Source organism: Streptomyces sp. NPDC102451 (assembly GCF_044765485.1).
Taxonomy (GTDB): Bacteria; Actinomycetota; Actinomycetes; order Streptomycetales; family Streptomycetaceae; genus Streptomyces.
In genome coordinates this window covers 162,050-392,735 of the sequence record NZ_JBIWKD010000004.1, presented here as the reverse complement: position 1 = coordinate 392,735, position 230,686 = coordinate 162,050, and the positions used below count along the sequence as shown (strand labels likewise).

Sequence of the window (230,686 nt, the reverse complement as noted above, 5' to 3'; positions counted from 1 at the left end):
GCGGCACACCTCTGCCGCGCGGCCGCGCCGACGAGCGAATGCGCCCGGCGCTCCTGTTGTCGCCCCTGTCCGGGTAACCGATAACCCCAGCTGAATTACCGGGCGGTCCGCACACGTGCGTGATTCTCCTTCCGCCCGTATTCCCGTGCACCCTCGCGCGCCCCGTAGGCCGTCGCGCGATTCCGCACGCCCGCATTCCACCCTCCGACCGGGGAGAGACATTGACCGTCACGGTTTCCTCGTACGCCGCCGTCCGACCGCCCGAACCCGCCCCGACCACAGCCACCCCCGGTATCGCGCCGGAGCGGTTCAAGCAGGCCTTCCGCAGGTATCCGGCGGGCGTCGTCGTCGTCACCGCCGACGCCGGCCGCGGCCCGGTTGGCTTCACCGCCACCTCGCTCAGCTCGCTCTCCCTCGACCCGCCGCTGGTCTCCTTCGGCATCGGGACGTCCACCTCGTCCTGGCCGCACATCGAGCGGGCCACCACGGCCGTCGTGAACTTCCTCGGCATCGAACAGCAGCAGCTGGCCACCACGTTCGCCACCAGCGGGATCGACCGGTTCGCTGCTCCGACCGGCTGGCGCCGGCTGCCCGGCGGGGAGCCCGTCCTCGACGGGGTGACCGGCTGGCTGCGGCTCACCGTCCAGAGCATCGTCCCGGCCGGCGACCACCGCATCGTCGTCGCCAGGGTCGAGGAGTCCTGGCTGGACGAGGGCCGCAGCCCGCTGCTCTTCCACGACGGCTCCTACCACTCCATCCGCCCCGCGCCCGACCAGTGATCAGGAATTCACGATGACACGCCACGACAACCGGCGGCCCCTGGCCCGGAGATCCTTCCTCGCTCTCGCGGGAGGCACCGTACTGAGCCTTGCCGCCTGCTCGCCGCAGGTGAAATCCGTCGCCGGTGCGGAACCCGCCGGCGCCCTTCCGTCCGGAAACCCGGCGGCCGGGACGAAACTGAAGATCGCCGCCCGTACGGCACAGCTCCAGCTGAAGCCCGCGGGGCTGGCGAAAGAGCTCCCGTTCACCGTCACCGAGTGGCCGAACCTCTCCGCGGGCCCCGATATCATTCAGGGATTCCGGGCGAAATCGATCGACCTCGCCACCAATGCGGGAATTCCGCCGATCCAGGCGCACGCCATCGGTGTCCAGGCGAAAATCGTCGGCGTCCAGGTCCGCAGGCACCCGATCTACACCTTCGCGACGGCCCCCGGCTCGTCCATCACGAAGGCCGAGGACTTCCGGGGGAAGAAGATCGGCTTCTCCCAGGGCCAGGCGCAGGGCGTCGTCGTCCTGCGCGCGCTCAAGGAAGCGGGACTGAAGAACTCCGACGTCGAACTGGTCGCCCTGCCCAGCACCCAGTTCCTCACCGCCCTGCAGTCCGCGCAGGTCGATGTGGCGCCCCTGGGGGAGCCGACCCTCACGAAGTACCTCGACCAGTACGCCAAGGACGGCGCCCGCGGGGTGAAGACGGAGGTCGTCGACCTGCTGACGGTGCTCTGGGCGCCCAACGAGGTCCTCAACGACCCGGAGAAGGCCAAGGCCGTCCGCAGCTTCATACCCCTGTGGGCGCGCGGCCAGGTATGGGCCTGGGAGAACCAGGACGAGTGGATCGACACGTACTACGTCAAGGACCAGGGCGTGTCGAAGGAGGACGGCCGGCGCATCGTCGACTCCCAGCGCAAGCCGCAGTTCCCGGTCAGCTGGGACGAGGCACTCAAGTGGGAGCAGGAGACCGCCGACCTGCTGGCCGAGGGCGGCTTCGTACCGGAGCAGAAGGCGTCCGAACTGTTCGACCGCCGATTCGAAGGGCTGGCGGCCAAGGCCGTGGCCGCCGAGTACCGGGAGAAGTCATGACCGACCTGTTGGCGAAAGCGCGGACCACCGCCACGGAGACGGCGGAGCCGCCGCCGGCCGGACCACCGGCCACCGGCGGGTCCGGACATGTCTCCAAGGGGACCCGCCGGCGTCTCGGCCCCGGCCGGGCGCTGCCCTTCGGACGGCTGATCGGCCCGGCGCTGCTCGTGTTCGTGTGGTGGGCGGCCTCCGCGTCCGGCTACCTCGACCCCCGGATCCTGTCCTCGCCCGGCACGGTGATCGCCACCGCGGGCGACCTGATCAGTACCGGCCGGCTCCAGGACAACGTGCTGATCTCGTTGCAGCGTGCGGGTCTGGGGCTGTTCTTCGGGGTGTCGGCCGGTGTGATTCTGGCCGTGGCGGCGGGGTTGAGCCGCAGCGGTGAATATCTGCTGGACGGTCCGCTGCAGATCAAGCGGGCCATCCCGTCGCTCGCCATGCTTCCGCTGCTGATCCTGTGGCTCGGCATCGGTGAGCAGATGAAGGTCACCGTGATCGCGCTCGGTGTCGCGGTGAACATGTACATCAACACGTACGCCTCGCTGACCGGTATCGACAGCAGGTACGTCGAGCTTGCCGAGGGGCTCGACCTGAGCCGTGCGACGTTCATCCGCAAGGTCGTCGTGCCCGGTTCGCTGCCCGGCTTCTTCGTAGGCCTGCGGCTCGGTGTGACCTCGTCGTGGCTCGGGCTGATCGTGGTCGAGCAGATCAACGCGACCAGTGGTATCGGCTACATGATGTTCCAGGCCCAGCAGTACGCCCAGTCCGACGTGATCATCGTGGGGCTGGTGGCCTACGGGATCTTCGGCTTCGCCTCGGACGCGGCGGTACGCGCAGTCGAAAGGAAGGTCCTGTCATGGCGACGCACACTGGCGGGCTGACGGAAGCACGGCCCGCGATCCGCACCTCCGGGCTGGTGCGCCGGTTCGGAGACCGTAAGGTCCTCAAGGAGCTCGATCTGACCGTGGCGCAGGGGGAGTTCACGGCGCTCCTCGGCCGCAGCGGCTCGGGCAAGTCCACCCTGCTGCGGGCCGTCGCCCGCCTCGACCACACCGTCGAGGGTTCCGGTGAGCTCTCCGTACCGGACAGGGTCTCCCTCTCCTTCCAGGACTCCCGGCTGCTGCCCTGGCTGAGGGTCCTCGACAACGTGACCCTCGGGCTGCGCGGTCCCGGAACTCGTGAGCGGGGTCTGACGGCACTCGCCGAGGTCGGCCTGGAGGGACGTGACCGGTCCTGGCCGCACGAGCTGTCCGGCGGTGAACAGCAGCGCGCCGCCCTGGCCCGCGCCCTGGTACGCGAACCCGAACTCCTCCTCGCGGACGAGCCGTTCGGTGCCCTGGACGCGCTGACCCGGATCAAGATGCACGACCTGCTGCGCGAGCTGTACGAGCGCCACCGCCCCGCGGTGCTGCTGGTCACCCATGACGTCGACGAGGCCGTGGAACTCGCCGACCGGGTCCTGGTCCTGGAGGACGGCCTCATCTCCGTCGACCTCAGGATCGACCTGCCGTCCCCGCGCTCCCGCCGCGAACCACGCTTCCAGGAGTACCGCGACACCCTGCTCGCCGCCCTCGGCGTGGCACAGCCCCAGCTCACGCACTGATCTTCCGAGCTCTTCCGAGGAGAAGACACCCATGTCGCGCAAGCAGCTCCACCTGAACGCCTTCCTGATGTCCACCGGCCATCACGAGGCGTCCTGGCGGCTCCCCGAGAGCCACGCCGAAGCCAACTCCGACCTGGAGCACTACCGGAACCTGGCCCGCATCGCCGAACGCGGGCTCCTGGACTCGCTGTTCCTCGCCGACGGACCCGTGCTGATGGGTGACCCCGGCCGGCGGCCCGCCGCCAAGCTGGAACCCACCGTGCTGCTCACCGCCCTCGCCGGGGTCACCGAGCACATCGGCCTGATCGCCACCGCCTCCACCAGCTACAACGAGCCGTACAACCTGGCCCGCAGATTCGCCTCGCTGGACCACGTCTCCGGCGGCCGGGCCGGCTGGAACATCGTCACCACCGCCGGCGCCGACGCGGCCCGCAACTTCGGCCTCGACGACACGCCCCTGCACCACGACCGCTACCGGCGCGCCGCCGAGTTCGTCGAGGTGTCCACGAAGCTCTGGGACAGCTGGGCGGACGACGCGGTCGTCGCCGACAAGGAGGCCGGGGTCCACGCGCTGGCCGACCGGGTCCGCGCCATCGGGCACACCGGCGAGTTCTTCCGGGTCGACGGTCCCCTCAACGTCCAACGGCCTCCGCAGGGCTACCCGTTGCTCGTACAGGCGGGCTCCAGCGAGGACGGCAAGGACTTCGCGGCCCGGTACGCCGAGGCCGTGTTCACCGCGCAGCAGACCCTGGAGGAGGGCATCGCCTTCTACAAGGACGTCAAGCAGCGCGCCGAGGCGCTCGGCCGTAACCCGGGCGGCATCAAGATCCTGCCCGGCATCGTCCCCGTCATCGGCGACACCGAGGCCGAGGCGCTGGAACTGGACGCCGAACTCGACCGGCTCATCGTCCCGGAGTACGCCAAGCGCCAGCTGGCCAGGACACTGAAGCTCGACCCCTCCGAACTGCACCTCGACCGGGAGCTCCCCGCGGACCTTCCCGACGAGGACGAGATCGAGGGGGCCAAGAGCCGCTACACCCTGGTCGTGGAGCTCGCCAGGCGTGAGAAGTTGACGGTACGTCAGCTCATCGGCCGGCTCGGTGGCGGGCGCGGACACCGCACCTTCGCCGGGACGGCCGAGCAGGTCGCCGACACCATCGAGCACTGGTACGACAGCGGGGCGGCCGACGGCTTCAACATCATGCCCGCGGTGCTCCCCTCCGGCCTGGAGGTCTTCGTGGACCGGGTCGTCCCGATCCTCCAGGAGCGCGGCCTGTTCCGCACCGAGTACACCGGTTCCACCCTGCGTGAGCACTACGGCCTGCCGAGGCCGTCCAACCGGCTGTTCGACACCGTCGACACCCGTGAGGGCCACACCGGCATCGGCCTCGCCACGGCGGCGGCCCGGTGACCGACTGTCCTGACCCGGGGCGGCACGAGGGGACGGGACGGCCCGGCGGGCAGCCGCCCGGCTGGGCGCGCCGGATGCTCGGGTACTGCCTGCGCCACCGCACCGACCTGCTCCTCGCCTTCGGAGCGGCCCTGGTGGCCGCCGTCGCCACCGCCACCCTGCCCCTCGTCCTCCGTCACGTCGTCGACGGAGTGGCGGGGGGCGAGGCCGGACCGCTCCTCCCGTGGATCGCCCTCCTCGCCGGACTCGGCGCCGTCCGTTTCGGTGCGAGCTTCACCCGCCGCTACCGCTCCGGCCGGCTCTCCCTCGGCGTGCAGTACGACCTCCGCAACGACGCCTTCGCCGCGCTGCTGCGGCTCGGCGGCGCCCAGCAGGACGATCTGCGTACGGGGCAGGTCGTCAGCCGGTCCATCTCCGACATCACCCTGATCCAGACCCTGCTGCAGTTCCTGCCCAACCTCACGGGCAACGCCCTGATGTTCCTCGTCTCTCTGGTCTTCATGGCGGTGCTCTCACCGCTGCTGACCGTGGTCGCCCTGGTCGTCGGGCCGCTGCTCTACCTCATCGCCCTGCGCAGCCGCCGCGACCTGTTCCCCGCCAACTGGCACGCCCAGCAGGAGGCCGCCGAGGTGGCCTCCGCGGTGGAGGCGACCGTCACCGGGGTCCGCGTGGTGAAGGGCTTCGGCCAGGAGACCCGGGAGCTCACCGGCCTGGAGGACCGCGCCCGCGCCCTCTTCGCCTCCCGGCTGCGGGTCGTCCGCTTCACCGGCCGCTACAACCCGGCGCTCCAGGCCGTGCCCGCCCTCGGCCAGGTCGCCGTCCTCGCCCTCGGCGGCTGGATGGCCCTGCACGGCCGGATCTCGCTGGGCACCTTCCTCGCGTTCACCACGTACCTGGGCTCCTTCGTCACCCCCGTACGCCAGGTGGCGACGCTGCTCACCGTCTGGCAGCAGGCACGGGCGGGCGCCGAGCGGGTCCTGGAGGTCGTCGACGAGGCGCCGGTGATCACCGACGCCCCGGACGCCCGTGAGCTCCCCGACGACCCGCCGGCCCTCTCCTGGCAGGACGTCACCTTTGCCTACGGCGACGCCGCACCGCTCCTGGACGGCTTCAGCCTCGACGTGGCGCCCGGTGAGACCGTGGCCCTCATCGGCCCCGCGGGATCCGGCAAGTCCACGGCCGCCGCCCTGCTGCCCCGCTTCTACGACGTGCCGTCAGGCTCCGTACGGGTGGGCGGCACCGACGTACGCGCCCTCACCTCCGCCTCGCTGCGCTCCCGCATCGGTTTCGTCTTCGAGGAGAGCCTGCTGCTCTCCGACACCGTGCGCGCCAACATCGCCTACGGGGTCCCGGACGCCACCGACGAGCAGGTCCGCGCGGCCGCCCGCATCGCCCGCGCCGACGAGTTCATCGAGCGGCTGCCCCTCGGCTACGACACCGTCGTCGGCGAGCAGGGCCTCACCCTCTCCGGCGGGCAGCGCCAGCGCCTGGCCCTGGCCCGCGCCCTCGTCGGCGACCCGGCCGTCCTCGTCCTGGACGACGCCACCTCGGCCATCGACGCCCGGGTCGAGGCCGAGATCCACGCCGGGCTGCACGAGGCGACCCGCCGCCGTACGACCCTGGTCATCGCGCACCGCAGATCGACGCTGGAGCTCGCCGACCGGATCGCCGTACTGGACGGCGGACGGATCACGGACACCGGCACCCTGGACGAACTCCGCTCCCGTTCCGCCCTGTTCCGCACCCTGCTCTCCACCGCCGAAACCCCGGGGGACGCGGAGGAACAGCCCGTCGCCCCGCCGGTCGACGGGGTCACCGCACACCTGTGGCAGCGCGCCGAGAGTGCCGACACCGAGGCCGAGGAGGGCACCGCCGTACGGGCCGCCCAGGCACTCGCCGAGGCCGCGGCCACCTCCGGGCCCGGCCGCGGCGGACCCGGCGGCGGGGTGCTCGGCTCCGCACCGCCGTCCGCCGAACTGATGGCGGGCCTCGCCCGGCTGCCCCTGCCCGCCGCGGACCCGAAGATCTCCACCCGGCAGGCGGTGGAGGCCGACCCCGACTTCCACCTCGGCACCCTGCTGCGGCCGTTGCGGCTGCCACTCCTGCTGGGCCTGCTCCTGGTCGCCCTGGACGCCGGCGCGCAGATCGCCGTGCCCGTCCTCGTACGGCACGGGGTCGACCACGGCGTCGCCCGCCACGCCGGCGCGGTGCTGTTCGCCGCGGCCGCGTCGGCCGCCGTCGTGGTCGCCGTGAACTGGCTGATCGGCGTGGCCCAGGTCCGTACGACCGGGCGCACCGGCGAACGGCTCCTCTACACCCTGCGGGTGAAGACCTTCGCGCAGCTCCAGCGTCTCGGACTCGACTACTACGAGCGGGAGCCCGCCGGCCGGATCATGACGAGGATGACCACCGACGTCGACGCCCTGTCGAACTTCCTCCAGACCGGGCTGATCACCGCGGTGGTGAGCCTGCTGACCATCCTCGGCGTGCTGATCACGCTCCTCTTCATCGACACCCAACTGGCCGTCGTGCTGCTCGTCGCGCTGCCCGTGCTGCTCGCCGCGACCGCGGTGTTCCGCCACTACTCCGTCCCCGCCTACCGGGAGGCCCGCGAACGCATCAGCGCCGTCAACGCCTGCCTCCAGGAGAACGTCACCGCCATCCGCGTCACCCAGGCGTTCCGCCGGGAGGACCACAACGCCCGCGACTTCGCCCGGCTGGCCTGGTCCTTCCGCACCTCACGGCTGCGCGCCCAGCGCTACATGGGCACCTTCTTCCCGTTCGTGGAGTTCCTCGGCACCCTGTCCACCGCCGCCGTGCTCGTCATCGGCGCCGGCCAGGTCGGGGCGGGGGAGCTGAGCGCGGGGACGCTGATCGCGTTCCTCCTCTACGTCGAGCTGTTCTTCTCGCCGATCCAGCAGCTCTCCCAGGTCTTCGACGGCTACCAGCAGGCCGTCATCGGCCTCAGCCGGCTCCGGACGCTGATGCGGACCCCGGCGGGGACCCCGCCCGCCGAACATCCCCTCGACGTCGGCGAACTGCGCGGCGAGGTCGAATTCGACGGGGTGTCCTTCGGATACGCGGGTGGCGGCGGCCAGGAAGTGCTGCACGGCGTCTCCCTGCGCATCGCACCCGGCGAGACCGTCGCCCTGGTCGGTGCCACGGGGGCCGGGAAGTCCACCGTCGTCAAGCTCCTGGCCCGGTTCTACGATCCGACCGCGGGTACGGTCCGGGTCGACGGGCAGGATCTGCGTGACCTGGACCTTCCCGGGTTCCGCCGCAGGCTCGGTCTCGTCCCGCAGGAGGCCCACCTCTTCAGCGGCACCGTCCGGGACGCCATCGCCTACGGCCGCCCCGACGCGCCGGACGCGGAGGTCGAGGCGGCGGCCCGCGCCGTCGGCGCGCACGAGATGATCGCCGGGCTGCGGCTCGGCTACCTCCAGCCGGTGGGCGAGCGGGGCAGAGGACTGTCCGCGGGGCAGCGGCAGTTGCTGGCCCTGGCCCGCGCCGAGCTCGTCAACCCGGACATCCTGCTGCTCGACGAGGCGACGTCCTCACTGGACCTGGCGACCGAACGCCGGGTCGCCGCGGCCACCGACCTCGTCTCCCGGCGCCGTACGACGGTGGTCGTCGCGCACCGGCTGACGACCGCGGCCCGCGCGGACCGGGTCGTCGTCCTGGACGCCGGGACCGTCGTCGAGAGCGGCACGCACACCGCACTGCTGGCCGCTCGCGGGCCGTACCACCGCCTGTGGGAAGCCTTCCGGCAGACGGGCAACCCCGCACCCGCCGACGCCCTCACCGACCACCCCACCACCGACGCACTCGTCAAGGAGAACGCACGATGACGGAGTACCGCACCCTCGGGCGCACCGGCGTGAAGGTCAGCCCGCTGGCCCTCGGCACCATGATGTTCGGCCCCCGCGGCAACCCCGACCACGCCGACGGCATCCGGATCATCCACCACGCGCTGGACTCGGGCATCAACTTCGTCGACACCGCCGACGTCTATTCGGCGGGCGAGGCGGAGACCATCGTCGGCAAGGCGCTCGCCGGCGGACGCCGCGACGACGTGGTGCTGGCCACCAAGTTCCACGGCAGCCTGGGCGACGACCCCAACCACCAGGGCAACAGCCGCCGCTGGATCATCCGCGAGGTCGAGAACAGCCTCCGCCGGCTCGGCACCGACTGGATCGACCTCTACCAGGTGCACCGGCCCGAACCCGGCACCGACTTCGACGAGACCCTCGGCGCGCTCTCCGACCTGGTCCACCAGGGCAAGATCCGCTACATCGGCACCTCGACCTTCGAGCCGTCCGCGATCGTCGAGGGCCAGTGGCTCGCCGAGCGCAGGGGCAGCGAACGCGTGGTCGCCGAGCAGCCGCCGTACTCCCTGCTGGCCAGGGGCATCGAGCGCGAGGTGCTGCCGGTCGTCCAGCGGTACGGCCTCGGGGTGCTGTCCTGGAGCCCGCTGGCCGGCGGCTGGCTCTCCGGCCGCTACCGCACCGGCGCCGAGCAGCCCACCTCCAGCCGTACCGCCCGCCAGGCGGCACGCTTCGACATCTCCGCCCCGGAGAACGCCGCCAAGCTGGCCGCCACGGAGGCCCTGGCCCGGCTCGCCGAGGAGGCCGGACTCACCCTCGTGCAGCTCGCCCTGGCGTTCGTGCTCGAACACCCGGCCGTCACCTCCGCGATCATCGGTCCGCGCACCTTCGAACAGCTGGACAGCCAGCTGGGTGCGGACAAGGTGAAGCTGAGCCAGGACGTCCTCGACCGGATCGACGAGATCGTCCCGCCCGGCACCAACCTGTCGGCACGCGACGCCGGTTACACCCCGCCGTCGCTCACCGACCCCGCACAGCGCCGACGCACCGCCCAGGGGCTCTCCGCCTGACGGGACACACGGCCTGGGGAGAGCGAGGTCAGCGCCAGGGCAGGTTCCGCCAGGGGCTGCCCTCGCTCTCCGTCAGCAGACGGTGCGCCGTGACGTTGTCCTGGTAGTAGTCGCCGTAGTCCTCACCGTCGAACCGCAGCACACGGCCCAGCGCGTACCCCGCGGAGAAGTCCTCCCAGGAGCGGTAGGCCGACTTGCTCAGCGCACCGGCGTACACGATGGCCTGTTCCGCCTCGTGCGGGACGCAGAAGCGGGCGGATAGTCCCCACCGGGCCAGGTTCACCGCGCGCCCGTAGTCGTAGGCGACCGTCGTGGTGACCCGGCCGTCCGGCGCCAGCAGCCCGTCGGCGCGGAACCGGGCCTCGTACCGGAGGATGCGCCGCACCAGCTCCTCGATGTCCTTGACGGTGTCGTGGCCCACCCCGATGTCCTGGGCGTGCCCGGCGGCCGTCTCGCGCCACAGCTCGGCGGAGGGCTGCTCACCGAGCCCGGCCACGAGCTGTTCCCGCACCCGGAGTACGAAATCGGGCTCGGCCGGACTGTTCCGCGCGTCCAGCAGGTAGTCCAACTGCTGTCGCCAGCCGGTCGGTTCGGTGATGCCCCAGGAGTCGCGCAGCTGCTCACGCTCGCATGCGTACTCGTGGTAGGCGGTGCCGACCTCGTTCCACGGCACACCGTTGCCGACCGCCAGATGCGCCCCGCAGGCCAGCCCGTAGGCCAGCGGACCGTGGAGCGCCCCGTGCCGCAGCGCGATCAGCCGGTCGCCCCCGGGGCGGTCGTTCTCCGCGTGGTAGCGCAGCCACAGCGCGCGGTGCGGAGGCGTGGCCGGGAAGAGCATCTGGGCCGGAGTACCGGTGTTGACGGACAGCAGCTGGGCGGGGTCCCGCCAGTCGAACTCCGCCACCCACTTGAGGGAGACGGCGTGGAACACCCAGTCCGGATGCCACGGCGGCAGCATTCCGCGGGTGAGCACCGGCCGGCAGCTCCGGCCGGCCTCGTCCCGGTGCGAGCGCCAGGTGATCATGTCGGGAGCCGCGTCCACCTCGGCCTTCGGAGCGAGGATGTACAGCTCCTCGCCGGCCAGTACCCGCAGCTGGGCCTCCGCGTCGCCGCGTGCACCCGCCTCGTACAGCAGGTGTTCCGTCACGGACGGCGACACCCAGGGGGCGGCGTGGACGGGATGGGAGTGCAGTGGATTCATGACCAGGCGAGGTTCCGGTAGGGGCTGACGGGGTCCTGTGTCAGGGTGCGGTGCTGGGCGAGCGACTGCTCGTACTTCACCCCTGACGGGTCGTCCGCGTCGAAGTGCATGACGCGGGTCAGTGAGTAACCGAGGGAGAACTCCGCCCAGGAGCCGTACGCCTGCACGGCGAGGGCGCCGATCCGCAGCACGGCCTGCTCGGCCTCCCCCGGATCGCAGAGCCGGGCGCCCAGCGCGAGCCGTACGACGTTGACCGCGCGCCCGTAGTCGAAGGCGGCCAGAGTGTCGACCCGTTGGCCGGCACCGAGGACACCGTCCGCGCGGAACCGGTCCTCGTACGTGACGGCCAGCCGCAGCGCCTCATGGGCCTCGGCCGCCTCCGCAGGTGTGGACCGGCGACGCGTCTGCGCGTCGGTGACCGCGGCGGACCACTCGGGGACCGTGGGGGTGCGGCCCAGCCGCCGGGCGAGGGTGTGACGGATCCGGAGCACCGACTCGTACGTACGGCCGACGAGCCGGGTGGCCAGCAGCGATTCGAGCTTCTCCCGGTAGTCGGCCCGGTTCTGCACGCCCCAGGGGTTACGGAGCCGGTGGCGATCCGTCGCGTACCCCTCGTAGGCGGCGCCCAGGTCGTTCCAGACGAGGCCGTTGTGCACGGCGAGGTGGGCGCCGAGGGCCAGGCCGTGTGCGACCGGTCCGTGCAACGGGCCGGTCCGCAGGGTCAGCAGCCGGCCGGTCCGCGGCCCGCCGGACCGTGCGTGGGCCTTCAGCCACGCCCGGCGGCGCCCCGGCCCGGCCTCCAGCGTCACTGCGTAGGGCGTGCCCGGATCGACCGCGAGCCACCGCACTCCGGCAGGCCAGCGGCGCGCGAGCTCGTCGAGACCGATCGCCTCGAACACCCAGTCGGGGTGCCACGGAGGCAGCGTCCCGGACGTCAGCACCGTGACGCACACCCGGCCCGGCGTCACGGGATCGGGCCCCGTGGGGAGCGGGGGAGTGAAGCCGGGAGCGTCCGCGTGCAGCCGGGCGACGAGCACGAAGAGCCTGCTCCCGGCCAGCGCATCCAGCAACGCGTCCCGGCTGCCGGCCGCCGCCCCGTGCAGCAGCCCTTCCGTCCCGGTCGGCGGGGTCCACCCCGCGTCCGGCGCCTCAGCCGCGCCCGTTCCCGGCGTCCCTGGTCCCCGCGTCCCTGTCCCCGTCGTCACGGTCGAATCCTACGGAACCCGTCCGACGGCAGGGGCGGTGACCCGGGGTCCCGGTGCTACGCGGCCGGTCCCGCCGACGGCGCCGGGGCGGGCCGCACGGCCAGGGAGAAGGAGTGCCCGGCCGGGTCCGCGTAGACACGGACGTCGCGAGGGCCGCTGTTGTCCTTGGCCTCCACCGGCCGGGCGCCGAGGCCTATCGCCTCGCGCTCGGCCTCGTCCATGGCACCCCGGTCCACCAGGATGCGCAGATGGGCCTGTTGGGAGTCCTCGGGACGGGGCCAGCTGGGCGGCGCGTAGCCGTGATCGCGGCGGATCGCCATCTGCACACCGCTGTGGCCGACGATCTCCACGAAGTCGGGATCGCTCCCGACGCGCGCCTCGGCGTCCAGCAGCGCCGCGTAGAACTCGGCGAGCTCCAGGTGCTCGGCACAGTCCAGGACCAGAACACTCGTCTTCGCTGCAGTCATGCTCCTCCGGTACCCGCGCGGCGGCCGGACACGCCCGATGACGTGCAACAGGGGCCTGCCGCCCCGCCGCACGGCGCGCCCGGGGCGTCGATCGGGGAACCTCGTCCTAGGGTGCGGTTCATGGCAGCGAGCGAGGGTGACCGGGACACGGCTTCTTCCGGTACCGGCCCCTCGGACCCCCACCGCTGGCGTGCCCTCGCCGTCTGCCTGGTGGCGGGCTTCATGACGCTGCTGGACGTCTCCATCGTCAACGTGGCGCTGCCGTCCATCAAGGAGGGGCTCGACACCCCGGAGTCCGACCTCCAGTGGGTGCTGTCCGGCTACGCGCTCGCCTTCGGCCTCGTCCTCATCCCCGGCGGCCGCCTCGGCGACGCACGGGGACGGCGCGCGGTGTTCATGGCGGGGCTGGCCCTCTTCACCCTGGCCTCCGCAGCCTGCGGCGCCGCCCAGTCCAGCCTCTGGCTCGTCATCGCCCGGCTCCTCCAGGGCGCGGCGGGCGGACTGCTCTCGCCCCAGATCTCCGCCCTGATCCAGCAGATGTTCTCCGGGCGCGAGCGGGGCCGGGCCTTCGGGATGTTCGGCACCGTGGTCGGCATCTCCACCGCCGTCGGCCCGCTCCTGGGCGGCCTCCTGATCCAGGTGGCCGGTGCGGAGGAGGGCTGGCGCTGGGTGTTCTACGTCAACCTGCCGATCGGGGCCGTCTGCCTCCTGCTGGCCAGGCGGCTGCTCCCCGACACCCCCTCGGCGGGCCGGGTGCGCCCGCGCGACCTCGACCCCGTCGGTGTCCTGCTGCTCGGGGCGGGCGTCCTCGTGCTGCTGCTGCCGTTCGTCCAGGCCCAGCAGTGGCCGGGCGACGGCAAGTGGCTGCTCGTGCCGGCGGCCGTGGTCCTGCTGGCGGCGTTCGTCGCCTGGGAGTCGCGCTGCGCGCGCCGCGGCGTCCAGCCGGTGCTCAACCTGGCCCTCTTCCGGCTCCGGAGCTTCTGGCTGGGCTGTCTGATGATCCTGCTGTACTTCGCCGGCTTCACCTCGATCTTCTTCATCAGCACGCTCTACCTCCAGTCCGGGCTGCACTACAGCGCCCTGGAGGCCGGCCTCGCGATCACCCCGTTCGCCCTGGGCGCGGGCGGGTCGGCGAGCATCGGCGGCCGGCTGGTCGGCCGCTTCGGGCGGCCCCTCATCGTCGTGGGACTCACCATGGTGGCGGTCGGGCTCGGGTTCACCGCGCTGGCCGCGCACCTGGTGCCGGGCAGGGGTGCCGGGCTCGCGATGGCGGCGCCGCTGCTGCTGGCCGGCCTGGGCAGCGGACTGGTCATCGCCCCCAACCAGACCCTCACCCTCTCCGAGGTCCCCGTCGGCAACGCGGGCAGCGCGGGCGGCACACTCCAGACCAGCCAGCGCGTCGGCTCGTCCATCGGGATCGCCGCGGTGGGCTCGGTGTTCTTCGCCCGGCTGGGCCCCGGCGACTGGGCGGGCGCCTACGACCACGGGCTCCTCGTCTCGGTCGCGTTCGTCCTTGCGGCCCTGATCGTGGCGCTGGCCGATGTCGTGGCGGGCAGGCGGGGAAGGAGACGTACCCAGACGTCCGAATCCACCGACGCCCCGAAGGGAACACCATGAGCGACACCGAGGACCGGGAGCAGGGCGGGAACACCTCGTACGGCCACAAGCCCTTCAAGCGCTCCCGCAGTCACTTCGCCGACCGCATCACCGCCGACGGGCGGGACGGCTGGCCCGTCGACGCGGGGCGCTACCGGCTGGTCGTCAGCCGGGCCTGCCCCTGGGCGAGCCGGGCCCTGGTCTCGCGCAGGCTGCTCGGCCTGGAGGGCGCCCTCTCCCTGGCCGTCGCCGACCCCATCCAGGACGACCGCAGCTGGCGCTTCACCCTCGACGAGGGCGGCAAGGACCCGGTGCTCGGCATCGGATACCTGAGCGAGGCCTACGACGCACGGGAGCGCGGCTACCCGGGCGGGGTCAGCGTGCCCGCGATCGTCGACGTACCGACCCGGGAGCTGGTCACCAACGACTACCAGCAGATCACCCTGGACCTGGCCACCGAATGGACCGCCCTGCACCGGCCCGGCGCCCCCGACCTCTACCCGGAGCGGCTGCGCGCCGAGATCGACGAGGTGATGGACGGCATCTACCGGGACGTCAACAACGGCGTCTACCGCGCCGGATTCGCCTCCGAGCAGGGTGAGTACGAGGCGGCGTACGTCGATGTGTTCCGCCGCCTGGACCTGGTCTCCGAACGCCTCGCCGGACAGCGCTACCTCGTCGGGGACACGATCACCGAGGCGGACATCCGGCTGTTCACCACCCTGGTCCGCTTCGACGCCGTCTACCACGGGCACTTCAAGTGCAACCGCTCGAAGCTCGCCGAGGACCCCGTCCTGTGGGCGTACGTCCGCGACCTCTACCGGACCCCGGGCTTCGGCGACACCGTCGACTTCGACCACATCAAGCGGCACTACTACCAGGTGCACACCGGCATCAACCCGACGGGCATCGTGCCGCTCGGCCCCGACCTGTCCGGCTGGAACACCCCGCACCACCGGGAGCAGCTGGGCGGCCGCCCGTTCGGAGACGGCACCCCGCCCGGACCTGTGCCGCCCGGCGAGGAGGTCCCGGCGAGCGGGCGGCCCTGACCCCTCACGTCACCCGGGGCGACGGCTCCGGGCTCGCGGTCGCCAGCGGCGAGCGGGCGAGGACGACACACCCGGCGGCGATCAGCGCCACCCCGATCAGCTGGGGCAGCAGCCACCACCCCGTGCGCAGCTCCTCGCCGAACAGCGTCACCCCGTAGGTGATGCTGATCAGCGCGTCCCCGAGCGTCAGCATCGGCTGCACCGCCACCAGCGAACCCGCCTGGAGCGCGTTCTGGAGGAGGAACAGCGCACCCACACCGGCCGCCGCGGTGGCATACAGCTGCCACGCCGTCAGCAGCCCCACCGCACCGTCGCTGTCCAGCCGCGACATGGCGTCCTTCATCAGCGCGGCCGTGAGCGCGTACCCGCACGCCGCGGCCAGCCCCAGCAGCGCCGCCCGGGCGTTGCCGGAGGTGCCGAGCGCCGCTCCGATCAGCGCGGCCTCGAAGACCCCGGTCACCACCAGCGCCGGGATCCAGGCCGCCCCCTGGACGTCGTCGCTGCCGCCGACCGGCGCGGCGGCGGCCATGCCGAGGGCCAGGCCCACCGTCACGGCGGCCACCCCGGACCAGACCGGGCGCGGTACCCCGACCCGCATGACGAACCCGGCCACGAGCAGGGTCGCGGGCAGCTCGATCACGAAGATCGGCTGGACCACGGCGATGGGACCCGTGGCCAGCGCCACCGCCTGGCACACCGCGGCGACGATGACGAGACCGATCCCCGCGAGCCACACCTTCTGCCGCAGCAGATGCCCGATCAGCGACACGTGCATCGCCTCGCTGTCGGGCACCTTCAGGGCGGCGCGGCGCTGCAGCACCGAGGCGGTTCCGTTGCTGAGAGCCGTCAGGACGGCGAACAGGACACTGATCACCCGCCCCATCATGAGGGCCGACCGCTCCCTGCCCGCGATGCCGCCGACCGTGCGAGTGTCGCCCGATTCCGGACCCCGGCCCGGCACTCCCGCGTAACCTGCGGACCATGGCCGCCAAGAACGCTCCCGTGCTCTCCACCCGCGCCCTCAACAGGGCAACGATGGAACGCCAGTTGCTGCTCCGCCGCACCGCCGTACCGGTGAAGGACGCCGTCAGCCACCTGGTCGGCCTGCAGGCCCAGAACACCAGGCCGCCCTACTTCCAGCTCTTCTCCCGGCTGGAGGGCTTCGACCCGGCCGCGCTCTCGGCGCTGATGGAGTCCCGCGAGGTGGTCAGGATCGTCAGCCTGCGCTCCACCATCCACACCCACACCGCCGAGGACGCCCTCACCCTGCGCCCCCTGGTCCAGCCGGCGCGCGACCGGGAGCTGAACATGTTCCGGAGCGGGCTCACGGGCGTGGACCTCGACCGGCTCGCCTCACTCGCCAGGAAGCTCGTGGAGGAACGGCCGCGCACCATGAAGGAGTTGCGGGAGGAACTCCTCCTCCACTGGCCGGACGCCGACCCCCGGGCACTCGCCGTCGCCGCCCGCTGCCGGCTGCCGCTCGTCCAGGTCACCCCGCGGGGCCTGTGGGGGCGCAGCGGGCAGGTCGCCCTGACGACCGCCGAGCACTGGCTGGACACCCCGTCGCAGCCCGCCGCCTCACCCGACGCCACCGTGCTGCGCTACCTCGGCGCCTTCGGACCGGCCTCCGTGAAGGACATGCAGATGTGGGCCGGACTCACCCGGATGCGCGAGGTCTTCGAACGCCTGCGGCCCCGGCTCGTCACCTTCCGCGACGAGAACGGCGTCGAACTCTTCGACCTGCCCGACGCCCCGCGCCCCGACCCCGACACCCCGGCCCCGCCCCGCTTCCTCCCCGAGTTCGACAACGTCCTGCTCGGTCACGCCGACCGGACCCGGGTGATCCCTCCCGCCTACAAGGGCCGCAACGGCATGGGCAACCAGTCCTACGGGACCGTCCTGGCCGACGGCTTCCTCGCCGCGCTCTGGCGCCTCGACGAGACCTCGGACGCGGACACCGCCGTCATCACCGTGCAGGCGCTGGGCCCTCTCGACCCGGCCACCCGCGAGGAGATCACCCAGGAGGCGGTCGACCTCCAGACGGCGATGTCCCGGGCACCTGCCTACGACGTCCGGTTCGGCACGTTCGTCGACTTCGGGGACTGAGCAGCCGTCCGTCCGGGGACCGGGCGGACGGCCGCCCTACGGCAGCAGCCCGGCGCGCCGCGCCGCCACGACGGCCTCCAGCCGGGTGCGTGCCCCCAGCTTCCGCATCGCGGACCGCAGATAGCTCTTCACGGTCTCCGGCCGCAGCCCCAGCCGCTCGGCCGCCGAGGCGTTCGTCGCGCCCGACGCGACGCAGGCGATCACATCCACCTCGCGCGGCGCCAGCCGAACCCGCCCGGCCGCCGGGCTCCGGTCCGTCCCCGCGGCCGACGCGAGCCGCCCGCACACCGAGAGCAGCTCGTCACGCAGAGCCGGGTCCACGATCCTCGGGGCCAGGGCACGCAGCTCGCGATGGGCCTCGCGGACGTCCTCCCAGGCGCCGGGGCCCATGCCCGGATCGGTGATCTGCTCCCGGGTCGCCGCCAGCAGCTGCTGCACCTCGTCCCGGACGGCCAGCGCCTGCTCCACGTCGCGGGCCGCCGACGCCGCCGCGTCGAACGTACGGTCCCCGAGCGTGAGCGGCTCGCGCAGCGCCCCGTACAGCACGCCGCGCACCACCCGGCGCACGACGACGGGCACCGCGACGACCGAGCGCAGGCCCTCCGCCGCGACGGCCGTGTCGTACTCGTGGCTGATGTGGCGCGACGAGGGGTAGTCCGTGACCGCGCACGGCCGTGACAGCGCCATCGCCTTTCCGCCGAGCCCGCTGCCCGCCGAGATGACCAGCCCGCGCAGCGCGGGCGTCTGCGCCCCGCTCAGCTCGGCGATCCGCGCGTGGCGGGCGTCGGACAGCAGCCCGCCGAAGACCACGGGCAGCCCGCTGGTCCTGCGCAGCCCGATCAGGGCCGCCCGCACCTCGGTCGCCTCGCCCGGTTCCGCCACGCCGCTGATTCTCCGCCCTGTCGTCCTCACCCTCGTTCGGGGGTGGTGAGATCTGGGTCACTGTTCACATGATGTTAAAGGACGGGTTACGCGACGAGGAGGGCACATGCCGGCAACGAGTGCGACGGAGACGTTCCGGGCTGCCCGGGACTTCCTGATCGAGCACCGTGAGGACTACACCACGGCGTACGAGGGCTTCCGCTGGCCCCGCCCCGACCACTTCAACTGGGCGCTCGACTGGTTCGACGTCATCGCCGAGGACAACGACCGCACCGCCCTGCACATCGTGGAGGAGGACGGCGGCCGCACCGAGGTGTCCTTCGCCCGGATGGCGGCCCGCTCCAACCGGGCGGCGAACTGGCTGAGGGAACAGGGCGTGGCCGCGGGCGACCGGATCCTCGTCATGCTCGGCAACCAGACCGAGCTGTGGGAGACGGCTCTGGCCGCGATGAAGCTCCGCGCCGTCGTCATCCCCGCCACCCCCCTGCTGGGCCCGGTCGATCTCCGCGACCGGGTCGAGCGCGGCAGGGTCCGCCACGTCCTCGTACGGTCGGCGGACACCGCCAAGTTCGACGAGGTGCCCGGCGACTACACCCGGATCGCCGTCGGTGACGAGACCGCCGGCTGGCTCTCCTACGGCGGGGCCGACGAGGCACCGGAGACCTTCACCCCGGACCGGGAGACCGACGCCGGGGAACCCCTGATGCTCTACTTCACCTCGGGCACCACGGCCAGCCCGAAGCTCGTCGAGCACACCCATGTCTCCTACCCCGTGGGCCACTTGTCGACGATGTACTGGATCGGGCTCAAGCCCGGCGACGTCCATCTGAACATCTCCTCACCCGGCTGGGCGAAGCACGCCTGGTCGAACCTCTTCGCGCCGTGGAGCGCCGAAGCCACCGTCTTCATCTTCAACTACACCCGGTTCGACGCGGCCCGGCTGATGGCCGAGATGGACCGCTCCGCGATCACCAGCTTCTGCGCCCCGCCGACCGTCTGGCGCATGCTCATCCAGGCCGACCTCGCGCAGCTGAAGACGCCGCCGCGTGAGGTCGTCGCGGCCGGCGAGCCCCTCAACCCCGAGGTCATCGAGAGCGTCCGGCGCGCCTGGGGCGTCACCATCCGCGACGGCTTCGGGCAGACGGAGACCGCCGTGCAGGTCGCCAACACACCGGGGCAGCTGCTGAAGGCCGGCTCCATGGGGCGGCCCAGCCCCGGCTTCGAGGTCGAGCTGCTGAACCCGGTCACCGGTGAGCCGGGCGCGACGGAGGGCGAGATCTCCCTCGACCTGGCCACCGTCCCCGTCGGCCTGATGACGGGGTACCACGGTGACCCCGAGCGCACCGCCGAGGCCATGGCGGGGGGTTACTACCGCACCGGTGACATCGGCGCGCGGGACGAGGACGGCTACATCACCTATGTGGGCCGGGCCGACGACGTGTTCAAGGCCTCCGACTACAAGATCTCGCCGTTCGAGCTGGAGAGCGCCCTGCTGGAGCACGAGGCGGTCGCCGAGGCCGCGGTCGTGCCCGCCCCGGACCCGGTGAGGCTCTCCGTCCCGAAGGCGTACGTCGTGCTCGCCGAGGGCTGGGAGCCCGGCCCCGGCACGGCCAGGGTGCTGTTCGAGCACTCCCGGGCGGTCCTCGCCCCGTACAAGCGCATCCGCCGGCTGGAGTTCGCCGAGCTGCCCAAGACCGTCTCCGGGAAGATCCGCAGGATCGAGCTGCGCGAGCGCACGGCGCAGGGCACCGGCACCGAGTTCGACGAGGGGGACCTGCGATGACCGGCCTGTCCTACGCGCACGGCACCAGCACCACGGAACTGCTGGGCGACACCATCGGACGCAACCTGGACCGGGCCGTCGAGGCGTACGGGGAGCGGGAGGCCCTGGTTGACGTCGTGTCAGGACGCCGCTGGACGTACGCGGAGTTCGGCGCCGCCGTCGAGGAGCTGGCCCGCGGGCTGATGGCGTCCGGGGTGGCCAAGGGCGACCGGGTCGGCATCTGGGCGGTCAACTGCCCCGAGTGGGTCCTCGTCCAGTACGCCACGGCCCGGATCGGCGCCGTCATGGTCAACATCAACCCGTCCTACCGCGCGCACGAGCTGGAGTACGTCCTGAAGCAGTCCGGGATCTCCGTCCTGGTCGCCTCGCTCGCGCACCGCACCAGCGACTACCGCGCGCTGGTCCGGCAGGTCCGCCCCGACTGCCCCGCGCTGCGCTCCGTCCACTTCATCGGCGACCCCTCCTGGGACGAGCTGACCGCCGCTTCGGCGTCGGTGACGACGCAGCAGCTGGCGGCACGCGAGGCGGAGCTGTCCTGCGACGACCCGATCAACATCCAGTACACCTCGGGGACCACCGGATTCCCGAAGGGGGCCACGCTCTCCCACCACAGCATCCTCAACAACGGTTACTTCGTGGGGGAGATGGTCGCCTACACCGAGCAGGACCGGGTCTGCCTGCCCGTCCCCTTCTACCACTGCTTCGGCATGGTCATGGGGAACCTCGGCATCACCTCGCACGGCGCCTGCATCGTGATCCCCGCGCCCGCCTTCGAGCCAGCGGCCGTGCTGGCCGCCGTCCAGCAGGAGCGCTGCACCTCGCTCTACGGCGTGCCCACGATGTTCATCGCGGAGCTCGGCCTGCCCGACTTCGCCTCGTACGACCTCTCCTCGCTCCGCACCGGGATCATGGCCGGATCGCCGTGCCCGGTCGAGGTGATGAAACGGGTCGTCGCGGAGATGCACATGGACGAGGTGTCCATCTGCTACGGCATGACGGAGACCTCGCCGGTCTCCACCCAGACCCGGCGGGAGGACGATCTGGAGCGCCGCACGGGCACGGTCGGACGGGTGATGCCGCACATCGAGGTGAAGGTCGTCGACCCGGTGACGGGCGTGACCCTGCCACGCGGTGAGTCCGGTGAACTGTGCACCCGGGGCTACAGTGTGATGCTCGGCTACTGGGACCAGCCGGAGCGGACCGCCGAAGCGATCGACGCCGGACGCTGGATGCACACGGGGGACCTCGCGACGATGCGGGAGGACGGGTACGTCCAGATCGTCGGCCGGATCAAGGACATGATCATCCGTGGTGGCGAGAACGTGTACCCGCGCGAGATCGAGGAGTTCCTCCACAGCCACCCGAAGGTCGCGGACGTCCAGGTGGTCGGGGTGCCGGACGACAGGTACGGCGAGGAGATCCTGGCCTGTGTGATCCCCCGCGACCCGGCCGATCCGCCGACGCTCGACGAGGTGGCGGCGTACTGCGGTGAGCAGCTGGCGCATTACAAGGTCCCGCGCAAGCTGCGGATCCTTGAGGCGTTCCCGATGACCGTCAGCGGTAAGGTCCGGAAGGTCGAACTGCGGGAGGGGTACGGCGCGTAGCTCCCGCCGGCTGGATCAGGCGGCCTCGATGACGCCGGAGCCTATCCCCTGGGTCGCCGCCGCCCACTCGATGAGCAGCACCTCGTACTCCGCGGCCTCCACGTGTGTCCAGTCCTGGCCGGCCCGGGAGTCGACGAGGGCGCGGATCGCGTCGTTGGCCTCGACGACCGACGGGTGGACGGGCTGGGTGAGGAATACGGGGGCGGAGTGAGTGGGAAGCCGAGGAGTTAAGACCATGCCTTCACTCTACGTCCTCATACTGACAACAGCTCGAACATATGCGGCTGGCAGGGCACAGGTGACCGAAATCATTCGGCGGGGGCGGGTCCGACGCTGATTAATTCGTCCGCGGGGCCGTTCACCGGCTGCGGGGTGCCGGTGAGGTCGAGGACGAACAGCGGGATGGCGAGGCCGTCGGCGCGTGAACGGGCCTCGTCCGTGTAGCCGGCCAGGGAGAACAGGGCTCCGGACACCGAGGTGTTGAGGGCGTTCAGCCAGAGGCACTCGACATCGCGCAGCGAGGTCGGCCGTGTCGTCGCGTCGACCTGTGCGATGAGACCGGCGGCCCTGAGGTCGATCCGGGACGTGGGCCGCACCTCGGGCTGGACGATGTCGCGGAAACCCAGCCATCTCAGGTAGAGCGCCGCGGTGTTCACCGCGTCGCGGGCCGTCCGTATCACCAGAGGCCTGAACGAGGGCCGTGGATGCGCGGCGGTGCGCGGCAGGGGTATGTGGGACGGGCCGGGTGAACCGCCCTCGGCGGACGGCGGGGTGGCGCCGCGCGTGGCCACCGGGCGCACGGGGATCCGCAGCACCGCGCCGCAGGGGCAGCAGAGTTCGGGGTGGGGCCACTGGTCGCGGCGCCCGCAGGAGTGGCACCGCACGCTCACCCAGTCGTCGTCCCAGGTGCGGTGCGTGATGAGCACGGCCGGTGCGCCGCGCATCAGCGGCGGGGCCGTCGGCGATCCGCAAGGGCAGGGGTATACCGGCGTGATGTACGCGTGCTCCCGGCGGCAGGCCGGGCAGCGCACCGGTACGGACTCCACGTGCTGCCCCTTTCCTCCGCCTTCGCGGCGGCGACTGCGTTCCGTACCCCATCGTCCACCAGGAGCGACGTTCAGGGGAGCGATTTGCGCACTTCGGGCCGATGGTCTCCGCCGCTTCGTCCGCTCTCCCTTGACGACGGTGCCGGGCCGCCCTACATTACTTTCACATAGCAGAATTAAGTTTCCGTAACGTGGAATTAGTGCTCTCAGGTGGCGCGACAGAGCCCGACTCCACCAGGTCCGAGCAGGAGCACTCATGCCTCGTATGACCGCTGCCCGAGCGGCAGTTGAGATCCTCAAGCGCGAAGGTGTCAGCAACGCGTTCGGCGTGCCGGGTGCGGCGATCAACCCGTTCTACGCGGCCCTCAAGGCCTCCGGCGGGGTGCAGCACACCCTGGCCCGGCACGTCGAGGGCGCCTCCCACATGGCCGAGGGGTACACCCGGGCCCGGGCGGGCAACATCGGCGTCTGCATCGGTACGTCGGGGCCCGCCGGCACCGACATGATCACCGGCCTCTACTCGGCGATCGCCGACTCGATCCCGATCCTCTGCATCACCGGCCAGGCGCCCACCGCCGTCCTCCACAAGGAGGACTTCCAGGCCGTCGACATCGCCTCGATCGCCGCGCCGGTGACCAAGGCCGCGACCACCGTCCTGGAGGCCGCGCAGGTCCCGGGCGTCTTCCAGCAGGCCTTCCACCTGATGCGCACCGGCCGGCCGGGACCGGTCCTCGTCGACCTGCCCATCGATGTGCAGCTCACCGAGATCGAGTTCGACCCCGAGCTGTACGAACCGCTGCCCGTGCACAAGCCCGCCGCGAGCCGTAAGCAGATCGAGCGTGCCGTCCAGATGCTCAACGCCTCCGAGCGGCCGCTGCTCGTCGCGGGCGGCGGCATCATCAACGCCGACGCGTCCGGACTCCTGGTGGAGTTCGCCGAGCTGACCGGAGTCCCGGTCGTCCCCACCCTGATGGGCTGGGGCATCCTGCCCGACGACCACGAACTGAACGCGGGCATGGTCGGCCTGCAGACCTCGCACCGCTACGGCAACGCGAACTTCCTGGAGTCCGACTTCGTCCTCGGCATCGGCAACCGCTGGGCCAACCGCCACACCGGCAAGCTGGACGTCTACACCGAGGGCCGCACCTTCGTCCACGTCGACATCGAACCCACCCAGCTGGGCAAGATCTTCGCCCCCGACCTCGGTATCGCCTCCGACGCCAAGGCGGCGCTGGAACTCTTCGTCGAGGTGGCGCGGGAGCTGAAGGCGGCGGGCGAGCTGAAGGACCGCTCGGCCTGGGCGGCGTCCACCCAGGAGCGCAGGGCGACCCTCCAGCGGCGTACGCACTTCGACAACGTGCCGCTGAAGCCGCAGCGGGTGTACGAGGAGATGAACCGGGCGTTCGGCCCCGAGACCCGGTACGTCACCACCATCGGCCTCTCCCAGATCGCGGGCGCGCAGATGCTGCACGTCTACCGCCCCCGCCACTGGATCAACTGCGGCCAGGCCGGCCCGCTCGGCTGGACAATCCCTGCCGCGCTGGGCGTCGCCACGGCCGACCCGGACGGCTCCGTGGTCGCCCTCTCCGGCGACTACGACTTCCAGTTCATGCTGGAGGAGCTCGCCGTCGGCGCACAGCACCGCATCCCGTACGTCCACGTCCTGGTGAACAACTCCTACCTGGGGCTGATCCGCCAGGCGCAGCGCAACTTCGACATCGACTTCCAGGTCAACCTGGAGTTCGAGAACCTCAACTCCCCGGAGCTGGGCGTCTACGGCGTGGACCACGTCAAGGTCGTCGAGGGCCTGGGCTGCAAGGCGATCCGCGTCACCGAGCCGGACCAGCTGCTGCCGGCCTTCGAGGAGGCCAAGAAGCTCGCGGCGGAACACCGGGTCCCGGTCGTGGTCGAGGCGATCCTGGAGCGCGTCACGAACATCTCGATGAGCGGGAGCGACATCGCCTCCGTCAACGAGTTCGAGGACGTCGCCTCCGAACCGGGCCACGCCCCGACGGCGATCCGCCCGTACGTGGGGGCCTGAGCCCGGAGGGGCTTACAGCTGCGCCCTCGAAGAGCACCTGCGGGTAACCGTGGGTGCTCTTTCGGCTTGCGCCGGCAAACCGCGCCGGGGACTCGTGGAACCCCGGCGCCAGCCGCAGCATGACTCGGCGGGCGACGCTGGGGCGAACTGATCACCTCACCCAGCGGCAATCACCGCAGAGCAAGTGAGGCTACGGTTAGCTGGGTTACAGCCAACCCTCGCGGAATGCGGCTTGTTCGCATCGTTACTCGCCGGTTCCTGTTGATGGCACCGCTTCTTTCCCGCATCCTGGAAGGCTTTCCGTCGAGCCATGACCTGGGGGTTAGGTGTCTCTTCACGCTGCACTTCGTGCGAACAGTCCAGAGGCGGTCCACCGCACGCGCCAACTTATCGAATATATGCGCGAAATTGTTCGCGGCTCGCACAAGCCGGTGCGGGATTGGCAGAAGTATCCGGAGGTCCTCTGGCTCTCCAGCCTGCCGGACGACAGGCTGCAGCGGCACCCGGACGGTGACGGGCTGCTGCTCAAGGTGCCACACCGCCCGCCAAGGCCGGCTCCTGCACTGCCCGAGGTGCTGGTGGGATGGGTCGACCCCGAGGCCGCCGCTACCGCGACGCCCGAAGCGCCACCGCTAGCCGAGTCGGGGCCGGGGCAGGGGTGGCAGGAGGACGAGAACGGAGACCTGTTCGAGGTTTCCGAAATCCTCCGGGAGGAAGCACACGAAGTGTTGCGGGTCTACTCGCGATGGCTCGACGTGTGGCGTAAGTGGTCGGAAAAGGAGCGTGTCGACCGGCCGTATCGGGAACTTCATCAGCAGCTATACCGAATGGTGACCAGGATTCAGCAGGACGGCGAGGAGTACGAGGCTGTGCTGGGGGCCGGATTGCTGAATATCGGATCTGCGCGTCCGTCGGCGCGGATAGCCCGGCATATCCTGACGGCGCCGCTGATGCTCACCATGAATTCCGTCAATATGACCATCACCGTCGCTCTCACGTCCGGCGACCCTGCGCGGCTGGAGGACAGCGAGTTCCTCGACGCGGACGAGGGATACAGCACACGGCTACTGGGCGCGCTGCGGGACCGTGTCGACGCCGAAGGATTCCATCCGCTGTCCCGTGACTCCCAGGATGCGCTGGCTGCTTGGGCGGAGAGGGCATTTGGTACCGATCGCGCGGTGGCGTTCCACCACGGCTGGGGCCGCCCGCCTGCCGACCCGGCGCTGCCGGTGCCCACACTCGGGTTCGCGCCGGCGATCATTCTCCGTCAGCGGGGCCAGGGCGCCCTCGTGAACTTCTACGATGGCATCGCGAACCGCCTTTCCAAGCCTGGTGCCATCGCTCCCCTGGGGCTGGCTCAGTTGTTGTACAAGCTTGAAGCGGAGGACCGCAGAGTGTGGGGCACGGCGGGTGGCCGGGACGTGCCTCCCGCCCTCGGCCCCGACCCGCTGTTTCCGCTGCTGTCGAACGAAGCCCAGCGGGAGGTGCTTAGACGCCTACAGACCGATACCGGCGTCGTCGTTCAGGGGCCGCCCGGCACGGGAAAGACGCACACCATCGCCAATCTCGTGTGTGCCTTGTTGGCGGATGGCAAGAGGGTGCTCGTGACGAGCGAGAAGAGCCAGGCACTAAAGGTCTTGAGGAAACAGCTGCCCGCCGAGCTGCGCAGCCTATGTGTCCTTCAGGGCGGCCGGCGCGAGGACGGCAGCGGTGACCTTGAGCAGTCCGTGCGCGCACTCTCCCAGCTCAGTGCCACCCAGTCGACGGAGCGTCTGGACATTCGGATCAAGGGCCATGAGGCGCTGCGCTCGAAGCTGTCTGGCACCCGCGCGCGGCTTCGGGACGAACTCCGTACTGTTCGTGAGGCGGAGTGGTACGAACACCTCGATGTGGCACCGGGTTACGAGGGGCGGCTCGCGGAGATCGTGGAGACCGTCGCTGCCAGTGCGCCGAAGTATGACTGGATGCCCGCCTTGCCCACATCGGCACCGCGTGAACCCTCGTTCAGCGAGAACGAGGCCCAGCGCTTACTAGGTCTAGTGGCCCGGCATGGGGCTGGGGTGCTGGAAGAGCATGCTGCTCGCTGCCCGGACCCCGCAGACTTTGTGTCACCCGTGTTGTTCGAAGAGGCGGTCAGCACCTTGGACGCAGCGGTGCGCTCCTGCGCCGAAGCATCATCCGACACGCTGTCCGTCGAGCTCGCGAATCAGGGGCCCGATCTGATCACGACGTTGATAGAGCTTCTGGATGCAGCTGAGCACGCACTCCAGAGTGAAGGGCTACCAGGTGAGCCAGCGGCGTGGTTGCCGGGCGAATGGACCACGCGTGCCCTGCGAGACGGTATGGCCGGCCAGCGTAGCCAGTTGTGGGACGCAGTGCGCCGGTCGGCCGCACGCGCTGAGGAGGTGCAAAGCGCGCTTCACCGAAATCCCTTTGCCGTGCTCGACGTACCTGACGTGGCGCTCGCCGAGGAGTCGCGCCTCATCGCCGCTGGGAGGGACCTCGAGCAGTTCCTGCGAGGTGGCGGCAAGCTGCGGAAATTGATGCCGAAGCCGGTCCAGAAGGAAGCCCAAGTTTTGCTTCAAGGTTGCCGAGTGGACGGGCGATTGCCCAGTACGCCGGATGAGATCTCCGCACTCGTGGCTCACCTGGCCGCACGCCAGTGCGTTCGGCAGCTGAACGAGCGCTGGCAGAGTGTCGGCGCACCTGCCGCCGAGGGTTTCACTGAGGTCGCTCTGTCGGAGCTGCTGGACCGGGTGCCGACGCTCCGAGCGGTGGACGGGTTCACTCAGTCCGTGCGTACGCTGCACGACGTTCTACTCAAGGCCCGAATCAAGGCCACAGTGCGGACGGCGCAGCAGTGGGACGACGTCCGTACATCGGCGAACTGTGCGGGACTGCTGCTGCAGGCCCGAGCGGCGGAAGAGAGGCTCCGGTCGATCGGCGAGCAGCTGCCGCGACCCGATGCCCACGGAGTGGCTGAGCTGGCGGAGGTGCACCGAGCCGTCACCACCCGTGATCCGCAAGCGTACGTGGCCGCGATCGAATCACTGACCGAGGCGTTCCATCGCGAGGCCGATCGCCGGGAGGCACGCAAACTCCTGGACCGACTGTCCGGAGATCACCCCGAACTGTCCCGTCACTTTGCCGAGTCCCCGACCGATGAGGCTTGGGAGAGCCGACTCGTGCACTTGGACGGTGCCTGGGCATGGCGGCGTGCGCGTACCTTCCAGGACACGATGCTGACACCTGGCAGGGAACCCAAGCTGGAGGGGGAGCTGGAAGCGGTCGAGGCGCAGTTGAAGAGCACGGTGACCCAACTGGCGGCCGACAGAGCGCTGTACCACTGCTTGGACCGGATGACGGCCGGCCAGAAGCAGGCACTGAGTGCCTACGCGTCGGCCACGGCGAACGCCGGCAGGGGAATGACGGCACTCGGCAAACGGCATCTTAAAGCGGCTCGTTCCGCGATGCGTGACGCACGTGACGCGGTGCCGGCGTGGGTTATGCCGATAAAGCAAGTAGCCGAAATGATCGATCCCGAACCGGATGCCTTCGATGTCGTCATCGTGGACGAGGCCAGCCAGGTCGGTTTGGACGGCCTGATGCTGCTGTGGCTCGCTCCGAGGGTCATCGTCGTGGGTGACGACAAGCAGTGTGTTCCGTTCTACACGGGCGGTAAGCACGAGCGCCTCAACGAACTCCTCGACTCACTCCTGCCCCATCTCACCGACTGGCAGCGGGACGGGCTCAGCCCCAAGTCGAACCTCTACGACCTGCTGTCGGCGCGATTCAGCGAGACGATCCGACTCACCGAGCACTTCCGATGCATGCCAGAGATCATCAAGTGGTCCTCCGCTCAGTTCTATCCCGACAACGAACTCGTACCCCTGCGGCAGTACGGAGCGGACCGCCTACGGCCCCTCGAAGTCGTCCACGTCCATGAAGGCCACTGCGAAGGACGGCGAGAGACGCTGATCAACCGGCCAGAAGCTGAGCGCATCGTCGCCAAGTTGCAGGAACTCGCAGAGGATAAGGCGTACGCGAAAAAGACTCTTGGAGTGATCGTGCTCCGTTCCGGACACCAGACGCGGCTGCTGGAAAATCTCATCGACACACGGATCGACTCCGCGGTCCAGGAGCGGCACAACATGCGAGTGGGCACGGCCGAACAGTTTCAGGGGGATGAACGGGACGTCATCCTGCTCTCTCTGGTAGTCGATGCTGACAACACTCGGGCCCTGACTGGCCAGGGCGACGGAAGGCGATTTAACGTGGCCGCCAGCCGGGCCCGTGACCAGATGTGGCTGTTCACCTCCGTCACGCCGGACCAGCTGCGCAGCAAGGACCTGCGCCACTCTCTGCTCACCTATATGCAGGCGCCGCCGGAACTCCAGGGAACCTCTCCCGGCCTATCCACGGTGTCACCCGACGATCGATGCGAACCGTTCGACTCTCTGTTTGAGCAGCGGGTATTTCGCAGGATCAAAGAGAACGGCTATCACGTCGTCCCGCAGTGGAAGGCCAGCGGCAAACGTATCGACCTCGTCGTCGTCGGAGAGTCGGGGCGCCTCGCCGTGGAGTGCGACGGCAGCCCGTATCACTCCTCCCCTGACCAGATCCGTGACGACTACGAGCGAGAGCGGGAACTGCGCCGGGCAGGCTGGCAGTTTTGGCGTGTTCGGAGTAGCGAGTTCGCTCTGTCCCCGGAGGATTCGCTAGCGCCGCTGTGGAAGCGCCTTGACGCTCTGGGCATCCGGCCCGGGGTCATCGAGCAGACCCAGGGCGAATCGGCGAGCACATGGGTCCCGGTCGAGGTGGATGATGCCGACCTCACCGCCGATGAACTCGACGCCATGCTCGATGAGGATGCGTCCGTCCATCTCGAAGGAGTCTGATGTGAACGAGATTTTTGACGACAGCACGCTGACAGAGATCGCCCATCTGATCTGCGGGGACGAGACGTCGCTTCTCTACCGGAAGGGGTACGAGATTGCTGCGTTCTTTCAGCGGGCGGGCTGGGACGACGTTCCGGACTACGACGGCACACCTAGACACAAGTGGGCCCGGGAACTCCTCAAGGAGCGGCAGGAGGACGGCACGGACGACGCCAAGCGCGCAATCCTGCGCCTCGCGAACCGCCTTGAGTACTACAACCAACAGCACGAGTACCGCGCCACGCTAAAGCGGCTTAATGAGGTACTCGTGCTCGACGGGCGCCGGATCGGCGAGGACGGAGGTCAGCCGGCCCTCGTCCGCTGCGAAGCCGGTTTCGAAGACGAGGTACTGCAGCTGCCGCGTGTCGAGCTGAAAGTCTCTGTGAAGGATGTGGTGAGCGACCCGGATCTCGCTACAGCTGTGCAGCTTCGGCTGGACGAGGCACGCACCTGCTACGAGCACGGCGCCTACACGTCGGCGATCATCATGCTGGGCAGCCTTCTCGAGGGAGTGCTCGCCCATGCAGCACAGGTCCGCACGACGGGCGAGCGCATGCCAAAGCCGTTGCGAAGCATGGGGCTAAATGACTTCGTGGAGTTCGCATTCAAGAACAGATGGATCGAGCACGATGCCAAGCTGGCCTCTGAGCTTGTCCGGCACTACAGGAATCTCGTCCATCCCTTGGCGGAAAAGAAGACCGGACACAGTCCGAACCGCGACACGCTCGACATGTGCTGGCCGGTGGTGAACGCCACGCTGAACGATCTTGCGGCGACAGCGACAGTGCCCCCTGCCTCGGTTTCAGTGCCTGCGGCCTCAGAGCCAGGTCGTGGCCGTGCCCCCCGCGGCCCCGCACAACGCCCAACGCCAGCCTCCGTCGCTCGTCGTCGGCCGGGCGGCGGAGCGGTGGCGGCCACTTGAGCCGGGGGTGTCCCCATTCCAGCGCAGGTGGAGAAGTGCGTATCCCGCCATGCAGCCGTTGTGCGGACAGGCGGCCACTAGCTGACGATGCCCAGCGGTGACCGGCCGCGCTGCTCTCAGGCCCTCGCCAAATCAGGCAGTGACGCGAGCTGCTCGTTCGCGGAGTTCCTGCGCCTCAGGAACTCCGCTGTACCGCCGCAGGCGTACGTGCATGTCCCGCAGCGCGGCCTGGACCTTGGCCGAGCGGATGCCGTCGGCGCAGTTGAGGAACTCGCGCCAGGTGGCCATGGCGCCGTCGACGTCGCCTTGGCGTAGGCGTACGCCGCCGAGGTCGGCGAGGACGATGGCGCGGGTGCGGCGGCGGTCGAGGCCGTGGATGTCGAGGGCGAGGTGGAGGTGTTCTTCGGCGGCGTCGAGGTCGCCGAGGCGGGAGAGGATCATGCCGGACTCGTGGGCCCACCGGCCGGGGGAGTAGTGGGCGGCCCAGGAGTCGCTGCCTGCGGCAGCGGGTTTGCCGATGGCGGTCTCGGACATGGCGAGGTGCTTGGTCGCCATGTGGCGGTCGTCGTCCTGGGCGGCGGCGTTGGCGAGGGTGGCTTCGTAGTAGGCGACGGCTCGCGGGTTGTCCAGGTGGCGGCCGTACTCCACGCAGGCAGGGCGGTGGCGGACAGTTCGGCGTCGCCGGCCTCGGCGGCCAGGCGGAAGGAGTGGGCGTAGTAGCCCTGGGCGAGCCCTCGTAGTTCGGGGGTGTCGCCTTCGTCCTGGGCCATCCACCCCGCGAGGTGGACGAGCTGGGAGGTCGCGGCGAACAGCTGGCGCCCAGTGGCTTCGGTGAAGCGGCCTTCCAGCCAGGGAGCGACGTCCTGGGTCAGGTAGCGGACTGCGAGATGGCGCGCGTGGCCGCCGCCGAGTTCGGACGCCGAGTCGCCGAGGGCCTTCACCATGTGGCGCACAGCTGCCACTTCGCCCCTGCCGACGCGGACGGCCCCTGGCGAGACGGTTGTGGTCCGGCGGGTGATGCTGTCTATGTCGGGCAGGCCGAGGGCAGACAGGGCGTATCCGCTGGAGGCGAGGATGAAGTTCCGGCGGTCCACGTCGTTCCTTCCCAGCTGGAGGACTGATGCCACGGTATCGGCGTGGAGTGCCGTCGGCGCGATCTACGGAGGGTTGATCGCTTCCGGGCCCAGTCCCAACACCTGGCGATGTAGGGCCACCAGTGGTCGGGGTCCGCTTGCGCGGATCATTACGGTGAGGACCGGTGAGGCCGGTGACGGCTGGCTCTGCCCGATGTCCTCGTACCCCCACGACTTGTAGAGCGCGTGGACCCTTCCGTCGCCGGCGGCCCGGTTGACCATGAGCGTGACCTGCGGCTCGTCGCGGGTGGCGAGGAGGGCGTCGTGGATGCGGCGGGCCGTGCCGGTCTTGCGCCAGGCCGGGCGGACGCCGATCTCTTTGAGAGCGATGGCGGGGTGCTTGGTGTACTGCTCCGCCGGAGCGGGGTCGGTGCGCTGCCAGTAGCGGTCGCCGTGCTCGATGGTGTTGCTGTACGCGTAGCCGACCGGTTGATTGCCCGTGTATGCGAGGACGGCTGTGAAGCCCGGTTCGGCGGAGTGCCGGTCGATGCGTTCGCCGAACGCGGTGACCGCGTAGTTCGGCAGGTGGAGCAGCGGGGCGCGTACCTCGGCGTACACATCGAGGAGGTCGCCGCGGATAGTCTCCAAGCTGGTGAAGGTGCGAAGCTCGGTGGTGGGTGCGGTGGTCATGCGGCCGTCCTCCAGGTGATGGTGTGCTCGGTCCAGGTCTGGACGCTGGTACTGCGCGGTGCGGTGGCGCGGAGGGCGGCTCCGAACTCTTGAAGCATGCGCGACACACGGGCGTGGCGGGTGGCGGCGTCTGCCGACACGCTCATGGCGGTTGCTGTCGCGGCGTCGGCGGCCCCCTGCGAGAGCAGGGCGTGGGCGAGCCGAGTTGTGGTGATGGCGCGGGACCTCACCATGTGGGGCCGGCGCCCGGCCAGGCAGCGGTGGGCGTGGTACTCGGCGGTCGGATAGTCGCCGAGCGCCAGGTGCGCGGAAAGGGCCAGGGAGTCCAGTTCGGCCTGGTCGTAGAAGGCGAGCAGCCAGACCGGCCGGTGGTCGGCGGTATCGGCGCGCAGCATGGCGTCCTGCGCCTGCTCGAACGCGCGACGTGTCTCGGCCCGGTTCTGAGCCGTGCCGTGGATGGCTCCTTGGCGGGCCAGGCCGAGGGATGCGAACAGTGGGTCCCGGCGGGTGAGATGTAGGTTGCGTGCGACATCGTTGGCGGCGATCGCGTCGGCGGGGCGGCCCATGTGGCGGTACATCGTGCCCGCGTGACTCCAGATGCGGAACTTGATGGCCTGGTCGCCCGACATCTCGGCGAGAGCCTGGGCCTCGCGCATGTGCGCCTTGGCGCCGTCGTAGCGCCGGCCGTCGATGGCCGCCCACATTGCAGACGAGCGGAACGCGGCTGCGGAGGCGTAGAGACTGCTGCGCACTCGTTGCGTGGCACTGCCCACGTTCTGGAGGCTGAGCGCCTCATCGGCCAGCGCGGCGGCCTGCTCCTCGATGCGAGGTTGCCCACCGTGGCGGTGATCGCTGGCGATGATCTCGGCGAAGCGCTTGTTCAGCCGATTGACGTCGCTCATGCCGATCCGGCGAGGTGACGCGGTCCCCGGGGCTGCTGCTGCGGCAGCTGCCGCAGCGATGCCGCCGACGAGGGTGCGGCGCTTCATTTCGGGTTCCTCCTGCTGCGATGACGCTGGGGTGGATGAAGGCCGGCCTCGCGGAACGAACCCTAAGGCGACGGCGGGTAAGCCGGTGAGGTTCTTAAGCGCGGTACGGGTTGCCGACTTCGGCCAAGTGACTCGTCCTGCCTTCCACGCCCGCACCGATGAACCGTCGAGCCCGCCCGGACGCCCCGTCAGTTCTTCAACAGCACTGTTCACGGCATCGGCCAGGCTGTTGGAGCTGTAGCCGTGCTCGGTCATCCACATCTCAAGGACGGTGTTACGGATCGCGGCCATGCGGGCACGGTAGCTGCCGTGCTCTTGGCCCACCACGTAAAAGGCAGGTCAAAACGCCCTAGGTGAGCCCGTTGGGCGAGTGCTTGAAAGCCCTAACCAGCCTTCGGGGGAGCGGAGTTATCTAGATGTCAGTCACTCTTCGGGAGCGACTGGTGACTATTTGTTCCCTCTCTGAAGCAGGAGGCTCGCCATGCCCCACGAACAGCCCCGGAGGAGCCGGCTTGCGTTGGCGGATACGCCCAATGCCGTCGCTCTGGCGCGGCTCCACACCGCTGATGTTCTCTCGGGCTGGGGCATCTCCTCCGACCTCGTCGAGACGGCGAAGCTCCTGATGTCCGAGCTGGCGACCAATGCCGTGCGGCACTCGGAGCCGGGCCAGGCGCCTGCCCTTCCGCTCTCGTCACAGAGCACCGTGCAGACCTTCGAGCTGTTACTGGAGGCATTGCCCGGCGCCGTCAGGCTTTCGGTGTGGGACCGCGATGTGAGGCCGCCCGTTCTGAAGCAGGTCGGCGTCGACGCGACGGGTGGGCGCGGAATCTTCATCGTGGCGGCGCTGAGCAGGGACTGGGGTTACTACCCGGCCCGTGGCCTGCCGGGCAAGGTGGTGTGGGCCGAGATCGCCCTCGCATCCGCGAGCCCGGGTGGCGACCGTGACGCTCCGGTGTCGTCCCAGGGCCGGCGTGCAGCGGATGGTCTCCGTGCGTCTGGGGACACACGGGCCGACGCGAACTTGATCGGTCGCGTCCTCGTCGGCATCAGAGAACTCTGAGCGCGCCGACCGAATGTCTTCCGCCCGCTCAGATCGCTGACCCGTGGCTCCGTATGGAAGTCGCTCGATTCAGGGCTTTGCGGGATGCGACCGGAGCGAGTGAACCACTAACAGGTGTTGGACCTACCCTCACGAGGACAATCCGATGACGAACTTGCTGACGACTGCGGCGGACGACGCCGATACGACGAGCGCGGCGGCCACGACTCGCGCACTGAAGCTTGTCCTGGAGTACGCCGGTCTCGGCTTCGAGCTGGAGGAAGGTGGCGCGCCGGGTGGCTGCCGCCTGCGATTGACTCCCTCGGCCGCCCACCCCTGGACGCGCGGAAACGTGCGGGCCCGCCTACTCGCCGAAGGTATCGCCGCAGAGGTGGCACGTTTTGAACAGCCCCTGCCCTGTCCCGGCCACGAACTGCTCCTTCTCCTGCCTTCGGAACAGGAAGTCCGGGCTCTTGGTCGGCTGTTCGAGGCCCGTCTCACCGAGGCGCAGAACGCGGCATTGCAGCTGCATCGCGCGCTGGTGCACATCGGCACCGAGCGGCATGTGGACATCCAGACCATGGGAGACCGGGCCCTCATCGACATCGGCATGTTCGATACGGACGCGGCCACAGTGCTGTTCCGCAGTCTCGGCGGTGACGAGGCGGTTCTCTGCGGCCTCGATCTGGCGGACTGGCACGACCATGAGCGGTTCGCCCGAGAGCTGGAGCGGGTAATCTCTGCGACCGGCCAGGCGCCGCTCGTCGAGTCGGTGCCCACCTGCGGGCACTGTCGGGGCCGGCGCGGCGGCAACAGTATCCGCTTCGACTTCCTGGATGCCGATGACGCTCTGCTCCTCGCGGACACCCTGCTCCGGGCCGCTGCGTCAGCAGGCTCGGCCCAGGTCCCACGGCACCTGCCGGCGCGGAGGCCGCTGTAGCAGCGGTGGTGCGTGTGCGGCCGTTGATGTCAGGCCGGCCCGCTCGGGTGGACGATCCCTGCCGCGCTGGGCGTCGCCACGGCCGACCCGGACGGCTCCGTGGTCGCCCTCTCCGGCGACTACGACTTCCAGTTCATGCTGGAGGAGCTCGCCGTCGGCGCACAGCACCGCATCCCGTACGTCCACGTCCTGGTGAACAACTCCTACCTGGGGCTGATCCGGCAGGCGCAGCGCAACTTCGACATCGACTTCCAGGTCAACCTGGAGTTCGAGAACCTCAACTCCCCGGAGCTGGGCGTCTACGGCGTGGACCACGTCAAGGTCGTCGAGGGCCTGGGCTGCAAGGCGATCCGCGTCACCGAGCCGGACCAGCTGCTGCCGGCCTTCGAGGAGGCCAAGAAGCTCGCGGCGGAGCACCGGGTGCCGGTCGTGGTCGAGGCGATCCTGGAGCGGGTCACGAACATCTCGATGAGCGGGACCGACATCGCGTCGGTCAACGAATTCGAGGACGTCGCCTCCGAACCGGGCCACGCCCCGACGGCGATCCGTCCGCTGACGGTGTCCTGACCCGCACCGGCGCCGGCCTCCACGACCGAAGTGGTCGTGGAGGCCGCTGTCGTGTGCCCGGGGGCCGTCGTCGCCCGGCCACGCGGTGTGGGCCGGCCGCGTCCTGGTGCGCCTCATGTGGTGTCCCACGGCACGTGCGCAGGTCCCGCACCGTCCCGCGCGGCCGGATCGCGCCCTACCCGCGCCGCCGGTACGCCCGGATCATGGGTCCATGGGGGACACCGACGACTTCCAGGCGCTGCTCGAAGGCGCCACGGCTCCACGACCGCCCGCACCGCCCGACTGTCCGTTCTGCGACCTCCCGCAGGACAGGTACGCCACCGAGTACGCGGGCCACTGGATCCTCCTCGAACCCCGCATCCTCGTCCCGGCCCACACGGTCCCTCCGCGTCGGCGCTGGGTCATCACCTCGACCGGCACCGCGCTGAACCTCTGGGACGCCGAGCCCCTCCCCGGCGCCAGGTGCCGCATCCCGCACCGCATCGCCTGCCCCTACCTCGCGCGCGAGGACCACTGGCCGTGGATGACGGCCCTGCGTGAGCACAACAGGCGGCGGATGCAGCGCCTGTTCGAACTGCCCGACGAGGGGCTCCCGGACGCGGGATGACCGTACCGGCCGCCGTGACCGGACAACGCAACGACACAGGGGTGCGGTGCACGCCCCACGCGTGCACCGCACCCCTTGTGTCTCGTCACAGCGACCGCGGCGGCGGCGAGCAGGCCGCCGGGGCCCGGTTCCCTCAGGTCGGGAACCGGGCCGGCCGGCCCTTCGCCACCGCACTGGCGTCGTCCGCCGCCGCGGTCCCGTCCTGGCCGTGCCGCGTGCCTCCCCTCATCCGGGTGCGCGCGGCACGGGCAGGGCCCTCGGTGGAGGCTCAGTCCTCGCGCAGGGCGCGGACCGCCTCCTCCACGCGCTTGCCGTAGTCGGCGTCGGCGGCGTGGAAGTGGGCGAGGTTCTTCTCGATCACGTCGTCGCGGGTGACCTGCGAGAGGCCGCCGGCGATGTTGGCGATCAGGCGGACCTTCTCGTCCGCCGACATCAGCCGGTAGAGCTCGCCCGCCTGGAAGAAGTCGTCGTCCTTCGCGTGCAGGGGCGCCTCGTGCGTACCCGTCCAGCCGTGCACCGCGAGCGGCGAGGCGAGGGCGGCGCCGGTCTGCGCGGGGCCCGCGTACGAGTTGGGCTCGTAGTTCTTGTCCTGGCGCGAGCCGTAGCGCGTGGTGTGCAGCCCGTCGCGGCCGTAGTTGTCGACCGTCGCCGCCTTCGGCGCGTTGACCGGGAGCTGGGTGTGGTTGATGCCCAGCCGGTAGCGCTGCGCGTCGGCGTACGCGAACAGCCGGCCCTGGAGCATCTTGTCCGGGGACGGGCCGATGCCGGGCACGAAGTTGTTCGGCGCGAACGCCGCCTGCTCGACCTCGGCGAAGACGTTGTCCGGGTTGCGGTCCAGCACCAGTCGGCCGACGCGCCGGAGCGGGTAATCGGCGTGCGGCCAGACCTTCGTCACGTCGAACGGGTTGAAGCGGTAGTCCGCCGCATCGGCCGCCGGCATCACCTGTACGTGCAGCGTCCAGGACGGGTTGACGCCCCGCTCGATGGCCTGGAGCAGGTCCGTCTGGTGCGAGTTGGCGTCCTTGCCGACCTGGTCGGCGGCCTGCTCGGCGGAGAGGGAGCGCACGCCCTGGTTGGTCTTGAAGTGGTACTTGACGAAGAAGGCTTCGCCCTCCGCGTTGGTCCACTGGTAGGTGTGCGACCCGAAGCCGTTCATGTGGCGGTACGAGGCGGGGATCCCGCGGTCGCCCATCAGCCAGGTGACCTGGTGCGTCGCCTCGGGGGAGTTCGCCCAGAAGTCCCAGACGTTGTCCGGCTCCTGGCGGCCCGTGAAGGGGTCGCGCTTCTGGGAGTGGATGAAGTCGGGGAACTTCACCGGGTCCTTGATGAAGAACACCGGGGTGTTGTTGCCGACCAGGTCGTAGTTGCCCTCGTTCGTATAGAACTTGAGGGCGAAGCCGCGCGGGTCGCGGACGGCGTCCGCGCCGCCCAGCGAGTCGGCGACCGTCGAGAAGCGGATGAACGTCTCGGTGCGGCGGCCCACCTCGGAGAGGAAGTCGGCGCGGGTGAAGCCGGTGACGTCGTCGGTCACCTCGAAGTAGCCGTACGCACCGGAGCCGCGGGCGTGGACGACGCGCTCCGGGATGCGCTCACGGTTGAAGCGGGCGAGCTTCTCCAGCAGGTGCTGGTCCTGGAGGAGGATCGGCCCGCCGGCGCCGGCCGTGGCGGAGTTCTGATTGTCGGCGACCGGGGCGCCTGACTCGGTCGTGAGCACACGCTGGGACATGGAGGCCTTCCGTACGGGGCTGCTGACGGCTTCAGGAGCGTAGATTCGCCGCGATCGGTGCGTCAACAGTTTGTTGAAATTGGAGGATGAGGTTCCGGACCGCGGCGGCGCCTGGGCGCGACAGGACAGGTGTCAGCGCCACCGCGGCCCGGAGTTCGGGGGCCCGGCCGTGGGAGGCCGGGCCGGGGGTGTCAGACCTGGGAGCCGGAGAGTCGCTCGACCGAGCGCAGCAGCGCGGAGTGGTCCAGGCCGCCGTCGCCCTGCGCGCGCAGGGAGGCCACCAGCTGGGCCACGACCCCGCCGACGGGCAGCGCCGCGCCGACGTTGCGGGCGGCGTCCGTGACGATGCCCATGTCCTTGTGGTGCAGGTCGATCCGGAAGCCGGGGGCGAAGTCCCGCTTGAGGAAGTTGTCCTTCTTGCGGGTCAGGACCGTCGAGCCGGCGAGCCCGCCGTTCAGTACGTCGAGCGCGGCGGCGAGGTCGACCCCGGACTTCTCCAGGAAGACGACGGCCTCGGCGCAGGCCTGGATGTTGACCGCGACGATCAGCTGGTTGGCCGCCTTCACCGTCTGGCCGGAGCCATGCGGCCCGCACAGCACGATCGTCTTCCCGAGGACGTCGAGCAGGGGCTTCGCGGCGTCGAAGTCGCTCTGCTCGCCGCCGACCATGATGGACAGGACGGCCTCGATCGCGCCGGCCTCACCGCCGGAGACCGGGGCGTCCAGCACACGGATGCCCTTCTCCTTCGCGCTCGCTGCGAGGTCCACGGAGGTCTGCGGGGTGATGGAGGACATGTCGATCAGCAGGGCGCCCCGCGGGGCGTTCTCCAGGATGCCGTCGGGTCCGTACGCGATGGCCTCGACCTGCGGGGACGCGGGCACCATGGTGATGATGACATCGGCGTCGCGCACGGCCTCCGCGATCGAGGCGGCGCCCTTGCCGCCCGCCGCGACCAGCCGGTCGATCTTGTCCTGCTCCAGGGTGTGACCGGTCACCTGGTAACCGGCCTTGACCAGGTTCTCGGACATGGGGGAGCCCATGATGCCGAGGCCGATCCAGGCGACCTTGGGGAGGTTGCTGCTCATGAGGGTGCCTTCCGGTGAGCGTGTGTACGGGGGAGGGGCCGGCCTCAGCGGGAGGGGCGGGCCTCGGCGGGGAGCCAGTCGAAGGCCTCGGCGCTCGGGCGGTCGCCGGGCTTGTACTCCAGGCCGACGCGGCCGGCGTAACCGGCCTCGGTCAGCTCGTCGAGGAGGCGCTCCAGCGGGAGCGAGCCGGTGCCGGGCGCGCCGCGCCCCGGGTTGTCGGCGATCTGGACGTGGCCGGTCTTCGCGGCGTACGTCTTGATCACCTGGCTGAGGTCCTCGCCGTTCATCGACAGGTGGTAGAGGTCCAGCAGGAACGTGGCGTTGCCCAGGCCCGTCGCCTCGTTGACCCGGTCGACGATCTCGATGCCCGCCGGTGCGCTGACCAGGGGGTAGAGCGGCGACTCCGGGGCGTTGAGGGTCTCGATCAGGAGGGTCGCCCCGATCCGGTGGGCCGCGCGGGCGGCCAGGACCAGGTTCTCCAGGGCGAGTTCGTCCTGGACGGCGGGGTCCACGCCCTCGACACGGTTGCCGTACAGCGCGTTGAGCGCCGTGCAGCCGACCGAGGCCGCGAAGTCGGCCGCCACATCGAGGTTGGCGCGGAAGCGGTCGGACTCCTCGCCCGGCAGCGAGAGGGCCCCGCGGTCCGGGCCCGGGAGCCGGCCCGCGTAGAAGTTCAGCCCCACCAGCTGGGTGCCCGCGTCGTCGAGCGCCTTCTTCAGGGCGTCGAGCTCGGCCTGCGCCGGGGTGGGGGTCTCGATCCAGGGCCACCAGAGCTCGACCGCCGTGAAGCCCGCGGCGGCGGCCGCCGCGGGGCGCTCCAGGAGCGGGAGTTCGGTGAAGAGGATCGAGAGGTTCACATCGAAGCGCTGGTCCGAGAAACCCATCATGCGCTCCTTCCGTATCGCGGAAGTTAGTTTCTGCTTAACGGAAGATTGCCTGGAGCCTGGTCAGGCTGTCAAGAGGCGACCCGAATTCCGGACACACGGGAGCGGGGTGGAGGCCCGTGCGCCCTCCACCCCGCTCCTGCTCACAACTGCCTGGTCAGGCCCCCGGCACCGTGTCCTCGAACGTCGTGCCCGCCGCCCGGTACTCGCCCACCAGCGCCGAGACCTGCGCGGGGGAGAGGACCTGGTCCTTCACGTGCAGGACGTAGTCCACCTGCTGGTCGTACGAGCGGGGCGTGGTGCTGCTCTGGCCCGCCAGGTCGATCAGCCACTGGTTGAAGTTGATCGACATCGGCCGCTCGGGGAGGTACTGCGCCCCGTGCGTGCCGAAGAGCTGTCCGTCGATGTAGTACGTGATGGCGGAGTCGTCGATGGTCACCACCAGGTCGTGCCACCCGGCATAGCTCTGCCGGGCCTCGCTGTGCTGGTTGACGGCCTCCCACGGGTCGGGCCGGTAGGTCTCCCACGAGGTGGTGTAGAGGATGTTCGACGGCTCGCCCCAGCCGCCGTTGGGCAGGTACTCGAAGTCGTACTCGGCGTAGTCGTCCGCCATCGGCGCCTTCAGGTCGTTGATGGTGAAGAAGGTCTGCACGAGGTGGTCCCCGTCGGGCCCCGACCTCGGGGCGTCGCTGAACTTCACCCGGGCCGCATAGGTGCCGTTACGGAACTTCGTGGACTGCGTGAGGATCTCGGTCTGCACCGTGGAGGCGCCCGTGCCCGCCGTCGACGTCTCCAGGTTCATCACCGAATTGCCGCTCTGGCTGCTGAAGGTGACGTTCTCCGGAGCCCAGACGGCACCCGGCACCCCGGGCCCACCGGAGTTGGAGCGCACGCTCCAGCCGTTCGCCGCGATCTTCGGGTCCGTGTGACCGCTGTAGTTGAAGTCGTCGAACAGCGTGGGCCCGTCGGCCGGCGGGTCGGTCGGGGGATCGGTCGGGTCGGTCGGGCCCTCGCCCCCTGGAGCCTCGCCCCAGGCCGTGACGGAGCCCAGCTGCGCGGTGACCTTCGGCCAGTCGCCGTACGTGTTCCGTTCGGCGCCGAAGGAGTAGTCGTCGCTCTGCCCCAGCGGCTGCCAGTCCGTGCGGTGGAAGCGCAGCTGCATGTCCCCGGTGTCCGCACCGGGGGCCAGGGAGCCCGCACCGGAGGTGAAGGCGATCTCCAGATAGCGGTCGGCGGTGGCGGTCGGGTTCGCCAGGGACTTGAAGGTGCCGGTGATGTTCGCGCAGCCCTTCACCGCCCAGGAGCAGGCGAAGCTGTACGCCGCCGACGCGGACTCGCCCTTGAAGTAGTACCGCACCTTGACGTCGGAGAGAGGCACGCTCGCACTCCCCGTGTTGCGCACCTTCAGCCACGGTTCGCTCTGGTCGGCCGTCGCACCGGACGCGCTCGTGCGGTACTGGACGACGAGCCCGCCGGCCGCCGCCGCACCGGCGGTCGACGGCAGTGCGGCGAGGGCCGTGCAGCCCAGGGCCAGGGTGACGGCGGCGGCCGACGCCGCGCGGATACGGCTCCTGCGGAATGTCCTCATGGCGGTGCTTCTCATGGCGGTGTTCCTCTCCGGAACGGTGGGGGATGAGTTACCGAGGGGGTCGCGCTGTACCTGCGGACGCGGTCGCCAGGGACCGCGCGGTGAGGGGCCGGTAGCGGACGCCGAGGGCGTCCAGCCGGGCGGTGTGGTCGCGCAGCCGCTCGACGAATCCGGCCCAGTCGCCGCGCCCTCCGGACCAGGCACGGTCCGCCAGGGCGCACAGCCGGGGGTAGGTGAGGTACTCGATCCGGTCGGGCGTCGTCACGTACTCGGTCCACAGCTGCGCCTGCGTCCCCAGGACCCGGGCGGCCTCGTCCGGCTCCCAGCCCTGTGGCACCGGCTCGTTCGTGTGGACCGCGTACAACGGCACGGGGTCGCCCTGCTGGGCGGGGAACTCGTCCGGATCGGTGGACTGGGCGTAGTCCAGGTACGTGGCGCGGTGGTGCGCGGTCACCACCTGATGCCCGCGCCGCGCGGCGGTGAGGGCGTGCGCCGGGTCACGCCAGGTCATCACCGTGAATTCGGGGGGCAGTTCACTTCCGGTCTCGGCCCAGCCGGTGGGCCGGCGGCCGTGCTCCACGAGGAACGAGCCGATCCTGCCCATGAACCAGCCGTGCAGTTCCCCGGGCGTCTTCAGCCCCTCGGCCGCCGCACGGGCCCGGGCCGCCGGGCTCTCCTCCCACTCCGTGGTCGGGCACTCGTCGCCGCCGACGTGGACGTACGGGGACGGGAAGACGTCCATGACCTCCTCCAGCACGGTCCGGCAGAAGTCGAAGACCTCCTCGTGGACGCCGAACACGGTGTCGCAGACACCCCACCGGGTCCACACGTCCAGGTGCCGCTCCGGGTGGTTGCCCAGGTGGGGGTAGGCCGCGAGGGCCGCGCGCACATGCCCCGGCATCTCGATCTCCGGCACCACGGTCACCCCCCGCTCCCGCGCGTGCCGGACCAGGCCCGCCAGCTCCGCCTTGGTGTACGCGCCCGAGTGCGGCACCCCGTCGGACAGGGACTGGGCCCGGTGCCCGCCCACCGACGTCAGCCGGGGGAAGGCGTCGACCGGCATCCGCCAGCCCTGGTCGTCCGTGAGGTGCAGATGCAGGACGTTGAGCTTGTGCAGCGCCATCAGGTCCACGTACCGACGCAGGTAGGAGACCGGCTGGAAGTGCCGTGCGACGTCGAGCATCGCGCCGCGCCAGGGGTACTCCGGTACGTCGCTGATCTCGACGCACGGCAGCTCCCACGACACTCCACGCGCTCCGCCCGACAGCGCTTCGGGCGGCAGCAGCTGACGGATCGTCTGAACGCCCCGGAGCAGCCCGTCCGGCCGGGCGGCGCGCAGCAGGAGCGCCTGCGGCCCGACGGTGAGGCCGTACCCCTCGTCGCCGAGACCGCCGAGGTCCGGATCGAGCGCCAGGACGACACGGCCGTCGGCCGAGGGCAGCAGGGGCAGACCCGTCGTCGGGCCGAGGAGCGTCCGCAACAGGTCCGCCGCATCCTCCGCACCCGGCAGGGCGCGTACGGAGGTGTCCTGGCCGAGGACGAAGCGGCCCGGGCGCGGCGAGACCTTGCGGGGCCGGGGGACGAGGGAGAGCTCGGGGCGTGATGCGGGCACGGAGGGCCTCCGGGGCAGGGGGTTACGGACGGTTCGCGAGCGCGTCGGCGGGCTCAGCCCTTGACGGCGCCGGCCGCGAAGCCGGAGGTCACATGGCGCTGGAGCAGCAGGAAGATCACGAGCGCGGGCAGGGCGAAGAGCGTCGAGGCGGCCATGGTGGCGCCCCAGTCGGTGCCGAAGGTGTTCTGGAAGGAGGAGAGCCAGACGGGGAGGGTGCGGTTGTCCTGCTGCTTGATGATCAGGAAGTTGGCGTAGGCGAACTCGTTCCAGGCGGTGATGAATCCGAAGAGCGAGGTCGCCATCAGGCCCGGGGCGAGCAGCGGCAGCGCCACTCTCACGAAGGCGCCGGTCCGGGTGCAGCCGTCGACCTGGGCGGCCTCCTCCAGCTCCGGCGGGATGGTCGCGAGGAACCCCCTCAGCACCACGATCGTGAACGGCAGCGTGATCATGAAGTAGACGAGGGTCAGGGTCGGCAGCCGGTCGAGCATGTCCGTGTCGCGGGAGATGATGTAGATCGGGATGATCAGCGACTCCCAGGGCGCCATCTGGGCGATGAAGACCAGCAGCATGAACTGCCGCCGGCCCTTCCACCGCAGGCGCGCCACGGCGAACGACGCGCCGAGCGCCACGACGAGGGAGAGCAGCACGGCCCCCAGCGTGACCAGGACGCTGTTGCGCCAGAACAGTTCGAAGCCGTCGGCCTGCACGGCCCGCCGGAAGTGGTCCAGCGTCCAGGTGTAGGGGATCAGCCGGGGCTCGGCGGACTGGATGTCCCGGGACGGCTTGAAAGCGGTGGAGACCATCCAGTACACGGGGAACAGACAGACCACGACGGTTACGACGGCGGCGGCGTTCAGCGGGATCCGCCGGACCCGGGGGCGCAGCAGGGTCATCGTAGGTCGTCCTCCTGACGGAACATCTGGCGGAAGTAGAGGACCAGCACCCCGGACATCAGGACCACGGTGATCATCGAGGCGGCGGAGCCCAGGTCGTAGCGCTGGCTGGAGAGCGCCGTCTGGACCGCGTACACGGGCAGGATGGTGGTGGCGTCGCCGGGGCCGCCGCGGGTCATCACCCAGATCTGGACGAACGCCTTGAAGGTCCAGATCACCTCCAGGGAGAGGACCAGCATGAAGATCGGCCGCAGGATCGGGAAGGTCAGCGAGCGGAAGATGCGGGAGCCGGACGCGCCGTCCAGGCGGGCCGACTCGTACAGCTCGGCGGGGACGGTCGTCAGCGCGGAGTAGAGGGTGACCGCCGCGAACGGCACGGACTGCCAGACGATCAGCAGGACCAGGATCGTGAAGGACGCTGTACCGTTCGCGAACCACGGATAGCGGTCGAAGGAGCCGAAGCCGAGTGCGGTCAGCAGCTGGTTGACGATGCCGAACTCCGAGTGGAACAGCCACTGGAAGACCGTCGTGGCCGCGACCACCGGCATGGCCCAGGCGAGCACCAGCGAGCAGAGCACGACCGTACGGCCGACGCGGCCCAGCCGCTCCGTCATCAGTGCCACCAGCGTCGAGATCACCATGATCAGTACGACGTTGACGGCCATGAAGACGAAGGTCCGGCCGGTGACCTCCCAGAAGCGCGGGTCGGACAGCAGCGTCCGGTAGTTGCGCAGCCCCACGAACTCGGCGTCCCCGCTGATCAGCTGGCGGAGCCGGAAGTCCTGGAGGGAGATCACCACCGCCCGCACCAGCGGGTACACCAGCAGGTAGAGCATGCCGCCGATGGCGGGCGCGATCAGGGCGTACGGCCAGAGGCCTCGCGGGGGCCGGCCGGGCCGCCGTCCCGGTGGCACCTTCGGGGGGCGGTGGACGGGTGGAGCGGGCCGTTCACGGACAGCCGGCACGGCGGGCCTCCTCTCGGTGGTGGGAAACGGACGGGCCGGGTCAGGAGCCGGCGTTCATGGCCCGGGTGATGTCGGCGGAGGCTTTGGCCGCCTCCTCGGCGGCGTCACCGCCGGTGAGGACGGCGGTCATGTAGTCCTTTACCGGGTTCTCGGCCTCGACCGCCGCCCAGCCGGGGGTGTTCGGCGTCGCGTGCCCGTTCGCCGCGCCGACGGCCATCGCCGAGGCGCCCGGGTCGCCCGCCACGGCGGAGGCGAGGGTGGTCCGGTTGGGCACATAGCTCATGGCCACCGCGAGCTTCTTCTGCCAGGCGTCACCCGTCAGTTCCTTGATGAAGGTCACCGCCGCCTCGGGGTGTCCGGACGCCGCGGGCACGACCAGATCGGAGCCGCCGGTGAACACCGCACCCGGGGTGCCGGCCGTCTTCCCGGGGATCGGGAAGAAGCCCAGCTTCCCCTTGAGGTCGGGGTTGTTCTCGACGACCACATTGGCCCCGCCAGGAGTGGAGATCACCTGCGCCACCTGCCCCTGCGCCATCACCTCCGCCTGCGGCGGGTCGTCCTCGTCGGAGTCCTTGGGGCCCTTCCCGAGCGCCTGGAGCTGCGCGTAGAAGGCCATGCCCCGCTGCGCCTCGGGGGTGTCGAGCGCGCCCTTCCACGTGCCGCCGGACTCGGTGGCGAAGTCGCCGCCCTCGTCCCAGATGAAGCCGCCCAGCGCGTACCAGAGCTGGCCCGGCAGGTAGATGCCCTGCGTGCCGCCCTGGTTGAGCTTCGTGGTGGCGTCGATCCATGCGTCACGGGTGGTGATCTTCGTGGCGTCGACGCCGGCCTTCTCGAACAGGTCCTTGCGGTAGATCACGACGCGGTTGGCCGCGTAGTACGGGATGCCGTACTGCTTCCCCTCGTACGCACCGGGCTCGGCCAGCCCCTTCAGCCAGTCGTCGCCGTTCAGCTCGTCCTTCTTGTCGCTGAGGTCCAGCAGCCCGCCGCTCTCGGCGAACTGGGCCACCTGCGTGTTGCCCGCCTCGATGACGTCCGGGGCGTCGTTGCTCGCCAGGGCGGCGGTGATCTTCTGGCCGATGCCGTCCCACTCCTGGATCTGGATCCTGACGTCGATGTCGGGGTGGGCGGCCTCGAACCCCTCGGTGAACTCCTTCTGGAACGCGGCCGAGACGCTGTCACGCATCAGCCACACATCGACCGTCGTCACACCCCCGGCCCCATCGGCGCCGTCACCACCGGAACCACAGGCACTGAGGGCGGCGGCCGTCACGAGCACGGACACACCGGCAAGCAAGCGGTACTTCACGGTTCACCTCAACGGGAGCAGAGACCTGACCACCTGACCAGTGAAGCCCACTGGACAGCTCACCTCTTGGTGGTGGATGAAGGTGGCATAGACCAATGAGGTCGTCAACCCCTTGTGTACAAAGGGATTTTGAGGCATCTGATCCCTGTCGGCCCTCTGTTCATGGTGACGGGAGTGGCTAGACTCGTCCTGACCAGTGGTCATCGGTGGCTCAACTGGTAAAGAGGACGGAACGCGCGAAGGGGAACGCATGGAAGCCGACGTACCGGGGACGGTGCTCAAGCGGGAACGGGCACGCGACGCGGTCCTGGAGCTGATCGAGAGCCGCAGCCCCGGCGACGCCATCCCGTCCGAGCGGTCCCTCTGCGCCCTGCTCGGCGTGTCCCGCCCCACCCTGCGGGCCGCCGTCGACGAGCTGGTGGCCGCCGGGCTGCTCGTCCGCGAGCACGGGCGCGGGATGTTCGTGGCGCCGGAGAAGATCACTCAGGAGCTGGTCTCCGCCGACCTCGCCCTGAGCGTGCCGCAGGCGGCCGGGGCCTGGTCGAGCAGACTGCTGGAGTTCACCACCCTCCAGGCCGGCGCCCGCGTCGGCCGCAAGCTGCGGATGTCACCCGCCGACGAGGTCGTGTACGTCGCACGGCTGCGCCTGGTCGACGGCGCCGCGATGGCCATCGAACACCTGCACATCAGGGCGGCGCTCGTCCCCGGCCTGTCGGCGCAGGAGCTGGAGGACGGCGACCTCTACGAACACCTGCGGCACACCCACGGGGTGCACGTCCGCGAGGCGGTCCAGGCCATCGAGCCCACCGTCGTCACCCGGGCGGAGGCTCAGCTCCTGGAGGTCCCCGAGCTCTCGCCGGCCCTGCTCTTCGAGCGCCTGACCTCGGACACCGACGGGCTGCCCGTGGAGTACGTCCACTCGCTCTACCGGGGCGACCGCTACCGGATCGTCTCCCGGCTGGCTCTCGGCCCGGCCGCCGCCACCGCCCCGCTGGTCAGGGACGGGCACCACCCCGGGATCCCGCCCGGGGACTTCGCGCACGGCGACCCCATCGCCTCGTCCACCCGGGGGGACATCCAGGCCGGGCCGTGAGGGCGCGGGGCTTCCCGGAGGGCCCGTCCGGGCCCTCCGGGGCCGGGCCCGTGTGCCTTAGGGTCGGGGCGAGCCGTGCGAGCCGAGGGACGCGGCGGGACATCAGGGAGGCACCGTGCGCTTGAGGGTGGAATTCACCACCGAGCCCTTCGATCTCGACGAGGCACCCGCCCACGCGGTGGTGGCCCGCGAGGTCATCCAGACCGCCGACCTGGACGCGGTGGACGTGGGCCCGTTCGGGAACACCGCCGAAGGGGGTGCGGACGAGGTCCTCGCCGCGGTGGACTCGCTGCTGCGCAAGGCCCTGGACTCCGGCGCCACCCGAGTCTCCCTCCAGGTCAACGTGATCGGGGAGGACACCCCGTGACCGAACCGGCCGACCACCCGCTGGTCACCGCGGTGAAGCCGCTCGTCGACGCGATGGGGGCCGAACTGCTCGCCCCCGAGCAGGCCACCACCGAGGACGTGGTGCTCGCCTGGGAGGGGGCCGACGTCATAGCCGTACGGCTGCCGCAGCTCTCCGAATCGCTCGACCACATCCTGGCCGCGATGGAACGGCGGCACGGGAGGCCGCTGGCCGAGCTGGACCGTAAAGCCAAGCAGGGCGTCGTGCGCACGCTGGAGGCACGCGGTGCCTTCTCCGTGCGCCACGGTGTGGAGACCGTGGCGGGCGCGCTCGGCGTCAGCCGCTTCACCGTCTACAACTATCTCAATAGGGACAATGCCGCCAAGGGCGAGTAGCGCGACGTAATGCGGTGCAATGCCGTCGTCCGGGAACCCGGGCGGCGGCATCATCTGTTCGTGGAATTTCAACAAACTGTTGACGTGGTGTTGCGGAGGGCGTTAGCTATCCGCAGCCCGACAACGCACAGCGAAAAAGCCACGGAGGCTCCCGTGACTACGAGCTCCACACCGGGCCTCGCCCGGTTCAACACCCTGGCGGCCGGAGAGGCCACCGCCGCGCTGCACGAGGTGTGCGCCAGTGCGGCATGGGGAAGCTTCATCCTCACCCACCGGCCGTACGCCGGCCCGGAAGCCCTGTTCTCCGCGAGCGACGCCGCCATGGCCGAGCTCTCCCCGGAGGACCTGGCCGAGGCCATGGCCGGTCACCCGCCGATCGGCCGCCCCAAGCCGGGGGACCCGGCCTCCGCCCGTGAGCAGCGGGGGATGGCGGGTGCGTCCGAGGAGCTCAAGGCGGAGATGCTCGAACTCAACCTGGCCTACCAGGAACGGTTCGGACATGTCTTCCTGATCTGCGCCACCGGAGCCACCGGTGAACAGATGCGCGACGCGGTGAAGGCGCGGATCGGCAACTCGCCCGAGCAGGAACGCGAGATCGTCCGCACCGAGCTGGGCAAGATCAACCGCATTCGGCTGACCCGCCTCGTAGAGGACTCCTGAGACCTCGTACCACCCGAAGAGAACAAGGAGCGTGACGGTCTTGAGCACCGACACCACCGCATCGGTGTCCACCCACATCCTGGACACCAGCATCGGCCGTCCCGCCGAAGCCGTCACCGTCTCCCTGGCCGCCCGCAGCGGCGGCGACGCGCAGTACGTGGCGCTCGGCGGATCCGCGACCGACGCGGACGGGCGCTGCAAAGACCTGCCGGCCCTGCCGGAAGGAACCACCCATGTACGGCTCGTCTTCGACACCGAGTCGTACTTCACCGCGAAGAAGCAAGCCGAGGCGCAGCAGGACGCCCCCCGCGTAAGGGACAGCGGCGCGTTCTTCCCGGAAGTGGCGATCGCATTCGCCGTCACCCCGGGCGAGCACTATCACGTACCGCTGCTGCTCAACCCGTTCGGCTACTCCGTTTACCGAGGGAGCTAGCAGACAATGCCCACGATTCTCGGCCAGAACCAGTACGGCAAAGCAGAGAACCGCGTCGTCAAGATCACGCGGGACGGCGACACCCACCACATCAAGGACCTCAACGTCTCGGTCGCCCTCTCCGGCGACATGGACGACGTCCACTACTCCGGCTCCAACGCCAACGTCCTGCCGACCGACACCACCAAGAACACGGTGTTCGCCTTCGCCAAGGAACACGGCATCGAGTCCGCCGAGCAGTTCGGCATCCACCTCGCCCGGCACTTCGTGACCTCGCAGGAGCCGATCAAGGTGGCCCGGATCCGGATCGAGGAGTACGCCTGGGAGCGCATCGCGACCTCCGACGGCAACTCGAAGTTCATCGGCGCCGACGAGGTCAAGCACTCCTTCGTCCGCAAGGGCCAGGAGACCCGGGTCAGTCAGATCACCTTCGACGGGGAGAAGTGGGAGGTCATCTCGGGCCTCAAGGACCTCTCCGTGATGAACTCGACCAACTCGGAGTTCTGGGGCTACGTCAAGGACAAGTACACGACGCTGAAGGAGGCGTACGACCGCATCCTCGCGACCGACGTCTCCGCCCGGTGGCGCTACAACTGGACCAGCGACGAGGAGCGCATGCCCAACTGGGAGAAGTCCTACGAGCAGACGCGCAAGCACATGCTCCAGGCCTTCGCGGAGACGTACTCCCTCTCCCTCCAGCAGACCCTGTACCAGATGGGTTCGCGCATCATCAACAACCGCAGCGAGATCGACGAGATCCGGTTCTCGCTGCCGAACAACCACCACTTCCTGGTCGATCTGGAGCCGTTCGGGCTCAAGAACGACAACGAGGTGTACTTCGCGGCCGACCGTCCGTACGGCCTCATCGAGGCGACGGTGCTCCGGGACGGCGTCGAGCCGAAGATCCCGGTCGACATGACCAACCTCTGACGCGGTGCTGAACCGGTCCCCGCCCCCAGAAGCGGCGGGGACCGGTCATCCCGGAGGGACATTCCATGGCACAGCCTGCAACGGGGCCGGCGAAAGGCCCATGTACACCGCCACCGGCCGCTGCCGGCACGGCAGTTCACCCGGTGGACGAAAAGCTTCCGCCCTCGCGGCTCCTCCCCGCCGCGCTCCAGCACATCGCCGCCATGTACGCGGGCGTCGTCACCCCTCCGCTCATCATCGGCCAGGCCGTCGGGCTCGACGCGGCCGGCATGACCCGGCTGATCGCGGCGAGCCTCCTGATCGCCGGACTCGCCACCCTCCTCCAGACCCTGGGCGCCGGACGCTTCGCCGGGAACCGGCTGCCGTTCGTCAACGCGGCGTCCTCCGCCGGGATCGCGCCGATGCTCGCCATCGCCGAGACCAGCGCCCCCGGCCACCAACTCCCCGCGATCTACGGGGCGGTGCTCGTCGCCGGTGTCTTCTGCCTGGCCGTCGGACCCTTCTTCGGGCGGCTGCTGCGCTTCTTCCCGCCGCTCGTCACCGGGGTCGTCATCACCCTCATCGGCGTCACCCTGATGCCCGTGCCGGTCGGCTGGGCCCAGGGCGGCGACGCCACCGCCGACGACTTCGGCGCCATGAAGTACCTGGCCCTGGCCGCCTTCACCCTCGTCGTCATCCTGATGATCCAGCGCTTCGGACGCGGCTTTGTCAAGCAGACCGCCCTGCTCGCGGGCATGTTCGCCGGCACCCTGGCGGCGATCCCCTTCGGACTCGCCGACTTCTCCGCCCTTGGCTCCGCACCCGTCGCCGCGCTGCCCACGCCCTTCGCCTTCGGGCCGCCCGAGTTCCAGCCCGCCGCGATCCTCTCCCTCTGCATCGTGATGCTCGTCCTGATGACGGAGTCGTCCGCCGGCATGCTGGCACTCGGCGAGATCTGCGACCGGCGCACCGACGGCCCCACCCTCACCCGCGGTCTGCGCACCGACGGCGTCGCCACCCTCCTCGGCCCGGTCTTCGGGGGCTTCCCGACCAGCGCCTTCGCGCAGAACGTCGGTGTCGTCTCCCTGACACGGGTACGCAGCCGGTACGTGGTCGCGGCGGCCGGTGGCGCGCTGATCGTCCTGGGTGTCTTCCCCGTGCTCGGGGCGGTCGTCTCACTCGTCCCGATGCCTGTCCTCGGCGGCGCCGGCATCGTCCTGTTCGGCTCGATCGCGGTGAGCGGCATCCGCACCCTGTCCGAGGCGGGCCTCGACGACAGCTCCAACATCATCCTGGTGGCGGTGGCACTCGGCGCGGGCATCATCCCGCTCGCCGCACCCGCCTTCTACGCCGGATTCCCGTCCTGGGCACAGACCGTGCTCGGCTCCGGGATCAGTGCGGGAGCGCTCGTGGCGGTCCTGCTCAATCTGTTCTTCCACCATCTCGGCACCCACAGCCGTAACGCTGTGGCACTCAAATCCTCCTAGGGTCCTGCCGTGCCCACACCTCCCCGGAAAGAAGAAGGAAGCGCCATGGCAGCATCGGCAGACCCGCAGCGCATCGTCATCGAGAACTGTTCGATCGCCACCGTCGACGCCCACGACACCGAATACGCGTCCGGGCACATCGTCGTGGCGGGCAACCGCATCGAGTCCGTCGGCGCCGGCAAGGCCCCGGAAGGCCTCACGAACGTCGTACGCCGCGTGGACGGCACCGGTCACCTCGTCACACCCGGCCTCGTCAACACCCACCACCACTTCTACCAGTGGATCACCCGGGGCCTGGCGACGGACCACAACCTCTTCGACTGGCTGGTCGCGCTGTACCCGACGTGGGCGCGCATCGACGAACCGATGGCCCGCGCGGCCGCGCAGGGCTCGCTCGCGATGATGGCCCGCGGCGGCGTCACCACCGCCATGGACCACCACTACGTCTACCCGGTGGGCTCCGGCGACCTGACCGGCGCGATCATCGGCGCGGCCCGTGACACGGGCGTACGCTTCACGCTCGCCCGTGGGTCCATGGACCGCAGCGAGAAGGACGGCGGGCTGCCGCCGGACTTCGCCGTGGAGACCCTCGACGGGGCGCTCGCCGCCACCGAGGCCGCCATCGACGAGCACCACGACACCTCGTTCGACGCGATGACCCAGATCGCCGTGGCCCCCTGCTCACCGTTCTCCGTCTCCACCGAACTGATGCGCCAGGGAGCCGAGTTGGCCCGCCGGCGCGGCGTAAGGCTGCACACCCACGGTTCGGAGACCGTCGAGGAGGAGCAGTTCTGCAAGGAGCTGTTCGGGATGGGACCGACGGACTACTTCGAGTCGACCGGCTGGCTCGGCGACGACGTGTGGATGGCGCACTGCGTCCACATGAACGACTCCGACATCGCCGCCTTCGCCCGCACCGGCACCGGGGTCGCCCACTGCCCGTCCTCCAACGCCCGCCTCGCCGCGGGCATCGCCCGGGTCCCCGACATGCTCGCCGCGGGCGTCCCGGTCGGGCTCGGCGTCGACGGCACCGCGTCCAACGAGTCCGGCGAACTCCACACCGAGCTGCGCAACGCCCTCCTCGTCAACCGCCTCGGCGCGCACCGCGAGAAGGCCCTGAACGCACGTCAGGCGCTGCGCCTCGGGACGTACGGCGGCGCCCAGGTGCTGGGCCGCGCGGACCAGATCGGCTCCCTGGAACCGGGCAAGCTCGCCGACCTCGTGCTGTGGAAGCTCGACACCCTGGCCCACGCCTCCATCGCCGACCCGGTGACCGCCCTGGTCTTCGGCGCGGCTGCCCCCGTCACCCTCTCGCTCGTCAACGGCAGGACCGTCGTCGAGGACAACCACCTGACCACGGTGGACGAGGACGCCATCGCCCGCGCGACCCGCGACGAGGCAAGGCGGCTGGCGCAGATCGCCGCAGGAGCCTGATGCTCCGTACCCCCTGACAGGCCGGCCGAGGGGGACGGCCCTCGGCCGGCCGCCGTGGACCCATCGGGTTCACGGCAGCCTGTGCGGGTGCGTGTACGGTCCCGTACGCGCACCCGCACAGGTGAGCTCCAAGCTGCCCGCACCAGCTGCACGACCTGCACCAACGCACCACTCAGCACCACCTCCCTGACACCCACGTCGCCCGACGTGTACCCGACCGGAGGAAGCCGTGGCAGCTCAGCCCAGGTTTCGTAAGAACGCAGTCGAAGCAAACGCAGCAGCGGGGGAAGGAGAGCCGGACCGTAAACACCCGGTCGACGAGACGCTTCCCCCCTTCAAGATGTTCACCAGCGGCCTGCAGCACGTCGCCGCGATGTACGCGGGTGTGGTGGCCCCGCCCATGATCGTGGGGCCCGCCGTGGGCCTCAGCGCCAAGGAGACCGCCTTCCTCATGGGGGCGAGCCTCTTTACCGCGGGGATAGCCACCCTGCTCCAGACCCTCGGCTTCTGGCGCATAGGCGCCCGGCTGCCGTTCGTCAACGGCGTCTCGTTCGCCGGCGTCACCCCGATGATCGCGATAGGCAAGGACCGGGGGCACGACGGTATCGCCGTCATCTTCGGCGCGATCATCGTCGCCGGACTCCTCGGCTTCGTCCTCGCCCCGTACTTCTGCAAACTGGTGCGGTTCTTCCCACCCGTCGTCACCGGCACCGTCATCACCCTGATCGGTGTCTCCCTGCTCCCGGTCGCCTTCAACTGGTCGCAGGGCGGCAACGCGGCCGCCGACGACTACGGTTCGACGACGAACATCACGATGGCTGCCGTCACCCTCGTGATCGTGCTGGCCCTGCGCAAACTGCTGCGGGGCTTCCTCCAGCAGATCGCCATCCTGCTCGGCCTGGTCGTCGGCACCCTCATCGCGATCCCCGCCGGTATCACCGACTTCGGGGCGCTCGGCGAGGCCGACGTGATCGGCTTCCCGACGCCGTTCCACTTCGGCGCACCGCAGTTCGAGATCGCCGCCATCGTCTCGATGTGCATCGTGATGCTGGTCTGTATGACCGAGTCCACCGCCGACATGCTCGCCCTCGGCAAGATCGTCGGCCGGCCGGCGGACGAGCGGACCATCGAGGGCGGACTGCGCGCGGACACCCTGGGCAGCGCCGTCAGCCCGCTCTTCAACGGCTTCATGTGCAGCGCGTTCGCCCAGAACATCGGGCTTGTCGCCATGACCAAGGTCCGCAGCCGGTTCGTCGTCGCCGCGGGCGGAGCCATCCTGGTCCTGCTCGGGCTGGTCCCCGTGGCCGCGTCCGTCATCGCCCTCGTGCCGCTTCCCGTCCTCGGCGGCGCCGGCATCGTGCTCTTCGGATCGGTCGCGGCGAGCGGCATCCAGACGCTGGCCACCGCCGCCCTGGAGAAGGGCGAGAACGCCCTGATCGTCGCGGCGGCCGTCGGCATCGGCCTCATCCCGATCGCCGCACCGGACTTCTACCACGCCTTCCCCCAGGACCTGCTCGTCGTCCTGGACTCGGGCATCTCCACCGGCTGCGTGGTGGCGATCGTGCTGAACCTGGCCTTCAACCACTGGGGCCGGACGCCGGACGCGGACGGGGGTCAGGAGCCGGAGGCCGCCGACAGCGAACAGCCGAAGGACCCGATGGCCCTGCCGGTCGCCCACTGACCCGGCGGCGCCACCGGTGCGCGTACGGGAACCCGCGAGGGAACGCGTACGCGCACCGGGCCTACGGCACCGGCCGGGCGTCAGCCGATGTGGAAGCTCTGGCCGTAGACCTGCCAGTCCAGCGGCGGATCGAGATTCAGATTGCCGTTCCGCAGGAACACCCGCTGGGCCGTGTCCACCCGGCTGGTGTCCGAGTGGGCCTCCTCCTGCTCCATCGCCCAGACCCGGGCATCCAGGAACGCGTCGAGGTAGGCCACCTCGTCACCACCCTGTGACGGCGGGCTCGCCTGGGCGAGGGCCCGCTCCCTGATCGACCCGAAGCTCGTGCTGTCACTGCCGCCGCCGTGCATCACGATGGCGTCGTAGTACGCGAACTGGCCGAGTGTGCCGAGGCCGTCGGCCTTGCCCTGGCGCACCGCCGGATCGAAGTACACCCGGTCGCGCTCGTCGTTCTGGGCCTGCTGGAACGCGGGGTCCGACGCGGCCCCGGCCCAGTCGCCGGTGAAGCCGGGGTCCAGCCCCTCGTGCGAGTCGGTCCCGTCCACCGCCCGCAGGGCGGGCAGGTACGGGGCGAGGACGTTGCCCGGCTCCCGCTCGGCGTACAGCTCCACCAGGCCGAGCATGTCCCCGGTGCCGGAGCAGAATCCGATGATGCCCGCGGTGTAGCCGCGGCCGTCGCCGATGTCCTCGATGTAGCCGTACTGGCCCTTCCAGTCCAGCGTGGAGTTCTCCGCGCTGGACACGAGCTGCATCGCGATGTCCTTCTTCGCGGGGTCGTCGAGACCGGTCGCGGCTGCCTCCAGGTGTGCGGCCGGACGCGTGGGGGCGCCGGCGTGAGCGGTGGTGGCCGGGATCGCCGTGAACGCCAGCCCGAGGGCCAGTGCGGCAAGTCCGACGGTACGGGTGAGTCGGGTGGTGCGACGTGAGGTGCTGTCGTGGGGGTAAGGCACCGGTCCTCCCAGGGGAGTTCGCCGTTCCGATGTTCTGTTAGGAAGCTTTCCTATCAGGCTTCGGGGCGCGCGGTAACCCCTGGCACCCGGTTGGCCGGAGGTCCGGCTTCCGGTCCGGCTCCCGTTCAGCTTCCGTCGATGCGGAAGCTCTCGCCGTAGACCTTCCACGCCAGCGGGGTCTCCAGCTGGAGCTTCCCCTCGCGCACGAAGACGCGTTGGGCGGTCTCCACCCGGCTGGTGTCGCTGTGCGAGGGCTCCTTGCGGATCGCGGCCACCCGGGCGTCCAGGAAGGCGTTCAGATACGTCTCCTCGTCGCCGCCCTCGGACGGCGGATCGGCCTCGGCGAGGGCCTGGGCGCGTATCGTCCGGAAGCCGACCGTGCCGGTGGCGTCGGCGTACCCGTGCATCACGTACGCGTCGTAGTAGATGAACTGCCCCAGGGCGCTGAGCCCGTCGGCCTCGGCGCGCTCGACCGCCGGGTCGAAGTACGCGCTGTCGCGCTCCGTGTCCTGCGCCGACCGGAAGGCCGCGTCCTTCGCCGCCTCCGCCCAGGCGTCGGTGAAGGCTTCGCCGAGCCCCTCGTGCGAGTCGCTGCCGTTCACCGCGCGCAGCGCGGGCAGGAACTCCTGGAGCGCGTTGCCCGGACGCTTCGCCGTGTACCGCTCGACGACGCTCAGCAGGTCCCCGGTGCCGGAACAGAATCCGATGATGCCGGCGGTGTAGCCGCGGCCGTCGCCGATGTCCTCGACGTACGCGTACTGCGCCTTCCAGTCCAGCGTGGAGTTCTCCGCGCTGGACACGAGCCGCATGGCGATGTCCTTCTTCGCGGGGTCGTCCAGCCCCTTCTCGGGGCCGGAGCCGGACCCGGAACAGCTGGTCAGGGCGAGGGCGACGAGGGCGGCGAGGGCCAGATGTCTGTGCTTCACGCACCAAGCCTGCCAGGCCGGGGGGCGGTGCCGACGCGGCCCCGGCGCCTGTAGCGTTCGGAACATGGAAGATCAGTCTGTTGTGGACGTCGGCGAAGTGCGGCTGGCGTATCGGACCTGGGGCGATCCCTTCGGGTCACCCGTCGTCCTCTTGCACGGCCTCGGCGGCTCGTCCCTGAGCTGGGAGGCGGTGGGCACCCTGCTCGGCGAGGAGTGGCGGGTGTACGCCATCGATCTGCGCGGCCACGGCGAGAGCGACTGGCCCGACGAGTACACCTTCGAGCAGATGCGGGACGACGTCCTGGAGTTCCTCGACGCCTGCGAGCTCGACCGTGTCGGCCTCGTCGGCCACTCGATGGGCGGGGTCGTCGCCTATCTGCTCGCCGAGGAGCACGCCGACCGGGTGGAGCGGCTGGTGCTGGTCGAGACCCCGCCGCCGTTCCCCGGGCAGCTGGTGGCCGACACCCGCCCCGCCGGCCCGGTGGACTACGACGAGAACGTCCTGGCGGCCGTCCGGGCCCAGATCGCCGAGCCGGACCCCGTGTGGGAGCAGGAGCTGGGCCAGATCGTCGCCCCGACGCTGATGATCGCCGGTGGCCCGGAGAGCAGCATGCCGCAGGGGCGGCTGGCCGACATGGCGTCGCTCATCCCCGACTGCCGGCTGCTCACCCTGGGCGGCGGCCACCACCTGCACAAGAAGCACGCGGACCAGGTGGCCCAGCAGATCACCGAGTTCTTCACCAGCTGAGCGGACCCGGAGCCAGGCCCCGGCCCGCCCTGCCGGGTCCCGGCCGGCAGCAGGTCCGTACACGCCGCGCCGTCAGCCGCCCGGCCGCCAGTCGGGCCGGCGCCCACTCAGCGCGATCACCCGGTCGACCAGCGGTGCGCCGGCCGGCACCGGGACCGGCGGGCCGAAGATCGCGTCCGGACCCGACCGGTCGTCGTCCCCGGGCGTCAGCATCGCCTCCGACGAACGCAGGCTCGCCTCGTCCGCCCGGAACTCCTGCCCCGTCGACCGGGCCAGGTCCCAGCCGTGCACGACCAGTTCGTTCCGCGCGACCATCCCGGCGACCTGGCCGGGCAGATCCACCCCGCCCGCCCTGGTCATGCCCTCCAGGGCCGCCGGTGAGCGCCAGGCCTCGACCAGCTCGTCCAGCAGGGGCGGCAGCGCGGTGCGCCAGTCGGCGGGCAGCACCGGGAGTGCCGACGTCGGAGGGGTGTCGGTCGTCGGGCCGGACTTCTTGTGTGCCGCGTCGCGGAAGGCGACGGTCAGACCCAGCACATGCCCGAGCAGCTCCCGTACGGCGTAGTCGGGACAGGGTGTCGGGCCGTCCAGCTGCCCGTCGCCGACGGAGCCGATCAGCTCCTGGAGCTGCCGCGCCGCCGGTGCGAGATCGAGCCCGGGCGTGATTCCGTTGTTCGTTTCCATACCCTTCCGACCGTTCGCGCGCCCCGAACTCATCGCGGACATTGCGGAACGTTCCCATCCGCCCCCTTGTCGGCGACCCCACCCGCATGGCATATAGGTCTGGACCATTGCTGTCGGATGGAAGGCATCACCGTGCAACGCCCCCACGCACGCACCGCGTTGGCCTGTTCCGCCGCGCTGCTCCTCGCCGCGCTCACCGCCTGCGGCGGGTCCGCGGAAGCGGACACCAAGAACCCGACCGTCCCGCACGGGGTGACGGCGCAGGCCGGCAGCGCCACCTCCGCACACGTCATGTGGGAGCGGGCCTCCGACAACGAGGCGATCACCGGCTACGACGTCTACCGCGAGGGGAAGAAGATCCTCTCGGTGCCCGCGACGAAGCTGATGACCGACATCGACGGCCTGACCGCGTCCACGGCCTACACCTTCACCGTCCGGGCCCGGGACGCCGCCGGGAACCTCTCCGCTCCGAGCGCCGCGGTCGCCGTCACCACGCCCGCCGCCGCACCCGCCGACGAGAAGCCGCCGACCGGACCGACGAAGTTGCGCGGCACGGCGGACGACGGCCGGACGGTCACCCTGTCCTGGGGCGGTTCCACGGACGACGTCGGCGTCACCTCGTACGACGTCTACCAGGAGGACTCCAGGATCCACAGCGTGCCCGGCACCCGGACCACGGCCAGGGTCACCGGCCTGCGGCCCGGGACCGTCTACACCTTCACCGTCCGCGCCCGCGACGCGGCCGACCGCTCCTCGCCGGACAGCAACGCACTCGACCTCACGACCCCGTCCGCACCGGGCTCTCCCGGGAGCACGGCGCCCTCCGGACTGCGCACGGAGACGACGGCGGACGGCGAGGAGTCCGTGGTCGACCTCTCCTGGGACCAGCCGGACACGGGCGGCACGATCCCCGCCTACCAGCTGTTCCTGAACGGGAAGCTGACCACCACGATCGTCTGGGGCGGCACCCCGCCCACCGGCCGGGCGACGTACCGGCTCACCCTCACCGACCCGCCCGGCACCCGCTACTCGCTCAAGATCCGGCCCAAGCTTCCCGACGGCAAGTGGGGCGACTTCTCGGCGCAGCGCACGGTGGTCCTCCCGGGCTGACGGCCACCGGCCTCGTTCCCTCAAGCGGCGAGCGCGGCGGGTTCTCCGAGCCTGGCGGCGGCCGTGCGCCAGGCGGCAGTCACAGCGGTGCGGGCCCGTTCGGTCCGCAGGGCGCCGTCCGGCGTGAGCGCGACGGGCGCACCCACGTGCACGTGCAGTTCCGGTCGGCGCAGCGGCGCCGTGAACAGGCCCGCGAGCTGCTTGGCCGTGCTCCCGGAGGTGACCCGGCGGGCGCCGGCCTGGCCGACGGGCACCACCGGGGCCCCGGTGCGCCGCACGAGCCGGGACAGACCGCTGCGGAAGGCCCCGGGTGCCGTCTCGGCGGCGTCCGTCCGGTGCGGGAGGCCGCCCTCGGCGTAGATCAGGACCAGTCGTCCGCGCCCGAGCGCCTCGGCGGCCCCGTCCAGGGCGTCCGCCGCGCGCGGCCCGCCGCGGTGGACGGGGATGTGCCCCTCGCGGGCGAGCGCGCCGCCGAGGACCGGGACGCGCCAGAGCCCGGCGGTCGCCATGACGACCGGGCGGGCTCCGAGGCGGTGCAGTGCGGCGAGCACGACGGCGGGGTCGGCGAGCGAGGTGTGGTTCGCGACGACGATGCTGCCGGGGGCGAGTTCGGCGCCCGCGTCGGCGGTGACCGTGAGCCGGCCGAAGGCGGGCACCAGGGCGTCGGCGAGGTGGCTGAGCATGTCCGGTCTCCTGAGCTCGACGATGTCGGTCCCCATCGTCGGGCGGGGGAGCGGCCGGGGCCTGAGTAGCCGCACTCATCTTCCGTACGGGGTCTTCGTGAGGGGAACAGCCCGCCCCGCTGCTCAGCCCGTGACGCGCACCGTCTCGGCCCACGGGGGAGCGGCGGGGGCGGACGGGCCGACGAGGACGGCGATGAGCCGGCACGAGGGGGTCTCGTCCGGCCAAGGTGTGAGACCGTCCGTCAGGACGATGACGACACCCGGGCGTTCGGGCGCCGACAGCGCCGCCGCGATCCCGACGCGCATGTCGGTGCCACCGCCGCCGTCCAGCGTGATCTCTTCGGCGGACGTCACCCGGGAGACCGCCTGGACGTCGGCGTCACAGGCGAGGACCGTCACACGGTTGCCCCGGATCCCCACCTCGCGCAGCACGCCGGTGACCTCGGCGAGTGCGGCGGCGATCTCCGGCGCGCCCATCGACCCCGAGGTGTCGATGACGACCGCCACCCGGGGCAGCGGCCGCCGCAGGCTGGGCAGGACCACGCCGCGCAGGGCCGCGCTCCGGCGGGACGGCCTGCGGTAGGTGTAGTCGACCGCCCCGGAGGCCCAGGCGGCGGCCTCCCGTACGGCGCCCGCCAGCGCCTGCCGCCAGTCGACCGTCGGCTCCAGCACCCCGTCGGCCCAGCGCTTCCAGCCGCCCGGCAGGGTGCCCCTGGCCCGTACGTGGGCGCGCATGGCCTCCGCGGTGTGGCGCCGCAGCGCCTCGGCCTCGACCGTGCCGACCCCCGCGGGGCCCGTACGCCCGTCCATCTCCCAGGGGACCGGGTGCCCATGGGCACCCGACCCGCAGTCATGGGCGAGGAGGGAAGGCGGCAACGCGGCCAGGTACGCCTCGAAGAACTGCCCCTCCGGGAGGCCGAAGAGGCGCGGCTCCAGCCGCCCGGCGGGCAGGGGCAGGCCGTCGGCGACCAGGTCGTCGTTGATCTCGCAGTCCTGCGCGACGTTCACCCGGAGCCGGTCGCGCCGGTCCGCCGGGGGCAGCAGCTCCGCCCGTCCGTGGTGGTCGCGCAGCAGGTGGGCCACCTCGTGCACCCACACCGCCGCGAGCTCCGCCACCGGGGTCCGCTCGACGAAGCCGGGCGAGACGTAGCAGCGCCAGTGCCGGTCCACACCCATGGTGGGCACCTCGTCGCTCACCACCACCGTCAGGGCGTACAGCGCCGACGCGAGATACGGGCGGTCCGCGGCCGCCCGGTAGCGCGCCGCGAGCAGCTTCGTGGTGTCCAGCTCAGCCACCCTGCGGCAGGGCGCCGGACTGCCGCAGCAGGTCCAGGAAGCCGTCGATCCCCGGCGGCACCGGCCAGTCGAGGCTGCGCATCCCCGCCAGGTCGACCGCGGCCCGGGCGGCCACGTCGGGCACCCCCGCGTCCACGGCCTTCGCCAGCACGGCCCACCCGGCCTCCCAGCGCTCCCGCGTCAGGTCCCCCTGCACCGCGGCGACGACCGCGATCAGGAAGGCGAGCTGCCGGTCCCCGCGCCCCGGCAGCGCGAAGGCGTCCGGGTCGGCGAGCACCCGGTCGGGATCGGGCAGATCCAGGTGCTCCAGGTAGGACAGCAGCTCGATGCCCGCCCCGTCCCCGACCGCGCCGGTGAGCACCGCGGCGACCGCCTCCCGCCCGGCGCCCGTCGCATAGCCGGTGGCCAGCAGCCGCAGGGCCATGTCCCAGGTCCTCGGGGACGGCCACGCCCTGCCCCGGCTCTCCGCGTCGGCAGGGATGTGGTGGACCAGGCCGGGGCGTGCCGTGAGGAACCCGGAGACCGCGCCCCGGGCCCGCGCCGCCGCGCCCGGCACCCGGGCCGGATCCACGACCGGTACACCCAGCGCGGGCCATGTCCCCGCCATGCCGCGGGCGACGGTGCGCGGGTCGTGCGTCCACGCGAGGTGCACGAAACGGTTGGCGAGCGGCGGAGCGAGGTGCCAGCCGTCCGCCGCGCTCGACGGAGGGTTGGCCGCCGCCACGATCCGTACGGCCTCAGGCAGCCGGAGGCTGCCCACCCGCCGTTCGAGTACGACCCGCAGGAGCGCCGCCTGCACCGCGGGGGGCGCCGACGACAGCTCGTCGAAGAAGAGCAGGCCCTGACCGGCGCGGGCGAGCCTCACCGCCCAGTCCGGCGGCGCCATCGGCACGCCCGTCACCGCGGGGTCGTCCCCCACGACCGGCAGCCCGGCGAAGTCCGACGGCTCGTGCACGCTCGCGATGACCGTCTCCAGCTCCAGGCCGAGACCGGCGGCGAGCTGTTCCATCCCGGCGGACTTGCCGATCCCGGGCTCGCCCCACAGCAGCACGGGCTGATTGGCCGTCACTGCCAGTGCCAGCGCCTCCAGTTGAGGACTCGCGGCGGCCTCGGTGCGGGTGGTGCGCAGGCGCCGGTTGAGCTCGTCGGCCGCCTCCAGCGGACCGGGGGCGACGGAGCCGGTCCGGATGGTGGTGCTCACTGTTCCTCCTCCGCGTTCTCTGAGTTCTCTGCGTCCTCGTCGTCCGGGAACCACTTGTCGTACCAGTCGGATCCGATGCCCGGGTGCTCGGCGGCCACCCGCTCCCGGAGGAAGCCGAGGTCCTTGCGCTTGTACCGGCGGATCAGCTGGGACAGCGAGAGCTCCGTCGAGTCGGTCACGTCGATCCGGGCCCCCGCTGCGAGCAGCGCCCGCACCAGCGTGACGGAGCCCAGTTCGCTCACCGCGACGGCCAGCGGGGTCCGCTCCAGATGGTCCCTGGCCTCCAGGTCGAGCCCCGCCTCCAGCAGCCGGGGCAGCAGCGCCTGGTGGTCGAGCAGGGGCAGGGCATGCAGCAGCCCCCGCCGCCGGCCGTCCCGCATCCGGAGGTCCATGCCGGCGGCCAGCAGCTCCAGGACCCCTGGCGTGTCCCCGTGCTGGGCTCGCATGAACAGCTCCTGGCGCTGGGCCCGCAGGCCCTTCGGGAGCCGGCCCGTCCCCGACGTGCAGGAGTGCTCCACCGCGAAGCAGCCGGCGACGGCCCCGCCGAACGCCCGCAGGGCACTCTCCCGTTGCCGCTCCTCATCCGTGTGCGGGGAGCGCAACGCGCCTTCGCGGAAGGCGACTTCGTGCCACTCGCCACGGCACCTCACCCGCACGGGGCGTGGCACCGTCGGCTCCGGCGGGCCGAACGGCCCTTCGAGTGCGGGGAAGAGGGCACGGGCGACCAACGGGTGCAGCCGGCGCGGCTGCATCGCGCCGGCCCGCAGCAGATCGAGGTCGGGCAGGCGGCACCAGGCCGCTTCCGGCAGGCGGGGGTCGGCCTCGGCCGGTGTCCTCCGCGACTCGACGACACGGGCCCGGAGCCGGCCGCCCGTGCTGTGATCCGTGAGGTCCAGCAGGACGCACCCCCGCCAGAAGTCGGCGATCAGGAAGCGCTCCCTGCCGCTCGCGGCCGTCGCGCGCCGCACCGCCGCGTCCAGCCGGGGTATGTCGACCGCCGTCCGGCGGAGGATCTCCTCGGACTCCATGCCGCGCCACGGCCGCGCGGACTCCGGCATGGCCGGATCCCAGTCGACGCCCGCGGCGGCGAAGGCCTCGGAGACCTTGCCCTCCTGGTGGAGCAGGGTCACCCGCTCCGCCCGGGCCGCCGCGTCGTCACCGGACGCGGCGAGTTCCCCGGGCGAGAGCGGTGTGCCGTCGTCGTGGAAGAACGGAACCCGGCCGCCGGCGACCGCCGCCGCGCGTAGACCGTCCGTGCACCGCGCGTCCCACAGATACCTGACCGCCCGCCAGTCCTCCGTACGGGCGGCGAACACACCCGGGGAGGTCTCGCCCGGCAACGCACCGAAGCCCAGCGTGATCCGCTGGGGGCCGTCGACCATCGGAGGCGTACGCAGATGCAGATACGGCGCCAGGGGCAGACCGGTCCCGTCCCCGTAACCCGCCAGTACGACCGTGCGGTCGGTGTCGAGTGTCGAGCGGCCGCCGAGGACCCGGGGCAGGTGCCAGCGCACCAGGTCGGGCACCAGGTGGCGCAGGTCCGACACGAGGGCCGCGGCCACGGCCGTACCGTACGAGGCGGCCACCCCGTCGGGGTCGAAGGTCACATCGACCCCCGCCACCGCGAGAGCACCACGCCAGTCACCGGCCAGCCGCCGTTCCGCGGACCGTTCGATCATCCAGCGCGGCACGGCGTACCGTCGGACCCGCCGCAGGCTGGACACGTCCTCCGGGGAGATGAACCGCCCCCCGGCGCCGGGTCTCGTACCGGGCCTCACCGGTAGACGCTCCGTATCGCACGCAGATCGCCGTGGGCGCCGGAGTCCGGGCGCAGCCGCGCGGTGAAGGACCGCTTCACCTTGCGGGGGAGTCCGGGGCCGAGGCCGACGTACTCCAGCCGGGAGTCCGCGCCGACCGCGCCCAGCAGGTGCTTCGCGCCCCGGCCGGTCAGGCCCGTGTGGGCCAGTTCGAGGCGGCGCAGCGGGCTGCCGGGCAGGGCGGCGGCCAGGGCGTGGGCCCCGGCGTCGCCGGTCGCGTTGCCCGTCGCGCCGAGGCTGCGCTCGGACATCGGGCGGCCGAGGTCGAGCGCCTCGATCCCGCCGAGGGCGTCGGCCAGCGCGTACGCGCCCGCGGGGCCGATCCCGTTGCCGCCGAGACCGAGCCGCACCGGGCGTGCCGGGTCGGCGGCGGAGGCGAGCACGGCGGCCCCCGCGTCGCCGAGGTGGTTGGCCGGCAGATACAGCTCCCGCACCCCCGCGTCACGGATCAGCGCGGCGAGCAGCGGCGCGGACTCCGCGCGGAGCCCGTTCCCCCCGAGGAACAGCCTCTCCAACGGATGTTCCCGCGCCCGGAGTACGCCGAGCAGGGCCTCCAGACCGGTGGCGGTGACCCCGCTGTTGACCAGGTCCAGCGTCCGCAGGGCGGTGTTGCGGGCCAGCATCGGCACAAGCGCCCGGACGCCCGCGTCGCCCAGCGGATTGCGCTTCAGCCACAGGGCCCGGACCGTGCCGTCCTCACCGATCGCACCGGCGAGCGCGGCGGCGCCCTCGGCCCCGATGCGGTTGCAGCCGAGATAGACCGTCCGCAGCCCGTGCCCGCCCCGGCGCAGGGCCCCGGCGACCGAGCGCGCGCCCTCGTCCCCCAGGGAGTTGGTGCCGAGCAGGACATGCGTGGCGTGCGGCGACGCGGCGAGCGCGGGCATCACCCTGGCCGCACCGGCGGCCCCGAGCCCCTGCTTGCAGAGATCGACGCGCCCGTCACCGCGCAGGGTCCCCAGCGGGAACACCTCGTCCGCCCCCACCGGCCGCTCCACGGCGAGCCGGCTCACCAGCGGATCCAGCAGCGCCGCGTCGGCGAGCGGGATGTCCGGGTGCTCGATCGCCGGGCAGCGCACGGGCATCGGCTGCGACATCACAACTCTCCAGTCCCTTGCCGGCTCCCCCGGCCGGAGCGGACGAACGCGTCCCCCGCCCGCCCGGCACACCGACGCCATCCCTCCGAGAACAGGTGGCAAGACCGGCCGGATTCGAACCGGCGTCCTCCAGCTTGATGCGTGGGCGCGACGACCTCTGCGCTACAGCCTTGCCGTGCATGATCATAGCGGCGGCCGGACCAAAATCGCACGCCAGTACGCTGGTTGGAAGCGGCCGGAGACCGGTGACATCCGGCCGTGGAACCGGCCCTGCATGCGCCGCGGAGCGCGGGGCGGTCCTGTCATCGCTGACGCACGGTGAGGAACGACGAATGAGCGCGCCGAACGACCCGAGGGGCGACGCCCGGGGCCCCGGCGGCGGCACGCCGGCCGACGACACGATGACGCTGCGCGTCGTCCCGGCCGACGACACGATGCGGCTGCGCCTCCCGGCGGCGCGGCCCGGCCCTCTGGACGGCGGGCCAAACGGCGGACCCGTACCGGCCGACGAGGCCCCGCCCGCGCCGCCCGCCGACTCGAAGCCCTCCGGGGCTTCGGGCCTGCTCAAGTCCAGTGCCGTGATGGCCGCGGGCACCATCGTCTCCCGGATCACCGGCTTCCTCCGGACCCTGGTCATGGCCGCGGCGATCGGCGTCGGCACGCTCAACGACTCCTACCAGGTGGCCAATGTCCTGCCCACGATGATCTACGTCCTGGTGGGCGGCGGGGCGCTCAACGCCGTCTTCGTCCCCCAGCTCGTGCGGGCCATGAAGAAGGACGACGACGGCGGCGAGGCCTACGCCAACCGGCTGCTCACCCTGGTGATGGTCGCGCTGGCGGGCGTCACGGTCGTGTGCGTGCTCGCCGCCCCGCTCCTGGTCCACATGATGTCGCCGGACATCGCCGCCGACCCGGAGCGCAGGGCCGTGACGGTGGCCTTCGCCCGGTACTGCCTGCCCACGCTCTTCTTCATGGGCGCCCATGTGGTGCTCGGCCAGATCCTCAACGCCCGGGGCCGCTTCGGCGCGATGATGTGGACCCCGGTGCTCAACAACCTCGTGATCATCGCCTCGTTCGGCAGCTTCGTCTGGGCCTTCGGCGGCTTCACCGAGTCCGCCGTCACGCCCGCCACCATCACCCCCGAAGGGGTACGGCTCCTGGGCCTCGGCACCCTGCTGGGGCTCACCGTGCAGGCACTCGCGATGCTCCCGTACCTCCGCGACACCGGCTTCCGGCTGCGCCTGCGCTTCGACTTCAGGGGCCACGGCCTCGGCAAGGCCATGGGCCTCGCCAAGTGGACGCTCCTGTTCGTGCTCGTCAACCAGCTCGGCATGATCGTCGTGACCCAGCTCGCCACGAAGGCCGGCTCCCTCGCCGAACACGCCGGGCACACCGGTTCCGGGATCACCGCCTACAACTACGCCCTGCTGCTGTGGCAGATGCCGCAGGCCATCATCACCGTCTCGGTGATGACCGCCGTCCTGCCCCGCATCTCCCGCTCGGCGCAGGACGACGACAAGGAGGCGATCAGGGACGACATCTCCTACGGCCTGAGGACCTCGGCCGTCGCCATCGTGCCGTGCGCGTTCGCGTTCCTCGCCCTGGGCGTACCGATGTCCACCCTGCTCTACGCCGGCTCCGGCGCCGAGGGCGCCCGTGGCATCGGGTTCGTCCTGATGGCCTTCGGCCTCGGACTCGTCCCGTACTCCGTCCAGTACGTCGTCCTGCGCGGCTTCTACGCCTACGAGGACACCCGCACGCCCTTCTACAACACCGTGGTCGTCGCCCTGGTCAATGCCGCAGGTTCCGCCCTGTGCTTCGCCGTGCTCGACCCGCGCTGGGCCGTCGCCGGGATGGCCGCCTCGTACGGCCTGGCCTACGCGGTCGGGGTCGGCATCGCCTGGCGCCGGCTCCGCAAGCGGCTGGGCGGCGACCTGGACGGCCGCCGTGTGCTGGGCACCTACGCACGCCTGGTCGTGGCCGGCGCCCCCGCCGCCCTGGCCGGCGGCGCCGTGGCGTACGCCGTGACCAAGGCCCTCGGCAGCACCGCCTCCGGCTCGCTCGCGGCCCTGCTCGCGGGCGGCCTCGTCCTGCTCGGCGTCTTCCTGGCCGTCGCCCACCTCCTGCGCCTCCCCGAACTCAGCGCCCTGACCGGGATGGTGCGCGCCCGCCTCGGCCGCTGACCCGGCGCGTCCGGGCACGGGTTGAACATGTTCAATAATGGGGCTGGCGGGTGGCGATCAGGTGCCTCCCCATGAGCCCACCGAGAGGGCCGCGCCGATGAGCCGTACCCGCTGTTGCCGTGCCGTCCGGATCCTGGCCCTCGTGTACGTCGCCGCGATGGCGGCCGGCGGGTTCGCCGCCGGCGCCCACGGCCCCTCGCCCGTGGACTCGTTGCTGTCCGGGCTCGCCCAGCCGGGGCTGAACATCCTGTACGTCTTCGTCCTCATGCCGCTCGCCGCGGTGTCCGGCGATGCGGGGGAGGGGGCGGGCGAGGCGGTCGGCACGGCGCTCGCCTGCGGGCTGGGAGCCGCCGTGAACGTCCTGCTGGTGCGGACCGTGGTGCGCTTCGCCCGCGCGGTCGGTGCCGAGCTCCCGGCATGCCGGAAGCGCCGCACCCCGCGGCGGTGAGTCGCGGGGTACGGCGCTTCCGGGGGCGGCGTCAGCGCAGCTGCTCGTACGCCGGCAGCGTCAGGAAGTCCGCGTAGTCCTGGTCGAGCGAGACCGTGAGCAGCAGGTCGTGGGCCTGCTGCCACTTGCCGGACTCGAAGGCCTCGTCGCCGATCTCGGCGCGGACCGTGGCCAGTTCCTCGGCCGCGACCTTGCGGGCCAGGTCCGCGGTGGCGTGCTCGCCGTTCTCGAAGACCACGTCCGCGTTGATCCACTGCCAGATCTGCGAGCGCGAGATCTCGGCGGTGGCCGCGTCCTCCATCAGGTTGAAGATGGCGACCGCGCCCATGCCGCGCAGCCATGCCTCGATGTAGCGGATGCCGACCGCGACCGCGTTGCGCAGCCCGTCGTACGAGGGCTTCGCGTCCAGCGTGTCGATGGCGATCAGGTCGCCCGCCGCCACCGAGACGTCCTCGCGCAGCCGGTCCTTCTGGTTCGGCTTCTCGCCGAGGACCGCGTCGAAGGACTCCAGCGCGATCGGGACCAGGTCCGGGTGGGCCACCCAGGAGCCGTCGAAGCCGTCGTTCGCCTCGCGGTCCTTGTCCGCCTTGACCTTCTCGAAGGCCACCTTGTTGACCTCGGCGTCGCGGCGCGAGGGGATGAAGGCCGCCATGCCGCCGATGGCGTGCGCGCCGCGCTTGTGGCAGGTGCGGACCAGGAGTTCGGTGTACGCCCGCATGAACGGGGCGGTCATCGTGACCAGGTTGCGGTCCGGCAGGACGAACTTCGAGCCGCCGTCACGGAAGTTCTTGACGATGGAGAAGAGGTAGTCCCAGCGGCCCGCGTTCAGCCCGGAGGCGTGGTCGCGGAGCTCGTAGAGGATCTCCTCCATCTCGTACGCGGCGGTGATCGTCTCGATCAGGACGGTCGCGCGGACCGTGCCCTGCGGGATGCCGACGTAGTCCTGGGCGAAGACGAAGATGTCGTTCCAGAGGCGGGCCTCCAGGTGCGACTCCGTCTTCGGCAGGTAGAAGTACGGGCCCTTGCCGAGGTCGATCAGGCGCTGCGCGTTGTGGAAGAAGTAGAGGCCGAAGTCGACCAGCGCGCCGGGCACCGGGGTGCCGTCGAGCTGGAGGTGACGCTCGTCCAGGTGCCAGCCGCGCGGGCGCGTGACGACGGTGGCGAGCTCCTCGGCGGGCTTCAGGGCGTACGACTTGCCCGACTTCGGGTCGGTGAAGTCGATGTTCCGGGTGTACGCGTCGATCAGGTTGAGCTGGCCGGTGACGACGTTCTCCCACGTGGGGGCGGACGCGTCCTCGAAGTCGGCGAGCCAGACCTTGGCGCCCGAGTTCAGGGCGTTGATGGTCATCTTGCGGTCGGTCGGACCGGTGATCTCCACCCGGCGGTCGTCCAGCGCGGCCGGGGCCGGGGCGACCTTCCAGGTGTCGTCCACGCGGACGGCTTCCGTCTCCGGCAGGAAGTCCAGCGTGGAGGTGCGGGCGATCTCGGCGCGGCGCTCGCCGCGGCGGGCGAGCAGCTCGTCACGGCGCGGCGTGAACCGCCGGTGCAGCTCGGCCACGAACGCGAGGGCCGCATCGGTCAGGACCTCGTCCTGCCTCGGCAGGGGCTCGGCGTCGACGATGGCCAGCGGGGACGGCGCTGGTGCGGACATGAGCTGTCACTCCTTCAGCGGGTGGTGCGGCGGCGTCCATGGCCGCCGGGTCGCCCGGGACGGCACGGGGTGCCAGGGCTCCGAGATACGGCCATGGGCACCACCGGGGAACCGGAAGCGGAACCATGGGCTTCTGATCAGTGGATATTAGTTTCCTCATGGTGGAAGTTCAATGGTTTGTTGATATCGAGATTCTCCGGGTCGACAGACGTGCGGCCGCGGTGGCGCGGCGTGCCAGGTCCGACACGGTCCGTTCGCCCGAGGTCAGTCGAGGCGCGTCAGATCCTCCGCCGTGTCGATGTCGTACGCCTGGGCCACATCGGAACACTCCACGAGCGTGATCGCATCGCGGTGCGCCCGCAGGTAGGCCCGCGCCCCCTGGTCGCCGGTCGCGCCCGCCGAGACGTCCGCCCAGTGGTCGGCCCCGAACAGCACGGGATGGCCGCGCTCCCCGTCGTACGCGGCGGCCGCCAGGGTCGTCCGGGAGCGGTACGCCGAGCGGACCCGCGCCACCGCCTCCGCCCCGATGCCGGGCTGGTCGACCAGGAGTACGAGTGCCGCGTCCACGTCCGAACCGCTGAGGGCGCCCAGCCCCGCCCGGAGCGAGGAGCCCATGCCGTCCTCCCATGAAGGGTTCACCGTCACCGAGCAGGCCGAGAGGTCCGCGAGGGCCTCCACCTCCTCGGCCGCGGCGCCCAGCACGACCCGGACGGGACCGCACCCGCCGTTGTGCAGCGCCCGCACTGCGTGCTCGACGAGGGGGCGGCCACGGTGTTCCAGCAGCGCCTTCGGCCGCCCCCCGAGACGGCGGCCGCCACCGGCGGCGAGCAGCACTCCGGCGATCACGGGGGTCCGATGTGTGTGAGTCATGTGCCCTGGATACCACTGCGCGGTGCGTACCGGCGGAGTGGCTGTCACCCCTCGGGGGTACGCTGAATTCTTGTCCGCACAGTGGCGTCCACCACCTTTGATGGCGTTGACTTGCGGGCGGTCCCGGGTACTTGACCGCCGCCCGGGGCCAGGTCGACACACCGGCACAATGACGTGCGAGGGGGAGTGCTTTGTTGCGAAGCGTGGGGCAGGAGCGGTTGACCGGGAGCGACGAGGACCCGAGGGTGACGGAGCTGCGTACGGCTGTCTCCCGGCTCCGCCGCGAACTCGCGGGGCATCCGGCCGAGTTCCCCGACCGGGGGATCGCCGAGGAGGAGCTGGCCGCACTGGACGCCATGGCGGCCGGCGGGAGGCCCGAGATACCCCGGCTGCGCCGCTCACTGCTGCTGGTCGCGGGGGCGATCGGCTCGGTCAGCGCCCTGGGCCCGGGCCTCCGGGACGTGCGGGTCGCCGTCGACCTCTTCGGGGAGCCGCCGCGCCATTCGTGATGTCAGCGGCGGATCAGACGGCGCGCGGTCGCCGCGGCCACCGCCGATGTGCGTGAGTCGACGCCCAGCTTCGCGTAGATGTGCACCAGATGGGACTTCACTGTCGCCTGGCTCAGGAAGAGCCTCTTGCTGATCTGTTGGTTCGACAGGCCCTCGCCGACCAGCTGGAGCACCTCCAGCTCACGCTTGGTCAATGCCTGGGCCGGTGTCCGCATCCGGTCCATCAGCCGGTGCGCGACCTCGGGGGCGAGCGCCGAGCGGCCGGCCGCGGCCGTACGCACGGCGGCGGCCAGCTCCTCGGGCGGGGCGTCCTTCAGCAGATAGCCGGCCGCGCCGGCCTCCACGGCGGCCAGGATGTCGGCGTCCGAGTCGTACGTGGTGAGGATCAGCACCCGCGGTGCGTCAGGGGCCGCCGTGATCGCCGCGGTGGCCTCCGCCCCGTGCATGCCCGAGCCGAACTGCAGGTCCATCAGGACCACGTCGCACACGCCGGTCGCGGCCAGGGCGACGGCCCGCTCGGCGGTGGCGGCCTCGGCGACGACCTGGAAGTCCGGCTCGGTGTCCAGGACGGCGCGCAGCCCGGCGCGGACCACCGGGTGGTCGTCGGCGAGCAGCAGTGCGATCGGATCGGTCATGCCGCTCTGCCCCCTTGGTTCCCGGTCGCGGCCGGGAGCGGCAGGGTGACGGCGACGGCCGTCCCCTGGCCGGGGCCCGACTCCACACTCAGCGTCCCGCCCAGCGAAGCGGCCCGCGCGCGCATCGCGGGCAGTCCGAAGCCGCCGCCGGCGGTGCTCGCCGGCTCGGCGGCCGTGGCCGTCTCCACGGCCGTGCGGAAGCCCCGGCCGTCGTCCACCACGTCCAGGGACACCGACGTCTCCATGAAGCTGAGCGTGATCTCCGCCCGGCGCGCGCCCGAGTGCTGCACCGCGTTGGCCAGCGCCGACTGGGCCGTGCGCAACAGCGCCACCTCGTACGGGGTGGGCAGCTCGACCGGCCTGCCGCTGACCGCGAACTGCACCGTGAGCTCCGGCGACGAGGTGCGGGAGGAGAGACGGGACAGGGCGGCCGCCAGGGAACCCTGCTGCAGGTCCGGCGGGGTCAGCGCACGTACGAAGCGGCGGGCCTCGGCCAGGTTGTCCTGGGCGGCCTCGCGGGCGCGCCGGACGTGCGCGGCCGCGGGTGCGTCCTCGGGGAGCGTGCGCTCGGCGGCCCGCAGCAGGAGCTGGATGCTGGACAGGCCCTGGGCGAGCGTGTCGTGGATCTCCCGGGCCAGCCGCTCCCGCTCGGCCAGGGTGCCCGCGGTGCGCTCCGCGTCGGCGAGCTCCGCCCGGGTGGAGACGAGTTCGTCGATGAGCTCGCGCCGCCGCTCGCTCTCACGGAACAGCGCGTCGTAACCCAGTACGGTCGCGACGGCCACCGCCGCACCGAGCAGCGGGCCGATGAACGTGCCCGGCGTGACCTCCTGACCGTGCAGCAGGAAACTGGCGATCGCCGCCGCGGCCGTGACCGCCACGGCGGGCAGCCCCCATCGCACCGGCAGCAGATGCAGCTGGAGGAAGTAGAGGGGGAAGGCCACCCACAGGGCGTCGGGCGACAGGGCGAGCAGCGCCAGCCACACGGCGCCCAGCGCGGTGAGCCAGAGGGCGGCGGCCCGGGTGTGCGGCTGGACGGCGGGGGCGAGCGCGCCCGCCGCGTACAGCGCGGCCATCACCCCCGCCAGTACGACGACGGCGGTCGCGTGCGGTGTCCCGTCGCCGATCGCGCGCAGCGCGGCGAGCACCAGCAGCCCCACCAGCAGCGCGTGCAGGCAGAGCCGCAGTGCGGTGGTGACGGGGGTGTGCGCACGCGTATCCATGGTCGTTCCAGCGTAGACGCGCCCCGCGCCGGGGCAGTCAATCGAAAGGTTGATGTCGTCCCCCTCCGGCGCGCGATGTTTCCGCAGGTCGTGGGCCCGAGCCTGGAGGCATGTTCGTTGCATGGAGAGATCTACGGTTCGCCAGGGGCAGGTTCGCCCTCATGGGCACGGTCGTCGTGCTGATCACGCTGCTCGTGGGGCTGCTGTCCGGCCTCACGGCCGGACTGGGAAGGGAGAACACCTCGGCCGTCACCGGACTGAGTGCCGACCGCATCGCGTTCGCCGCGCCACCGGACGGGCGGTCGGTGTCCTTCTCCGACTCGTCCGTCGAGGAGAGCGCCTGGCACACCTGGGCGGAGCAGCCGGGGGTCACGTCGGCCCAGCCGCTGGGGATCCGGACGCTGAACGCGGCCGTCGACGGCGGGAAGCGCACGGCCGCGGTGTCGGCGTTCGGCGTCGAACCGGGCAGCGGGCTCGCCCCCGCCGATGTGGGTACGGGCCGGCTCGTGCTCTCCGGGCCGGCGGCCGACGAACTCGGCGTCACGGCCGGTGACACCCTCGCCCTCGGCGGCTCCCGGCTGACGGTGTCGGCGGTCAGCGGCGACGCCTCGTACAGCCACACCCCGGTGGTGTGGACCTCGCTCGCCGACTGGCAGCGCATCGGCGGCGCCGGACGGCAGGCCACCGTCGTCGCCCTGAGCGCGACAGGCGGCGCCGACCTCGCCGCGGGCGACAAGGCGGCGGGCACCAGCACGCTGGCCCTGGGGGACTCCCTCACGGCGATCGGCTCCTACCAGGCCGAGAACGGCTCGCTCCAGCTGATGCGCGGCTTCCTCTTCGCCATCTCCGCGCTCGTCATCGGCGCCTTCTTCACCGTCTGGACGATCCAGCGCAGCGGCGACGTGGCCGTGCTCAAGGCGCTGGGCGCCTCCACCCCGTACCTGCTGAAGGACGCGCTCGGGCAGGCCGTGGTGATGCTGGCCGTCGGTACGGGCCTGGGCACCGCGCTCGCCTCGGCGACCGGTGCGCTGGTCGGCGGGGACGGCGGCGCCGTGCCGTTCGTCCTGGACGCGTCGACCGTGCTCGTCCCGGCCGGCGTGATGATCGTCCTCGGTGCGCTCGGTGCCGCCCTGTCCATCCGGCGGATCACCGCCGTCGACCCCCTCACCGCACTCGGGAGCGCCCGATGACCCTCACCCTCACCGACGTCACCCTCACCTACCCCGACGGCGACGCCCGGCTCACCGCACTCGACCAGGTGTCCCTGGACGTACCGCCGGGCACGCTCACCGCGGTCGTCGGACCGTCCGGCTCGGGCAAGTCCAGCCTCCTCGCGGTGGCGGCCACGCTCGTCGCCCCGGACCGCGGACGCGTCGTCGTCGCCGGTACGGAGACGGCGGGGCTCAGCCGCGCCGACAAGGCGGCGCTGCGCCGGGACCGTATCGGCATCGTCTTCCAGCAGCCCCATCTGCTGCCCTCGCTCACGGCCGTGGAGCAGCTCCAGGTGATGGCGCATCTGTCCGGCGGCCCGGTCCGTGCGGCCCGGGGCCGGGCGCTGGACCTCCTGGACGCGGTCGGTCTGGCCGACCGGGCGGACCGCAGGCCGCACCAGCTCTCCGGCGGTCAGCGTCAGCGGATCAACATCGCCCGCGCCCTGGTGAACGAGCCGGCGGTGCTGCTCGTCGACGAGCCGACCAGCGCGCTCGACCACGAACGCGGCGCCGCGGTCCTGGACCTGCTGCTCGGCCTGACCCGGGAGCGTTCGACGGCCACGGTCATGGTCACCCACGACCGCGCGCATCTGGACCGGGTGGACGGGACGGTGAGCATGGAGGACGGATTCCTGTCGGCGCCCGCTCCGGTCTGACGGGCCGCCGGGGCGGCCCCGGCCCGGTGTCAGCCGGCCGAGCCGCCGCTGCTGGCCAGGGCCTCGGAGAGCTCCTTCGCGATCTGCTGGAGGATCGGCACGATCCGCTCGGTCGCCGTCTCCGTCACCCGGCCCGCGGGCCCGGAGATGGAGATGGCCGCCGAGGTGGGGGAGTCCGGGACCTGGACCGCGAGGCAGCGGACCCCGATCTCCTGCTCGTTGTCGTCCACCGCGTAGCCCGCGCGCCGCACCTGTTCCAGCGCGTCGAGGAAGCCGTCCGGAGTGGTGATCGTCTTCTCGGTGGCCGCCGGCATGCCCGTACGGGCCAGCAGGGCCCGCACCTCGTCCGCCGGGGTGTGCGCCAGGAGCGCCTTGCCCACACCGGTGGAGTGGGGGAGCACGCGCCGGCCGACCTCGGTGAACATCCGCATCGAGTGCTTCGACGGCACCTGGGCGACGTACACGATCTCGTCCCCGTCCAGGAGCGCCATGTTCGCCGTCTCGCCGGTCTCCTCGACCAGACGCTGGAGGTAGGGCCGCGCCCAGGTGCCCAGCAGCCGGGCCGAGGACTCGCCGAGGCGGATCAGGCGGGGGCCCAGCGCGTAACGCCGGTTGGGCTGCTGGCGCACGTAGCCGCAGACGACGAGCGTGCGCATCAGCCGGTGGATGGTCGGGAGCGGGAGCCCGCTGCTCGCGGAGAGTTCGCTGAGCCCCACCTCGCCCCCGGCATCCGCCATGCGCTCCAGCAGATCGAAGGCGCGTTCGAGGGACTGCACGCCGCCGCTGGGGCCGGCGGGCTTGGAGTCGGATGTGCTGGCGTGGGACGGCGGCACGTCAACGGTCCTTTCGAAGCGGAGGCAAGGCAGCAGCCTACCGGGCTGTTCCCGATCGGCCCACTGCTCCCGGTGCGGCGTCCTTGCCGGTCAGGACCTGTTTTGTCCTGGTGTCGGTGGTCCGGGACGCGTTCGGACCGAAGCGCGGTGGTGCCGCTCCTGGCCCATTCTACGTTCCGCCTGTCGAAAATGAACTTTTACTTCGTGGAAATCTCCAATCCGGTCTCTTCGTGGCCCACCGCTCGGCCCGCGGGGAAGGCGGGGTCTTGACGGGCGGCTTTCCCGAGTGAAGACTCCTTCAACAAATCGTTGAAGTCTGCGTGAGGAGCACAGGTGTCCGGTGAGGACGTGAAGCAGGTACTCCGCTCGACGCGCGTCGTCACTCCCGAAGGGACCCGCGCGGCGGCGGTCCTCGTCGCCGGCGGGGAGATCGAGGCGGTCCTGCCGTACGGCACCGAGGTGCCCGCCGGGGCCCGCGTCGAGGACTTCGGCGACGACGTCCTGCTGCCCGGCCTGGTCGACACCCATGTCCATGTGAACGACCCCGGCCGCACCGAGTGGGAGGGCTTCTGGACCGCCACCCGTGCCGCCGCGGCCGGCGGCATCACCACCCTCCTCGACATGCCGCTCAACTCCCTCCCGCCGACCACCACCGTCGAGCACCTGCGCGTCAAGCAGCGGGTGGCCGCCCCCAAGGCGCACATCGACACCGGCTTCTGGGGCGGCGCGATCCCCTCCAACACGAAGGACCTGCGCCCGCTGTACGAGGCCGGGGTCTTCGGCTTCAAGTGCTTCCTCTCGCCCTCCGGCGTCGAGGAGTTCCCCGAGCTGGACCAGGAGCAGCTGGCCCGCTCGATGGCCGAGATCGCGGGCTTCGGCGGGCTGCTGATCGTGCACGCCGAGGACCCCCACCACCTGGCTGCGGCCCCGCAGCGGAGCGGCGAGAAGTACGCCGACTTCCTGGCCTCCCGGCCCCGCGACGCGGAGAACACCGCGATCGAGGGCCTGATCGCCCACGCCAGGCGGCTGAACGCCCGCGTCCACGTCCTGCACCTCTCCTCCAGCGACGCCCTGCCGCTGATCGCCGCCGCCAAGCGCGAGGGCGTACGCGTCACCGTCGAGTCCTGTCCGCACTTCCTCACCCTGACCGCCGAGGAAGTCCCCGACGGAGCAACCGAGTTCAAGTGCTGCCCGCCCATCCGGGAGGCCGCCAACCAGGACGCGCTCTGGGCCGGGCTCGCCGACGGCACGATCGACTGCATCGTCTCCGACCACTCGCCCTGCACCACGGACCTCAAGACCCCCGACTTCGCCTCCGCATGGGGCGGGATCTCCTCGCTCCAGCTCGGTCTGCCCGCCATCTGGACCGAGGCGCGCCGACGCGGGCACACCCTCGACGACGTGGCCCGCTGGATGTCCGCCGCCCCCGCCGCCCTCGCCGGTCTCACCCGTAAGGGCGCCATCGAGGCCGGACGCGACGCGGACTTCGCGGTCCTCGCCCCCGACGCGACCTTCACCGTCGACCCGGCCGGGCTCTTCCACCGCAACCAGGTCACCGCCTATGCGGGCAGGACCCTGCACGGCGTCGTCAGGTCCACCTGGCTGCGCGGCACGCGGATCGCGGCCGACGGCGTACTCGCCGAACCCACCGGCCGCCTCCTCGAAAGGAACCACTGACCATGACGGCGACACCGCACTTCACCGGCGACGCGAACCCGTACGGAGGCGGCGACCCGTACGCCGACCACCGCACCGCCGACTTCCCCTTCACCCACCTCGTGGACCTCGCCGACCGGCGCCTCGGCGCCGGTGTGATCGCCGCCAACGACGAGTTCTTCGCCGAACGCGAGAACCTGCTGAAGCCGGAGCGCGCCGAGTTCGACCCCGAGCGCTTCGGGCACAAGGGCAAGATCATGGACGGCTGGGAGACCCGCCGCCGTCGCGGTACGAGCGCCGCCGAACCGCACCCCGTCGACGAGGACCACGACTGGGCCCTCGTGCGCCTCGGCGCCCCCGGTGTGGTGCGCGGGCTGATCGTCGACACCGCCCACTTCCGGGGCAACTACCCGCAGTCGGTCTCCGTCGAGGCGACCTCGCTGCCCGGCTCCCCTTCCCCCGAGGACCTCCTCGCGCCCGACGTGAAGTGGACGACCCTCGTCCCCCGTACGGCCGTCGGCGGCCACGCGGCCAACGGCTTCGCCGTCGACGCCGAGCAGCGCTTCACCCACCTCCGGGTCAACCAGCACCCCGACGGGGGCATAGCCCGCCTGCGCGTCCACGGCGAGGTCGCGCCCGACCCGGCGTGGCTGACCGCCCTCGGTACGTTCGACCTGGTGGCCCTGGAGAACGGCGGCCAGGTCGAGGACGCCTCCGACCGCTTCTACTCCCCGGCGACCAACACCATCGCGCCCGGCCGCTCCCGGAAGATGGACGACGGCTGGGAGACCCGCCGCCGGCGTGACAAGGGCAACGACTGGATCCGCTACCGGCTGGTGGAGCAGGCGGAGATCCGCGCGGTCGAGATCGACACCGCCTACCTCAAGGGCAACGCGGCGGGCTGGGCGGAGATTTCGGTCCGTGACGGCGAGGACGGAGAGCGGTCGCAGATCCTGCCCCGCACCCGGCTCCAGCCCGACACGAACCACCGCTTCGTCCTGCCCGAGCCCGTGCGTGGCACGCATGTGCGGATCGACATCTTCCCGGACGGCGGGATCTCCCGTCTCCGCCTCTTCGGCTCACTGACCGAGGAGGGGGCGGCACGGCTGGCGGTCCGTCACGAGGAGCTCGGCGGGTAGCTGCGCGGGTGTGCCGGTTCCTGTCCGGCCTGCGAGGATATGGGACCCTGGTCGGGACGCCGCCGCCCCCGACCAGGAGTCGCCATGATCTTCATCGCCGTCAAGTTCACCGTGCGCACCGCCGAGCGGGACAACTGGCTCCCGGCCGTCGAGGACTTCACCCTCGCCACCCGTCAGGAGCCGGGCAACCTCTTCTTCGACTGGTCCTACAGCGTCGAGAACCCGGACGAGTTCGTCCTGCTGGAGGCCTTCGCCTCGCAGGAGGCGGGTGTGGCCCATGTGAACTCCGAGCACTTCAAGGCGGCGATCGACACCATGTCCGACCTCGTCACCGAGGTCCCGGAGATCATCAACGTCGAGGTGCCCGGGGACGACTGGTCCCGGATGTCGGAGGTCACCCCGCGCAACCGGTGACCCCCGAGGGCGCCCGACCCGGTGCCGCCGTCAGAACTCCTCGTGCGTAACGGGGTCCCCGCCGAAACGGTGCGGCGGCCGGGCCCCGATCCGGTCCAGCTCCTGCTGGGTCAGCGTGAATCCGAACAGATCCAGATTCTCGCGCTGCCGCCCGGGATCGGCGGACTTCGGGATCGGCACCGCCCCCAGCTGGGTGTGCCACCGCAGCACGACCTGCCCCGGCGTCACCCCGTGGGCCTCGGCGGCGGCGACCACCTCGGGCGCTTCGAGCACCTGGCGCCCCCGGGCCAGCGGGCTCCAGCTCTCCGTGACGATGCCCTTCGCGGTGTGCACCGCCCGCAGCTCCTCCTGCGGGAGCAGGGGATGCATCTCGATCTGGTTCACCACGGGGAGCACGCCCGTCTCCCGCTCCAGCCGGTCCAGGTGCTCCGCCGTGAAGTTGGAGACGCCGATGGAGCGTACGAGGCCGTCCTCGCGGAGCTTGATCATCGCCTTCCAGGTGTCGACGTACTTGTCCACCCGGGGCAGCGGCCAGTGGATGAGGTACAGGTCGACGTACTCCAGCCCCAGATTGCCGCGTGACTCCTCGAAGGAGGCCAGCGTCTCCTCGTAGCCGTGGTGGCGGCCGGGCACCTTGGTCGTGACGAAGACGTCCCGCCGCGGCACCCCGGAGCGGGCGATCCCGCGGCCGGTGCCGGTCTCGTTCCCGTAGTTCAGGGCGGTGTCCACCAGCCGGTAGCCGAGCTGCAGCGCACCGGCGACGGCCTGCTCGGCCGCCTCGTCGTCGAGCGGCCAGGTGCCGAGGCCCACCGCGGGGACGGTGCTGCCGTCATGGAGGTTGCGGACCGGGGGCGGTGTCTGGCTCATGGTCTCCCATTTCGTTCGCGTAAGGGCTGTCCCGTAATCCCTGGCGGGCGCACGACGACAGCTACGGCACCTCGCCGCGTTGTCGGAACGCCCGAATACATCCAGTATGCGGACGTCCCTCCGCCTTGCGATGCACCGCATCTGACGCCGTGCGCTGATCCACCAGGGAATACGGGACAGCCCTTACCGTCCCCGCCAGCGTAGGACGGGCCGCCGTCCGCGGCGCTCTCAGCAGAGGTCGTTGTGCCACTCGCCGTCCTCCCGGACCCAGGAGGTCCGCTCGTCGTACATCGGCTCGCCGACGCCGTAGGTCACCTGCGCGCCGTCGCCCTGGACGCGGTCCAGGGACAGCCGCTGCAGGGTGTACGTCTTCCCGAGCTGCTGGGCCGTCTGCGCCGACCGGTCCGTGAGCGCCTCGAGGTCCTCCTCGGACCACTCCTCCCGGCAACGCGTGGAGAGGAGCGCGTAGGCGGCGGCCGCGTCGGGGGCGTAGTAGGCCTTCACGTAGGCACGCACGGACGTCTCCAGTGCCTCCCTGGCCGCCGGCTCGGTGGCCGGACCGGTGGAACGGGGTGTGGACGGCGCGGCTCCGGGCGTCCCTCCCGATTCCTGGGTGCAGGCGGTCAGTGCGGCCAGAGCGATGAGTACGGAGAGACCGGTACGGGTGGTGTGTGTGGTGCGCATGCACCCTATGTATCGAAGATCCGTACGAGTTGTCGGCGGTGTGCTCGATCTGTGACGTCGGGGGCCCCGGCTTACGGAGGGCCTCGCCGGGCGCACCGATGAATTCCGCCCGAAAGTGAGGTCAGAACAGGTGGAAGCAGGCGGGCTGCCGGGGCGCGAGGCCCGGGGTGGCGATCGAAGGAGCGGGAACATGGCGAAGCTGACTCTCAACACGTTCGTGACCCTCGACGGTGTGGTGCAGGCACCCGGAGGCACGACCGAGGACACCAGCGGCGGGTTCGAGTACGGCGGATGGACGGTGCCCTTCGCGGACGAGGGCATGGGGAACTTCATCACCGAGGTCTTCGACCGGTCGGGCGCCTATCTCCTCGGGCGGCGCACGTACGAGATCTTCGCGGGCTACTGGCCCAAGGTCACCGACCCGCAGGACCCGGTCGCCGCCCGTCTCAACACGCTGCCCAAGCACGTCGTCTCCACCACCCTGACCGACCCCGAGTGGGAGAACACGACCGTGATCCCCGGCGATGTGCCGGCCGAGGTCGCCCGACTGAAGGAGCGGACGGCGGAGGGCGAGCTGCAGGTCCACGGCAGCGGCACACTGGCCCGGTCCCTCATGGCGCACGACCTGATCGACGAGATCAACCTGATCGTCTTTCCGGTCTACCTGGGAAGCGGCAGACGGCTCTTCGCGGACGGCGGGCAGCCGACGGAGTTCGAGCTGATCGGTGCCCGGACCACCGGGAGCGGCATCTCGATCCAGACCTACCGGCTCGCGGGACGCGCGCGGTTCGGGGACTTCGATCCGCCGGGAGTCTGACGCCTCGGCTGAACGGCCCCGGTTTCGCGCGCGGGTGGCCGGCAGCAGGGCCGAGGGCCGACGCTCCCGCGGCGTTGCGTCGCCCCGCTCGACCGCACCGCCGTCCTTCAGTTCCAGGGCTCGGTGCCGGTGAGGATCCGTTCCGCGTACGCCCAGACGGCCGTCTGCCAGGGCCCGGCGTCAGGGCCGAGGGGCGCGTCAGGTGTGGTCTCCCTGAGATTCGACCGCATCACTCCACGCCCCCGGAACGCCCGGACGATCCGCATGTGGTCCGGGCGGGCGACGAACCCCATCAGCGACGCCTCGTCGGTCCAGACCGTGACCGATCCCGAGCGGTCGAGCCGGAGACCGGTGTCCGCCCAGAGCCGCACCGCGACGGCCCCGGGCGTCCGCGGCCAGCTCCGCCGCAGCCGCAGACCCTCGACCGCGACGGCGGGAGTGCCCCACGGGCGGTGCGTGACGAATTCGGTGACGCTGACGACGAGCCCCGAGCCGGGACCGATGCCGTGCGCGGCGGGACCGTAGGTCCAGGACGTCTTCCAGATGCCGGACGGCATGGCCGGGCCTCCGTCGAGGTGGACGGGCCGGACCCGTGTCCGGCCTCCCGCCGACCATATAACTAAACGAACGGTCGTGCAGTTACTTTCCTCCGGGGGCCGGCGGCAGCGCCGAAGGGTCGGTGGCGGCGACGCGCAGCCGCCCCAGGATGGCCCGCGCCGCCTTGGTGTAGCCGGGGTTGTTGTTGTGCAGTACGGATTCGGCGTTGGCCAGTTCCATGAACGCGATGAGCTCGAAGGCCAGCTGCGAGACGTCTGTGTCCGCGGCGAGTTCACCCCGCACCCTGGCCTCCTCGATGGTCTCCTCCACGAAGGTGACCCAGCCCGTCTGCGTGGAGGCCAGCGCGTCGTGGACCTTGCCCTCGCGCGAGTCGAACTCGGCGATGGTCGCGTAGAAGAAGCAACCGCCGCTGAACACCCGGCGCTGCGAGTAGGAGAGCCAGCTCTCGCACATCCGCCACACGCGTCCCAGGCCGGGCGCCGCCGCCCTGGTCGGAGTGAGCACATGCTCCACGAAGACGGTCACGGCCGCGCGCACGGTGGCGAGCTGCAGCTCCTCCTTGGAACCGAAGAGGGCGAACACACCGCTCTTGCTCAGCTTCAGCTCCATGGCCAGCCGGCCGAGCGACAGGCCCTCCAGTCCCTCGGTCGAGGCGACGTGGACCGCGCGCCCCAGCACCAGCTGCCTGGTCTGGTTCCCCCGCTCGACCCGTCCGTCCAGCCGCGCTCCACCCATGTGCCAACTCCGTGTGTCCGAGCGTCCCAAGACCGACATTCTAGGAGGAGACGGCGCGGCCGCAGGACCGCTTCGCCCCTGGACGACCCCTGCGAACAGGTGGCCGAACCACCCCGCGGACAGAGCTTCCCGAGAAGCCGGCCGTTTCGGTACGGTGATCGCTCCCCGTGCGAGCCGGTGAGGTCTCCACACGTTCCCGCTGTGGAGAACCAGGAGGACCCGGTGTCCGCTGCCGTCCTGCCCGCTGTCGCCCCGCCCCGCCGCGCGTGGGTCACCGACCTGCCGCTCCTGCTCGTCGCCGCCGTCTGGGGTGCCAGCTACCTCGCGGCCAAGGGCATCACCACCACGCACACCGTGATCGCGGTCCTGGTGCTCCGCTTCGCGATCGTGCTGCCCGCCCTGGCCGTCGCCGGGTGGCGCGGACTGCGGGCCCTGACCGGCGCGCAGTGGCGGGGCGCGGGCCTGCTGGGACTCGTGCTCAGCGGGATCTTCCTGCTGGAGACGTACGGCGTCGTGCACACCTCGGCGACCAACGCGGGCCTCATCATCAGCCTCACCATGGTCTTCACCCCGCTGGCCGAGGCCGCCGTGACCCGGGTCAGGCCACCGGCCGCCTTCCTGGCGGCGGCGGGCCTCTCGGTCACCGGCGTGGTGCTGCTGACCCAGGGCGGCGGCTTCACCAGCCCCTCGGCGGGCGATCTCCTGATGCTGCTCGCGGCCCTCGCCCGTACGGTCCACGTCCTGGCGATGGCCCGCATCAAGGCGGTCCAGGACGCCGACTCGCTCTCCCTGACCACCGTGCAGCTCGGCAGCGCGGTCGCGGTCTTCGCCGTGCTGGCCGCCGTTTCCGGGACGGGCACCGCGCCCTGGACGGTGGCGGCGGACTTCGGCGCCACCGAGTGGGCGGGGCTGCTCTTCCTGTCCGTCTTCTGCACGCTGTTCGCGTTCTTCGTACAGATGTGGTCCGTACGCCGCACCTCGCCGTCCCGGGTCAGCCTGCTGCTCGGCACGGAGCCGCTCTGGGCCGCCGCCGTCGGCATCGCGATCGGCGGCGAACGGCTCGGCGTGGCCGGGGCGGTGGGCGCCGTGCTCGTGCTGACCGGCACCGCGTGGGGGCGACGGCGCGCCGACGTCACGTCCTGACCGAGTCCGCCGCGACCATCACGGCCACGCCCGCGACGACCAGCACGAGGTTGACGTAGAGCCCGTGATCGTCGACGAAGTCGATCCGCGCGATGACCGCACACAGCCGGAACCAGCCCGTCCACTCGTACAGCAGCCCCACCACGCCCTGTACGAACACGAGGAAGCCGACCGTCTCCAGGAATTTCTTCATGGCCCCAGCCTGGGACGGGCCGCCGGCCGCCCGCGTCGGCCACCGGTCGGCGGGACACCGACGGAAGTATCGAGTCGTGCGACTTCGGTATCGCTCCTCGCCCGCAGGGCCCGGGGGCGCCCCAAGGCTGCGTAGGTTTGTCGACATGACCCGTTCGGAATATCCCTGGCTGCTGCCCTCGGCGCTGGCCTCGCACGAGCAGCCCGGCCGACCGGGCCGGCCGCGCCGGACCGTGCGGGACTGGATCGTCGACCTCACGCTCTTCCTCTGCGCCGCCGGGATCGGGATGGCGGTCCTGGCCGCGATCGAGGCCGACGGCACCACTCCCGACGGTGTCGTGATCGCCGACTCGCTGCTCGGGGCGGGCGCCTGCTGCGCCCTCTGGGTCCGGCGCCGCTGGCCCGTGACGGTCGCCGCGGTCCTCACCGTGCTGAGCGTGGTGGAGCCGGTCGCGTCCGGAGCGATGCTGATCGCTCTGTTCAGCCTGGCGGTGCACCGCCCCTTCAAGCCGGTGGCCGTCGTCGGCGCGGTCGCCCTGGCCGCCGCTCCCGCCCAGCCGCTGCTGCGCCCGGACCCCGCCACCTCCTTCATCGCGTCCACGGTCATCGGGGTGCTGCTGGTCCTGCTGGTGCTCAGCTGGGGCATGGTCGTACGGTCCCGGCGGCAGCTGGTCGTCACCCTGCGCGAACGCGCGCGCCGGGCGGAGGCCGAGGCCGCGCTCCGCGCCGAACAGGCCCAACGGCTGGCACGGGAGGCCATCGCCCGCGAGATGCACGACGTCCTCGCCCACCGGCTGACCCTGCTCAGCGTCCACGCGGGCGCCCTCGAATTCCGGCCCGACGCACCCCCGGCCGAGGTCGCGAGAGCTGCCGGAGTCATCCGGGACAGCGCCCACGAGGCCCTCCAGGACCTCCGCGAGATCATCGGCGTACTGCGCGGCCCCGGTGACAGCGACGAGGGCAACAGGCCCCAGCCCACCCTCGTCACCCTGGACGCCCTGATCGACGAGTCCCGCTCGGCCGGTATGGAGGTCACCCTGGCCAACGGCGTCGCCGACCCGGCCGGGGCGCCCGCGGCCACCGGACGCACGGTCTACCGCATCGCCCAGGAGGCGCTGACCAACGCCCGTAAGCACGCGCCCGGAGCGCCCGTCGACGTCACCGTGGCCGGCGGACCGGGCGAGGGCCTGACCATCGAGGTCGGCAACCCCGCCCCCGCCGGACCCTTCGAGCCGGTACCCGGATCCGGCCAGGGACTCATCGGGCTCACCGAACGCGCCGCCCTGGCCGGCGGCAGCCTGGACCACGGGCCTCGGCCCGACGGCGGTTTCACGGTCAAGGCCCGGCTACCGTGGGCCGCATGAGCACTCCCACGTCCCCGGAGGCACCACCACCGGTCCGGCTGGCCGTCGTCGACGACGACCCGCTCGTGCGGGCCGGACTCGCCCTCATGCTCGGCGGCGCCGACCGCATCGAGCTCGTGGGGGAGGGCGCCGACGGCACCGAGGCCGTCGCTCTCGTCGACCGTACGCACCCCGACGTCGTGCTCATGGACATCCGCATGCCGGGCATGGACGGACTGGCCGCGACCGAGGAGCTCCGGCGCCGGCCCGGCGCGCCCGAGGTCATCGTCCTCACCACCTTCCACGCCGATGAGCAGGTGCTGCGCGCCATCCGCGCGGGAGCGGCGGGCTTCGTCCTCAAGGACACCCCGCCCGCGCAGATCGTCGAGGCGGTCCTGCGCGTCGCGGCCGGCGAACCCGTCCTCTCGCCCGCCGTCACCCGCAGGCTCATGGCCCGCGCGGCGGGAGACCCGGTGGACGACCGCCAGGCCCGCAGGACACGGGCCAGACAGCGGTTCGCCGAACTGGGCGAGCGCGAGCAGGACGTGGCCTCGGCCGTCGGGCGGGGCAGTTCCAACGCCGAGATCGCCGCGACGCTGCACCTGAGCGTGGCCACCGTGAAGACGCACGTGTCCCGCATCCTCGCCAGGCTCGACCTCAACAACCGTGTCCAGATCGCCCTGTTGGTGCACGACGCGGGTCTCCTCCATGAGGACGAGGACGGGGCACGGGACGGCCGCCTACGCTGAACCGGTCAGACCGGAAGAGGGGGCGGCACGATGTCAGTGGTCGATCTGCGCGGGGCGGCGGACTTCAGCGCCGATCCGTATCCGTACTACGCGAAGATGCGCGCCGAGGGGCCGGTGCACCAGGTCCGCACCGACGACTTCGAGCGGATCTGGATGATCGTCGGTTACGAGGAGGCCCGCGCGGCCCTCGCCGACCAGCGGTTCAGCAAGGACTGGCGGACGACGGAGCGCTTCTCCGCGTCCAGCAACCCGATCAACGCCAACATGCTGGAGATGGACGCCCCGCACCACACCCGGCTGCGCAAGCTCGTCGCACGTGAGTTCACCGCCCGGCGGATCGAGGCGCTGCGCCCGCGCGTCGAGCGGATCACCGGGGACCTCCTGGACGCGATGGTGCCCGCCGGGAGCGCCGACCTGATCGACGCGTTCGCCTTCCCGCTGCCGATGACGGTGATCTGCGAACTCCTCGGCGTGCCCGACATCGACCGGGACGCCTTCCGGCTGCTGTCCAACGCCATCGTCACGCCCGTCTCGCCGGAGAAGGAGAACGAGGCGGTCCACACGATGGGCGCCTATCTCGACGAGCTGATCGAGGACAAGAGGTGCGCCCCGGGCGAGGACCTGATGAGTGCCCTGATCGAGGCGCGGGACGACGAGGGTGACCGGCTGTCGCCGGACGAACTGATCGGCATGGCCTTCCTGCTGCTGGTGGCCGGGCACGAGACGACCGTGAACCTGATCGCCAACGGCGTACGCGCACTGCTCGACCATCCGGAGCAGCTGGCCCTGCTCCGCGCCCGGCCGGAGCTGATCGACGGCGCGGTCGAGGAGATGCTCCGTTACGACGGCCCCGTCGAGACCGCGACCTTCCGTTTCACCCGCGAACCCGTCGAGGTGGGCCCGGCGGTCATACCGCAGGGCGAGGCGGTACTGGTCGCCCTGGGGTCGGGGGACCGGGACCCGGGCCGCTACCCGGATCCCGACACCTTCGACATCCGGCGCGAGGCGCAGGGGCACCTGGCATTCGGCCACGGCATCCACTTCTGCCTGGGCGCCCCGCTGGCCCGGATGGAGGGCCGCATCGCGATCCGCGCCCTGCTGGAGCGCTGCCCCGGACTCGTGCGCGACCCGGACGGCGGGGAGCCCGACTGGCTGCCGGGGCTCCTCCTGAGAGGGGTCCGCCGCCTCCCGGTGCGCTGGTGAGGTAGAAAGTCCGCCATGACTGAACTCTCCCCGGACGCGGCACAGCAGGTCCTCGACAGCCAGCCCTTCAGCGGCCTCATCGGCGCACGGATCACGGAGTTCGGGGACGGCAAGGCCGTCCTCGAGGTCGCCGTACGCGAGGAACTCACCCAGCAGAACGGCTTCCTGCACGGCGGAGTGCTGTCCTACGCCGCCGACAACGCCCTGACGTTCGCCGCCGGGACGACGCTCGGAGCCGCCGTCCTGACCGGCGGTTTCTCCATCCAGTACGTCCGCCCCGCGAGCGGCCGCACCCTGAGCGCCCGCGCCGAGGTGGTGCACACCGGCCGCAGGCAGGCCGTCGTGCGATGCGATCTGTACACCGTGGACGACGAGGGGGCCCAGACGCTGTGCGCGGTGGCGCAGGGAACGGTCCTCTCCGCCCGCCCCGCCTGAAGGGACCCACATTGACCACGGAAGCCCTGTTCGACCTCGGCGCACTCGGCGACGACTTCATCCGCGACCCGTATCCCGTCTACGCGCGCTTACGCGCCCGCGGCCCGGTGCACCGGGTCCGCATCCCGGAGGGTGCGGAGGCGTGGCTCGTCGTCGGGTACGAGGCGGGGAGAGCCCTCCTCGCCGATCAGCGGCTCTCCAAGGACTGGGGTAACGCGTCGCCCTCGCTGGGGGTGCGCAAGGTGTCGGTGGGCACGTCCATGCTGGGCAGCGACGCCCCGGTCCACACCCGGCTGCGCAGGCTCGTGGCCCGGGAGTTCACCCCCGGCCGGATGGCGCGGCTCGCGCCACGCGTGCAGGAGATGACGGACGCGCTCCTCGACGCCATGACCGAGGGGCCCGCACGGAGCGCCGACCTGGTCACGGCGCTGTCGGTCCCGCTGCCGATGGCCGTCATCTGCGAACTGCTGGGGGTGCCGTCCCCGGACCGGCCGGCCTTCCGTGAATGGTCCGACGCCGCTGTCTCGTCCCTCGACGCAGAGGCGCGTGGCCGGGCCAAGGCCGCCATGACCGCGTACCTCACCGGGCTGATCGCCGAGAAGCGCACGGTGCCCGGGGACGACCTGCTGAGCGCGCTGGTCCGGACGTCGGACGACGGTGACCAGCTCTCCGCCGACGAACTCATGGGCATGGCCTGGCTGCTGCTCGTCGCCGGGCACGAGACCACGGTCAACCTGATCTCCAACGGCGTCCTGAGCCTGCTGACCCACCCCGGGCAACTCTCCTTGCTACGAGCGGACTTCGGCCTCATCGACAACGCGGTCGAGGAGACCCTCCGCTACGAGGGGCCCGTCGAGACCCCCACGTACCGCTTCACCACCGAGCCGCTCGACGTCGCGGGCACGGTGATCCCCGGCGGCGGGGAGCTCGTGCTGGTCGCGATGGCCGACTGCGACCGCGATCCCGCCCGCTACCCGGACGCCGGCCGTTTCGACATCACACGGGACGCCCGCGGGCATGTGGCATTCGGCCACGGCATCCACTACTGCCTGGGGGCGCCGCTGGCCCGCATCGAGGCCCGTACCGCCATCCGGTCGCTCCTCGAACGCTGCCCGGAGCTGCGGCTCGACACGGACCCGGCCGACCTGTCCTGGCGTACGGGCATGCTGATCCGGGGCCCGCTGAGCCTGCCGGTGGCCTGGTAGCGGGGCTCAGGCCTCGGCGATCTCCGTCATCCGTACGGGACGGCGCCGCTCGCGCGACAGCTCGCACGCCTCGGCGATGCGCAGCGCGTGCAGTGCCTCCCGGCCGTCGCACGGGTTGGCCGCCTCCCCGCGTACGACGGCGAGGAACGCGTCCAGCTCCGCCTCGTACGCCGGGGCGAACCGCTCCAGGAAGCCCGGCCAGGGCTTGGCCGGCGCGGGCGGACCCTGCGGTTCGGCGGAGGTGAGCGGCGTACGGTCGTCGAGGCCGACGGCGATCTGGTCCAGCTCGCCCGCCAGTTCCATGCGTACGTCGTAACCGGCGCCGTTGCACCGGGTGGCCGTCGCCGTGGCGAGCGTGCCGTCGTCCAGGGTCAGCAGCGCCGCCGCCGTGTCCACGTCGCCCGCCGCCCGGAACATCGCCGGGCCCGCGTCCGAGCCCGTGGCATACACCTCGGTCACCTCACGGCCCGTCACCCAGCGCAGGATGTCGAAGTCGTGCACCAGGCAGTCCCTGAACAGGCCCCCGGAGAGCGGCAGATACGCGGCCGGCGGGGGAGCGGGGTCGGACGTCGTCGCCCGTACGGTGTGCAGCCGGCCCAGGGCCCCGCCGCGCACGGCGGTGCGCGCCGCGGCGTAACCGGCGTCGAACCGGCGCATGAAACCGAGCTGGAGCACGCTGCCCGCCCGCTCGACCTCGTGCAGCGCCTCCAGGGTCCTCGCCAGGTCCAGCGCGATCGGCTTCTCGCAGAAGGCGGGCAGACCGGCCCGTGCCGCGCGGCCGATGAGATCCGCGTGGGCCGAGGTGGCCGAGGTGATCACCACCGCGTCCACCCCCGCGCCCAGGACCTCGTCGGCGGACGCGACGGCGGTGGCCCCCGTCCGCGCGGCGACCTGCGCGGCGCGGGCGGCGTCCGCGTCCGCCACCACCAGGGAGGCGACGGCGGGATGGCGTGCCAGGACGCCCGCGTGGAAGGAGCCGATCCGGCCCGTGCCGATGAGTCCGATGCGCATGAACCCAACGTGCCGCTCACCCGGCGCACTGTCAACTATATGTCCTGACAAAGAGAGGGGTACGGCGCGACGGTACGAGGTACGCTCCGTGCCGTGCCCAAACCCGCCGCCGACTCCGCCGCCCTGGGGCTGGGCGTGGACCGCACCAGTCCCGTCCCGCTCTACCACCAGCTGGCCCAGCAGCTGGAGGCGGCCGTCGAGCAGGGGCGCCTCGCGCCCGGCAGCCTCCTCGGCAACGAACTGGAGCTCGCCGCGCGGCTCGGGCTCTCCCGGCCCACCGTGCGTCAGGCCATCCAGTCGCTCGTCGACAAGGGGCTGATGGTGCGCCGGCGCGGTGTCGGCACCCAGGTCGTGCACAGCCGGATCAAGCGCCCGCTGGAGCTGAGCAGTCTCTACGACGACCTGGAGACGGCCGGCCGGAAGCCGGCGACCCGGGTGCTGCGCAACACGGTCGAACCGGCGACGCCCGCGGTCGCCGCCGCGCTCGGTGTCGAGGAGGGCAGTGACGTCCATCTCGTCGAGCGGGTGCGGTACGCCCACGACGAACCCATGGCGGTCCTGCGCAACCACCTGCCGACGGACCTGCTCGACCTCTCCACCGAGCGGCTGGAGTCGACCGGCCTGTACCGGATGATGCGCGGCTCGGGGATCACCCTGCACAGCGCCCGGCAGACCGTGGGCGCCCGCGCCGCCACCGCCGAGGAGGGCGGGCTGCTCGCGGAGCCCGCGGGGGCGCCGCTGCTGACGATGGAGCGCACCACCTTCGACGACGGCGGCCGGGCGGTCGAATTCGGCTCGCACGTCTACCGCGCCTCGCGGTACGCCTTCGAGTTCCAGCTGCTGGTGCGGTCCTGAGGCCCCGGCCCGGGAGCCGCTCGTAAGAATGTACGGACAAAAACGTTGACGCGGTCATGCTAGGTCGCTAGAACGGCGGGAGGGCGCGGCCCGCGCCCCTGCCGGACCGCTCCGGTCCGGGCTCGGGGATACTTGGCCCGCCGGGCGGCGAGTCCGCTCTCCCCGGCTTCACCAGGCAGCACAGCGAGCAGCACTAGAAGGGCACGGCGTCGTGGCAAGGGTTCGGACAGGGGTACGCGCGATGGGCGCCGTGCTGGCAGCGGTACTGGCGGCCTCCCTCGCGGGATGCAGCAGCACCGGCGGCAAGCGGGCGGAGGAGCGCGCGGCCCAGCAGGCCGCCGAGGGCCGGTCCGCGGTGAACACGCCCCGCTGGACGTTCGCCATGGTCACCCACTCGGGTGATGGCGACACCTTCTGGGACATCGTCCAGAAGGGCGCCGAGCAGGCGGCGAAGAAGGACAACATCAACTTCCTGTACTCGCACAACGACGAGGGCCAACAGCAGGCCGAGCTCGTCCAGACCGCGATCGACAAGAAGGTCGACGGACTGATCGTCTCGCTGGCCAAGCCCGACTCGATGAAGACCGTCGTGGCCAAGGCGGTCAAGGCCGGCATCCCCGTGATCACGGTGAACTCCGGCTCCGCCGAGTCCAAGGCCTTCGGCGCGCTCACCCACATCGGCCAGGACGAGTCCATCGCGGGCGAGGCCGTCGGCGACGAGCTGAACGAGCGCAAGCGCAAGAAGGTGCTCTGCGTCCTGCACGAGCAGGGCAACGTCGGCCACGAGCAGCGCTGCGCCGGGGCGAAGAAGTCCTTCGACGGGACGATGCAGAACCTCTACGTCGACGGCACCAACATGCCCGACGTCCAGGCGTCCATCGAGGCCAAGCTGGACTCGGACAAGAGCATCGACGCGGTCGTCACCCTCGGCGCCCCGTTCGCCGCCGCGGCCGTCAAGGCGAAGCAGACCGCGGGCAGCAAGGCCGAGATCGACACCTTCGACCTCAACGCGAGCGTCGCCACCGGCCTCCAGAACAAGACCCTCGGCTTCGCCGTCGACCAGCAGCCCTACCTCCAGGGCTACGAGGCCGTCGACCTGCTCTGGCTCTACCGCTACAACCGGAACGTGCTCGGCGGCGGCCTGCCCGTCCTGACCGGTCCCCAGGTCATCACCCGCGACGACGCCGACGCGCTGGCGGAGTACACGAACCGGGGGACCCGATGACAGCGACCGGGCAACCGGCGGCGCCCCCCACCGACGAACGCCTGCTGCGCACCTCCCCGCTGCGCAAGCTGCTGGGCAGGCCCGAGCTCGGCTCGGTCGTCGGCGCCGTGGCGGTCTTCCTCTTCTTCGCGCTCGTCGCGGACAGCTTCCTCCATGCCTCCAGCCTCGGCACCGTGCTGTACGCGGCCTCCACCATCGGGATCATGGCGGCGCCCGTGGCGCTCCTGATGATCGGCGGCGAGTTCGACCTCTCCGCCGGGGTGATGGTGACCAGCTCCGCGCTGATCTCCTCGATGTTCAGCTACCAGATGACCGCCAACGTCTGGGTCGGCGTCTTCGTGTCGCTGCTGGTCACCCTGGGCTTCGGCGCGTTCAACGGGTTCATGCTGACCCGCACCAAGCTCCCCAGCTTCATCATCACGCTCGGCACGTTCCTGATGCTGACCGGTCTGAACCTCGGCTTCACCAAGCTGATCAGCGGCACCGTGTCGACCAAGGCCATCGGGAACATGGAGGGCTTCGACTCCGCCCGTAAGGTCTTCGCGTCCTACCTCACCATCGGCGGCGTCGAGTTCAAGGTCACCATCCTGTGGTGGGCCGCGCTCGTCGCGATCGCCACCTGGATCCTGATCCGCACCCGCTTCGGCAACTGGATCTTCGCCGTCGGCGGGGAGTCCGACGCCGCCCGCGCGGTCGGCGTCCCGGTGATCCGTACGCGGATCGGGCTCTACCTCGGTGTCGCCTTCGCCGCCTGGGTCTCCGGGCAGCACCTGCTCTTCTCGTACGACGTGGTGCAGTCCGGCGAGGGCGTCGGGAACGAGCTGACCTACATCATCGCGGCCGTCATCGGCGGCTGTCTGATCACCGGCGGCTACGGCTCCGCGATCGGGTCCGCCATCGGCGCGATCATCTTCGGCATGACCAGCAAGGGGATCGTCTACGCGGAGTGGGACCCTGACTGGTTCAAGTTCTTCCTGGGAGCGATGCTGCTCCTGGCCACCCTGCTCAACCACTGGGTACGCAAGCGCGCGGAGGCGACCACATGACGGCCACCCAGGCTCCGGCCCCCCGGGACCAGGCCGCTCAGGCGCTCGTCGAGCTCGACGGCGTCAGCAAGTACTACGGCAACATCAAGGCCCTGGAGAACGTCTCGCTGGAGGTCCGCGCGGGGGAGATCTCCTGCGTCCTCGGCGACAACGGCGCGGGCAAGTCCACCCTCATCAAGATCATCGCGGGGCTGCACCGGCACGACGCCGGGACGTTCCTGATCGAGGGCGAGGAGACCACGCTCGCCAACCCGCGCGACGCCCTGGACCGGGGCATCGCCACCGTCTACCAGGACCTGGCCGTCGTCCCGCTGATGCCGGTCTGGCGCAACTTCTTCCTCGGCTCCGAGCCGACGAAGGGCGCCGGCCCCTTCAAGCGCCTCGACGTGCGGCGCATGCGCGAGACGACCCGCGCCGAGCTGCTGCGCATGGGCATCGACCTGCGCGACGTCGACCAGCCGATCGGCACGCTCTCCGGCGGTGAGCGCCAGTGCGTGGCCATCGCCCGCGCCGTGTACTTCGGCGCCAAGGTGCTCGTCCTCGACGAGCCGACCGCCGCGCTCGGCGTCAAGCAGTCGGGGGTCGTGCTCAAGTACGTCGCGGCCGCCAGGGACGCCGGTCTCGGCGTGGTCCTCATCACGCACAACCCGCACCACGCCTATCTCGTGGGTGACCGTTTCGTGCTGCTGAAGCGCGGCGCGATGTCCGGCAGCCACACCAAGGACAGCGTCACGCTGGACGAACTGACGCGTCAGATGGCAGGTGGGAGCGAGCTCGACGAGCTCAGCCACGAGCTGGAGCGGGCCCCGTCACCCGGCGACCCCGGCGGCCGGCCGGACGCTGACGACACCCCGTAAACACTGTTCCGCACCACCCGCCCCCGGACCGGAGACCCGTTCCGGGGGCGCGGGAATGGCAGAATCGTGTCCGGCGGGCGCCGTCCGCCGCCGGACTGATCACCGCCCGGCCCCCCGACCTGCGCAGGGACGATGAGCACGTACCGCGACTTCACACACCGCGGCTCCGCCCGCGCCACCGTCCTGCGGACCGTCGGCACCAAGGAGCGGCGCTCGCACCTCACGGCGCCCAGAGTCCCCACGGTCGGCATCGACATCGGCGGGACGAAGGTGATGGCCGGGGTCGTCGACGCCGACGGCAACATCCTGGAGACCCTGCGCACCGAGACCCCGGACAAGTCCAAGAGCCCCAAGGTCGTCGAGGACACCATCGTCGAGCTGGTCCTGGACCTCTCCGACCGGCACGACGTGCACGCCGTCGGGATCGGCGCGGCGGGCTGGGTCGACGCGGACCGCTCCAAGGTGCTGTTCGCCCCGCACCTGGCCTGGCGCGACGAACCCCTCCGCGACGCCATCGCCTCCCGGCTGGTGGTTCCCGTGATGGTGGACAACGACGCCAACACGGCGGCCTGGGCCGAGTGGCGCTTCGGCGCCGGCCGCGGCGAGGACCATCTGGTCATGATCACGCTGGGCACCGGCATCGGCGGCGCGATCCTGGAGGACGGGCACGTCAAGCGCGGCAAGTACGGCGTCGCGGGTGAGTTCGGCCATATGCAGGTCGTGCCCGGCGGGCACCGCTGCCCGTGCGGCAACCGGGGCTGCTGGGAGCAGTACAGCTCGGGCAACGCCCTCGTGCGCGAGGCCAGGGAGCTGGCCGCGGCGGACTCCCCGGTAGCCCACGGCATCATCGAGCGGGTCAAGGGCAACATCCCCGACATCACCGGGCCGCTCATCACCGAGCTGGCCCGCGAGGGCGACGCGATGTGCGTCGAGCTCCTCCAGGACATCGGCCAGTGGCTCGGCGTCGGCATCGCCAATCTCGCCGCCGCCCTGGACCCCTCCTGCTTCGTCATCGGCGGGGGCGTCAGCGCCGCCGACGACCTGCTGATCGGCCCGGCCAGGGACGCCTTCAAACGCCACCTCACCGGCCGTGGCTACCGCCCGGAGGCCCGGATCGCGAAGGCCCAGCTCGGCCCCGAGGCGGGCATGGTCGGCGCCGCGGACCTGGCCCGCCTGGTCGCCCGGCGGTTCCGGCGGACCAACCGCCGCCGGGTCGAGCGCTACGAGCGGTACGCGCAGTTCTACGACCAGGCCGCGAGCACCATCCGGAACACGCGCAGCACCCGCCCCGCGGAGTGATGCGCGCGCCGCTCGCCGCGGCCCCGGCCACCCGCACTCCGCTCCGTACCGCAGCTTCGAGGGATCACCGAACATGACCGCAGCCGAGCACCACATCGTGGCGCGCCAGCCCCCCACGCCCGGTTCCTCCGGCTCCTCAGGGGCGTCCGGGTCGTCCGGTTCCTCGGGCTCCTCGGGCTCCTCCGGTCCTTCCGGCTCCTCCGGGGACGGCGACGGCACGCCTCCGCAGGACCGGCGCAAGGTGATCAGACGCCGCCTGATCACCCTGACCATCATCGTGCTGCTCATCGGCATCCCGGCCGGCTACCTGGTGATCTCCGCCGGGCAGAGCCGCCGCTCCGGCAAGGACAAGGAGGCCGAGGCCGCCGCCCAGGGGCTGCGTGAGGACTGGCCGTCCGGCATGCAGCGCCGGATCTTCGAACTGCCCATCCCGGGCAACGCGATCGGCGTCCAGTACTACGAGACGAACAACTGGAAGGCCAGCCGGATGTACGTGAAGTTCCGTACGACCTCCGCCGGTCTCGACCGCTTCCTGAGCGGGGTCGGCACCGGCCGGGCCGCACTGGAGACCGGCAAGGTCACCATCGCCGAACGGGACGTCAAGATCACCGGCTGGTACTTCGGACCCGGTGTCGACTGGGCGGGCACGGTCCACAAGAACAAGTCCCCGCGCCCCACCCAGAACATCACCGTCAACATGACCGACCCGGCGGCTCCGGTCGTCTACGTGGTCTCCGCGGCGACCCCCTGACGGGGAGCGGACGGGCCGCTCATTACCCTGGAGCGAGTGAGTGAAGTGAGCGAGACGACCCCCCAGCCCGCCCGGCCCCTGCGGACGGCCCATCCCGAGCCCCTGCAGGGCGAGGTGGTCCGGCAGGTGCCCCAGGCCCCCCAGCCCGTGCCCGGGCAGGCGTACGCGCAGGCCCCGGGGGAGGCGGCCGTCCAGCCGCAGCAGGTGTCGGCCCCGCCCACGCAGCCGGCTCCCGTGCCGCCGCAGCAGCAGGCGCCCGGCCCGCAGTGCGCCCAGCCGCACCCCGGGCAGCCGGTACCGGCCCAGCCGCACACTGGTCAGCCGGTGCCGGCCCAGCCCCAGGCGCAGCAGATCCCGGGCCCGCAGTACGTACAGCCGCAGGCCCCGCAGCACACTCAGCCGCAGGTCCCGCAGCAGCCCCAGGGCCCCGGCGGTTTCCGGCCCGGCGGTCCGGCGGCGCAAGGACCGCAGACCGGCCCCGGGCCGCAGGCGGCGCAGGAGCCGGGGCCCGGCCGGCTGCTCCAGTACCGCTTCGACGGCCCGGAGGACGCCCCCGTCCTGGTCATCGGGCCCTCGCTCGGGACCACCTGGCACATGTGGGACCGCCAGATACCCGAGCTCTCCCAGCACTGGCGGATCTTCCGCTACGACCTGCCGGGACACGGCGGAGCCCCCGCGTATCCCGCCGCCGCGGTCACCGACCTCGCCGACCGGCTCCTCGCCACCCTGGACAGCGTCGGCGTCCAGCGCTTCGGCTACGCGGGCTGCTCCATCGGCGGCGCCGTCGGCGCGGACCTCGCGCTGCGCCACCCGCACCGGGTCGCCGCCCTGGTGCTCGTCGCCGCTTCGCCCCGCTTCGGCACTGCCGACGAGTTCCGGCAGCGCGGGGTGATCGTCCGCAGCAACGGCCTGGAGCCGATCGCCCGGACCTCCCCGGAGCGCTGGTTCACCCCCGGGTTCGCCGCCGCACAGCCCGCGATCGTCGAGTGGGCCGTCCAGATGGTCCGCACCACCGACCCCGGCTGCTACATCGCCTCCTGCGAGGCCCTGGCCGCCTTCGACATCCGTACGGAACTCCCCCGCATCGGTGTCCCGACCCTCGTCCTGGTCGGTGCCGAGGACAAGGTCACCGGCCCCGCCGAGGCCCGGACCCTCGTCGCGGGCATCCCGGACGCCCGGCTCGCCCTCGTCCCCGGCGCCTCGCACCTGGCCCCGGTCGAGCAGCCGGCCGCCGTCACCGACCTGCTGCTGATGCACTTCTCGACCGCCTGGCAGGACACCCTGGCGTCGATCCCCGTGCCGCCGAACCCGGGCTTCGCCGCCCCGTTCGCCCCCGTCGTCCCCGTCGCGGAGATCACCGCCTCGGTCGACCTGCCGGACGCTTCCCCCACCGGACGCACCGACCGGTACGAGCGGGGGATGAAGGTCCGGCGCGAGGTGCTGGGCGATGCCCACGTGGACGCGGCGACGGCCGCGTCCGACGGCTTCACCGATGACTTCCAGGACCTCCTCACCCGCTACGCCTGGGGCGAGATCTGGAGCCGGGAGGGCCTCGACCGGAGGTCCCGCAGCTGTGTCTCCCTCACCGCGGTCGTCGCGTCCGGGCATCTGGGCGGGCTCGCGCAGCACGTCAGGGCGGCCCTGCGCAACGGGCTCACCCCCGTCGAGATCAAGGAGGTGCTGCTCCAGACCGCCGTCTACTGCGGCATGCCGGCGGCCGGCGCGGCGTTCGAGATCGCGCAGTCCGTGATCCAGGAGGAAACGACCCCGCCCGCGTAGCAGGATGGGGGCATGAACGCTTCGTCTCTCACCCTTACCAAGAAGACCCACTCCTGCGTCCGCCTGGAGCGGAACGGGCAGACGCTCGTCATCGACCCCGGCGGATTCTCCGAGGACGACGCCGCGGTCGGTGCCGACGCGATCCTGGTGACGCACGAACACCCGGACCACTTCAACGAGGCACGGCTGCGGGCGGCATTGGAGTCCAACCCCGCCGCGCGGGTGTGGACGCTGCGCAGCGTGGCCGAGCAGCTCTCCGCCGCGTTCCCGGGGCGCGTGCACACGGTCGGCCACGGCGACACGTTCACCGCCGCGGGGCTCGACGTACAGGTGCACGGGGAACTGCACGCGGTGATCCACCCGGACATCCCGAGGATCACCAACATCGGTTTCCTCGTGGACGGTTCGGTCTTCCACCCGGGCGACGCCCTCACGGTGCCCGACCACCCGGTGGACACGCTGCTGCTGCCCGTCATGGCCCCCTGGAGCAAGATCTCCGAGGTCATCGACTACGTCCGCGAGGTGAAGCCGCGCCGTGCGATCGACGTCCACGACGCCCTGCTCACGGACCTCGCCCGCCCGATCTACGACACGCAGATCGGCTCCCTGGGCGGAACGGACCACGGCCGGCTGACCCCGGGTGACGCGACCCGTCTCTGACCCGGCTGTCAGTGGGAGCGGTTAGGTTTACTGCATGCGCATCGCCACGTGGAACGTCAATTCGATCACCGCCCGGCTCCCGAGGCTGCTGGGCTGGCTGGAGAGCAGCGGCACCGATGTGCTGTGCCTCCAGGAGACCAAGTGCACGCTGGAGCAGTTCCCCGCCGAAGCCTTGCGCGAGGCGGGTTACGAATCCGCGGTCAACGCCACGGGCCGGTGGAACGGCGTCGCGCTGCTCTCCCGCGTCGGCCTCACGGACGTCGTGACGGGCCTGCCCGACGGCCCGGAGTACGAGGGGGTGCAGGAGCCGAGGGCCGTCTCGGCGACCTGCGGCCCCGCCCGCGTCTGGTCCGTGTACGTCCCCAACGGCCGCGAGGTCGCCCACGACCACTACGCCTACAAGCTGCGCTGGCTCGAGGCCCTGCGGAAGGCCGCCGCCGCGGACGCGGCGGGGGCGCTGCCGTTCGCGGTCCTCGGTGACTTCAACATCGCACCGACCGACGAGGACGTCTGGGACCCGGCGCTCTTCGAGGGCGCCACCCACGTCACCCCCGCCGAGCGGGCCGCGCTCGCCGCACTGCGCGAGGAAGGGCTCTCCGACGTGGTGCCGCGCCCCCTCAAGTACGACCACCCGTACACCTACTGGGACTACCGCCAGCTCAGCTTCCCGAAGAACAAGGGCATGCGCATCGACCTCGTCTACGGCAACGCCCCCTTCGCGGCGGCGGTCAAGGACAGTTACGTCGACCGGGAGGAGCGCAAGGGCAAGGGGGCCTCCGACCACGCCCCGGTGGTCGTGGACCTCGACGTCTGACGGCGCCGCCGGCTTCCTTCGGCCACGACTGTCAACTTCGGGTTGACGCCCCTGGGGTGTCAACCTAGGGTTGCCTCATGACGAAGCCGCTGCACGCCGATCCGCCCATCCGTCTCGACGACCTGATCGACGCGATCAAGCACACCCACACCGACGCGCTGGAGCAGCTCTCCGGAGCCGTGGTCGCGGCGGACCACCTGGGTGAGATCGCCGACCACCTCATCGGCCACTTCGTGGACCAGGCGCGCCGGTCGGGCGCGTCATGGACGGACATCGGCCGGAGCATGGGAGTCACCCGGCAGGCCGCCCAGAAGAGGTTCGTGCCCAAGAAGCCCGGAGAGTCCTCCGACCTGGACCCGAGCCAGGGCTTCGGCCGGTTCGACGAACAGGCCAGGAACGTCGTCGTGGGCGCGCACAACGAGGCCCACGCCGCCCGCAACGACGAGATCGGGGCGGGACACCTGATCCTGGGCCTCCTGGCCGAGCCGGACTCCCTCGGCGCCCAGGTGATCGCCGGGCAGGGGGTCCCGCCGGAGGCGGTCCGGGAAGCGGTGGCACTCGCCCTGCCCGCCGCGGCCGACGAGGTCCCCGAGCTCATCCCGTACGACGCGGCGGCCCGCAAGGTCCTGGAGCTCACCTTCCGGGAGGCGCTGCGCCTCGGCCACGACTTCATCGGCACCGGGCACATCGTGCTGGCCCTGCTGGAGTTCGAGGGCGGCGCGGGCGTGCTCACCGGGCTGGGCGTCGACAAGGACGTGGCGTCGTCCGACGTCGCCGCTGCGGTCGCCGCCGCGGTCGTCGCCGCGTCGGAGGAGACGGCCCCGGACACCGAAGGCTGAGGCCGCCCCCGGCAACCGCCCCCGGACGTGCGGGCCTCAGTGCACCGAGAACCCGCCGTCGACGAACAGCGACTGCCCGGTCACGTAGGAGGAGGCGGCGCTCGCCAGGAACACCGCGGCGCCCGCGAAGTCCTCGGCCAGCCCGTTGCGCCCGACCATCGTGCGCGCGGCCAGCGCCGCCACCCGCTCCGGGTCGGACGAGAGGCGCTGGTTGAGCGGCGTCATCACGAAGCCGGGCACCAGCGTGTTGCAGGTGACTCCGTACGGCGACCAGGCCTCCGCCTGCGAGCGGGCCAGTGACTCCAGCGCGCCCTTGGAGACGCCGTACGCACCGCTCTGCACGAACGCCCGGTGCGCCTGCTGCGACGTGATGTGGATGATCCGGCCGAAGCCGCGTTCGGCCATGCCGGGTCCGAACCGGCGGCCCAGCAGATAGGGGGCCTTGAGGTTCACCGTCATCGTGGTGTCCCAGACGTCCTCGTCGAGTTCGTTCATCGGCGGCCGCAGGTTGACGCCCGCGCAGTTGACGAGGATGTCGGGCTCACCGAACGCGGCCGCCGCCTCGTCGCCCGCCGTACGCACGCCGTCGGCGGTCGCGAGGTCGGCGCTCACCCAGGCGGCCCGGCAGCCCTCGGCGTCGAGTTCGCCCACCGTCCGCACCAGTTCCGCCTCCCTGCGCGCCACGACCACCACACTCGCACCGGCGTGTGCGAGCGCACCGGCGATGCCCCGGCCGATCCCGGAGCTGCCGCCGGTCACCACGGCGACCCGGCCTTCCAGGGAGAAGAGTTCGGAGAGATAGTTCTGCGACGTCATCCCCGTACCCTAGAGAAGTGGCCGGATCATGTACGGGGCGGGTCCCGGAACCGGCACAGTCGCGCGCCCTGCGGTGCGGAACGCGTCAGGGGTGGGATCCTGGTGGCATGAACATCCCCTTTCTGGACAACTGGCGTAAGCGTCAGGGCGGTACGCGGGCGGCGGGACTCGCGGCCGCGGTCGAGACCGATCCGGACGGCGTGGCCGAGCTGTTCGCGGAATGCGAGTTGCTGCGCTCCCGGGCGGCGCAGTGCGGTCTCGAACTCGACGACAGTCCCGCCTCGTTGTCCGCGCTCGACCAACTGCCGCCCATCTGGCGGGACGACCCGGAGGAACTGCCCTGGGTGGGCAACGACGCCGGCCTCTACCTCGGCACCGTGCTGGTGCGCACCGTCCCCGGCGCCGTCTGGGACATCCTGGCGGGCGGAGGGCCGGTGGTGCGACTGAGTTCCGGGCGCGAGATCGATGTGGTCGCCGCCGGTCTGGACTGGGCGATGTCGGGCAGCCCCGAGCTCTCCGAGATGTACGCGGAGTCGGCGGAGAGCGGGCCCGAGGCCAAAACGCGATAAACAGCCTTATGCGCCGCCGGTGCGTGTCGGCCCCGAAGCGCGTGCGCACCCCGGATAGTTTGCGCTGACCTCGACACAAGCGATAAGTGGGTAGGGCAGCGTATGGCCGTCGATCCGTTGATCGAGCTGCGGGACGTCAACAAGTACTTCGGGAAGTTGCACGTACTGCAGAACATCAATCTCACCGTCGGCCGCGGGGAGGTGGTGGTGGTCATCGGCCCCTCCGGATCGGGCAAATCAACGCTCTGCCGGACCATCAACCGGCTCGAGACGATCGAGTCGGGCCACATCCTGATCGACGGTAAGCCGCTCCCCGAAGAGGGGAAGGGACTCGCGGGGCTCCGGGCCGAAGTGGGCATGGTCTTCCAGTCGTTCAACCTGTTCGCCCACAAGACCGTGCTCGCGAACGTCTCGCTCGCCCAGCTCAAGGTCCGTAGGCGCAGGAAGGACGAGGCCGACCAGCGTTCCCGGGAACTTCTGGAGCGGGTCGGGCTCGCCTCGCAGGCGGACAAGTTCCCCGCCCAGCTCTCCGGCGGCCAGCAGCAGCGCGTCGCCATCGCACGCGCCCTCGCCATGGACCCCAAGGCGCTCCTCTTCGACGAGCCCACCTCCGCGCTGGACCCGGAGATGATCAACGAGGTCCTCGAGGTCATGCAGCAACTGGCCCGCGAGGGGATGACCATGGTCGTCGTCACCCACGAGATGGGCTTCGCCCGCTCGGCCGCCAACCGCGTGGTCTTCATGTCCGAGGGCTGCATCATCGAGGACCGCACCCCGGAGGACTTCTTCACCTCGCCGGAGAGCGACCGCGCCAAGGACTTCCTGTCCAAGATCCTCAAGCACTGACAGGGGGCACCGTGTTGCGTACGAGGAACATCACGGCCGTGCTGATCTGCCTCCTGGTCGCCGCGCTCTGTGCCGGCTGCGGCAGGGAGGGCAGTCCGCCGGTCAAGGGGCCGAAGGCCGAGGCGCTGCCGAAGTACAAGGTCGACACCGGATTCCGGCTGCCGGAGTCGAAGACCTGGAAGAAGGCCAAGAAGCGTGGCTATCTCGTCGTCGGCGCCAAGGAGGACCAGCCCTACCTCGGCGAGAAGGACCCGGCCACCGGGATCTACTCCGGCTTCGACATCGAGATCGCCCGCATGATGGCGGCCTCGCTCGGCTTCCAGCCGGACACGATCCGCTTCCGGACCATCGCCTCCGCCAACCGCGAGACGGCACTCCAGAACGGGCAGATCGACTACTACGTCGGCACCTACACGATCAACGACATGCGCAAGAAGCTCGTCGGCTTCGCCGGGCCCTACTACATGGCAGGCCAGGGGCTGCTGGTGCGCACCGACGAGAACGACATCCACGGCCCGCAGGACCTGGCGGGCAAGACCGTCTGCTCCGCCGCCGGGTCCACGCCGTACCAGCGCATCGCCGCCGACTTCCCCGAGGCGGATCTCGTCGCGTACGACACGTACTCGATCTGCGTCGACAACCTGCTCACCTTCCAGGTCGACGCCGTCACCACGGACGACGCCATCCTGCTGGGCTTCGCGGCCAAGGCGCCGGACGAGATGAAGGTGGTCGGCAAGCCCTTCTCCGAGGAGCCGTACGGCATCGGCGTCCCGCGCGGCGACAACGCGCTGCGGGCCGCGCTCAACGACGCACTGGAGGCCAACGAGAAGAACGGCAACTGGAAGAAGGCGTTCGAGGCGACCCTGGGCCTGTCCGGGGTGCCCGCGCCGAAACCGCCGCCCATCGACCGCTACCCGACGAACTGAGGGGCGGGCCACCGTCATGGACGTACTGACAGAAAACTGGTCGCTCTACGGCAAGGGCTTCCTCGGCACCGTCGAACTCACCGTGTACGCCTCGATCCTGGCGCTCGTGCTCGGCTTCGTCATGGCGTCGTTCCGGGTCGCGCCCGTCGCCGCGCTCCGGGCGATCGGCACCGTCTGGGTCGCGGTGCTCCGCAACACCCCGCTGACGCTGCTGTTCTTCGCCGTACTGCTCGGTCTGCCGCGCTTCGGCCTGGTGCTGCCCTTCCAGGTCTTCGCGGTCCTCGCCCTCGGCTGCTACACCTCGGCCTTCATCTGCGAGGCCCTGCGCTCCGGCATCAACACCGTGCCCACGGGGCAGGGCGAAGCGGCCCGGAGCCTCGGGATGTCCTTCGGGCAGACGCTGGGCAACGTGGTGCTGCCCCAGGCCTTCAGGTCGGTGATCCCACCCGTCGGATCGACGCTCATCGCCCTCGCCAAGAACTCCGCGATCGCCGGGGCCTTCAGCGTCACCGAGCTGCTGGGCACCTACAAGACCCTCAACGAACTCGGCTACAGCATCATCTGGTCCTTCATCTGGATCGCCGTCGGATACCTGATCATCACCCTCGCCATCAGCGCGGTCTTCAACGTGTTGGAGAAGCGCTGGGGAGTCGCCCGATGACCCACTCCTCCACCCCCACCGCCACCGCGCTCTACGACCTCCCGGGGCCCGCCACCCGCAAGCGGCACTTCCTCTACGGGGTCCTGGCCACGGCCCTGATCCTCGGGCTGTTCGGCTGGATCCTCTATCTGCTCTTCGACACGGACCAGTTCACCAGCGAGAAGTGGACGCCCTTCACGTACAAGGGCATCCAGGAGCTGCTGCTGCGCGGGCTCGGCAACACCCTCAAGGCCTTCGCCTACGCGGCTGTACTCTCCCTGGCACTCGGGGCGGTCCTCGCCGTCGGGCGGCTCTCCGACCACAGACCGGTGCGCTGGATCGCGACACTGCTGGTCGAGTTCTTCCGGGCCATGCCCGTGCTGGTGATGATCTTCTTCATCTTCGTCGCGCTCAAGGTCCAGCCCCTGCCGGCACTGGTGGCAGGACTGACCCTCTACAACGGGTCCGTGCTCGCGGAGGTGTTCCGTACCGGGATCAACTCCGTGGAGCGGGGGCAGCGGGAGGCGGCGTACGCGCTGGGCATGCGCAAGACCCAGGTCACCACCCACGTCCTGGCCCCGCAGGCCGTCCGGGCGATGCTGCCCACCATCATCAGCCAGCTGGTGGTGGCGCTCAAGGACACCTCGCTCGGCTATCTGATCACCTACGAGGAGTTCCTCCACGCGGGCAAGCTGATCGCGTCCAACCTCGACTACGACCTGCCCTTCATCCCCGTGGTCATGGTCATCTCGCCCATCTACATCGGCATGTGCATGTTGCTCTCCTGGTTCGCCACCTGGGTGGCCAGACGGCAGCGGCGCAACCCGAAGACGGAGGGGACCGGCGTCGCCGCCGCCGAACCGGGAACGGTGCTGCCGGGCCGCCTGCAGTAGTCATCGGCGAGCCCGCCCGGCAGCAGCCGGTGATCACTCCTCGCACCGCGGGACCGGGACGAGATCCGTACCCGTGCCCGGTGGGGGAGAAGGTCAGCTGCGTGCCGGCCGGGTCGCCGCCGATGCGACGAGGCCCGGCGACGGTCACCGGGTGAGAGGTGACCGGCCTGGACACCGTGGGCGTGGGGCCCGGCTCCACGCCCACGGGGGAACGGCCATCCCGGTGGCGGTTGACCGGAGTTCACTCGTGTCCGGGCGGTCACCGTGCGGGCCGGCGTGTGCGTGAGCTCGGTGTCGGCGACTTTCCTGTGAAGATTGCGTAGATCACGAGACGGTTACTAGAGTCATGCCTCGAACCTTCGCGCGAATGATCATCCATCCGGGGTGGCAGCGAAGGAACCGCCGATTCCGTCATGTGCACGGAGCCGGGGATCCGTTCGCGTCCCCCCGCAGCCCGGTAGGCGGCTCGAGGAAGAGGAGCTCGCCTTCATGGCGTCCCACCGTCGTCCCAAACAGCCGAGCCGCACCCGCGTGACCGTGCTCACCGCGACCGCCGCAGCGGCCGTCGCCCTGACCTCCCAGGCGGCCCACGCCGACCCCAAGCCGACCAAGAGCGAGGTCAAGGCCAAGGTCGACAAGCTCTACCACGAGGCCGAGGTCGCCACGGAGAAGTACAACGGCGCCAAGGAGCAGCAGGACAAGCTCAAGAAGCAGGCCGACGCGCTCCAGGACAAGGTCGCCCGTGGCCAGGACGAGCTCAACACCCTTCGTGGCGAGCTCGGTTCGCTCGCCACCGCGCAGTACCGCTCCGGCGGACTGGACCCCTCGATCCAGCTGCTGCTCTCCTCGGACCCGGACAGCTTCCTCGACCAGGCCTCCGCGCTCGACCAGCTGACGGCCAAGCAGGCCGAGTCGCTGCAGAAGATCCAGGCGAAGCAGCGCACCCTCGCGCAGCAGCGCCAGGAGGCCCAGGGCAAGCTCACCGACCTCGCCGAGGTCCGCGAGACGCTCGGCAAGAGCAAGACGAAGTTCCAGGACAAGCTGGCCGAGGCCCAGAAGCTGCTCAACACGCTCACCGCGGCCGAGCGCGCCAAGATGGCCGCGGACGACGAGCGCGCCAGCCGGGCGGCCGGGGAGCGGGTCACCCTCGGTAACGGCGGGACGGGCGCGGGCGCACAGGCCGACCTCGGCAACGAGGCCCCCGCGTCCGCACTCGGCGCCGCCGCCCTCCAGGCCGCGAGCACGCGGGTGGGCAAGCCGTACGTCCGTGCCGCCACCGGCCCCGACTCCTTCGACTGCTCGGGCCTGACCCAGTGGGCCTACGCCCAGGCCGGTGCCCAGATCACCCGCACCACGTACACCCAGATCAACCAGGGCACTCGCATCGCGCGCAGCCAGTTGAAGCCGGGCGACCTGGTCTTCTTCAGCAACACCTCGCACGTGGGCCTCTACGCGGGCAACAACACCGTGCTGCACGCCCCTTACCCGGGCACGAACGTCCGTTACGAATCGATGAACACCATCGGCAGCTTCGAGGCCGCGGTGCGCATCTGACCGAGGCCGGGCACTCGGACGCCCCCGCCCGGCCGATGCGGCGGTCCTGACGGTACGGGTGATGCGGCGTTACCCTGCGCGGACGATCCTTCACAGGAGGTACGGATGCGTCATTCCGTCGGCCGGAATGTGTCGTTGCCCATCGTGATCGCCGTCATCGGCTCGCTCGGCGCCGCGGCGCCCGCGGCCTCGGCGCCACCTGTACCGCCGCCCAAGTCGCCGGTGGCGGTGGGGTACGGGGGAGCGGTGTCGAGCGTCGACGCGGATGCCTCGGCGGCCGGCATCGAGGTACTCCGCAAGGGAGGCAACGCCGTTGACGCGGCCGTCGCCACCGCCGCCGCGCTGGGTGTCACCGAGCCCTACTCGGCGGGCATCGGAGGCGGCGGCTACTTCGTCCACTACGACGCCAGGACGGGCCGGGTCCAGACGGTCGACGGCCGCGAGACCGCCCCCCGCAGCGCGGACTCCTCCCTCTTCCTGGAGAACGGGAAGCCGGTCCCCTTCGAGGAAGCCGTCACCAGCGGACTCGGGGTGGGTACCCCCGGCACGCCCGCCACCTGGGAGAAGGTGCTGGACGCCTGGGGGACCAAGCCGCTCGGGCGGCTGCTCGAACCGGCCGAGCGGCTGGCCCGCGAAGGCTTCGTCGTGGACGACACCTTCCGCTCCCAGACCGCCGCCAACCAGGCGCGGTTCGCCGACTTCCCCGCGACCGCCGAACTCTTCCTGCCCGGCGGGAAGCCTCCGGCGACCGGCTCGGTGTTCAAGAACCCCGACCTCGCCCGTACGTACAGGACGCTGGGGCGCGAGGGCGTCGACGAGCTGTACCGGGGCGACCTGGCCCGGGACATCGTGTCGACCGTACGGAAGCCGCCCGTGGACCCGGAGGCAACGCGCACGGTGCGCCCGGGAGATCTGACGACCGCCGACCTGAAGGCGTACCGCGCGCTGCGCCAGGACCCGACGAGGACCGGCTACCGGGGCCTCGACGTGTACGGCATCGCGCCGTCCTCGTCGGGGGGTACGAGCGTGGGTGAGGCCCTCAACATCCTGGAGTCGACGGACCTTTCGAAGGCGAGCGAGACGCAGTATCTGCACCGTCTCATCGAGGCGAGCAGGATCGCGTTCGCCGACCGGGGCCGCTGGGTCGGCGATCCCGCGTTCGAGGACGTTCCCACGCGTGGGCTGCTCAGCCAGCGCTTCGCCGACTCGCGCGAGTGCCTGATCAAGGACGACGCGGTCCTCACCAGCCCGCTCGCACCGGGCGACCCGCGCCACCCCACCCGCTGCGCCACCGGGGGCAAGGCGGCCCCGACGACGTACGAGGGTGAGAACACGACGCACCTGACGACCGCCGACAAGTGGGGCAACGTCGTCGCGTACACCCTGACGATCGAGTCGACGGGCGGCAGCGGGATCACCGTGCCCGGGCGGGGCTTCCTGCTCAACAACGAGCTCACCGACTTCTCGTTCGCCCCGGCGAACCCGGCGGTGCACGACCCGAACCTGCCCGGTCCGGCCAAGCGTCCGCGCTCGTCGATCTCGCCGACCATCGTGCTGGAGCACGGAAAGCCCGTACTTGCCCTGGGGTCGCCGGGCGGTGCCACGATCATCACCACCGTCCTGCAGTCGCTGACCGGCCACCTGGACCGGGGGCTTCCGCTGGTCGACGCGATCGCCGAGCCGCGCGCCAGCCAGCGGAACGCGGCCACGACCGAGATCGAGCCAGGACTGTGGGACAGCCCGGTGCGCGGGGAGCTGGAGGCGCTCGGACACGTGTTCAAGGCGAATCCGGAGATCGGGGCGGCCACCGGCGTCCAGCGGCTCCCGGACGGGCGCTGGCTCGCGGCCGCGGAAAAGGTGCGGCGGGGCGGCGGTTCGGCCATGGTGGTGCAGCCGAGCGGTCGTTCATGACCGGCCGGCAGTAGCTGTGGGCCTCGGGGCCGGCGGGCGCGCTCAGCCGCGCCGTGCCGGCCCCGAGGCCGTGAACGGGCGGCGAGATGTCCCCGGCCGCCCGGGCCAGGGAGGATCCGGCCGGGTCCTTCGCGTCCAGTGAAAGGCGTCCCCCACGGTGCGTACGCGATTGCACGCCCTCTCCGCCGTCTCCGGTGCCGCCCTGCTCGCCGCCACGGCCTTTCCCGCGGCGGCCTCTCCCGCCACGGCCGACGGCGGCGGCGAGGGATCCGGACAGGACTCGGTGAGCGCCGCCGAGCTGCTGGCCCGGGTGAAGACCTGCACCCGGATCTCCGCCGGGAAGTACCGGACGGACCAAGGCGGTCCGGCGAAGGTGCCCGTGTGCGGGACGGAGGAAGCCGTGTTCTGGGAGGCGGACATGGACATCGACTGCGACGGCAGGGTCACCAAGGCCTGCAACAGCACGACCGACCCCTCCTTCCAGCCGCAGACGGCGTTCCAGACGTCGACGGGCAAGCCGCTGGACGCCGCCCGGCTGCCGTACGTGGTGGTGCCGGGCCCCGGGCCGCTCTGGAACTACAGGACGTCCGGGATCAGCGGCGGCGGTGTGGCCGCCCTCGTCCACGACGGCAAGGTCCGGTACGCCGTCGTCGGGGACACCGGCCCCGCCGGGATCATCGGTGAGGCCTCGTACGCAGCCGCGGCGGCGCTCGGCATCGATCCCGACCCGAGGACCGGCGGGACCGCGTCCGGCGTCACGTACATCCTGTTCCGGAACTCCTCGGTGTCGCCGATCGAGAGCGCCGGGGCCGCCGCCACCGAAGGCGAGGCACTGGCGCGGAAGTTCGTCGGCCGAGGCTGAGCCGCTCCTCCGGGAGCCCGGCGCGGCACGCGGTCAGAGCGCGGTCAGGATCCGGGGGCCGCTGTCCGTGATGGCCACGGTGTGTTCGGCGTGGGCCGCCCGGCTGCCGTCGTTCGTACGGAGGGTCCAGCCGTCCCGGTCCGGGTGGAAGAAATCGCCGCCGCCCGCGATCAGCATCGGCTCGATGGCCAGCACCAGTCCGTGCCGCAGCGGCATGCCACGGCCCGGCCGCCCCTCGTTGGGGACCCCCGGGTCCTCGTGCATCTGCCTGCCGATGCCGTGGCCGCCGAACCCCTCCGGGATGCCGTATCCGGCGCCCCGGCACACCGTGCCGATGGCGTGGGCGATGTCACCGATCCGGTTGCCCACGACGGCGGCCGCGATGCCCGCGTCCAGGGCGGCGTACGCCGTGTCGATCAGCCGGGTGTCGGCGGGGCGGGCCCGGCCGACGGTGAAGCTGATCGCCGAGTCACCGGCCCAGCCGTCCAGGATCGCGCCCGCGTCGATGCTCACCAGGTCGCCGTCGCGGAGCCGGTAGCCGGTCGGGATGCCGTGCACGATCGCGTCGTTGACGGACGCGCAGATCACCGCGGGGAACGGGGTGGGAGCGAAGTGCGGCCGGTAGTTGAGGAAGGGCGATCCGGCCCCCGCGTCGCGCAGGACCCCACGCGCCACCTCGTCGAGCTCCAGGAGTGACACGCCGACCGCGGCGGCCTCCCTCACGGCGGTGAGCAGCTGGGCCACGACCCGCCCCGTCTCGCGCATCGCCTCGATGGATGAATCTGTCTTGAGTTGCACCATGCCAATTACTATACCGGTTGAACCGGTATTAGAATGACGGCATGGTACGGAATCCACTGACCCCCGAAGAGCGCCGCCGAGGCGAGCGGCTCGGCGAACTGCTGCGTGAGGCGCGCGGCGGACGCAGCATGGTCGCGGTCGCCGCGAGCGCCGGAATCTCGGCCGAGACGCTCCGTAAGATCGAGACGGGCCGGGCCCCCACCCCCGCCTTCTTCACGGTCGCGGCGCTGGCGGGAGCCCTCGGGCTGTCGATGGACGAGCTGCTCACGCACTGCGCACCGGCGCCCGTCCCGGTCCCCGGGTCACTGCCGGAACGGGGGGCACTGCCCCTCACGGCGTAGGCCGAGTAGGGTCACGGCCGTGACTCTCCAGGACTTCGCCCGCAGTGAATACGTCAGCCTGACCACGTACCGGAAGGACGGCACACCCGTCGCCACGCCCGTCTGGGCCGCGGCGGACGACGGTGTGCTGTACGTCTGGACCCGGTCCGACTCCTGGAAGGTCAAGAGGCTGCGCAACGACAGCCGAGTGCGCGTCACCGTCTGCGACGTCCGGGGCCGGATCACCGAGGGCGCGCCGAGCGCGGAGGGCAGCGCGCGGCTGCTCGACGCGGACGGGACCGCGGCGGTGCGCAAGGTGCTGGCCCGCAAATACACCTGGAAGTTCTGGCTGCTGGACTGGCCCGCCATGGTCGTACGGCTAGGCAAGCGCCCCCACACGGGGATCGCCGTCACCCTCTGACGGGGCGCTCGGGCCGGCACCGCGCTCCGGACGCACCGTGCCGGAAAAACGCGCGTAGTCCACCCGTAACACGCCTGCGGTCGAATGCCCGGCGGACTGGAATGTTCCAGCCCGGGCGACCGGTGAGGGCGACGATGACAGTGCATCAGCATGCGGTGGAAGTAAGGACGTTCGCACAGTATCTGCGAGAACTGGCCGACCTGCTCGATCCCGGGCAGGGCTGGTACGGGGTCTTCCGCGCCCGCGATCCCGAGGGCATGCGCGCCTGCTTCGACGGTGCCGAGGTCCCGCCCTGGGACGTGGTCGAGTCGATGCTCCAGGACCTCGCCGCGGTGCGCGGCACCGCGGTCGCCGCGCGGGAATCCGTACGGGCCGCCGCACTGTGCGCCGCGTCGGCCGCCGCGTACGACAGGCGCCCGGGTGGCCGGCAGGCCCTCGTCGACCGGCTCGGCGTGATGCTCCGGGAACAGGCTTACGCGGCCCGGAGGATGCGGGCGGCCGGTGCGGAGGGGGCGCGTGCGCAGGACGGGGAGGCCGAGGCGCAGGCCTGGGCGCGGGACGACCACGCCCGCGCCACGGCGCGCTGCGCCGAACTCCGCAACCGGCTGGCGGCCGTGGAGAGGACGGTGCCGGACAGCTGGTTCCGGGGGCCGGACGACGCGACCGCACCGGACCCGGGCGGCGCGCCCACGGTGCCGGGGCCCGGGGCCCACGGCACGCACCCCGGCCCGCCCAGAGAGGAGGCGGCGCCCGCCCCCGCGAAGAGGCGCGGCAAGCCGCGCGGGGCGCGCTTCGCCGGCCTGGAGATCGAGGACGGCGCGGAGGCCGGGCCGGTACCGGTTCCGGTCCCGTCGGAGGTTCCCTCGCTGCCCGTCGCCCCGCAGGCCGCATCCGCCCCGTGCGGGGCCCGTTTCAGCGGCGCTCCCGCCGAGGCGGGAACAGGCCCGGCGCGGGGCGCGGAACCCGATCCCGCCGCGCGCCGGGCCGCCGAGGACGCCGTCGCCCTGCTCGTACGGCTGCGCGCGGAGGGCCGCAGCGGTGAGGCGCACGCCGTGCTCTGCGAGGCTGCGGCATGGCCCGCCGGACACCTGCCGGTCCTTGCCGTCACCCTGCACGGGGCGGGCCTGGACGCCGACTGGGCGACCCTGCTGTGGGAGGTGGCCTCCCTGCCGCCCGCCGGACTCGCCGCCGCCGCGGGCGCGCTGGCCGCCGCCGGGCACGCCGACGACTGCGGGCTGCTGCTCCGGCAGGGAGTGGCCCGGCCCGCCGGCGAGATCGCCGACGCCGTGGTCGCCCTGGACCGGGCCGGCCTGGAGCCGGAGGCCCGTGCCCTGCTGGGCGCGTTCGTCCGCGTACGCACCCCGCAGGACACGGCACGCGTCGCCGAGGGCGGGGCGCGCCATCTCGTCCCCCGGCTGCTCGCCGCGGCACGTGAGGTCTCGGCGGCGCGGGAGTGGGACGTGGTCCACGCGCTGCGGGTGGCGGGCATCGCGACGCCGTGACGCCGGCCGGGGTGAGTGGTCCCCAACGTGTCCAGCCGCTCCACGGCCCTGTGGTCCATGCACGTCACCGGCCTGCGCGGGCTCGGAGAGATAAATCCCCTTCGACCCTTTATCGTCGGTCGAGGCATCATCACATAAGTGGTGCATGTCACCCCAGTGATGTGGAGGCACCATGCTTACCCAGGAGATCACTCTCACCGCGACCCCGGCCCAGACCACCACGCTGAGCGCCCTCATGGCGGAGCCCGAGGCGGTCATCAGTGACGCCCCGCTCTACACCCCCGAGGCCGCGGGCTTCCTGCTCGCACTCCTCCTCCTGTCCCCGAAGGAGCCGAAGGAGCCCCGGGGCAAGTGAGTTCCCACTCCGCATTCGCCGAGGCGGCCGACGCCCTGGCAGGCAGTGTCCTCGGTGCCCTCGACGGCACCGGGGACGCTGTGCAGCTGGCGCGGTACGCCGACGACGCCCCCGACACCCTCGCGGCCCTGGCGGCCGTCCGGGTCCTGGGGGCCGACGTCTTCAGCCCTCATCTCCTCGCGGGCCACCCCTTCCCGGCGCAGGACGCCGTCGTCGTGGCCAAGGCCTTCGACGCCTTCCCCACGTCCGACGCCCCGGAGGAGGCGGCGGTCGCCCTGCGCGACCACGCCACCGCGGTCCTGCTCGCCCGGATCTCCGGGGACGACACGCTGCGAGCGGTCGCACCCGCCCCGGCGGACGAGGCCGCGCCCGCTCCCACCGCGGACTGGAGCGCCTGGTCCGTCCGGATGGCCCAACTCGCCCCGCTGGCCACGCTCGGCCTCGACGGCCCGGTCCATGAGGCCGCCCGCCGGGGGGCCCTGTCGCTGAGCCGCGGAGTCAGCCGCTCCATCCTGCGCCGCGACTTCCCCACCGCCGTACGCCTCGTCCGCTGGCTGGCCTGGCTGCGGTACGACGGCACGGAACTGCTCCTGGACCCGGACGTCGCCGCCGAGCACGTATGGCTGGTGGGCGGGGCCGGCCCGCGCGCCGCGCTGGACCTGGCGATCGCCCGCCACTTCCTCGAACTGCCGCCCGGTACGGCCCCCAAGGAGGCGGCACAGCCATGACGACCATCCCCGAGCCGGTCACCCGCGCGGCCCGCAGCATGGCGGACCGGGCGCTGTCATGGCTGCACGCCAACCGGAACCTCGGCGGCCTGCCGGAGGGCACGACCGAGACCATGGCCGACCCCGACAGTGTCTACAAGCCCCTGGGGGAGACCACCCTGGCGGCCTCCCTGATCCTGCGTGACGGTGTCGCGGGCCCCGGCCGACTGGCCGCCGCCCAGAGCCTGATGGACTTCACCTGGGAGCAGTTCAGGCGCGGCGACATGATCTACGAACGCCAGCTCCGCCACACCCTGATGACCGATCCGCTGGAGATGTACGCCCCCTTCGTCCGCTGCGGCTACCGCCACGAGGCGCTGGACCGTCTCCTCGCCCACCGGTCCCGCATGCGGTCGGTGAGCAGCGTCGAGGTCCTGCCGAACCGGCGGCTCGCCGTCGCCAACGCGGCCCGGGTCGTGGGCCTGGACCAGGCGGAGGACCTGAACGCGCTGGCCCGAGCCACCTGGCTCGGCGCGCGGCCGGAGCCGTGGGCCATCAACTGGATCACGGCCTACGCGGTGACCCACACCGTCTTCCACCTCACCGACTGGGGCGGCAACCCGGGCGGACTGCCGCCCGAACTCGCCGACTACGTACGCACCTGGCTCCCCGTCTGGATCGACATCTGGCGCGAGGTCGGACAGTGGGACCTGGTCACCGAGCTGCTCGTCGTGGGCGCCTCGATCGAGGACCCCTACTGCCGGGCGGAGGACTGGGAGGCCGTCGCCGCCCTCCAGCACGAGGACGGGCTCGTGCCCCGGGACAGCGACCCGGTGGACGACGACCCGCAGCGGCGCTTCACCGACCACCAGCACACGGTCGTCGTCGCGGCCGTCGCCGGATCCGTCGCGCTCGCCCGGGCGGCGGGGCAGCGGTGAGGATGTGACCCGCCCACCTCGCCGCCCCGGTGGGGACGTGACCCGCCCACCCCGCCGCCCCGGTGAGGATGTGGACCGACCGCCGCTGACCGCTTCGCTCCAGCCCCTTCTGGCGTCGGCCCCGGGGCGGGCGGCGGCGGTCGCGGCGGTGCGGGGCGGCGAGCGTACGGTGCTCTGCCGCGGCCCTGCGGGGGAGGGCACCCGGTTCGAGACGGGCTCGCTGACGAAGACCTTCACCGCCCTGCTGCTCGCCGAGCTGGCCGCCCGGGGCGAGGTCCGCTACGGCGACCGCGCGGACCGCTATCTGCCCTTCCGGCTGCCCGGGCCCCCGCTCACCCTCCTCCACCTCGCCACCCACACCTCCGGCCTGCCCCGGCTGCCCCCGGGACTGCTCGGCCGGGCCGTGCGCGGCGGATGGTTCAGCAACCCGTACGCCGGCTTCTCGGAGGACGACCTGCTGGCCTCGCTGCGCCGCACCCGGCTGCGCAACCGGCCCGGCACCCGGGTCCTGTACTCCAACTTCGGCGGGGGCCTGCTGGGTCACGTGCTCGCCAGGGCCGCCGGCGGCACCGGCAGCGACTACCCCGCGCTGCTGGCCGAGCGCGTCACCGGCCCGCTCGGCCTCACCGACACGGACTGCGACCCCAACCGCCCCCAGGCCACCGGGCATTGGCACGGGCTTCCGCGCCCCGCCCTGCTGATGCCCGGACTGACAGCCGCCGGCGCCGTACGGTCCAGCGCCCGGGACCTGCTGCGCGTCCTGACCGCGCTCCTGGACCCGGACGCCACCCCGGACCCCGCGCTGCGCACCGCGCTGACCGAGGTGCAGCGGCCCCGGCTGAGCGTGCCGCGCACCGGCTCCCGGCTCTGCCTCATCTGGAACCTCCGCCCCCGCCCGGGCGGCGCGCTGCTCCATCACTCCGGCGGGACCCGCGGCTTCACCGCCTTCGCGGGCTTCCTCCCCGGCTCGGGAACCGGTCTCGTGGCCCTGACGAACTCGGCCCCCACGCCGCTCGCGCCCTTCGTCCAGGCCGCGTACGGGGCGCTGCGCGGACTGGACGCCACGCCCTCCGGGACGGTGTGGACCGCTCGGGTATGAAACATGATCGACTCCGCCGGTTCACGGCGATGGTCTTGCCCCGTTGTGTGACGGGGCTTACGTTCTCCTCCTATGCACCGTGTCTACGGGCGTAGAGAACGTAGAGGCTCTCTGACGCCGCGTCGAAGGAGCAGCTCATGTCCCACGTCGTACGCGCCGCACTCGTCCAGGCGACCTGGACCGGCGACACCGAATCCATGATCGCCAAGCACGAGGAACACGCGCGCGAGGCCGCCCGGCAGGGCGCGCAGATCATCGGCTTCCAGGAGGTGTTCAACGCCCCCTACTTCTGCCAGGTCCAGGAGCCCGAGCACTACCGCTGGGCCGAACCCGTCCCGGACGGGCCGACGGTCCGGCGCATGCGTGACCTGGCCCGGGAGACGGGCATGGTGATCGTCGTGCCGGTCTTCGAGGTCGAGCAGTCCGGCTTCTACTACAACACCGCGGCGGTGATCGACGCCGACGGCTCCTACCTCGGCAAGTACCGCAAGCACCACATCCCGCAGGTCAAGGGCTTCTGGGAGAAGTACTACTTCAAGCCCGGCAACGTCGGCTGGCCGGTCTTCGACACCGCCGTCGGCAAGGTCGGCGTCTACATCTGCTACGACCGGCACTTCCCCGAGGGCTGGCGCCAACTCGGGCTCAACGGCGCTCAGTTGGTGTACAACCCGTCTGCCACCTCCCGGGGCCTCTCCGGCTACCTGTGGCAGCTGGAGCAGCCCGCGTCCGCCGTCGCCAACGAGTACTTCATCGCCGCGATCAACCGCGTCGGCCAGGAGGAGTACGGCGACAACGACTTCTACGGCACGAGCTACTTCGTCGACCCGCGCGGCCAGTTCGTCGGTGATGTGGCGAGCGACAAGGAGGAGGAACTCGTCGTACGCGACCTGGACTTCGGGCTGATCGAACAGGTCCGCCAGCAGTGGGCCTTCTACCGGGACCGCAGGCCCGACGCGTACGACGGGCTGGTGGAGCCGTGACCGGACTGCACGAGCGGCACCTCGCCGTCAGCCCCGACTGGCTGGCGCTCTACTACCGGAACCCCCTGGAGCTCACCCACGGCGAGGGCCGTCATGTCTGGGACGCGGACGGCAACCGCTACCTCGACTTCTTCGGCGGCATCCTCACGACCATGACGGCGCACGCGCTGCCCGAGGTGACCAAGGCCGTCTCCGAACAGGCCAGCCGGATCATCCACTCCTCGACCCTCTACCTCAACCGCCCGATGGTCGAGCTCGCCGAACGGATCGCCACGCTCTCCGGCATCCCCGACGCCCGGGTCTTCTTCACCACCTCGGGCACCGAGGCCAACGACACCGCCCTGCTGCTCGCCACCGCCTACCGCGGGTCCAACCAGATCCTGGCGATGCGCAACAGCTACCACGGCAGGTCGTTCTCGGCCGTGTCCATCACGGGCAACAGGTCCTGGTCGACGACGAGTCTGTCGCCGCTCCAGACGCTGTACGTCCATGGCGGGGTCCGCGGCCGGGGACCGTACGCGGAGCTGAGCGACGAACGGTTCATCAAGGCCTGCGTGGCCGACCTGGAGGACCTGCTCGGACACACCCGGAACCCCGCGGCACTGATCGCCGAACCCGTGCAGGGGGTCGGCGGGTTCACCGCACCCCCCGACGGGTTGTACGCCGCCTTCCGGGAAGTCCTCGACCGGCACGGCATCCTGTGGATCTCCGACGAGGTGCAGACCGGCTGGGGACGCACCGGCGACCACTTCTGGGGCTGGCAGGCGCACGCTTCGAGCGGGCCGCCGGACATCCTCACCTTCGCCAAGGGCATCGGCAACGGCATGTCCATCGGCGGTGTCGTCGCCCGGGCCGACGTCATGAACTGCCTGGACGCCAACTCCATCTCGACGTTCGGCGGATCCCCGGTCACCATGGCGGCCGGACTCGCCAACCTCTCGTACCTGCTGGAGCACGACCTCCAGGGCAATGCCCGGCGGGTCGGCGGCCTGCTCATCGAACGGCTCCGCGCGGTCGGGGCGAGCTCCCCGGCCGTACGGGAGGTGCGCGGCAGAGGGCTCATGATCGGCATCGAACTGGTGAAGCCCGGCACCGACGAGGCCGCCCCGGAGGCAGCCGCAGCCGTGCTCGAAGCGGCGCGGGAGGGCGGGCTGCTCATCGGGAAGGGCGGCGGCCACGACACCAGCGTCCTGCGGATCGCGCCGCCCCTCTCGCTCACCGTCGCCGAGGCCGAGCAGGGCGCGGAGATCCTGGGCGAGGCGCTGCACGCGGCCACCTGAGAGCCGGGGCCCGCGGCGGCGTCCCCGCCGCGGGGCCGGCCCCCGTCCCGTACGCCATCACGCACCAGGAGGGGTACATGAGCCGCACCCTCACTCCTTCTGGGCGAGGCCGTCCTGACACGCAGTGGTGTCGCGGCCCCGTGCACGCGATTCCTCGATCCGAAGTGAATGGAGCTGAGCTGTGGCACGCACCCTGATCACCGGTGGTCTGGTCATCACCGCGTCCGACGAACTCCACGTGGACGTGCTCGTCGAAGAGAGCCGGGTCGTCGCTCTGGCCACTCCCGACAGTCACGGATGGACGGCTGACCGAGTCATCGACGCACGGGGGAAGTACGTCATCCCGGGCGGGGTGGACGGCCACACTCATATGGAGATGCCGTTCGGCGGCACCACGGCCTCCGACACCTTCGAAACCGGAACCCGGGCGGCCGCCTGGGGAGGCACCACCACGATCGTCGACTTCGCCATCCAGTCGAAGGGGGGTTCGCTGCGGGAAGGGCTCGACACGTGGCACGAGAAGGCCGACGGGAACTGCGCGGTCGACTACGGATTTCACATGATCATGTCCGATGTGAATGACTCGTCCCTCAAACAGATGGACAAGCTGATCGAGGCAGGCGTGACCTCGTTCAAGCTCTTCACCGCGTATCCCGGAGTGTTCTACTCGGATGACGGGCAGATCCTCAGGGCCATGCAGCAAGCGGGCACGAACGGCGGTCTGGTCATGATGCACGCCGAGAACGGCATCGCCATCGATGTCCTGGTGGAGCAGGCCCTCGCGCGAGGGGAACGCGACCCGCGATACCACGGAGAGGTGCGCAGGGCTCTTCTGGAAGCCGAAGCGACACACCGTGTCATCCGCCTGAGCCAGGTCGCCGGTTCCCCGGTCTACGTCGTTCACGTCTCGGCCCAGGAGGCCCTGGCGGAATTGACTCGCGCCCGCGACGAGGGACTGCCCGTGTTCGGCGAGACGTGCCCGCAGTACCTGTTCCTGTCCACCGACAACCTTGCCGAGCCGGACTTCGAGGGCGCCAAATACGTCTGTTCGACGCCGCTCCGGCCGAAGGAGCACCAAGCGGCACTGTGGCGCGGGCTGCGGACCAACGATCTGCAGGTCGTCTCCACCGACCACTGCCCATTCTGCTTCAAGGGCCAGAAGGACATGGGTCTCGGCGACTTCTCGAAGATCCCCAACGGCATGCCGGGCGTGGAACACCGGATGGACCTGCTGCACCAGGCGGTGGTGGACGGGCACATCTCCCGCCGCCGCTGGATCGAGATCGCCTGCGCCGCACCGGCTCAGATGTTCGGCCTCTACCCGAGGAAGGGGACGATCGCGCCGGGCGCGGACGCGGACATCGTGCTGTACGACCCGGAGGCCGAGCAGGTGCTGTCGGCCGAGACACACCACATGAACGTGGACTATTCGGCGTACGAGGGCAAGCGGATCACCGGGCGGGTCGAGACGGTCCTGTCGCGCGGTGTCCCGGTCATCGAGGGGGGCAGGTACGTCGGGCATCCTGGGCACGGGGTGTACGTGCCTCGGGGCCTGTGCCAGTACCTGTGAGCGGGCGGAGTGCTTGGTCCGCCTCCGGCGGTTGCCGGTGAGGGCGACGGGAGAATCGCCCGTCGAACATTGCGTGTTGCGGTCACGCCGGCCGGCCGGATTCCCGGCGCCCGGCGAACCAGGGGTGGCAGGACCAGGGCATGAGCGCCGATCAGTTGCTGGTCCGTGCGCGTGGCCTGTGGGAGACGTTGGCCGCTGGACCCGTCTCGCTCGCGCCGTCCGGCGGTGTGACGGTGGTCGTGTCGCCCGAGTCAGGGCTTGCCGAACTGCTCGGCCCCGCCACCCTGGGATATGTGTCCTCGGACGGCTTCCGCCCCGCAGGGGCCGACGCAGCCATCGAGGACTTGGCTCCCGGACACCAAGAGTAGTCGTGCGCGGCCACCGATGGGTGACGGCGCGAGGGGCAGCGCACGGGACAGCCGTGTCGTGCAGTCGTCGGCCTGCCGGGCCCGCCCGCCGAGCCGGATGGGACCGCCTATCGGCCGGCAAGGCGGGTGGTGAGGTCCTCATCCGTGATGTCGCGGACCACGCGGCAGGGAGTTCCGATCGCGACGGTCATCGGGGGAATGTCGCGGCTGACGACGCTGCCGGCGCCGATGACTGATCCGTATCCGATACGGACGCCCGGCAGGACCACCACGTTGCTGCCGATCCACACCTTGTCCTCGATCACGATCGGTTCGGAGAACCGCCCGAAGTCGGCTCTGCGCGAGGGATGCACCGGGTGCCCCGTCGTGGTCAGTGTCACGCTGGGAGCGATCATGACGCCGTCGCCCATCCGGATGTCCACGTCATCGACACACGTCAGGTTCACGTTCCCGAAGAAGTCGTCGCCGACGTGGGTGTTGCTGCCGAACGCCGCGTGGAACGGTGGCAGCAGCACCGTGCGCTCACCGACGGAGCCGAAGATCTCGACGAGCAGGGACCGACGCCTCTCCTCCTCACCCGGAGGTGTGTGGTTGTACTCGAAGATCTGCTCCGTGCGGCGTCCGGAGGCGTGCGTGGCCGCTTCCGACTCGGTGTAGACGAGCCCTTGGGCGATCCGGGCGAGCACTTCTTCGTCATGCGCATCCGCCACCGGGGACCGCTCCCTTCATTCACGTCTTCGGGCACAGGATCGGTGCTCCTGGTCGCCAGGTAACCCAGAGCCTAGGCGCAGTGCACAGCCGCCGGTGCGGGTCTGCGGGAGAAAGGCCGACAGCACGCACCGGGTCGACCGCCCAGGTCCGATCCGGCGCCCCGCTGTGTGTACTCCCGGGCGATCGCTTCAGCCGCCCTCGGGCGGCGTCCCCTGGGGTGCACGGTGAAGGGATGGCAACTATAAAAGGCAAATCGCATCATTCATCCCCTAGGAGGCGAAATGCCGTACGGTTCGATCGTGGGGCCCGGGAGCACGCTGGCAGCCACGGGCCTGGCCACCGGTCAGGTTTGGCTGGTGGTCGCGAGCGTGAGCGCCGTGCTGCTGGGCGCGGTGACGGTCAGGATGTCGTTCAGGCGAGGCAAGGGACCGGTCGAGGAGTGACGCCGTCCGTCGGGACGCTCGACCGCGCGCAGCCCTCCGGGCCATGGACCCGGCGCGCTTCCTCGGCCGGTGTGATGGTGCTGGGGGCGATCCCCTTGGCGGGGTTCCTGGTCTGGGGCGTCACCCGCCTCTGCGGCACCGTCGTCGAGGCGCGCCGCGAGCGACAGCCTGCCGCGCCCGAGGTGCCGTCAGCCAGGGCCGTACCGAAGCGGTGGCCAGGAGTCGCCTCCCTCCCGCGGGCCTGGCATGTCTCCTCGGCCGGTGTGATGGTGCTGGGGGCGATCCCCTTGGCGGCGTTCCTGGCTTGGGGAGTCGCCCACATCTACAGCACGGTCGTCGCACTCGTGGGCGGGAGCGAGGGCATCGTGATGCCGTGGCTGGTGTCGTTCCTGCTGCTCTGGTGGGTTCCGCTGTCCTGGCTGGAGCGCCCCCGGACCGCGCCCCCCGAGTCGCGGGCGCGACTCGACGCGCTGAAGGTCACCGTGCAGATCCCCGTCTACAACGAGGACCCCGACGCGCTGCGCGCCTGTCTGCACTCAACTCTGGTCCAGTCGCGGCCCGTCGACCGGATCCGGGTCGTCGACGACGGCTCGGCGTACCCGGACGGCAGTCCCATGACGTACGACGACATCCGCGCCGAACTCTTCGAACGGGCCGCCGCGCGGAGAGTCGAGGTGACCTGGGACCGCACCCCCAACCGGGGCAAGCGCTACGCCCAGATGCACGTCCTCGCGGACGACGACGCCGATGTCTTCGTCACTCTCGACAGCGACTCCGTCCTCGACTCCGAGGCCGTGGCCGAAGGCCTCAAGCCGTTCGCCGACCCGAAGATCACCTCTGTCGCGGGACAGGTTCTGGTCCTCAACCACGCCGCGAACCTCCTGGCCCGGATGACCAACCTGCTCTATCTGCCCTTCACCCGTGGCCTGCGCTCCGCCCAGTCCGTCCTGGGCCGGGTCACCATCAACTCCGGCACCCTCGCCTTCTACCGGGCGCGCATCGTCCGCGAGGCGGCCGGCGTCTACGAGCGCGAGATGTTCCGGGGCCGGCCGATGCAGATGAACGACGACTCCATGCTCACCTTCTACGGGCTGCTCGCCGGTGACACCGTCCACCAGCCCTCGTCGCTCGTCTTCACCCTCGTCCCCGAGCGTCCCTCGCACTACTTGCGCCAGCAGATGCGCTGGATGCGCGGCACGACGGTCCGTCACCTGTGGTGGCTGCGCTACATGCCGCTGCACGGCGTCGTGTTCTGGAGCACCGTCGCCGAGTACGTCCACATCGCCCTCGGCATCGCCATCCCGGCCGTGATCCTCGCCGACCCCGGCCTGCGCGGCCACGTCGGTACTCTCGCGCTGGCAGGCGTCGTCATCGGCACCGCGATGAGCTATCTGATGGCTCTGCGCTTGTTCACCGTCCACCGTACCGACATGCGGTTCCACCAGACCCTCCTGCTCTTCGCCCTCGCCCCCGTGGCCTCGGTGTGGCGGGCCCTGGTCCTGCGGCCGATGTACTTCTACGCGATGGCCACCTGTCATCACGTCAACCGCTGGGGCACCCGTGCCGGCATCGAAGTCACCCGTGGCGGTCATGAGAATGTGGCGGGGAAGGGAATTCCCGTCCCGTCCTGAACCTGAAGGAATCGGGCCGAAGAGCGGCCAGGGCCGCTGACAGGGAAGCCTGAACCGCTGACTCATGGCGGGGTCTTCCGAGTGGCACCGGGCGGCTCACGCGGGTGTCCCGTGCCTCTCGTCGTTCTCCTCGGACGTGATCTGGTAGGACAGCAACTGCTCGAAAAGACCCGGCTGCTGAGCGAGCTGTGCGTAGGTTCCCTCCTGGACGATCCTGCCTTCGTCGAGGACCACGATCCGGTCGGCGACGGCGACATTGGTGATGCGGTGGGTCACCAGGAGCACCACGCGATCCCGGGCGAGCCCCCGTAGCCGCTGGAAGATGGAGTGCTCGGCGCGTGGGTCGAGGTTCGCGGTCGGCTCGTCGAGGACCAGCAGCCCGGCCTGGCGGTAGAACGACCGCGCGAGGGCGATGCGCTGCCACTGACCGCCGCTGAGTTCCTCCCCGTTGAGCCACTCCCGGGCCAGGAGGGTGTCCAGGCCGGCGCCGAGCCTGTCCACGACCTCGTCGGCACCGGACGCCTCGCACGCCTCCCGTACCGCGGCGTCGCCGCCGGCCACGGGTTGTCCCTGGGTCACGTTCTCGCGGACCGTCAGGGGCCAGTGCGCGTAGTCCTGGGGCACCAGGGCCACCTGCTGCCACAGCGCCTGCGGGTCGGCGTCGCAGGTCGGGACGCCGTCCCACAGCACCTGCCCGTCCGTCGGCAGATAGAGGCCGCTGACCAGCTTCGACAGCGTCGACTTGCCCGAACCGTTGAAGCCCACCAGGGCGGTGACCTCCCCGCGGCGCAAGGTGAGCGAGACATCGGACAGCGCGTCGCGGTCCTTGCCGGCGTACCGGTGGGAGACCGACGTGATCTCGATCGTCTTCGGCGGACCGGGACGGCGGGGGCCCCGACGCATCCGGAAGCCGCCGGCCTTGTCGAGGAAGCCGGTCCAGTCGTCCATGTACAGCCCCGTGCGCACGGCGCGCGCGCCGACGGACACCAGACCGCGGACCGACATACCGACCGTCTGCAGAGCGAACACGGCCGTCCCGGCACGACCCACGGTGATGCTGCCGGTCGCGAGCAGCCACACGACCGCCGCCCACACCACCGCCGATCCCAGCCCTCCGCACACCGCTCCGAACAGGGACATCCGGGCGCCCTTGTCGGCCGCGGCCCTGTCCTCACGGTTGATCCGGGAGACCGTCTGCCGGTACCGGCCGGACAGGAAGCCCGCCATGGTGCCCGCGCGGATCTGGTCGGCGGCGTCCTTCGTGTAGATGTGCCAGCGCAGCACCGACAGCATCCGCTGATCGCCGTTGCTCCGCAGATTCGCCAGGTAGCGCACACGGGCGGCACTGACCTGGGCCAGGGCCTGCGGGAGGCTGGCTGCCACCAGGAGCGGGAGGAGGACCCAGTGCACGCCGGCCAGCACGATCGCCCCGGCGAGGAAACTGGCGCCCGACGCGATGAGGTCCTGGCCCTCGTCGATCAGGTCACCGGTGACCTGCGCCCCGCGGTCGGCGGCCTCGCGGTCGCGGTTGAAGCCGGGGTCGTCGTACGCACACAACTCCACCTCGGCGCAGCCGGTGAGCAGCATCTGCTCGGCCTCGCGGGACATCAGCGGGCCGAGGCGGGAGGACAGCCAGTTGACGATGATCCCCAGGAGCGCGCGTGCCCCGGAGGCTCCGGCCAGAAGCGCTACGGACGGCCAGGCGTCGAGGAGCCGGTGGTAGATGTCTCCGCCGGTGAGGAGCGCGGTGAGGGTGCCGCTGATGGCGACCAGGCCCAGGGCCTGCATCACGCCTGCGGTGGCTTGGCACAGCAGGAGACCGGTGGTCGCTCTCCGGTCGACCCGCCAGGCGAGACCCAGGGAGCGGCGCACCAGCTGCGGAAGGCGCCGGGCCATGTCACGCATGCGGATCGAGCGGCCGGCCGCTTCGCGACTGCCGGTCAGGTCGACGTACCGCATCTGCGGCCCCGGATCGCTCGTCGCGTCGGACGCGGGCTGCTGGGCGCCGGAAGGAGCACCGGGTGTGTCGTGCGAGTCGCCGGGAAGTGTCGCGGCGGGCGGCGGGGTGACGCGCGGCCCCGGGACACCGTCGGGTGAGACATCGGTGGGCTCGCTCATGCCGCCCGCCCCGCAGCCGGTCGTGCCGGGCCGATGACGTCGTCAACGCCGCGCGGCGTGGAGAAGGGCCGCCGTTCGAATCCAGGGGGCTGATCGGTGCGCGTGGGAGCAAGGTGCATGGCGTCCTCCATCTGGGCCGCGAGGTGGCACTGGTGCTCCAAAAACGCGCCGGATCCGGTCCCGTAACGGCCCGATGGCGGGCATTTCGTGAACGCGTGTTCTCATGACGGGGATTGGCGGGGCAGGCTCCGGTGGCCGGGATCCAAACTCGTTCGATCAGGTGGCGTCACTCCTTCGGGGCATTGCCTCGGTGATGCGGGTGGGGGCGGCGTCCGGCCGAGGCCGGTACGCCGCCCAGCACAGTCGCCCGATGACCGCAGAGGTCACATCGCGGGGGCGCCGAACCAACGGCCGGCGGCCCGCTCGAAGGCCGCACGGTCGGGTTCGCGGTCGCCCGCCCAGGCGACGACGCCGTCGGGGCGGACGAGAACGGCACCGCAGCCGAGGTCGTTCCTTGCCGACCCGGCCACGTACCGTATCCGCCTCTCGTGGCCCGTCGCCGAACCGAGCAGGCGTCGGTCCGCGCTGAAATCGAGCGCGACGCCCCGCCCGTCCTGCGTCAGGTCGCCGAGACGGGTGCCGTCCTGGAGGCGGAAGTCCGGGGCGTCGCGGCCGACCAGCGGGTGTTCGCTGCCGAGGTCGTAGCGGTTCGACGAGCCCGATGTCCGCCTGTACACGTACGTCGTTCCGTCACGCGTCCCGAGCACCTCGCGCACCAGTGCCTGGATCGCCTGGGCCTGTGGGTCCGGCTTCATCACGGCCGCCTGGGCGCGTGTCCAGTCGAGTACCTGCGCGCCGATCGGATGGCGCTCGCGGGTGTAGGTGTCGAGAAGCCCGTCCGGTGCGTGACCGTGCACGGTCGCCGCGAGCTTCCACCCCAGGTTGACTGCGTCGCCGATGCCGGTGTTCAGTCCCTGCGCTCCGAGGGGGGAGTGGATGTGTGCGGCGTCGCCCGCGAGCAGGACGCGGCCCCGACGGTAGGTCGTCGTCTGCATCGCCCGGTCGGTGAAGGACGAGGCGAGACGGACGTCGTCGAGCGTCACGTCCGTGCCGGACACGCGGCGCAGGACGGCCTGGAGGTGGTCGCGTGTCGGCGGCTGCGACCGGTCGAACGCACCGCCGTCGAAGTCCAGCATGCCGACGTGCCCTTGTGTGGGCATCCGGAGGTACATGCCCGTCGGCGTCAGGGTGAAGCCAGGGCTCAGTTTCTCGGGGTCGGCGATGGTGGCGAGCATGGTGTAGCCGGTGAACTGCGGCTCCGTACCGACGAAGTCGAAGCCCGCGAGCTTGCGCACCGCGCTGCGTCCGCCGTCGCAGCCGACCAACAGGCGTGCGGTGTAGGTCTGTTCGCCGGCCCGCGCGTTGACCGTCTCCCCGTCCTGGGTGACCTCGGAGACCTCGGCACCCCGCACGATCCGTACACCGAGTTCCGCCGCGCGTTCGGACAGCACCGTCCCCACCGCTTCGAGCGTCGTCATCACGCCCTCCGTCGCCGGGCCGGGAAGCCGGAACGGCAGGGCGGTGACGTCGATGTCGGCCGGGTCGAGCATCATGCCGGCGAAGTGGCTCACGCCCCGGGGCGGAGGCGCCTTCTCCGGGTCGGGGTCCGTGCCGGGATCGTCGCGTACGCCCGACGCCGCCAGCAGCGGGTGCAGCATCCCGCGGCGGTGGAACGCCTCGACCGAGGCGGCGGACAGGCCCCGCATCCCGAGCGGGTGCGCCGTCCACGGGGAGCGGAGCTCCGGCTCCCGTTCGAGCACCAGGACGGAACAGCCCGCGAGGCCGAGTTCGCAGGCGAGGAACAGGCCGACCGGGCCGGCTCCCACGATCGTCACGTCGTACATCAGAGATCTCCTTCTGTGTGGGTCGTCGAGCGGACCGGGGGCCCCGAGGAATGCGGGCGCCTCACCGGAACAGCGAGAGGTCGACGGAGTCCGCCAGGGCCAGGTAGCCCGCGTCGGTGCCGTGCAGGTGGTCGTCCGCGTGGAACCCGTCCCTGATCCGGGCGGGGCGGGCCGGGTCGCGCCAGACGGCGTCGAAGTCCAGCACCCCGTCGAAGGCGCCACCGGTGCGGATCCAGCCGTTGACCTCCTGGCGGGCCTTCTCGCCGTCCGCCGAGAACATGTCGGCGCCCTCCCAGGGCGTGAGCGTGGCGGCGTAGATCGTGACCCCGTGTCCGTGGGCCCGGGCGATCAGCCGGCGGTAGCCCGCGATGACGTCGTCCGTCGTCACCGGTGCGCCAGGGAAGAGCGCGACGAACCCGGCGAGGGCCCCGTCGTCGCGCGGGGCGAAGGAGACGGCGATGTCGTTCATGCCCTCGGACACCACCACATGACTGAGGCCCGGAGTCGCCAGTACGTCGCGGTCGAAGCGGGCCAGCGCCGAGTCGCCGAAGCCGTCGTTCAGCAGCCGGTTGCCGCCGATGCCCTGGTTGGAGAGCGAGATGGCGGGCGCGCCGCGTTCGGCGAGGCGCTCGGCCAGACGGTCCGTCCAGCGGCGGTCGGTGCCCGGGGTCGAGCCCACGCCGTCGGTGAGGGAGTCGCCGATCACGACGACGGTCCTGGCCGGGCCGTCGGGAAGCACCTCCACCGCCGAGACGAAGGCCAGCAGAGGCAGGGACGTGGCCATGTCGGGGTCGGTCGGGTCGGCCACGGCGTTGCCCGGGATCACCCAGCAGGTCTGCACCCCCATGGCGTGGCAGGTGCAGGTCTCCACCCGCTCCGGCAGGTAGAGGCCGATGGACAGCTCCGAGAGGGCGGGCAGGGGCAGGTCCACCGGATCGCTGAGGATCGGGGCGCCCGCCGGGACGGTCGCGGTCGGACTGCCGGCGAAGGTCAGCACACGGTCGCCGCCCGGCCGGACCCCGTCGGGCGCCACCACGCCCACCCGCGCCGCGCCGATGGTGAGGGGCGCGGTCCCGTACTCGTTGGTGAAGCGGACGCGCACCTGGCGCCCGCCTCCGCTGATGCGCACCACATGACGCACGGTGGTGTCGGAGAAGGACGGAACGGGCCCGAGTGCCTCCAGTGGTGCGTGCGGGGCTGCACCCCATGTCCGTACCCAGCCGTCGTCCGTGGCGTGGGAGCCGGTGGGGACCGTCTCAGTCATCAGTCTCTTCCTCCGTCGTCGGTGGTGGTTCCTTCTGCTGCAGCGAAGACTGGCGCGGGCCGCTCACACGGGGCGCACACGGCGCTGACACGGCGGCACACAGGGAGCCGCCGCCCCGCGTCCGCGATTTGGCCACGCGAGCGCGCCCGGGCGAAGATCGGGTCATGGACGGGGACGCGCGGCTTCGCCTCACACTGCTCGGCGCCTTTCAGGCGTCTCGTGGTGACACCGTCCTGCCCGTCCCCGGAGCCCGGTTGCGGAGCCTCGTCGTACGGCTGGCGCTCGCCGGCGGGCGCGCGGTCGAGCAGAGCGCCCTGGTCGACGCGATCTGGACCGAGGATCCGCCGGCCGGTCCCGCCCATGCCTTGCAGGCACTCGTCTCGCGGCTGCGCCGGGCCCTCGGTTCGGCCGGTGACGTGACCCGGCTCGGGGGCGGTTACCGGCTGGACGTGGACACGGCCGATGTGGACGCGCTGCTGTTCGAGCAGCGTGCCGCCGCAGGCCGCGACCGGTTGCGCTCCGGCGACCCGGACGCCGCGGCAGCCCTGCTAGGCGAGGCCGTGGACCTGTGGGGCGACCGTCCCGGCGCCGAGCCCGCCGTCATCGCCCCGGTGGCGCCCGCCGCCGCGACCCGGCTGGCCCATGTCTCGGTCGAGGCCGTCGCCGACCTCGCCGACGCCGAGCTGTCTCTGGGCCGTGCCGACGCCGCCGCCTCCCGTCTGACCGCCCTGCTGGCCGAGCACCGCGTCCACGAACGGGCCGCCGCCCTGCTCATGGACGCGCTCGCCGCCCTGGGACGCCAGGCCGAGGCCCTCGCACGGTACGAGCGGTTCCGCGAGACCCTGGCCGACACCCTCGGCGCCGACCCGGGCGCCGCCCTGCGCGAGCGCCACCTGCGCCTGCTGCGGGCCGAGCGGCCCGCGCCCGCCGCCGACGCCGTCGAGCGGGAGGAGCGGGGCAACCTGCCCGCGCCGCTGACCAGCTTCGTCGGCCGGGAGGACGACCTCGCCCGCATCGACACGCTGCTCGCCACCGGGCGCCTGGTCACCGTCCTCGGTCCCGGCGGTGCGGGCAAGACGCGCCTCGCCGTCGAGGCCGCGCGCCGCCACCGCCAGGCGTACCGCGACGGCGCCTGGCTGATCGACCTCGCCCAGGTCACCGACCCGGCCAAGGTCGGCGGGGCGCTGCTGGTCGCCATCGGGCTGCGCGGCTCGGCCCTGTTCGAGGCCTCGGCGAAGCTGCGCAGCGACCCGGTCGGCGAGCTGGACGTGCTGGCCGACCAGTTGAACGGCCGGGAGAGTCTGCTCGTGGTGGACAACTGCGAGCACCTCATCGACGCCGTCGCGCATCTGGTCCCGGCGCTGCTGTCACGCTGCGCCGGGCTGCGGGTGCTGGCCACCAGCCGGGAACCACTGGCGGTCGACGGCGAGGCCCTGGTCCCGCTCGGCCCGCTCCCGCTGCCCGAGCCGGACGCGGAGCTCCAACAGGCGTGCCGTACGCCGTCAGTGCGTCTGTTCACCGAGCGGGCGGCCGCCGTACGGCCCGGGTTCGGCGTCGACGAGCACAACCTCGGCGAGGTGCTGCGCATCGTCCGCAGCCTGGACGGCCTGCCGCTCGCCCTGGAGCTGGCCGCGGCGCGCCTGCGTACGCTCTCGCTCGCCGACCTGGCCGTCGGGCTGTCCGACCGGTTCCGGCTGCTCACCACCGGCAGCCGGACGGCCTTTCCCCGGCACCGCACCCTGCGGGCCGTCATCGCCTGGAGCTGGGACCTGCTCCACGAGGACGCCCGTACGGTCGCGGAGCGCATCGCGGTCCTGCCCGGCGGTGTCACGCCTGCCTCGGCCACCGCGGTCCGTACGGACACCGGGGTGCCGGCCGACAAGGTCCCGGAGCTGCTCGCGGACCTGGTCGACCGGTCACTGCTCCAGCTCGCACCGGACACCGGCCGGTACCGGATGCTGGAGACGATCCGCGAATACGGGCTGGAGAGCCTGGCCCGGCAGGACGCCCTCACCGGCGTACGGGACCTGGCCGCCCGGCACTTCGCCGGGCTGGTCGCCCACCACGATCCCCAGCTCCGCGGCCCGGGGCAGCTCCACGCACTACGTGCCCTGCGCGCGGAGCACGACAACGTCCTTGCCGCACTGCGCCACCTCTGCGACACCGGCGACGCCGACGGCGCGACCGGACTCGCGGTGAACCTGACCTGGTACTGGCAGATGCTCGGCCGGAACGACGACGCGACGTACTGGCTGGGGGAGGCCGTCGCGGTGCCGACCGGGCGGCCCGGCGTGGAGCACACGATCGCGGAGGGGATGCTGCTGCTGAACACCCTCGCCCCGCAGAGCGCGCTGTTCAGCGACTCGGTCAAGGACGGGGGCGAGCAACTGCGGGCCTTCACCGGCCGGCTGCCGGGCCGCCCCGGGCTTCCCGGTTTCGGCGGCGCGCTGACCACCGTCAGGCTGGCCGCCCTGGAGGAGACCGGGACGTCCGCCGAGACCATCCGGCGCCTGGCCGACGGACCGGACGTATGGCTGGCCGGATTCGCCCGCATCTCCCGGGCCCATCTCGCCGAGAACGAGGGCCGGCTCGACCAGGCCCGCAGCGACGTGACCACAGCCCTGGAATGCTTCTCCCGGGCGGGCGACCACTGGGCCCTGGCCACGGCGCTGCCACTGCGCGCGCTGCTCCGGCAGTACGACGGCGACCTCGACGGCGCACTGGCCGACCTGGCCGAGGCCAAGCGGCTGGCCGGCGAGTTCGGGGCCCTCGGCGTCAGCGACGAGATCTTCATCGACCTGCGCGCGATCGGTCTGCGCATGCGGCTCGGCGAGACCGCGCGGGCGGTCGGGATGATCGCCGCGACCCGGGAACGCGTGCTGCGCTCGGCGTCGCCGGAGATGGCGATCCTGCTCGACGCGTGCGAGGCCGAGCTGTGGGTGCAGGCCGGTGACCTGGAACGCGCCCGCGGACTGGTCGGGTCGGCCGAGGCCGGGCTGTCCGCGCAGCGCCCGCTCGGCGGTGACCACGGGCAGGCGCTGATCGCCGCGGTGCGGGGCTCGCTCTGTCTCGAACTCGGCGACGGGCCGGGGGCCGAGGAGGCGATGCTCCGGGCGTACGCGGCGGCGGTCGGAAGCAAGGACCTCCCGGTCGTCGCGACGGTCGCGGTGGCCGCGGCCGGGCTCGCCGCACTGTACGGGCGCCACCGCGACGCGGCAGCCGTACTCGGCGCGGCCGCCCGGCTGCGGGGCGCGCACGACCGTACCGATCCGCAGATCCGCGCCCTGAGCCGCCGTGCCAGGTCCGCGCTCGGCGACGAGGAATTCGCCGAGGCGTACAGGACCGGCCGGCGGCTGGACGTACCGGAGGCCCTGAGGCGGACCGATCCGGCGCTGCTGCGCCGGGGGGCGTCACCCGCGGCGGACGGCGCCCCCTGAGTCCCTACTCGTTCACGAACGCCAGGAGGTCGGGATTGAGGACCTCCGGGTGCGTCGAGAGCATGCCGTGCGGGTAGCCCTCGTAGCTCTTCAGCCTGCCGTTCGGCAGAAGCTCCGCCGACAGGGGGCCCGCGTCCTCGTAGGGCACGACCTGGTCGTCGGTGCCGTGGGCGACCAGGACCGGTACCTCGATCTTCTTGAGGTCCTCGGTGAAGTCGGTCTCCGAGAAGGCCTTGATGCACTCGTAGTGGGCGTTGGCCGCACCCCGCATGCCCTGCCTCCACCAGTTGTCGATCAGCCCCTGCGACACCTCGGCGCCGGGGCGGTTGAAGCCGTAGAACGGCCCCGCCGCCACGTCGATGTAGAACTGCGCGCGATTGGCCGCGAGGGAGGCGCGGAACCCGTCGAAGACCTCGATCGGCAGGCCGCCCGGATTCGACGCGGACTTCAGCATGACCGGCGGCACCGCACTGACGAGCACGGCCTTCGCCACCCGCCCGGGCTCCGATCTGGCGACGTACCGGGCGACCTCGCCGCCACCGGTGGAATGGCCGATGTGCACCGCTCCCCGCAGGTCGAGCGCCTCGGCCAGCGCCCACACGTCGGCGGCGTAGGTGTCCATGTCGTGCCCGTCGGCGCTCTGGCTGGAGCGCCCGTGACCCCGCCGGTCGTGGGCGATCACGCGGAAGCCGTGGCCGAGGAAGAAGAGCATCTGGCTGTCCCAGTCGTCCGCGCTGAGCGGCCAGCCGTGATGGAACACGATCGGCCGGGCGTCGCGCGGACCCCAGTCCTTGTAGTAGATGTCCGTGCCGTCGATCGTGGTGATCGTGCCCATGGCCGTTCCTTCCGCTGGAATCGCTCGTGCGGTGAGACGTGCGGGAACCCGTGTGCCTCCCAGGGGCGGGAAACGCCATCACCGAGGAGGCCGAGACCGTAACCAAACGCTACAAACGATACCTTCAAGCGCAAAAAGCATCATTTCGTGAAATAACGCGTGAATCGTTCACCCGCCCGGACCGTCTGACGGTGCCAGGCGTTCCTCACGGCGGCAGTGTCATCAGCATTCGGCCCCCTCCTCCTCGAAAGAGTGGTCATGACGCAGCCAAGGCCCGCACGTATGCGACGCGTTCTCCCCCTCGCCCTGCTCCTCCCCGCGGCGGCGCTGATATCCGCCGGCCCCTCGGCGGCATCCGAAGGCTCCGGCCGCGGGGAGTCGCACGAAAGCGCCAAGCCGACCGTCGTGCTGGTGCACGGCGCCTGGGCGGACGCCTCGGGGTGGAGTGAGGTGACCGAGAGCCTCCAGGCCAAGGGGTATCCGGTGGTCGCCACCGCCAATCCGCTGCGCAGCCTGTCGGGCGACTCCGCCTACCTCGCGGCCCGGCTGAAGTCGATCAAGGGTCCGATCGTCCTGGTCGGCCACTCCTACGGCGGCGCCGTCATCAGCAACGCGGCCACCGGCAACCCGAACGTCAAGTCCCTCGTCTACATCGCCGCGTTCGCCCCGGACCGGGGCGAAGCCACCCTCCAGCTGGCGGCCAAGTACCCCGGCAGCCGGCTCACGGACGACCCCGCGGCGCCGATTCCCACCGCGCTCGACGCCGTATCGCTCGGCGGCGGGCCCACCGACGTCGACCTGTACATCAAGCCCGACAAGTTCAGCGACGTGTTCCTGAGCAACCGGCTGGACGCGAGCAGGGCGGACGTCCTGGCGTCGGCCCAGCGCCCCGCGACCGCGGTGACCGGCGCGGAGAAGTCCGGGACGCCTGCCTGGAAGACGATCCCGTCCTGGTACCTGGTCGCCACCGACGACCGCACCATCGGCACCGAGAACCTGCGGTTCATGGCCGAGCGGGCCGGCTCCACCACCGTCGAGGTGGACGCCCCGCACGCGGTCATGGAGACCGACCCCGGCGATGTCACCGACCTGATCCTCCAGGCCGCCCACGCCGCCCGTCCGGGTCTCGCCCGTACCGGTGCCTCCACGGAGACGCCGGCCCTCGCCGGTGCCGCACTGCTCGCTCTCACCGGCGGTACCGCCCTTCTCCTGGGCGGCCGTCGCTCCCGCGCCTGAGCGCACGGCGGGCCCGCCCCCGACGGCGGTGCGGGCCCGCCGGTACCGGTGGTGAACTGCCGCGCGCGGGACGGGAGATGTCAGCCTCGGGAATCGGTTCCGGCCTCGTCCCAGGGGATCTCCGCCGACGCGAGGTAGCCGATCCCGCGCTGCCGCCAGAGGCGCGCGTGGCGGGCGACCCGGGCGCGGTGGTCGTCCCAGCGGGGTGCGCGGCCGGTCCACGCGGCCGCCGCGACGGACGGCAGGCGGGGCAGCAGCAGGAAGGTCACATCGTCGAGGCCCTCGACCGACTCGCCGAAGACCGTGGCCTCGACGCCCGCGACGCGGTCGTCGGGGACGGCGTGGGAGGCGGGGTCCCAGACGGCGGTGTGCCGGACGCCGAGCGGCCGGTACGCGGGAAAACCGAGGCGTGCGGCGGCCGGCGCCTGGGCGGGCGGGACGACCTCGGGGGCGTAAGCGCGGTCCAGGTAGAGGTGGGACTGCGGTGACAGGAGTACGCGCCCGCCGCCTTCGAGGACGCGGCCGAGGTCGTCGTCGCTGGGGGCGAAGAACCTCTTGAGCGCCGCGATCAGTTCGGGGGTGTGGCCCGCCGCGAGCAGTTCGGGGCGGTCGGCGAGCTCCTCGGGGGTGTCCGGCAGGTCCATCATCGGCACGTCCACCCAGTACTGGGCGATGTCGTCCGGGCCGACACCGGCACGTGAGGACTCCTGCCAGCCCAGCGGGCGCTTCCCCGACTCCCGCACCAGCGAACGGAGTTCCCGGATCGCGTGCGCGAAGCTGTCCGCGGTCGCCCCGACGGCCTCGTCCCCGCCGATGTGCACGAACGGGCCCTCGGTCATGCCGCACACGCCGGCGAGGACCGAGGCCACGGTCTTCCGGGTGCCCGGGTCCGTGAGGTCGAGGGGCGGGACGTACGGGAAGCGGCCCTTCAGGCCCTCGGGCGCCGGTGCGTCCGGGAGCCCCGGCAGCGCCTCACGCAGGGTGGCGCAGTGGCCGGGCAGGTCGATCTCGGGGACGACCGTCACGAAGCGCTCGGCGGCGTACCGCTGGAGGGCGCGGTACTCCTCGGCGGTGTAGAAGTCGCGCGGGACGCCGTCCGGACCGCTCTCCGTGAGCTCGGGGATGCCGGGGATCTCGAGGCGCCAGCCCTCGTTGTCCGTCAGGTGCAGGTGCAGGACGTTGAGCTTGTAGAGCGCCGCCAGGTCGATGATCCGGCGCACCTCGCCGGGCGTGAGGTGGTGGCGCGCCGGGTCGATCAGGAGGCCGCGCCAGGCGTAGCGGGGGGCGTCGCGCAGTTCCTGGCGGGGGAGAGGCCCGGAGGACGTGGCGATCAGCTGGAGCGCCGTGGCCGCCGCCCGGAACACCCCGGTGGGGGTGGCCGCCCGGCAGGTGATGCCGGAGCCGGTGACCGTGAGGCGGTACGACTCGTCGACGGGCGCGGCGGCCCCGCACGGGGCGACGCCCACCGTCCCGTCGTGCGGCGGGAGCGTCCCGTCGAGGCCGAGCGTGAGGGTGGCGGGCGCGGCCGGGTCGTGCGCACCGGAGCCGAGATGGGGTTCGAGCAGGGCCCGGACGGTCCCGGCCATCGCGGTGAGGCGGTCGTCCTCCACATGGATCCGCCAGGGCCCGTCGGGGTGCGGACCCGGGCCGGGGGCGGTCGTGTCCTGCCGCTCGGGCTGGGGAATGACGGCGTTCATGCTCTCCTCCACCGGCTGCTCTCTGCGGATGGGTGAACCGGGCGCCTGCGGTGGGGTGCCGAGGTCGTTGCCTCTTCCTGCAGGCCAGGTGCGCCTGTACGCTAACACGAAAACCGATCAATGAACGCTTTTCACGGAGTGGGGGCGCAGGCCTCTGCGGGCCCTGCTCCGATGCGGAAGGAGCTCCCCTATGACGCCCCCGACCGGGCCAGGACTCGCACTCCCGGAAGGCTTCCTGATGGGCGCCTCCACCTCCGCCCACCAGGTCGAGGGGAACAACGTCTCCAGCGACTGGTGGGCCATCGAGAACCGGCCCGGCACCTTCGTGGCGGAGCGCAGCGGAGACGCGGCCGACAGCTTCCACCGCTGGCCCGAGGACATGGACCTGCTCGCCCGACTCGGCTTCAACGCCTACCGGTTCAGCATCGAGTGGGCCCGTGTCGAACCCGAGCGCGGCCAGGTGTCGCGGGCCGCCGTCGCGCACTACCGCGCCATGGTGCGCGGGGCCCTGGAGCGCGGGCTGACCCCGGTGGTGACGCTGCACCACTTCACCTCCCCGCGGTGGTTCAGCGCCCTCGGCGGCTGGGCCTCGCCCGACTCGGCGGAGCTGTTCGCCTCGTACGCGCGCGTCGCCACGGAGATCCTGCTGCCGGGCGTCCGTCATGTGGCCACCATCAACGAGCCGAACATGATCGCGCTGATGCACACCCTGATCCGGCGGACCGGCCTCGCGGCGGACGACGCCTCCGGGCGGCCGGAGGGCGGCGAGCGGACCGGCGTCACCCTCGACCCCGGTTCCGCCGAGCCGGACGCCGCCGTCGCACAGGCACTGATCCGCGCCCACCGGGCCGCCACCGCCGTCCTCAAGGTGGCCGACCCCGCACTCCAGGTGGGGTGGACGGTCGCCAACCAGGCCTACCAGGCCGAACCCGGCGCGGCGGAGGCCATGGCGGCGTACGCCCGGTCACGTGAGGACATCTATCTGGAGGCCGCGCGGGAGGACGACTGGATCGGCGTCCAGGCGTACACGCGCCACCGGATCGGGACGGACGGCCCGCTGCCCGTCCCGCAGGGCGTGCCCACCACGCTGACCGGCTGGGAGGTCTACCCCGAGGCACTGGGGGAGGCCGTACGGCACACCGCCGAGGTCGTCGGCCCGGGCGTTCCGGTCCTCGTCACGGAGAACGGCATCGCCACCGCCGACGACGAGCAGCGCATCGCGTACACCACGGCGGCGCTGGCGAGCCTCGCCTCGGCCATGGGGGACGGGATCGACGTACGCGGCTATCTGCACTGGAGCGCCCTGGACAACTACGAATGGGGCTCCTACCGGCCGACGTTCGGACTGATCGCGGTCGACCCGGAGACGTTCGCCCGGACGCCCAAGCCGTCCGCCGCATGGCTCGGCTCGCTCGCCCGGTCCGGTCGCATCCCCGACGTACGCGGTCCAGGTGACCCGGACGGACGCCCGGCGGCCGGATCCGCCCGTGTCCGCGCCGCCCGTTAGGCTGCTGGGCATGGCGAAACGGGGCCCGTACGAAAAGGGCGAGGCGAAGCGCACCGAGATCCTCCAGGCGGCCCTGGAGATCTTCGCCACCGAGGGGTACCGCGGCACGTCCCTGCGGAAGGTGGCCGCCAAGTGCAGCCTCAGCCTGCCCGGCCTGATGCACTACTTCAGCTCCAAGGAGGACCTGCTCACCCAGGTCCTCCGGATGCGCGACGAGACCGCCCGGGCGCGGCAGGACGAGCGCACCAGTCCCGAGAGCTACCGCGAGATCATCCGGGAGGGCGCGAAGACCCCGGGTCTGGTCGAGCTGTTCGTCTCCATGGCGGCGGCGGCCGGCGACCCCGAGCACCCGGCGCACGCGCACTTCGCGGAGCGCTATCCGGTGCTGCGTGAGCGCGTCGCCGGCTTCGTGCAGGCGCGGATGGACGAGGGGCGGATGACCACGGAGATCCCCGCCGAGCGGCTCGCGGTGCTGCTGCTCGCGGTGGCCGACGGCATCCAGCTCCAGTGGCTCATCGACCGTACGACGGACATGGAGCAGCCGATCGACGACATCATGCGGCTGCTCACCCTCGACGCGGAGGGCTGAGGCGGAGCGCGGGCACGGGCGGGACGTTCCGCCGGTATCCGCGCCCCACCGCCGGGAACGCCTCTGCCCGTGTCAGGCGACGGCCGGGATCCCCGCCGCTTCCCGGACGGCCGCCGTCCACGGCACCCAGCGCGGATCAGGGCCGGCCGACGGGTCCCAGGACATCGCCGTGCAGACGTAACCGACCGCGAGTCCGCTCTCCGGGTGGGCCGTGCCGAGGCGCCCGCCCGCGCCGGCGTGCCCGAAGGAGCCGTCGCCCAGCAGGGGCTCCCCGGGGCGGGGCAGCTCGAAGCCGAGCCCGAAGCGCGCGCGGTCGGGGCCGTCCAACCGGTGCAGCGGGGCGGGCTGCGGCAGATGGTCGGTGTGCGGAGTGCGCGCCAGGTCCACGGTCCGGGACGACAGCAGCCGTACGCCGTCCACGGGGCCGATGAGCGCGGCGTACAGCCGTGCGAGCGAGCGGGCGTTCCCGATGGCACCCGCGCCGGGTATCTCGGCGGCCCGCCCCTCCCTCCGGTCCAACGCGCGGGTGACCCTGGCCAGTTCGGCGGACGAGGCCCGCAGCGAGGTGGCGAGCGGATGGTCCGGCCCCAGGCCGAGGCCACTGACGGCCGCCGCGATCCGCTCGGCCGTGGGCGGCGGGCCGGCGGACTGCGGTACGAACCGGTGCTCCTCCCGCCGCGGCAGGCCGATCCACAGGTCCAGCCCCAGCGGCCCGGCCACCTGGTCAGCGAAGAACCGGCCGACGCTCCGCCCCGACACCCGGCGGACGACCTCACCGACCAGATGCCCGTAGGTCAACGCGTGGTAGAGGAACGCCGAACCCGGCTGCCAGACCGGCTGCATCTCCGCGAGCGCCCGCACCCGCGCGCCGCCGTCGAGCAGGGCCGGCAGGGGAGCGCCCCCGGGATCCGCGGTGAACGCGGGGAGGCCCGCCCGGTGGGCGAGCAGGTCCGCGACCGTGGTGTCCGCCTTTCCCGCAGCGGCGAACTCCGGCCAGTAGCGGGCGACCGGCGCGTCCAGGTCCAGGGCGCCGCGCTCGGCCAGGAGGTGCGCGCAGACGGCGACCAGGGCCTTCGAGACCGACATCAGGACGCCGACGGAGTCCGGGCCGAACGGCCGGGGGCCCGGGACCCCTGTACCCGGGCCCCCGGAGCCGGTGGCCCCCATTCCTCCGCTGCCCGTGGCCGCCGGGCCCGCGGTCCACAGGTCCACGACCCGACGGCCGTGGTGGTGCACGGCCAGCTGGGCATGACCGTGGTCCCGCGCCTGCCCCTGTCCGAAGGCGTCCCGCACGGCCTCCCAGCCGGGCCGCACGGTTCCCTCCACCCTCGGGCGCCCTGTCATCTCACGCGTTCCGAGGGGACGTTCCGGCGGCGGCCAGCGCCGTCAGTTCCACCACGCCCTCCGGCCCCACGGGACTCTGCGGGAACTCGGCGATCACATCCAGGGGCATCCCGGCCAGGAACCGTGCCATCGCCGGGTCCTCCATGGCACCGGCGGCCGCCCCCGCCTCGGCGCGGGCGGCCATGAACCGCTCCATCAGCAGCGGGCCCCCCACCGGATGGTTCAGCCACTCCGCGATGGTGCTGCGGCCGTTCAGCGCGAGGCCCGAGGGGTCGCCCGACACGCTGACGGCGGCCGACTGCCGGATGTCCCGGGAGGACGAGCCGGCCTCGAAGCCGTACTCCCCGCCCTCGACCCGCCAGGTTCCCTCGCGTGCGCTGTAGTAGGCGAGTTCACCGCGTGCCACCTCCACGGCCACCTCGGTGCTCCCACCGGGGGCCAGGGTCACGGACGCGAAGCCGCGCAGCTCCCTCGGAGGGCGGGCGACCGCGGAGCCGGCCGGGCCGCTGCTGTAGATCTGGACGACCTCGCGTCCTGCGCGGCGGCCGGTGTTGGTGACGGTGACGGTCACGGTGAACGCGTCACCGGCCGGTGCGACGCGCAGGCCGGAGTACGCGAAGGACGTGTACGACAGGCCGTGGCCGAAGGGGAAGGCGACCTCACGGGCCGCGGCGTCGTAACCCCGGTACCCGACGAAGACGCCCTCGCCGTAGCGGACATGCCCCTCCTCCCCGGGGAAGGAGAGATGGCTCGGTGAGTCCTCCAGGCGCAGCGGCACGGTCTCCGCCAGCTTGCCCGACGGGTTGACGGCGCCGAAGAGCACCCGGGCCAGCGCGCCGCCGCCCGCCTGGCCGAGCAGCCAGCCCTCGACAAGTGCGGGCACGGTGTCGTGCCAGGGCGCGGTGCGCACCACGCCGCCGTTGGACAGCACGACCGCGACCCGCGGGTTCACCGCCACCAGGCGTGCCAGAAGCCGCAGTTGGTCGTCGGGCAGGTCGATGTGGTCGCGGTCGAAGCCCTCCGACTCGTCGGCTGCCGACAGGCCCAGGAAGACGACCACGGTGTCGCTGTCCGCCGCCAGACGCACGGCTTCGTCGCCGAGGGCCTCGGCCGTCCCGCCTGCCGTGGCGCCGGGGTGCGGGTAGCCGGGGGCGAACTCCACGCGGGCGCCGTCGGCCAGTTCGCGCAGCTGGTCCAGAGGTGTGTCGAGCCGGGTCGGGGTGACCTGGGAGCTGCCCGCCCCCTGGTAGCGCGGGGTGCGGGCCAGCTCGCCGATGACGGCCACGCTGCCGCTCGACGGGTCGAGCGGCAGGAGGTCACCTTCGTTCTTCAGGAGTACGACGCACCGGTCGGCGGCCTCCCCGGCGAGGTGGTGGTGCTCGTCGGCCGGCATCCACGGGCCGGTCCGTACGCCCTCGTCCGCCCGCCGGGCGAAGCGGGCCAGCCGCTCGACGGAGGTGTCCAGCACCGACTCGTCGAGCTCTCCCGACGTCACCGCGGCGACGACCTCCGCGTCGGTACGCCCGTGGGTGCCCGGCATCTGGAGGTCGAGCCCGGCGCGCAGGGCGGCGACCCGGTCGCGTACGGCGCCCCAGTCGGACATCACGACGCCGTCGAAGCCCCACTCGGTACGCAGGATGCCTGTGAGCAGCCGCGGGTTCTGGGACAGCAGGGTGCCGTTGACCGCGTTGTAGGAGCACATGACGGACCAGGGGCGGTCGCGGCGGACGATGCGTTCGAAGGCCCGCAGATAGATCTCGCGCAGCGGGCGTTCGTCTATGTCGGCGCTGACGCGCATGCGGTCGGTCTCCTGGTTGTTCGCCGCGAAGTGCTTGAGTGCCGCGCCGACGCCCCCCTCCTGGAGCCCCCGCACCATGGCGCCGCCCAGCTCGGCGGTGAGCAGCGGGTCCTCGGAGAAGTACTCGAAGTTCCGTCCGCACAGCGGGGACCGCTTGATGTTGATGCCGGGGCCGAGCAGGACACGGATCCCGTGCGAGGCCGCCTCGTCGGCGAGCGCACCCGCCACCCGACGGGCGAGCTCCGGGTCCCAGCTGCTGCCGAGCGCCACGGCGGGCGGGTAGCAGGTGGCGGGGGCGGCGCTGTGCAGATCCACCTGACCGCCGTCGCCGCTCTCCTTCGGGAGCCGCAGTCCGTGCGGGCCGTCGGACATGGTGACGGCCGGGATGCCCGCCTCGGGTGCGGACACCGTGACGAAGTCACCTGCGCCGCTGGTCAGGGAGGCCTTCTCGGCGAGGGAGAGCCGCTGAACGGCCGGTTCCACGGCCGGGGGAGGCGGGGTCTGCTGGGTCATGCGGCACCTAACGGGTCGGGGCGGGTGAAGGGGCGGGTGAGGCGGCGGGGCGGCGGGCGGGGCTGCCGGGCGGGGCGGTCCCGGTGACCGCGCCGATCCGAAAACCGTAAATTGATCGGTTTTAGACGTCAAGAGGTGCCGAGGAAGGGCGTTCGCGCGTCATCCGTACGGCGCAGAGGCGGTGTGCCGACCTCTGTGCGACCCCTTGACGATCAGAAACCGTTCAACGTACGGTTTTCGCGCTCGAGCCGCGCCGCTCCGGGACCGTGCAGTGCACCGCGTCCTGAGGCCGCGCCTCCTTTCCCTGAACGAAACGAGGAACGGTCATGCCCCCTGCCAGTCAGCCGACTTCACCTGCCGCCCGCCCCGGCCGCACCCGCCGGGCCGCGCGCGTCGCGCTCGCCGCTGCCACCGTCATGGCGGCGCTGGCCGCCTCCGCGGGAGCCGCCGCCGCCGGCCCCGCGGAACGACCGGGCGGGCGGGGCCAGGAAGCCGTGCGGTACGTCGCGCTCGGCGACTCCTTCAGCTCCGGACCGGGCATACCCGAGCAGACCGACGCGACCTGTGGCCGCTCGGCCAGGAACTACCCGTCCCTGATCGCGGCCGAGCTCGGCGCGGCCTCGTTCACCGACGCCACCTGCGCCGGGGCCGACACCACCCACATGACGAACCCGCAGGCGACGGCGCCCCCGCAGCTCGACGCGCTGCGCCCCGACACGACCCTGGTCACCCTCGGCATCGGCGGCAACGACCTCGACCTGGTCGGCATCCTCACCCGCTGCGTCATCCTCGCCCAGCTCGCCCCGAACGGCGCCCCCTGCAAGAGCAGTTACACCCTGCTCGGCACCGACGCCATCGGCGCCCGCATCGCCTCCACGGCCCCGAAGATCGCGGCGGTGCTCGCGGAGATCCACGGCAGATCGCCCGAGGCCCGGGTGCTGGTCGTGGGATACCCCGCGATCTTCCCCGACGACGGCACGGCCTGCCGTCCCACCGTGCCCCTCGCGACCGGCGACTTCCCCTGGATCCGGGACAAGGAGAAGCAGCTCAACTCGATGCTCGCGCAGCAGGCGGGGGCGCAGCGGGACGTCTACGTCGACGCGTACGCACCCTCCGTCGGGCACGACGCGTGCAAGCCGGCGGGTGTCCGCTGGATCGAGCCCGAGGACACGGCGGAGGCGGCGGGGTTCCACCCCAACGCCGCCGGGCACAGAAGCACGGCCGATGCCGCACTCGCGACGCTCACGCGCTGACGGAGCCCCTCGCCGCGCCGTCGTCGGTGGCGAGCCCGAGCCGGGCCAGGAAGGTGCGCACCAGTGCCTCCATCGGCACGGCCTCGGGCTCCAGCAGCCACTGGGTCTGGAGGCCGTCCATCAGTGCGAGCAACTGGACGGCCACCACGGCGGGTTCCACGTCGGCGGGGGTGTCCGCCTCGGCCTGCAGGTCCCCGACGAGTCCGGTCAGCTCCGCCCTGACGACGCGGTAGCGCTCCCGGAAGTAGTGGTGCGCGGGATGGCCGGGGTCGGTCGCCTCGGCGGACAGCTTCGTGTAGAGCGCGACCATTCCGTGCGTACGGCTGTTGCGCACCACCAGGTCGATCAGGCCGCGCAGGCGGTCGGACGCCTGGGCCGGGGTGCCCGGCCGGACGATGTCGGGGAAGACGGTCTGGGCGTCCGTACGGTCCCGCTGCGCCAGCACTTCGAGGAGCATCGCCTCCTTGCCCGGGAAGTGGTGGAGCAGCCCGGCGTGGGTCATCCCGGCGTGCGCGGCGATGTCGCGCAGCGAGACGGCGTTGAAGCCGGTACGGGAGAAGAGCTCCGTCGCCGAGTCGAGGATGCGGGCGCGCGTGCGCTCGCCCTTCGACAGGCGCTGCGGGGCGTCCTCGGATCGGTCGCTCAACTCGGCGGCCTCCTGTCGTCGTGGGGCAGCCGTCCGCCCAGCCGCTCGCGGGGCCGGCCTCGCGAGCGGTCCGCTGTGTCCGTCCTGACCTGCGGGTTCGCCATGTTGCCCCGGAATTTACCAGGCGGCCGAACTCGCACCGTAAAAACCTACCAACTGGTTAATTCCGTGTGTAGGCTCACCGCCACTCTCACCCGGGACGTCCTTCCCCGGCCCTCCAGACGGAGCGAATCTCATGAGCAGAACCACTCGGAGCGCGGCTCTCGCCGCCGCCCTGGCGATCTCCCTCGCCCTCGCGGGATGCGCGGGCTCGGGCACCAAGAGCTCCGGCAGCTCTCAGCTGGACATCGCGACCCTGACCTTCCCGCAGAGCCTGGACCCCGCGCACGCCGTCGGCAGCGCGCTGCCGTTCTTCCAGGCCACGTACGACACCCTGCTCAAGCGGGAGCCGAACGGTGAGTTCAGCCCGATGCTCGCCACCAGGTGGACGTACGACGACGACGCCACCGAGCTCGCCCTCACCCTGCGCGACGACGTGAAGTTCGCCGACGGCACCGCCTTCGACGCGGCGGCGGTCAAGGCCAACATGGAGCACTTCAAGAAGGGCGGCGGCGCCGACGCGAAGTGGCTGAACGACCTGGAAGCGGTCGAGGTCGTGGACCCCACCCATGTGACCCTCGAACTCAAGCAGGCCAACCCGGCCATGCTGTTCTACCTGAGTGACGCGGCCGGCCTGATGGCGAACCCGGCGAAGTTCGCGAAGGCCGACAGCCTCAAGACCACCCCCGACGGCACGGGCCCCTACCGCCTCGTCAAGGCGAGGACGACCATCGGGACCAAGTGGGTCTACGAGCGCAACAAGGACTACTGGGGCGAGGAGCTGCCCTACGAGGACCTCACGATCAGCTTCTTCGACAACGAGACGGCGATCGTCAACGGCCTCAGGACCGGCCAGGTGAACGCGGCCCTCCTGCAGAGCGCCGACCAGCAGATCAGCATCGAGTCCGACTCCCGGATGAAGACGACGAAGCAGGAGTTCGACTTCCAGGGGCTGCTGCTGTTCGACCGGGCGGGCGCGCTGACCCCCGCGCTCAAGGACCCCCGGGTCCGTCAGGCACTCAACCTCGCCATCGACCGCGACACGATGCTCTCCACCATCCGGCAGAAGCGGGGCAAGGTCACCGACCAGGTCTTCGGCCCCGACACCCAGGGCTACGACCCGGCGCTGGACACCCACTACGCCCACGACCCGGCCGAGGCCAAGGGCCTGCTGAAGGAAGCCGGGTACGCCAAGGGCTTCACGCTGAAGCTCCCCCGGATCTCCGCGATCGTCAACGACGCCCTGGCCGCGTCCCTCGTCACCGACTTCAAGGCCATCGGCATCAAGCTGGTCTGGGACGACCTGGACGGCAGCTCGGCCATCCAGAAGGTCTTCACCGACCGCGCCTACTCCGGCATGGTCATGAACATCGGGCAGTCCTCGTCCGACTGGGTCGTCGTCAACGAGCTGGTGACCCCCGGCGCGTTCAACATGTTCGGCACGACCGACGCCACCGTGCAGAAGCTCGTCCCGCGGATCCAGACCGGCACGGGAGCGGAGGCTGAGCAGGCGGCGAAGCAGCTCAACGAACACCTCGTCGAGGACGGCTGGTTCGTGCCCTTCTACCGGATGACCTACCTGCACGTCTCGGACGGCACGGTGAAGATCACACCGCAGTCCGGCATGGCCGTTCCGTCGATCTACAACTACGCCCCCGCCTCATGAGGCCCCGCCGGGGGCGGCCCGTGAGGCCGGGCCGCCCCCGGCGTCCGGCCCCGAACCGCAGAGTGCCGAACAGATACCGAGTGCCATGCTGAACTTCATCGCCCGAAGGATCGCGGCGGGGGCCGTGCTCCTGGTCGTCATCTCCCTCCTCTCCTACCTGCTGCTGTCGGTCTCCGACGCCGACGTCGGCAGGCAACTCCTCGGCCAGGGCGCCGACCAGGCGGCCGTCGACGCCAAGAACGCCTCGCTCGGCCTGGACCGGCCCGTCCTCGCGCAGTACGCCGACTGGCTGGCGCACGCCGTCCGCGGCGACCTCGGCACCTCCTGGTTCACCAGTGAGGACGTCGGGACCGCGGTCGCGAGCCGGCTGCCGGTCACCGCGAGCCTCACGCTGGGCGTCACGCTCGTCACCACCGTCGTGTCGTTCCTGCTCGGCGTCTGGGCCGGCGTCCGGCGCGGGGCGGCCGACCGCTTCGTACAGATCCTCGGGGTGATCGGATACGCCCTGCCGGGGTTCCTCGTCACCCTGGTGATCGTGCTGGTCTTCGCCGTCAACCTGAACTGGTTCCCGGCGATCGGCTACACCCCCTTCACCGAGTCGGCCGGCGGCTGGCTCTCCACCATCACGCTGCCGGTCCTCTCCCTCGCGGTCGCCTCCGTCGCCGGCGTCTCGCAGCAGGTCCGGGGCGCGGTCGTCGACGTACTGCGCCAGGACTACGTCCGCACCCTGCGCGCCCGCGGACTGCCCACCTCCCGGATCGTGTTCCGGCACGTCCTGCGCAACGCGTCCGCGCCCGCGCTCTCGGTCCTCGGCATGCAGTTCGTCGGCCTGCTCGGCGGCGCGGTCCTCGTGGAGCAGATCTTCGGTCTCCCCGGGATCGGCAGCATGACCGTCACCTACACCACCCGCGGCGACATCCCCGTGATCATGGCGCTGGTCATGTTCACGGTGATCGGTGTCGTCCTGATCAACCTCCTGGTCGACACCATGATCGGCTGGCTCAACCCGAAGGCGAGGGCCGCATGAGCGGGAACCTCCCGGCCGGCGGCGGCCTGCGCAGGCTCCTGCGCAACCCGCTCGGCGCACTCTCCGCGGGGGTGCTGCTCCTGCTCGTCGCCGGCGTCGTCCTCGCGCCGCTGCTCGCCCCGCAGGCCCCGGACGTCTCCTCGCTCGGCGACGCGTTCGCCACGCCCGACGCCGCGCACCCCATGGGCATGGACTCCGCGGGACGGGACATCCTCTCGCGCATCCTGTACGGCGGACGCAACACCCTGGGCGGGGCGGTGATCGCCCTGGCGATCGCACTCGCGCTCGGCGTGCCGTCCGGACTGTACGCGGGCTACTACGGCGGCCGGTTCGACTCCGTGGCGAACTGGGCCGTCAACCTCGTCATGGCACTGCCCGCAATGGTGGTGCTCCTCGCCTCCCGCGCCATCCTCGGCCCGAACGTCTGGGTACTGATGATCGTGCTCGGGGTGCTCGTGGCCCCCAGCTTCTTCCGGCTGGTCCGCGGCATCGTCGCCAACGTCCGCAAGGAGCTGTACGTCGACGCCGCGAAGGTGTCCGGACTGTCCGACACCCGGATCGTCGCCCGGCACATCCTGATCGTCGTCCGCGGCCCCCTCATCATCCAGGTGGCCCTCGTCGCCGGAATCGCCATCGGCCTCCAGGCCGGTCTGGAGTTCCTCGGCGTCGGCAGCGGCTCGGCCGCGACCTGGGGCGCGATGCTCAACGAGGCGTTCCAGAACATCCAGCGCGCGCCCCTCCTCATCCTGTGGCCCGGACTCGCCCTCGGCCTCACCAACGGGTGTCTCGTCCTGCTCGCCGGGGCCCTCCGCGACGTACTGGAGGACCGCGGCGGCGAGCCGGCCGGGCGGCGGCGCGGAGGGAAGCCGGGCACCCAGGCGTCCCCCGCCGTCGTGGACAGGCCGTCGGAACCGTCCGCGCTCCTGTCGGTCCGCGGCCTCACCGTCGCCTACGCCCGCCCCGACGGCACGGCCGACGAGGTCGTGCACGGCATCGGCCTCGATGTGCGCCCCGGCGAGATCGTGGGCCTGGTGGGGGAGTCGGGGTCCGGAAAGACCCAGACGGCCTTCTCGGTGCTCGGGATTCTCCCCGAGGGCGGCCGGGTCTCCTCCGGCAGCATCATGATCAAGGGACAGGAGGTCGTCGGTCTGCCCGAACGCGCCCACCGCGCGCTGAGGGGAGGGACCGTGGCGTACGTCCCGCAGGAACCCATGAGCAATCTCGACCCGGCCTTCACCATCGGCAGCCAGCTCATGGAACCCATGCGCCACGTCCTCGGCCTCTCGCGCAAGGAGGCCGCCGGCCGGGCTCTCGACCTGCTGCGCCTGGTGGAGATCCCCGACCCCGGGCGGACGATGCGGCTGTACCCGCACGAGATCTCCGGAGGCATGGCCCAGCGCGTCCTCATCGCGGGCGCCATGTCCTGCGACCCGGAGCTCCTCATAGCCGACGAGCCCACCACCGCACTGGACGTCCGCGTCCAGGCCGAGATACTCGGTCTGCTGCGCAGGCTCCAGCAGGACCGCGGCCTCGGCGTCCTCCTGGTGACCCACAACCTCGGCGTCGTCGCGGACCTCTGCGACCGCGTCGCCGTGATGAGCGGCGGCCGGATCGTCGAGACCGGGACCACCGAGCAGGTCCTCGGCTCCCCTCGGGACCCCTACACCCGGACCCTGCTCGGCGCGGTACTCGACGAGGCCCCGGCCCGGGCGCCCTGGCAGCCCCGAGAGGCGAGGAAGACCACCGCATGACCAGCACCGGCACCACCGAATCCGCGTTCCCCGACGCCCTGCTGCGGGTCAGGGACCTCCGGGTCTCCTACCCCGGCAAGGGCTGGCGCGCCCCGCACACCGAGATCCTCAAGGGGGTCTCCCTCGAAATCCGGCCGGGCGAGACCCTCGGACTGGTCGGGGAGTCGGGCTCGGGCAAGACGACGATCGGGCGCGCGGTCCTCGGACTCGTCCCGGCCCGCTCCGGCAGCATCACGTTCGCCGGCGAGCGCATCGATACGGCGGGCGCCTCACGCCGCCGTGCGCTGAGCCGCGACCTCCAGGTCGTCTTCCAGGACCCGTACACCTCGCTGAACCCCTCACGCACCGTCGGGGACACGCTCAGCGAGCCCCTCCTGGGGCACGGGACGACCGCCAGGGAGGCACGCGGCCGGGTGGGCGACCTCCTCGCGCGGGTCCACCTCCCGGCGGACGCGGCGAGCCGTCTGCCGCGGGAGTTCTCCGGCGGTCAGCGCCAACGGGTCGCCATCGCCCGCGCGTTGGCGCTGCGTCCACGGCTGGTGATCTGCGACGAGCCGGTGTCCGCGCTCGACCTGACCACCCAGCGGACGGTCCTCGAACTGCTGCTGGAGATCCAGGAGGAGACGGGCGTCGCCTATCTCTTCGTCACCCATGACCTCTCGGTCGTACGGTTCATGAGCCACCGGGTGGCGGTGATCGAGGGAGGGGTGCTCGTGGAGACGGGCGACGCCGACACCGTCACCACCGACCCCCGGCACCCCTACACCCGCGCCCTCATGCTCTCCGCCCCCGTGGCCGACGTCGCGGAGCAGCGCCGCCGCAGGGAGTCCGCCGCCGCGCTCGGGGGGAAGGCCTCCGCGGCGGCCGACGGCGGCTGACGCCGACGGGGCGGTGCGGGACCGGTCCGTCGGGGGAGTGCCCGACGGGCCGGCCCGGCACCGCCCCGTCGGGGCGCTGAACGGGCTCCGGGGGGAGCCCGTTCAGCGTGTCCTGTCCCCTCCGCCGAGCTGGGCGACCCCGGGGACCAGGAGGCACAGCAGGCTGGAGGCCGCCACGAGGACACCGCCGCCGAGCAGGGTGGCGGTGCTGCCGAACGTGCCGACGACCGGGCCGACGAGCGCGTAGCCGAACGGGAGCAGCGCGTACGCACTGAGCTGGTCCAGGGCGAACACCTTGCCCAGGACGTCGCTGGGGAACGCCCTTTGCAGCGCGCTCGCCCAGTACACGAAGTACAGCTCCACGACGAAGCCGCCGAGAGCGAAGCAGACCACGACCCCCGCGAGCGGGAACGGGGCCGCCAGCGAGACGGGGACCAGCGCGTACACGGTGAGGATCAGCATGGCCACCGTGCCCGGCGACTTGGGCCGCCAGCGGCCCGCCACCACGATCGCAGGGAGCGCCCCGACCGCCATCGAGGCCAGGACCACGCCGTAGGCGACATCACCGCCGAAGTGGTCCCGGGAGATCACCGGCAGCAGCGTCAGCGCGGTCGCCGTCCCGGCGAACAGGTGCAGGCACACGGTGAACATGACGGCCATCGCCCACGGCCGGCGGCGTACCGCCCGTAGCCCGTGGGCGGCGTCCGCCAGCACCGGCCGGCGCTGTCCCGGCATACCGGGGGCGTTCTCCGGCACGTTGAGGACCGTCAGCGCGCCCAGCGCGAAGACCACACCGGCCAGGGCCAGCGCCCACCGCGTCCCGATCAGGGCCACCAGCGAGACGCCGAGCAGGGCGCCCAGCACGGCGGAACTGCGGTGTGCGGCGGCGACCAGGGCGTTGCCGCGCTCCAGCAGCCGGTCGGGCAGCAGCGTGGGGATGAGGGAGCGTGCGGCCGGGCGGGACATCGCCTCGCCCGCGCCCATCAGCATGGTCAGCAGGGGCACCGCTGCGAGCGGCAGCCAGGGCAGCACGACGGCCGCCGACAGGATCAGTACGGCGCGGAACAGATCGGCGCCGAAGAGGATGCGCGTACGTTTCAGCCGGTCGGCCAGCACACCGCCCACCAGCAGACACAGCACCAGGGACACGGCGCGGCCGCCGAGCACCAGGCCGACCTGGGCGACACCGCCGCCCGCGTGCAGCACGTACAGGCTCAGGGCCACCGGCAGCAGCTGGTCGCCGACCGCGCCACTGGCCTGGCCCAGCCACACCCGTACGAAGCGGGGGTGCGCCCGCAGGGTGCCGGCGACGTCCGGGCCGGTCCTCTTCTCGGTGAGGTCGGTGCTCATGCGGCGGTCTCCTCGTCACGGTCGGCCGGGCCCGCGGGGCTGACGAGCCCGATGCCGACCAGGGCCTCGGAGACCTCGGTGGCGTCGTTGACGCCGAGCGCGTCGACCAGGGCGCCGAAGTCCAGCGCGGGGCCGCGCCGCAGGGATTCGAGCGCGGGGGCGACCGCCGCCGGAAGGCGCGCGGAGTGCGAGTGCGTCGACAGCAGCGCGCTGCCGTCGTCCTCCTCCGTCACCCGGAACACGGCGCCGTCGCGCAGCCGGTAGGGCCCGCCCGCACCGGATCCGGGGAGCACGGAGACGGGTTCCGGGACCACGGACCTGAAGGCGGCCTTGCGTACGGCCCACAGGACGTCGGCCGGATCGGCGGTCTTCGCTGACGCGGCCAGGCGTTCCGCCGCTTCCAGGAGGACGGAACGGGCCAGCTCCCCGTCGTTCTCCAGGTCGTCGAGCGAGACGGTGGCCCGGAGCCAGTCGTCCTCGCCCACGGCCTGGGTGACCAGCTCGGTGAGCAGGTCGTGGCGGGTGACCGGAGGTATGGCGATGGTCAGGTGCATGGACAGGTCCTCCCGGGTGCGCGGCGAGTGGAAGGTCCCTCGCGGGAAATAGAGCGAATCGCCTTCGTTCAGAACCAGTTCGGCCAGCGGCTCGCTCCCGGAGCGCAGCTCGTCCCGGCGGCGGTCCGTCGAGTGGAACCAGGCGTGGCGCGGCAGCGGGTCGGTGAACGGCTGGGTGCGGAGCTCCCAGCTCTTGCTGCCCGCTATCTGCAGAACCAGGACGTCCTCGACGTCGTAGTGGAGGTCGACGCCCTGCGAGTGCGGCGGGGTGATGAAGGCGTTGATGCGTACGGGGTGGCCGAGTTCGGCCGACAGCCGGTGCGCGAAGCGGCGCAGCGGAGGGTGGACGCGCTGGAGCGAACGGATGATGAGCGTGTGCCCCGAGGCGAGCGCCGCGCGTACGGTGTCCGTCGCCACGAACGGCGGGCTCCCCGGGCCGTCGCCCTCCTCGGCGACGGTGCCCCTGGTGACGGGGGCCTCGACGTTGTCGCGGAGCAGCCGGATCGAGGAGGTGCGCAGGCCTGCGGCGAGCACGTCGTCGAGCGCTTCGGGGGAGAAGAGATCGGTGAAGCCCCCGGGCAGTTCGGCCGCCGTGCTGTGCAGGTGCCGGCGGCCGAAGATCCGGTCGCGGAAGACGTCGGGGGATGTGGAGACGCAGCGTTCCAGGGCCATGGTCCGCTCCCTTCGGGGGCTCGGTCAGGTGGTCTGCCGCGCGCCGGCGTGGTCCTCGCCGGGCGGTGCGGCGGTACGGGACGGGTGTGGGGGTGCGCGCGGGTCAGCCGCTGAGGCGCAGGGCGCCGCGCACCAGGAGCTGGCTCAGTGCGCCGCCGGCCACGGCGTGCGGGTCGTCCGGGTCGAAGTCGCCCGCGTGGACCGCCTCCCCGTCGGCGAGCCGTTGCAGGACCGGGCGTGCCGCCGCCGGGAACTGGGCGCGGAAACGCCCGAAGTCGGCCGCGACCGTGCCGTTCTCCCCGTCGTGCAGCGAGATCGCGCCGGTCGCCGCGTAGCGGGCGCCGGGGGCGGCCAGGGCGTCGAGGCCGAGCAGCACGCCGGCCAGGCCGGTGCCCTCCTCTTCGGCGCCGCCGGAGGTGGTGGGCGCGGACGCCAGCAGGCCGAGCGCGCGGGTGGCGCGTTCGCGCACGAGGGCGCCGGTCTCCTCGGCGGGGGCGAGGCTGTCCAGATCGCTGTCCGGCGCGGCTTCGCGCAGCGCGGCCAGGACGGTGTCCGCGGTGAGCGTGCCCAGGGTGGGGCGCCGGGCGGCGAGGGAGAGGTGCAGCGAGTGGCCGCCCGTGGACACGGCGTGGTGCGGGGTCCCCCGCGGTACGTACATCACGTCGCCGGGGCTCAGCAGCGGTGTGAGGGCAACCGGGCCGAGCGCGGACGGGGACAGTACGCCCGGGGTGAGCGGGACCGGGCGCAGCTGCTCGTGCACGGTCCACTGCTTGGTGCCGGAGAGCTGGAGGACGAAGACGTCCTCGTCGTCGATGTGCGGGGACAGCCCCTTGCGGTCGGGCGGGGTGAGGAAGGCCACCGCGTCCACCGGGCAGGCCAGGGCCTCGGCGAGCCGCTCGCAGAGCGCCCGTACGGACGGCACGAGCAGCTCCACGGCGTCCAGGACGAGCGTGGCACCGAGGCTGAAGTGGCTGAGCACCTTCTCCGGGACGATCGCGTCGGTCACGGTGCCGTGCCCGATGGGGCGCACCCCCGTGTACTGGCCCTCGGCCACCTGCTGCCCGTCCCGCACGAGACGTACGTGCGGCAGGCGCAGCGCCCGGGTGGTGAGGAGGTCGGAGACACCGGCCAGCGTCAGCAGCCCGGCGAAGGCGTCGGCCGAGGCGGCGCGCCGCAGCAGCGGGGTGCTCGTCCAGTGCTCCCGCAGGAACGTTTCGGGGTCGCCCACCAGCCGCGCGAGCTCACCGTCGGCAGCGGGGACGGAAGCCGGGGCGGCCGCTGTGGCCTCGCTCAGGGTCGTACTCATCAGCGCACCTCCGACGGCGGCGGGAAGGCGAAATCGGTGGGGACCAGCGGTCCGGGACGCTCCGGTACGCCCGCCGAGAGCAGGTACACGGCGAACTCCTCGTCGGGGTCGACACCGAGGAACCGTTCCACCTCGCTGTCGGCGAAGGCGACCGTCTGGAAGGGGCCCAGTCCCAGCGCGGTTGCGGCCAGGGCGAAGGTCTGGCCGTAGTGGCCGGCGTCGTACATCCACAGCCGGTAGGCGCGCGGATGGCGGTACTTCCACGCCAGCCGGTTGGCGACAGCGGTCGTGAAGACCGTGAACGCGCCCTCGTACGACGGTTCCTGGTGGTACGTCAGCTCAGCTACCCGCTCGCGCGGCGCGTCCGCGTCGAGCAGCTCCAGGGCGTGGCGGGCGGCCGAGTAGTGGTAGAGGCCCGGCTGGACCCCCTCGACGTCGTAGGCGACGACGTACGCCTCGACCTCGTGGCGGCCGCCGGCCGAGGAGCTGACCCTGCACTGCTGGGCGCCGAACGGGCCGCCGTGGATGAAGCGGTGCGGGGCGAAGCTGTGGAAGAGCAGGGTGCCGAGCTGGTCCAGCGAGACCGGGGCGCCGCTGAACCTGCGGTGGGTGCGCCGGGTGGCGAAGACCTCCTCGACCCGTTCGTCCAGGCGCAGCGGCCGGCGCGGCAGCATCACCACGGGCTTGTCGGGGTACTCCTTGAAGATGTCCGGGGAGCCGCCCTCGCCGACGATGTCCTCCACGAGCTCGACACGGGCGGGGGAGTGCACCAGGTAGTTGGCGTTGCGGGCCTCGTCGTGGAAGCGCTCGGCGACGGCGCCCCAGCGCTCCCACAGCGGGGGCAGCGGCGGGGCGCCCTCGTGGGGCACCAGCACGCCCAGTTCGGTGAGGGTCCCCACGGCGGTGCGCACGCGGTCGCGCTCCTCGACGGGGAACTGCTCGGCGAGCTCGTCGGTGTCGGCCCCCTCGCCGGCCTTCGACAGGAGGTCGAGCAGATCGGGGGTCACCTCGATCCAGCGGCGGTGTCCGGGAATCCCCATGCGCAACCCGTCCTGATGCCAGCTGCAGACCAGGTGATCCCTGCGGCGGACCTTCATGGTCGAATCTCCTCGTCTGTTTCCTGGACGTGCTGCGGGGCATTACGGTGGAAGGTGCGCAGTCATGTGGCGGGGCACGCCCGGCTGCGAGACACAGCCCGTCTCGCAGCCGGAACGTTCATTGCCCTGGCCCCTCGTCACACGTGCGGGGGCCTTTTCCCTCAGAGGCCCTGGTGATGTGCGAGGGCCTCGCTGTCCTCGATGATGACGATGTCCATTTCCTTACCTCCCCTCGGAATTCTCGGAACGGAATTCTGGAAGGCGGATGCCGGACGAGTCGGCCGCGACCCCCGCGGTGCGGGGGCCAGGGCGGCCGGTGCTCCCGTCTCAGAGGCTCGGGTGGTGGGCGACAACCTCGCGGTCCTCGATGATGACGATGTCCATCTTCTTTTCCTCCCCTCGAATTCTCGAATCAACGCGGAGGGTTCTCCGCGTTGATTTAATGACACCATCGCGCGGGTGCCGAGTACATAGTTTTCGGGGGAGCTTCTGCGTGCCATCGGAATTCCTGAAGCCTTATCAGGAATTCCGAATCCTAAGCTGCCTTGGTCTTGCGCGAAACGAAGGCGAAAGCGAGCACGGCGGCCAGTGCGGACACGCCGGCCACGACCCACAGACCGGTGTGGATACCGACGTTGAACGACGCGGCGACCGCTTCGGTGACCTCGGGCGTGGAACGGCCGGCACTGTTGCCGCCCTCCCGCGCCACGGCCACCACCTGGGTGGCGACCTCCGGAGGCACGTGTGCCGTGTCCAGCCGGTCCGGCAGCGCGCCGACGAACCGAACGGCGAGTACCGCGCCGAGGATGGCGGTGGCGAGCACCGAGCCGACCTGGCGGAAGGCCGTCACCGCGTTGGAGGCCGCACCCATCTGGGCCGGCTCCGCCACGGCGAACGCCGCCGCGGTCGACGGGGCGACGACGAGACCACTGCCCAGGCCCAGCAGAGCCAGGCCGACGGCCGTGATCCCGTACGCGCTGTCGGGCTGCTGCCCGACCAGGACGACGGCGGCCGCGGCCGTGACCAGGGAGCCCACGGCGAGCAGTCGGCCGGGGCCGACCTTGGTCGCGATCCGCTGCGCCACCAGGGTGGACAGGACGAACGCGACCATCGCGGGCAGCAGCTTCAGGCCGGTGTCCATGGGAGCGGCGCCCTGGACCCGCTGGAGGAACAGCACTTCGAGGAAGACGACGCCGACGAAGGTGAAGAGCGCGCTCGCCGCCACCACCAGCGTGGCGGACAGCGGGACCGAGGCCATCATCCGTACGTCGAGCATCGGCACCGGAGCCCGCCGCTCGACCAGGACCAGCGCGGTCAGGGCCACCACCGCGACCACCAGCGTGGTCACCACCACCGGGTCGCCGTACCCCTCGCGGCCGCCGACGGCGATGCCGTACACCAGCGTGCCGAGACCGACGATGGACAGGAACTGGCCCGGCAGGTCGAGAGCCCGGTCGGGGACCTTCGTCTCCTTGACCGCGTACAGGGTGACGGCCACCGTCACCACCGCGAGCGGGGCGTTCACCAGATACACCGCGGGCCAGTCGAACCGGTCCAGCAGCGCGCCGCCGAGCAGCGGACCCACGGCGAGGCCGACACCCGACATGGAGACCCAGATGGTGATGTAGCGCAGCATGCGCGGCAGATCGACGAAGAAGGTCGTGGTGATGATGGCGAGCGACGTGGGCAGCACCAGCGCGCCGCCGACCCCGCTGACCGCCCGGCCGACGAGCACCTGCGGGAAGCCGCTCGCGGTCGCCACGACGAGCGAGCCCACGGCGAGCGCCACCACGCCGATGACGAACACACGCCGCCGGCCGAAGCGTTCGCCCAGCGCGCCACCGGAGAGCACACAGGCCGCCACGACCAGGGTGTACGTACTCGACACCCAGCTCAGGTCGGCGGGGGCGACGTGCATGTCGACCTGCAGGGCACGCAGGGTCGAGATCGCCGCCGTGACCTCGATGAAGGACATGAACAGCCCGAGGCAGGCGGCGGTCAGCACCAGCGCGCCGCGCGGGATCACCGGCTTCGGGGGAGTGTCCGTGGTGGCCTGCCCCGTGACGGCGCTCATCGGCCCGCCTCCTTCTCGGTCAGCCGCCGCACCGCGTCGTCCCAGCCCGCGGGCAGCTGTTCGCGGCCGGTGGGGTAGAAGACGAACACCGAACGGGCCATCACCTTGCGGAGGCGGCCGGCGATCCCGGCGTGCGGCTCCGAGCGCGAGAACGTGTCCAGGGCTTCCTGGGAGCTCCACGCCGACAGGGTCCAGAAGGTCTTCTTCAGCGGCTCGGCGCGCAGCGAGGCGCCGATGACGCCGGGTGCGGACCTGACCTGCTTCCAGACCACCAGCGACAGGAGGAAGAAGCGGGGGACCTGGAGCAACGAGGTGACATGGAACTTGGAAGCCATGACCACGGCTTGGCCGGAGTCGGCGGTCGCTTCGTCGGCGGCTGCCCCTGGCATCCAGGGAATGGTGGGCATGGAAGCCCCTCCTCTACTACTACTGCTACGGCATGACACTGGGCATCGGGGCAGGGGTACCTGCCTCCTACAAGAGCCCACCCTGACCGTGATCCGGACAGTCGCGGAGGATGAACTTCGGATCGTGTGCGGAGTTGGCCGAATAACAGTCACGAGCGCAGAGACGTTCGAATCCGGACACCGGTTTTTCAGTCGATCGGGTATTCCGATGGGCGGCCGGGCATCCCCGATGCGGTGATTGACCCCCGCGCGGCGGCCGACCTACGTTTCTGGCCATGCCGGCCCCGCCGCCGGCACACCGTTCACCCCACCGTCGTCACACCCCACCGTCGTCACACCCCGCCGTCGCAGCGACGCCGTCGTCACACCGGCCGTCGCCACCCGTCGGGGGGCACACGCGAACTCCCCGCCCCAGAGGTCTCACCCCTCTGCGCCCCAGCCGTCGTCGCGCCGCGCGACCGGTTCCACGAGTACCGCTCACGCCGAAGGGCTGCCTGCCATGACCACCCGTGTCGCTGTCGTCGGTGCCGGCATATCCGGACTGTCCGCCGCACACCACCTGCCGGACGACGTCGAAGTCACCGTGTACGAGAAGGACGACCGGCCCGGAGGCCACGCGCTGACCGTCGAGGTCGAGGAGGAGGACGGCCGGACGATCGGGATCGACACCGCCTTCGTCGTCTTCAACTCCCGTACCTACCCGCAGATCACCGCGTTCTTCGAGGAGATCGGCGCCCCCGCCCTGGACCACACCGGCGGGTTCGACTTCTTCGACCTCGACCGTGGCCTCGACTACGGCACGACCGAGTTCGAACTCACCGAGGAGGAGATAGCCAAGCGCTATCCGGCCGACTTCCTCACCCTGTGGCGGGACGCCGAGCGCTTCCACCGCGAGGCGCCGCGCGACTTCCTGCGCAAGCGCACCGACATGGCGCTCGGCGAGTACCTCCGGCGCGGCGGCTACTCCGACGCCTTCAAGTACGGCTACGTCGTGCTGCTCGCCACCGCCGTCTGGTCGGTCCCCGCCGAGCTCATCTGGGAGATGCCCGCCACGACCGTCATCGCCTTCTTCATGTCCCACGACCCCGGCGGCCTCGGCGGCCGCACGGTCAACTGGAAGACCGTGGCCGGCGGCAGCATCGAGTACGTACGCAGGGTCGTCGCCGGCATCCACGGCAAGGTCCGTACCTCCAGCCCCGTCACCCGGGTCCGCGAGGAGGCCGACGGGGTGGTCATCGGCACGGCCGACGGCGAGGAGCGCTACGACTACGCGGTGCTGGCCTCGCACGCGGACCAGACGCTCGCGATGCTCGAACAGCCCACCGCGCTCCAGGCCGACATCCTCGGCAAGGTCCGCTACAGCTCCACCAGCGCCGTCCTGCACACCGACCCGGCCGCCATGCCGCCCAACCGCGAGCGCTGGCAGAGCTGGAACTACGGCCTCAAGACCGTGGACGGGCGGACCCGCACCTGGGTCGCGTACTACATGAACTCGCTCCAGGGCTTCACCGCGAGCAAGGACTACTTCGTCACGCTCGACTCGCCGATCGTCCCCAAGGACGAACTCGTCATCCGTGAGCTCCCGTTCACCCACCCGATCATCGACCTGGACGTGCGCACCATGCAGCGCACCATCTACTCCGTCAACGAGACCGGACGCGTCAAGCTCGCCGGTTCGTACTTCCACTCCCCGAAGATCGGCCACGACCTGATCGGGTCCCACGAGGCCGGCTTCGTCTCGGGGCTCAAGGCCGCCGAGTCCATCGCCCGTGATCTCCGCCCCAACGCCGTCAAGAAGTGAATCGAGGAATCCCATGCAGACCGTCACCGCACCGGAAGCACAGGCCTGGCTGGTGGAGAAGCTGGCCGTCCGCCTGGAGGTGGAGGCCTCGGAGATCGACGTCGACCGCTACTTCGACGAGTTCGACCTCGACTCGACCGAGGCCCTCATCCTCGCCGGCGAACTGGAGAAGTGGCTCGGCTTCGAGCTGGAGGCGACCGCCCTCTGGTACCACCCGACCGTCGCCGCGCTCTCCGAGCACATCGCCGAGGAGAGCGCCAACCATGTCGCCGCGGCCTGACCCGTCCACACCCCGCCCCGTCCTGCGCACCTTGCGGGACGCGGACGGGGCGGCCGCCCACCGGATCTGCGCCGTCCACCCGGGCGCGCTCGCGGCCGGTGAGTGGGAGGCGCTCGCCGGGCAGCTGCCCGAGGACACCGCCCTGCACCTGCTCGACCTGGGCAACGTCACCGAGTTCCTCGCCGCGGCCCTCGACCCGCGCGCACCCGTCGTGCCCGTCGAGGCGCTGGCGGACCGCTGCCTGACCGAACTCCGGGCGGCGGGGCTCGACTCCGCGCCGTTCTCGCTCGTCGGCTGGTCCTTCGGCGGTGTCGTCGCGTACGAGATCGCCACCCGGCTCGAAGCGGCCGGACGCGGCGCCGTCCTGCGGGACCTCGTCCTGCTCGACAGCATCGCCCCCGTACCCGCCTTCAAGCGCACCGACGAACTGCTCGACGCCTCGATGCTCCTCGACTGGTTCGCGATGTACCTCGGAGCCAAACGCCGCAGGCCCTTCACCGTGAGCGTCCCGTCCCTCGCCGCACCCGAGGACGGGCTGCCCCAGGTGCTCGACGCCGCCGTCGCCCAGGGCCTCCTGCCGCGAGGCACCGAGCTCGCCGGCCTGCGCAAGCTGTACGCCGCCTACCAGGGCGGCCTGTCCCGTAACAACCGCTGCACCGCCCCGTACGAGCCGGGCCCGATCGACCGCCCCCTCACCCTCGTCAAGCCGGAGCGCTCCCTGCTGCCCACCAGCGGGGACCTCGGCTGGAGCGGTCTCAGCGCACATCCCGTACGACAGGTGGGCGTCCCGGGCGACCACTACACGATGCTCCGGGACCCCGAGGCCGTGAGCGCGATCGCCGGACTGCTGGCCGGCTCCGCCGTCGCCTGAACCACACCCATGGACCCGCGCCCCGCCCACCCGCCGCACTTGAACGAGAGGACCGTCGTGCACCACTCACGTCTGGCCGAGACACCCATCGCCATCGTCGGGTTGGCCGGCCTGTTCCCCCAGTCGCGCAACGTGCGCGAGTTCTGGCACAACATCGTCGACGGCAACGACTGCATCGAGGACGTTCCGGACACCCACTGGAACCTCGACGACTACTACGATCCCGACCCCGCCGCCGAGGACAAGACCTACGCCCGGCGCGGCGGGTTCCTGCCCGAGATCGCCTTCAACCCCATGGAGTTCGGCCTGCCGCCGAACACCCTGGAGGTCACCGACATCCTCCAGCTCCTCTCGCTGACCGTCGCCCGCGACGTCCTGCGCGACGCGGGCACCGAGGGCTCGGGCTGGTACGACCCGACACGCACCGGCGTCATCCTCGGCGTCACCGGCGCCAACTCGCTGACCCAGCCGCTCTCCGCGCGGCTCCAGACGCCGGTCCTGAAGGAAGTCGTCCGCAGCGTCGGACTGAGCGAGGCCCAGGCCGAAGAGGTCGCCGAACGCTTCAAGAAGGCGTACATCCCGTGGGAGGAGAACTCCTTCCCCGGCATGCTCGGCAACGTCGTCGCCGGACGCATCGCCAACCGCTTCGACCTCGGCGGCACCAACTGCACCGTGGACGCGGCCTGCGCCAGCGCACTCGCCGCCGTCAAGCTCGCCGTCAGCGAGCTCGTCGAGGGCCGCTCCGACCTGATGATCACCGGCGGCTGCGACGCCGAGAACACGATCCTCATGTACATGTGCTTCAGCAAGACCCCGGCGTTCTCCAAGAGCCAGATCATCCGGCCCTTCGACGAGTCCGCCGACGGCACCCTGATCGGCGAGGGCATCGGCATGCTCGCCCTCAAGCGGCTCGCCGACGCCGAGCGGGACGGCGACCGGATCTACTCCGTCCTGCGCGGCATCGGCACGTCCAGCGACGGCCGCTTCAAGAGCATCTACGCCCCGCGCGCCCAGGGCCAGCAGCTCGCCCTGCGCCGCGCCTACGAGGACGCGGACGTCCCCGCCGGCTCCATCGAGCTCTTCGAGGCGCACGGCACCGGCACCGCCGTCGGCGACCATACCGAGCTTTCCGCGCTCGGCTCCTTCGTGGCCGAGGGACAGGACGCCCGCGGTTACGCCGCCATCGGCAGCGTCAAGTCCCAGATCGGGCACACCAAGGCGGCGGCCGGCGCGGCCGGGCTCATCAAGCTCTCGCTCGCCCTGCACCAGAAGGTCCTGCCGCCGACCATCAACGTCGAGCAGCCCAGCGCCGCCGTCGACCCCGCCGAGACCCCCTTCTACGTCAACTCCCAGGCCAGGCCCTGGATCGCCGACCCGGACCGCGACAAGCGCCGGGCCGCCGTCTCCTCCTTCGGCTTCGGCGGGACCAACTTCCACATGGTCCTGGAGGAGCACGACACCACCGGCGGCAAGGTGCTCGGGCCCGTCGCCCGCACCGGCCTCTGGCACGCCGCCGACCCCGAGGCGCTCACCCGCCGCCTGGAGCAGGGCGCGGCGCCCGACCCGCTGGGCTGGGTGCCCGCCGGCGACGCGCGCATCGGCATCGTGGCCCGCTCCGACGAGGAGTTCGAGGCCCTGCGCACCACCGCCGTCGAGCTGCTGCGCGCCAAGGCCGGCGCGGACGCCTGGCAGCACCCCAAGGGGATCACCTACCGCCGCTCCGGCATCCCGGCCGGCACGAAGGCCGCCGCGCTCTTCGCGGGCCAGGGCAGCCAGTACGTCGGCATGGGCCGCGAGGCCGCCCTCGCCGTCCCGCCCGTCCTCGCCGCGTACGACAGGGCCAACCGGCTGACCTCGGGGGCCGAGACCCTCGGCCGCGTCGTGTTCCCGCCGCCCGCCTTCGACGACGCCACGCGCACGGCGCAGGAGGAGTCGCTGCGGCGCACCGAGTTCGCCCAGCCCGCGATCGGCGCGCTGTCCGCCGGACAGTTCGCCTGGTTCAAGGAGCTCGGGTTCGCCCCCGACGGCGTCATCGGACACTCCTTCGGCGAACTGACCGCCCTGTGGGCGGCCGGCGCCCTCGACGACGACGGATTCGCCGAGCTGGCCCGGGCCCGCGGACTCGCGATGGCCCCGCCCGCCGATGCCTCGGACCACGACTCCGGCGCCATGGCCGCCGTACGCGGTGAGCTGAGCGCGGTCGAGGCACTCGTCGCCGGCTACCGGGACGTGTCGGTCTGCAACATCAACGCCCCCGGCCAGATCGTGGTCGGCGGCCCCACCGCCGAGATCGACCGCCTGGTGGCCGACTCGGCGAGCGGCAAGGTCCCCGCGAAGCGGCTCCCCGTCTCCGCGGCCTTCCACACCCGCTTCGTCGCCCACGCGGCCGACGCGTTCCGCGAGGCGGTCGAGGGCGTCGCCCTGAACGCCCCGCGCATACCCGTCTACGCGAACACCCCCGGCGCCTCCTACGGCGCCGACCAGGCCGAGAGCCGCCGCACGCTGGTCGACCAGCTGCTGCGTCCGGTGGCCTTCGCCGACCGCATCGAGGAGATGTACGCCGACGGCTTCCGGGTCTTCGTGGAGTTCGGCCCCAAGCGGGTCCTCTCGGACCTGGTGGACCGCGTGCTCGAAGGGCGCGAGGGCGTGCGGACCGTCGCGGTCGACGGTGGCCCCGCCAAGGACGGCGAGATCGCCCTCAAGCGCGCCGTCATCGAACTGGCGGTCCTCGGCCTCCCGGTCACGGGCATCGACGACCACAGCGCCGAGGTGCCCGAGGTGCGTCAGGGCAAGGGCATGGCGATCCCGCTGCGAGGCATCAACTACGTGACGGACGCCCGCCGTTCGGCGTACCGCGAGGCGCTCGGCGAGCCCTCGCGCGAGGCGCTGCCTTCGCCGCAGGTCTCCCCGCCGGTGTCCCCGCCGGTGTCCCCGCCGGTGTCCGAGCCGGCTTCCGAGCCGGTGGCACCGTCGCCGGAGGGCACGGTGGAGAGCCTGAGCGCGGTGGCCAAGGAAGGGCTGGACCTCCAGGCCGAGATCCTCGACGCGCACGTCGAGACGATCCGGGAGGCGGTCAAGACCCTCGAACAGTCGGTCCGCTCCGGCGCCCACCCCGACGCCGACGCGGCACTCCGGCTCATCGAGCAGCACGGCGCGTCGATCACGACGGCACACGAGCGTGCGACGCGACTCCTGATCGACGCCCTGAAGGGCGAGGAGACACCCACGGCCACGGCCGCCCCGGCTGCTGCGCCAGTTGAGCCTGTTGCCGTCGCCCCGGTGGAGGCCCCTGCCCCCGCTCCGGTGGTGGCGGAGCCCGCTGTCCCTGCGCCTTCTGACGAGGTGAACGCCGCTGTGCTGGGGGCGTTGTTGGAGGTGGTGGCGGAGAAGACGGGTTACCCGGTGGAGATGTTGGAGCCGGGCATGGACGTCGAGGCTGACCTGGGGATCGACTCGATCAAGCGGGTCCAGATCATGGGTGCCCTCCAGGAGCGGTTCCCGGTCTCGGGTGAGGTGGATCCGGAGCGTATGGGTGAGCTGCGGACGCTGGATGACATCGCCGGCTTCTTGGCCTCGGCTTCGGGTGCGAACGCAGCCCCGGCCGCTTCGGCCGAGCCCGTTGCCGCTCCTGCCGCTCCTGCTCCCGCCGCTCCGGTGGCCACGGAGCCTGCCGCGTCCGCTCCCTCCGACGAGGTGAACGCCGCTGTGCTGGGGGCGTTGTTGGAGGTGGTGGCGGAGAAGACGGGTTACCCGGTGGAGATGTTGGAGCCGGGCATGGACGTCGAGGCTGACCTGGGGATCGACTCGATCAAGCGGGTCCAGATCATGGGTGCGCTTCAGGAGCGCTTCCCGGTGTCGGGTGAGGTGGATCCGGAGCGTATGGGCGAGTTGCGGACGCTGGATGACATCGCCGGCTTCCTGGCCTCGGCGTCGGGCGCGAACGCGGCCCCGGCCGAGCCCGCTCCAGCTGTTTCCGCTGTTCCTGCTCCTGCCGCTCCGGCGCTCTCCGAGCCTTCTGACGAGGTGAACGCCGCTGTGCTGGGGGCGTTGCTCGAAGTGGTGGCGGAGAAGACCGGTTACCCGGTGGAGATGCTCGAACCGGGCATGGACGTCGAGGCCGACCTCGGAATCGACTCCATCAAGCGGGTCCAGATCATGGGTGCCCTCCAGGAGCGGTTCCCGGTCTCGGGTGAGGTCGACCCGGAGCGTATGGGCGAGTTGCGGACGCTGGACGACATCGCCGGCTTCCTCGCCTCCGCCTCCGGTGCGACGACCGCCCCGGCCGAGCCCGCCCCAGCTGCTCCCGCCGCTCCGGTGGCCACGGAGCCTGCCGCGTCCGCTCCCTCCGACGAGGTGAACGCCGCTGTGCTCGGGGCGTTGCTCGAAGTGGTGGCGGAGAAGACGGGTTACCCGGTGGAGATGCTGGAACCGGGCATGGACGTGGAGGCCGACCTGGGGATCGACTCGATCAAGCGGGTCCAGATCATGGGTGCGCTTCAGGAGCGCTTCCCGGTGTCGGGTGAGGTGGATCCGGAGCGTATGGGTGAGCTGCGGACCCTGGACGACATCGCCGGCTTCCTCGCCTCCGCCTCCGGTGCGGCCCCCAGCGTGTCCGGGCCCGCCGCCGAGTCCCCCCTCGCCGTCACCTACCCCCAGGCGGCCGGCGTGGGACGGACCTTCGCCGCCGTACGCGAACTCCCGGCCGTCTGCCGGGTCGTACGGGCCTACGCCGAGCAGCCCGTCGCCCTCGTCCTCGACGACGGGTCGACGCTGACCCGGCCGCTCGTGGCCGGTCTGCGCGCCGACGGCTGGCGGGTGGAGGTCGTCGTCCTGCCGGGCGCCACCACCTCCGCGGAGGCCGACGCCGTCCGCCCGCTCCGTACGTGGGACGAGCAGGAGCTCGCCGCGGCTGTCACGGCCGGGCGGCTCGACCTGGTCGTGCAGATGGCCGCCGAGGCCGGACAGGGGTGGACCGAGGCGGCACGCCGCCTGGCGCACACCGTCCTCGTGGCCAAGGTGACCCAGGCCCCGCTGAAGGCCGCCGCCGGCGACCGCGCCGCGTTCGTCGCGGTGACCCGGCTGGACGGAGCGAACGGCTACCGCGGCGGCGGCACCGGATCCGCCCTGCTCGGCGGTGTGAGCGGGCTCGTCAAGACACTGGCGATCGAGGTCCCCGCGCTCTTCACGCGCACCGTCGACTTCGCACCCGGCCTCGACGACCGCACCGTCGCCGCGCGCTTCCTGGACGAGATCCACGACGTGTCGTCCGACCTGTCGGACGTGGGCGTCGACCCGGAGGGGCGCCGCACGATCGTGCCGTCCGCCGAGCCGTCGGCCGCGTACGTCACGGCCGTACCGGAGATCGGGGTACGGGATCTGCTCGTCGTCACCGGCGGCGCCCGCGGCATCACCGCGGACTGCCTCCAGGCGCTGACGCAGGCCCGCCCCGTGGGGCTGCTGCTGCTCGGCCGCAGCCAGGTGACCCCCGAGCCCACCTGGTCGGCGGGTGCCGAAGGCGCTGCGCTCAAGGGCCTCATCGCCAAGCGCATCACCGCTTCGGGGGAGAAGGCCACCCCGCGCGGCGTCGAGGCGGTCTACCGCGAGGTGACCGGCAGCCGCGAGATCCAGGCCAACCTCGACCGGCTGCGGGCGACCGGAGCCACCGTCGAGTACCTCGTCGTGGACATCACCGATGCCGCCGCGGTCCGTACGGCTCTCGCTCCGTATGCCGCACGCGTCACCGGCGTGGTGCACGGCGCGGGTGTCCTGGCCGACCGGCTGATCACCGACAAGACCGCCGAGGAGATCGACCGGGTCCTCGGGACGAAGATCCTCGGCCTCGGCAACGTGCTGGACGCCCTCCGCGGTACGGCCGACCTGCGCCACCTGGTGTTCTTCTCCTCCGTCGCCGGATTCTTCGGCAACCGGGGCCAGTCGGACTACGCCGTCGCCAACGAGGCGCTCAACCGCCTCGCGGTGCGGCTCAGGCAGGAGCTTCCCTCGGCCCGCGTGACCTCCGTCAACTGGGGCGCGTGGGACGGCGGGATGGTCACCGACGACCTGCGCAGGATGTTCGCCTCCCGGGGCGTGGCGCTGGTACCGGTGGCGACGGGGGCGGGCATGTTCGCCGAGCAGTTCACCGCCGCCCGCGGCCAGGACACGGTGGTCGTCGCCGGCCCGCTCACTCCGCTGTCCGCCCCGCCCGCCGACGGCTCGCCGGCCGCGCCGACGCTGCTCGTCGACCGTACGCTCGCCGACATCTCCGCCGACCCGCTGCTCGCGGACCACGCGATCGGAGGCAAGCGGGTACTGCCCGCCACCGCCGCTCTCGGCGCGCTCGTCAACACCACCGAGCGGGTGACCGGCAGGCCGGTGACCGAGGTCTCCGCGTTCAAGGTCTTCAAGGGCCTCGTGATGGACGCGGCGGACGGCGAGGGGGCCGACGCCTCACGGCTGCGGCTGTTCATCGAGCCCGGACCGGCCACCCGCCCGAACGCGATCGAGGTGCTGGCCTCCGCGGTGGACGACGCCGGGCGGAGCAGGCCGTCGTACGGGGCGAGCCTCTCCACCGAAGCGCCGCCGGCACCCGCGGACCGTACGGACCTCGCCCGTGCCGCCCGTGCCGCGAACCGCACGGACGCTGCACCGCTCTACCGGGACGGCACCCTCTTCCACGGCCCGGCGCTGCGCGGCATCCGCTCGGTGCTGGTCGCGGAGGAAGGACTGCTGCTGCTCGGCGCACGGCTCGCTGACGGGCTGCCGGCCCGCGGCGCCTACCACGGCCGGTTCCACAGCCCGGTCATCGCCGATCTGCTGCTCCAGTCGGCGCTGGTGTGGGTGCGCCGGTTCCGTAACCGCGCCTCCCTGCCGCTGGAGATCGCCACCGCCCGCTTCCACGCGGAGCTGCCGGCCGACCGGGAGTTCCTGATCGCGGTGGAGAACGTCGTCTCCGGGCCGAGCGGCATCACCTGCACGATCACCGCGCTCGACCAGGAGGGCCGTGTGCTCCAGGTCCTCGACGGTGTGGTGGTCGTGGAGGACGCGCAGCTGGAGGGCAAGTTCGGAGCGGTCGAAAGGACCGGGACCGCGACCGTCTCGGTCTGACGTCCACCCCCCTGCCGGGTCCGGCCCCGCCCCCCGGGGCCGGACCCGGCCGTACCACCCTCCCGACCCCTGACTCCCGAACCGAACCATGCGGACACCCGGAGGCTGACCCAACCATGGGCAAGTACGCGATCGTCGGCCTGGCCTGCCTCTTCCCGGGGGCCGGGACACCCGACGACTACTGGCGCAACCTGATCGCAGGTGTGGACTCACGCACCGACGGCGACGACCGTGTCTTCGGCCACGCGCCGGAGGCCCGGGAGACCGACCCCGAGGACAGGCACCGCATCTACTGCACCAGGGGCGGATTCCTGGACGAGTACGACGAGGGCGCCGCGGGACTCGACCCGAAGAACTATCTCCTCCCCGCCGACTACCTGGCCGGCCTGGACCGCTCGTTCCACTGGGCGCTCAAGGTCGCCGGGGACGCGCTGGCCGACGCGGGCCACCCCCTGACCGCGGACGGCCGGCACGGACGGAGGACCGGGGTGGTGTTCGGGAACTATCCGTTCCCCACCCCGGCCTCCGGACGTTTCGCCGGTGAGCTCTGGGACTCCGCCGTGGCCCAGGGCCTCGCCGAGGCCGGTCTCCCCGTGCCCGACGACCTGATCACGCCCGGCGCCCCCGACCCGTCCGGTCCGGTCACCGCGCACAACCTCTGGGCGGGCGGCATGCCGGCCCGTGTCGTCGCGGCCGCCCTGGGCCTGGAGGGGCCGAGGTTCACCCTCGACGCCGCATGCTCCTCCGCGCTGTACGCCCTGAAGCTCGCCTGCGCCCACCTGGAGACGGGCCGGGCCGACCTGATGCTCGCGGGGGGTGTCTGCGCACCTGACCCCACCGTGATCCACCTGTCTTTCTCCGACCTGCGCGCCTACCCGCAGGACGGCTTCAGCCAGCCCTTCGACGCCCGTTCCCGGGGCATCGTCACCGGGCAGGGCGCCGCGATGATCGCGGTGAAGAGGCTCGCCGACGCCCGGCGCGACGGCGACCGCATCCACGCGGTGATCGACGCCCTCGCCCTCACCAACGACGGCCCCGGCAAGCACCTGCTCGCGCCCAACGAGGCCGGCCAGCTCGCCGCGTACGAACTCGCCTACCGGGAAGCAGGTGTCGACCCGTCCGCGATCCAGTACCTGGAGTGCCACGCCACCGGTACGCCGCTGGGCGACAGCACCGAACTCGGCGGCGCCGAGGCCTTCTTCGGCCGTGGCCCGCTGCTGGGGTCGGTCAAGGCGAACATCGGGCACCTGCTGACCGTGGCCGGCATGTCCAGCCTCCTCAAGGTCGTCCTCTCGCTGTCGCACGGGGTCATACCCCCGACGATCGGCGTGGAGCAGCCGCTGCCCGGCACCATCGCGGACCGGGTCGTACGCGACGCCGTGCCCTGGCCGGACCCCGCCCCGGGCGCTCCCCGCCGGGCGGGCGTCTCTGCCTTCGGCTTCGGCGGTACGAACGCCCACGTCGTCCTTTCCGCACCGGAGACACCGGAGACACCGGAGACACAGGCCGCGCCGGCTGCTCGGCCCGCTCCGGAGGCTGCCTCCACCGAGCCGCCCCCGCTCGCCGTGATCGGGATGGGCGCGCACTTCGGGTCCTTCGCCACCCTGGACGAGTTCGAACGGGCGGGCTACGACGGGCTCGTCGGCGTACGCACCCTGCCCGAGCAGCGCTGGCGCGGCTTCGAGACCGTGGAGGGCGGCCCCCTGGACCGGGCCGGACTCGGCGGGGACGCGGTCCCCGAGGCGGCCTACATCGAGGACTTCGAGGTCGACACCACCTCGTACCGCATCCCGCCCAAGGACCTCGCCCACTTCAACCAGCAGCAGCTGCTGCTGATGCGCGTGGCCGAGGAGGCGCTGCGCGACGCGGGGTTCGAGCGCAAGCGCCCCGGCGGCACGGCAGGCCCGGACGCACGGCGGGTCGGTGTCGTCATCGGCATGGAGATGGAGCCCAGCGCGCACGGTCACGGCTCCCGCTACGAGCTGGGCCGCAAGCTCACCGAGTGGTGCGAGGCGGCGGGCGTCGACCCGTCGCCGGAGCAGCTCGCCGAACTGACCCGGGCCGCGCGCGACGGTGTCCACGACTCCATCGAGCCCAACGAGGTCCTCAGCTACATCGGCAACATCATGGCGAGCCGGGTCTCCTCGCTGTGGAACCTCACCGGCCCCTCCTTCACCCTCTCCTCGGACAGTGCCGTCGGCGTCGAGGCCCTGGACGTCGCCCGGCTGCTGCTGCTCGACCCCACCGTGGAAGCCGTCCTCGTGGGCGCGGTCGACCTCGCGGCCGGCCCGGAGAGCACCCTCGCCCGCGAACTGCTCGAACCGGGCACCGTACGGGACGGCCTGCGCATCCTGGGCGAGGGCGCCGGCGCCGTCGTCGTCACCCGGCCCGACACCGTGCCCCAGGGCGGCAGGGTGTACGCCACGGTGGAGTCGATCGCCGTGCACCACGCGCCGGACGTCAGCCCCGCCACACGCGCCGAACTCGTCGAGCGCGCAGCGGAAGACGCGCTTGCCGCGGCCGGTATCGGGCCGTCGGACGTCGAACTGGTCGAGGCCGGGGGAGCGCACCCCGCCGAGCTCGACGGCCTGGCCCGCGTCTGGAGCACCGAACGGGCGGGCGGCGAACTGCGCACCGCCCTGTCCTCGGCCCGCCGGGCCGTGGGCGACACGGGATGCGCCTCCGGACTGGCCGCGCTCATCCGGGCGGCGCTCTGCCTGCACCACGCCTACTTCCCCGTCGCCCCCGACGGGATCGCGGCGGACGGCACCGACGGCTCGGCGTTCTTCCTGGCCGCGGACTCCCGGCCCTGGCTGCGCTCCCACCGCGAGGGACGGCGCGCCGCCTCCGTCAGCGTCGTGGGCGCGGCGGGCAGCCACGCCCACCTGGTGCTCACCGGCGGGCAGGTACGCGGCGAGATCACCGAGGCCGACTGGACCCGCTCCGGCGGGGGAGTGGTCGTACCCGTCGGCGCGGACGACTTCGACGGGCTGCTGCGGCGGCTCGGCGAACTCCGCACCGCGATCGGGGCGGACGAGGCCGGGGCCGGCGACTGGCAGGCGGACTTCGGTGACCGGCCGGCGAAGGTCAAGGCCGTGCTCGTCGCGGACGACCCGGCCGGCCTCCTGCGCCAGATCGACCAGGCCCTCAAGGACCTGCCCGGTGTGTGGCGGTCCGGCGGCGAGTGGACCTCGCCGTCCGGGAGCTGCTTCACCGCACGGCCGATCGGCCCCGACGCCAAGGTCACGCTGGTGTTCCCCGGGGCCTTCAACTCCTACCTGGGGCTGGGGCGTTCGATGTTCCGGGCGTTCCCCGGGCTGCTTCCCCGCTTCGAGGCCCAGGCCGAACTCCCCGCAGAGCTCCTGCGCAGTGCGGCGCTCTACCCCCGCTCCCGGGAGCCCCTGGGGCGGCGTGACCTGATGCGCATGGAGGGTGAACTCGTCGAGGACATCCCGCTGATGCTGGCGGCCGGCACGAGTTACGCCCTGCTCTCCACGGACCTGGTACGCGAGGTGCTCGGCGTCCCCGTGCACGGATCCCTCGGCTACAGCCTGGGCGAGAGCAGCATGCTCTTCGCCACCGGCGGATGGGTCAAGAGCGCCCGCGGTGACGAGAAGATCAGCGCCTCGCCGCTCTTCGACGACATGCTGCGCGGGCCCAAGCGGACGGTCCGTGACCTGTGGGGCCTGGGCGACGAGGTGCCGGACGCGGAGGTGTGGGCCACCCATGTGCTGCTCGCGCCCGCCGACGACGTACGGGCCGCACTGCGCCGCTACGACCGGGTGTTCCTCACCCACGTCAACACGCCGCAGGAGGCCGTCGTCGCGGGCGACCCGCAGCAGTGCCGCGACCTGATCGCCGAACTGGACTGCCGCAGCGCCCGTTCGCCCGCCAACCACGTGATGCACTGCCCGGTGGTGGACGGGGTCCTGCCCGAGCTCGCCGACCTCAACCGCTACCCGACCGGTGACGTGGGGGACCTGGTCCTCTACAGCAGCCGGCACTACGCACCGGTGACGGACTTCGACGCGGACGCGGTGGCCGGGAACATCGCGGTCACCCTGCGCGAGACCGTCGACTTCCCCCGGCTGGTCCGACGGGCGTACGACGACGGCTACCGCTGCTTCATCGAGGTCGGCCCGAGCAGTACCTGCTCGCGGTGGATCCACGAGACCCTGGCCGACGAGCCGCACCTGTCGGTCTCGGTGGACCGGCGGGGCGCACGCGGGGCGACCGACATCGCCCGGCTGGCGGCCCGCCTCGCCGCCCACGGCATCCCGGTCGACCTCAGCGCCTTCGCCCCTCTCCCGCACAGCGGTCCGCGCCGGTCGCCCGGCCTGCGGCCCTTCCTGGCGGGCGGCGCCCCGGTCCCGCCGCTGGTGGCATCGGCCGCGGCCCCGACCGTCGCCGCGCTGCCGCGCACGCCGGTTCCGGCCGTGGTCCGTGCCGCGCCGACCGCCTCGGTTCCGGCCGTGGTCCGTGCCGCGCCGACCGCCCCGGTTCCGGCCGCGGTCCGTGCCGCGCCGACCGCCCCGGTTCCGGCCGCGGTTCACGCCGCCCCCGCCCCCAGCGCCCCACCCGTCGGTGCTCCCGCCGGACCCGCTGCCGCCCCCACGCCCACCGCCCCGCCCGCCCGTCCTGCCGCTCCGGTCGCGGCATACCCCCACAGTCCGGCGGAGGCCGCGCCGGCCGTCGGGGCCAAGGGCTCTCTCCTCGCCGAACCGGCGCCCGGCACGGGCGTCGAACACTCCACGGAATGGGACACCGCGATGCCGACCCACCCCTCCGCGCAGCCGCCGACGCCAGCCCTGGCGTTGGAAAGGGAGCCCATCACGATGATTCCGGCCGGTGCCCAGGTGCCGCCCGCCGGCCCGCCCGCGGACACCCCCGGGTCCCCGCCGGTGAGCGCCGTGTTCGGCGCTCCGCTGCCGGTGCCGCCCGCTCCCACCAGGAGCACCGCGCTCACCGGCGACGAGACCGCGGCCGTCCTGGTGCGCGGGCTGCGCAGCGAGATGCTGGAGGCGCACCGCGAGGTGCTCCAGGCCCAGCGGGAGCTGCGCGACCAGCTCGTCGCGCTGCTGACCGAGGGGGGCACCCCGCCGCCCCGCCCGCCCAAGCCCGAGGGCGTGATCTGGGACGAGCACGACCTCCTGGAGTTCGCCACCGGCAAGGTCGGCAACGTCTTCGGCCCTCGTTTCGCCGAGATCGACGAGCACCGCCGCCGGGTCCGGCTGCCCGCCCCGCCGTACCACTTCGCGACCCGGGTCACCGCCCTGGAGGCCGAGCCGGGGGAGTTCAAGCCCTCGTTCATCCGTACCGAGTACGACGTACCGGTGGACGCCTGGTACGCCGTCGACGGCCAGGTCCCCCCGGCCGTCACCATCGAGGCCGGCCAGTGCGACCTGCTGCTCATCAGCTACCTGGGCGCCGACTTCACCAACCGCGGTGACCGGGTCTACCGCCTGCTCGACAGCAGCCTCAGCTTCGTCGGCGACCTGCCCCGCGTCGGCCAGACCCTGCGCTACGACATCTGGATCGACCAGTTCGTGCGCCAGGGGGACACCCTCCTCTTCTTCTTCCACTACGACTGCTACGCCGACGGGGAGCTGATCCTCAAGCTCAACAACGCCTGCGCCGGCTTCTTCACCGACGAGGAGCTGGAGAGCTCCCTCGGCATCCTGGAGGCCAAGGTCCGCCCGCCCGTCGGCGACGGCACCTTCTCCGGTTCCAGCGCCTTCAAGCCGCTGGCCCGCACCGAGCGCACCGCGCTGGGCCCCGCCGACCTGGCGCGGCTCGCCGAAGGCCGGATCGCCGAGGTGTTCGGGCCGGGACACGGGCAGCCCGCCGGCTGCAACACCTCGCTTAGGCTCCCCACCGAGCGGCTCCGGATGGCCGACGAGATCACCGTCCTGGACCGCAAGGGCGGCGCTGCGGGCCTCGGACGCATCGAGGCCGTGAAGCACCTGGTGCCGGACGGCTGGTACTTCACCAGCCACTTCCCGGACGACCCGGTACTCGCCGGCTCGCTGGTCGCGGAGGGCGCCGTCCAGCTCCTGGAGGTGTACGCGCTCTCCCTCGGCCTGCACCTGTCGTTCCCCGACGCCCGCTTCCAGCCCGTTCCCGACCTGCGGACCGAGGTCAAGGTCCGGGGCCAGATCACCCCGGAGCACGACAGGATCGAGTACCGCGTCGACATCACCTCCCTCACCCTGGTGCCGCGCCCCGCCATCACCGCCGACGTCGTCGTCCTGCGCGACGGCAAGCCGTCCATCGGCGTCACGGGGCTCGGCATCCGGCTGGTGGAGAAGCCAGGAGCGCCCTACCGCCCCGAGACCGGCGGGACGGTCCCGCACTTCCTCGGCCGGCTGAGCCCGGCGACCGGAAAGCCCGCGCTGCTCAGCGAGTTCCACATGGCGCACGCCGCCAAGGGCGACCTGGCCACGGCGATGGGGCCCGAGTTCGAGGTCTACGCCGACAGCCGCGCCCCGTACATCCCCAACGGTGACTTCCTCTTCGTCGACCGGGTCATGGAGCTGGAGGGCACCCGGGGCGTCCTCAAGCGCGGGGCCGTCATGGTCACCGAGTACGACTCGCCGGACGACGCCTGGTACTACGACCACAACGGCCACCCGCACATGCCCAACTGCGTCCACATGGAGTCCAGCCTCCAGGCGGCCATCCTGCTCGGCTACTACCTCGGCGCCACCCTGCCCTTCCCCGAGGAGCAGTTCAGCATCCGCAACCTCGACGGCCGCGCCACCCTGGTCAAGGACGTCGACCTGCGCGGCAAGACCATCCAGCACCGGTCGACGCTGCTCTCCAGCGACCAGATGCCCGGCTCCATCCTGCAGAACTACAGCTACGAACTGTCCGCCGACGGCGAGGTCTTCTACCGGGGCGAGTCCCTCTTCGGCTACTTCAGCGCCAAGGCCCTGGAGAACCAGGTCGGCCTCGACAAGGGCAAGCACGTGGCGCCCTGGATCGACCGTCAGCCCTCCCGCCCCGCGGAGACCCGCCGCGTCGACCTCGCGGCCTACCGGGCCGCCGAGGCGACCCGCCCCGGCCCCCGGATAGGCCGGGACCACCTCGACCTCGTCGAGTGGGTCGACGTCCTGCCCGGCGGCGGCGACCACGGCCAGGGCTATCTGCGCGGCCACCGCACGATCCGCCCCGACGACTGGTACTTCTCCTGCCACTTCCACCGCGACCCGGTGATGCCCGGCTCGCTCGGCGTCGAGTCCCTGCTCCAGGGCCTCCAGGTCTACGCCGTGGAGACCGGCCTCACCGACGGCCTGGTCAACCCCCGCTTCGCCCTGCTCTCCGAAGCGGAGACGACCTGGTCGTACCGCGGCCAGATCCTGCGCGACGACCCCGAGATGGAGTTCGACGTGCACATCAAGGAGGTGCGCCGCACACCGGGCCGGATCCAGCTGCTCGGCGACGCGAGCGTCTGGAAGTCCACCCTGCGGATCTACCAGCTCGGTGGCATCGGCATCGAGATCCACCACGACCAGGCCTGATCCGCGTACGACCGACAGGAGACGCAGCATGACCACCGATCAGCACCGGCCGCGGTGGGCCGGGCCGGCAGACCCGGCCGTCGGCGACACCGGGGTCTACGACACCCTGATGCGCCTGGACGAACCCGTCTACATCGTGCGCGGGCCGTACGGACTGGGCGCGGCCGCCGGCGGAACGCTCACCGGCGACGGCCCCCACGAAGTGGTCGCCGCCGCGCCCCGGCTCGGCCCCGAACGCCTCGGCAGCGCCCGGTTCCTCGCCGCCCACGGCCTCCAGCAGGCGTACATGAGCGGTGCCATGGCCAACGGCATCGCCTCCGCCGACCTCGTCATCGCGATGGCCCGCGCGGGCTTCCTCGGCTCGTACGGGGCGGCCGGTCTGCTCCCCGAAGCGGTGGAGAAGGCGCTGATCCGGTTCCGCGACGAGATCCCCGGCCTGGGCTACGCCTGCAACCTCATCCACAGCCCGAGCGAGGACCGTCTCGAACGGACCTCCGTCGACCTCTTCCTCACGTACGGCGTGCCCTGCGTGGAGGCGTCCGCCTTCCTCAAGCTGACGCCGCACCTGGTGCGTTACCGGCTCGCGGGCCTGCGGGCCGGCGGGCCGGACGGGGTCATCGCCTCGAACCGGGTCATCGCCAAGATCTCCCGCACCGAGACCGCCGAACTCTTCATGCGGCCCGCCCCCGAGGCCATGGTGCGGTCCCTGCTCGCGGACGGCCTCATCACCGAGGAGCAGGCACGCCTCGCCTCCCGGGTGCCGCTCGCCGACGACATCACCGTCGAGGCGGACTCCGGGGGCCACACCGACCGCCGGCCGCTCCCCGCCCTGCTGCCCGTCATCATGCGGCAGCGCGACGCGATCATGCAGGAGGCGGGTTACGCCGAGCGCATCCGGATCGGGGCGGCCGGCGGCATCGGGACCCCGGACGCGGCGGCCGCCGCGTTCGCGATGGGCGCCGACTACGTCGTGACCGGGTCGGTCAACCAGTCCTGTGTGGAGGCCGGCACCTCCCCGCGCGTCAAGGAGATGCTCGCCCAGGCCGGCATCGCCGACTTCGACATGGCCCCCGCCGCCGACATGTTCGAGATGGGCGTCGAGCTCCAGGTCCTCAAGCGCGGCACGTTCTTCCCGATGCGCGCCAAGCAGCTGTACGACCTCTACCGCACGTACGACGGCATCGAGGGGCTGCCCCAGGACGTACGGGCCCGGGTCGAGCAGCAGATCTTCCGGCGGCCCCTGGACAGCGTCTGGGAGGAGACCGCCGAGTACTTCGCGCGCCGCGACCCCGGCCAGCTGGCCCGGGCCGAAGGCCACCCCAAGCGGCGGGCGGCGCTCGTCTTCCGCTGGTACCTGGGGATGGCGTCGCGCTGGGCGAAGACCGGCGAGGCCGACCGGGCGGTGGACTACCAGATCTGGTGCGGGCCCGCGATGGGCAGCTTCAACTCCTGGGTGCGCGGGACGTATCTGGCGGCACCCGAGCACCGCAGGGTCGCCGACGTGGGGCGGCAGATCATGAAGGGCGCGGCTTTCCACCAGCGCCTCGCCATGCTGCGGGCGGCCGGCGTCGCCTTCCCCGCGGGCATCGCCACCCGCCCGTCGCCGGAGGACTCCGCGCCCCGTGACTCCTCCGTCGGGGTGGGGCAGTGACCGTCGTCGACGCGCCCGCCCCGGCCGCCGTGCCCGCCCACGCGGCGCCGGGGGCCCCGGCGGCCCCGGCCGGGGTCTTCGCCGGGGCGGAGCGCCTGGACCGGCTGCTCGGCGACCCCTGGTCGCCGCAGAACCCGTACGGCTTCGCGGCGGGCGTGGCCCGGGACGCCGCCGAGGAGTACCCGCACGAGGCCGAGGCGCGGCTCCGCGCGGAGGACTTCCATCTGTGCCACCTCCCCGGCGCCCTCGGCGGGACCCTCCGCTCCTTCGAGGACACCCAGATCCTGGTCCGGGTCGCCGCCCGGCGCGACGTCAACACCATGCCCGCCACCATGTTCAGCATCTCGGCGGTCATGACCGTGCTCGCCGCCGGCACGGAGGCCCAGCACGAGGTCGTCGCCCGCTGGCTGCGCGAGGGCCGCACCATCGCCTTCGGGTTCTCCGAGGAACAGGCCGGCAGCGATGTGCTCGCCAACAGCTGCGCGCTGACCCCCGAAGGACTGCTGCACGGTACGAAGTGGCTGGTGGGCCGGGGGAGTTCGGCCGACGCCGCGGTCATCGTGGCGCGCACCGCTCAGCGCGGTGCGGGCGCCTTCACCGCCGTACTGCTGGGACCGGAGGAGCTCTCCGCCCCCCAGGTGCGGCGGCACGCGCCGCAGCGCACCACAGGGATGCGCGGCATCGACTTCGCCGACCTGGAGTTCGACGGTCTGCCCGTACCGCCGCAGGCCGTCGTCGGTGACACCGGCAGTGGTCTGGCGGGCGCGCTGCGCGCCCAGCAGATCGTCCGGCTGATGAGTACGGCCGGCTGCCTCGCCACCGCCGACACCGCGCTGCGCACGGCACTCCGGTTCGCCGGTGAGCACCGCACCGGCGGCGAACGCGTCGCCGACACCCCGTACGGCGCACGTGAACTCGCCCTGGCCGCAGCCGAACTGATCGCCACCGACCTCGCCGTGCTGACCGCCGCACGCCAGGTGCACATCGCGCCCGGCGCGTTCGGCCTGGCCTCCGCCGTCGTCAAGCACACCGCCGTCCGTCTCACCGCCTCCTGCGTCAGCCGCTCGCACGCCCTGATCGGCGCCCGCGCGGTCCTGCGGGACGGTCCCGGCGCCGTACTCGACAAGGCGGTCCGCGACAACGCGATGGTCGCGGTCATCGACACCAGCGTGCTGGGCAACCTGCGCGCCCTCGCGATGCACCTCCCCGCGTACGCGCCCGCCTTCCCGGACGACCCAGCCGCCGCCCCGGAGCTCGACGGACCGGCGGAGGAGCGGCTGCGCGCGGTGTTCGCCCTGGGCGACCCCGCCACGCTGCCCGCACTGGGCCCCGCCGCACTGGACCTGGGCGTACGGCCCAAGGACGACGTGCTGCTCGGCTTCGCCGCGTACGCCGGGGCGATCGGCCGGGAGCTGAGCGGGCGCGGCGAGCACCGGGCGGCCGGGCTGGTCGCCGGGGTGCGCTCGGCGCTGGCCGCCGTCGTCACCGACACGGCCGCCGCCCAGCGTGACCGCGCCCGCTCGACGAAGGTCTCCCCGGAGACGCTGGACCTCGCCGGCCGGTTCTGCATGCTCCACACGGCGGCCACCGCGGCCCTGGCCTGGTGGCACCACCGCGAGGGGGACGGCCTCTACGGCACCGCCCCCGGCGACACCTCCTGGCTCGTCGCCGTACTCGCGCTGCTGACCACCCTCGCCGACGGCCGCGACCCGCGCACCGCGCCGTACGGGGACCTCGCCCCGGCCGGGCTTCTGGTCACCGGACTCGACGCGGCGCGGCGGCTGTTCACCGCGCTGCCGGTCCGGCTGAGCGACACATCCACGAACAGCGATACATCCACGAACAGCGACACGCCCATGAAGAGCGACACGAGCGACACGAGCGACGAGAACGAGGAGGCCGACGAGCGATGACCGATCTGCAGGCCCTCATGGCCGACCTGGAACGCCACATGGGCGACCCCTTCGACGACGACGGCCCCCTGCCCTTCAGCCGCGTCCTCGAACTGGACGAGCGGGAGACGTACCCCGACGAGTTCGTCGACGTGCTGGCCTCCTGGGGGCTGTACGACTGGAGCATCCCCGTCGAGAGCGGCGGCCGGGCCGTCGACATCCAGGACGGCTTCAACCTCTACCGGCTGGTCGCCCGCCGCGACCCGACCACCGCGACCGCCATGGTCATCAGCACCATCAGCTTCATGCCGCTCTGGGTCGCCGGCACACCGGAGCAGCGCAAGCACTTCGCCGACCTCATCAAGAGCGGCTCGAAGCTCGCGTGGGGCCTCTCCGAACGCGAACACGGCAGCGACATCCTCGCCAACGCCACCACGGCCCGGAGGACCGAGGGCGGCTGGCTCCTCGACGGGGAGAAGTGGACGATCGGCAACGCCACCGTCGCCGACGTCGTGATGGTCTTCGCCCGTACGTCGGAGAAGGGCGGCCCGGCCGGATACTCCATCTTCGCCGTCGAGAAGGGGCTGCTCGCGGAGGGACAGTGCGAACCCCTGCCGCACGAACCGCTGCACGGCCTGCGCGGCCTGGACATGAGCGGGGTCCGGCTGCGCGACTGCTTCGTGCCCGACACCGCCGTCGTGGGGAAGGTCGGCCAGGGCCTCGAAGTGGCCCTGAAGAGCAGCCACCTGGTCCGCATCGCCATCACCAGCATCGCCATGAGCTGCGCGGACACCGCACTGCGCGCCACCCTCGACTTCGCGACCCGCCGCATGATCTTCGGCGCGCCGGTCTCCGAGGTGCCCTACTCCCAGCGCCAGCTCGTGGAGAGCTACGCCGACCTCCTCGTCGCCGACGCGCTGACCACCGGCGCCATCCGCAGCCTCCAGCTCACCCCGGAGCAGTCCAGCATCTGGTCCTCGGTGGTGAAGTACTTCGTCCCCACCCTGCTCCAGGAGACGCTGGCCAGGCTCGCCATCGTGCTCGGCGCCCGCCACTACCTGCGCACCCACCCCCGCTACGGGGTCTTCCAGAAGGCCGTACGGGACTGCGCGGTCGCCGACTTCGCCGACGGCAACACCGTCGTGAACCTGAAGAACATCGCCCTCCAGCTCGGCAACCTCCTGGACACCGCGGTCACCCAGGACCCCGACAAGGTGGCGGGCGCGGTGGAGCGCACCCGAGCACTCTTCGACCCCGCCCACCCCATGAAGCCCTACCGGCCCGCCGAACAGCAGCTGTTCAGCCGTGGCGTCGACGACCCGGTGCTCGCGCTCCGCTCGGCCGTCGGCGCACTGCGCCAGGCCGCGGCCGCCGCCACCGGGACCGACGCGGCCCGGCTGGCCGCCGCGGCCGACGCGGCGGGATCCGTCACCGACGAGCTGGACCGCATCGCCGCCGAGCACCGCAAGCTCTTCTCCGACCTCGGCAAGAGCGCCGGCCAGTCCGCCGAACTGTACGACCTGGCCAAGCAGTACACCTTCGTCTCGGCGGCGGCGGCCGTCGTCCACCTCCACCTGCACGGCCACGGGAGCGTCCATCCGGAACTGCGCTCCCCAGCGGTCCTGCTGGTCTGCCTGGAGCGGCTGCTCAAGCGCTTCCACCCCACCGTGAACGTCGCGGGGCCGCAGGAGATCACCGAGGTCGCGGACGCACTCACCGCCGCGCACCGCGAGGGCCGCCTCTTCTCGTTCCGGTCCTTTTCCGTCAACTGGTGAACCAAGGAAGGAGACCGAGCCCATGGACTGCACGGCACCGTTCGCCGACCCGCTCGCCGACACGGCCGAGGTCTGGCTGCTGGCGGAGGAGGACGTGGACCGGTTCGCCGAGGCGACGGGCGGCGCCGCGCTGCTGACGGACGAGGAACGGGCCCGGCACGACCGGCTCCTGTTCCCGGCGGCCCGCCGGCGCTTCCTCGGCGCCCGGCTCCTGTCCCGCCAGGTCCTGTCCCGTTACGCCGATGTGGCACCCGATTCCTGGCGGTTCAGGACCGGCACCTACGGCCGCCCCGAGGTCGAGGGCTGCGCCTGGGGGCTCGACTTCAACATCACCCACACCAACGGTCTGATCGCGGCCATCGTGGTCCGCGGCCGGACCGCCGGCGTGGACGCCGAGATCACCCCGGCCAAGCCCGAGGCGATGCAGTTCGCGCCGAAGGTGTTCACCCCGCTGGAGAACGAGGTCCTGCGCCGCAACCGGGAGGGCCAGCGGGGCCACGCCTTCGCCGACTCCTGGGTGGCCAAGGAGGCGTACACGAAGGCCACCGGCATGGGCATGTGCCGGGGCTTCGACGCCTTCTCCGTCCACCGGCTGAGGGACGGCGGCCTGGCGGTCGTCGACGAGGACATCCCCGAGACGGAGCGGGACCTGTGGCAGGTCCAGGTGCTCCAGGTCTGGGACCGCTTCGCGCTCGGCGTGGCCATCAGGGCCGACCGGAGCGACACGGGCCCGCTGCCGGTCCGGCTGCGCTCCGCGATCCCGGACCTGCTGCCGGAGGAGGCGCGCTCATGACCCGTGCGGCCCGTGGCCGGCGCTGTCCACCTGTGGCCGGTCCCCTACCTGAAGGCGTATCCGCTTGCCCCGCGCGCCCCCCAGCGGATTCCATGGGCGTACTCCCCTCGACGCCGTCGAAATCCTCGCACCATCCCTCCGCACCATCCCCCCTCACGAAGGGAATTCCCATGCCCCGTAAAGCGAACGCGGAACTGCTGGCGGGGTGCGCACGTGGAGAGCAGGAATCCTGGGACGCCATGGTGGAACGATTCGGCAGACTCGTCTGGTCCGTGGTGCGCAGCCACCGGATGAGCGACGTCGACGCCGAGGACGTACGCCAGCTCACCTGGTTACGACTGGTCCAGAACGTCGAGCGGATCCGTGACCCCGAAAGGGTCGGTGACTGGCTCGCCACCGTCGCGCGCCGGGAATCCCTCAAGGTCCTCTCGCGCAGGAAACGACTCGTCATGGTCGGTGACAGCGAGACCCTCGACGGACTCTCCGGCCACAGCGAGAGCCCCGAGCAGATCACCCTGCGCGCCCAGCGCAGGGAGGACGCCCAGCGCGCCATCGACACGCTCTCCGAGCAGTGCCGCGGCGTGCTGATGCTGGCCCTCGCGGACCCGCCGGCCTCCTACGACGAGATCTCCACGGCACTGGCCATGTCGGTCGGCTCCGTGGGCCCCATACGCACCCGCTGCCTGCGCAGACTGCGCCGCGCGCTCGCCGCCGCGGACGCCGGGGAACGTCTTCCGGCGGTGATGGGCCACGCCCGCTGCCCCCTCGCATCAGCACATGCGGACGTGTCCGGTCCGCGGCACCGGGGGGCTCTGGTGGGGGGAGGCCCCGAAGCTGCGGCCGGACAGGCCGGACAGGAGTGACGCGCATGTCCCACTACGACGTGAACGAGCTGGTGCGGTCGATCGTCATCGACACACTGGGAATCCCCACGGACCTGTACAGCACGGATCTGGTCTTCTCGGCCGATCTCGGCCTGGAATCACTGGATCTGCTCGACATATTCTTCCGCATCGAATGCACGGCACCGGTCATTCTCTCCGTCGAGAAATGCGGGAAGTATCTCCAGGGAGAGGTTCCCGACACGGAGTTCTGCGACGCCCGCGGAATCATCAGCGGACGCGGAATGGAACAGCTGGGCACCGTGATGCCCCAGCTCGACGCCGTCCGGTGGGACGGGAAACTCACCCTCGACCGCATGCTCGCGGAAATGACCGTCGGAAACCTCATCTCGATGGTCGAGAACCTCCTCGCCGAAGGGCAGGCGGCCCATGCCTGAACCCGGCCGCCCCACGGCCCGTACCGGAAGCCGGCCGCCCGTCCGGGCCGACAGCGTCGTCAGGGTCGGCAGCTACGGCGTCGACACCGATGCCGTCGAGCGGCTGGTCGCCTGGCACGGTCCGGGAGCCCTCCGGCTCTCCTCCGACAGCGGCTCCGCCGTCGGCTGGGCGCTCCGACAGGCCGCCCTGCGCGCCCTCGCCGCACCGCCGAGGATCGCCTCCCGATGGAACGACATCTCCCTGCGCGGCACCGAGGAAGGCCCCTGGACCCTGGTCTTCCGGGGCGAGCTCGCCCGGTTCGCCGAGCGCGTCCTGCACGGGGACGTCTCCCTGTCGGTGACCTCGGGCCCCGGCCGCATCACCGCCCACGCCGTCCTCACCCGTGCCGGCACCCCCCGACCCTCCTCCCGAGAATCCGAGGTACCCAGGTGAGCACCGTCACCGAAACCGGCCTGCTGACGAGCCGCGAGATCATCACGGGCGAGGAGCTGGGCAGCGTCCCGCTCGCCACCTCCGGCGCCGTCCTCTCGGCGGCCCGCCGGGCGGCCGCGGCCGCCCCGCGCTGGGCCGCGACCCCGGCCGCCGAACGGGCCGCGATCCTGGACCGGGCCGCGGACCTGCTGCTCGAACGCGCCCAGGAGGCCCAGGACCTGCTGGTCAGGGAGGGCGGCTCCATCACCGGCAAGGCCTTCTACGAGGTCCACGCCGGCGCGGCCGAACTGCGCCACGCCGCCCAGCTCGCCACCGCGCCCCAGGCCCCGCACGGCCCCGGCTCCGACCCGGGCCGGGAGACCGAGGTGCGGCGCGTGCCGCTGGGCGTCGTCGGCGTCATCGTGCCCTGGAACTTCCCGGTGCTGCTGGGCATGCGCTCGGTCGCCCCCGCCCTCGCCCTGGGCAACACCGTCCTGCTCAAGCCCGACCCCCACACCCCGCTGAGCGGCGGCCGCCTCTTCGCCGAGGTGCTGGCCGCGGCCGGACTGCCCGAGGGCGTCCTGGAGGTGGTGTACGGCGACGCCGACGCGGGAGCCGCACTCGTCCGGTCGCCCGACGTCGCGATGGTGTCCTTCACCGGATCGACCGAGGTGGGACGCGAGATCGGCGCCACCGCGGGACGGCTGCTCAAGCGTGTCGTCCTCGAACTGGGCGGGCAGAACGCCTACGTCGTCCTGCCCGACGCCGACATCGAGGCCGCCGCCTCCGCCGGCTCCTGGGGCTCCTTCCTGCACCAGGGCCAGATCTGCATGGCCGCCCGGCGCCATCTGGTCCACAGGGACGTCGTGGAGAGCTACACCGAGGCGCTGGCCCGCCGCGCCGCGGCCCTGCGCATCGGTGACCCGTACCGTACGGACGCCCAGATCGGCCCCGTCATCGACCGGGGCCAGCTCACCCGGATCGCCACCGCGGTCGAGGACGCCGTCGCGCAGGGGGCCCGCCTGGTCACCGGCGGCACGGCGCAGGGGCAGTTCTTCCCGCCGACCGTGCTGGCCGACGTGACACCGAAGATGTCCGTCTTCCACGCCGAGGTGTTCGGGCCGGTGGCGACCGTGACCTCCTTCGCCGACGAGGAGGAGGCCGTGGAACTCGCCAACACCTCCGACTACGGCCTCACCGCCGCCGTCTACACCTCGGACGCCGAGCAGGGCCGCGCCCTGGCCTCCCGGCTGCGCTGCGGTGTCGTCCACGTCGGCGACCAGACGGTCAACCACGACCCCCACCTGCCGTTCGGCGGGGTCGGCGCCTCGGGCAACGCGTCCGGGTTCGGCGGACAGGCGGCGATCGACGCCTTCACCCGCTGGCACACCCTCACCGTCAGCAGCCCGGCGCGCTCCTACCCCTTCTGAGAGGAAACCATGGATCTCAAGGTCGTCACCGAACCGCGTATCGCCCAGGCACCCGAGGGCACGGTGGTGCTGCTGATCGGCACCCGCATCAACAAGTTCTGGATGGTGCACCGCTGGGTGCCCGTCATCGCCTCGATGATCCCGATGCTGATCGAGCTGAAGAAGAACAAGGACCACGGATTCCTCTACTCGCGCGCCTGGTTCAACCGCACCGTGATCATGCTCCAGTACTGGCGCAGCATGGACGACCTGATGCGCTACTCGCACAACACCACGGGCAAGCACCGCTCGATGTGGGCCTGGTTCAACCGCGCGGTCCGCAACGACGGCGCCGTCGGCATCTTCCACGAGGCGTACATCGTCGACCCGGCCCGCATGCACACCGTGTACCGGAACATACCCGAGTTCGGGATCGCCGCCGCCACCGAGTCGGTGCCGCAGCGCAAGAGCCCCGCCGTGCCCGGCGCCACCGGTTCCGGGAAGGCGTGAGACGGCCGTGCGCCAGGAACAGGAGCCGGTACGCGCCGGCCAGGACGTGCAGTGGCGCCGGTGCGGGTCCTGCGGGGCCTTCGTCTACGGGAAGCGGCTCGACCGGAACCTCAAGGTGTGTCCGGAGTGCCAGTTCCACTTCCGTATCTCTCCCGACACCCGCATCCGGCAGCTCGCCGACCCGGACAGCTTCCGGCCCCTGCCCGCCGACTACGAGCCGCGCGACCTGCTCGCCTTCAGCGACAGCAAGCCGTACCCCGACCGGCTGCGCGACGCCCGGGCCAGGACGGGGCGCAACGACGCCCTGGTCGCCGGTGAACTGACCGTCGAGGGGCACGGCCTGGTCGTCGCCGCCGTCGACTTCAGCTTCATGGGCGGCAGCATGGGCGCCGTCGTCGGCGAGGGCATCGCGGCCGCGGCCCGGCACGCCCTCGCCCGGCGGCTGCCTCTCCTGCTGATCGCCGCCTCCGGCGGCGCCCGTATGCAGGAGGGCGCCGTCTCCCTGATGCAGATGGCCAAGACCGCCCAGTGGGTCGCCGCGCTGCGCGAGGCGGGGCTGCCGGTCGTCAACCTCAACACCGACCCGACCTTCGGCGGGGTCAGCGCCTCCTTCGCCATGCTCGGCGACGTCATCCTCGCCGAGCCCGGCAGCCTCATCGGCTTCGCGGGACCGCAGGTCATCCGCAACACCATCCGCGAGGAACTGCCCCCCGGCTTCCAGAGCGCCGAATTCCTCCTGGAACACGGCATGATCGACGCGGTCGTCCCGCGCGAGAACCAGCGGGAACACCTCGCGCGGCTGCTGTCCCTGTTCGGCCCGTCCGTGCCCGAACTGCCCGAGCCCGGGGGAGCCGAACCGCTCACCGAGCCCCTCCCGGCGCTCCGCGGCGCCCGCGAGACCGTCGCGCTCGCACGGAACACCGGCCGGCCCACCGCCGCCGACTACATCGGGTACGTCTTCGACGCGTTCATGCCCCTGCGCGGCGACCGGGTCTGCGCCGACGACCAGGCCCTGCTCGGCGGGATCGCCCGGCTCGGCGGACAGAGCGTCGTCGTGCTCGGCCACCAGAAGGGCCACGACACCGCAGAGCTCGTCCGCAGCAACTTCGGCATGCCCAACCCCGAGGGGTACCGCAAGGCGCTGCGGCTGATGCGGCTCGCCGAGCGGTTCGGGCTGCCCGTCGTCGCCCTGGTCGACACCCCGGGCGCCTTCCCCGGCATCGGTGCCGAGGAGCGCGGCCAGAGCCTCGCCATCGCCGAGTGCATCCTCGAACTCTCCCGGGTGCGGGTCCCGGTGGTCTCCGTGGTCACCGGTGAGGGCGGCAGCGGCGGCGCGCTCGCCCTCGGCGTCGCCAACACGGTCCTCATGCTCCAGAACGCCTACTACTCGGTGATCAGCCCCGAGGGCTGCTCGACGATCCTCTTCGGCACGGCCGAGCACGCCGGACGTACCGCCGACGCCCTGCGCCTGACCGCGTCGGACCTGCTGCGCCTCGGGGTCGTGGACGCGATCGTCCCCGAGCCGCCGGACAGCGCGCACAGCGCTCCCCACCCCACCGCGCTCAACGTGAAGACGGCCCTGGTGCGCGCCCTCACCCCGCTCCTCGAACTGCCGGGCGACCGGCTCGTCGAGCTGCGCAGGGAACGCTACGACCGCTTCGGGCACCCCGAACACCAGCCGGTAGTCGACTGGGAGGACCACGATGACCACTGACACGACGACCGCCGCGGACACGATGACGGTCGAGGAACTGCGCACCCAGACCAGGCTGCTGGCCGGCGAACTGCCCGGCACCCTGCGCCGGATCACCCTCAAGGCCGGCGGGATCAGCGTCGACGTCGAGTGGGAGACAGCCCCTGCGGCGGCGCTCGCTGCGGCCCCCGCCACAGCCCCCGTCGGCATCCAGCCCGCCGCCGCGTCCGCCCCGGCGGCCGCCGTCCCCGCCGAGCCGGAGCGCCCCGCCGGCCTCGTCCAGATCACCGCACCGCTGGTCGGCACCTTCTACCAGGCGTCCTCACCCGGCGCCGAGCCGTTCGTCCAGGTCGGCGACATCGTCGAACCCGGACACCAGCTCGCGATCATCGAGGCGATGAAACTCCTCAACTCCATCACGGCCGACGTCCGGGGCCGGGTGCACGCCGTGCACCCGCAGGACGGCGACGTTGTCGAGTACGCCCAGCCCCTGTTCGACCTCGTCCCCGTCGACTGAGCCGGCGACCGCACACACCGGAGGACCGAGACGTGTTCGACAAGGTACTCATCGCCAACCGCGGCGAGATCGCGCTGCGGATCATCCGCACCTGCCGTGATCTGGGCGTACGCACGGTGGCGGTCCACTCCACCGCCGACGCCGACGCCCGGTTCGTCAAGGCGGCCGACGAGGCCGTCCACATCGGCCCCGGAGCGCCCGCCCGCAGCTACCTCAACATCCCCAACATCATCGGCGCGGCCGTCCGCACCGGCGCGCAGGCCATCCACCCCGGATACGGATTCCTCTCGGAGGACCCGTACTTCGCGGAGATCTGCGCCGACGACGGCATCACCTTCATCGGGCCGCCCCCGGACGTGATGGAGAACGTGGGGGACAAGGCGACCGCCCGCAGGCTCATGACGGAGGCGGGGCTCCCGCTGCTCCCCGGCACCGTCGAACCGGTCGACTCCGCCGAGGCGGCCGAGGCCGTCGCCGCCGACATCGGCTACCCGCTGATCATCAAGGCCGCGGCGGGCGGCGGCGGCCGGGGCATCACCGTCGTACGCCGTCCCCAGGACCTCCGCGACGCCTACGCCGGCACCCGGGCCAGCGCCCAGGCCGTCTTCAAGAACAGCGCCGTCTACATGGAGCGTTACCTGGAGAAGACCCGGCACATCGAGATCCAGGTCGTCTGCGACGACTTCGGCGGCGCCGTCCACCTCGGTGAGCGCGACTGCTCGGTGCAGCGGCGCCACCAGAAGCTGATCGAGGAGTCGCCCTCCGCCATGGTCACGCCCGAGCTGCGCGCCCGGCTGGGCGAGGCGGCCGTCGCCGGGGCCCGCGCCGTCGGCTACCGCGGCGCCGGGACCGTGGAGTTCCTCGTCGAGGCGGGGGAGAACGCCCCCGAGGACGCGTACTGGTTCATGGAGATGAACGCCCGCATCCAGGTCGAGCACCCCGTGACCGAACTCGTCACCGGCGTCGACCTGGTGGCCGAACAGCTGCGGGTGGCCGCCGGAGGGCCGCTCTCCGTGAAGCAGGAGGACATCGAGGTACGCGGGCACGCCATCGAGTGCCGGATCAACGCCGAGGACCCGGCCCGCAACTTCGCCCCCACCCCCGGCCTGCTGGAGACCTACACCGTCCCCGGCGGCCCCTGGGTGCGGGTCGACACCGACTACGCGCCGGGCGCCCGGGTCAGCCCCTACTACGACTCCATGATCGGCAAGCTGATCGTCTGGGGCCCGGACCGCGCGACCTGCATCGACCGGACCCTGCGCGCCCTGTCCGAGTTCGACGTCTCCGGCCCCGGCGTCCACACCACCGTCCCCCTGCACCAGGAGATCCTCGACCACCCCGAATTCCGCCGGGGCGACATCGCCACCGACTTCCTCGAACGGCACTTCGCCCTGTGAGCACCACCGCCGAGGGCAGCGAGGCCCCGGGAGACGGCGACGGCCCGCTCACCGACGAGGACATCCGCGTCTACCGCCACTTCCTGGAGGTCTCCCCGGACGCGGCCGGCGCGCCGGCCCGCCTCGGCCTGCCGCCCGCCCGGTTCGCGGAGTCCGTCGTACGGCTCACGGCCCGGCAGCTGCTGCGCCCCGACGGGCCGCACCGCCACGAGGCACTCTCCCCGGGGCTCGCGGCCGTCTCGCTCACCACCTCCTCCCAGCTCCGGGTGCGCGAACTGATGCGGCGGATCGATGCCACCCAACGCGAACTCGGGCCGCTGGGACCGCTGTACGAGCGCCAGGTGCGCCGGGGCCTCGAAGGCACCGCGACCGAACTGCTCACCGACGGCGAGGCCGTACGCCACCGGCTCGCCGAACTCTCCGCGCAGGTACGGCACAGCGTGCTCACCGCGCACCCCACCCTGGGCGGCCCCGAGACGCTGCGTGCCGCCAGGGAGCTCGACAGCGACCTCCTGGACCGCGGCGTGCGCTACCGGACCGTCGTACCGCACACCGCCCGACGGCAGCGCGAGGCACTGCACCACATGACGCTCCTCAACGGCCTCGGCGCCGAGGTGCGCACGGCCGCGGTGATCCCCGGCCGGCTGATCATCCTCGACGACGACACCGCGGTCGTGCCCACCGCGACGGGCGGTGCGGCCGTGCTCCACGACCCGACCGTGGTCACCTTCCTCACCGTGATCTTCGACCACATCTGGGAGCACGCCCGGCCGGTCGGCACGGGCGGCGCGGACAACGAGGTCTTCGAGGACGTCGAACTGGCCGTCCTGCGCCACCTGGAACACGGCAGATCCGACGACTTCATCGCCCGCAAACTCGGGATCTCGACCCGTACGATGCGCCGCTACCTCGCCGGGCTCTGCGAGAAGCTCCAGGTCGAGACGCGGTTCCAACTCGGCCTGGCGGCCGCGCGGCTGGGCCTGCTCAGCGACGCCCGGGCCCAGGACGACGGCGGATAGGAATTCCTGATCGACCGCATCGGGAATCACCGTCGAGGCGGCTGGACCGGGCCGCGGAGCGGGGCGGATAGTTTCCACGACCGCTCGCCCACATACCCCCGGGGGGACCGCATGAACGTCACGGCCCGCGCCGAGCGACGCCTACGCGTCGTCGTCTCCGGTCTGTCCTCCGACGCCCACCTGTGGAACCTCGTGCACCTCCAGCTGTTCCTGGAGGACCTCGGGCACGAGGTGGCGAACCTGGGCAACACGACACCCGACGCGACGATCGTCGAGGCCTGCCGCACCGGCCGCCCCGACCTGCTCGTCATCAGCTCGGTCAACGGCCACGGGCGCACGGACGGGCTCCGGCTCATACGCGCCCTCCGCGCGGTGCCGTCCCTCGCGGCTCTGCCCGTGGTCATCGGCGGCAAGCTCGGCATCGACGGCCGCGCCGACGCCGACGCGCGACTGACGGCCGCCGGATACGACGCGGTCTTCGACGACGCCGCCGAAGGCGGCCCCGAATCCGGGCTCGTGTGCTTCGAGTCCTTCCTCGGCGCCCTGGCGGCCGGCCACTCCCGTGGACGGCCCGCCGCAGGCGCCGGAGCCGCCTGATGACGCCCACCGACCGGTTCACCGGCTTCGTCGGCCACGCCCGTGCCGCGGGGCGCCTCGTCGTCCAGCCGCGCATGGGCTTCGGCGAACTCCACCGCATGCGCGCCGGACTGCGCGCCGTACGGGAGGCGGACGCCACCACCGTCGGCACGGTCACCCTGGACAGCTACACCCGCTGCCACGACGACGCGACCGCGCGCCGCGCCCTGCGGGACGACCCCGCCGGGCTCAACGGCTTCCCGCTCCTGGCCCACGGCGTCCCCGCGGTGCGCTCCCTCCTCCAGGACTGTTCGTCGGCGGGCTTCCCCGTGCAGATCCGCCACGGCACACCCCTGCCCCTGCGGCTCTTCCGCGCGATGGCCGACGCCGGGGCGGACGCCACGGAGGGCGGCCCCGTCTCGTACTGCCTGCCCTACGGCAGGGTGCCCCTCGCCCGGGCCGTCGCCGAGTGGAGCGCGGGGTGCGAACTCCTCGCCGCGCAGCCCGTCCCGCCGCACATGGAGACCTTCGGCGGCTGCATGCTGGGCCAGCTCTGCCCGCCGTCGCTCCTGGTCGCGCTCTCGGTGCTGGAGGCGATGTTCTTCCAGGAGCACGGGCTGCGCGGCATCTCCCTCAGCTACGCGCAGCAGGTCCACCGGGGCCAGGACCTGGAGGCTCTCGCGGCGCTGCGGCGGCTCGCAGGCGAGCGGCTGTCCACCCCCCACCACCTCGTGCTCTACACCTTCATGGGCGTCTTCCCGCGCACCGAGGCCGGCAGCCGCCGCCTCCTCGCCGAGAGCGCCCGCCTCGCCGTGCACGGCGGCGCCGAGCGCCTGGTCGTCAAGACGCCGGCCGAGGCCCACCGGATCCCCACCGTCGAGGAGAACGTGACCTCGCTGGAGTACGCGGCCTCCGTGGCCGCCACCACCCCGGACCGCGCCGACAGCTACCGCGCCACCGAGTCAGGTCTGTACGAGGAGGCCCGCACCCTGGTCGACGCCACGCTGGAAGCGGGCCGGACCCTCGGTGACTGCCTGGTCAACGCCTTCGCCCGGGGTGTCCTCGATGTGCCCTACTGTCTGCACCCCGACAACGCCAACCGCGCCCGCGCCACGATCGACGCCCGGTCCATGCTCGGCTGGAGCCGGGCCGGCGGGATGCCCGTGACGGCGACGGCCGCGGCCCCGGTCACCGCGCGGCGGCTGACCGAGCTGCTCACCCACAACCGTCGGCGCTTCGACCGCGACGCCGTACGCCACCCGCTGAGGAGCGCCTCATGACCCGCCCCGTTCCGGCACCGAGGCTGCGCGCCACGGGCCGTTCCCTGTCCCGCCCGGCCCCGGCGCCGCGTTCCCGCGCGGTGAACCCTCCGGCACCGCACGACGGGGGTCCACCCGAGTCCCGCCGGACCGCGACGGCCACGCTCCGTGCCGCCCGCGCCAGGGGAGCGCTGCGGGCAGCCGTCTCGCAGGGCATCCACGGACTGTCGCGGCGTACGCCTGAAGGGCGCTGGACAGGACTCGACACCGACATCGCACGCGCCGTCGCGGCGGCGGCCCTCGGCGACCCCGAGGCCGTCGACTGGCGCCCCGTCACGGCGGGCGACCGGCTGACGGCGCTCGAGGAGGGGCACGCCGACCTGACGACGTGCAACCTGACCTGGACCATGGGCCGGGAGGCCACCCACCGGGTGCTCTTCGCCGGAGTGACCTGCTACGACGGTGAGGGGTTCCTGGTCCCGGCGGACTCCGGCGTCACCGACCCCGCGGACCTCGCCGGCCGCCGCCTCGCGGTCCACAAGGGCTGCACCACCACGTTCAACCTGGAGGCCTGGTACGGCTCCCGCGGCCTGGACGTCGAGGCCGTCCCCTTCGACGATCCGACCGGCGCCCTTGCCGCGTACGCCGACGGCGACTGCGCGGCCTACGTCCTGGACCGCACCGCACTCGCCGGAGCCAGGTCCCGGCTGCCCCGGCCCCGGGACCACCACATCCTGCCGGTCTCGATATCCCGGGAGCCGATGGCCGCCGCGGTCCACGAGACCGACCCGCACTGGTTCCGCCTGGTCCGCTGGGTGCTGCAACTGCTGCTGGCCGCCGAGCACGAGGGCACCGAGGCCGCCGCCCGGCACGCCGGACCGCACGGCCCCGCGGTCGGCCTCGACGAACGGTGGGCCGGCCGGGTCCTGTCGGCGGTCGGCACGTACGCCGACGTCTACGAGCGGAACCTCGGCGCCGCCTCCGGCCTGGACGTGCCCCGTGGACTCAACCATCTGTGGACATCGGGCGGGCTGCACTATCCCGTGCCCCTCCACTGACCCGCCCCTCGCCCAGAACGGAGAAGTCTGATGACTCTCGTCACCGACCCCACCGCCCCGCGCATCGCCATCATCGGCGCCACCGGAGCCGTGGGCAGCACCCTCATCGAGCTGATCGAGGAACGGGACCTGCGCTACCGCGAGCTGTACCTCGTCGCGTCGAGCCGCAGCACCGGCCGCCAGATCCCGGTGGGCGGACGGACGCACGAGGTGCGTTCCCTGGAGGACTTCGACTTCGGACTCGTGGACATCGCGTTCTTCTCCGCCGGCACCTCCGTCAGCAGGGCCTGGGTGCCCACCGCCGTCGCCAAGGGCGCCCTCGTCATCGACAACACCCGCGCCTTCCGGATGGACCCCGACACCCCGCTCGTCGTCCCGCAGATCAACTACGCCGTCCTGGACCGGCCTCCGGGGAGCGGCGTCATCGCCAACCCCAACTGCTCGACCATCCCTCTGGTCCGGGTGCTGCAGCCGGTGGAGCGTCGCTGGGGGATCCGGCAGGTCGTCGTCAGCACCTACCAGGCCGCGTCGGGGCAGGGGCACCAGGGCATCGAGGAACTGCTGGAAGGCACCGAGGTGGCCCTGCGCGACCCGGACGCCGACCTGCCGTCCGAACGGTTCAACCCGCCGCTCGCGTTCAACGTGGTCCCCTTCATCGACGAACTCCTGGGCAGCGGATTCACGCTGGAGGAGCAGAAGATGGTGCAGGAGTCCCGCAAGATCCTCGGCCTGCCCGACCTCGAGGTCACCGCGACCTGCGTCCGCGTCCCCGTCGTCAACTCCCACTCCGAGGCGGTCTGGGTGCAGACACAGGAGCCGGTGGACCGGGCCGAACTGGTCGGCCTGCTCAGCCGTCAGACCGAGGTCACCGTGCACGACGCCGAGAACCGGGCGGCCTTCCCGACCCCGCTCAAGGCAGGCCATCCCGACCATGTGCACGTCGGCCGGGTGCGGGTGTCGCCGAACGACCCGCGCGGCTTCTGGCTGTGGCTCGTCTCCGACAACCTGCGCGTCGGCGCCGCCCTGAACGCGGTCCAGATCGCCGAGTACGCCCTCGCCCGCGGCTTCCTGTCGGGAGGGGAGCGGTGAACACCCCGGTGGTACTGAAGTTCGGCGGCTCCACCTTCCGCACCTCCGACGCCTACCACGAACTCGCGGCGGGGCTCGACGAGCGCGTCCGCCGTGAGGCCAGGCCCATGGTCGTGGTGGTGAGCGCGATGCAGGGGGAGACCGAGAGGCTGCGCGCCCGGCTGCACGAGGTCGACGCGCAGCCGGGCGCGGCCACCGCCGCCGGCCTGCTGACCACGGCCGACCTGGTCAGCGCCCATCTGCTGGCCACCGCCCTGCACCGCAGCGGACGCACCGCCACGGTCCTCGCCGGCCACCAGCTGGGGCTGACCACCAACGCCTCGTTCCTCTGGGCCCGGGTGACCAGGATCGATCCCCGCCCACTGCGCCGGGCGCTCGCCGAGTACGAGGTCGTGGTGGTGCCCGGGGGCCAGGCGGTGGACGCCGAGGGGCGGCCGACCTGGCTGGGCAAGAACAGCTCCGACCTGTCGGCCCTCGCGGTCGCCCGCGCCGTCGGCAGCCGCTCCTGCGAGATCCACTCCGACGTCGACGGGATCTACACGTCCGACCCCCACTTGATCACCGGGGCCAGGATGCTCCCGGAGGTCTCGTACAACATGGCGGCCCTGATGTCGCTGTACGGCGCGAAGGTGCTGCACCGCCGCGCCGTCCAACTGGCGCTGCGGCACCGCATCGAGATCCTCCTGCGCTTCAACCGGGCTCCCTACACGATCGGTACGACGATCAGCGGAGCCGGCACCCAGGCCGCGGCCGTGGTCTTCGACCAGCGGTCCGTGGTGCTGGACTACCCCGACGAGGCGCGCGCGGACGCCGCGCACCACGCCTTCCACCTCGAAGGTCTCGACGTCGTACGGCTCAACACCCGTCCGTCGGTGGCGGTCGTCGGCGGATACGTCGACACGGAGGCCGTCCAGCTCCGGCACGGGGTGGTGCCCGGGAGGGTGGCGGGCGTGCCCGTGGCGGAGATGCGGGGGAGCAAGGTCACCACACACGTGGCCGACGGCAGCGCCGACGCGCTGCACCTGGCGCAGCAGTTGCACGACGGACTGGACTTCCCGGTCCCGCGGACCGGCACACGAGTGGGGGCAGGAGCGACATGAGCGGGGCCACCATGACCTTCACGGACCTGGAACTGCCCGACGGCGTACGGGATTCGATCGGCCACGCGCTGGCCGGACTGCCCGATCCGGGGCGTGACTTCGACGGGGCGACGGCCCGCTGCCACCAGATCTTCGCGACACTGCCGCTCGGACTGCTGCGTGCCGTACTGGACTTCGGCCGGCACATCGACACCCCGGGCGTCGCCCTGGTGCGTAACCTTCCCGTCGACGCCGAGACGGGCCCGACACCGCTCGACGGCGGGCCGGGCCGGGGCAAGAGCGGCTTCGTCAGCGAGGGTGTGCTGCTGGGTCTGACCGGTCTGCTCGGCGAGGCGCTCGGTGTGCTGACGGAGAAGGGCGGCCGTCTGGTCCACGACGTCGTCCCGGTCGCCGGTGGCGCGCGGACGCAGACCAACCAGAGCTCCGCGGTCTTCCTGAACTTCCACAGCGACATCACCTATGACGCGACGGGCCGTTACGACGTCGCCAACCCGGACTTCCTCGTGCTCAACTGCCTGCGGGGCGACCGCTCGGGAGGGGCGGTCACCTATTACGCGGACGCCCGCGACCTGTGCCGCCGGCTGGACGCCGACGCGCTGGAGCTGCTCCGCCGCCCGCTCTTCCGGCTCAACGCGCCGGGCAGCTACACCCGCAGCGCCGCGGGCGGTGCCGAGGTCCTGTCCGACCCGGTGCCCGTGATCAGCGGCACCGGACCGCACCCGGAGATCGCCGTGTCGGCGAACGGGGTCCGTGCGCTCGACCGGGAGGCGGAAGCCGCCTTCGAGCACCTCCAGGAGGTCGCCCGGGAGGTGGCGCACGCCGTGCGGCTGGAGCCCGGGCAGGCCCTGCTCATCAACAACCGCAAGGGCATACACGCCCGTTCGCCCTTCGAGGCCCGCCACGACGGCCGGGACCGATGGCTCCAGCGGACCTATGTGCGGCGCAGCCTCTGGGACATCCGGTACCGGGTGACCCCCGAGGACCGCCGCGTGCACTTCTGACCACCGCGTGCCGCCACGTCGTACGACGGACGCGTCCCGCACGGGACGAGCACGGCGCCCGGGCCCCGGCGCTTCGAACGCCGGGACCCGCGCGTCGTGCTCGTCCGCACCCACCCCCCTGGTACCGCGCGGCCCCGAGCTCTACGGGGTCAGGCGCGGCCAGTGCAGAGTTCCTGAATCGACGCAGCGTGTTTCGCTGCCGGTCGCGGTGAGATTCCTCTGGAACACCGTTGCTCCTTGGTATTTCTGCGCGGATTCAGGAAAGGGAAGAGAGCGCGGCGGTGGCACCGGCACCGGTCGGCGGCGCGGGCGGGACGACGTCCCACTTGTCGTCGGCGACGATTATCCGGCCGGATGTTTCATCGGCGCCCGCGCTCGTCGGCGTCAACTCCACGGAGTGAAACATTCCGATTGCCAGTGCGGTCGCGGCGATGCCATGGGCCAGGAAAGTACGTGCCTTCATGTCGCGTGTCCCCCTGTGCGTCTCATTTGTTTGCGGCGCCGTCTGGGCCGCACTCGAAATGTGTCAGCTCAAAAGATCCAGTTCGAGAGCCGCGGGGTGTCCTATGATGGTGCGGCAGCAAGTGGATAGCGACATATCGGGCATTCGAGGGGGCTGGTGGCCGATGGACGAGCATCACGAGTTGGACGAAGTCGCTGTCGCGACCTATGAGTTCGCCTTGCGCGCCGGTTCCTTCGGGGACGAGGACGTCGCCGGCAGTCTCGGTGTCGACGTCCGGCTGGTCGCCCAGGCGCGCAAGACCCTGCAGGACATGAGGCTGCTCGCCTCGACGGGGAGCGACCGCGCCGTGGTCGCCCTCGACCCCGAGATCGCGGAAGCGGAGCTGGTCACGCCGCTGGAGCTGTCCATCGCGCAGCGCCGGCGCGAGATCTCCAGCATCCATCAGCAGTTGCGCGTCCTGTCCGCGATGTACCGCGCTCGCGCCCAGCCCGTGGCCGAGGACGTACCGATCCGCGTCCTCGACGACTTCGAGGACGTCCGGCGCGAGATCGACCTGGCACGAAGACGGTGTACCGACGAGCGCATCACGCTCCAGCCCGGCGGCGGCCGCAGCGCGGAACTGCTCGACCAGGACCTTCTCCAGACGCTGGAGATGCGCGAGCGCGGCATCCGCATCCGCACCCTGTACCAGCACACCGCACACGCCAGCCTCGCCACCCGCGCCTACGTACGCCAGATATGCGAGGCGGGCGCCGAGGTCCGCACCGCCGAGGAACTGTCCGAGCGGCTCATCATCTACGACCGCAAGCTCGCCTTCATCCCCAAGGAACGTACGGGCAAGGAACCGCCCGGCGCCGCGATCGTCACCGACCCCACGATCGTCGCCTATCTGTACCGGTCCTTCGAATCCGTCTGGCAGGGGAGCCAGACCTTCGACATCGGCGGGACCGCCGAGTACCACCACGCCGAGGACCTGCGGATGTCGGTCGTCCGGCTGATGGCCATGGGCCTCAAGGACGAAGTGATCGCACGCCGCTTGGGTATGTCCACCCGCACATGCCGCCGTCATATCTCCGGAATCATGGGGGAGGTCGGAGCGACGAGCCGATTCCAGGCAGGGATCCTGCTCGCGAAGCAAGGGCTGTGTCAGGACGACGAAAGCGTGACCGTTTCCTGACGGCGTCTGTCCTCGATTAGACAGCTGGTTGTTCTGGCCTCACCCTCCCGTGGGCTGATTTTCTTGTGTCCGCCACGTTCGGCGAAAACCGGACCTCGGAGGGGACATGGATATTCGGCAGTTGGCGACGTTTCACAAGGTGGGGACGCTGCTCAGTTTCACTCGCGCGGCGGCTGAACTGAAGTACGCGCAATCCAGCCTGACCGCCCACATCAAGAGTCTCGAGGAATCCCTGGAGGTCAGCCTTTTCGACCGGCTCGGTGGCCGGATCGAGCTCACCGAGGCCGGCCGGCGGCTGCTTCCCTACGCCGAGCAGATGCTCACGCTCGCCGGCGAGGCGCGGGGCGCCGCCCTGGGCTCCGCGGAGCCCACGGGCGCGCTCACCGTCGGATCCATGGAGAGCATCACCTCCTACCGCATGCCGATGCTGCTGGAGTTCTTCCACCACCGCCACCCGGCCCTCCAGATCATCCTCCGCCCCAGCCTCTGCGCCGAGACCTGCCACGCCCTGCGCCAGGGCCTGTTCGACCTCGGTTTCCTCATGGAGGCCGAGACCCGGCACCCGGGCGTCCAGACGGAGGTCCTGGGCTCCGAGCCCCTGACCCTCGTCGCCGCTCCGGGGCACCCCCTGGCCCAGGCGGAGAAGGTGACCACCGAGGACCTCCGTGGCACCCAGGTCCTCTCCGCCGAGGCGGGCTGCGCCTACCGGGAACTCTTCGAGGCCGAACTGAACGACGGCACCGGCGAGGCGCTGCCCTTCCTGGAGTTCGGCACGATCGAGTCCATCAAGCGCGGGGTGTCCGCGGGACTCGGGGTCAGCCTCCTCCCCACGGCCACCGTCGCCGACGCCCTGGAGGCCGGCACCCTGGTCCCGCTCCCCTGGGCGATCCCCTTCACGGTCTACACCCAGATCGCCTGGCGCCGGGGCAAGACCCTCACGCGCGAGATGCGGGTCTTCATCGACCAGACGATGCGCTTCCTCACCGAGGAGTACGCCCAGTAGCGCACGCGGGCACCCCCATGACCTGCGCCCACGACCGGCGGATACCGGGCGGAGACCTGGCAGCAATCCGGCGGACACCCGGCAGGGGCCGCTCCTCCGCGACTCGCCCGAGAGGCGGTCGGCGTACGAGGTTCGACACGGCCTGATGTGGAAAGCTCTATCGGAGCACGCCGCTCACGGACGCGCCCACGGAGCCGCTTCGGCGCGCCCTCGGGACACCTGAGAACCGCCGCTCGGAGGATTCCCGAGTTCGGCCGGTTCCGGCCTTCACATCCCCCGCGTTCCCTGCCAGCACCCGGACCAGGAGTATCTGTCATGGATTTCGGACTCGTCCTCCAGACCGACCCGCCCGCCTCGGCCGTCGTCGGACTCATGCGCCGCGCCGAACGGAACGGGTTCCGCTACGGCTGGACCTTCGACTCGGCGGTGCTCTGGCAGGAGCCCTTCGTCATCTACAGCCGGATCCTGGAGCACACCGAGCGGATGCTCGTCGGGCCGATGGTGACGAACCCGGGGACCCGCACCTGGGAGGTCACCGCCTCCACCTTCGCCACGCTCAACGACATGTACGGCAACCGCACCGTCTGCGGCATCGGACGCGGCGACTCCGCCATGAGGGTGGCGGGCCGCAGCCCCAACACCCTCGCCCGGCTCGGCGAGGCCATCGACGTGATCCGGGACCTCGCCGAGGGGCGCGAGGCCACCGTCGACGGACAACCGGTCCAGATCCCGTGGGTGAAGGACGGCCGGCTCCCCGTCTGGATGGCGGCGTACGGCCCCAAGGCGCTCGCACTCGCCGGGCAGAAGGCCGACGGCTTCATCCTCCAGCTCGCCGATCCCTACCTCACCGAATGGATGATCAAGGCGGTGCGCGACGCGGCGGCGGAGGCCGGCCGTGACCCGGACTCCGTCACCATCTGCGTCGCCGCGCCCGCCTATGTGAGCGAGGACCTGGACCACGCGCGCGAACAGTGCCGCTGGTTCGGCGGCATGGTCGGCAACCACGTGGCCGACCTCGTCTCCCGCTACGGGGAGCACTCCGGCCTCGTACCCGAGGCGCTCACGGCGTACATCGCCGGACGCTCCGGCTACGACTACAGTCACCACGGCCGCACCGGGAACCCGGACACGGCCTTCGTCCCCGACGAGATCGTGGACCGCTTCTGCCTGCTGGGACCCGCCGAGGCCCACATCGAGAAGCTCCGGGCCCTGCGTGATCTGGGCGTCGACCAGTTCGCCGTCTACAACATGCACGATGCACGGGAGGCGACCATCGACGCCTACGGCTCCACGGTCATCCCCGCGCTGTCCGCCTGACGCCCCACCGCGTCCTCCCGACTGCCCGCAACGGCTGTCCAGGCACCGCACACCCGCGCCCCGCACGGCACCTCTCCCGAGCGAAGGGTCACGCCACCATGACCGCTACCGTCCCACCCGTCCCACCGTCCGCCTCCGGGGAGCCGATAGCCGGCCCGTCGGACGGCCGGATCGAACTCGCCCCCGGGGCCGTCCCAGCCGACTCCCGCTTCGTCAACGACGATCTGCTGCCGGTGCCCCTGGAGCGGCGCCGCTGGACGACGTACAACTTCGCGGCCCTGTGGATCGGGATGGCCCACAACATCCCGTCCTGGCTCCTGGCCTCCGGGCTCGTCGCGCTCGGCATGGACTGGAAGCAGGCCGTCCTCACCATCGCGCTGGCCAACGTGATCGTGCTGGCACCGATGCTGCTCACCGGGCACGCCGGCCCCAAGTACGGCATTCCCTTCCCGGTCCTGGCCCGGGCCTCCTTCGGGCTGCGCGGCGCCAACCTGCCGGCGCTGATCAGGGCGGCCGTCGCCTGCGCCTGGTTCGGCATCCAGACCTGGATCGGCGGCGTCGGGATCTTCACGCTGCTCGGCAAGATCTTCGGCGGCTGGGCCCGGGCCGGTGAGATCGGCGGTCAGCCCTGGACGCTCTGGCTGTGCTTCGTCCTCTTCTGGGCGCTCGAACTCGCCATCATCTACCGGGGGATGGACACCCTGCGCCGCTTCGAGAACTGGGCGGCACCCTTCGTCATCGTCGGCGCGGTGGTCCTGCTGGTCTGGGTCGCGGTCAAGGCCGGCGGATTCGGCCCGCTCCTGGACCAGCCGTCCGCGCTCGGCTGGGGCGCCGACTTCTGGCCGGTCTTCTTCCCGTCCCTGATGGGCATGATCGCCTTCTGGTCCACGCTCTCGCTGAACATCCCCGACTTCACCCGCTTCGGCGCCGGCCAACGCGCCCAGATCCGGGGCCAGTCGCTCGGGCTGCCGACCACGATGACCTTCTTCGCGCTGCTCTCCGTCTTCGTCACCTCCGGCTCCCAGGCCGTGTACGGGGAGGCGATCTGGGACCCGGTCCAGCTCGTCGCGAAGACCGACAACGTCTTCGGTCTGCTCTTCGGACTGATCACCGTGCTGGTCGCGACCATCTCCGTGAACATCGCGGCCAACGTCGTCTCGCCCGCGTACGACCTGGCCAACCTCGCCCCGAAGATCATCAACTTCCGCACGGGCGCACTGGTCACCGGGGTCGTCGGTGTCCTGATCATGCCGTGGAAGCTCACCGAGACGCCCGAGCTGTACATCTTCACCTGGCTGGGCCTGGTCGGCGGTCTCCTCGGCACGGTGGCCGGCATCCTGATCGCCGACTACTGGATCATCCGCCGCACCGTGCTCGACCTGCCGGACCTCTATCTGCCGGGAGGCCGCTACTGGTACCGGGGCGGCTGGAACTGGCGCGCCGTCGTGGCCTTCGCCGTCGGCGGCTTCCTCGCGGTGGGCGGCTCGCACTCGGCGCCGGGCAAGGGCCCGTTCCCCGCCGACGGGCTGATCCCGTTCCTCCGACCGCTCGCCGACTACGGCTGGGCCGTCGGACTGGTCTCCTCGCTGCTGCTGTACACGGTGCTGAGCCGGGGAGTCAGGACTGCGCCGGACTCCGGCCGAGCACGGCGCTGACGTCCACGGTCTCGTCCGCCGGGGGCGTGGCCGTGGGCACCGGCTCGTCGAAGCCGGAGAAGTCCACGGCCGCGTCCGCCCCGTCACCCCGGACGGTGATCCGCACCGGGTAGTGCTTGCCGGCGGTGTCCACGTACGCCGTCAGCTTCTGCCCGTGCAGGGTCCGGGTGACCGGGACGGTCCGTACGCCGTCGACCGTCGTCACCGTGCCCTTGGCGAAGGTCCCGGCGTCCGTACCGGCGTTGTCGGAGACCAGTTCGCGGAAGGTGTCCAGGTCGCACGCCTCGACGACGGGGCGCAGCCGGGAGTCCGAGGCGGAGCCCTTCATGTACCGCCCGGCGAGTACGGCCTCGAAGGCGGAGCCGCCGACCGGGACCTGGTTCTCCCAGAAGTCCGCGTCCGGCTTCAGCCAGACCGAGTCGCCCCGCTTGACGATCTTCACCGAGCCCTTGTCCTCGCCCAGGTCCACACCGCCCGCGCAGTTGCCGTTCCGGTCCAGCGTGAGGTCCACCGTCATCGGCGAGCGGCCCTTCCCGAGGTCGCCCCGCGCCCGCAGATGGACGGACCTGACGTCCAGCAGGGCGTCACGGGACCGGTCGGCGATCTGCTCGGCGGGGAGCGACTCGATGTCGTCGTCCGCCTGGGCCGCGGTGCTGCCGGCGACCGCGAGCACGACCACGGCCGCGCAGGCTCCGGCACGCATGGCGATGCGCTGTCCTGTCACGGCGCCTCCTCGGAAACGTCCCTGGTCAGGGCCTTACGAGCAGAATTCACCCACCTGGCGAGCGTACGCCCGGGCAGGGGGGCGTGCACGACGGGCCGGGGGTACGGAGGGCCGGGACGTGTCAGTGGCTACGCGGCGCGTACATGAGGACACCCATCCCGATGAGGCAGATGACGGCGCCGGTGATGTCGTACCGGTCCGGCCGGTACCCGTCGGCGACCACGCCCCAGGCGATCGACCCGGCGACGAAGACGCCGCCGTACGCGGCGAGGATGCGCCCGAAGTTGCCGTCGGGCTGGAGCGTGGCGACGAACCCGTACAGGCCGAGTGCGATGACGCCGGCGCCGATCCAGGCCCAGCCCTTGTGCTCGCGCACGCCCTGCCACACCAGCCAGGCCCCTCCGATCTCGAAGAGCGCGGCGACGACGAACAGGGCGATGGAGCGGGCGACGAGCACGGGGACGGGTTCTTTCTGTCGGAGAAGCCGGAGAAGCCAAAGGAACCGGAGGAACCGGGGAAGTCGGAGGCCAAGGTGCCGGGCGGCGGGCTCGGGCAGCTCAGGCCGCCGGGCCGAAGAGGCTGGTGAGCAGTTCCGCCCCGTCGGCGGGGGCCCGGACCTCCAGGTGCAGGTCCTGGCCGTCGAGGTGGAGGCGGAAGCCGAAGAACGGGCAGCACTGCTGCTCGGAAGCGGCGAGGGCGGCGATGTCCCCGGCCCGTGCGGCGGGCAGGGTGAGGCGCAGACCGTCCGGGAGCTCTCGGCGTACGGCGCCGTCGAGGAGCTGGTGCCACCGGGCGGTGCGCTCGACGGTTCCGTCGCCGGTCAGCGAGCAGGCGACCGGAGCCGTCCGCCAGGACTCGCTCTCCTCCGCGGCCCGGCGGCCGGCCGAGAGCACGACGTCCACCGCGCGGGAGGTACCGGCGGGCGCGGGCGGGGTGAGGAAGCCGCACTCGGGATCGCAGCGGGTGCTGCGGTCGGGCAGCGCGTCCAGGTGGACCAGGGCGGTGCGCAGCGAGGCGGTGAACTGTGTCAGCTCCGCGGCCCGTCGTTCGGCCTCGGCCAGGCGGGCGGCGATGCGGGGGCGCAGGTCGGCCTTCACATCCGCGCAGGCCCCGGCCTCCCATACCGCGAGCAGCTCGCCGATCTCGTCCAGCGGCAGCCCGAGGTGCTTCCCCGCTCCGATGAACGCCAGGCGTTCCACCGCCTCCTCACCGTACACGCGGTATCCGGACGCGGTCCGGTCCGCGGGCAGCAGCCCGGCGCCCTCGTAGAAGCGCAGGGTGGTCGCCGGGACGCCGCAGCGGTCGGCGAGCTGGGAGATACGCATCGTGCTCACACCTTGACGGTAGACCTTCCACCCGGCTCGAAGGTCAAGCAGGCGCCCGGAACAGCCACCGGGCCGGGCTCACCTCCTGGATCTGACCGGACCATGACGCGCACCACCGTCCCGGCGATACCCACAGGCCACTTCCCCCCAGGGCGTTACGCTGTCGACGGGCGGATCCCGTGCGGACGAGGGGGACTTATGCGCGTGGTGATGACGGTGAGGAACGCGGCCGAGGAGGAAAGCGGTACCGCGGAACTGCGGAGCTGGCTGACCGGCCTTCCGGAGCTCCGCGGCCGGGTGGACCGGGGTGATCCGGCCGACCTGGGGGAGCGGGACACGGTCCCCATGAACACCATGGGCCCGGCCACCGACGCGCTGATCGCGGTGCTGGAACCCGGGGGCGTGGCCGCCGTGTTCGCGGGAGCGGTCGTCGCCTGGGCCCAGACCCGCCGCTCCGACCACACCGTCACCGTCGTCCGCCCCGACGGTACCGAGATCACCATCTCCTCCCGCCAGGCCCGCACGATGACCCCCGAGGAAGCCGCGGAACTGGCGGAACGCCTGGCACGTCCAGGAGGACCCGCCCCGGCGCAGGAAGGTGACTCCGCCACCCCGCCGTCATGACGCGCGGCCTCGCGGACGGGGAGGTCCGCGCGGTTCTCATCGGCACCGGACTCTTCGCCCCGGAATCACGACTCGCTCCCCTGCCCTCGGTCGACGCCACACTCGACGACATGCGGCGGACGCTGGTCGACATCTGCGGGATGGACCCGGAGCACGTCACCCGGGTTCCGGCTGAAGCGGGCCCTGCCCAGGTGATCGCCGCGGTGGAGGAGACCGTGGGCCGTGCCGGCGGACCCGTGCTGGTCCACTACGTCGGCCACGGACTGCTCGGCCCCCGCGACGAGTTGTACCTCGCCACCCGCGCCACCCGAGGTGCCGACCGGGTCGCGCAGGCGGTCCCCTACCGCACCCTGCGTGATCTGCTGGGCGAGTCGCCGCACGGCAGCCTGGTCGTCCTCGACTGCTGTTTCTCCGGGCGCGGCACGGCCCCACCGTCCCACGGCGGAGCCCGCCGGCCGTTCGCCACCGCCCGGCCCCGGGGCAGTTTCCTTCTCAGCTCGGCCTCGCACTTCGCGCTGTCCTTCGCCCCCGAGGGCGAACGCAACACCCTGTTCACCGGGCGGATGCTGCGGCTGCTGCGCGAAGGCGATCCGGCCGGGCCCCCGTCGCTGACCGCCGACTCCCTCCACGCCGCACTGGACCGGGCATTCGCCGAGGACGCGCGGGTGCGGCCGGCCCGCCACAGCGAGGGCACGCTGGGCTCACTCGTCCTGGCCCGGAACCGCGCCTACCCCGCGACCACCGGAGGGGCGGAGCCGCCGGCGGACGTGCCGTGCCCCTATCCCGGACTGGAGCCGTTCCGCGCCGAGGACAGCCCGCACTTCTTCGGCCGTGGACACCTCGCCGCGCGCCTCGCCGACGCCGTCGCGGACGACTCGGACACGGGCCCGGTGATTCTGATCGGGGCGTCGGGTGCGGGCAAGTCGTCGCTGCTGCGAGCCGGCCTGCTCGCCGGACTGGAGGCCGGCGAGCAGGGCGGGGCACCGGCCCGCACCCCCGCATTGCTCCTCGCGGCCCCCGGCGCCGAACCCATGCGCACACTGGCCAGGACATGGGCCGCCGCTGCCGGACTCACACAGGACGAGGCGGCCGCGTGCCTCGCCGAGGGCAGCTTCCCCGGCCCACGCCCGGGGCTGCCCGCCTGCCGGCTCCTGGTCATCGACCAGTTCGAGGAAGTCTTCACCCGGTGCGACCGCCCCGAGGAACGTGCCGCGTTCCTCGACCTCATCACCGGTGAAGGACCCGGGCCCCGCCCGAAGATCGTCCTGGGACTGCGCGCCGACCACTACGGCAACTGCCTGGCCCACCCCGGTCTGCAACGCGTTCTGCCCCACGCCCTCACGCTCCCCCCGATGCGCGAACCGGAACTGCGCGCCGCCATCGAGGAACCGGCCGCCGCCGTGGGCCTGACCCTGGAGGACGGGCTGACGGAACGGCTGCTGCGCGACCTGAGCCAGGGACAGGAGACGGCCACCGCAGCGGCACTCCCCTTCCTGGCCCACGCGCTGCGCGAGACATGGCGACGCCGCAGCGGCACGCGTCTCACCCTCGCCGGCTACCAGGCCACCGGCGGTATCTGGGAGTCGGTGGCCACCACCGGCAAGGACCTCTACGAATCCCTGGGCCCGCCCGGACAGCGGACACTGCGCACCCTGCTCCTCCTCCTGGTGCACCTGCCCTCCGACGGAGGCACGGCCGTCGTACGCCACCGGGTTCCGCTCGCCGACCTGCCCGACGGCACGCACGCGATCGGTGACCGGCTGGCCCGCCACCGGCTGCTGACCGTGGACCAGGACACCGTGCAGATCGCCCACGAGTCGCTGCTGCGCGCCTGGCCCGAACTCCGCGACTGGATCCGGGAGGACGCGGCCACGCTGCTCCAGCGCCAGCGCCTGCGCGCGGCCGCCGAGGAGTGGGACGACGGCGGTCGCGCACCCGAGTTCCTCTACCGCGACAGCAGACTCCAGACAGCCCAGGAACTGCACGACCTGCCCACGCGGGAAAGGGAGTTCCTGGCCGCCGGCCAGGAGGCAGCAGACCGCGAACGGCACCGCGAGGCACAGCGCCGCCAGAGACTGAAACGTGTGGCCGTGGCCCTGGGACTGGCGCTGTGTGTGACGATCGCCTCGACCCTGATCGCCCTGCGGCAGTGGCGGGCCGCAGACGAAGCCCATGAACTGGCCACCCAGCGAGCCCTGCTGGCACAGGCCGAGGCCGCACGGACGGACGACCCGGGTTCCGCCCTCGACCTGGCCCTGGCCGCGTACGCCCTCAGGCCGTCCGCCGACGCCCGCCAAAGCCTGTTCGAGGTGCTGTCCGGGCCCTACCGCGGCACCTTCAAGCCCGTAACAGGCCTCCACGACTCCGTGTTCAGCCCTGACGGAAAGACGCTGGCCTCCGCGCTGCTGGACGAGCTGTACCTGCGGGACGCCGGCCGGATCCCCGCCCCCGACGCCCCGCTGGCGCGGCTGCCATGCCGTTCGGGCCCGACCGACAGCGCGGCCTTCGGCGGCCGGGACGGTCACCTCCTCGCCGCCGTCTGCGGTGAGGAGGTGAGGCTGTGGGACCTCACCGGGCTGCGCGCGGGTACCGACCCCCGACGGATCGCCTCGCTGCGCGTCCACGACCTGCCCGGCCGGCCCCGGGCCGTGGCCCTGAACAAGGACGGGACCAAGCTGGCCGCAGTGGGGTGGCGCGGCGACGACACCACTGCCGGCGCGCTCACCCTGTGGGACCTCTCCGACCCCCGGGCCCCGCACCGGATCTCGGTCACCGAGAACGTCACCGAGGCGGACGCGGTGACGTTCGCCCCCGACAGCCGCGCCCTCATCTCCGTATCGGAGGACATCAACGCCGGCGGCGTACGCGTGTGGGACATCGCCGACCCCCGGCGCCCCGAGCCCGGTGACCGGCTGCCCGGGACCGGCCCCGTCACGTTCGGCCCGCACGGCCATCTGGCGGCGGTCGCCTTCCTGAACGACGTCAAGCTCATCGACGTGACGTCCCCGCACGAGGTCACGCTCGTCGCCCGGTGGAGCGCGACGACGAGTTACGTCGAAGGGCTCGCCTTCACCCCGGACGGCACCCGGCTGTCCACCGGACACCTCAACGGAACCGCCACCGTGTGGAACCTCGCCGACCCCCGCAGGCCCCAGCGGGACACCAGCCTGTCCTCAGGTCACGCCCAGGCCGTCGACGCCCTCGCCTTCACCCCCGACGGTCGCTCGATGATCTCGGTGAGCCACAAAGAGGCCATACGCTGGGAATTCGCGTCGGCCCGCGTCGAGGCGACCATCCCCGGCGACAGTCACACGATGGACATCGAACTGGCCTCGGACGGCACGACACTGGCCGTCGGTCAGCGCGGCCGGATCCGGCTGTGGGACGTGTCCGACCCCGCCGCTCCCCGGCCCGTCGGCGAACTCCCGGCCCGCACAGGGGGCACCTCGGATCTCGGCTTCAGCGCCGACGGGGCCCTGCTGGCATGTGCGTACTCCGAAGACATCGAACTGTGGGACCTCACCGACCGCGCCCGACCACGCCTCGTCGGGAAGCTCCCGGGAGACGAGGACGACGACGGCGGCGGGCCCTCCCTCGCCTTCGCCCCCGACGCCACGCGGCTGGCCGTCCTCGGAGACGGGTTGCACCTGTGGGACGTCTCCGACCCGGCCGACCCCTCGGCGGTCGCCTCGGTCCCCGGCCACCACGCGCTGGGTGATGTCGCGTTCAGCCCCGACGGACAGCGGCTCCTGGTACCCGAGAGGGACGGGGGTGTCAGCCTGTGGGAGACCGGGGCGGGTGACGACGGTCCGAGGCCCTTGTCCCGCGATTCCTTCGCCGACGTCCTCAGCAGTGAGGCGTTCAGCTCGGACGGCGACGTCGCGGTGACCGGCTCACAGCTCTGGAACATCCTCGGTCGCGACGGCGACGAACTGCTCGGCACGATCAGCGGGAGAGGGCGGGCGGTCAATCCCGCCGGAACCCTGGTGGCCGGCGCCCCCGGCGTATGGGGCAGCGACGTCCCGCTCTGGAGCATCACCGATCCCGCCGAGGCCCACCTGGCGGTGAACCTCCCACACCCCGGGTCGGTGTGGGACGTGGTGTTCGCTCCCGACGGCCGGACCCTGCTCACCGCGAGCGACGGCAGCGTCCGCCTGTGGGATCTCGGCGACGGCCCGGCCATCGCGGCCGACACCCTCGGCGTGGCGTGCCGCCTCGCGGACGGCGGCCTCACGCCCTTCGAGTGGCGCGTCCACGTATCCGACGTACCGTTCCGGCAGAGCTGTCCGAGCCGGGCGTGAGCGACAGCGGGCCGCGGGTCGTACGTCCCCGCCGGCCTCACCTGACCGCCGAGGGCGGGGGCGGCCTAGTCCGTGCCCGCGGCCAGACGGTTGATGTCGGGATTGCGTACGACGGCGGGAGCGTTGCTGCCCGGCCGGGCGACGGCGAGCATGGCGCGGCCGACGGCAGCCGTGGTGGTGATGTGCCGGGGGAAGAGGCGCTTCAGCAGCGGGTGGAGGGCCGCTGTGGCGCGGTACATCGTCCGGTAGAGCGGGGTGCGGGAGACGGCGCCGTCGACCGGCTGGATGAAGCCGGGGCGGAACATGTAGGCGGTCATGGGCAGGGCCCGGAGGTCGTTCTCGGTACGGCCCTTGACGCGGGCCCACATCTGGCGGCTCTTCCCGGTGGGGTCGGTGCCCTCTCCGGAGACGTAGACGAACGTCGGGGCGGGGCCGGCCGCGAGCAGGGCGCGTGCGGCAGCCAGTGCGTAGTCATAGGTGATGCGGGTGTACTCTGCTTCCTCGCGGCCGACGGCGGAGACGCCGAGGCAGTAGAAGCAGGCGTCGAAGCCGGTGAGTTGGTCCTGGACGGCGGTGTAGTCGGTGAAGTCGGTGTGGACGATCTGCCGCAGCCTGGGGTGCTGCACGGACAGAGGTGTGCGGACCACGGCGAGGACCTCGGTGACGGAGTCGTCGAGCAGGCAGGCGTGCAGGGCGCCGTGCCCGACCATTCCGGACGCTCCGAAGACGATGACGCGCACGTGTGCTCCTGGTGGTGAGGGCCCCCTGGGGTGGGACGTCGACTGAAAGCATGACCGATGGCTGCTCCCGCGGTACTGCCCGGCCGCTCGCTCGTTGGTTATCGGATTGCACCGAGAAAACAGGAGCGAGCGGCTCTTCCTCCGGCTGAGCGCTGCGGCCGTGGGTTGTCCGAAACCCGCGAGGCCTGACGCGACAAGGCCGCCGAACGTAACCCGGAGTGCCGTGCTGAGTCGCTCCGGTGGCACGCTCAAGGCGTACGGCCGGGTCGAGGCCGGGGTCCGGAGTGCCCGCCGATGGCTGCCCGGGCTCTACCGGCCGCCGCGCAGGTAGCGGGTGACCATGTCCACCAGTTCGTTCTCGAACGAATCCAGCGGGACCGTCCGCGGGTCGGCCATCAGTTTGTGCGTGTTCGCCTCCACGGTGAACACGATGAGCTCGGCCGCGGTGGAGAGGTCTCCCACGCGGACGTCCGGGTGCCGGGCGAGGAGGTCGCGGAGCTGCCCGACGCGGTCCCGCCCGTGCCGGTCGATCGTGTCGATGAGGTCCTGCGAGAACGATGCCTCCTCGATCATGATGCGCAGCAGCTGCGGATCGTCGCGGTGGTTGTCGATCGCGTCGCGTACCAGCGAACGCACCATTGCTTCCAGGGTTCCGGCTGACAGATCGGTCCGGTCGGCCTGTGTCCACGTACCACGGTCGATGTGACGCACCATCAGCTCGGCCAGGATGGCGTCCTTGTTCGGGAAGTACTGGTACAGGGACCCGATGGAGATGCGGGCGTGTTCGGCGATGCGGTTGGTCGTGCCGGCGGCGTAGCCGTGCTCGGCGAAAACGTGAGCAGCGGCGACGAGGATGCGCTCGCGGGTGAGCTCGGCACGGACCTGCCGAGGCTTGCGACGTGGCTGGAGACGGCGGTCGGCTGACGGCATCGGCAGGACTCCTCAGGGCGCGGAATGCGAGTAGTCAAAGAGGTGAACTATTGCTCACAATGGTGCCATGAACTGCGGAAACGCCGCTCCCTCCGAGGAGGGGGCGTGCCATGATTCCTAAGGTGTCCCTGCCGGCTTCGCGTCGGATGATCACGCTGGAGGTGCGCCGCCGGGAGTTCCTCACGCCGGGCTTCGCGTGCGTCACTCTCGGCGGCCCGGCCCTGCGGGATCTCATCGTCACGGGCAACGACCAGGCGGTTCGCCTGTTCTTCCCACGTGAGGGGCAGAGCGCCCTGCGGATGCCGACCGTCGCGAACGAGGCATGGATCGCCCAGCTCCTGGTGCTGCCGAAGGCAGTCCGTCCCTGGGTGCGCACCCTGACCATCCGGCGTGCGCGGCCCGCGGACGGCGAGATCGACATCGAGTTCGCCGTGCACGGTGACGCACCCCTGTCGAACTGGGTGCGCCGGGTCCGCCCCGGCGACCCAGCCGGCATCTTCGACATGGGCACCATGTACCGGCTGCCGGAACATGCGCGGGGGCAGGTGCTGGTCGGCGACGAGACGGCTCTGCCGGCCATCCTGTCGATCCTGGACGGGATCCCGCCCTCGCTGCCCTCGGAGGTCTTCCTGGAGGTGGCGGCCGCGGCGGACATCCGGTCCTTCGAGGCGCCCGCCGGATCCCGCATCCACTGGTTCAGCCGCGATGACGGGGATCCACGGCCCGGCGCGGTGGTGCTGGAGGCGGTACGCCGGGCCGCACTGCCACCCGGCCCCCTGTACGCGTGGACCGCGGGCGAGTCACGGCTGGCCACAGGAGTGCGGCGGCATCTGGTCGACGACCGCGGCGTACCCAAGCGGGACATCTCGTTCTTCGGCTACTGGCGTCTGGGCCGGTCCACCCCGGGTTGAGAGGAATGCTCGTGCAGTACGTACGCAAGCCCGTCGGCCCGCGCCGACTGGAGACGGTGACCGACGTCGAGACGATCATCGGCCGCCCCGCGCCGATCATCATGATCAAGCAGATCGGCGCGCTCGACGAGGGCTGCCTGGCCGTCCTCGCCCGGTGTCCGGTCGCGGCCTTCGGCTACCGGGACGGTGACGGCACCAGCAGGACGACCTTCATCGGCGGCGCACCCGGATTCGCACGGGCCCTCTCGCCCACACGGATCTCGTTCCCGCTGCCCGGGACGGGCGACCCGCACGGTCCGGTCTCGCTCTTCTTCCTGCTGCCTGGCGTCGGGGAGGTCCTGCGCGTCAACGGCACGGCGGCCGGGCGCAAGGGCGCGCAGACGCTCGTCGACATCACGGAGGCATATGTGCACTGCGCGCAGGCCGTCCTGCGCTCCGGTCTGTGGCGGCCACCGCCGGCCCCGCCCGCACCGGCGCCGCGCCGCGCGGACGACGGCCCCCTGTGCGCGCCGGGCGTTGCCGATTTCCTGGCCGCGGCACCGTTCCTGGCCCTGTCGTCCTGGGACGCCTCCGGCGGCAGCGACACCAGTCCGCGCGGAGACCAGCGGGCGGCGGCGCGGATCCTGGACGGCCGCACGCTCGTCATCCCGGACCGCAAGGGCAACAAACGCGCTGACACCCTGCACAACCTCCTGCAGGACGACCGTCTCTCCTTCGCCGCGCTCGTACCGGGGCGCAGCGGTGTGCTGCACGTCCGGGGCCGCGGCGCGATCACCGACGATGCCGCCCTGCTGGAAACACTGGCGCTGCGCGGGAGGCCCCCGCACCTGGCGCTGCTCATCGACGTCGAGCACGCCGAGGTGACCGGCAACGACGCGCTGGTGCGCGCACGGCTGTGGACCCCCGGCGCGCACCCGGACCCCGGGACGATGCCGGACCTGATGGCACTGGGAGGAGAGCACCTCACCGCCAATGCGTCCACGTCCCGGGGCGGCCCGCCGGCGTTCCTGTTGAAGGCCGTCGGGGCGATTCCGGGGGTGAACCGGCTGCTGCGGCGGGTGGCGGACCGCGCCTACCGCTCCGGGCTGAGGAAGGAGGGGTACGACGACATCCAGCCCGGCACGGCCGGCGGACGCCGCGGTCTCCCGAGCCGGACAGCCACCGACGTGGGCGAGGGCGAGCACTCCCTGCGAGAGGTACGCGTCGCCGAGATCCGCAGGGAGACCCCGAGCGCGCTCACACTCGCGCTGGAAGACATCGGCCGGAACCCGCGGCCGTTCGACTTCCGGCCAGGTCAGTTCTTCACACTCGTCGCCGACATCGACGGCCGCTCGGTGCGCCGGGCCTACTCCGCCTCATCGGCGCCCGGGTCGTCCCGGCTGGAGATCACCGTCAAGCACGTCGAGGGCGGCCGGTTCTCCACCCACGTGCACCGAGGCCTCCGTGTGGACGACCGCCTCGCGGTGCGCGGCCCGTCGGGATCCTTCCACGCCGGACTCCGGCCCCCGGACGAAACCGTGCTCATCGCGGCCGGCAGCGGCGTGACACCCATGATGAGCATGATCCGCTCACGGATCGCCGTCCGGACAGGACGCGACCGGATCGCGCTGCTCTACAGCAGCCGCAGCACCGAGGAGATCATCTTCGCCGGCGAACTGACCCGGCTGGCGGATGACTTCCCCGACCGTCTGTCGGTCACCCACGTCCTGACCCGCCGGGACGGGCGGCTCGACGCCGACGGCGTGAAGAGCTGGCTCACCCGTCGGTCCCCGGCACAGGACGCGCAGTACTACGTCTGCGGCCCCGCACCGCTGATGGACGGAGTCCAGGGCGTCCTGTCCGGCCTCGGGGTCCCGGACGAGCAAGTGCACCACGAGCGCTACACCAGCGGCGCGGACACCGGAGGCGCGACGACCGTGCCGCAGGAGATGACCGTCGAGGAGGACGGGCGCCCCCTGGGCACGGTGGTGGTCGAGCCCGGCCAGACGCTGCTGGAGGCGGGACTCGCCGCGGGGCTGGCGATGCCGCACTCCTGCACGGTCGGTAACTGCGGAGACTGCATGGTGCGGCTGCGCAGCGGAGAAGTCGCGCAGAACGAGCCGAACTGCCTGACACCACAACAGAAGTCGGAGGGGTACGTGCTGACCTGCGTGGGCTGCCCACTGTCCGGGGTCACGGTCGACATCGCGGTCCCGTGACCGTCAGCCCGGCATGTTCCGAACGAGAGGCCCTGGCTAGAGTCCTCGACCATGACCGAACCGACCTACCTGCAGGCCACCCGGGTGGCGTACGACACCGTGGCCGCCGACTACGCCAGGCTTGTGCCCCCCGCGTTCGAGGACGACCTGCACGGCCGCGCGATGATAGGCACGTTCGCCGCACTCACGCGGGCCCTCGACGGCGGGCCCGTCGCCGACCTCGGCTGCGGGCCCGGTCATGTGACGGCGCATCTCCAGTCCCTCGGGGTGAGCGCGTTCGGCATCGACCTGTCCCCGGAGACGGTTGCGGTGGCCCGTCGCAGACATCCGGACCTGCGGTTCGAGGAAGGGTCGATGACCGGCCTGGACCTGGCGGACGGCAGTCTCGGCGGTGCTCTCGCCTGGTACTCGATCGTGCACACGCCTCCGGAGCTGCTGCCGACCGTGTTCGCGGAGGTCCACCGAGTGCTGGCTCCGGGCGGCCATCTGCTGATCGCCTTCAAGGCCGGTGACAGGCTCAGGCATCTGGAGCACGCATACGGGCACGAGCTGTCCCTCGACGTCTACTGGGTCTCTCCCGACCGCATCGCCGAGCTGCTGAGCCGGGCCGGGCTGGTGGTGGACGCCCGGCTGATCTGCGAGCCGTCCGAGGAGGAGAAACCCCGGCAGGGCCCGCAGGCGTACTTCCTGGCCCGAAAGCCGGCGAGCCCGGGACCGGGGGCAGCAGACAGCCTCGGGTGACACAGCTCGGTGGCGCGGGGGAGCGGGAACCCGCAGTCTGCAGCCTTGGACCCGTCCGACGGCCGGCCGGGAGCCGGGCCGGCGCTCCCGTGACGAGTACCACCTGACGCGCAAGGGCTGGGACCTGTGGCCCGTCCTGGTGGCGCTCAGCCAGTGGGGCGAGACGTACGCCGCCGACCCCGGGAGCCCGGGCCCCGTCCTGGACGTGACCCACACCGACTGCGGCGCCCCGGTCCACGTCGCCGTCCAGTGCTCGGCGGAGCACACCCCGCTGACTCCCCAGGGCGTCACCGTCCGGCTGGGGGCAGGTGCACGGCGCCTCTCGGGAGAAGTCCCGCTCGCGCCGCAGGCGACGGGGGGCGACCTGTTGCGAGGGCGCTCGGACATTTGGCGATGCGCCGTCCTGTCACGCCCGCCCACTCGGAAACATCCCTGGTCAGGTCCTACGGGCGAAGGATTCACCCCACCTCGCGAGCGCACGCCCGCGCACGGGTCCGAGCGCGGGCGACCGGGTGCACGGACGGTGAGGTTCGGCGCTGTTTTCGGCTACGGAACGTGAGGGAGAGGTGCCCTGAAGATCACCGGAATCGACCGGAATCAAGGGGAGACATGAAGCAGCTGTACAAGGGGAACGCCGTCCGCACGCTGGCCCGGGGCGTGGCCGCCACGGGTCTGGCCGTCGCACTCGCCGTGCCGGCCACCGCCGCCGTGGCCGTGGCCGCACCCGCCGCCATCCCGCCCGGGCTGTCGTGCGACACCGGCAAGCACGCGATCGACGACTACACGGGGTACGCGCTCTGCAGGAACAACGGCTTGGCCACGCAGATCTTCTGGGTGCACCTGGTCTGCGGCTGGTCCCCCGACGTGGACGGTGAGCACGTGACGCTCGGGCCGGGTCAGTCCGGGCAGTCGACCGCCCACTGTGCCGGCCTCGGCACCGGGATCGGCGAAATCCACGTGCGGCCGTAACGGCGAGATCCACGTGCGGCCGTGGCGCCGGGCCGCTGGACGCCCGTCTCCCGCAGGCCCCGGTGGGCGCCCCCGGGGCACCCCGCAGGGCCATCCCGGGGGGAGACGGGTTCCGATCCGCGTGCGGCGTGCTTGAGCGGGCCTTCCGCCCTCGTTACTCTCCAGTAGACCGCGCGGGCGGACTCCGGGCGGACCCCGGGGCCGGTGTCCCGGCGGACGCGAGGAGGCGGTGGCGATGTCTTCAGCAGACCCCACGGAGCGGACCGGGCCGGCCAGGCCGGTGGAGCCGCCCGTACAGCCCGGACTCACGGAGTGCGCCCGGGAGCTGGCCGAGGGCCGGACGACCTCGTCCGGCCTGGTCGCCGCGGCGCTCGCGCGCATCGAGGCGAGCCGGGACACCCTCAACGCCTTCCGCCAGCTGCGCACGGAAGCCGCGCTCGCCGAGGCCGCCGACGCCGACCGGCGGCTCGCGGCGGGGGAGCGGCTTCCACTGCTCGGGGTGCCGGTCGCCGTCAAGGACGACACCGACGTCGCCGGCATGCCCACCTACTTCGGCTGCGACGGCACACTTCCGCCCGCCACCGCGGACAGCGAGGCCGTGCGCAGGCTCCGGGCCGCCGGGGCCGTCGTCGTCGGCAAGACCAACTCCTGCGAGCTGGGGCAGTGGGCCTTCACGGAAGGCCCCGCCTTCGGCGCCACCCGTAACCCGTGGAACACCGAGCACACGCCCGGTGGTTCGTCCGGTGGCTCCGCGGCGGCCGTCGCCGCCGGGCTCGTGCCCGCCGCACTGGGTTCGGACGGCGCGGGCTCCATCCGTATCCCCGCCGCCTGGACCCACCTGGTCGGCATCAAACCGCAGCGCGGCCGGATCTCCGTCCACCCCCACAGCGACGCCTTCCAGGGCCTCACGGTCAACGGCCCGCTCGCCCGTACCGTCGCCGACGCCGCCCTCCTCCTGGACGCCGCCGCCGGACCGCACCCCGGGGACCCGCACCGCCCGCCCGCCGTCGACGCGTCCGCCGCGGCCCGCCGTGATCCGGGAAGGCTGCGCATCGGCGTCTCCCTGCGGCCCCCTCTCACCCTCACCCACAACGCGCCCCACCCGGAGGTCCTGCGCGCCGTCACCGCGCTCGCCGAGGCCCTCGCCAGGCTCGGCCACCACGTCGAGGAGGCCCGCCCGCGCTACGGACTGATCGGCCTCTCCTTCGTGCCCCGGGCCACCGCCGGCATCGCCGAGCTCGCCGCACTGCACCCCGAACCCGCGCTCCTGGACCCCCGCACCCGCAGCGCCCTGCGCACCGGGACCCGGCTCGGCGGCCGGATCGTGCGGGCCGCCCGCGCGCGGGAGGTGCGCCAGCACGCCAGGATCGGTGCCTTCTTCGACACCGCCCGCGAGGGACACGGATACGACGTACTGCTCACCCCCACCACGGCCGCCCCGCCGCCACGGGTCGGGGCCTTCGACCACCTCAGCGCCTGGCGCACCGACCTCGCGATGACCTCGGCCTGCCCCTACGCCTGGCCCTGGAACGTCCTCGGCTGGCCCGGCGTCAATGTCCCGGCAGGTTTCACCCGCGACGGCCTGCCCCTCGGCGCCCAGCTCCTCGGCCCTTCCCGCAGCGAGGCACGGCTCATCTCGCTCGCCGCTCAACTGGAGGCGGACCTCCGCTGGTACGAGCACCGGCCGCCGGCCCCGGGGACGCCGTAGCCCGGCGAGGCGCGCAGGCATCCCGGTGCGCGGGGCCCCGCAGGGCAGGCGTGACCGATTCCGACCGGACGGGCGCGGGCCACTGTGGAGAGGGGGCCGGTCACGAGATATCTTGATGTCAAGCAATGTTGCAGACGTGGAGCGGAGCACCCGGTGACTGACTCGACCATCATCTATACGCACACCGACGAGGCCCCTGCCCTGGCGACGTACTCGTTCCTGCCCGTCATCGAGGCGTACGCCTCGACCGCGGGTGTCACGGTGGAGCGCCGCGACATCTCCCTGGCGGGGCGGATCATCGCCGGCTTCCCGGAGCGTCTCAAGGCCGACCAGCGTATCGATGACGCGCTCGCCGAGCTCGGTGAGCTGGCCAGGACTCCCGGCGCGAACATCATCAAGCTGCCCAACATCTCGGCCTCGATCCCGCAGCTGAAGGCCGCGATCGCAGAGCTCCAGGAGCAGGGCTACGCGCTTCCGGACTACCCGGACGACCCGCAGACCGACGAGGACAAGGACGTCCGCGCGCGCTACGACAAGGTCAAGGGCAGCGCGGTGAACCCCGTCCTGCGCGAGGGCAACTCCGACCGCCGCGCCCCCGCGTCGGTCAAGAACTACGCCAAGGCCCACCCGCACCGCATGGGCGCCTGGACGGCCGACTCGAAGACGAACGTCGCCACCATGGGCGTCGACGACTTCCGCTCGACGGAGAAGTCCGTCGTGATCTCCGAGGCCGGCTCGCTGCGCATCGAGCTCGCGGGCGACGACGGCACCACCACGGTGCTGCGCGAGTCCGTCCCGGTTCTCGCCGGCGAGGTCGTGGACGCCGCCGTCATGCGCGTCGCCGCGCTGCGTGAGTTCTTCACCGCCCAGGTCGCGCGCGCCAAGGCCGAGGACGTGCTGTTCTCCGTGCACCTGAAGGCCACGATGATGAAGGTCTCCGACCCGATCATCTTCGGCCACGTGGTCCGCGCCTTCTTCCCGAACACCTTCGCCAAGTACGGCGACGCGCTCGCGGCGGCCGGCCTGACCCCGAACGACGGCCTCGGCGGCATCCTCAAGGGCCTCGACTCCGTGGACGCCGGCGCCGAGATCAAGGCGTCCTTCGAGGCCGAGCTCGCCGAGGGCCCGGCCCTGGCGATGGTCGACTCCGACAAGGGCATCACCAACCTGCACGTGCCGAGCGACGTCATCGTCGACGCGTCCATGCCGGCCATGATCCGCACGTCCGGCCACATGTGGGGCCCGGACGGCAACGAGGCCGACACCATCGCCGTCCTCCCGGACAGCAGCTACGCCGGTGTCTACCAGGTCGTCATCGACGACTGCCGCGCCAACGGCGCCTTCGACCCGTCGACCATGGGCTCCGTACCCAACGTCGGTCTGATGGCGCAGAAGGCCGAGGAGTACGGCAGCCACGACAAGACCTTCGAGGTCCCCACCACGGGCACCGTGCGGGTCGTCGACGCCAAGGGCGACGTCGTGCTGGAGCAGGCCGTCGGCGCCGGTGACATCTTCCGGATGTGCCAGACCAAGGACCTGCCGATCCAGGACTGGGTCAAGCTCGCCGTCACCCGCGCCCGCGCCACCGGCAACCCGGCAGTGTTCTGGCTCGACGAGGGCCGTGCGCACGACGCCAACCTCATCGCCAAGGTCAACACCTACCTGGCCGAGCACGACACCGACGGCCTGGACATCTCCATCCGGACGCCGGAGGAGGCCACCGCCTTCTCCCTGGAGCGCATCCGCCGCGGCGAGGACACCATCTCGGTCACCGGCAACGTGCTGCGTGACTACCTCACCGACCTGTTCCCCATCCTCGAGCTGGGCACCAGCGCGAAGATGCTCTCCGTCGTCCCGCTCATGAACGGCGGCGGACTGTTCGAGACGGGCGCCGGCGGCTCCGCGCCCAAGCACGTCCAGCAGCTGGTCAAGGAGGACTACCTGCGCTGGGACAGCCTGGGTGAGTTCCTCGCCCTCGCCGTCAGCTTCGAGCACCTGGCCACCACCACGGACAACGCGCGCGCCAAGGTGCTCGCGGACACCCTGGACCGGGCCACGGGCACCTTCCTCAACGAGGACAAGTCCCCGAGCCGCAAGCTCGGCGGCATCGACAACCGCGGCAGCCACTTCTACCTGGCGCTCTACTGGGCCCAGGAGCTGGCGCAGCAGACCGACGACGCCGCGCTCGCCGAGGCGTTCGGACCGCTCGCCAAGACGCTGTCCGAGCAGGAGCAGACCATCATCGGCGAGCTCGCCGCCGTCCAGGGCAAGCCGGCCGACATCGGCGGCTACTACCAGCCCGACCCCGCGAAGGCGGAGGCCGTGATGCGTCCGTCGGCCACCTTCAACAAGGCCATCGCGACCCTGGGCTGACCCCCGGCCGCACACCGCACGCACGACCGCCCCGGCAGGCACTCCGCCCGCCGGGGCGGTCGTGCGTGCGGCCCCTCCGGCCGCTGCTCGTATCCTCGGCGCATGACGCCAGGCACCACCGGGGACGGCCCGGACCACGTCACGCTCCGCCAGATCCTGGCCTACGACGAGGACGGCGTCCTCCGCCTGCTGCTCGCCCCCGCCGGACAGGACGTCGAGGTCGAGGGCGTGATCATCGGCGACGAAGGGTCCGCCCGCCCGCACGACGGGCGGATCGTGCTGGCCGCCGGACTCGCCCCCGACCTGCCGGACGCCCCGGCAGCCGTGCGGGAGGCCGCCCGGCGGGGCGCGGCGGCGGTGGTGCTGCGGGAGTCCGAGGGGGTGGCCGTACCGGCGGAGGCCCTCGCCGCGGCCGAGGAGTGCGGGATCGCGCTGCTCGCCCGCGCGGAATGGGCGGACTGGGGCGACACCATCGCCCTGCTGCGGTCCGCGACCGCCTTCGCGTCCGTCGGCCGCGGCGACCTCATGGCGGACTCCGCCGCCGGCGGGGGGCTCGCGGCCCTCGCCACGACGACCGCGCGGTACTGCCGGGGCTCCATCACCGTCGAGGACACCCAGTTCCGTGTGCTCGCCCACTCCGCGACGGGCCCCGACGCGGACGGGGTGCGCCGGTCGACGATCCTGGGCGGCCGGGTCCCCGACCGGCGTGTCGCCGAGCTGCGCCGCAGTGGGCTGCTGCGCGCGCTGTGGACCTCGCAGGACGTCATCCACCGGCCCGCCGACGGTGACAGTCCGGAACGCCTCATCGTCGCGGTGCACAGCGGTGGCGAGATGCTGGGTTCCCTATGGGCCGCGGCCGACGGGCAGCGACTCTCGTCCGACGCGGCGCAGGTACTGCGCCGCGCCGCCTCGCTCGCGGTGCCCCATCTGCTGCGGCACCGGCTGCGTGAGAGCGGCACCGTGCGGCGGGAGGCGCACGCCCTGCGCGGACTGCTGCACGGGAACGGTGACCGCCGGGCGCACCTGTGGTCCCTCGGCCTGCCGCCCGACGCTTCCTGTGCCGTCGTCGTCGCCGTGCAGAACGCCCCGGACGGTACAGGACCGGACCGGACTCTGGAGGCGCTCGCGGTCCAGGCCACAGCGTCCCGTTCGACGGCCAGGGTCCTGCGTGAACAGGACCAGGTCGCCGTGCTGCTCCCCGTGAGCGACGGCGGCGACCCGCGTGAGGCCCTCGTCCTGGCCCGGGAGCTCGACGGACTGGCGGCCGGCATCCCCGATGCCGCGCCCGTCTGGATCGGTGCCGGGCAGACCGTCGCGTCGGGGCTGGACGCATCGCTCTCGTACGGGAAGGCCCTGCTGGTCGTGCGCGCACTCCGCGACCGGGAGGCCAGGAGGCGCGACCCACGTCCGGTCCGGCATGCCGGACCCGGTGACGTGGGGCCGACCATCGACGCCCTGCACATGCTCGACGTGGTACGCCCCGTGTGGGAGGCGGGCTCCGGCCCCGTGCACGAGCTGATCCGTGCGGACCTCGCGGCGGGCGGTGACCTGGTGCGTTCCCTCGCGGCCTACCTGGAGACCGCCGGGGACATCCCGCTGGCGGCACGGCGTCTGGTCCTGCACCCGAACACCCTCCGCTACCGCCTGCGCCGGGCCCGCGAACGTTTCGACATCGACCTCGACGACCCGGACACCCGGCTGGTCCTCGCCCTGGCGGTGCGTCTGACCGAGGTGATGTGAGGGGATTTCACCCGGTGTTCGTCCGATCGGCCAAGACATCGGCCGCGCTTTGTCCCCGACGACGAAGACGGCCGGGGGGTGCGGAGACCAACCTTTCTGCATCCCGCCACGCCGCTCATGAACCCGTGGCACAGCCCCACCGGAAAGTCCCCCCGTGACATCTGCCAGCGACATCTCCCCGGAACCTGCCGTCCGCCCGGTCGCCGCCGGCCCCGGTAACGCCGCCCTCCCCCCGGCACAGCGCGTCTCCGCCGTGATGCGCCGTGCCGTCGCCACCGGGCTCGTCGGAGAGGAACAGCCGGTCGCCGGGTTCCTCGACGCGGACGGGATCCGGGCCTCGGTCGAGAGCCTCGACGCCGCGTTCGCCCACGCACCCGACGTCCTCCACACCTTCGCCGTGAAGGCGGCCTCCCTGGTGCCGGTCCTCCGGCTGCTCGCCGGACTCGGCATGGGCTGCGAGGTGGCGAGCCCCGGGGAGCTGCGCATCGCGCTCGACGCCGGGGTCGCCCCCTCGCGGATCGTCCTCGACTCGCCCGCCAAGACCCGGCAGGAGATCAGCGAGGCCCTCGCCCTGGGTGTGGCGGTCAACGCCGACAACCTCGACGAGCTGCGCCGCATCGACGCACTCCGGCCCGCGGGCAGCACGTCGGTCGTCGGACTGCGCGTCAATCCCCAGGTCGGCGGCGGCTCCATCGGAGCGATGAGCACCGCCACCGCGACCTCGAAGTTCGGCGTGGCGCTCCGCGATCCCGGCGCGCGCGACCGCGTGGTGCGGGCCTTCGCCGAGCGCCCGTGGCTCACCCGGCTCCACGCGCACGTCGGTTCCCAGGGATGTCCCCTGGAACTCATCGCGGAAGGCGTCGCGGAGACGTACCGGCTGGCCGAGGAGATCAACCGGGCGCTGGGCACCCGGCAGATCACGAGCCTGGACATCGGCGGCGGACTGCCCGTCAACTTCGACGACGACGAGACCCGGCCGACCTTCGCCGCGTACACCCGGGCGCTCGGCGCGGCCGTCCCCGGGCTCTTCGACGGCCGCTACGCGCTCGTCACGGAGTTCGGTCGCTCCCTGCTCGCCAAGAACGGATTCATCGGCGCACGCGTGGAGTACACCAAGGAGGCCGGCGGCCGGCGCATCGCCGTCACCCACGCGGGAGCCCAGACGGCCACGCGCACCGTCCTGATGCCCGAGGCCTGGCCCCTGCGGGTCGGTGCCTTCGATGCCGACGGAAGCCCACGGACCGGCGCCCCGCTGCGCCAGGACATCGCGGGACCTTGCTGCTTCGCCGGTGACGTCGTCGCCCACGGCCAGGAACTTCCGGAGCTGCGGGAAGGCGACTTCGTCGTCCTCTACGACACCGGCGCCTACTACTTCTCGACCCCCTGGGCCTACAACAGCCTGCCGCGGCCCGCCGTCCACGGCTTCGCCGCCGACCGATCCGGCGGCGTGCGGCTGGCCACCGTCCGCACCGCCCAGACACTCGACGAGATCGCGGCGGAGAGCGGCCTCGCCCACTCCGGCGCCCTGGTGTCCCTCCGCGGCCCGGCCGGGACCTGAGCACCCGGCACCTCCGGGCCCCGAAGCCCCGGCCGGCGCCTACGGCACCCGCGCCGTCCACTCCTCGGTGGCGAACTTCGTCTGCACCAACTCCTCCGCCCGGGCCAGCTCCTCCGCGGTGACGTCGCCGGTGGTCAGCCCGTAGCGGTTACGGAAGGAGGCGATCATGTTCTCGATCACCTGCTCCCGGGCGAGGCCGGTCTGACGGCGGAGCGGGTCGACGCGCTTCTTGGCGCTCCTGGTGCCCTTGTCGGACATCTTCTCCTTGCCGATGCGCAGGACCTCCAGCATCTTGTCGGCGTCGATGTCGTACGACATGGTCACGTGGTGCAGGACGGCTCCCGGACCACCGTCAGCACCGACCACCCGCTTCTGGGCGGCACCCGCGATCTTCCCGGCGTCGGTGGCGATGTCGTTGAGGGGCTGGTACCAGGCCTTGATCCCCATGTCGCCGAGTGCGCCCAGGACCCAGTCGTCGAGGTAGGCGTAACTGTCGGCGAAGGAGAGGCCCGACACCAGTGACTCCGGCACGGACAGGGAGTAGGTGATGGTGCTCATGGGCTCCACGAACATGGCCCCGCCGCCGGAGATACGGCGCACCACCGTCATCCCGTGCCTCGCGGCCCCCACGGGGTCCACCTCGTTCCGCAGGGACTGGAAGCTGCCGATGACGACCGCGGGCGAGGCCCATTCCCAGACCCGCAGCGTGGGCGCCCGCCGCCCCGCGGCCACCTCCGCCGTGAGGACCTCGTCCAGTGCCATGTGCAGGGCCGGGGCCTGCGGTCCCGTGTGCACCAGCTGCCAGTCGTAGTCGCTCCACTCGGTCGCGTGGGCCAGCGCCCGCCGGACGGCGGTGCCGACGCCCTCCGCGGTCAGCCCGAGCATGACGGCCGACTCCGGCAGCGCCGCCGTGATCCGGGCCGCCAGGCCTTCGGTGTCAGTCGAGGAAGGCGCACCCTCCAGGGCGCTGTTGATCGAGAGGATCGCCTCGTCGGGCTCCAGGAAGAAGTCCCCGGCGACGCGCACGTTGCGCAGTACGCCTTCCTCGACGTCCAGATCCACGACGACAAGCTTGCCGCCGGGCACTTTGTACTCGCCATGCACGGCTGAGTTCCCTTCCCGTGCACGGCGTGGATCGTGAGCCTGTTGCTCCGACATCCGGATAAACGTGCACACACGTCACATCGGACTCTAATGCTCGCTCGTGACGAACGGCCACCGGCCTCTTGCCGGGAGGCCGTACGGACTGCTCTTGTGTACCCGCAGGCCATGGGCGCGGGCGGTGGGCCCGGGTGACGGGCCCGGTGTTCAGGGGAGCGGCAGCAGAATGGGCTCAGCGGCAGATCAGGGGCAGAACGCCCGCGGCACGCGCCCCGAGCGCCTGCCCGAGGGGCTGGCCGACGCGATACGCGCGACGGCCGAGGAGATCGCGGAGCTGCTGCGCGGTGCCCCGGACACCGGCGCTCCCGTGCCGGGTCTGGTGTGGACGGTGGGGGAGGTGGCCGCGCACCTGGCACAGGCCAATGCGCTGATGGCGGAGGTGGCGGCCGGACGGTCCCACAGTCACGGTGACGGCACCCCGCAGGGCATCGCCGCGGCCAACGAGCAGGCACTCGCCGCGTTCGGCGAGCGGCGGACGGAACCGCTGGCCGCGATGATCGTGACGCAGGCCGACGCGTACCTGGACGCGGTGGCCGAGCGCCCCGCGGACGAGACGCTGATGACGCCGATGGGCCCGATGGACCAGGTGGTCCTCGGCTCGTACCTCCTGACGCACATGCTGGGCCACGGCTACGACCTGGCCCGCGCACTGAAGCGTCCGCACATGGTCGACCGGGCCCGGGTCGCGCTGACGCTCCCGTTCATGGTCGAGGCCATGCCGAGGGTGACCGACGCCGCGGCCACGGCAGGGCTGAACGCCCGCTACGCGGTCCGGCTGTGGGGCGGCGGCCGGTTCGGCGTGACGTTCACCGACGGCACGGCGACCGTCGGCCACGACCTCCCGGACCGCCCGGACTGCACGATCTCCATCGAGCCGGTCACCTTCCTGCTGATGGCCCTCGGCCGCTGCTCGCCGGTGGGCGCCATGGCCAGGGGCCGGGTCCTCGCGTGGGGCCGCAAGCCGTGGATGGGGCCCCGGTTCCCGGAGTACTTCAGGGCTCCGTGAGGAGGGGAGCGCCCGGGATGTGACGGCTTGCCCGTCCTTCGCGTCCTTCGCGTCCTTCGCGTCCTTCGCGTCCTGAGGGGTTCCCTGAGGCCCGGTAATCGCCGCAGCCATGACTGCGCCTCCGCGGAGCGATCGACTCCGTTTTGGTACACGACCGCGAGGCGGGGAGCGGGCCCGGGCGGCCGACCTGCGGAAGCCCGTGTGTCCCGCCGTGGAGCGGAAGTCGCGGTGTCCGGCGCCCGGCCGCCGCTGCTCCGTTATCCGATCGTCAGGTAAAAGCTGTCCGCCATGTGGGCGGAGGCCTTGCTTTGCGGACTGTATGCGAAATACGGTCTGCGATATTCCTTGATCACCCCTGGCGGGAGGTAGGCCCCCGTGCGCCGAAAAGCGGTTGCCCTGGTGGCGGTTGCGTTGGTGTCCCTCACCTCGGGCTGCGCGTCGTTGCAGTCCTCGGCGACCGAAGTCGGTGGTGTGCGCATGACCGATGACCGGTCCGTACGCGACGGCGGGACACTCACCGTCGCTCTCAATTCAGACCCGGACAAACTGGACCCCACCCTCGCGCAGACCCTCGTAGGCCGCACGGTCTTCGCGGGCATGTGCGAGAAGCTCTACGACATCGACGAGGACGGCACCTTCGTGCCGCAGCTCGCCGCGTCGATCCCCACCACCTCGGCCGACGGCCGCACCGTCACCGTCCAGGTGCGCCCCGGGCTGAAGTTCAGCGACGGGACCCGGCTGGACGCCTCGGCGGTCGTCACCTCGCTGCTGCGCCACCGCGATCTCCCCGGATCCGCCCGCTCCACCGAGCTGGCCCCGGTCACCGAGGCGAAGGCCACCGGACCGCTCACGGTCCGGCTGACCCTCGACCACCCGTACGTCCCGCTGACCGGTGTGCTCGCCGACCGGTCCGGGATGGTGATGTCACCGGCCGCACTGAAGAAGTACGGGAAGAACTTCACCAACCACCCCTCCTGCGTCGGCCCCTTCCGCTTCGTCGAGCGCACCGGCGGTGACCGGATCGTGCTGGAGAAGGACCCGAACTACTACGACGCGGACAAGGTCCACCTGGACGGTGTGGTCTACAAGCCGATACCCGACGGCAACGTCAGGCTCGCCAACCTGCGCTCCGGCGACCTCCAGGTCGGCGACCAGATGGCCCCCGTCGACGTACAGAGCGCACTGACCGAGCCGAACCTCCAGCTGTTCAACTCGCCCTCGCTCGGCTACCAGGGCATCGGCCTCAACATCGGCAACGTGAAGGGCCTCGGGCAGAAGCCCGGGAAGATCGACACCCCGATCGGCCGGGACGTCCGGGTCCGCGAGGCCTTCGAGCTGGCCATCGACCGCGACCTGCTCAACAAGGTCGTCTTCCAGGGCATGTACGAGCCCGCCTGCGGCCCCATCTCCCCGCAGTCGGCCATCGCCCCGGGCGTCGCACCGGAGGACTGCCCCGAGCGTGACGTCGACCGGGCGAAGGAACTGCTGAAGGAGGCCGGGGTGAAGACCCCGGTGAAGATCGAGCTGAAGACGTCCACCACCCCGGAGCAGGGGCGCGTCGGACAGGTGCTCCAGGCCATGGTCAAGGAGGCGGGCTTCGAACTGTCGCTGCGGCCCACCGAGTACGCCACCATGCTCGCCGAGACCGACGCCGGCGACTACGACGTCTTCACCAGCGGCTGGTCCGGCCGGCTCGACCCCGACGGCAACGTCTCCAACTTCCTGAAGACCGCGGGCGCGATGAACGCCTACGGCCTCGGGGACCCGGAGATCGACAAGCTGATCGCCGAGGGCCGCAGCGTCGCGGACCCCGCCCGGCGCACCGAGGTCTACGACGAGCTCACCCGGCGCGTCCAGGACGCCCACGCCCTGATCTACCTCTACCGGCAGAAGAACTACGTCGTCGCCGGCAAGGACGTCGCGGGCATCCACGTCTACGGCGACGGACTGGTCCGGGTCAAGAATGCGGGGTACACCCGATGACGAAGTACCTGCTGACGCGCCTGCGTCAGTCCCTCATCACCCTCTTCCTCGTCAGCGTCGTCGTCTTCGCCGGCATCCGGGCACTGCCCGGCGACCCGGCGCTCGCGCTGGCCGGTGAGGAACGCAGCCCCGAGGCGCTCGCCGCCATCCGCGAGAGCTACGGCCTCGACGACAACGTCGTCATCCAGTACGGGCGGTTCATCGGGCATGCCCTGACCGGCGACCTCGGCACCTCCTCCCGTACGGGGCTCCCCGTCGCCGACGCGATCGGCCAGGCCCTGCCCGTCACGCTGGAGCTGGCCGCGCTCTCCCTGCTCCTGGCGATCGTCGTCGGCATCGGCGCCGGAGTCGTCGCCGCCGTGCGGCGCGGGAAGCCGGAGGAGTGGCTCGCCAACGCCATCGCGCTGATCGGCCTCTCCATCCCGACCTTCTGGCTCGGCATCGTCCTCGTCCTCGGATTCGCCATCGCCATCCCGGTGTTCGCCGCCTCCGGTTACGTACCCTTCGGCACCGACCCCGTCGACAACCTGCGCCGCATGGTGCTGCCCGCGATCGTGCTCGGCTCCGGCCTCGCCGCCGTCGTGATGCGGCAGACCCGGGCCGCGATGCTCGACTCGCTCTCCGCCGACTACGTCAGGACCGCCCGCGCCAAGGGGCTGTCCAGGGGCTCCGTCGTCGGCGGGCACGCACTGCGCAACTCGCTGGTCACCGTCGTGACCGTGCTCGGCCTCCAGCTGGGGCACCTGATCTCAGGCGCCGTCGTCACCGAGCAGATCTTCGTTCTCCCCGGCTTCGGCAAGCTCACCATCGACGCCGTCTTCACCCGCGACTACGCGACACTCCAGGCCGTGGTGCTCTGCACCTCCGCCGCGTACATCCTCATCAACCTGCTGGTCGACGTGGTCTATTCGGTCATCGACCCGCGCATCCGGCTCGGAGGTGCCCGGTGACCACCGCGACCACAGCGCTCCCCACCCCGCCCCGGGCGAGCAAGCGGAAGGCCGGCGGCGGCAAGCTCCGCGCCCTGCGCAGGAACAAGCTCGCCCTCACCGGCGGCATCATCGCCGCCGTCTTCGTCCTGGCCGCCCTGCTCGCGCCGCTCATAGCCCCGTACGACCCGTCGCAGCCCGACTTCGGCAACGTGCTGGCCGAGCCCAGCGCCGCGCACTGGCTCGGCACGGACGACCTCGGGCGCGACCAGCTCTCCCGCATCGTCCACGGCGCCCGCGCGTCCATGCAGGTCGGACTCGTCGCCGTCGTGCTGGCCTTCCTCGTCGGCGTACCGCTCGGGCTGCTCGCCGGGTACTACGGGCGGTTCGCGGACACCGCGGTGTCCCGGCTCACCGACACCATGCTGGCGTTCCCCTTCCTGGTGCTCGCCGTCGGACTCGCCGCGATCCTCGGCCCGTCGCTCACCAACGCGACCATCGCCATCGGCATCTCGCAGATCCCCGCGGTCATCCGGATCACCCGCGCCGAGACCCTGCGGCTCAAGCACGTCGACTACGTCGCCGCGGCCGTGGCCAACGGGGGCGGTGACGGCACCGTCCTCTTCCGGCACATCCTCCCCAACGCCACCTCCGCCCTCATCGTCCAGGCGACCGTGGGCATCCCCGCCGCGATCATCGGCGAGGCGCTGCTGAGCTTCCTCGGCCTCGGCGTCCAGCCGCCGAACCCCTCGCTCGGTGTGATGCTCTCCGGCGCCCAGTCCTTCCTGGCGCCCGCCCCCTGGCTGGCCGTCTTCCCCGGCCTCGCGATCGTCGCGGCGACGCTGGCCTTCAACCTGCTCGGCGACGGCCTGCGTGACGTCCTGGACCCCCGAGGAGCCACCCGATGACCGAGACCGTCCTCGAACCCGTACGGAAGACATCGGCCGAACCCGCGCTGAGCGTGCGCGACCTGTCGGTCTCCTTCCACTCCGACACCCGCACCGTGCACGCCGTCGACGGGGTCTCCTACGACGTGGCGCCCGGCGAGGTCCTCGCCGTGGTGGGGGAGTCGGGCTGCGGGAAGTCCGTCACCTCCATGGCGGCGATGGGCCTGCTCCCGCCGACCGCCCGGATCGGCGGCTCCATCAGGCTCGGCGGACGCGAGCTGGTCGGCGCGTCCGAGAAGGAACTCCAGAAGGTCCGCGGCAAGGACATCGCGATGATCTTCCAGGAGCCGATGACCTCGCTGAACCCGGTCCTCACCATCGGCCGGCAGATCGGCGAGGTGCTGCGCAGGCACCAGGGGCTCAGCCGTAAGGAGGCCAAGGCCCGCGCCGTGGAACTCCTCGAACTCGTCGGGATCCCGGCACCCGCCCGCCGGATCGACGAGTACCCGCACCAGCTCTCCGGCGGCATGCGCCAGCGCGTCATGATCGCCATCGCGGTGGCCTGCGACCCGGCCGTCCTCATCGCCGACGAGCCGACGACCGCCCTGGACGTCACCGTGCAGGCCGGCATCCTCGAAGTCCTCCAGTCCCTGCGCGAGCGCCTCGGCACCGCCATCGTCCTGGTCACCCACGACCTCGGGGTCGTCGCCGACGCGGCCGACCGGGTGCTCGTGATGTACGCCGGACGCGCCGTCGAACAAGCCCCGGTGCACGACCTGTTCGCCGCCGGCCGGCACCCGTACACCCGGGGTCTGCTCGGCGCCGTGCTGCGGCCCGGCGGCGAGGGCAAGCGGCGGCTGCCCGAGATCCCCGGCCTGGTCCCGAGCCTGGACAGCCAGCCCGACGCCTGTACGTTCGCGCCCCGCTGCTCCCGCGCCGACGACACCTGCACGGGCGGCCGCCCCGGCCTCCGCGCCGTCGACCGGGCGGCCGGAGCCGACGCCTCCCACCGGGCCGCCTGCTGGCACCCGTACGCCGATGCCGACACCGACACCGGGACCGGTCCCGGAACCAGCGCCGCAGCCCAGGAGGCCGGAAAGTGACCACCGCACAGACCGTCCCCGCCCCGCGGGACGCCGACACCGCACTCCCTCCGGTGCTGGAGATCAACGGCATGGAACGGCACTTCGGTGCCTCCGGCGGCGGCACCGTCCGGGCCGTCGACGGCGTCTCGATCACCATCGGCCGCGGCGAGGTCGTCGGCCTCGTCGGTGAGTCGGGCAGCGGCAAGTCGACCGTCGGCCGGTGCGCCGTACGCCTCGACGAACCCACCGCCGGCACCGTCCACATCAACGGCACCGACGTCAGCCACCTCTCCCGCCGCGCGCTGCGCCCCCTGCGCAAGGACTTCCACCTGGTCTTCCAGGACCCCTCGTCCTCGCTGGACCCGCGCATGACCGTCGGCCAGATCATCGCCGAGCCGATCCGGCTGCACCGCCGGGACCGCCGACAGAACAGAGCGGCCGTACGGGAACGGGTCGAGCAGCTGCTCGGCCAGGTCGGGCTGCGCCCCGAGCACGCCGACCGGCACCCCCATGAGCTGTCCGGCGGACAGCGCCAGCGCATCTCTATCGCCCGCGCCCTGTCCTGCGACCCCGACCTGGTCGTCGCCGACGAACCCACCTCGGCGCTCGACGTCTCGGTCCAGGCGTCCGTGCTCAACCTGATGGCCGACCTCCAGCGCGACCGGGGCTTCGGCTGCCTGTTCATCACGCACGACCTGGCCGCCGTCGAGTTCCTCGCCGACCGGATCGCCGTGATGTACCTCGGGCAGATCGTCGAACAGGCCCCGACCGCCGAACTGTTCGCCGCCCCCAAGCACCCCTACACCCAGGCCCTGCTCTCCGCGGCCCCGGTCCCCGACCCCGTCGCCCAGCGCTCCCGCGAGCGCATCGTGCTGCACGGCGAGCTGCCCAGCCCCCTCGATCCTCCGCCCGGCTGCCGCTTCCACACCCGCTGCCCGCTCGCCGTCGACCGGTGCCGCACCGAGATCCCCGCCCTGCGCGAGATCCCCGGCGGCCGGCAGGTCTCCTGCCACCTCGTGACCGACGACGGCACCGCCCCGGACGCCGCCGCCGTCTGACCTGCCCTGTCCGGGGCCCGCGTCCCGTACGTACGATCCGCAAGGCACCACAGAACTTCCGCACGCCGCAGCAAGGAGCCACACCCGTGTTCACCACCCGCCCCACCCTCCAGGGCACCTTCGGCATGGTGTCCTCCACCCACTGGCTCGCCTCGCAGTCCGCGATGGCCGTCCTGGAGGACGGCGGCAACGCCTACGACGCGGCCGTCGCCGCCGGCTTCGTCCTGCACGTCGTCGAGCCGCACCTCAACGGCCCGGCCGGCGAGGTCCCGATGATCCTCGCGCCCAAGGACGGCGAGGTGCGGGTACTGTGCGGCCAGGGCCCCGCCCCGGCGGGCGCCTCCGCCGCGCACTACCGCTCGCTCGGCCTCGACCTGGTCCCCGGCACCGGCCCGCTCGCCGCCGCCGTACCCGGCGCCTTCGACGCCTGGATGCTGCTGCTGCGCGACCACGGCACGAAGACCCTCGCCGAGGTCCTGCGCTACGCGATCGGTTACGCCGAGGACGGCCACGCCCCCGTCGAGCGCGTCGGCCAGACCGTGGAGACCGTCCGCGAGCTCTTCGAGACCGAGTGGCCGACCTCCGCCGAGGTCTACCTCCCCGGCGGGAAGGCCCCCGAGCCCGGCAAGCTGTTCCGCAACCCGGCCCTCGCCGCCACCTGGCGCCGCCTCGTCGCCGAGGCCGAGGAGAAGGGCGGCGAGGACCGCGTCGCCCAGATAGAGGCCGCCCGCGCCGTCTGGAGCACCGGCTTCATCGCCGAGGCGCTGGTCCGCCAGGCCGCCGTCCCCACCATGGACACCAGCGGGACCCGCCACACCGGCACCCTCACCGCCGCCGACCTGGCGGGCTGGTCCGCCACGTACGAGGCGCCCGCCACGTACGACTGGAACGGCTGGACGCTGGCCAAGGCGGGCGGCTGGAGCCAGGGCCCCGCCTTCCTCCAGCAGCTCGCGCTCCTCCCGCCCGAGCTCCCCGCCTACGGCTCCGCCGACTACGTCCACCTGCTCGTCGAGGGCTGCAAGCTCGCGATGGCCGACCGCGAGGCCTGGTACGGCGACGCCACCGACGTACCCCTCGGCACGCTGCTCTCCGAGGCGTACAACGACGAGCGCCGCGCCCTGATCGAGGACACCGCGTCCCTGGAGCTGCGCCCCGGCAGCCCCGAGGGCCGCACCCCCGTCCTCAGCGCGCACGCCCACGCCGTCGCCGCCGGCGAGTCCGGCTTCGACGCCATGGGCATCGCGGTGGCCGGCGCAGGCGAGCCGACCGTCGCGAAGGAGGGCGCGGGCGAGCCGACGGCCACCGCGGACCGTGCGGGCGAGCCGACCGTCGCCAAGGACGGCGCGACCCGCGGCGACACCTGCCACCTCGACATCGTCGACCGCTGGGGCAACATGGTCGCCGCCACGCCCAGCGGCGGCTGGCTCCAGTCCAACCCGGTCGTGCCCGAGCTGGGCTTCCCGCTCGGCACCCGGCTGCAGATGGCCTGGCTCGACGAGGGCCTGCCGAACACCCTGACCCCCGGCCGCCGCCCGCGCACCACCCTGACGCCGTCCCTCGCCCTGCGCGACGGTGTACCCGTCATGGCGTTCGGCACCCCCGGCGGCGACCAGCAGGACCAGTGGCAGCTGCACTTCTTCCTCGCCGTGGCGCTGCGTGACCGGGTCCGTGGCGGCCTCGACCTCCAGGGCGCCATCGACGCCCCGAACTGGCACAACGACAGCTTCCCCGGCTCCTTCTTCCCGCGTGGGATGCGCCCGGGCAGCGTCACCGTCGAGGAGGGCATGGACCCGGAGGTCGTCGAGGAGCTGCGGCGCCGGGGCCACGACGTGACCGTCGGCGACCCGTGGTCCGAGGGCCGGATGTGCGCCGTCGCCAGGGACCCGGAGACCGGCATCCTGTCCGCCGCCGCCAATCCGCGCGGGATGCAGGGCTACGCGGTCGGCCGCTGACCTCCCGCCCTCCTGCCCGGAAGGCCCCCGGCGGACCGTGCTTAGCTGGAGTCATGATCGATGACTTCGTGTACGGGACCGCCGGGGAAGCCGGACAGCTGGCCGAGGTGGAAGCCGTGGTGCGCGCCGCGGCCGCAGCCGAGATCCTGCCGCGCTACCGGCAGCTGGCCGCCCACGAGATCGTCGAGAAGAGCGGCCCGCACGACCTGGTCACCGCCGCCGACCGGCTGGCCGAGGAGTACCTCACCGACGCCCTGACCCGGCTGCTGCCCGGTTCGGTGGTCGTCGGCGAGGAGGCCGTCCACGCCGACCCCGCCGTCTACGACGCCCTCGGCGGCGACGCACCCGTGTGGATCGTCGACCCCGTGGACGGCACCCGCCAGTTCGTCCACGGCGAACCCGGCTTCTGCACGCTGGTGGCCCTCGCGCTGCACGGCGAGGTGTACGCCTCGTGGACGTACGCCCCCGTCCTCGACGAGCTGGCCGTCGCCGTACGGGGCCGGGGCGCCACGCTCAACGGCACGGCGGTGCACAGTGGTTCGCCCGCGCCCGGCGCCGTGCTCAAGGTGGCCATGTCGCACCCCGACTACACCTCCGACGCCCAGAAGCGCGCCCTGCTCGGGCTGCGGACCGACGGCATCGACGCCCGCGCGTGCGGATCGGCGGGCCTGGAATACCTGGCCGTCGCCTGCGGCGCCCAGGACGGCGTTGCTTTCAACTGGGAGTTCGCGTGGGACCACGCGGCGGGCCTCCTGCTGGTCACCGAGGCGGGCGGCGCCCAGTCGACGCTCTCCGGAGTCCCGTACCGCATCACCGGCGGAAACGATTTGCCGTTCACCGCGGCGCGCGACGAGGCCACGGCCGAGCGGATCCTTCAGGCGCTGCGGGCCGGCGGCGAGGGCCAGGTGTACTGATCACGAACAGTTGTGGGCGGTACGGGGACCCGTACCGGGCCCAACACATTTGGTACGGGCCATAAATTTAGGCCGCTGC

At 71.8% G+C, this 230,686-nt stretch carries 191 protein-coding genes and 3 pseudogenes; 132 read left to right on the top strand and 62 right to left on the bottom strand.

Annotated elements, in window-relative coordinates:
• Positions 1-221: 221 nt before the first annotated feature.
• The 7 genes from ACIRD8_RS12035 to ACIRD8_RS12005 are packed head-to-tail and all read left to right on the top strand — an operon-like array spanning position 222 to position 9,765.
• Positions 222-779 carry a flavin reductase family protein gene (locus ACIRD8_RS12035; protein ID WP_403989316.1) on the top strand — a complete coding sequence of 186 codons (558 nt, stop codon included), beginning with the start codon at positions 222-224 and terminating at the stop codon, positions 777-779.
• Between the two features lie 13 nt (positions 780-792).
• Positions 793-1,857, top strand: coding sequence for an ABC transporter substrate-binding protein (locus tag ACIRD8_RS12030; protein WP_403989314.1), 1,065 nt, complete (start codon positions 793-795; stop codon positions 1,855-1,857).
• Positions 1,854-2,738 (top strand): ABC transporter permease, encoded by an 885-nt coding sequence (locus tag ACIRD8_RS12025; RefSeq protein ID WP_403989312.1) that lies wholly within the window; start codon positions 1,854-1,856, stop codon positions 2,736-2,738. The genes ACIRD8_RS12030 and ACIRD8_RS12025 overlap by 4 nt, the downstream gene beginning before the upstream one ends.
• Complete coding sequence (locus ACIRD8_RS12020) at positions 2,714-3,460, top strand: ABC transporter ATP-binding protein (RefSeq protein WP_403989310.1); 747 nt, start codon at positions 2,714-2,716, stop codon at positions 3,458-3,460. Before ACIRD8_RS12025 ends, ACIRD8_RS12020 begins: the two co-directional genes overlap by 25 nt.
• 31 nt (positions 3,461-3,491) lie before the next feature.
• Positions 3,492-4,871, top strand: coding sequence for an LLM class flavin-dependent oxidoreductase (locus tag ACIRD8_RS12015; RefSeq protein ID WP_403989308.1), 1,380 nt, complete (start codon positions 3,492-3,494; stop codon positions 4,869-4,871).
• On the top strand, positions 4,868-8,719 hold the full coding sequence (locus ACIRD8_RS12010; protein WP_403989306.1) for an ABC transporter ATP-binding protein: 3,852 nt from the start codon (positions 4,868-4,870) through the stop codon (positions 8,717-8,719). The genes ACIRD8_RS12015 and ACIRD8_RS12010 overlap by 4 nt, the downstream gene beginning before the upstream one ends.
• Positions 8,716-9,765, top strand: a complete 1,050-nt coding sequence (locus ACIRD8_RS12005; RefSeq protein WP_403989304.1) for an aldo/keto reductase — start codon at positions 8,716-8,718, stop codon at positions 9,763-9,765. The genes ACIRD8_RS12010 and ACIRD8_RS12005 overlap by 4 nt, the downstream gene beginning before the upstream one ends.
• A 28-nt stretch (positions 9,766-9,793) precedes the next feature.
• Here ACIRD8_RS12005 and ACIRD8_RS12000 read toward each other — a convergent pair whose 3' ends face one another.
• From ACIRD8_RS12000 to ACIRD8_RS11990, 3 genes are read right to left on the bottom strand one after another with little or no spacing between them, the layout of a single operon-like run.
• Positions 9,794-10,966 (bottom strand): DUF1266 domain-containing protein, encoded by a 1,173-nt coding sequence (locus tag ACIRD8_RS12000; protein ID WP_403989302.1) that lies wholly within the window; start codon positions 10,964-10,966, stop codon positions 9,794-9,796.
• The gene (locus ACIRD8_RS11995) at positions 10,963-12,171 is read right to left on the bottom strand and encodes a DUF1266 domain-containing protein (protein WP_403989300.1); all 1,209 of its coding nucleotides are present in this window, start codon (positions 12,169-12,171) and stop codon (positions 10,963-10,965) included. Before ACIRD8_RS11995 ends, ACIRD8_RS12000 begins: the two co-directional genes overlap by 4 nt.
• A gap of 56 nt (positions 12,172-12,227) precedes the next feature.
• Positions 12,228-12,638: a VOC family protein gene (locus tag ACIRD8_RS11990; protein WP_403989298.1), complete on the bottom strand. Its 411-nt coding sequence runs from the start codon at positions 12,636-12,638 to the stop codon at positions 12,228-12,230.
• A 120-nt stretch (positions 12,639-12,758) separates the two neighbouring features.
• Here ACIRD8_RS11990 and ACIRD8_RS11985 point away from each other — a divergent pair, with 120 nt between their 5' ends.
• Positions 12,759-14,255 (top strand): MFS transporter, encoded by a 1,497-nt coding sequence (locus ACIRD8_RS11985; RefSeq protein ID WP_403989296.1) that lies wholly within the window; start codon positions 12,759-12,761, stop codon positions 14,253-14,255.
• A complete protein-coding gene (locus tag ACIRD8_RS11980) occupies positions 14,252-15,283 on the top strand; it encodes a glutathione S-transferase family protein (protein WP_403989294.1) in 1,032 nt (343 codons plus the stop codon). Before ACIRD8_RS11985 ends, ACIRD8_RS11980 begins: the two co-directional genes overlap by 4 nt.
• A 4-nt stretch (positions 15,284-15,287) precedes the next feature.
• On the opposite strand, the gene ACIRD8_RS11975 is transcribed toward ACIRD8_RS11980, so the two are convergent.
• Positions 15,288-16,157: a DMT family transporter gene (locus ACIRD8_RS11975; RefSeq protein WP_403989292.1), complete on the bottom strand. Its 870-nt coding sequence runs from the start codon at positions 16,155-16,157 to the stop codon at positions 15,288-15,290.
• A gap of 107 nt (positions 16,158-16,264) precedes the next feature.
• Here ACIRD8_RS11975 and ACIRD8_RS11970 point away from each other — a divergent pair, with 107 nt between their 5' ends.
• Positions 16,265-17,389 (top strand): winged helix DNA-binding domain-containing protein, encoded by a 1,125-nt coding sequence (locus ACIRD8_RS11970; RefSeq protein ID WP_403989290.1) that lies wholly within the window; start codon positions 16,265-16,267, stop codon positions 17,387-17,389.
• 36 nt (positions 17,390-17,425) lie between these two features.
• On the opposite strand, the gene ACIRD8_RS11965 is transcribed toward ACIRD8_RS11970, so the two are convergent.
• Positions 17,426-18,271, bottom strand: coding sequence for a response regulator transcription factor (locus tag ACIRD8_RS11965; RefSeq protein WP_403989288.1), 846 nt, complete (start codon positions 18,269-18,271; stop codon positions 17,426-17,428).
• Positions 18,272-18,377: 106 nt separating this feature from the next.
• Here ACIRD8_RS11965 and ACIRD8_RS11960 point away from each other — a divergent pair, with 106 nt between their 5' ends.
• Together ACIRD8_RS11960 and ACIRD8_RS11955 are read left to right on the top strand one after the other, a co-directional pair.
• Positions 18,378-20,054 carry an AMP-binding protein gene (locus tag ACIRD8_RS11960; RefSeq protein ID WP_403989286.1) on the top strand — a complete coding sequence of 559 codons (1,677 nt, stop codon included), beginning with the start codon at positions 18,378-18,380 and terminating at the stop codon, positions 20,052-20,054.
• Positions 20,051-21,658: an AMP-binding protein gene (locus tag ACIRD8_RS11955; RefSeq protein WP_403989284.1), complete on the top strand. Its 1,608-nt coding sequence runs from the start codon at positions 20,051-20,053 to the stop codon at positions 21,656-21,658. Before ACIRD8_RS11960 ends, ACIRD8_RS11955 begins: the two co-directional genes overlap by 4 nt.
• Before the next feature lie 15 nt (positions 21,659-21,673).
• On the opposite strand, the gene ACIRD8_RS11950 is transcribed toward ACIRD8_RS11955, so the two are convergent.
• Complete coding sequence (locus tag ACIRD8_RS11950; protein ID WP_403989282.1) at positions 21,674-21,895, bottom strand: hypothetical protein; 222 nt, start codon at positions 21,893-21,895, stop codon at positions 21,674-21,676.
• Between the two features lie 71 nt (positions 21,896-21,966).
• Complete coding sequence (locus tag ACIRD8_RS11945) at positions 21,967-22,704, bottom strand: hypothetical protein (RefSeq protein ID WP_403989280.1); 738 nt, start codon at positions 22,702-22,704, stop codon at positions 21,967-21,969.
• A gap of 256 nt (positions 22,705-22,960) precedes the next feature.
• Here ACIRD8_RS11945 and gcl point away from each other — a divergent pair, with 256 nt between their 5' ends.
• From gcl to ACIRD8_RS11930, 3 genes are all read left to right on the top strand, one after another.
• Positions 22,961-24,745 (top strand): glyoxylate carboligase, encoded by a 1,785-nt coding sequence (gcl, locus tag ACIRD8_RS11940; protein ID WP_403989278.1) that lies wholly within the window; start codon positions 22,961-22,963, stop codon positions 24,743-24,745.
• 398 nt (positions 24,746-25,143) lie between these two features.
• Positions 25,144-29,643: an AAA domain-containing protein gene (locus ACIRD8_RS11935; protein WP_403989277.1), complete on the top strand. Its 4,500-nt coding sequence runs from the start codon at positions 25,144-25,146 to the stop codon at positions 29,641-29,643.
• 1 nt (position 29,644) lies between these two features.
• The gene (locus ACIRD8_RS11930; RefSeq protein WP_403989275.1) at positions 29,645-30,604 is read left to right on the top strand and encodes a hypothetical protein; all 960 of its coding nucleotides are present in this window, start codon (positions 29,645-29,647) and stop codon (positions 30,602-30,604) included.
• Positions 30,605-30,736: 132 nt separating this feature from the next.
• On the opposite strand, the gene ACIRD8_RS11925 is transcribed toward ACIRD8_RS11930, so the two are convergent.
• The 3 genes from ACIRD8_RS11925 to ACIRD8_RS11915 form a co-directional block, all read right to left on the bottom strand.
• Entirely contained in the window at positions 30,737-31,252 is a 516-nt protein-coding gene (locus ACIRD8_RS11925; protein WP_403989273.1) for a hypothetical protein, read from the bottom strand.
• 509 nt (positions 31,253-31,761) lie between these two features.
• Positions 31,762-32,367, bottom strand: a complete 606-nt coding sequence (locus ACIRD8_RS11920) for a GNAT family N-acetyltransferase (protein ID WP_403989271.1) — start codon at positions 32,365-32,367, stop codon at positions 31,762-31,764.
• Complete coding sequence (locus ACIRD8_RS11915) at positions 32,364-33,647, bottom strand: XRE family transcriptional regulator (protein WP_403989269.1); 1,284 nt, start codon at positions 33,645-33,647, stop codon at positions 32,364-32,366. The genes ACIRD8_RS11920 and ACIRD8_RS11915 overlap by 4 nt, the downstream gene beginning before the upstream one ends.
• Positions 33,648-33,837: 190 nt before the next feature.
• Between ACIRD8_RS11915 and ACIRD8_RS11910 the strand changes: the two genes are divergently transcribed.
• The 4 genes and pseudogenes from ACIRD8_RS11910 (at position 33,838) to ACIRD8_RS11895 (ending at position 36,509) form a co-directional block, all read left to right on the top strand.
• Positions 33,838-34,416, top strand: a complete 579-nt coding sequence (locus ACIRD8_RS11910; protein WP_403989267.1) for an ATP-binding protein — start codon at positions 33,838-33,840, stop codon at positions 34,414-34,416.
• 145 nt (positions 34,417-34,561) lie between these two features.
• Complete coding sequence (locus ACIRD8_RS11905; protein ID WP_403989265.1) at positions 34,562-35,335, top strand: hypothetical protein; 774 nt, start codon at positions 34,562-34,564, stop codon at positions 35,333-35,335.
• Positions 35,336-35,365: 30 nt separating this feature from the next.
• Positions 35,366-35,902 (top strand): annotated as a pseudogene (locus ACIRD8_RS11900) (thiamine pyrophosphate-dependent enzyme); the annotation flags it as partial.
• A gap of 211 nt (positions 35,903-36,113) precedes the next feature.
• Complete coding sequence (locus ACIRD8_RS11895; protein ID WP_403989264.1) at positions 36,114-36,509, top strand: DUF6083 domain-containing protein; 396 nt, start codon at positions 36,114-36,116, stop codon at positions 36,507-36,509.
• Between the two features lie 268 nt (positions 36,510-36,777).
• Here the strand turns inward: ACIRD8_RS11895 and ACIRD8_RS11890 are convergent, their stop codons facing one another.
• The 8 genes from ACIRD8_RS11890 to ACIRD8_RS11855 all read right to left on the bottom strand — a co-directional run bounded on the left by ACIRD8_RS11890 (position 36,778) and on the right by ACIRD8_RS11855 (position 46,568).
• Positions 36,778-38,235 carry a catalase gene (locus ACIRD8_RS11890; protein ID WP_403989262.1) on the bottom strand — a complete coding sequence of 486 codons (1,458 nt, stop codon included), beginning with the start codon at positions 38,233-38,235 and terminating at the stop codon, positions 36,778-36,780.
• Between the two features lie 191 nt (positions 38,236-38,426).
• Positions 38,427-39,320, bottom strand: coding sequence for a 2-hydroxy-3-oxopropionate reductase (locus ACIRD8_RS11885; RefSeq protein ID WP_403989260.1), 894 nt, complete (start codon positions 39,318-39,320; stop codon positions 38,427-38,429).
• Positions 39,321-39,364: 44 nt separating this feature from the next.
• The gene (locus ACIRD8_RS11880; protein WP_403989258.1) at positions 39,365-40,204 is read right to left on the bottom strand and encodes a TIM barrel protein; all 840 of its coding nucleotides are present in this window, start codon (positions 40,202-40,204) and stop codon (positions 39,365-39,367) included.
• A gap of 157 nt (positions 40,205-40,361) precedes the next feature.
• Positions 40,362-41,792, bottom strand: a complete 1,431-nt coding sequence (locus ACIRD8_RS11875) for a cellulose binding domain-containing protein (protein ID WP_403989670.1) — start codon at positions 41,790-41,792, stop codon at positions 40,362-40,364.
• A gap of 49 nt (positions 41,793-41,841) precedes the next feature.
• On the bottom strand, positions 41,842-43,404 hold the full coding sequence (locus tag ACIRD8_RS11870) for a beta-N-acetylhexosaminidase (protein ID WP_403989256.1): 1,563 nt from the start codon (positions 43,402-43,404) through the stop codon (positions 41,842-41,844).
• Positions 43,405-43,457: 53 nt separating this feature from the next.
• The gene (locus tag ACIRD8_RS11865; protein WP_403989254.1) at positions 43,458-44,297 is read right to left on the bottom strand and encodes a carbohydrate ABC transporter permease; all 840 of its coding nucleotides are present in this window, start codon (positions 44,295-44,297) and stop codon (positions 43,458-43,460) included.
• A complete protein-coding gene (locus ACIRD8_RS11860; protein ID WP_403989252.1) occupies positions 44,294-45,262 on the bottom strand; it encodes a carbohydrate ABC transporter permease in 969 nt (322 codons plus the stop codon). Before ACIRD8_RS11860 ends, ACIRD8_RS11865 begins: the two co-directional genes overlap by 4 nt.
• A 40-nt stretch (positions 45,263-45,302) precedes the next feature.
• Positions 45,303-46,568 carry an extracellular solute-binding protein gene (locus tag ACIRD8_RS11855; protein WP_403989250.1) on the bottom strand — a complete coding sequence of 422 codons (1,266 nt, stop codon included), beginning with the start codon at positions 46,566-46,568 and terminating at the stop codon, positions 45,303-45,305.
• Between the two features lie 250 nt (positions 46,569-46,818).
• On the opposite strand from ACIRD8_RS11855, the gene ACIRD8_RS11850 reads away from it, so the two are divergent.
• The 9 genes from ACIRD8_RS11850 to ACIRD8_RS11810 all read left to right on the top strand — a co-directional run bounded on the left by ACIRD8_RS11850 (position 46,819) and on the right by ACIRD8_RS11810 (position 55,006).
• Positions 46,819-47,661, top strand: a complete 843-nt coding sequence (locus tag ACIRD8_RS11850; RefSeq protein ID WP_403989248.1) for a GntR family transcriptional regulator — start codon at positions 46,819-46,821, stop codon at positions 47,659-47,661.
• A gap of 115 nt (positions 47,662-47,776) precedes the next feature.
• A complete protein-coding gene (locus ACIRD8_RS11845; RefSeq protein WP_403989246.1) occupies positions 47,777-48,028 on the top strand; it encodes a thiamine-binding protein in 252 nt (83 codons plus the stop codon).
• Complete coding sequence (locus ACIRD8_RS11840; RefSeq protein ID WP_403989244.1) at positions 48,025-48,402, top strand: helix-turn-helix domain-containing protein; 378 nt, start codon at positions 48,025-48,027, stop codon at positions 48,400-48,402. The genes ACIRD8_RS11845 and ACIRD8_RS11840 overlap by 4 nt, the downstream gene beginning before the upstream one ends.
• 153 nt (positions 48,403-48,555) lie before the next feature.
• Positions 48,556-49,062 (top strand): 2-oxo-4-hydroxy-4-carboxy-5-ureidoimidazoline decarboxylase, encoded by a 507-nt coding sequence (gene uraD, locus ACIRD8_RS11835; RefSeq protein WP_099175052.1) that lies wholly within the window; start codon positions 48,556-48,558, stop codon positions 49,060-49,062.
• Positions 49,063-49,102: 40 nt separating this feature from the next.
• On the top strand, positions 49,103-49,495 hold the full coding sequence (gene uraH / locus ACIRD8_RS11830) for a hydroxyisourate hydrolase (RefSeq protein ID WP_099175053.1): 393 nt from the start codon (positions 49,103-49,105) through the stop codon (positions 49,493-49,495).
• A gap of 6 nt (positions 49,496-49,501) precedes the next feature.
• Entirely contained in the window at positions 49,502-50,425 is a 924-nt protein-coding gene (gene pucL, locus ACIRD8_RS11825; protein WP_403989242.1) for a factor-independent urate hydroxylase, read from the top strand.
• 65 nt (positions 50,426-50,490) lie between these two features.
• Positions 50,491-51,891 (top strand): nucleobase:cation symporter-2 family protein, encoded by a 1,401-nt coding sequence (locus ACIRD8_RS11820; protein ID WP_403989240.1) that lies wholly within the window; start codon positions 50,491-50,493, stop codon positions 51,889-51,891.
• Positions 51,892-51,936: 45 nt separating this feature from the next.
• Entirely contained in the window at positions 51,937-53,325 is a 1,389-nt protein-coding gene (locus ACIRD8_RS11815; protein WP_403989238.1) for an 8-oxoguanine deaminase, read from the top strand.
• Between the two features lie 229 nt (positions 53,326-53,554).
• Positions 53,555-55,006: a nucleobase:cation symporter-2 family protein gene (locus ACIRD8_RS11810; RefSeq protein ID WP_403989236.1), complete on the top strand. Its 1,452-nt coding sequence runs from the start codon at positions 53,555-53,557 to the stop codon at positions 55,004-55,006.
• A gap of 80 nt (positions 55,007-55,086) precedes the next feature.
• On the opposite strand, the gene ACIRD8_RS11805 is transcribed toward ACIRD8_RS11810, so the two are convergent.
• The gene (locus ACIRD8_RS11805; protein WP_403989234.1) at positions 55,087-55,956 is read right to left on the bottom strand and encodes a chitosanase; all 870 of its coding nucleotides are present in this window, start codon (positions 55,954-55,956) and stop codon (positions 55,087-55,089) included.
• Between the two features lie 125 nt (positions 55,957-56,081).
• A complete protein-coding gene (locus tag ACIRD8_RS11800) occupies positions 56,082-56,882 on the bottom strand; it encodes a chitosanase (protein WP_403989232.1) in 801 nt (266 codons plus the stop codon).
• Positions 56,883-56,946: 64 nt separating this feature from the next.
• Between ACIRD8_RS11800 and ACIRD8_RS11795 the strand changes: the two genes are divergently transcribed.
• A complete protein-coding gene (locus ACIRD8_RS11795; protein WP_403989230.1) occupies positions 56,947-57,630 on the top strand; it encodes an alpha/beta fold hydrolase in 684 nt (227 codons plus the stop codon).
• Between the two features lie 72 nt (positions 57,631-57,702).
• Here the strand turns inward: ACIRD8_RS11795 and ACIRD8_RS11790 are convergent, their stop codons facing one another.
• Entirely contained in the window at positions 57,703-58,311 is a 609-nt protein-coding gene (locus tag ACIRD8_RS11790; RefSeq protein ID WP_403989228.1) for a TIGR03086 family metal-binding protein, read from the bottom strand.
• Positions 58,312-58,428: 117 nt separating this feature from the next.
• Here ACIRD8_RS11790 and ACIRD8_RS11785 point away from each other — a divergent pair, with 117 nt between their 5' ends.
• Positions 58,429-59,421 carry a fibronectin type III domain-containing protein gene (locus ACIRD8_RS11785; RefSeq protein WP_403989226.1) on the top strand — a complete coding sequence of 331 codons (993 nt, stop codon included), beginning with the start codon at positions 58,429-58,431 and terminating at the stop codon, positions 59,419-59,421.
• A 20-nt stretch (positions 59,422-59,441) separates the two neighbouring features.
• Here ACIRD8_RS11785 and ACIRD8_RS11780 read toward each other — a convergent pair whose 3' ends face one another.
• The 6 genes and pseudogenes from ACIRD8_RS11780 to ACIRD8_RS11755 form a co-directional block, all read right to left on the bottom strand.
• Entirely contained in the window at positions 59,442-60,104 is a 663-nt protein-coding gene (locus ACIRD8_RS11780; protein ID WP_403989224.1) for a lysophospholipid acyltransferase family protein, read from the bottom strand.
• A gap of 123 nt (positions 60,105-60,227) precedes the next feature.
• Complete coding sequence (locus ACIRD8_RS11775; RefSeq protein ID WP_403989222.1) at positions 60,228-61,400, bottom strand: VWA-like domain-containing protein; 1,173 nt, start codon at positions 61,398-61,400, stop codon at positions 60,228-60,230.
• Positions 61,393-62,601, bottom strand: a complete 1,209-nt coding sequence (locus ACIRD8_RS11770; RefSeq protein ID WP_403989220.1) for a sigma 54-interacting transcriptional regulator — start codon at positions 62,599-62,601, stop codon at positions 61,393-61,395. The genes ACIRD8_RS11775 and ACIRD8_RS11770 overlap by 8 nt, the downstream gene beginning before the upstream one ends.
• Positions 62,598-64,325: an ankyrin repeat domain-containing protein gene (locus ACIRD8_RS11765; protein ID WP_403989218.1), complete on the bottom strand. Its 1,728-nt coding sequence runs from the start codon at positions 64,323-64,325 to the stop codon at positions 62,598-62,600. Before ACIRD8_RS11765 ends, ACIRD8_RS11770 begins: the two co-directional genes overlap by 4 nt.
• A 50-nt stretch (positions 64,326-64,375) precedes the next feature.
• The gene (locus ACIRD8_RS11760) at positions 64,376-65,512 is read right to left on the bottom strand and encodes a gala protein (RefSeq protein ID WP_403989216.1); all 1,137 of its coding nucleotides are present in this window, start codon (positions 65,510-65,512) and stop codon (positions 64,376-64,378) included.
• A 96-nt stretch (positions 65,513-65,608) separates the two neighbouring features.
• A pseudogene (locus ACIRD8_RS11755) lies at positions 65,609-65,684 on the bottom strand.
• 160 nt (positions 65,685-65,844) lie between these two features.
• Between ACIRD8_RS11755 and murJ the strand changes: the two are divergent.
• Together murJ and ACIRD8_RS11745 are read left to right on the top strand one after the other, a co-directional pair.
• On the top strand, positions 65,845-67,695 hold the full coding sequence (gene murJ / locus ACIRD8_RS11750; RefSeq protein ID WP_403989214.1) for a murein biosynthesis integral membrane protein MurJ: 1,851 nt from the start codon (positions 65,845-65,847) through the stop codon (positions 67,693-67,695).
• A gap of 97 nt (positions 67,696-67,792) precedes the next feature.
• On the top strand, positions 67,793-68,143 hold the full coding sequence (locus ACIRD8_RS11745; RefSeq protein ID WP_403989212.1) for a hypothetical protein: 351 nt from the start codon (positions 67,793-67,795) through the stop codon (positions 68,141-68,143).
• Positions 68,144-68,174: 31 nt separating this feature from the next.
• On the opposite strand, the gene aceB is transcribed toward ACIRD8_RS11745, so the two are convergent.
• The gene (gene aceB / locus ACIRD8_RS11740; protein ID WP_403989210.1) at positions 68,175-69,794 is read right to left on the bottom strand and encodes a malate synthase A; all 1,620 of its coding nucleotides are present in this window, start codon (positions 69,792-69,794) and stop codon (positions 68,175-68,177) included.
• A 264-nt stretch (positions 69,795-70,058) separates the two neighbouring features.
• Positions 70,059-70,664: an NTP transferase domain-containing protein gene (locus ACIRD8_RS11735; protein ID WP_403989209.1), complete on the bottom strand. Its 606-nt coding sequence runs from the start codon at positions 70,662-70,664 to the stop codon at positions 70,059-70,061.
• A gap of 191 nt (positions 70,665-70,855) precedes the next feature.
• On the opposite strand from ACIRD8_RS11735, the gene ACIRD8_RS11730 reads away from it, so the two are divergent.
• Positions 70,856-71,173, top strand: a complete 318-nt coding sequence (locus ACIRD8_RS11730; RefSeq protein WP_403989207.1) for a DUF5955 family protein — start codon at positions 70,856-70,858, stop codon at positions 71,171-71,173.
• Positions 71,174-71,175: 2 nt separating this feature from the next.
• Here the strand turns inward: ACIRD8_RS11730 and ACIRD8_RS11725 are convergent, their stop codons facing one another.
• On the bottom strand, positions 71,176-71,808 hold the full coding sequence (locus ACIRD8_RS11725; RefSeq protein WP_403989205.1) for a response regulator: 633 nt from the start codon (positions 71,806-71,808) through the stop codon (positions 71,176-71,178).
• Complete coding sequence (locus tag ACIRD8_RS11720; protein ID WP_403989203.1) at positions 71,805-73,028, bottom strand: sensor histidine kinase; 1,224 nt, start codon at positions 73,026-73,028, stop codon at positions 71,805-71,807. The genes ACIRD8_RS11725 and ACIRD8_RS11720 overlap by 4 nt, the downstream gene beginning before the upstream one ends.
• A 110-nt stretch (positions 73,029-73,138) precedes the next feature.
• Between ACIRD8_RS11720 and ACIRD8_RS11715 the strand changes: the two genes are divergently transcribed.
• Both ACIRD8_RS11715 and ACIRD8_RS11710 read left to right on the top strand, forming a co-directional pair.
• Entirely contained in the window at positions 73,139-74,218 is a 1,080-nt protein-coding gene (locus tag ACIRD8_RS11715) for an ABC transporter permease (RefSeq protein WP_403989201.1), read from the top strand.
• Positions 74,215-74,895: an ABC transporter ATP-binding protein gene (locus ACIRD8_RS11710; protein ID WP_403989199.1), complete on the top strand. Its 681-nt coding sequence runs from the start codon at positions 74,215-74,217 to the stop codon at positions 74,893-74,895. The genes ACIRD8_RS11715 and ACIRD8_RS11710 overlap by 4 nt, the downstream gene beginning before the upstream one ends.
• Positions 74,896-74,924: 29 nt before the next feature.
• On the opposite strand, the gene ACIRD8_RS11705 is transcribed toward ACIRD8_RS11710, so the two are convergent.
• A complete protein-coding gene (locus ACIRD8_RS11705; protein WP_403989197.1) occupies positions 74,925-75,728 on the bottom strand; it encodes an IclR family transcriptional regulator in 804 nt (267 codons plus the stop codon).
• 333 nt (positions 75,729-76,061) lie between these two features.
• Here ACIRD8_RS11705 and allB point away from each other — a divergent pair, with 333 nt between their 5' ends.
• The 3 genes from allB to ACIRD8_RS11690 all read left to right on the top strand — a co-directional run bounded on the left by allB (position 76,062) and on the right by ACIRD8_RS11690 (position 78,937).
• Positions 76,062-77,405: an allantoinase AllB gene (gene allB / locus ACIRD8_RS11700; protein WP_403989195.1), complete on the top strand. Its 1,344-nt coding sequence runs from the start codon at positions 76,062-76,064 to the stop codon at positions 77,403-77,405.
• A 2-nt stretch (positions 77,406-77,407) separates the two neighbouring features.
• Complete coding sequence (gene alc / locus ACIRD8_RS11695; protein ID WP_403989193.1) at positions 77,408-78,523, top strand: allantoicase; 1,116 nt, start codon at positions 77,408-77,410, stop codon at positions 78,521-78,523.
• A gap of 84 nt (positions 78,524-78,607) precedes the next feature.
• Positions 78,608-78,937, top strand: coding sequence for a putative quinol monooxygenase (locus ACIRD8_RS11690; RefSeq protein WP_403989191.1), 330 nt, complete (start codon positions 78,608-78,610; stop codon positions 78,935-78,937).
• A gap of 30 nt (positions 78,938-78,967) precedes the next feature.
• Here ACIRD8_RS11690 and ACIRD8_RS11685 read toward each other — a convergent pair whose 3' ends face one another.
• On the bottom strand, positions 78,968-79,804 hold the full coding sequence (locus ACIRD8_RS11685; RefSeq protein ID WP_403989190.1) for an aldo/keto reductase: 837 nt from the start codon (positions 79,802-79,804) through the stop codon (positions 78,968-78,970).
• Positions 79,805-80,032: 228 nt separating this feature from the next.
• Positions 80,033-80,488: a hypothetical protein gene (locus ACIRD8_RS11680; RefSeq protein ID WP_403989189.1), complete on the bottom strand. Its 456-nt coding sequence runs from the start codon at positions 80,486-80,488 to the stop codon at positions 80,033-80,035.
• A gap of 190 nt (positions 80,489-80,678) precedes the next feature.
• Here ACIRD8_RS11680 and ACIRD8_RS11675 point away from each other — a divergent pair, with 190 nt between their 5' ends.
• Positions 80,679-81,305 (top strand): dihydrofolate reductase family protein, encoded by a 627-nt coding sequence (locus ACIRD8_RS11675; protein ID WP_403989188.1) that lies wholly within the window; start codon positions 80,679-80,681, stop codon positions 81,303-81,305.
• Positions 81,306-81,412: 107 nt separating this feature from the next.
• Here the strand turns inward: ACIRD8_RS11675 and ACIRD8_RS11670 are convergent, their stop codons facing one another.
• Together ACIRD8_RS11670 and ACIRD8_RS11665 are read right to left on the bottom strand one after the other, a co-directional pair.
• Positions 81,413-81,862, bottom strand: a complete 450-nt coding sequence (locus tag ACIRD8_RS11670) for a hypothetical protein (protein WP_403989187.1) — start codon at positions 81,860-81,862, stop codon at positions 81,413-81,415.
• An 82-nt stretch (positions 81,863-81,944) separates the two neighbouring features.
• Complete coding sequence (locus ACIRD8_RS11665) at positions 81,945-82,598, bottom strand: TetR/AcrR family transcriptional regulator (RefSeq protein ID WP_403989186.1); 654 nt, start codon at positions 82,596-82,598, stop codon at positions 81,945-81,947.
• Positions 82,599-82,820: 222 nt separating this feature from the next.
• On the opposite strand from ACIRD8_RS11665, the gene ACIRD8_RS11660 reads away from it, so the two are divergent.
• Positions 82,821-83,741: a DMT family transporter gene (locus ACIRD8_RS11660; RefSeq protein ID WP_403989668.1), complete on the top strand. Its 921-nt coding sequence runs from the start codon at positions 82,821-82,823 to the stop codon at positions 83,739-83,741.
• Here the strand turns inward: ACIRD8_RS11660 and ACIRD8_RS11655 are convergent.
• Positions 83,731-83,934, bottom strand: coding sequence for a hypothetical protein (locus tag ACIRD8_RS11655; RefSeq protein WP_403989184.1), 204 nt, complete (start codon positions 83,932-83,934; stop codon positions 83,731-83,733). The two genes, ACIRD8_RS11660 and ACIRD8_RS11655, sit on opposite strands and share 11 nt — an antisense overlap.
• 145 nt (positions 83,935-84,079) lie before the next feature.
• On the opposite strand from ACIRD8_RS11655, the gene ACIRD8_RS11650 reads away from it, so the two are divergent.
• From ACIRD8_RS11650 to ACIRD8_RS11630, 5 genes are read left to right on the top strand one after another with little or no spacing between them, the layout of a single operon-like run.
• Positions 84,080-85,297 carry a sensor histidine kinase gene (locus tag ACIRD8_RS11650; RefSeq protein ID WP_403989182.1) on the top strand — a complete coding sequence of 406 codons (1,218 nt, stop codon included), beginning with the start codon at positions 84,080-84,082 and terminating at the stop codon, positions 85,295-85,297.
• A complete protein-coding gene (locus ACIRD8_RS11645; RefSeq protein WP_403989179.1) occupies positions 85,294-86,025 on the top strand; it encodes a response regulator in 732 nt (243 codons plus the stop codon). Before ACIRD8_RS11650 ends, ACIRD8_RS11645 begins: the two co-directional genes overlap by 4 nt.
• A gap of 30 nt (positions 86,026-86,055) precedes the next feature.
• Positions 86,056-87,228: a cytochrome P450 gene (locus tag ACIRD8_RS11640; protein ID WP_403989177.1), complete on the top strand. Its 1,173-nt coding sequence runs from the start codon at positions 86,056-86,058 to the stop codon at positions 87,226-87,228.
• A 15-nt stretch (positions 87,229-87,243) separates the two neighbouring features.
• Complete coding sequence (locus ACIRD8_RS11635; RefSeq protein WP_403989175.1) at positions 87,244-87,663, top strand: PaaI family thioesterase; 420 nt, start codon at positions 87,244-87,246, stop codon at positions 87,661-87,663.
• An 11-nt stretch (positions 87,664-87,674) separates the two neighbouring features.
• A complete protein-coding gene (locus tag ACIRD8_RS11630; protein WP_403989173.1) occupies positions 87,675-88,868 on the top strand; it encodes a cytochrome P450 in 1,194 nt (397 codons plus the stop codon).
• Between the two features lie 6 nt (positions 88,869-88,874).
• Here ACIRD8_RS11630 and ACIRD8_RS11625 read toward each other — a convergent pair whose 3' ends face one another.
• Positions 88,875-89,879, bottom strand: a complete 1,005-nt coding sequence (locus ACIRD8_RS11625) for a Gfo/Idh/MocA family oxidoreductase (RefSeq protein ID WP_403989171.1) — start codon at positions 89,877-89,879, stop codon at positions 88,875-88,877.
• A gap of 135 nt (positions 89,880-90,014) precedes the next feature.
• On the opposite strand from ACIRD8_RS11625, the gene ACIRD8_RS11620 reads away from it, so the two are divergent.
• From ACIRD8_RS11620 to ACIRD8_RS11575, 10 genes are all read left to right on the top strand, one after another.
• Positions 90,015-90,734: a GntR family transcriptional regulator gene (locus ACIRD8_RS11620; protein ID WP_403989666.1), complete on the top strand. Its 720-nt coding sequence runs from the start codon at positions 90,015-90,017 to the stop codon at positions 90,732-90,734.
• A 241-nt stretch (positions 90,735-90,975) separates the two neighbouring features.
• Positions 90,976-91,959: a sugar ABC transporter substrate-binding protein gene (locus ACIRD8_RS11615; RefSeq protein ID WP_403989169.1), complete on the top strand. Its 984-nt coding sequence runs from the start codon at positions 90,976-90,978 to the stop codon at positions 91,957-91,959.
• Complete coding sequence (locus tag ACIRD8_RS11610; RefSeq protein ID WP_403989167.1) at positions 91,956-93,005, top strand: ABC transporter permease; 1,050 nt, start codon at positions 91,956-91,958, stop codon at positions 93,003-93,005. Before ACIRD8_RS11615 ends, ACIRD8_RS11610 begins: the two co-directional genes overlap by 4 nt.
• A complete protein-coding gene (locus tag ACIRD8_RS11605; RefSeq protein ID WP_403989165.1) occupies positions 93,002-93,862 on the top strand; it encodes an ATP-binding cassette domain-containing protein in 861 nt (286 codons plus the stop codon). The genes ACIRD8_RS11610 and ACIRD8_RS11605 overlap by 4 nt, the downstream gene beginning before the upstream one ends.
• 132 nt (positions 93,863-93,994) lie before the next feature.
• A complete protein-coding gene (locus ACIRD8_RS11600; RefSeq protein WP_401519406.1) occupies positions 93,995-95,161 on the top strand; it encodes an ROK family glucokinase in 1,167 nt (388 codons plus the stop codon).
• Positions 95,162-95,234: 73 nt separating this feature from the next.
• The gene (locus tag ACIRD8_RS11595) at positions 95,235-95,912 is read left to right on the top strand and encodes a hypothetical protein (protein ID WP_403989162.1); all 678 of its coding nucleotides are present in this window, start codon (positions 95,235-95,237) and stop codon (positions 95,910-95,912) included.
• Between the two features lie 594 nt (positions 95,913-96,506).
• A complete protein-coding gene (locus tag ACIRD8_RS11590) occupies positions 96,507-97,691 on the top strand; it encodes an alpha/beta fold hydrolase (RefSeq protein ID WP_403989664.1) in 1,185 nt (394 codons plus the stop codon).
• 12 nt (positions 97,692-97,703) lie between these two features.
• On the top strand, positions 97,704-98,351 hold the full coding sequence (locus ACIRD8_RS11585; protein ID WP_403989160.1) for an MBL fold metallo-hydrolase: 648 nt from the start codon (positions 97,704-97,706) through the stop codon (positions 98,349-98,351).
• 34 nt (positions 98,352-98,385) lie between these two features.
• Positions 98,386-99,165, top strand: coding sequence for an exodeoxyribonuclease III (locus tag ACIRD8_RS11580; RefSeq protein WP_403989158.1), 780 nt, complete (start codon positions 98,386-98,388; stop codon positions 99,163-99,165).
• Between the two features lie 77 nt (positions 99,166-99,242).
• On the top strand, positions 99,243-100,004 hold the full coding sequence (locus ACIRD8_RS11575; protein ID WP_403989156.1) for a Clp protease N-terminal domain-containing protein: 762 nt from the start codon (positions 99,243-99,245) through the stop codon (positions 100,002-100,004).
• A gap of 36 nt (positions 100,005-100,040) precedes the next feature.
• Here ACIRD8_RS11575 and ACIRD8_RS11570 read toward each other — a convergent pair whose 3' ends face one another.
• Positions 100,041-100,820: an SDR family NAD(P)-dependent oxidoreductase gene (locus tag ACIRD8_RS11570; RefSeq protein WP_403989154.1), complete on the bottom strand. Its 780-nt coding sequence runs from the start codon at positions 100,818-100,820 to the stop codon at positions 100,041-100,043.
• Positions 100,821-100,927: 107 nt separating this feature from the next.
• On the opposite strand from ACIRD8_RS11570, the gene ACIRD8_RS11565 reads away from it, so the two are divergent.
• From ACIRD8_RS11565 to ACIRD8_RS11530, 8 genes are all read left to right on the top strand, one after another.
• Positions 100,928-101,389: a DUF6278 family protein gene (locus tag ACIRD8_RS11565; RefSeq protein ID WP_403989152.1), complete on the top strand. Its 462-nt coding sequence runs from the start codon at positions 100,928-100,930 to the stop codon at positions 101,387-101,389.
• A gap of 102 nt (positions 101,390-101,491) precedes the next feature.
• On the top strand, positions 101,492-102,235 hold the full coding sequence (locus tag ACIRD8_RS11560) for an amino acid ABC transporter ATP-binding protein (RefSeq protein WP_403989150.1): 744 nt from the start codon (positions 101,492-101,494) through the stop codon (positions 102,233-102,235).
• Between the two features lie 11 nt (positions 102,236-102,246).
• The gene (locus ACIRD8_RS11555; RefSeq protein WP_403989148.1) at positions 102,247-103,161 is read left to right on the top strand and encodes a glutamate ABC transporter substrate-binding protein; all 915 of its coding nucleotides are present in this window, start codon (positions 102,247-102,249) and stop codon (positions 103,159-103,161) included.
• Between the two features lie 16 nt (positions 103,162-103,177).
• Positions 103,178-103,822, top strand: a complete 645-nt coding sequence (locus tag ACIRD8_RS11550) for an amino acid ABC transporter permease (RefSeq protein WP_403989146.1) — start codon at positions 103,178-103,180, stop codon at positions 103,820-103,822.
• Entirely contained in the window at positions 103,819-104,694 is an 876-nt protein-coding gene (locus ACIRD8_RS11545) for an amino acid ABC transporter permease (protein WP_403989144.1), read from the top strand. The genes ACIRD8_RS11550 and ACIRD8_RS11545 overlap by 4 nt, the downstream gene beginning before the upstream one ends.
• Before the next feature lie 489 nt (positions 104,695-105,183).
• Entirely contained in the window at positions 105,184-106,248 is a 1,065-nt protein-coding gene (locus tag ACIRD8_RS11540; RefSeq protein WP_403989142.1) for an NlpC/P60 family protein, read from the top strand.
• 105 nt (positions 106,249-106,353) lie between these two features.
• On the top strand, positions 106,354-108,159 hold the full coding sequence (gene ggt, locus ACIRD8_RS11535) for a gamma-glutamyltransferase (RefSeq protein ID WP_403989140.1): 1,806 nt from the start codon (positions 106,354-106,356) through the stop codon (positions 108,157-108,159).
• Between the two features lie 157 nt (positions 108,160-108,316).
• Positions 108,317-109,021 (top strand): glycoside hydrolase family 75 protein, encoded by a 705-nt coding sequence (locus ACIRD8_RS11530; protein ID WP_403989138.1) that lies wholly within the window; start codon positions 108,317-108,319, stop codon positions 109,019-109,021.
• A gap of 33 nt (positions 109,022-109,054) precedes the next feature.
• Here the strand turns inward: ACIRD8_RS11530 and map are convergent, their stop codons facing one another.
• Positions 109,055-109,822 (bottom strand): type I methionyl aminopeptidase, encoded by a 768-nt coding sequence (gene map, locus ACIRD8_RS11525; protein WP_403989136.1) that lies wholly within the window; start codon positions 109,820-109,822, stop codon positions 109,055-109,057.
• Between the two features lie 41 nt (positions 109,823-109,863).
• On the opposite strand from map, the gene ACIRD8_RS11520 reads away from it, so the two are divergent.
• The 11 genes from ACIRD8_RS11520 (at position 109,864) to ACIRD8_RS11470 (ending at position 119,362) form a co-directional block, all read left to right on the top strand.
• Positions 109,864-110,163, top strand: a complete 300-nt coding sequence (locus ACIRD8_RS11520) for a helix-turn-helix domain-containing protein (RefSeq protein ID WP_403989134.1) — start codon at positions 109,864-109,866, stop codon at positions 110,161-110,163.
• Between the two features lie 19 nt (positions 110,164-110,182).
• Positions 110,183-110,563, top strand: a complete 381-nt coding sequence (locus tag ACIRD8_RS11515) for a PPOX class F420-dependent oxidoreductase (protein ID WP_403989132.1) — start codon at positions 110,183-110,185, stop codon at positions 110,561-110,563.
• Positions 110,564-110,697: 134 nt separating this feature from the next.
• Positions 110,698-112,065, top strand: coding sequence for a hypothetical protein (locus tag ACIRD8_RS11510; protein WP_403989130.1), 1,368 nt, complete (start codon positions 110,698-110,700; stop codon positions 112,063-112,065).
• Positions 112,066-112,237: 172 nt separating this feature from the next.
• Complete coding sequence (locus ACIRD8_RS11505; protein WP_403989128.1) at positions 112,238-112,420, top strand: hypothetical protein; 183 nt, start codon at positions 112,238-112,240, stop codon at positions 112,418-112,420.
• Positions 112,417-113,148: a hypothetical protein gene (locus ACIRD8_RS11500; RefSeq protein WP_403989126.1), complete on the top strand. Its 732-nt coding sequence runs from the start codon at positions 112,417-112,419 to the stop codon at positions 113,146-113,148. The genes ACIRD8_RS11505 and ACIRD8_RS11500 overlap by 4 nt, the downstream gene beginning before the upstream one ends.
• Positions 113,145-114,065 (top strand): DUF6895 family protein, encoded by a 921-nt coding sequence (locus ACIRD8_RS11495; RefSeq protein WP_403989124.1) that lies wholly within the window; start codon positions 113,145-113,147, stop codon positions 114,063-114,065. Before ACIRD8_RS11500 ends, ACIRD8_RS11495 begins: the two co-directional genes overlap by 4 nt.
• A 70-nt stretch (positions 114,066-114,135) precedes the next feature.
• Complete coding sequence (locus ACIRD8_RS11490; RefSeq protein ID WP_403989662.1) at positions 114,136-115,164, top strand: serine hydrolase domain-containing protein; 1,029 nt, start codon at positions 114,136-114,138, stop codon at positions 115,162-115,164.
• Between the two features lie 137 nt (positions 115,165-115,301).
• Complete coding sequence (locus tag ACIRD8_RS11485) at positions 115,302-116,144, top strand: nitrilase-related carbon-nitrogen hydrolase (protein ID WP_403989122.1); 843 nt, start codon at positions 115,302-115,304, stop codon at positions 116,142-116,144.
• Positions 116,141-117,424, top strand: a complete 1,284-nt coding sequence (locus ACIRD8_RS11480; RefSeq protein WP_403989120.1) for an aspartate aminotransferase family protein — start codon at positions 116,141-116,143, stop codon at positions 117,422-117,424. The genes ACIRD8_RS11485 and ACIRD8_RS11480 overlap by 4 nt, the downstream gene beginning before the upstream one ends.
• A gap of 181 nt (positions 117,425-117,605) precedes the next feature.
• The gene (gene hydA / locus ACIRD8_RS11475; protein WP_403989118.1) at positions 117,606-118,994 is read left to right on the top strand and encodes a dihydropyrimidinase; all 1,389 of its coding nucleotides are present in this window, start codon (positions 117,606-117,608) and stop codon (positions 118,992-118,994) included.
• A 140-nt stretch (positions 118,995-119,134) separates the two neighbouring features.
• Positions 119,135-119,362 carry a hypothetical protein gene (locus ACIRD8_RS11470; RefSeq protein ID WP_403989117.1) on the top strand — a complete coding sequence of 76 codons (228 nt, stop codon included), beginning with the start codon at positions 119,135-119,137 and terminating at the stop codon, positions 119,360-119,362.
• Positions 119,363-119,469: 107 nt separating this feature from the next.
• Here the strand turns inward: ACIRD8_RS11470 and ACIRD8_RS11465 are convergent, their stop codons facing one another.
• The gene (locus tag ACIRD8_RS11465) at positions 119,470-120,072 is read right to left on the bottom strand and encodes a sugar O-acetyltransferase (RefSeq protein ID WP_403989115.1); all 603 of its coding nucleotides are present in this window, start codon (positions 120,070-120,072) and stop codon (positions 119,470-119,472) included.
• A 282-nt stretch (positions 120,073-120,354) separates the two neighbouring features.
• Between ACIRD8_RS11465 and ACIRD8_RS11460 the strand changes: the two genes are divergently transcribed.
• Together ACIRD8_RS11460 and ACIRD8_RS11455 are read left to right on the top strand one after the other, a co-directional pair.
• Entirely contained in the window at positions 120,355-120,516 is a 162-nt protein-coding gene (locus ACIRD8_RS11460; RefSeq protein WP_403989113.1) for a hypothetical protein, read from the top strand.
• On the top strand, positions 120,513-122,147 hold the full coding sequence (locus ACIRD8_RS11455; RefSeq protein ID WP_403989112.1) for a glycosyltransferase: 1,635 nt from the start codon (positions 120,513-120,515) through the stop codon (positions 122,145-122,147). The genes ACIRD8_RS11460 and ACIRD8_RS11455 overlap by 4 nt, the downstream gene beginning before the upstream one ends.
• 96 nt (positions 122,148-122,243) lie before the next feature.
• Here ACIRD8_RS11455 and ACIRD8_RS11450 read toward each other — a convergent pair whose 3' ends face one another.
• The 3 genes from ACIRD8_RS11450 to ACIRD8_RS11440 all read right to left on the bottom strand — a co-directional run bounded on the left by ACIRD8_RS11450 (position 122,244) and on the right by ACIRD8_RS11440 (position 127,433).
• Positions 122,244-124,106, bottom strand: coding sequence for an ABC transporter ATP-binding protein (locus ACIRD8_RS11450; RefSeq protein ID WP_403989660.1), 1,863 nt, complete (start codon positions 124,104-124,106; stop codon positions 122,244-122,246).
• Positions 124,107-124,648: 542 nt separating this feature from the next.
• Positions 124,649-126,169 (bottom strand): FAD-dependent monooxygenase, encoded by a 1,521-nt coding sequence (locus ACIRD8_RS11445; RefSeq protein WP_403989110.1) that lies wholly within the window; start codon positions 126,167-126,169, stop codon positions 124,649-124,651.
• A gap of 61 nt (positions 126,170-126,230) precedes the next feature.
• A complete protein-coding gene (locus ACIRD8_RS11440) occupies positions 126,231-127,433 on the bottom strand; it encodes an SGNH/GDSL hydrolase family protein (protein ID WP_403989108.1) in 1,203 nt (400 codons plus the stop codon).
• 164 nt (positions 127,434-127,597) lie between these two features.
• Here ACIRD8_RS11440 and ACIRD8_RS11435 point away from each other — a divergent pair, with 164 nt between their 5' ends.
• The gene (locus ACIRD8_RS11435) at positions 127,598-130,870 is read left to right on the top strand and encodes a BTAD domain-containing putative transcriptional regulator (protein ID WP_403989106.1); all 3,273 of its coding nucleotides are present in this window, start codon (positions 127,598-127,600) and stop codon (positions 130,868-130,870) included.
• 4 nt (positions 130,871-130,874) lie between these two features.
• Here ACIRD8_RS11435 and ACIRD8_RS11430 read toward each other — a convergent pair whose 3' ends face one another.
• Positions 130,875-131,705: an alpha/beta fold hydrolase gene (locus ACIRD8_RS11430; protein WP_403989104.1), complete on the bottom strand. Its 831-nt coding sequence runs from the start codon at positions 131,703-131,705 to the stop codon at positions 130,875-130,877.
• Between the two features lie 282 nt (positions 131,706-131,987).
• Here ACIRD8_RS11430 and ACIRD8_RS11425 point away from each other — a divergent pair, with 282 nt between their 5' ends.
• Positions 131,988-132,941: an alpha/beta fold hydrolase gene (locus tag ACIRD8_RS11425; protein WP_403989102.1), complete on the top strand. Its 954-nt coding sequence runs from the start codon at positions 131,988-131,990 to the stop codon at positions 132,939-132,941.
• Between the two features lie 80 nt (positions 132,942-133,021).
• Here ACIRD8_RS11425 and ACIRD8_RS11420 read toward each other — a convergent pair whose 3' ends face one another.
• Entirely contained in the window at positions 133,022-134,638 is a 1,617-nt protein-coding gene (locus ACIRD8_RS11420; RefSeq protein ID WP_403989101.1) for a family 20 glycosylhydrolase, read from the bottom strand.
• Between the two features lie 190 nt (positions 134,639-134,828).
• On the opposite strand from ACIRD8_RS11420, the gene ACIRD8_RS11415 reads away from it, so the two are divergent.
• Both ACIRD8_RS11415 and ACIRD8_RS11410 read left to right on the top strand, forming a co-directional pair.
• Complete coding sequence (locus ACIRD8_RS11415) at positions 134,829-136,145, top strand: glycoside hydrolase family 1 protein (RefSeq protein WP_403989099.1); 1,317 nt, start codon at positions 134,829-134,831, stop codon at positions 136,143-136,145.
• Between the two features lie 10 nt (positions 136,146-136,155).
• Positions 136,156-136,734 carry a TetR/AcrR family transcriptional regulator gene (locus ACIRD8_RS11410; RefSeq protein WP_403989097.1) on the top strand — a complete coding sequence of 193 codons (579 nt, stop codon included), beginning with the start codon at positions 136,156-136,158 and terminating at the stop codon, positions 136,732-136,734.
• Positions 136,735-136,806: 72 nt separating this feature from the next.
• On the opposite strand, the gene ACIRD8_RS11405 is transcribed toward ACIRD8_RS11410, so the two are convergent.
• Positions 136,807-138,060 (bottom strand): serine hydrolase domain-containing protein, encoded by a 1,254-nt coding sequence (locus tag ACIRD8_RS11405; protein WP_403989095.1) that lies wholly within the window; start codon positions 138,058-138,060, stop codon positions 136,807-136,809.
• Positions 138,061-138,079: 19 nt separating this feature from the next.
• Positions 138,080-140,389 (bottom strand): glycoside hydrolase family 3 C-terminal domain-containing protein, encoded by a 2,310-nt coding sequence (locus ACIRD8_RS11400; protein WP_403989093.1) that lies wholly within the window; start codon positions 140,387-140,389, stop codon positions 138,080-138,082.
• A 326-nt stretch (positions 140,390-140,715) separates the two neighbouring features.
• Here ACIRD8_RS11400 and ACIRD8_RS11395 point away from each other — a divergent pair, with 326 nt between their 5' ends.
• On the top strand, positions 140,716-141,642 hold the full coding sequence (locus tag ACIRD8_RS11395; RefSeq protein ID WP_403989092.1) for an SGNH/GDSL hydrolase family protein: 927 nt from the start codon (positions 140,716-140,718) through the stop codon (positions 141,640-141,642).
• Here the strand turns inward: ACIRD8_RS11395 and ACIRD8_RS11390 are convergent.
• Entirely contained in the window at positions 141,632-142,288 is a 657-nt protein-coding gene (locus tag ACIRD8_RS11390) for a TetR/AcrR family transcriptional regulator (protein WP_403989090.1), read from the bottom strand. The genes ACIRD8_RS11395 and ACIRD8_RS11390 overlap by 11 nt on opposite strands.
• A 235-nt stretch (positions 142,289-142,523) precedes the next feature.
• Here ACIRD8_RS11390 and ACIRD8_RS11385 point away from each other — a divergent pair, with 235 nt between their 5' ends.
• The 4 genes from ACIRD8_RS11385 (at position 142,524) to ACIRD8_RS11370 (ending at position 147,709) form a co-directional block, all read left to right on the top strand.
• Complete coding sequence (locus ACIRD8_RS11385) at positions 142,524-144,053, top strand: ABC transporter substrate-binding protein (RefSeq protein WP_403989088.1); 1,530 nt, start codon at positions 142,524-142,526, stop codon at positions 144,051-144,053.
• An 85-nt stretch (positions 144,054-144,138) separates the two neighbouring features.
• The gene (locus ACIRD8_RS11380) at positions 144,139-145,080 is read left to right on the top strand and encodes an ABC transporter permease (protein ID WP_403989086.1); all 942 of its coding nucleotides are present in this window, start codon (positions 144,139-144,141) and stop codon (positions 145,078-145,080) included.
• Positions 145,077-146,831 carry a dipeptide/oligopeptide/nickel ABC transporter permease/ATP-binding protein gene (locus tag ACIRD8_RS11375; protein WP_403989084.1) on the top strand — a complete coding sequence of 585 codons (1,755 nt, stop codon included), beginning with the start codon at positions 145,077-145,079 and terminating at the stop codon, positions 146,829-146,831. The genes ACIRD8_RS11380 and ACIRD8_RS11375 overlap by 4 nt, the downstream gene beginning before the upstream one ends.
• A complete protein-coding gene (locus ACIRD8_RS11370) occupies positions 146,828-147,709 on the top strand; it encodes an ATP-binding cassette domain-containing protein (protein WP_403989082.1) in 882 nt (293 codons plus the stop codon). Before ACIRD8_RS11375 ends, ACIRD8_RS11370 begins: the two co-directional genes overlap by 4 nt.
• Before the next feature lie 102 nt (positions 147,710-147,811).
• Here ACIRD8_RS11370 and ACIRD8_RS11365 read toward each other — a convergent pair whose 3' ends face one another.
• The 6 genes from ACIRD8_RS11365 to ACIRD8_RS11340 form a co-directional block, all read right to left on the bottom strand.
• Positions 147,812-149,059 carry an MFS transporter gene (locus tag ACIRD8_RS11365; RefSeq protein WP_403989080.1) on the bottom strand — a complete coding sequence of 416 codons (1,248 nt, stop codon included), beginning with the start codon at positions 149,057-149,059 and terminating at the stop codon, positions 147,812-147,814.
• Positions 149,056-150,285 (bottom strand): JmjC domain-containing protein, encoded by a 1,230-nt coding sequence (locus ACIRD8_RS11360; protein WP_403989078.1) that lies wholly within the window; start codon positions 150,283-150,285, stop codon positions 149,056-149,058. Before ACIRD8_RS11360 ends, ACIRD8_RS11365 begins: the two co-directional genes overlap by 4 nt.
• A 103-nt stretch (positions 150,286-150,388) precedes the next feature.
• Entirely contained in the window at positions 150,389-151,591 is a 1,203-nt protein-coding gene (locus ACIRD8_RS11355; RefSeq protein ID WP_403989076.1) for a cupin domain-containing protein, read from the bottom strand.
• Positions 151,591-152,631 (bottom strand): SagB/ThcOx family dehydrogenase, encoded by a 1,041-nt coding sequence (locus ACIRD8_RS11350; protein WP_403989074.1) that lies wholly within the window; start codon positions 152,629-152,631, stop codon positions 151,591-151,593. The genes ACIRD8_RS11355 and ACIRD8_RS11350 overlap by 1 nt, the downstream gene beginning before the upstream one ends.
• Before the next feature lie 592 nt (positions 152,632-153,223).
• Complete coding sequence (locus tag ACIRD8_RS11345) at positions 153,224-154,762, bottom strand: MFS transporter (RefSeq protein WP_403989072.1); 1,539 nt, start codon at positions 154,760-154,762, stop codon at positions 153,224-153,226.
• Complete coding sequence (locus ACIRD8_RS11340) at positions 154,759-155,169, bottom strand: DUF3291 domain-containing protein (RefSeq protein ID WP_403989070.1); 411 nt, start codon at positions 155,167-155,169, stop codon at positions 154,759-154,761. Before ACIRD8_RS11340 ends, ACIRD8_RS11345 begins: the two co-directional genes overlap by 4 nt.
• Before the next feature lie 499 nt (positions 155,170-155,668).
• On the opposite strand from ACIRD8_RS11340, the gene ACIRD8_RS11335 reads away from it, so the two are divergent.
• The 24 genes from ACIRD8_RS11335 (at position 155,669) to ACIRD8_RS11220 (ending at position 193,175) form a co-directional block, all read left to right on the top strand.
• The gene (locus ACIRD8_RS11335) at positions 155,669-156,970 is read left to right on the top strand and encodes an NAD(P)/FAD-dependent oxidoreductase (RefSeq protein WP_403989069.1); all 1,302 of its coding nucleotides are present in this window, start codon (positions 155,669-155,671) and stop codon (positions 156,968-156,970) included.
• A 13-nt stretch (positions 156,971-156,983) separates the two neighbouring features.
• Positions 156,984-157,250 carry an acyl carrier protein gene (locus tag ACIRD8_RS11330; protein ID WP_403989067.1) on the top strand — a complete coding sequence of 89 codons (267 nt, stop codon included), beginning with the start codon at positions 156,984-156,986 and terminating at the stop codon, positions 157,248-157,250.
• A complete protein-coding gene (locus ACIRD8_RS11325; RefSeq protein WP_403989065.1) occupies positions 157,234-158,121 on the top strand; it encodes an alpha/beta fold hydrolase in 888 nt (295 codons plus the stop codon). The genes ACIRD8_RS11330 and ACIRD8_RS11325 overlap by 17 nt, the downstream gene beginning before the upstream one ends.
• A gap of 57 nt (positions 158,122-158,178) precedes the next feature.
• Positions 158,179-165,225 (top strand): SDR family NAD(P)-dependent oxidoreductase, encoded by a 7,047-nt coding sequence (locus tag ACIRD8_RS11320; protein WP_403989063.1) that lies wholly within the window; start codon positions 158,179-158,181, stop codon positions 165,223-165,225.
• A gap of 116 nt (positions 165,226-165,341) precedes the next feature.
• Positions 165,342-172,745, top strand: coding sequence for a beta-ketoacyl synthase N-terminal-like domain-containing protein (locus ACIRD8_RS11315; protein ID WP_403989061.1), 7,404 nt, complete (start codon positions 165,342-165,344; stop codon positions 172,743-172,745).
• A 28-nt stretch (positions 172,746-172,773) separates the two neighbouring features.
• Complete coding sequence (locus ACIRD8_RS11310; RefSeq protein WP_403989060.1) at positions 172,774-174,396, top strand: PfaD family polyunsaturated fatty acid/polyketide biosynthesis protein; 1,623 nt, start codon at positions 172,774-172,776, stop codon at positions 174,394-174,396.
• Complete coding sequence (locus ACIRD8_RS11305) at positions 174,393-176,309, top strand: acyl-CoA dehydrogenase family protein (RefSeq protein WP_403989058.1); 1,917 nt, start codon at positions 174,393-174,395, stop codon at positions 176,307-176,309. The genes ACIRD8_RS11310 and ACIRD8_RS11305 overlap by 4 nt, the downstream gene beginning before the upstream one ends.
• Complete coding sequence (locus ACIRD8_RS11300; protein WP_403989056.1) at positions 176,306-178,063, top strand: acyl-CoA dehydrogenase family protein; 1,758 nt, start codon at positions 176,306-176,308, stop codon at positions 178,061-178,063. The genes ACIRD8_RS11305 and ACIRD8_RS11300 overlap by 4 nt, the downstream gene beginning before the upstream one ends.
• A gap of 22 nt (positions 178,064-178,085) precedes the next feature.
• Positions 178,086-178,856 (top strand): 4'-phosphopantetheinyl transferase superfamily protein, encoded by a 771-nt coding sequence (locus ACIRD8_RS11295; RefSeq protein WP_202075686.1) that lies wholly within the window; start codon positions 178,086-178,088, stop codon positions 178,854-178,856.
• Between the two features lie 170 nt (positions 178,857-179,026).
• The gene (locus ACIRD8_RS11290) at positions 179,027-179,719 is read left to right on the top strand and encodes an RNA polymerase sigma factor (RefSeq protein WP_403989054.1); all 693 of its coding nucleotides are present in this window, start codon (positions 179,027-179,029) and stop codon (positions 179,717-179,719) included.
• A gap of 5 nt (positions 179,720-179,724) precedes the next feature.
• Positions 179,725-180,135, top strand: coding sequence for an acyl carrier protein (locus tag ACIRD8_RS11285; protein WP_403989052.1), 411 nt, complete (start codon positions 179,725-179,727; stop codon positions 180,133-180,135).
• Entirely contained in the window at positions 180,128-180,568 is a 441-nt protein-coding gene (locus ACIRD8_RS11280) for a hypothetical protein (RefSeq protein WP_403989050.1), read from the top strand. Before ACIRD8_RS11285 ends, ACIRD8_RS11280 begins: the two co-directional genes overlap by 8 nt.
• Positions 180,565-181,977, top strand: coding sequence for an aldehyde dehydrogenase family protein (locus tag ACIRD8_RS11275; RefSeq protein ID WP_403989048.1), 1,413 nt, complete (start codon positions 180,565-180,567; stop codon positions 181,975-181,977). Before ACIRD8_RS11280 ends, ACIRD8_RS11275 begins: the two co-directional genes overlap by 4 nt.
• Positions 181,978-181,986: 9 nt before the next feature.
• Complete coding sequence (locus tag ACIRD8_RS11270; RefSeq protein WP_403989046.1) at positions 181,987-182,466, top strand: DUF4188 domain-containing protein; 480 nt, start codon at positions 181,987-181,989, stop codon at positions 182,464-182,466.
• Between the two features lie 7 nt (positions 182,467-182,473).
• Complete coding sequence (locus ACIRD8_RS11265; protein WP_403989044.1) at positions 182,474-184,180, top strand: acetyl-CoA carboxylase carboxyltransferase subunit alpha; 1,707 nt, start codon at positions 182,474-182,476, stop codon at positions 184,178-184,180.
• On the top strand, positions 184,170-184,676 hold the full coding sequence (locus ACIRD8_RS11260; protein ID WP_403989042.1) for an acetyl-CoA carboxylase biotin carboxyl carrier protein: 507 nt from the start codon (positions 184,170-184,172) through the stop codon (positions 184,674-184,676). The genes ACIRD8_RS11265 and ACIRD8_RS11260 overlap by 11 nt, the downstream gene beginning before the upstream one ends.
• A 32-nt stretch (positions 184,677-184,708) precedes the next feature.
• Positions 184,709-186,073, top strand: coding sequence for an acetyl-CoA carboxylase biotin carboxylase subunit (gene accC, locus ACIRD8_RS11255; RefSeq protein WP_403989040.1), 1,365 nt, complete (start codon positions 184,709-184,711; stop codon positions 186,071-186,073).
• Complete coding sequence (locus tag ACIRD8_RS11250) at positions 186,070-187,092, top strand: LuxR C-terminal-related transcriptional regulator (RefSeq protein WP_403989038.1); 1,023 nt, start codon at positions 186,070-186,072, stop codon at positions 187,090-187,092. Before accC ends, ACIRD8_RS11250 begins: the two co-directional genes overlap by 4 nt.
• 111 nt (positions 187,093-187,203) lie before the next feature.
• The gene (locus tag ACIRD8_RS11245; protein ID WP_403989036.1) at positions 187,204-187,689 is read left to right on the top strand and encodes a cobalamin B12-binding domain-containing protein; all 486 of its coding nucleotides are present in this window, start codon (positions 187,204-187,206) and stop codon (positions 187,687-187,689) included.
• On the top strand, positions 187,689-188,948 hold the full coding sequence (locus ACIRD8_RS11240; RefSeq protein ID WP_403989034.1) for a methylaspartate mutase: 1,260 nt from the start codon (positions 187,689-187,691) through the stop codon (positions 188,946-188,948). Before ACIRD8_RS11245 ends, ACIRD8_RS11240 begins: the two co-directional genes overlap by 1 nt.
• Positions 188,945-189,985 carry an amino acid ABC transporter substrate-binding protein gene (locus ACIRD8_RS11235; protein ID WP_403989032.1) on the top strand — a complete coding sequence of 347 codons (1,041 nt, stop codon included), beginning with the start codon at positions 188,945-188,947 and terminating at the stop codon, positions 189,983-189,985. Before ACIRD8_RS11240 ends, ACIRD8_RS11235 begins: the two co-directional genes overlap by 4 nt.
• Before the next feature lie 30 nt (positions 189,986-190,015).
• The gene (locus ACIRD8_RS11230; RefSeq protein ID WP_403989030.1) at positions 190,016-191,074 is read left to right on the top strand and encodes an aspartate-semialdehyde dehydrogenase; all 1,059 of its coding nucleotides are present in this window, start codon (positions 190,016-190,018) and stop codon (positions 191,072-191,074) included.
• Entirely contained in the window at positions 191,071-192,174 is a 1,104-nt protein-coding gene (locus ACIRD8_RS11225; protein WP_403989028.1) for an aspartate kinase, read from the top strand. The genes ACIRD8_RS11230 and ACIRD8_RS11225 overlap by 4 nt, the downstream gene beginning before the upstream one ends.
• Positions 192,171-193,175 (top strand): TauD/TfdA family dioxygenase, encoded by a 1,005-nt coding sequence (locus tag ACIRD8_RS11220; protein WP_403989026.1) that lies wholly within the window; start codon positions 192,171-192,173, stop codon positions 193,173-193,175. The genes ACIRD8_RS11225 and ACIRD8_RS11220 overlap by 4 nt, the downstream gene beginning before the upstream one ends.
• A 256-nt stretch (positions 193,176-193,431) precedes the next feature.
• Here ACIRD8_RS11220 and ACIRD8_RS11215 read toward each other — a convergent pair whose 3' ends face one another.
• A complete protein-coding gene (locus ACIRD8_RS11215; RefSeq protein WP_403989024.1) occupies positions 193,432-193,638 on the bottom strand; it encodes a hypothetical protein in 207 nt (68 codons plus the stop codon).
• Between the two features lie 163 nt (positions 193,639-193,801).
• On the opposite strand from ACIRD8_RS11215, the gene ACIRD8_RS11210 reads away from it, so the two are divergent.
• The 4 genes from ACIRD8_RS11210 to ACIRD8_RS11195 all read left to right on the top strand — a co-directional run bounded on the left by ACIRD8_RS11210 (position 193,802) and on the right by ACIRD8_RS11195 (position 198,790).
• Positions 193,802-194,815, top strand: a complete 1,014-nt coding sequence (locus ACIRD8_RS11210) for a LuxR C-terminal-related transcriptional regulator (RefSeq protein ID WP_403989022.1) — start codon at positions 193,802-193,804, stop codon at positions 194,813-194,815.
• 121 nt (positions 194,816-194,936) lie between these two features.
• Positions 194,937-195,818: a LysR family transcriptional regulator gene (locus ACIRD8_RS11205; RefSeq protein ID WP_403989020.1), complete on the top strand. Its 882-nt coding sequence runs from the start codon at positions 194,937-194,939 to the stop codon at positions 195,816-195,818.
• 315 nt (positions 195,819-196,133) lie between these two features.
• Entirely contained in the window at positions 196,134-197,135 is a 1,002-nt protein-coding gene (locus tag ACIRD8_RS11200; protein ID WP_403989018.1) for a TIGR03842 family LLM class F420-dependent oxidoreductase, read from the top strand.
• Positions 197,136-197,233: 98 nt separating this feature from the next.
• Complete coding sequence (locus tag ACIRD8_RS11195) at positions 197,234-198,790, top strand: NCS1 family nucleobase:cation symporter-1 (RefSeq protein WP_403989016.1); 1,557 nt, start codon at positions 197,234-197,236, stop codon at positions 198,788-198,790.
• On the opposite strand, the gene ACIRD8_RS11190 is transcribed toward ACIRD8_RS11195, so the two are convergent.
• The 3 genes from ACIRD8_RS11190 to ACIRD8_RS11180 all read right to left on the bottom strand — a co-directional run bounded on the left by ACIRD8_RS11190 (position 198,753) and on the right by ACIRD8_RS11180 (position 200,839).
• Positions 198,753-199,514: a hypothetical protein gene (locus tag ACIRD8_RS11190; protein ID WP_403989014.1), complete on the bottom strand. Its 762-nt coding sequence runs from the start codon at positions 199,512-199,514 to the stop codon at positions 198,753-198,755. The two genes, ACIRD8_RS11195 and ACIRD8_RS11190, sit on opposite strands and share 38 nt — an antisense overlap.
• 121 nt (positions 199,515-199,635) lie before the next feature.
• Positions 199,636-199,971, bottom strand: coding sequence for a YnfA family protein (locus ACIRD8_RS11185; protein ID WP_403989012.1), 336 nt, complete (start codon positions 199,969-199,971; stop codon positions 199,636-199,638).
• A 100-nt stretch (positions 199,972-200,071) separates the two neighbouring features.
• A complete protein-coding gene (locus ACIRD8_RS11180; protein ID WP_403989658.1) occupies positions 200,072-200,839 on the bottom strand; it encodes a MerR family transcriptional regulator in 768 nt (255 codons plus the stop codon).
• 210 nt (positions 200,840-201,049) lie between these two features.
• Between ACIRD8_RS11180 and ACIRD8_RS11175 the strand changes: the two genes are divergently transcribed.
• Together ACIRD8_RS11175 and ACIRD8_RS11170 are read left to right on the top strand one after the other, a co-directional pair.
• Positions 201,050-201,463, top strand: coding sequence for a hypothetical protein (locus tag ACIRD8_RS11175; RefSeq protein ID WP_403989010.1), 414 nt, complete (start codon positions 201,050-201,052; stop codon positions 201,461-201,463).
• The gene (locus ACIRD8_RS11170; protein WP_403989008.1) at positions 201,460-205,764 is read left to right on the top strand and encodes a caspase family protein; all 4,305 of its coding nucleotides are present in this window, start codon (positions 201,460-201,462) and stop codon (positions 205,762-205,764) included. Before ACIRD8_RS11175 ends, ACIRD8_RS11170 begins: the two co-directional genes overlap by 4 nt.
• 65 nt (positions 205,765-205,829) lie before the next feature.
• Here the strand turns inward: ACIRD8_RS11170 and ACIRD8_RS11165 are convergent, their stop codons facing one another.
• On the bottom strand, positions 205,830-206,504 hold the full coding sequence (locus ACIRD8_RS11165) for an NAD(P)H-binding protein (RefSeq protein WP_403989006.1): 675 nt from the start codon (positions 206,502-206,504) through the stop codon (positions 205,830-205,832).
• A 309-nt stretch (positions 206,505-206,813) separates the two neighbouring features.
• Positions 206,814-207,434: a TetR/AcrR family transcriptional regulator gene (locus tag ACIRD8_RS11160; RefSeq protein WP_403989004.1), complete on the bottom strand. Its 621-nt coding sequence runs from the start codon at positions 207,432-207,434 to the stop codon at positions 206,814-206,816.
• 110 nt (positions 207,435-207,544) lie between these two features.
• Between ACIRD8_RS11160 and ACIRD8_RS11155 the strand changes: the two genes are divergently transcribed.
• From ACIRD8_RS11155 to ACIRD8_RS11115, 9 genes and pseudogenes are all read left to right on the top strand, one after another.
• Positions 207,545-208,345 carry a siderophore-interacting protein gene (locus ACIRD8_RS11155; RefSeq protein ID WP_403989002.1) on the top strand — a complete coding sequence of 267 codons (801 nt, stop codon included), beginning with the start codon at positions 207,545-207,547 and terminating at the stop codon, positions 208,343-208,345.
• Positions 208,346-208,356: 11 nt separating this feature from the next.
• Entirely contained in the window at positions 208,357-210,543 is a 2,187-nt protein-coding gene (locus tag ACIRD8_RS11150; protein WP_403989000.1) for a 2Fe-2S iron-sulfur cluster-binding protein, read from the top strand.
• A gap of 51 nt (positions 210,544-210,594) precedes the next feature.
• The gene (locus ACIRD8_RS11145) at positions 210,595-211,284 is read left to right on the top strand and encodes a class I SAM-dependent DNA methyltransferase (RefSeq protein WP_403988998.1); all 690 of its coding nucleotides are present in this window, start codon (positions 210,595-210,597) and stop codon (positions 211,282-211,284) included.
• A gap of 67 nt (positions 211,285-211,351) precedes the next feature.
• Positions 211,352-211,600, top strand: a pseudogene (locus tag ACIRD8_RS11140) (winged helix-turn-helix transcriptional regulator); the annotation flags it as partial.
• A 293-nt stretch (positions 211,601-211,893) separates the two neighbouring features.
• Positions 211,894-212,253, top strand: a complete 360-nt coding sequence (locus ACIRD8_RS11135; RefSeq protein ID WP_403988996.1) for a hypothetical protein — start codon at positions 211,894-211,896, stop codon at positions 212,251-212,253.
• Between the two features lie 235 nt (positions 212,254-212,488).
• Positions 212,489-213,961, top strand: coding sequence for an amidase (locus ACIRD8_RS11130; RefSeq protein WP_403988994.1), 1,473 nt, complete (start codon positions 212,489-212,491; stop codon positions 213,959-213,961).
• A gap of 153 nt (positions 213,962-214,114) precedes the next feature.
• Entirely contained in the window at positions 214,115-216,334 is a 2,220-nt protein-coding gene (locus ACIRD8_RS11125) for an NADP-dependent isocitrate dehydrogenase (RefSeq protein ID WP_403988992.1), read from the top strand.
• A gap of 102 nt (positions 216,335-216,436) precedes the next feature.
• On the top strand, positions 216,437-218,074 hold the full coding sequence (locus ACIRD8_RS11120; RefSeq protein ID WP_403988990.1) for a PucR family transcriptional regulator: 1,638 nt from the start codon (positions 216,437-216,439) through the stop codon (positions 218,072-218,074).
• 172 nt (positions 218,075-218,246) lie between these two features.
• Positions 218,247-219,632, top strand: coding sequence for a diaminopimelate decarboxylase (locus ACIRD8_RS11115; RefSeq protein ID WP_403989656.1), 1,386 nt, complete (start codon positions 218,247-218,249; stop codon positions 219,630-219,632).
• A 39-nt stretch (positions 219,633-219,671) separates the two neighbouring features.
• Here ACIRD8_RS11115 and ACIRD8_RS11110 read toward each other — a convergent pair whose 3' ends face one another.
• Positions 219,672-220,736, bottom strand: a complete 1,065-nt coding sequence (locus ACIRD8_RS11110; RefSeq protein WP_403988988.1) for a biotin/lipoate A/B protein ligase family protein — start codon at positions 220,734-220,736, stop codon at positions 219,672-219,674.
• A 223-nt stretch (positions 220,737-220,959) separates the two neighbouring features.
• On the opposite strand from ACIRD8_RS11110, the gene ACIRD8_RS11105 reads away from it, so the two are divergent.
• From ACIRD8_RS11105 to ACIRD8_RS11070, 8 genes are all read left to right on the top strand, one after another.
• A complete protein-coding gene (locus tag ACIRD8_RS11105) occupies positions 220,960-221,799 on the top strand; it encodes a maleylpyruvate isomerase family mycothiol-dependent enzyme (protein WP_403988986.1) in 840 nt (279 codons plus the stop codon).
• A gap of 477 nt (positions 221,800-222,276) precedes the next feature.
• On the top strand, positions 222,277-223,782 hold the full coding sequence (locus ACIRD8_RS11100) for an ABC transporter substrate-binding protein (RefSeq protein WP_403988984.1): 1,506 nt from the start codon (positions 222,277-222,279) through the stop codon (positions 223,780-223,782).
• Positions 223,779-224,732, top strand: a complete 954-nt coding sequence (locus ACIRD8_RS11095) for an ABC transporter permease (protein WP_403988982.1) — start codon at positions 223,779-223,781, stop codon at positions 224,730-224,732. Before ACIRD8_RS11100 ends, ACIRD8_RS11095 begins: the two co-directional genes overlap by 4 nt.
• Positions 224,729-225,619 carry an ABC transporter permease gene (locus tag ACIRD8_RS11090; RefSeq protein WP_403988980.1) on the top strand — a complete coding sequence of 297 codons (891 nt, stop codon included), beginning with the start codon at positions 224,729-224,731 and terminating at the stop codon, positions 225,617-225,619. Before ACIRD8_RS11095 ends, ACIRD8_RS11090 begins: the two co-directional genes overlap by 4 nt.
• A complete protein-coding gene (locus ACIRD8_RS11085) occupies positions 225,616-226,701 on the top strand; it encodes an ABC transporter ATP-binding protein (protein ID WP_403988978.1) in 1,086 nt (361 codons plus the stop codon). The genes ACIRD8_RS11090 and ACIRD8_RS11085 overlap by 4 nt, the downstream gene beginning before the upstream one ends.
• Before the next feature lie 71 nt (positions 226,702-226,772).
• On the top strand, positions 226,773-227,741 hold the full coding sequence (locus ACIRD8_RS11080; protein ID WP_403989654.1) for an ABC transporter ATP-binding protein: 969 nt from the start codon (positions 226,773-226,775) through the stop codon (positions 227,739-227,741).
• Between the two features lie 86 nt (positions 227,742-227,827).
• Positions 227,828-229,693, top strand: a complete 1,866-nt coding sequence (locus tag ACIRD8_RS11075; protein ID WP_403988976.1) for a gamma-glutamyltransferase family protein — start codon at positions 227,828-227,830, stop codon at positions 229,691-229,693.
• A 53-nt stretch (positions 229,694-229,746) separates the two neighbouring features.
• Positions 229,747-230,607 (top strand): inositol monophosphatase family protein, encoded by an 861-nt coding sequence (locus tag ACIRD8_RS11070; protein WP_403988974.1) that lies wholly within the window; start codon positions 229,747-229,749, stop codon positions 230,605-230,607.
• Positions 230,608-230,686: the final 79 nt, after the last annotated feature.

What these genes read in the sequence shown, in the direction of transcription:
- ACIRD8_RS12030 (WP_403989314.1), top strand. Translation starts at nt 793, where the DNA reads ATGACACGCCACGACAACCGGCGGCCCCTGGCCCGGAGATCCTTCCTC.
- ACIRD8_RS12025 (WP_403989312.1), top strand. Translation starts at nt 1,854, where the DNA reads ATGACCGACCTGTTGGCGAAAGCGCGGACCACCGCCACGGAGACGGCG.
- ACIRD8_RS12020 (WP_403989310.1), top strand. Translation starts at nt 2,714, where the DNA reads ATGGCGACGCACACTGGCGGGCTGACGGAAGCACGGCCCGCGATCCGC.
- ACIRD8_RS12015 (WP_403989308.1), top strand. Translation starts at nt 3,492, where the DNA reads ATGTCGCGCAAGCAGCTCCACCTGAACGCCTTCCTGATGTCCACCGGC.
- ACIRD8_RS12005 (WP_403989304.1), top strand. Translation starts at nt 8,716, where the DNA reads ATGACGGAGTACCGCACCCTCGGGCGCACCGGCGTGAAGGTCAGCCCG.
- ACIRD8_RS12000 (WP_403989302.1), bottom strand. Translation starts at nt 10,966, where the DNA reads ATGAATCCACTGCACTCCCATCCCGTCCACGCCGCCCCCTGGGTGTCG.
- ACIRD8_RS11990 (WP_403989298.1), bottom strand. Translation starts at nt 12,638, where the DNA reads ATGACTGCAGCGAAGACGAGTGTTCTGGTCCTGGACTGTGCCGAGCAC.
- ACIRD8_RS11985 (WP_403989296.1), top strand. Translation starts at nt 12,759, where the DNA reads ATGGCAGCGAGCGAGGGTGACCGGGACACGGCTTCTTCCGGTACCGGC.
- ACIRD8_RS11980 (WP_403989294.1), top strand. Translation starts at nt 14,252, where the DNA reads ATGAGCGACACCGAGGACCGGGAGCAGGGCGGGAACACCTCGTACGGC.
- ACIRD8_RS11970 (WP_403989290.1), top strand. Translation starts at nt 16,265, where the DNA reads ATGGCCGCCAAGAACGCTCCCGTGCTCTCCACCCGCGCCCTCAACAGG.
- ACIRD8_RS11960 (WP_403989286.1), top strand. Translation starts at nt 18,378, where the DNA reads ATGCCGGCAACGAGTGCGACGGAGACGTTCCGGGCTGCCCGGGACTTC.
- ACIRD8_RS11955 (WP_403989284.1), top strand. Translation starts at nt 20,051, where the DNA reads ATGACCGGCCTGTCCTACGCGCACGGCACCAGCACCACGGAACTGCTG.
- ACIRD8_RS11950 (WP_403989282.1), bottom strand. Translation starts at nt 21,895, where the DNA reads ATGGTCTTAACTCCTCGGCTTCCCACTCACTCCGCCCCCGTATTCCTC.
- gcl (WP_403989278.1), top strand. Translation starts at nt 22,961, where the DNA reads ATGCCTCGTATGACCGCTGCCCGAGCGGCAGTTGAGATCCTCAAGCGC.
- ACIRD8_RS11935 (WP_403989277.1), top strand. Translation starts at nt 25,144, where the DNA reads ATGCGCGAAATTGTTCGCGGCTCGCACAAGCCGGTGCGGGATTGGCAG.
- ACIRD8_RS11920 (WP_403989271.1), bottom strand. Translation starts at nt 32,367, where the DNA reads ATGACCACCGCACCCACCACCGAGCTTCGCACCTTCACCAGCTTGGAG.
- ACIRD8_RS11915 (WP_403989269.1), bottom strand. Translation starts at nt 33,647, where the DNA reads ATGGCCGCGATCCGTAACACCGTCCTTGAGATGTGGATGACCGAGCAC.
- ACIRD8_RS11910 (WP_403989267.1), top strand. Translation starts at nt 33,838, where the DNA reads ATGCCCCACGAACAGCCCCGGAGGAGCCGGCTTGCGTTGGCGGATACG.
- ACIRD8_RS11905 (WP_403989265.1), top strand. Translation starts at nt 34,562, where the DNA reads ATGACGAACTTGCTGACGACTGCGGCGGACGACGCCGATACGACGAGC.
- ACIRD8_RS11895 (WP_403989264.1), top strand. Translation starts at nt 36,114, where the DNA reads ATGGGGGACACCGACGACTTCCAGGCGCTGCTCGAAGGCGCCACGGCT.
- ACIRD8_RS11890 (WP_403989262.1), bottom strand. Translation starts at nt 38,235, where the DNA reads ATGTCCCAGCGTGTGCTCACGACCGAGTCAGGCGCCCCGGTCGCCGAC.
- ACIRD8_RS11885 (WP_403989260.1), bottom strand. Translation starts at nt 39,320, where the DNA reads ATGAGCAGCAACCTCCCCAAGGTCGCCTGGATCGGCCTCGGCATCATG.
- ACIRD8_RS11880 (WP_403989258.1), bottom strand. Translation starts at nt 40,204, where the DNA reads ATGGGTTTCTCGGACCAGCGCTTCGATGTGAACCTCTCGATCCTCTTC.
- ACIRD8_RS11875 (WP_403989670.1), bottom strand. Translation starts at nt 41,792, where the DNA reads ATGAGGACATTCCGCAGGAGCCGTATCCGCGCGGCGTCGGCCGCCGCC.
- ACIRD8_RS11865 (WP_403989254.1), bottom strand. Translation starts at nt 44,297, where the DNA reads ATGACCCTGCTGCGCCCCCGGGTCCGGCGGATCCCGCTGAACGCCGCC.
- ACIRD8_RS11850 (WP_403989248.1), top strand. Translation starts at nt 46,819, where the DNA reads ATGGAAGCCGACGTACCGGGGACGGTGCTCAAGCGGGAACGGGCACGC.
- pucL (WP_403989242.1), top strand. Translation starts at nt 49,502, where the DNA reads ATGCCCACGATTCTCGGCCAGAACCAGTACGGCAAAGCAGAGAACCGC.
- ACIRD8_RS11820 (WP_403989240.1), top strand. Translation starts at nt 50,491, where the DNA reads ATGGCACAGCCTGCAACGGGGCCGGCGAAAGGCCCATGTACACCGCCA.
- ACIRD8_RS11815 (WP_403989238.1), top strand. Translation starts at nt 51,937, where the DNA reads ATGGCAGCATCGGCAGACCCGCAGCGCATCGTCATCGAGAACTGTTCG.
- ACIRD8_RS11795 (WP_403989230.1), top strand. Translation starts at nt 56,947, where the DNA reads ATGGAAGATCAGTCTGTTGTGGACGTCGGCGAAGTGCGGCTGGCGTAT.
- ACIRD8_RS11790 (WP_403989228.1), bottom strand. Translation starts at nt 58,311, where the DNA reads ATGGAAACGAACAACGGAATCACGCCCGGGCTCGATCTCGCACCGGCG.
- ACIRD8_RS11785 (WP_403989226.1), top strand. Translation starts at nt 58,429, where the DNA reads ATGGAAGGCATCACCGTGCAACGCCCCCACGCACGCACCGCGTTGGCC.
- ACIRD8_RS11780 (WP_403989224.1), bottom strand. Translation starts at nt 60,104, where the DNA reads ATGCTCAGCCACCTCGCCGACGCCCTGGTGCCCGCCTTCGGCCGGCTC.
- ACIRD8_RS11760 (WP_403989216.1), bottom strand. Translation starts at nt 65,512, where the DNA reads ATGTCGCAGCCGATGCCCGTGCGCTGCCCGGCGATCGAGCACCCGGAC.
- murJ (WP_403989214.1), top strand. Translation starts at nt 65,845, where the DNA reads ATGAGCGCGCCGAACGACCCGAGGGGCGACGCCCGGGGCCCCGGCGGC.
- ACIRD8_RS11745 (WP_403989212.1), top strand. Translation starts at nt 67,793, where the DNA reads ATGAGCCGTACCCGCTGTTGCCGTGCCGTCCGGATCCTGGCCCTCGTG.
- aceB (WP_403989210.1), bottom strand. Translation starts at nt 69,794, where the DNA reads ATGTCCGCACCAGCGCCGTCCCCGCTGGCCATCGTCGACGCCGAGCCC.
- ACIRD8_RS11735 (WP_403989209.1), bottom strand. Translation starts at nt 70,664, where the DNA reads ATGACTCACACACATCGGACCCCCGTGATCGCCGGAGTGCTGCTCGCC.
- ACIRD8_RS11725 (WP_403989205.1), bottom strand. Translation starts at nt 71,808, where the DNA reads ATGACCGATCCGATCGCACTGCTGCTCGCCGACGACCACCCGGTGGTC.
- ACIRD8_RS11720 (WP_403989203.1), bottom strand. Translation starts at nt 73,028, where the DNA reads ATGGATACGCGTGCGCACACCCCCGTCACCACCGCACTGCGGCTCTGC.
- ACIRD8_RS11715 (WP_403989201.1), top strand. Translation starts at nt 73,139, where the DNA reads ATGTTCGTTGCATGGAGAGATCTACGGTTCGCCAGGGGCAGGTTCGCC.
- ACIRD8_RS11710 (WP_403989199.1), top strand. Translation starts at nt 74,215, where the DNA reads ATGACCCTCACCCTCACCGACGTCACCCTCACCTACCCCGACGGCGAC.
- alc (WP_403989193.1), top strand. Translation starts at nt 77,408, where the DNA reads ATGACGGCGACACCGCACTTCACCGGCGACGCGAACCCGTACGGAGGC.
- ACIRD8_RS11690 (WP_403989191.1), top strand. Translation starts at nt 78,608, where the DNA reads ATGATCTTCATCGCCGTCAAGTTCACCGTGCGCACCGCCGAGCGGGAC.
- ACIRD8_RS11685 (WP_403989190.1), bottom strand. Translation starts at nt 79,804, where the DNA reads ATGAGCCAGACACCGCCCCCGGTCCGCAACCTCCATGACGGCAGCACC.
- ACIRD8_RS11680 (WP_403989189.1), bottom strand. Translation starts at nt 80,488, where the DNA reads ATGCGCACCACACACACCACCCGTACCGGTCTCTCCGTACTCATCGCT.
- ACIRD8_RS11675 (WP_403989188.1), top strand. Translation starts at nt 80,679, where the DNA reads ATGGCGAAGCTGACTCTCAACACGTTCGTGACCCTCGACGGTGTGGTG.
- ACIRD8_RS11670 (WP_403989187.1), bottom strand. Translation starts at nt 81,862, where the DNA reads ATGCCGTCCGGCATCTGGAAGACGTCCTGGACCTACGGTCCCGCCGCG.
- ACIRD8_RS11665 (WP_403989186.1), bottom strand. Translation starts at nt 82,598, where the DNA reads ATGGGTGGAGCGCGGCTGGACGGACGGGTCGAGCGGGGGAACCAGACC.
- ACIRD8_RS11655 (WP_403989184.1), bottom strand. Translation starts at nt 83,934, where the DNA reads ATGAAGAAATTCCTGGAGACGGTCGGCTTCCTCGTGTTCGTACAGGGC.
- ACIRD8_RS11650 (WP_403989182.1), top strand. Translation starts at nt 84,080, where the DNA reads ATGACCCGTTCGGAATATCCCTGGCTGCTGCCCTCGGCGCTGGCCTCG.
- ACIRD8_RS11645 (WP_403989179.1), top strand. Translation starts at nt 85,294, where the DNA reads ATGAGCACTCCCACGTCCCCGGAGGCACCACCACCGGTCCGGCTGGCC.
- ACIRD8_RS11640 (WP_403989177.1), top strand. Translation starts at nt 86,056, where the DNA reads ATGTCAGTGGTCGATCTGCGCGGGGCGGCGGACTTCAGCGCCGATCCG.
- ACIRD8_RS11635 (WP_403989175.1), top strand. Translation starts at nt 87,244, where the DNA reads ATGACTGAACTCTCCCCGGACGCGGCACAGCAGGTCCTCGACAGCCAG.
- ACIRD8_RS11625 (WP_403989171.1), bottom strand. Translation starts at nt 89,879, where the DNA reads ATGCGCATCGGACTCATCGGCACGGGCCGGATCGGCTCCTTCCACGCG.
- ACIRD8_RS11615 (WP_403989169.1), top strand. Translation starts at nt 90,976, where the DNA reads ATGGGCGCCGTGCTGGCAGCGGTACTGGCGGCCTCCCTCGCGGGATGC.
- ACIRD8_RS11610 (WP_403989167.1), top strand. Translation starts at nt 91,956, where the DNA reads ATGACAGCGACCGGGCAACCGGCGGCGCCCCCCACCGACGAACGCCTG.
- ACIRD8_RS11605 (WP_403989165.1), top strand. Translation starts at nt 93,002, where the DNA reads ATGACGGCCACCCAGGCTCCGGCCCCCCGGGACCAGGCCGCTCAGGCG.
- ACIRD8_RS11600 (WP_401519406.1), top strand. Translation starts at nt 93,995, where the DNA reads ATGAGCACGTACCGCGACTTCACACACCGCGGCTCCGCCCGCGCCACC.
- ACIRD8_RS11595 (WP_403989162.1), top strand. Translation starts at nt 95,235, where the DNA reads ATGACCGCAGCCGAGCACCACATCGTGGCGCGCCAGCCCCCCACGCCC.
- ACIRD8_RS11590 (WP_403989664.1), top strand. Translation starts at nt 96,507, where the DNA reads ATGTGGGACCGCCAGATACCCGAGCTCTCCCAGCACTGGCGGATCTTC.
- ACIRD8_RS11585 (WP_403989160.1), top strand. Translation starts at nt 97,704, where the DNA reads ATGAACGCTTCGTCTCTCACCCTTACCAAGAAGACCCACTCCTGCGTC.
- ACIRD8_RS11580 (WP_403989158.1), top strand. Translation starts at nt 98,386, where the DNA reads ATGCGCATCGCCACGTGGAACGTCAATTCGATCACCGCCCGGCTCCCG.
- ACIRD8_RS11575 (WP_403989156.1), top strand. Translation starts at nt 99,243, where the DNA reads ATGACGAAGCCGCTGCACGCCGATCCGCCCATCCGTCTCGACGACCTG.
- ACIRD8_RS11570 (WP_403989154.1), bottom strand. Translation starts at nt 100,820, where the DNA reads ATGACGTCGCAGAACTATCTCTCCGAACTCTTCTCCCTGGAAGGCCGG.
- ACIRD8_RS11565 (WP_403989152.1), top strand. Translation starts at nt 100,928, where the DNA reads ATGAACATCCCCTTTCTGGACAACTGGCGTAAGCGTCAGGGCGGTACG.
- ACIRD8_RS11560 (WP_403989150.1), top strand. Translation starts at nt 101,492, where the DNA reads ATGGCCGTCGATCCGTTGATCGAGCTGCGGGACGTCAACAAGTACTTC.
- ACIRD8_RS11550 (WP_403989146.1), top strand. Translation starts at nt 103,178, where the DNA reads ATGGACGTACTGACAGAAAACTGGTCGCTCTACGGCAAGGGCTTCCTC.
- ACIRD8_RS11545 (WP_403989144.1), top strand. Translation starts at nt 103,819, where the DNA reads ATGACCCACTCCTCCACCCCCACCGCCACCGCGCTCTACGACCTCCCG.
- ACIRD8_RS11540 (WP_403989142.1), top strand. Translation starts at nt 105,184, where the DNA reads ATGGCGTCCCACCGTCGTCCCAAACAGCCGAGCCGCACCCGCGTGACC.
- ggt (WP_403989140.1), top strand. Translation starts at nt 106,354, where the DNA reads ATGCGTCATTCCGTCGGCCGGAATGTGTCGTTGCCCATCGTGATCGCC.
- map (WP_403989136.1), bottom strand. Translation starts at nt 109,822, where the DNA reads ATGGTGCAACTCAAGACAGATTCATCCATCGAGGCGATGCGCGAGACG.
- ACIRD8_RS11520 (WP_403989134.1), top strand. Translation starts at nt 109,864, where the DNA reads ATGGTACGGAATCCACTGACCCCCGAAGAGCGCCGCCGAGGCGAGCGG.
- ACIRD8_RS11510 (WP_403989130.1), top strand. Translation starts at nt 110,698, where the DNA reads ATGACAGTGCATCAGCATGCGGTGGAAGTAAGGACGTTCGCACAGTAT.
- ACIRD8_RS11505 (WP_403989128.1), top strand. Translation starts at nt 112,238, where the DNA reads ATGCTTACCCAGGAGATCACTCTCACCGCGACCCCGGCCCAGACCACC.
- ACIRD8_RS11495 (WP_403989124.1), top strand. Translation starts at nt 113,145, where the DNA reads ATGACGACCATCCCCGAGCCGGTCACCCGCGCGGCCCGCAGCATGGCG.
- ACIRD8_RS11485 (WP_403989122.1), top strand. Translation starts at nt 115,302, where the DNA reads ATGTCCCACGTCGTACGCGCCGCACTCGTCCAGGCGACCTGGACCGGC.
- ACIRD8_RS11470 (WP_403989117.1), top strand. Translation starts at nt 119,135, where the DNA reads ATGAGCGCCGATCAGTTGCTGGTCCGTGCGCGTGGCCTGTGGGAGACG.
- ACIRD8_RS11460 (WP_403989113.1), top strand. Translation starts at nt 120,355, where the DNA reads ATGCCGTACGGTTCGATCGTGGGGCCCGGGAGCACGCTGGCAGCCACG.
- ACIRD8_RS11450 (WP_403989660.1), bottom strand. Translation starts at nt 124,106, where the DNA reads ATGCGGTACGTCGACCTGACCGGCAGTCGCGAAGCGGCCGGCCGCTCG.
- ACIRD8_RS11445 (WP_403989110.1), bottom strand. Translation starts at nt 126,169, where the DNA reads ATGTACGACGTGACGATCGTGGGAGCCGGCCCGGTCGGCCTGTTCCTC.
- ACIRD8_RS11440 (WP_403989108.1), bottom strand. Translation starts at nt 127,433, where the DNA reads ATGACTGAGACGGTCCCCACCGGCTCCCACGCCACGGACGACGGCTGG.
- ACIRD8_RS11435 (WP_403989106.1), top strand. Translation starts at nt 127,598, where the DNA reads ATGGACGGGGACGCGCGGCTTCGCCTCACACTGCTCGGCGCCTTTCAG.
- ACIRD8_RS11430 (WP_403989104.1), bottom strand. Translation starts at nt 131,705, where the DNA reads ATGGGCACGATCACCACGATCGACGGCACGGACATCTACTACAAGGAC.
- ACIRD8_RS11425 (WP_403989102.1), top strand. Translation starts at nt 131,988, where the DNA reads ATGCGACGCGTTCTCCCCCTCGCCCTGCTCCTCCCCGCGGCGGCGCTG.
- ACIRD8_RS11420 (WP_403989101.1), bottom strand. Translation starts at nt 134,638, where the DNA reads ATGAACGCCGTCATTCCCCAGCCCGAGCGGCAGGACACGACCGCCCCC.
- ACIRD8_RS11415 (WP_403989099.1), top strand. Translation starts at nt 134,829, where the DNA reads ATGACGCCCCCGACCGGGCCAGGACTCGCACTCCCGGAAGGCTTCCTG.
- ACIRD8_RS11410 (WP_403989097.1), top strand. Translation starts at nt 136,156, where the DNA reads ATGGCGAAACGGGGCCCGTACGAAAAGGGCGAGGCGAAGCGCACCGAG.
- ACIRD8_RS11400 (WP_403989093.1), bottom strand. Translation starts at nt 140,389, where the DNA reads ATGACCCAGCAGACCCCGCCTCCCCCGGCCGTGGAACCGGCCGTTCAG.
- ACIRD8_RS11395 (WP_403989092.1), top strand. Translation starts at nt 140,716, where the DNA reads ATGCCCCCTGCCAGTCAGCCGACTTCACCTGCCGCCCGCCCCGGCCGC.
- ACIRD8_RS11385 (WP_403989088.1), top strand. Translation starts at nt 142,524, where the DNA reads ATGAGCAGAACCACTCGGAGCGCGGCTCTCGCCGCCGCCCTGGCGATC.
- ACIRD8_RS11380 (WP_403989086.1), top strand. Translation starts at nt 144,139, where the DNA reads ATGCTGAACTTCATCGCCCGAAGGATCGCGGCGGGGGCCGTGCTCCTG.
- ACIRD8_RS11375 (WP_403989084.1), top strand. Translation starts at nt 145,077, where the DNA reads ATGAGCGGGAACCTCCCGGCCGGCGGCGGCCTGCGCAGGCTCCTGCGC.
- ACIRD8_RS11370 (WP_403989082.1), top strand. Translation starts at nt 146,828, where the DNA reads ATGACCAGCACCGGCACCACCGAATCCGCGTTCCCCGACGCCCTGCTG.
- ACIRD8_RS11365 (WP_403989080.1), bottom strand. Translation starts at nt 149,059, where the DNA reads ATGAGCACCGACCTCACCGAGAAGAGGACCGGCCCGGACGTCGCCGGC.
- ACIRD8_RS11360 (WP_403989078.1), bottom strand. Translation starts at nt 150,285, where the DNA reads ATGGCCCTGGAACGCTGCGTCTCCACATCCCCCGACGTCTTCCGCGAC.
- ACIRD8_RS11355 (WP_403989076.1), bottom strand. Translation starts at nt 151,591, where the DNA reads ATGAGTACGACCCTGAGCGAGGCCACAGCGGCCGCCCCGGCTTCCGTC.
- ACIRD8_RS11350 (WP_403989074.1), bottom strand. Translation starts at nt 152,631, where the DNA reads ATGGGGATTCCCGGACACCGCCGCTGGATCGAGGTGACCCCCGATCTG.
- ACIRD8_RS11345 (WP_403989072.1), bottom strand. Translation starts at nt 154,762, where the DNA reads ATGAGCGCCGTCACGGGGCAGGCCACCACGGACACTCCCCCGAAGCCG.
- ACIRD8_RS11340 (WP_403989070.1), bottom strand. Translation starts at nt 155,169, where the DNA reads ATGCCCACCATTCCCTGGATGCCAGGGGCAGCCGCCGACGAAGCGACC.
- ACIRD8_RS11335 (WP_403989069.1), top strand. Translation starts at nt 155,669, where the DNA reads ATGACCACCCGTGTCGCTGTCGTCGGTGCCGGCATATCCGGACTGTCC.
- ACIRD8_RS11330 (WP_403989067.1), top strand. Translation starts at nt 156,984, where the DNA reads ATGCAGACCGTCACCGCACCGGAAGCACAGGCCTGGCTGGTGGAGAAG.
- ACIRD8_RS11325 (WP_403989065.1), top strand. Translation starts at nt 157,234, where the DNA reads ATGTCGCCGCGGCCTGACCCGTCCACACCCCGCCCCGTCCTGCGCACC.
- ACIRD8_RS11315 (WP_403989061.1), top strand. Translation starts at nt 165,342, where the DNA reads ATGGGCAAGTACGCGATCGTCGGCCTGGCCTGCCTCTTCCCGGGGGCC.
- ACIRD8_RS11310 (WP_403989060.1), top strand. Translation starts at nt 172,774, where the DNA reads ATGACCACCGATCAGCACCGGCCGCGGTGGGCCGGGCCGGCAGACCCG.
- ACIRD8_RS11300 (WP_403989056.1), top strand. Translation starts at nt 176,306, where the DNA reads ATGACCGATCTGCAGGCCCTCATGGCCGACCTGGAACGCCACATGGGC.
- ACIRD8_RS11295 (WP_202075686.1), top strand. Translation starts at nt 178,086, where the DNA reads ATGGACTGCACGGCACCGTTCGCCGACCCGCTCGCCGACACGGCCGAG.
- ACIRD8_RS11290 (WP_403989054.1), top strand. Translation starts at nt 179,027, where the DNA reads ATGCCCCGTAAAGCGAACGCGGAACTGCTGGCGGGGTGCGCACGTGGA.
- ACIRD8_RS11285 (WP_403989052.1), top strand. Translation starts at nt 179,725, where the DNA reads ATGTCCCACTACGACGTGAACGAGCTGGTGCGGTCGATCGTCATCGAC.
- ACIRD8_RS11280 (WP_403989050.1), top strand. Translation starts at nt 180,128, where the DNA reads ATGCCTGAACCCGGCCGCCCCACGGCCCGTACCGGAAGCCGGCCGCCC.
- ACIRD8_RS11270 (WP_403989046.1), top strand. Translation starts at nt 181,987, where the DNA reads ATGGATCTCAAGGTCGTCACCGAACCGCGTATCGCCCAGGCACCCGAG.
- ACIRD8_RS11260 (WP_403989042.1), top strand. Translation starts at nt 184,170, where the DNA reads ATGACCACTGACACGACGACCGCCGCGGACACGATGACGGTCGAGGAA.
- ACIRD8_RS11245 (WP_403989036.1), top strand. Translation starts at nt 187,204, where the DNA reads ATGAACGTCACGGCCCGCGCCGAGCGACGCCTACGCGTCGTCGTCTCC.
- ACIRD8_RS11240 (WP_403989034.1), top strand. Translation starts at nt 187,689, where the DNA reads ATGACGCCCACCGACCGGTTCACCGGCTTCGTCGGCCACGCCCGTGCC.
- ACIRD8_RS11235 (WP_403989032.1), top strand. Translation starts at nt 188,945, where the DNA reads ATGACCCGCCCCGTTCCGGCACCGAGGCTGCGCGCCACGGGCCGTTCC.
- ACIRD8_RS11230 (WP_403989030.1), top strand. Translation starts at nt 190,016, where the DNA reads ATGACTCTCGTCACCGACCCCACCGCCCCGCGCATCGCCATCATCGGC.
- ACIRD8_RS11220 (WP_403989026.1), top strand. Translation starts at nt 192,171, where the DNA reads ATGAGCGGGGCCACCATGACCTTCACGGACCTGGAACTGCCCGACGGC.
- ACIRD8_RS11215 (WP_403989024.1), bottom strand. Translation starts at nt 193,638, where the DNA reads ATGAAGGCACGTACTTTCCTGGCCCATGGCATCGCCGCGACCGCACTG.
- ACIRD8_RS11210 (WP_403989022.1), top strand. Translation starts at nt 193,802, where the DNA reads ATGGACGAGCATCACGAGTTGGACGAAGTCGCTGTCGCGACCTATGAG.
- ACIRD8_RS11200 (WP_403989018.1), top strand. Translation starts at nt 196,134, where the DNA reads ATGGATTTCGGACTCGTCCTCCAGACCGACCCGCCCGCCTCGGCCGTC.
- ACIRD8_RS11195 (WP_403989016.1), top strand. Translation starts at nt 197,234, where the DNA reads ATGACCGCTACCGTCCCACCCGTCCCACCGTCCGCCTCCGGGGAGCCG.
- ACIRD8_RS11180 (WP_403989658.1), bottom strand. Translation starts at nt 200,839, where the DNA reads ATGCGTATCTCCCAGCTCGCCGACCGCTGCGGCGTCCCGGCGACCACC.
- ACIRD8_RS11175 (WP_403989010.1), top strand. Translation starts at nt 201,050, where the DNA reads ATGACGGTGAGGAACGCGGCCGAGGAGGAAAGCGGTACCGCGGAACTG.
- ACIRD8_RS11170 (WP_403989008.1), top strand. Translation starts at nt 201,460, where the DNA reads ATGACGCGCGGCCTCGCGGACGGGGAGGTCCGCGCGGTTCTCATCGGC.
- ACIRD8_RS11160 (WP_403989004.1), bottom strand. Translation starts at nt 207,434, where the DNA reads ATGCCGTCAGCCGACCGCCGTCTCCAGCCACGTCGCAAGCCTCGGCAG.
- ACIRD8_RS11155 (WP_403989002.1), top strand. Translation starts at nt 207,545, where the DNA reads ATGATTCCTAAGGTGTCCCTGCCGGCTTCGCGTCGGATGATCACGCTG.
- ACIRD8_RS11145 (WP_403988998.1), top strand. Translation starts at nt 210,595, where the DNA reads ATGACCGAACCGACCTACCTGCAGGCCACCCGGGTGGCGTACGACACC.
- ACIRD8_RS11135 (WP_403988996.1), top strand. Translation starts at nt 211,894, where the DNA reads ATGAAGCAGCTGTACAAGGGGAACGCCGTCCGCACGCTGGCCCGGGGC.
- ACIRD8_RS11130 (WP_403988994.1), top strand. Translation starts at nt 212,489, where the DNA reads ATGTCTTCAGCAGACCCCACGGAGCGGACCGGGCCGGCCAGGCCGGTG.
- ACIRD8_RS11120 (WP_403988990.1), top strand. Translation starts at nt 216,437, where the DNA reads ATGACGCCAGGCACCACCGGGGACGGCCCGGACCACGTCACGCTCCGC.
- ACIRD8_RS11105 (WP_403988986.1), top strand. Translation starts at nt 220,960, where the DNA reads ATGGGCTCAGCGGCAGATCAGGGGCAGAACGCCCGCGGCACGCGCCCC.
- ACIRD8_RS11100 (WP_403988984.1), top strand. Translation starts at nt 222,277, where the DNA reads ATGACCGATGACCGGTCCGTACGCGACGGCGGGACACTCACCGTCGCT.
- ACIRD8_RS11095 (WP_403988982.1), top strand. Translation starts at nt 223,779, where the DNA reads ATGACGAAGTACCTGCTGACGCGCCTGCGTCAGTCCCTCATCACCCTC.
- ACIRD8_RS11085 (WP_403988978.1), top strand. Translation starts at nt 225,616, where the DNA reads ATGACCGAGACCGTCCTCGAACCCGTACGGAAGACATCGGCCGAACCC.
- ACIRD8_RS11080 (WP_403989654.1), top strand. Translation starts at nt 226,773, where the DNA reads ATGGAACGGCACTTCGGTGCCTCCGGCGGCGGCACCGTCCGGGCCGTC.
- ACIRD8_RS11070 (WP_403988974.1), top strand. Translation starts at nt 229,747, where the DNA reads ATGATCGATGACTTCGTGTACGGGACCGCCGGGGAAGCCGGACAGCTG.